Origin of the sequence: Bradyrhizobium sp. AZCC 1678, assembly GCF_036924765.1 — a bacterium.
Lineage (GTDB): Bacteria > Pseudomonadota > Alphaproteobacteria > Rhizobiales > Xanthobacteraceae > Bradyrhizobium > Bradyrhizobium algeriense.
In genome coordinates, this window is sequence record NZ_JAZHSE010000001.1 from 2,263,634 (window position 1) to 2,492,166 (window position 228,533).

The 228,533-nt window shown below is 62.3% G+C and carries 209 protein-coding genes, 1 other RNA gene, 13 pseudogenes and 1 riboswitch (2 of these 224 running past the window's edge); of the genes and pseudogenes, 128 read left to right on the forward strand and 95 right to left on the reverse strand.

Translation table 11 applies throughout. The features are described 5' to 3' along the window. On the forward strand, positions 1–453 hold the 3' end of the coding sequence (locus tag V1294_RS10800; RefSeq protein ID WP_334496937.1) for a CaiB/BaiF CoA transferase family protein. 747 nt of this gene lie to the left of the window's left edge; only the last 453 of its 1,200 coding nucleotides appear in the window; its start codon lies off the left edge, out of view; it ends in the stop codon at positions 451–453. 35 nt (positions 454–488) lie between these two features. On the opposite strand, the gene V1294_RS10805 is transcribed toward V1294_RS10800, so the two are convergent. Continuing rightward, positions 489–1,166 (reverse strand): glutathione S-transferase family protein, encoded by a 678-nt coding sequence (locus V1294_RS10805; RefSeq protein WP_334496939.1) that lies wholly within the window; start codon positions 1,164–1,166, stop codon positions 489–491. 1 nt (position 1,167) lies between these two features. After that, the gene (locus V1294_RS10810) at positions 1,168–1,911 is read right to left on the reverse strand and encodes an SDR family NAD(P)-dependent oxidoreductase (protein ID WP_334496941.1); all 744 of its coding nucleotides are present in this window, start codon (positions 1,909–1,911) and stop codon (positions 1,168–1,170) included. A 235-nt stretch (positions 1,912–2,146) separates the two neighbouring features. Between V1294_RS10810 and V1294_RS10815 the strand changes: the two genes are divergently transcribed. The 7 genes from V1294_RS10815 to V1294_RS10845 all read left to right on the forward strand — a co-directional run bounded on the left by V1294_RS10815 (position 2,147) and on the right by V1294_RS10845 (position 8,562). Continuing rightward, positions 2,147–2,365, forward strand: a complete 219-nt coding sequence (locus V1294_RS10815) for a hypothetical protein (RefSeq protein ID WP_334496943.1) — start codon at positions 2,147–2,149, stop codon at positions 2,363–2,365. Positions 2,366–2,384: 19 nt separating this feature from the next. After that, positions 2,385–3,122, forward strand: coding sequence for an SDR family oxidoreductase (locus V1294_RS10820; RefSeq protein WP_334477695.1), 738 nt, complete (start codon positions 2,385–2,387; stop codon positions 3,120–3,122). Positions 3,123–3,137: 15 nt separating this feature from the next. Further along, positions 3,138–4,319: an acyl-CoA dehydrogenase family protein gene (locus tag V1294_RS10825; protein WP_334496945.1), complete on the forward strand. Its 1,182-nt coding sequence runs from the start codon at positions 3,138–3,140 to the stop codon at positions 4,317–4,319. Positions 4,320–4,340: 21 nt separating this feature from the next. Further along, positions 4,341–5,471 carry an acyl-CoA dehydrogenase family protein gene (locus V1294_RS10830; protein ID WP_334496947.1) on the forward strand — a complete coding sequence of 377 codons (1,131 nt, stop codon included), beginning with the start codon at positions 4,341–4,343 and terminating at the stop codon, positions 5,469–5,471. Positions 5,472–5,524: 53 nt separating this feature from the next. Further along, a complete protein-coding gene (locus V1294_RS10835; RefSeq protein ID WP_334496949.1) occupies positions 5,525–6,712 on the forward strand; it encodes an acetyl-CoA C-acyltransferase in 1,188 nt (395 codons plus the stop codon). A gap of 49 nt (positions 6,713–6,761) precedes the next feature. Further along, a complete protein-coding gene (locus V1294_RS10840; protein ID WP_334496951.1) occupies positions 6,762–7,775 on the forward strand; it encodes an NAD(P)H-dependent flavin oxidoreductase in 1,014 nt (337 codons plus the stop codon). Positions 7,776–7,908: 133 nt separating this feature from the next. Then, positions 7,909–8,562, forward strand: a complete 654-nt coding sequence (locus tag V1294_RS10845) for a flavin reductase family protein (protein WP_334496953.1) — start codon at positions 7,909–7,911, stop codon at positions 8,560–8,562. Here the strand turns inward: V1294_RS10845 and V1294_RS10850 are convergent. Next, positions 8,559–9,776, reverse strand: coding sequence for a multidrug effflux MFS transporter (locus tag V1294_RS10850; RefSeq protein WP_334496955.1), 1,218 nt, complete (start codon positions 9,774–9,776; stop codon positions 8,559–8,561). The two genes, V1294_RS10845 and V1294_RS10850, sit on opposite strands and share 4 nt — an antisense overlap. 95 nt (positions 9,777–9,871) lie before the next feature. Continuing rightward, positions 9,872–10,054, reverse strand: coding sequence for a hypothetical protein (locus tag V1294_RS10855; protein ID WP_442895478.1), 183 nt, complete (start codon positions 10,052–10,054; stop codon positions 9,872–9,874). A 159-nt stretch (positions 10,055–10,213) separates the two neighbouring features. Between V1294_RS10855 and V1294_RS10860 the strand changes: the two genes are divergently transcribed. From V1294_RS10860 to V1294_RS10875, 4 genes are all read left to right on the forward strand, one after another. Beyond that, on the forward strand, positions 10,214–10,900 hold the full coding sequence (locus V1294_RS10860) for a TetR/AcrR family transcriptional regulator (protein WP_334496957.1): 687 nt from the start codon (positions 10,214–10,216) through the stop codon (positions 10,898–10,900). Positions 10,901–10,916: 16 nt separating this feature from the next. Next, a complete protein-coding gene (locus tag V1294_RS10865; RefSeq protein WP_334496959.1) occupies positions 10,917–13,238 on the forward strand; it encodes a molybdopterin-dependent oxidoreductase in 2,322 nt (773 codons plus the stop codon). 17 nt (positions 13,239–13,255) lie between these two features. Then, on the forward strand, positions 13,256–13,960 hold the full coding sequence (locus tag V1294_RS10870; RefSeq protein WP_334496961.1) for an SDR family NAD(P)-dependent oxidoreductase: 705 nt from the start codon (positions 13,256–13,258) through the stop codon (positions 13,958–13,960). 81 nt (positions 13,961–14,041) lie between these two features. Further along, positions 14,042–14,863: an enoyl-CoA hydratase-related protein gene (locus V1294_RS10875; protein WP_334496963.1), complete on the forward strand. Its 822-nt coding sequence runs from the start codon at positions 14,042–14,044 to the stop codon at positions 14,861–14,863. Between the two features lie 3 nt (positions 14,864–14,866). On the opposite strand, the pseudogene V1294_RS10880 reads toward V1294_RS10875, so the two are convergent. The 5 genes and pseudogenes from V1294_RS10880 to acuI form a co-directional block, all read right to left on the reverse strand. Then, positions 14,867–15,870: pseudogene (locus V1294_RS10880) on the reverse strand (NADP-dependent oxidoreductase). Between the two features lie 34 nt (positions 15,871–15,904). After that, positions 15,905–16,773: pseudogene (locus tag V1294_RS10885) on the reverse strand (alpha/beta fold hydrolase). A gap of 79 nt (positions 16,774–16,852) precedes the next feature. Next, positions 16,853–17,635, reverse strand: coding sequence for an SDR family oxidoreductase (locus V1294_RS10890; protein WP_334496965.1), 783 nt, complete (start codon positions 17,633–17,635; stop codon positions 16,853–16,855). 98 nt (positions 17,636–17,733) lie between these two features. After that, positions 17,734–18,141 (reverse strand): DUF2147 domain-containing protein, encoded by a 408-nt coding sequence (locus V1294_RS10895; RefSeq protein WP_334496967.1) that lies wholly within the window; start codon positions 18,139–18,141, stop codon positions 17,734–17,736. A gap of 94 nt (positions 18,142–18,235) precedes the next feature. Beyond that, positions 18,236–19,222: an acrylyl-CoA reductase (NADPH) gene (acuI, locus tag V1294_RS10900; protein WP_334496969.1), complete on the reverse strand. Its 987-nt coding sequence runs from the start codon at positions 19,220–19,222 to the stop codon at positions 18,236–18,238. 495 nt (positions 19,223–19,717) lie between these two features. On the opposite strand from acuI, the gene V1294_RS10905 reads away from it, so the two are divergent. Beyond that, the gene (locus V1294_RS10905) at positions 19,718–20,107 is read left to right on the forward strand and encodes a winged helix-turn-helix transcriptional regulator (protein ID WP_334477710.1); all 390 of its coding nucleotides are present in this window, start codon (positions 19,718–19,720) and stop codon (positions 20,105–20,107) included. Between the two features lie 272 nt (positions 20,108–20,379). Here V1294_RS10905 and V1294_RS10910 read toward each other — a convergent pair. Together V1294_RS10910 and V1294_RS10915 are read right to left on the reverse strand one after the other, a co-directional pair. Further along, positions 20,380–20,655: pseudogene (locus V1294_RS10910) on the reverse strand (HAD-IC family P-type ATPase); the annotation flags it as partial. A gap of 132 nt (positions 20,656–20,787) precedes the next feature. Next, a complete protein-coding gene (locus V1294_RS10915) occupies positions 20,788–21,651 on the reverse strand; it encodes an HdeD family acid-resistance protein (RefSeq protein WP_334496971.1) in 864 nt (287 codons plus the stop codon). 152 nt (positions 21,652–21,803) lie between these two features. On the opposite strand from V1294_RS10915, the pseudogene V1294_RS10920 reads away from it, so the two are divergent. Then, positions 21,804–21,923: pseudogene (locus V1294_RS10920) on the forward strand (DUF992 domain-containing protein); the annotation flags it as partial. 649 nt (positions 21,924–22,572) lie between these two features. On the opposite strand, the gene V1294_RS10925 reads toward V1294_RS10920, so the two are convergent. From V1294_RS10925 to V1294_RS10980, 13 genes and pseudogenes are all read right to left on the reverse strand, one after another. After that, positions 22,573–24,219, reverse strand: a complete 1,647-nt coding sequence (locus V1294_RS10925; protein ID WP_334496973.1) for an alpha/beta hydrolase — start codon at positions 24,217–24,219, stop codon at positions 22,573–22,575. A gap of 119 nt (positions 24,220–24,338) precedes the next feature. Beyond that, positions 24,339–24,644, reverse strand: coding sequence for a glutaminase (locus V1294_RS37925; protein WP_442895437.1), 306 nt, complete (start codon positions 24,642–24,644; stop codon positions 24,339–24,341). 97 nt (positions 24,645–24,741) lie between these two features. Beyond that, positions 24,742–24,945 (reverse strand): hypothetical protein, encoded by a 204-nt coding sequence (locus V1294_RS10930; protein ID WP_334496975.1) that lies wholly within the window; start codon positions 24,943–24,945, stop codon positions 24,742–24,744. 112 nt (positions 24,946–25,057) lie between these two features. Next, entirely contained in the window at positions 25,058–25,678 is a 621-nt protein-coding gene (locus V1294_RS10935; RefSeq protein WP_334496977.1) for a DUF3611 family protein, read from the reverse strand. Between the two features lie 31 nt (positions 25,679–25,709). Next, positions 25,710–25,958, reverse strand: coding sequence for a hypothetical protein (locus V1294_RS10940; RefSeq protein WP_334496979.1), 249 nt, complete (start codon positions 25,956–25,958; stop codon positions 25,710–25,712). A 37-nt stretch (positions 25,959–25,995) separates the two neighbouring features. After that, positions 25,996–26,502, reverse strand: a complete 507-nt coding sequence (locus V1294_RS10945; protein WP_417021237.1) for a DUF1269 domain-containing protein — start codon at positions 26,500–26,502, stop codon at positions 25,996–25,998. Between the two features lie 325 nt (positions 26,503–26,827). Next, positions 26,828–27,421, reverse strand: a complete 594-nt coding sequence (locus V1294_RS10950; RefSeq protein WP_334496981.1) for an AI-2E family transporter — start codon at positions 27,419–27,421, stop codon at positions 26,828–26,830. Positions 27,422–27,465: 44 nt separating this feature from the next. After that, the gene (locus V1294_RS10955; protein WP_334496983.1) at positions 27,466–30,621 is read right to left on the reverse strand and encodes an efflux RND transporter permease subunit; all 3,156 of its coding nucleotides are present in this window, start codon (positions 30,619–30,621) and stop codon (positions 27,466–27,468) included. Continuing rightward, positions 30,618–31,854 (reverse strand): annotated as a pseudogene (locus V1294_RS10960) (efflux RND transporter periplasmic adaptor subunit). The gene V1294_RS10955 and the pseudogene V1294_RS10960 overlap by 4 nt, the downstream one beginning before the upstream one ends. Before the next feature lie 58 nt (positions 31,855–31,912). Next, positions 31,913–32,155, reverse strand: coding sequence for a hypothetical protein (locus V1294_RS10965; RefSeq protein WP_334496985.1), 243 nt, complete (start codon positions 32,153–32,155; stop codon positions 31,913–31,915). A 572-nt stretch (positions 32,156–32,727) separates the two neighbouring features. After that, a complete protein-coding gene (locus V1294_RS10970; RefSeq protein WP_334477724.1) occupies positions 32,728–33,285 on the reverse strand; it encodes an HdeD family acid-resistance protein in 558 nt (185 codons plus the stop codon). Positions 33,286–33,440: 155 nt separating this feature from the next. Continuing rightward, positions 33,441–33,926 (reverse strand): DUF992 domain-containing protein, encoded by a 486-nt coding sequence (locus V1294_RS10975; protein ID WP_334496987.1) that lies wholly within the window; start codon positions 33,924–33,926, stop codon positions 33,441–33,443. A 449-nt stretch (positions 33,927–34,375) separates the two neighbouring features. Beyond that, entirely contained in the window at positions 34,376–34,606 is a 231-nt protein-coding gene (locus tag V1294_RS10980; RefSeq protein WP_334496989.1) for a DUF6894 family protein, read from the reverse strand. Between the two features lie 266 nt (positions 34,607–34,872). On the opposite strand from V1294_RS10980, the gene V1294_RS10985 reads away from it, so the two are divergent. Then, the gene (locus V1294_RS10985; protein WP_334496991.1) at positions 34,873–35,583 is read left to right on the forward strand and encodes a Bax inhibitor-1/YccA family protein; all 711 of its coding nucleotides are present in this window, start codon (positions 34,873–34,875) and stop codon (positions 35,581–35,583) included. 18 nt (positions 35,584–35,601) lie between these two features. Here V1294_RS10985 and V1294_RS10990 read toward each other — a convergent pair whose 3' ends face one another. Beyond that, positions 35,602–36,105: a DUF1269 domain-containing protein gene (locus V1294_RS10990; RefSeq protein ID WP_334496993.1), complete on the reverse strand. Its 504-nt coding sequence runs from the start codon at positions 36,103–36,105 to the stop codon at positions 35,602–35,604. A gap of 938 nt (positions 36,106–37,043) precedes the next feature. Between V1294_RS10990 and V1294_RS11000 the strand changes: the two genes are divergently transcribed. The 4 genes from V1294_RS11000 (at position 37,044) to V1294_RS11015 (ending at position 40,977) form a co-directional block, all read left to right on the forward strand. Further along, the gene (locus tag V1294_RS11000; RefSeq protein ID WP_334496995.1) at positions 37,044–38,246 is read left to right on the forward strand and encodes a sensor histidine kinase; all 1,203 of its coding nucleotides are present in this window, start codon (positions 37,044–37,046) and stop codon (positions 38,244–38,246) included. 94 nt (positions 38,247–38,340) lie between these two features. Continuing rightward, on the forward strand, positions 38,341–38,970 hold the full coding sequence (locus tag V1294_RS11005; RefSeq protein WP_334504596.1) for a response regulator transcription factor: 630 nt from the start codon (positions 38,341–38,343) through the stop codon (positions 38,968–38,970). Between the two features lie 164 nt (positions 38,971–39,134). Further along, complete coding sequence (locus V1294_RS11010) at positions 39,135–39,770, forward strand: response regulator transcription factor (RefSeq protein ID WP_334477733.1); 636 nt, start codon at positions 39,135–39,137, stop codon at positions 39,768–39,770. 85 nt (positions 39,771–39,855) lie between these two features. Beyond that, the gene (locus tag V1294_RS11015) at positions 39,856–40,977 is read left to right on the forward strand and encodes a baeRF11 domain-containing protein (protein WP_334477734.1); all 1,122 of its coding nucleotides are present in this window, start codon (positions 39,856–39,858) and stop codon (positions 40,975–40,977) included. 221 nt (positions 40,978–41,198) lie between these two features. Here V1294_RS11015 and V1294_RS11020 read toward each other — a convergent pair whose 3' ends face one another. The 9 genes from V1294_RS11020 to V1294_RS11060 all read right to left on the reverse strand — a co-directional run bounded on the left by V1294_RS11020 (position 41,199) and on the right by V1294_RS11060 (position 49,350). Further along, positions 41,199–42,644, reverse strand: a complete 1,446-nt coding sequence (locus tag V1294_RS11020) for a GntP family permease (protein WP_334496996.1) — start codon at positions 42,642–42,644, stop codon at positions 41,199–41,201. 84 nt (positions 42,645–42,728) lie between these two features. Next, positions 42,729–43,745 (reverse strand): urea transporter, encoded by a 1,017-nt coding sequence (gene yut / locus V1294_RS11025; protein ID WP_334496998.1) that lies wholly within the window; start codon positions 43,743–43,745, stop codon positions 42,729–42,731. 62 nt (positions 43,746–43,807) lie between these two features. Next, on the reverse strand, positions 43,808–44,758 hold the full coding sequence (locus tag V1294_RS11030; RefSeq protein ID WP_334497000.1) for an urease accessory protein UreD: 951 nt from the start codon (positions 44,756–44,758) through the stop codon (positions 43,808–43,810). Then, positions 44,755–45,399 carry an urease accessory protein UreG gene (ureG, locus tag V1294_RS11035; RefSeq protein WP_334497002.1) on the reverse strand — a complete coding sequence of 215 codons (645 nt, stop codon included), beginning with the start codon at positions 45,397–45,399 and terminating at the stop codon, positions 44,755–44,757. The genes V1294_RS11030 and ureG overlap by 4 nt, the downstream gene beginning before the upstream one ends. Positions 45,400–45,417: 18 nt before the next feature. Beyond that, positions 45,418–46,137 (reverse strand): urease accessory protein UreF, encoded by a 720-nt coding sequence (locus tag V1294_RS11040; protein ID WP_334497004.1) that lies wholly within the window; start codon positions 46,135–46,137, stop codon positions 45,418–45,420. Further along, entirely contained in the window at positions 46,121–46,813 is a 693-nt protein-coding gene (ureE, locus tag V1294_RS11045) for an urease accessory protein UreE (protein WP_334497006.1), read from the reverse strand. Before ureE ends, V1294_RS11040 begins: the two co-directional genes overlap by 17 nt. Positions 46,814–46,823: 10 nt before the next feature. Further along, complete coding sequence (locus tag V1294_RS11050; protein ID WP_334497008.1) at positions 46,824–48,545, reverse strand: urease subunit alpha; 1,722 nt, start codon at positions 48,543–48,545, stop codon at positions 46,824–46,826. 44 nt (positions 48,546–48,589) lie between these two features. Beyond that, complete coding sequence (locus V1294_RS11055) at positions 48,590–48,967, reverse strand: urease subunit beta (protein WP_334477744.1); 378 nt, start codon at positions 48,965–48,967, stop codon at positions 48,590–48,592. Positions 48,968–49,047: 80 nt separating this feature from the next. Then, a complete protein-coding gene (locus V1294_RS11060; RefSeq protein WP_212485508.1) occupies positions 49,048–49,350 on the reverse strand; it encodes an urease subunit gamma in 303 nt (100 codons plus the stop codon). A 192-nt stretch (positions 49,351–49,542) separates the two neighbouring features. Between V1294_RS11060 and V1294_RS11065 the strand changes: the two genes are divergently transcribed. The 3 genes from V1294_RS11065 (at position 49,543) to V1294_RS11075 (ending at position 53,799) form a co-directional block, all read left to right on the forward strand. Beyond that, positions 49,543–50,466 (forward strand): hypothetical protein, encoded by a 924-nt coding sequence (locus V1294_RS11065; protein ID WP_334497010.1) that lies wholly within the window; start codon positions 49,543–49,545, stop codon positions 50,464–50,466. 334 nt (positions 50,467–50,800) lie between these two features. Further along, positions 50,801–53,017 carry a TonB-dependent receptor gene (locus V1294_RS11070; RefSeq protein ID WP_334497012.1) on the forward strand — a complete coding sequence of 739 codons (2,217 nt, stop codon included), beginning with the start codon at positions 50,801–50,803 and terminating at the stop codon, positions 53,015–53,017. Beyond that, on the forward strand, positions 53,014–53,799 hold the full coding sequence (locus tag V1294_RS11075; RefSeq protein ID WP_334497014.1) for a DUF4198 domain-containing protein: 786 nt from the start codon (positions 53,014–53,016) through the stop codon (positions 53,797–53,799). The genes V1294_RS11070 and V1294_RS11075 overlap by 4 nt, the downstream gene beginning before the upstream one ends. A gap of 346 nt (positions 53,800–54,145) precedes the next feature. Here V1294_RS11075 and V1294_RS11080 read toward each other — a convergent pair. Together V1294_RS11080 and V1294_RS11085 are read right to left on the reverse strand one after the other, a co-directional pair. After that, positions 54,146–54,280: pseudogene (locus V1294_RS11080) on the reverse strand (ribose-5-phosphate isomerase); the annotation flags it as partial. A gap of 8 nt (positions 54,281–54,288) precedes the next feature. Continuing rightward, positions 54,289–55,200, reverse strand: coding sequence for a LysR substrate-binding domain-containing protein (locus V1294_RS11085; protein WP_334497016.1), 912 nt, complete (start codon positions 55,198–55,200; stop codon positions 54,289–54,291). A 290-nt stretch (positions 55,201–55,490) separates the two neighbouring features. On the opposite strand from V1294_RS11085, the gene V1294_RS11090 reads away from it, so the two are divergent. The 9 genes from V1294_RS11090 to V1294_RS11130 all read left to right on the forward strand — a co-directional run bounded on the left by V1294_RS11090 (position 55,491) and on the right by V1294_RS11130 (position 63,762). Continuing rightward, entirely contained in the window at positions 55,491–56,525 is a 1,035-nt protein-coding gene (locus tag V1294_RS11090) for an ABC transporter substrate-binding protein (protein ID WP_334497018.1), read from the forward strand. 101 nt (positions 56,526–56,626) lie between these two features. Then, entirely contained in the window at positions 56,627–57,670 is a 1,044-nt protein-coding gene (locus V1294_RS11095; protein ID WP_334497020.1) for an ABC transporter ATP-binding protein, read from the forward strand. Continuing rightward, on the forward strand, positions 57,667–58,575 hold the full coding sequence (locus V1294_RS11100; protein WP_334497022.1) for an ABC transporter permease: 909 nt from the start codon (positions 57,667–57,669) through the stop codon (positions 58,573–58,575). Before V1294_RS11095 ends, V1294_RS11100 begins: the two co-directional genes overlap by 4 nt. Further along, a complete protein-coding gene (locus tag V1294_RS11105; RefSeq protein WP_334497024.1) occupies positions 58,572–59,378 on the forward strand; it encodes an ABC transporter permease in 807 nt (268 codons plus the stop codon). Before V1294_RS11100 ends, V1294_RS11105 begins: the two co-directional genes overlap by 4 nt. A gap of 19 nt (positions 59,379–59,397) precedes the next feature. Next, positions 59,398–60,537 carry an NAD(P)/FAD-dependent oxidoreductase gene (locus tag V1294_RS11110; RefSeq protein WP_334497026.1) on the forward strand — a complete coding sequence of 380 codons (1,140 nt, stop codon included), beginning with the start codon at positions 59,398–59,400 and terminating at the stop codon, positions 60,535–60,537. 38 nt (positions 60,538–60,575) lie between these two features. After that, on the forward strand, positions 60,576–60,872 hold the full coding sequence (locus V1294_RS11115) for a (2Fe-2S)-binding protein (protein ID WP_334497028.1): 297 nt from the start codon (positions 60,576–60,578) through the stop codon (positions 60,870–60,872). Continuing rightward, positions 60,869–62,287 (forward strand): NAD(P)/FAD-dependent oxidoreductase, encoded by a 1,419-nt coding sequence (locus V1294_RS11120; protein ID WP_334497030.1) that lies wholly within the window; start codon positions 60,869–60,871, stop codon positions 62,285–62,287. The genes V1294_RS11115 and V1294_RS11120 overlap by 4 nt, the downstream gene beginning before the upstream one ends. Further along, a complete protein-coding gene (locus V1294_RS11125; protein WP_334497032.1) occupies positions 62,284–63,405 on the forward strand; it encodes an NAD(P)/FAD-dependent oxidoreductase in 1,122 nt (373 codons plus the stop codon). The genes V1294_RS11120 and V1294_RS11125 overlap by 4 nt, the downstream gene beginning before the upstream one ends. A gap of 9 nt (positions 63,406–63,414) precedes the next feature. Then, the gene (locus V1294_RS11130; RefSeq protein WP_334497034.1) at positions 63,415–63,762 is read left to right on the forward strand and encodes a RidA family protein; all 348 of its coding nucleotides are present in this window, start codon (positions 63,415–63,417) and stop codon (positions 63,760–63,762) included. Between the two features lie 333 nt (positions 63,763–64,095). Here the strand turns inward: V1294_RS11130 and greA are convergent, their stop codons facing one another. The 3 genes from greA to V1294_RS11145 form a co-directional block, all read right to left on the reverse strand. After that, entirely contained in the window at positions 64,096–64,578 is a 483-nt protein-coding gene (gene greA, locus V1294_RS11135; protein ID WP_334497036.1) for a transcription elongation factor GreA, read from the reverse strand. 246 nt (positions 64,579–64,824) lie between these two features. Then, on the reverse strand, positions 64,825–66,333 hold the full coding sequence (locus V1294_RS11140; RefSeq protein ID WP_334497038.1) for an ATP-binding protein: 1,509 nt from the start codon (positions 66,331–66,333) through the stop codon (positions 64,825–64,827). A 337-nt stretch (positions 66,334–66,670) separates the two neighbouring features. Continuing rightward, entirely contained in the window at positions 66,671–66,955 is a 285-nt protein-coding gene (locus V1294_RS11145) for a hypothetical protein (protein ID WP_334497040.1), read from the reverse strand. A gap of 401 nt (positions 66,956–67,356) precedes the next feature. Between V1294_RS11145 and V1294_RS11150 the strand changes: the two genes are divergently transcribed. Continuing rightward, the gene (locus V1294_RS11150; RefSeq protein ID WP_334497042.1) at positions 67,357–68,580 is read left to right on the forward strand and encodes a S1C family serine protease; all 1,224 of its coding nucleotides are present in this window, start codon (positions 67,357–67,359) and stop codon (positions 68,578–68,580) included. A 793-nt stretch (positions 68,581–69,373) separates the two neighbouring features. Here V1294_RS11150 and V1294_RS11155 read toward each other — a convergent pair. Beyond that, positions 69,374–69,757, reverse strand: a complete 384-nt coding sequence (locus V1294_RS11155; RefSeq protein WP_334497044.1) for a hypothetical protein — start codon at positions 69,755–69,757, stop codon at positions 69,374–69,376. A gap of 355 nt (positions 69,758–70,112) precedes the next feature. Here V1294_RS11155 and V1294_RS11160 point away from each other — a divergent pair, with 355 nt between their 5' ends. Next, entirely contained in the window at positions 70,113–71,570 is a 1,458-nt protein-coding gene (locus tag V1294_RS11160) for an NAD-dependent succinate-semialdehyde dehydrogenase (RefSeq protein WP_334504598.1), read from the forward strand. A gap of 72 nt (positions 71,571–71,642) precedes the next feature. Here V1294_RS11160 and V1294_RS11165 read toward each other — a convergent pair whose 3' ends face one another. Both V1294_RS11165 and V1294_RS11170 read right to left on the reverse strand, forming a co-directional pair. After that, positions 71,643–73,355, reverse strand: a complete 1,713-nt coding sequence (locus tag V1294_RS11165; protein ID WP_334497046.1) for a protein kinase domain-containing protein — start codon at positions 73,353–73,355, stop codon at positions 71,643–71,645. A 28-nt stretch (positions 73,356–73,383) separates the two neighbouring features. After that, positions 73,384–74,643, reverse strand: a complete 1,260-nt coding sequence (locus tag V1294_RS11170) for an MFS transporter (RefSeq protein WP_334497048.1) — start codon at positions 74,641–74,643, stop codon at positions 73,384–73,386. Between the two features lie 647 nt (positions 74,644–75,290). Here V1294_RS11170 and nirB point away from each other — a divergent pair. Genes nirB through V1294_RS11185 form a run of 3 tightly spaced genes read left to right on the forward strand, consistent with a single transcriptional unit; the run spans position 75,291 to position 80,755 of the window. Beyond that, entirely contained in the window at positions 75,291–77,750 is a 2,460-nt protein-coding gene (gene nirB / locus V1294_RS11175) for a nitrite reductase large subunit NirB (RefSeq protein WP_334497050.1), read from the forward strand. Beyond that, entirely contained in the window at positions 77,747–78,082 is a 336-nt protein-coding gene (gene nirD / locus V1294_RS11180) for a nitrite reductase small subunit NirD (protein ID WP_334497052.1), read from the forward strand. The genes nirB and nirD overlap by 4 nt, the downstream gene beginning before the upstream one ends. A gap of 12 nt (positions 78,083–78,094) precedes the next feature. Then, positions 78,095–80,755: a nitrate reductase gene (locus V1294_RS11185; RefSeq protein ID WP_334497053.1), complete on the forward strand. Its 2,661-nt coding sequence runs from the start codon at positions 78,095–78,097 to the stop codon at positions 80,753–80,755. Positions 80,756–80,774: 19 nt separating this feature from the next. Here V1294_RS11185 and V1294_RS11190 read toward each other — a convergent pair whose 3' ends face one another. From V1294_RS11190 to V1294_RS11200, 3 genes are all read right to left on the reverse strand, one after another. After that, positions 80,775–81,629, reverse strand: coding sequence for a hypothetical protein (locus V1294_RS11190; RefSeq protein WP_334497054.1), 855 nt, complete (start codon positions 81,627–81,629; stop codon positions 80,775–80,777). 193 nt (positions 81,630–81,822) lie between these two features. Next, positions 81,823–83,007, reverse strand: a complete 1,185-nt coding sequence (gene nhaA / locus V1294_RS11195) for a Na+/H+ antiporter NhaA (RefSeq protein WP_334497056.1) — start codon at positions 83,005–83,007, stop codon at positions 81,823–81,825. 10 nt (positions 83,008–83,017) lie between these two features. Next, positions 83,018–83,656, reverse strand: coding sequence for a TetR/AcrR family transcriptional regulator (locus tag V1294_RS11200; RefSeq protein WP_334497058.1), 639 nt, complete (start codon positions 83,654–83,656; stop codon positions 83,018–83,020). Positions 83,657–83,820: 164 nt separating this feature from the next. Here V1294_RS11200 and V1294_RS11205 point away from each other — a divergent pair, with 164 nt between their 5' ends. Together V1294_RS11205 and V1294_RS11210 are read left to right on the forward strand one after the other, a co-directional pair. Then, positions 83,821–84,030, forward strand: coding sequence for a ferredoxin (locus V1294_RS11205; protein ID WP_247519196.1), 210 nt, complete (start codon positions 83,821–83,823; stop codon positions 84,028–84,030). Between the two features lie 63 nt (positions 84,031–84,093). After that, a complete protein-coding gene (locus V1294_RS11210; RefSeq protein WP_334497060.1) occupies positions 84,094–85,314 on the forward strand; it encodes a cytochrome P450 in 1,221 nt (406 codons plus the stop codon). A 59-nt stretch (positions 85,315–85,373) separates the two neighbouring features. Here V1294_RS11210 and V1294_RS11215 read toward each other — a convergent pair whose 3' ends face one another. Further along, positions 85,374–85,568: a hypothetical protein gene (locus tag V1294_RS11215; RefSeq protein WP_334497062.1), complete on the reverse strand. Its 195-nt coding sequence runs from the start codon at positions 85,566–85,568 to the stop codon at positions 85,374–85,376. Here V1294_RS11215 and V1294_RS11220 point away from each other — a divergent pair. The 6 genes from V1294_RS11220 to V1294_RS11245 all read left to right on the forward strand — a co-directional run bounded on the left by V1294_RS11220 (position 85,567) and on the right by V1294_RS11245 (position 89,431). Continuing rightward, complete coding sequence (locus V1294_RS11220; RefSeq protein ID WP_334497064.1) at positions 85,567–86,100, forward strand: VOC family protein; 534 nt, start codon at positions 85,567–85,569, stop codon at positions 86,098–86,100. The two genes, V1294_RS11215 and V1294_RS11220, sit on opposite strands and share 2 nt — an antisense overlap. 95 nt (positions 86,101–86,195) lie before the next feature. Further along, positions 86,196–86,756, forward strand: coding sequence for a carboxymuconolactone decarboxylase family protein (locus tag V1294_RS11225; RefSeq protein ID WP_334497066.1), 561 nt, complete (start codon positions 86,196–86,198; stop codon positions 86,754–86,756). A gap of 91 nt (positions 86,757–86,847) precedes the next feature. Then, positions 86,848–87,273 carry a DOPA 4,5-dioxygenase family protein gene (locus V1294_RS11230; protein ID WP_334497068.1) on the forward strand — a complete coding sequence of 142 codons (426 nt, stop codon included), beginning with the start codon at positions 86,848–86,850 and terminating at the stop codon, positions 87,271–87,273. A gap of 305 nt (positions 87,274–87,578) precedes the next feature. After that, positions 87,579–88,442, forward strand: coding sequence for a DUF2778 domain-containing protein (locus V1294_RS11235; RefSeq protein ID WP_334497070.1), 864 nt, complete (start codon positions 87,579–87,581; stop codon positions 88,440–88,442). Beyond that, entirely contained in the window at positions 88,439–88,708 is a 270-nt protein-coding gene (locus V1294_RS11240) for a hypothetical protein (protein ID WP_334477791.1), read from the forward strand. The genes V1294_RS11235 and V1294_RS11240 overlap by 4 nt, the downstream gene beginning before the upstream one ends. A gap of 111 nt (positions 88,709–88,819) precedes the next feature. Further along, entirely contained in the window at positions 88,820–89,431 is a 612-nt protein-coding gene (locus tag V1294_RS11245; RefSeq protein WP_334497072.1) for a nuclear transport factor 2 family protein, read from the forward strand. 7 nt (positions 89,432–89,438) lie between these two features. Here the strand turns inward: V1294_RS11245 and V1294_RS11250 are convergent, their stop codons facing one another. From V1294_RS11250 to V1294_RS11285, 8 genes are read right to left on the reverse strand one after another with little or no spacing between them, the layout of a single operon-like run. Beyond that, complete coding sequence (locus V1294_RS11250) at positions 89,439–90,479, reverse strand: 5-methyltetrahydropteroyltriglutamate--homocysteine methyltransferase (RefSeq protein ID WP_334497074.1); 1,041 nt, start codon at positions 90,477–90,479, stop codon at positions 89,439–89,441. Between the two features lie 36 nt (positions 90,480–90,515). After that, positions 90,516–91,385, reverse strand: a complete 870-nt coding sequence (locus tag V1294_RS11255; protein ID WP_334497076.1) for a fumarylacetoacetate hydrolase family protein — start codon at positions 91,383–91,385, stop codon at positions 90,516–90,518. Beyond that, positions 91,385–92,047, reverse strand: a complete 663-nt coding sequence (locus V1294_RS11260; protein WP_334497078.1) for a polysaccharide deacetylase family protein — start codon at positions 92,045–92,047, stop codon at positions 91,385–91,387. The genes V1294_RS11255 and V1294_RS11260 overlap by 1 nt, the downstream gene beginning before the upstream one ends. Before the next feature lie 13 nt (positions 92,048–92,060). Continuing rightward, positions 92,061–92,858: an ABC transporter permease gene (locus tag V1294_RS11265; protein ID WP_334497080.1), complete on the reverse strand. Its 798-nt coding sequence runs from the start codon at positions 92,856–92,858 to the stop codon at positions 92,061–92,063. Between the two features lie 7 nt (positions 92,859–92,865). Continuing rightward, positions 92,866–93,663, reverse strand: a complete 798-nt coding sequence (locus tag V1294_RS11270) for an ABC transporter ATP-binding protein (RefSeq protein WP_334497082.1) — start codon at positions 93,661–93,663, stop codon at positions 92,866–92,868. Further along, a complete protein-coding gene (locus V1294_RS11275; protein WP_334497084.1) occupies positions 93,642–94,394 on the reverse strand; it encodes an ABC transporter permease in 753 nt (250 codons plus the stop codon). Before V1294_RS11275 ends, V1294_RS11270 begins: the two co-directional genes overlap by 22 nt. 9 nt (positions 94,395–94,403) lie before the next feature. Next, on the reverse strand, positions 94,404–95,375 hold the full coding sequence (locus tag V1294_RS11280) for an ABC transporter substrate-binding protein (protein ID WP_334497086.1): 972 nt from the start codon (positions 95,373–95,375) through the stop codon (positions 94,404–94,406). A 53-nt stretch (positions 95,376–95,428) separates the two neighbouring features. Continuing rightward, positions 95,429–96,157: a GntR family transcriptional regulator gene (locus V1294_RS11285; protein WP_334497088.1), complete on the reverse strand. Its 729-nt coding sequence runs from the start codon at positions 96,155–96,157 to the stop codon at positions 95,429–95,431. Positions 96,158–96,368: 211 nt separating this feature from the next. On the opposite strand from V1294_RS11285, the gene V1294_RS11290 reads away from it, so the two are divergent. The 3 genes from V1294_RS11290 to V1294_RS11300 all read left to right on the forward strand — a co-directional run bounded on the left by V1294_RS11290 (position 96,369) and on the right by V1294_RS11300 (position 99,288). Beyond that, the gene (locus tag V1294_RS11290) at positions 96,369–96,809 is read left to right on the forward strand and encodes a MarR family winged helix-turn-helix transcriptional regulator (protein WP_334497089.1); all 441 of its coding nucleotides are present in this window, start codon (positions 96,369–96,371) and stop codon (positions 96,807–96,809) included. Further along, positions 96,806–97,588, forward strand: coding sequence for an enoyl-CoA hydratase (locus V1294_RS11295; protein ID WP_334497091.1), 783 nt, complete (start codon positions 96,806–96,808; stop codon positions 97,586–97,588). Before V1294_RS11290 ends, V1294_RS11295 begins: the two co-directional genes overlap by 4 nt. An 86-nt stretch (positions 97,589–97,674) precedes the next feature. Beyond that, entirely contained in the window at positions 97,675–99,288 is a 1,614-nt protein-coding gene (locus V1294_RS11300) for a GMC family oxidoreductase (RefSeq protein ID WP_334497093.1), read from the forward strand. A gap of 153 nt (positions 99,289–99,441) precedes the next feature. Here the strand turns inward: V1294_RS11300 and hemE are convergent, their stop codons facing one another. Beyond that, positions 99,442–100,488 (reverse strand): uroporphyrinogen decarboxylase, encoded by a 1,047-nt coding sequence (gene hemE, locus V1294_RS11305; protein WP_334497095.1) that lies wholly within the window; start codon positions 100,486–100,488, stop codon positions 99,442–99,444. Between the two features lie 134 nt (positions 100,489–100,622). Between hemE and V1294_RS11310 the strand changes: the two genes are divergently transcribed. Then, entirely contained in the window at positions 100,623–100,844 is a 222-nt protein-coding gene (locus V1294_RS11310; protein WP_334477813.1) for a hypothetical protein, read from the forward strand. An 8-nt stretch (positions 100,845–100,852) separates the two neighbouring features. Here V1294_RS11310 and V1294_RS11315 read toward each other — a convergent pair whose 3' ends face one another. Both V1294_RS11315 and trhO read right to left on the reverse strand, forming a co-directional pair. Then, positions 100,853–101,068: a SlyX family protein gene (locus V1294_RS11315; protein ID WP_334497097.1), complete on the reverse strand. Its 216-nt coding sequence runs from the start codon at positions 101,066–101,068 to the stop codon at positions 100,853–100,855. Continuing rightward, positions 101,061–101,813, reverse strand: a complete 753-nt coding sequence (gene trhO / locus V1294_RS11320; RefSeq protein ID WP_334497099.1) for an oxygen-dependent tRNA uridine(34) hydroxylase TrhO — start codon at positions 101,811–101,813, stop codon at positions 101,061–101,063. The genes V1294_RS11315 and trhO overlap by 8 nt, the downstream gene beginning before the upstream one ends. Positions 101,814–102,017: 204 nt before the next feature. On the opposite strand from trhO, the gene ggt reads away from it, so the two are divergent. From ggt to V1294_RS11355, 7 genes and pseudogenes are all read left to right on the forward strand, one after another. Further along, complete coding sequence (gene ggt, locus V1294_RS11325; RefSeq protein ID WP_334477815.1) at positions 102,018–103,604, forward strand: gamma-glutamyltransferase; 1,587 nt, start codon at positions 102,018–102,020, stop codon at positions 103,602–103,604. Between the two features lie 40 nt (positions 103,605–103,644). Then, the gene (locus tag V1294_RS11330; protein WP_417021098.1) at positions 103,645–104,103 is read left to right on the forward strand and encodes an FKBP-type peptidyl-prolyl cis-trans isomerase; all 459 of its coding nucleotides are present in this window, start codon (positions 103,645–103,647) and stop codon (positions 104,101–104,103) included. Between the two features lie 22 nt (positions 104,104–104,125). Beyond that, positions 104,126–105,106 (forward strand): D-2-hydroxyacid dehydrogenase family protein, encoded by a 981-nt coding sequence (locus V1294_RS11335; RefSeq protein ID WP_334497101.1) that lies wholly within the window; start codon positions 104,126–104,128, stop codon positions 105,104–105,106. A gap of 156 nt (positions 105,107–105,262) precedes the next feature. Continuing rightward, positions 105,263–105,787 (forward strand): cupin domain-containing protein, encoded by a 525-nt coding sequence (locus tag V1294_RS11340; protein WP_334497103.1) that lies wholly within the window; start codon positions 105,263–105,265, stop codon positions 105,785–105,787. 45 nt (positions 105,788–105,832) lie between these two features. Further along, positions 105,833–106,570, forward strand: coding sequence for an enoyl-CoA hydratase/isomerase family protein (locus V1294_RS11345; RefSeq protein WP_334497105.1), 738 nt, complete (start codon positions 105,833–105,835; stop codon positions 106,568–106,570). A 124-nt stretch (positions 106,571–106,694) separates the two neighbouring features. Then, the gene (locus V1294_RS11350; RefSeq protein ID WP_108522146.1) at positions 106,695–107,117 is read left to right on the forward strand and encodes a VOC family protein; all 423 of its coding nucleotides are present in this window, start codon (positions 106,695–106,697) and stop codon (positions 107,115–107,117) included. A 35-nt stretch (positions 107,118–107,152) separates the two neighbouring features. Beyond that, positions 107,153–107,641, forward strand: a pseudogene (locus V1294_RS11355) (VOC family protein). 176 nt (positions 107,642–107,817) lie between these two features. Here V1294_RS11355 and V1294_RS11360 read toward each other — a convergent pair. Together V1294_RS11360 and V1294_RS11365 are read right to left on the reverse strand one after the other, a co-directional pair. Next, a complete protein-coding gene (locus V1294_RS11360; RefSeq protein ID WP_334497108.1) occupies positions 107,818–108,969 on the reverse strand; it encodes a hypothetical protein in 1,152 nt (383 codons plus the stop codon). A 2-nt stretch (positions 108,970–108,971) separates the two neighbouring features. Next, positions 108,972–109,982 carry a FecR family protein gene (locus V1294_RS11365; RefSeq protein WP_442895332.1) on the reverse strand — a complete coding sequence of 337 codons (1,011 nt, stop codon included), beginning with the start codon at positions 109,980–109,982 and terminating at the stop codon, positions 108,972–108,974. Between V1294_RS11365 and V1294_RS11370 the strand changes: the two genes are divergently transcribed. Together V1294_RS11370 and V1294_RS11375 are read left to right on the forward strand one after the other, a co-directional pair. Further along, a complete protein-coding gene (locus tag V1294_RS11370; RefSeq protein WP_334497110.1) occupies positions 109,951–111,213 on the forward strand; it encodes a phospholipid carrier-dependent glycosyltransferase in 1,263 nt (420 codons plus the stop codon). The two genes, V1294_RS11365 and V1294_RS11370, sit on opposite strands and share 32 nt — an antisense overlap. 121 nt (positions 111,214–111,334) lie before the next feature. Beyond that, positions 111,335–112,963: a response regulator gene (locus V1294_RS11375; RefSeq protein WP_334497113.1), complete on the forward strand. Its 1,629-nt coding sequence runs from the start codon at positions 111,335–111,337 to the stop codon at positions 112,961–112,963. Between the two features lie 96 nt (positions 112,964–113,059). On the opposite strand, the gene V1294_RS11380 is transcribed toward V1294_RS11375, so the two are convergent. Next, entirely contained in the window at positions 113,060–113,692 is a 633-nt protein-coding gene (locus tag V1294_RS11380) for an OmpA family protein (protein WP_334497115.1), read from the reverse strand. A gap of 403 nt (positions 113,693–114,095) precedes the next feature. On the opposite strand from V1294_RS11380, the gene V1294_RS11385 reads away from it, so the two are divergent. From V1294_RS11385 to V1294_RS11395, 3 genes are all read left to right on the forward strand, one after another. Next, positions 114,096–114,377, forward strand: a complete 282-nt coding sequence (locus tag V1294_RS11385) for a hypothetical protein (protein ID WP_334497117.1) — start codon at positions 114,096–114,098, stop codon at positions 114,375–114,377. A gap of 52 nt (positions 114,378–114,429) precedes the next feature. Then, on the forward strand, positions 114,430–114,660 hold the full coding sequence (locus V1294_RS11390) for a hypothetical protein (RefSeq protein WP_334497119.1): 231 nt from the start codon (positions 114,430–114,432) through the stop codon (positions 114,658–114,660). Between the two features lie 77 nt (positions 114,661–114,737). Next, entirely contained in the window at positions 114,738–115,916 is a 1,179-nt protein-coding gene (locus V1294_RS11395; RefSeq protein ID WP_334497121.1) for a winged helix-turn-helix domain-containing protein, read from the forward strand. A gap of 32 nt (positions 115,917–115,948) precedes the next feature. Here the strand turns inward: V1294_RS11395 and V1294_RS11400 are convergent, their stop codons facing one another. Then, on the reverse strand, positions 115,949–117,253 hold the full coding sequence (locus V1294_RS11400; RefSeq protein WP_334497123.1) for a CobW family GTP-binding protein: 1,305 nt from the start codon (positions 117,251–117,253) through the stop codon (positions 115,949–115,951). On the opposite strand from V1294_RS11400, the gene V1294_RS11405 reads away from it, so the two are divergent. The 17 genes and pseudogenes from V1294_RS11405 (at position 117,248) to V1294_RS11485 (ending at position 140,384) form a co-directional block, all read left to right on the forward strand. Then, positions 117,248–118,228, forward strand: a complete 981-nt coding sequence (locus V1294_RS11405) for a cyclase family protein (RefSeq protein ID WP_334497125.1) — start codon at positions 117,248–117,250, stop codon at positions 118,226–118,228. The two genes, V1294_RS11400 and V1294_RS11405, sit on opposite strands and share 6 nt — an antisense overlap. Before the next feature lie 248 nt (positions 118,229–118,476). Beyond that, entirely contained in the window at positions 118,477–119,811 is a 1,335-nt protein-coding gene (locus V1294_RS11410) for a serine hydrolase domain-containing protein (RefSeq protein WP_334497127.1), read from the forward strand. 514 nt (positions 119,812–120,325) lie between these two features. Further along, positions 120,326–121,348, forward strand: a pseudogene (locus V1294_RS11415) (MFS transporter); the annotation flags it as partial. A gap of 250 nt (positions 121,349–121,598) precedes the next feature. Then, on the forward strand, positions 121,599–122,705 hold the full coding sequence (locus V1294_RS11420; protein ID WP_334497129.1) for an efflux RND transporter periplasmic adaptor subunit: 1,107 nt from the start codon (positions 121,599–121,601) through the stop codon (positions 122,703–122,705). A 151-nt stretch (positions 122,706–122,856) separates the two neighbouring features. Then, positions 122,857–125,997, forward strand: coding sequence for an efflux RND transporter permease subunit (locus V1294_RS11425; protein ID WP_334497131.1), 3,141 nt, complete (start codon positions 122,857–122,859; stop codon positions 125,995–125,997). 19 nt (positions 125,998–126,016) lie between these two features. Beyond that, positions 126,017–126,622: a TetR/AcrR family transcriptional regulator gene (locus V1294_RS11430; protein ID WP_334477833.1), complete on the forward strand. Its 606-nt coding sequence runs from the start codon at positions 126,017–126,019 to the stop codon at positions 126,620–126,622. A 94-nt stretch (positions 126,623–126,716) separates the two neighbouring features. Next, a pseudogene (locus V1294_RS11435) lies at positions 126,717–127,347 on the forward strand (flavin reductase family protein). 74 nt (positions 127,348–127,421) lie between these two features. Next, positions 127,422–128,414, forward strand: a complete 993-nt coding sequence (locus tag V1294_RS11440) for a L,D-transpeptidase family protein (RefSeq protein WP_334497133.1) — start codon at positions 127,422–127,424, stop codon at positions 128,412–128,414. 94 nt (positions 128,415–128,508) lie between these two features. Continuing rightward, the gene (locus V1294_RS11445; protein ID WP_334477836.1) at positions 128,509–129,285 is read left to right on the forward strand and encodes a potassium channel family protein; all 777 of its coding nucleotides are present in this window, start codon (positions 128,509–128,511) and stop codon (positions 129,283–129,285) included. A gap of 223 nt (positions 129,286–129,508) precedes the next feature. Continuing rightward, entirely contained in the window at positions 129,509–130,759 is a 1,251-nt protein-coding gene (locus V1294_RS11450) for an SMP-30/gluconolactonase/LRE family protein (RefSeq protein WP_334497135.1), read from the forward strand. A 266-nt stretch (positions 130,760–131,025) separates the two neighbouring features. Continuing rightward, positions 131,026–132,123, forward strand: a complete 1,098-nt coding sequence (locus V1294_RS11455) for a helix-turn-helix transcriptional regulator (protein ID WP_334497137.1) — start codon at positions 131,026–131,028, stop codon at positions 132,121–132,123. 218 nt (positions 132,124–132,341) lie between these two features. After that, positions 132,342–132,608: a hypothetical protein gene (locus tag V1294_RS11460; protein ID WP_334497139.1), complete on the forward strand. Its 267-nt coding sequence runs from the start codon at positions 132,342–132,344 to the stop codon at positions 132,606–132,608. 253 nt (positions 132,609–132,861) lie between these two features. After that, positions 132,862–135,129 carry an acyl-CoA dehydrogenase gene (locus tag V1294_RS11465; RefSeq protein ID WP_334497141.1) on the forward strand — a complete coding sequence of 756 codons (2,268 nt, stop codon included), beginning with the start codon at positions 132,862–132,864 and terminating at the stop codon, positions 135,127–135,129. Next, a complete protein-coding gene (locus tag V1294_RS11470; RefSeq protein ID WP_334497143.1) occupies positions 135,129–136,412 on the forward strand; it encodes an acetyl-CoA C-acetyltransferase in 1,284 nt (427 codons plus the stop codon). Before V1294_RS11465 ends, V1294_RS11470 begins: the two co-directional genes overlap by 1 nt. 2 nt (positions 136,413–136,414) lie before the next feature. Continuing rightward, on the forward strand, positions 136,415–138,508 hold the full coding sequence (locus tag V1294_RS11475; RefSeq protein WP_334497145.1) for a 3-hydroxyacyl-CoA dehydrogenase NAD-binding domain-containing protein: 2,094 nt from the start codon (positions 136,415–136,417) through the stop codon (positions 138,506–138,508). Continuing rightward, positions 138,508–138,894 (forward strand): acyl-CoA thioesterase, encoded by a 387-nt coding sequence (locus tag V1294_RS11480; protein ID WP_334504603.1) that lies wholly within the window; start codon positions 138,508–138,510, stop codon positions 138,892–138,894. Before V1294_RS11475 ends, V1294_RS11480 begins: the two co-directional genes overlap by 1 nt. 140 nt (positions 138,895–139,034) lie before the next feature. After that, positions 139,035–140,384 (forward strand): IS5 family transposase, encoded by a 1,350-nt coding sequence (locus tag V1294_RS11485; RefSeq protein WP_334495671.1) that lies wholly within the window; start codon positions 139,035–139,037, stop codon positions 140,382–140,384. Between the two features lie 102 nt (positions 140,385–140,486). Here V1294_RS11485 and V1294_RS11490 read toward each other — a convergent pair whose 3' ends face one another. Next, on the reverse strand, positions 140,487–140,921 hold the full coding sequence (locus tag V1294_RS11490; protein WP_334497147.1) for a glycine zipper domain-containing protein: 435 nt from the start codon (positions 140,919–140,921) through the stop codon (positions 140,487–140,489). A 142-nt stretch (positions 140,922–141,063) separates the two neighbouring features. Between V1294_RS11490 and V1294_RS11495 the strand changes: the two genes are divergently transcribed. Continuing rightward, the gene (locus V1294_RS11495; protein WP_334477848.1) at positions 141,064–141,252 is read left to right on the forward strand and encodes a hypothetical protein; all 189 of its coding nucleotides are present in this window, start codon (positions 141,064–141,066) and stop codon (positions 141,250–141,252) included. A gap of 24 nt (positions 141,253–141,276) precedes the next feature. On the opposite strand, the gene V1294_RS11500 is transcribed toward V1294_RS11495, so the two are convergent. After that, positions 141,277–141,732, reverse strand: coding sequence for a nuclear transport factor 2 family protein (locus V1294_RS11500; RefSeq protein ID WP_334497149.1), 456 nt, complete (start codon positions 141,730–141,732; stop codon positions 141,277–141,279). 248 nt (positions 141,733–141,980) lie between these two features. Between V1294_RS11500 and V1294_RS11505 the strand changes: the two genes are divergently transcribed. From V1294_RS11505 to V1294_RS11540, 8 genes are all read left to right on the forward strand, one after another. After that, entirely contained in the window at positions 141,981–142,811 is an 831-nt protein-coding gene (locus V1294_RS11505) for a DeoR/GlpR family DNA-binding transcription regulator (protein ID WP_334497151.1), read from the forward strand. 326 nt (positions 142,812–143,137) lie between these two features. Beyond that, positions 143,138–144,682, forward strand: a complete 1,545-nt coding sequence (glpD, locus tag V1294_RS11510; protein ID WP_334497153.1) for a glycerol-3-phosphate dehydrogenase — start codon at positions 143,138–143,140, stop codon at positions 144,680–144,682. Continuing rightward, positions 144,679–145,818 (forward strand): ABC transporter ATP-binding protein, encoded by a 1,140-nt coding sequence (locus V1294_RS11515; RefSeq protein WP_334497155.1) that lies wholly within the window; start codon positions 144,679–144,681, stop codon positions 145,816–145,818. Before glpD ends, V1294_RS11515 begins: the two co-directional genes overlap by 4 nt. A 12-nt stretch (positions 145,819–145,830) precedes the next feature. Beyond that, positions 145,831–146,916: an ABC transporter ATP-binding protein gene (locus V1294_RS11520; RefSeq protein ID WP_334497157.1), complete on the forward strand. Its 1,086-nt coding sequence runs from the start codon at positions 145,831–145,833 to the stop codon at positions 146,914–146,916. Continuing rightward, entirely contained in the window at positions 146,916–147,818 is a 903-nt protein-coding gene (locus V1294_RS11525) for a carbohydrate ABC transporter permease (RefSeq protein ID WP_334477858.1), read from the forward strand. The genes V1294_RS11520 and V1294_RS11525 overlap by 1 nt, the downstream gene beginning before the upstream one ends. Beyond that, entirely contained in the window at positions 147,818–148,624 is an 807-nt protein-coding gene (locus V1294_RS11530) for a carbohydrate ABC transporter permease (RefSeq protein WP_334477859.1), read from the forward strand. The genes V1294_RS11525 and V1294_RS11530 overlap by 1 nt, the downstream gene beginning before the upstream one ends. A 2-nt stretch (positions 148,625–148,626) precedes the next feature. Next, positions 148,627–148,953, forward strand: a complete 327-nt coding sequence (locus tag V1294_RS11535) for a DUF2160 domain-containing protein (RefSeq protein ID WP_334497159.1) — start codon at positions 148,627–148,629, stop codon at positions 148,951–148,953. A gap of 74 nt (positions 148,954–149,027) precedes the next feature. Then, on the forward strand, positions 149,028–150,824 hold the full coding sequence (locus V1294_RS11540; RefSeq protein ID WP_108515638.1) for an ABC transporter substrate-binding protein: 1,797 nt from the start codon (positions 149,028–149,030) through the stop codon (positions 150,822–150,824). 100 nt (positions 150,825–150,924) lie between these two features. Here the strand turns inward: V1294_RS11540 and V1294_RS11545 are convergent, their stop codons facing one another. Both V1294_RS11545 and V1294_RS11550 read right to left on the reverse strand, forming a co-directional pair. Then, on the reverse strand, positions 150,925–152,025 hold the full coding sequence (locus V1294_RS11545) for an alkene reductase (RefSeq protein WP_334497161.1): 1,101 nt from the start codon (positions 152,023–152,025) through the stop codon (positions 150,925–150,927). Between the two features lie 350 nt (positions 152,026–152,375). Then, on the reverse strand, positions 152,376–152,879 hold the full coding sequence (locus tag V1294_RS11550; protein WP_334497163.1) for an SPFH domain-containing protein: 504 nt from the start codon (positions 152,877–152,879) through the stop codon (positions 152,376–152,378). Here V1294_RS11550 and V1294_RS11555 point away from each other — a divergent pair. Continuing rightward, positions 152,878–153,135, forward strand: coding sequence for a hypothetical protein (locus V1294_RS11555; RefSeq protein ID WP_334497165.1), 258 nt, complete (start codon positions 152,878–152,880; stop codon positions 153,133–153,135). The two genes, V1294_RS11550 and V1294_RS11555, sit on opposite strands and share 2 nt — an antisense overlap. Before the next feature lie 609 nt (positions 153,136–153,744). On the opposite strand, the gene V1294_RS11560 is transcribed toward V1294_RS11555, so the two are convergent. Together V1294_RS11560 and V1294_RS11565 are read right to left on the reverse strand one after the other, a co-directional pair. Continuing rightward, complete coding sequence (locus V1294_RS11560; RefSeq protein WP_108515631.1) at positions 153,745–154,029, reverse strand: helix-turn-helix domain-containing protein; 285 nt, start codon at positions 154,027–154,029, stop codon at positions 153,745–153,747. Between the two features lie 250 nt (positions 154,030–154,279). Then, positions 154,280–154,711 (reverse strand): nuclear transport factor 2 family protein, encoded by a 432-nt coding sequence (locus tag V1294_RS11565; RefSeq protein WP_334497167.1) that lies wholly within the window; start codon positions 154,709–154,711, stop codon positions 154,280–154,282. A 251-nt stretch (positions 154,712–154,962) separates the two neighbouring features. On the opposite strand from V1294_RS11565, the gene V1294_RS11570 reads away from it, so the two are divergent. Further along, complete coding sequence (locus tag V1294_RS11570) at positions 154,963–155,658, forward strand: hypothetical protein (protein WP_334497169.1); 696 nt, start codon at positions 154,963–154,965, stop codon at positions 155,656–155,658. After that, entirely contained in the window at positions 155,655–156,407 is a 753-nt protein-coding gene (locus V1294_RS11575; RefSeq protein ID WP_334497171.1) for a pYEATS domain-containing protein, read from the forward strand. Before V1294_RS11570 ends, V1294_RS11575 begins: the two co-directional genes overlap by 4 nt. 303 nt (positions 156,408–156,710) lie before the next feature. Here the strand turns inward: V1294_RS11575 and V1294_RS11580 are convergent, their stop codons facing one another. The 7 genes from V1294_RS11580 to V1294_RS11610 all read right to left on the reverse strand — a co-directional run bounded on the left by V1294_RS11580 (position 156,711) and on the right by V1294_RS11610 (position 163,966). Continuing rightward, entirely contained in the window at positions 156,711–157,262 is a 552-nt protein-coding gene (locus V1294_RS11580) for a DUF2846 domain-containing protein (RefSeq protein ID WP_334477874.1), read from the reverse strand. A 1,118-nt stretch (positions 157,263–158,380) separates the two neighbouring features. Next, positions 158,381–160,279, reverse strand: coding sequence for a phosphomethylpyrimidine synthase ThiC (gene thiC, locus V1294_RS11585; protein WP_334497173.1), 1,899 nt, complete (start codon positions 160,277–160,279; stop codon positions 158,381–158,383). Between the two features lie 169 nt (positions 160,280–160,448). Then, positions 160,449–161,057: a thiamine phosphate synthase gene (locus V1294_RS11590; RefSeq protein ID WP_334497175.1), complete on the reverse strand. Its 609-nt coding sequence runs from the start codon at positions 161,055–161,057 to the stop codon at positions 160,449–160,451. Further along, a complete protein-coding gene (locus V1294_RS11595; protein ID WP_334497177.1) occupies positions 161,044–161,826 on the reverse strand; it encodes a thiazole synthase in 783 nt (260 codons plus the stop codon). The genes V1294_RS11590 and V1294_RS11595 overlap by 14 nt, the downstream gene beginning before the upstream one ends. 187 nt (positions 161,827–162,013) lie before the next feature. Next, complete coding sequence (thiS, locus tag V1294_RS11600; protein ID WP_334497179.1) at positions 162,014–162,211, reverse strand: sulfur carrier protein ThiS; 198 nt, start codon at positions 162,209–162,211, stop codon at positions 162,014–162,016. After that, positions 162,202–163,212 (reverse strand): FAD-dependent oxidoreductase, encoded by a 1,011-nt coding sequence (locus V1294_RS11605; protein WP_334497181.1) that lies wholly within the window; start codon positions 163,210–163,212, stop codon positions 162,202–162,204. Before V1294_RS11605 ends, thiS begins: the two co-directional genes overlap by 10 nt. Beyond that, positions 163,200–163,345: riboswitch (TPP riboswitch) on the reverse strand. It overlaps the preceding gene by 13 nt. A gap of 96 nt (positions 163,346–163,441) precedes the next feature. Continuing rightward, the gene (locus V1294_RS11610; RefSeq protein WP_334497183.1) at positions 163,442–163,966 is read right to left on the reverse strand and encodes a lytic transglycosylase domain-containing protein; all 525 of its coding nucleotides are present in this window, start codon (positions 163,964–163,966) and stop codon (positions 163,442–163,444) included. Between the two features lie 372 nt (positions 163,967–164,338). On the opposite strand from V1294_RS11610, the gene V1294_RS11615 reads away from it, so the two are divergent. Further along, positions 164,339–164,533, forward strand: coding sequence for a hypothetical protein (locus V1294_RS11615; protein ID WP_108515614.1), 195 nt, complete (start codon positions 164,339–164,341; stop codon positions 164,531–164,533). Between the two features lie 9 nt (positions 164,534–164,542). On the opposite strand, the pseudogene V1294_RS11620 reads toward V1294_RS11615, so the two are convergent. Both V1294_RS11620 and V1294_RS11625 read right to left on the reverse strand, forming a co-directional pair. After that, positions 164,543–165,863 (reverse strand): annotated as a pseudogene (locus V1294_RS11620) (ATP-binding protein). 2 nt (positions 165,864–165,865) lie between these two features. Beyond that, positions 165,866–166,411: a response regulator gene (locus V1294_RS11625; RefSeq protein WP_334504605.1), complete on the reverse strand. Its 546-nt coding sequence runs from the start codon at positions 166,409–166,411 to the stop codon at positions 165,866–165,868. Here V1294_RS11625 and V1294_RS11630 point away from each other — a divergent pair. The 4 genes from V1294_RS11630 to V1294_RS11645 all read left to right on the forward strand — a co-directional run bounded on the left by V1294_RS11630 (position 166,410) and on the right by V1294_RS11645 (position 168,277). Next, positions 166,410–166,688 carry a hypothetical protein gene (locus V1294_RS11630; RefSeq protein WP_334497186.1) on the forward strand — a complete coding sequence of 93 codons (279 nt, stop codon included), beginning with the start codon at positions 166,410–166,412 and terminating at the stop codon, positions 166,686–166,688. The genes V1294_RS11625 and V1294_RS11630 overlap by 2 nt on opposite strands. Before the next feature lie 127 nt (positions 166,689–166,815). Beyond that, on the forward strand, positions 166,816–167,193 hold the full coding sequence (locus tag V1294_RS11635) for a PRC-barrel domain-containing protein (protein WP_334477888.1): 378 nt from the start codon (positions 166,816–166,818) through the stop codon (positions 167,191–167,193). A 102-nt stretch (positions 167,194–167,295) separates the two neighbouring features. Next, positions 167,296–167,841 carry a PRC-barrel domain-containing protein gene (locus V1294_RS11640; protein WP_334497188.1) on the forward strand — a complete coding sequence of 182 codons (546 nt, stop codon included), beginning with the start codon at positions 167,296–167,298 and terminating at the stop codon, positions 167,839–167,841. Positions 167,842–168,061: 220 nt separating this feature from the next. Further along, on the forward strand, positions 168,062–168,277 hold the full coding sequence (locus V1294_RS11645) for a dodecin family protein (protein WP_334477890.1): 216 nt from the start codon (positions 168,062–168,064) through the stop codon (positions 168,275–168,277). A gap of 108 nt (positions 168,278–168,385) precedes the next feature. On the opposite strand, the pseudogene V1294_RS11650 reads toward V1294_RS11645, so the two are convergent. Both V1294_RS11650 and V1294_RS11655 read right to left on the reverse strand, forming a co-directional pair. Continuing rightward, positions 168,386–169,955 (reverse strand): annotated as a pseudogene (locus V1294_RS11650) (DUF4403 family protein). A gap of 153 nt (positions 169,956–170,108) precedes the next feature. Further along, positions 170,109–171,716: a winged helix-turn-helix domain-containing tetratricopeptide repeat protein gene (locus V1294_RS11655; RefSeq protein ID WP_334497190.1), complete on the reverse strand. Its 1,608-nt coding sequence runs from the start codon at positions 171,714–171,716 to the stop codon at positions 170,109–170,111. Between the two features lie 195 nt (positions 171,717–171,911). Here V1294_RS11655 and V1294_RS37930 point away from each other — a divergent pair, with 195 nt between their 5' ends. The 3 genes from V1294_RS37930 to V1294_RS11665 are packed head-to-tail and all read left to right on the forward strand — an operon-like array spanning position 171,912 to position 173,882. After that, on the forward strand, positions 171,912–172,448 hold the full coding sequence (locus V1294_RS37930) for a Bug family tripartite tricarboxylate transporter substrate binding protein (RefSeq protein WP_442895333.1): 537 nt from the start codon (positions 171,912–171,914) through the stop codon (positions 172,446–172,448). Between the two features lies 1 nt (position 172,449). After that, entirely contained in the window at positions 172,450–172,890 is a 441-nt protein-coding gene (locus V1294_RS37935) for a Bug family tripartite tricarboxylate transporter substrate binding protein (RefSeq protein WP_442895438.1), read from the forward strand. A gap of 2 nt (positions 172,891–172,892) precedes the next feature. Continuing rightward, positions 172,893–173,882, forward strand: a complete 990-nt coding sequence (locus V1294_RS11665) for a VOC family protein (RefSeq protein ID WP_334504607.1) — start codon at positions 172,893–172,895, stop codon at positions 173,880–173,882. Positions 173,883–174,104: 222 nt separating this feature from the next. Here V1294_RS11665 and V1294_RS11670 read toward each other — a convergent pair whose 3' ends face one another. Then, complete coding sequence (locus tag V1294_RS11670) at positions 174,105–174,788, reverse strand: L,D-transpeptidase (protein WP_334497191.1); 684 nt, start codon at positions 174,786–174,788, stop codon at positions 174,105–174,107. Between the two features lie 725 nt (positions 174,789–175,513). On the opposite strand from V1294_RS11670, the gene V1294_RS11675 reads away from it, so the two are divergent. Next, positions 175,514–176,050, forward strand: coding sequence for a hypothetical protein (locus V1294_RS11675; RefSeq protein WP_334497192.1), 537 nt, complete (start codon positions 175,514–175,516; stop codon positions 176,048–176,050). A gap of 139 nt (positions 176,051–176,189) precedes the next feature. On the opposite strand, the gene V1294_RS11680 is transcribed toward V1294_RS11675, so the two are convergent. After that, complete coding sequence (locus V1294_RS11680; protein WP_334497194.1) at positions 176,190–177,584, reverse strand: TAXI family TRAP transporter solute-binding subunit; 1,395 nt, start codon at positions 177,582–177,584, stop codon at positions 176,190–176,192. 131 nt (positions 177,585–177,715) lie between these two features. On the opposite strand from V1294_RS11680, the gene V1294_RS11685 reads away from it, so the two are divergent. The 3 genes from V1294_RS11685 to V1294_RS11695 all read left to right on the forward strand — a co-directional run bounded on the left by V1294_RS11685 (position 177,716) and on the right by V1294_RS11695 (position 180,245). Beyond that, the gene (locus V1294_RS11685; protein ID WP_334497196.1) at positions 177,716–178,771 is read left to right on the forward strand and encodes a glycosyltransferase family 4 protein; all 1,056 of its coding nucleotides are present in this window, start codon (positions 177,716–177,718) and stop codon (positions 178,769–178,771) included. Positions 178,772–178,815: 44 nt separating this feature from the next. Continuing rightward, entirely contained in the window at positions 178,816–179,505 is a 690-nt protein-coding gene (locus tag V1294_RS11690) for a class I SAM-dependent methyltransferase (protein ID WP_334497198.1), read from the forward strand. Positions 179,506–179,627: 122 nt separating this feature from the next. Next, positions 179,628–180,245 (forward strand): hypothetical protein, encoded by a 618-nt coding sequence (locus V1294_RS11695; RefSeq protein ID WP_334477901.1) that lies wholly within the window; start codon positions 179,628–179,630, stop codon positions 180,243–180,245. A 228-nt stretch (positions 180,246–180,473) separates the two neighbouring features. Here V1294_RS11695 and V1294_RS11700 read toward each other — a convergent pair whose 3' ends face one another. Continuing rightward, the gene (locus V1294_RS11700; RefSeq protein ID WP_334497200.1) at positions 180,474–182,138 is read right to left on the reverse strand and encodes an aminotransferase class III-fold pyridoxal phosphate-dependent enzyme; all 1,665 of its coding nucleotides are present in this window, start codon (positions 182,136–182,138) and stop codon (positions 180,474–180,476) included. Positions 182,139–182,172: 34 nt separating this feature from the next. Here V1294_RS11700 and asd point away from each other — a divergent pair, with 34 nt between their 5' ends. Both asd and V1294_RS37940 read left to right on the forward strand, forming a co-directional pair. Next, entirely contained in the window at positions 182,173–183,036 is an 864-nt protein-coding gene (asd, locus tag V1294_RS11705) for an archaetidylserine decarboxylase (protein ID WP_334504609.1), read from the forward strand. Positions 183,037–183,111: 75 nt separating this feature from the next. Continuing rightward, on the forward strand, positions 183,112–183,861 hold the full coding sequence (locus V1294_RS37940; RefSeq protein WP_442895334.1) for an NUDIX hydrolase: 750 nt from the start codon (positions 183,112–183,114) through the stop codon (positions 183,859–183,861). Between the two features lie 16 nt (positions 183,862–183,877). Here V1294_RS37940 and V1294_RS11715 read toward each other — a convergent pair whose 3' ends face one another. Further along, positions 183,878–185,419 carry a FecR domain-containing protein gene (locus tag V1294_RS11715; protein WP_334497202.1) on the reverse strand — a complete coding sequence of 514 codons (1,542 nt, stop codon included), beginning with the start codon at positions 185,417–185,419 and terminating at the stop codon, positions 183,878–183,880. Between the two features lie 165 nt (positions 185,420–185,584). Then, positions 185,585–185,728 carry a hypothetical protein gene (locus V1294_RS11720; RefSeq protein ID WP_334497204.1) on the reverse strand — a complete coding sequence of 48 codons (144 nt, stop codon included), beginning with the start codon at positions 185,726–185,728 and terminating at the stop codon, positions 185,585–185,587. A gap of 291 nt (positions 185,729–186,019) precedes the next feature. On the opposite strand from V1294_RS11720, the gene V1294_RS11725 reads away from it, so the two are divergent. From V1294_RS11725 to V1294_RS11735, 3 genes and pseudogenes are all read left to right on the forward strand, one after another. After that, the gene (locus V1294_RS11725; RefSeq protein WP_334497206.1) at positions 186,020–186,733 is read left to right on the forward strand and encodes a DNA helicase; all 714 of its coding nucleotides are present in this window, start codon (positions 186,020–186,022) and stop codon (positions 186,731–186,733) included. Positions 186,734–187,691: 958 nt separating this feature from the next. Continuing rightward, positions 187,692–187,890: pseudogene (locus V1294_RS11730) on the forward strand (hypothetical protein); the annotation flags it as partial. Between the two features lie 146 nt (positions 187,891–188,036). Next, entirely contained in the window at positions 188,037–188,489 is a 453-nt protein-coding gene (locus V1294_RS11735) for a hypothetical protein (RefSeq protein ID WP_334497208.1), read from the forward strand. 82 nt (positions 188,490–188,571) lie between these two features. Here V1294_RS11735 and V1294_RS11740 read toward each other — a convergent pair whose 3' ends face one another. Beyond that, positions 188,572–189,312: a DUF2147 domain-containing protein gene (locus V1294_RS11740; protein ID WP_334497210.1), complete on the reverse strand. Its 741-nt coding sequence runs from the start codon at positions 189,310–189,312 to the stop codon at positions 188,572–188,574. 209 nt (positions 189,313–189,521) lie between these two features. On the opposite strand from V1294_RS11740, the gene V1294_RS11745 reads away from it, so the two are divergent. The 5 genes and pseudogenes from V1294_RS11745 (at position 189,522) to V1294_RS11760 (ending at position 196,448) form a co-directional block, all read left to right on the forward strand. Then, positions 189,522–190,379: a DUF2147 domain-containing protein gene (locus V1294_RS11745; RefSeq protein ID WP_334497212.1), complete on the forward strand. Its 858-nt coding sequence runs from the start codon at positions 189,522–189,524 to the stop codon at positions 190,377–190,379. Positions 190,380–190,786: 407 nt separating this feature from the next. Beyond that, a complete protein-coding gene (locus V1294_RS11750) occupies positions 190,787–192,064 on the forward strand; it encodes an extensin-like domain-containing protein (protein WP_334497214.1) in 1,278 nt (425 codons plus the stop codon). Positions 192,065–192,656: 592 nt separating this feature from the next. Continuing rightward, positions 192,657–192,797, forward strand: a pseudogene (locus tag V1294_RS37945) (zinc-ribbon domain-containing protein); the annotation flags it as partial. A gap of 141 nt (positions 192,798–192,938) precedes the next feature. Then, the gene (locus tag V1294_RS11755) at positions 192,939–196,037 is read left to right on the forward strand and encodes an ATP-binding protein (RefSeq protein ID WP_334497216.1); all 3,099 of its coding nucleotides are present in this window, start codon (positions 192,939–192,941) and stop codon (positions 196,035–196,037) included. Positions 196,038–196,229: 192 nt separating this feature from the next. After that, a complete protein-coding gene (locus V1294_RS11760) occupies positions 196,230–196,448 on the forward strand; it encodes a hypothetical protein (protein WP_334497218.1) in 219 nt (72 codons plus the stop codon). 81 nt (positions 196,449–196,529) lie between these two features. Here V1294_RS11760 and V1294_RS11765 read toward each other — a convergent pair whose 3' ends face one another. The 6 genes from V1294_RS11765 to V1294_RS11790 all read right to left on the reverse strand — a co-directional run bounded on the left by V1294_RS11765 (position 196,530) and on the right by V1294_RS11790 (position 202,774). After that, a complete protein-coding gene (locus V1294_RS11765) occupies positions 196,530–197,639 on the reverse strand; it encodes a hypothetical protein (RefSeq protein WP_334497220.1) in 1,110 nt (369 codons plus the stop codon). A 199-nt stretch (positions 197,640–197,838) separates the two neighbouring features. Further along, the gene (locus V1294_RS11770; protein WP_334497222.1) at positions 197,839–198,780 is read right to left on the reverse strand and encodes an FAD binding domain-containing protein; all 942 of its coding nucleotides are present in this window, start codon (positions 198,778–198,780) and stop codon (positions 197,839–197,841) included. Then, the gene (locus tag V1294_RS11775; RefSeq protein ID WP_334497224.1) at positions 198,777–201,467 is read right to left on the reverse strand and encodes a molybdopterin-dependent oxidoreductase; all 2,691 of its coding nucleotides are present in this window, start codon (positions 201,465–201,467) and stop codon (positions 198,777–198,779) included. The genes V1294_RS11770 and V1294_RS11775 overlap by 4 nt, the downstream gene beginning before the upstream one ends. After that, positions 201,464–202,123 carry a TetR/AcrR family transcriptional regulator gene (locus V1294_RS11780; protein WP_334477916.1) on the reverse strand — a complete coding sequence of 220 codons (660 nt, stop codon included), beginning with the start codon at positions 202,121–202,123 and terminating at the stop codon, positions 201,464–201,466. Before V1294_RS11780 ends, V1294_RS11775 begins: the two co-directional genes overlap by 4 nt. Positions 202,124–202,205: 82 nt before the next feature. Then, on the reverse strand, positions 202,206–202,556 hold the full coding sequence (locus V1294_RS11785) for a KTSC domain-containing protein (protein ID WP_334497226.1): 351 nt from the start codon (positions 202,554–202,556) through the stop codon (positions 202,206–202,208). 74 nt (positions 202,557–202,630) lie between these two features. Beyond that, positions 202,631–202,774, reverse strand: coding sequence for a hypothetical protein (locus V1294_RS11790; protein WP_334497228.1), 144 nt, complete (start codon positions 202,772–202,774; stop codon positions 202,631–202,633). A 226-nt stretch (positions 202,775–203,000) separates the two neighbouring features. Between V1294_RS11790 and V1294_RS11795 the strand changes: the two genes are divergently transcribed. Beyond that, complete coding sequence (locus tag V1294_RS11795; RefSeq protein ID WP_334497230.1) at positions 203,001–205,256, forward strand: TonB-dependent siderophore receptor; 2,256 nt, start codon at positions 203,001–203,003, stop codon at positions 205,254–205,256. 29 nt (positions 205,257–205,285) lie between these two features. On the opposite strand, the gene V1294_RS11800 is transcribed toward V1294_RS11795, so the two are convergent. After that, positions 205,286–205,927, reverse strand: a complete 642-nt coding sequence (locus V1294_RS11800; protein WP_334497232.1) for a TetR/AcrR family transcriptional regulator — start codon at positions 205,925–205,927, stop codon at positions 205,286–205,288. Between the two features lie 188 nt (positions 205,928–206,115). On the opposite strand from V1294_RS11800, the gene V1294_RS11805 reads away from it, so the two are divergent. From V1294_RS11805 to V1294_RS11820, 4 genes are all read left to right on the forward strand, one after another. Beyond that, positions 206,116–207,399: an HlyD family secretion protein gene (locus V1294_RS11805; protein WP_334497234.1), complete on the forward strand. Its 1,284-nt coding sequence runs from the start codon at positions 206,116–206,118 to the stop codon at positions 207,397–207,399. Between the two features lie 50 nt (positions 207,400–207,449). After that, positions 207,450–209,039, forward strand: coding sequence for a DHA2 family efflux MFS transporter permease subunit (locus V1294_RS11810; protein ID WP_334497236.1), 1,590 nt, complete (start codon positions 207,450–207,452; stop codon positions 209,037–209,039). Positions 209,040–209,368: 329 nt separating this feature from the next. Beyond that, positions 209,369–211,171, forward strand: coding sequence for an ABC transporter ATP-binding protein (locus tag V1294_RS11815; protein WP_334497238.1), 1,803 nt, complete (start codon positions 209,369–209,371; stop codon positions 211,169–211,171). A gap of 106 nt (positions 211,172–211,277) precedes the next feature. Further along, positions 211,278–211,436: a hypothetical protein gene (locus tag V1294_RS11820; RefSeq protein WP_334497240.1), complete on the forward strand. Its 159-nt coding sequence runs from the start codon at positions 211,278–211,280 to the stop codon at positions 211,434–211,436. On the opposite strand, the gene V1294_RS11825 is transcribed toward V1294_RS11820, so the two are convergent. Next, on the reverse strand, positions 211,418–212,350 hold the full coding sequence (locus V1294_RS11825) for a DMT family transporter (protein ID WP_334497242.1): 933 nt from the start codon (positions 212,348–212,350) through the stop codon (positions 211,418–211,420). The two genes, V1294_RS11820 and V1294_RS11825, sit on opposite strands and share 19 nt — an antisense overlap. A gap of 72 nt (positions 212,351–212,422) precedes the next feature. Next, positions 212,423–213,166 (reverse strand): sulfite exporter TauE/SafE family protein, encoded by a 744-nt coding sequence (locus V1294_RS11830; RefSeq protein WP_334477926.1) that lies wholly within the window; start codon positions 213,164–213,166, stop codon positions 212,423–212,425. A gap of 178 nt (positions 213,167–213,344) precedes the next feature. Here V1294_RS11830 and V1294_RS11835 point away from each other — a divergent pair, with 178 nt between their 5' ends. From V1294_RS11835 to V1294_RS11845, 3 genes are all read left to right on the forward strand, one after another. After that, positions 213,345–214,061 (forward strand): alpha/beta fold hydrolase, encoded by a 717-nt coding sequence (locus V1294_RS11835; protein WP_334497244.1) that lies wholly within the window; start codon positions 213,345–213,347, stop codon positions 214,059–214,061. A gap of 226 nt (positions 214,062–214,287) precedes the next feature. Further along, entirely contained in the window at positions 214,288–215,253 is a 966-nt protein-coding gene (locus V1294_RS11840; RefSeq protein ID WP_334497246.1) for a helix-turn-helix transcriptional regulator, read from the forward strand. Between the two features lie 117 nt (positions 215,254–215,370). Then, positions 215,371–216,099 (forward strand): alpha/beta fold hydrolase, encoded by a 729-nt coding sequence (locus tag V1294_RS11845; RefSeq protein WP_334497248.1) that lies wholly within the window; start codon positions 215,371–215,373, stop codon positions 216,097–216,099. 57 nt (positions 216,100–216,156) lie between these two features. On the opposite strand, the gene rnpB is transcribed toward V1294_RS11845, so the two are convergent. Then, an RNA gene (rnpB, locus tag V1294_RS11850) (RNase P RNA component class A) lies at positions 216,157–216,582 on the reverse strand. 350 nt (positions 216,583–216,932) lie between these two features. Between rnpB and V1294_RS11855 the strand changes: the two genes are divergently transcribed. Then, positions 216,933–217,283, forward strand: coding sequence for a YciI family protein (locus V1294_RS11855; protein WP_334477931.1), 351 nt, complete (start codon positions 216,933–216,935; stop codon positions 217,281–217,283). A 6-nt stretch (positions 217,284–217,289) separates the two neighbouring features. Continuing rightward, positions 217,290–218,528 carry an RNA polymerase sigma factor gene (locus V1294_RS11860; protein ID WP_334497250.1) on the forward strand — a complete coding sequence of 413 codons (1,239 nt, stop codon included), beginning with the start codon at positions 217,290–217,292 and terminating at the stop codon, positions 218,526–218,528. A 144-nt stretch (positions 218,529–218,672) separates the two neighbouring features. Here the strand turns inward: V1294_RS11860 and V1294_RS11865 are convergent, their stop codons facing one another. Then, the gene (locus tag V1294_RS11865; protein WP_334497252.1) at positions 218,673–219,461 is read right to left on the reverse strand and encodes an N-acetylmuramoyl-L-alanine amidase; all 789 of its coding nucleotides are present in this window, start codon (positions 219,459–219,461) and stop codon (positions 218,673–218,675) included. Positions 219,462–220,107: 646 nt separating this feature from the next. Between V1294_RS11865 and rsmH the strand changes: the two genes are divergently transcribed. From rsmH to murD, 7 genes are all read left to right on the forward strand, one after another. After that, positions 220,108–221,103, forward strand: a complete 996-nt coding sequence (rsmH, locus tag V1294_RS11870; protein WP_334497254.1) for a 16S rRNA (cytosine(1402)-N(4))-methyltransferase RsmH — start codon at positions 220,108–220,110, stop codon at positions 221,101–221,103. 2 nt (positions 221,104–221,105) lie between these two features. Continuing rightward, positions 221,106–221,498, forward strand: coding sequence for a cell division protein FtsL (ftsL, locus tag V1294_RS11875; RefSeq protein ID WP_334497256.1), 393 nt, complete (start codon positions 221,106–221,108; stop codon positions 221,496–221,498). Next, entirely contained in the window at positions 221,495–223,246 is a 1,752-nt protein-coding gene (locus tag V1294_RS11880) for a peptidoglycan D,D-transpeptidase FtsI family protein (protein WP_334477938.1), read from the forward strand. The genes ftsL and V1294_RS11880 overlap by 4 nt, the downstream gene beginning before the upstream one ends. A 51-nt stretch (positions 223,247–223,297) precedes the next feature. Further along, the gene (locus V1294_RS11885) at positions 223,298–224,758 is read left to right on the forward strand and encodes a UDP-N-acetylmuramoyl-L-alanyl-D-glutamate--2,6-diaminopimelate ligase (RefSeq protein WP_334477939.1); all 1,461 of its coding nucleotides are present in this window, start codon (positions 223,298–223,300) and stop codon (positions 224,756–224,758) included. After that, positions 224,755–226,152, forward strand: a complete 1,398-nt coding sequence (locus V1294_RS11890) for a UDP-N-acetylmuramoyl-tripeptide--D-alanyl-D-alanine ligase (protein ID WP_334497258.1) — start codon at positions 224,755–224,757, stop codon at positions 226,150–226,152. Before V1294_RS11885 ends, V1294_RS11890 begins: the two co-directional genes overlap by 4 nt. Positions 226,153–226,336: 184 nt before the next feature. Continuing rightward, positions 226,337–227,443, forward strand: a complete 1,107-nt coding sequence (mraY, locus tag V1294_RS11895; RefSeq protein WP_334477943.1) for a phospho-N-acetylmuramoyl-pentapeptide-transferase — start codon at positions 226,337–226,339, stop codon at positions 227,441–227,443. 10 nt (positions 227,444–227,453) lie between these two features. Continuing rightward, positions 227,454–228,533: the 5' portion of a UDP-N-acetylmuramoyl-L-alanine--D-glutamate ligase gene (murD, locus tag V1294_RS11900; protein WP_334497260.1), read on the forward strand. Its footprint extends 321 nt past the window's final position; the window shows 1,080 of its 1,401 coding nt (coding positions 1–1,080); it begins with the start codon at positions 227,454–227,456; its stop codon lies beyond the right edge, outside the window.

Sequence of the window (228,533 nt, forward strand, 5' to 3'; positions counted from 1 at the left end):
ATTTCGGATTCCGAATGGCAGGGCTTTTGCCGGGCCTCTGGCGATCCCGAGCTTGCCAAGGATCCCCGCTTTGCGACGCCATCGGCGCGTTCGGTCAATGCCACGGCCCGCATCAACAAGATGGCGGAATACATCAGCCTGCACACGACAGCCGAATGGCTGGAGCGCCTCGATGCTGCCGACGTGCCGTGCGCGCCGATCCTGCGACGGGGCGAAATCATCCACAATGAACAGGTGATCGCGCGCGGCATAATCGCGGAATTCGATCAGCCGAAGGTCGGGCGAGTGCGGCAGCCCAAGCCGGCGGCCCGCTTTGAGATCAATGAGGCCGCGATCGGCGGGCCTGCTCCCCGGGTTGGCGAGCACTCGCTCAACGTGTTGCGCGAACTGGGCTACGACGATAGCGCCATCGACAAGATGATCGCCGAACGCAGCGTGCGCGTGGCGGTCTGACGCCAAGCCGTCCCGCGCGAGGGGGTGGTCGGTTTCTAAGCTTTCGCCGGCACAGGCGTGATCGGTGTCATCGGGACGTTCGCCGCGACGGCTTGCTGATAGGCGTCCCGTTTCTTGATGCGTTCGAGATAGGGCTGCGCATTGTCGCAAATGCCGACGCCATAGGCGACGGCCCACTCAAGGCAGGTCGTGAGCAGGATGTCAGCGCTAGTAAACCTGTCGCCCATGAGGAATTGCCGTCCGTCTGCGAGCGCGACCTCGACATGGCGCAACTGCTGGCGGAAATACTCGCCGGCCTGGGCAACGACCTCGGGCGCAATACCGTAGATCGGACCGAGCGCGTCGGCCCGATGGCGGCGCATCACGTAAAGGCTGGTTGAGTCCAGCTCCGCGACGATAAAGAAACACCACTCCAGCCATGCGGCATAGTCGCGGGTGGTTTCAGGAATCAGCGAGCATTCCTTCGTGGAATACATTCGCGACAGGTAGGCAACGATCGCGGCGCTCTCGCCGATGCAGAAGTCGCCGTCCTGAAGAAGCGGAATCTTCTGGCGCGGGTTGAGCTTGGTGTATTCAGCGGTCTTGGTCTCGCCCGTTCGCGGCCCGATGGGCTTTGTCTCGTAGGCCAAGCCCAGTTCGTGCATGGCCCAATGCGGACGAACAGTGCGGCTTGTCCCAACGCCCCACAGGGTCAGGTTCGGTGTCGCGTTCATGTCACCACTTCTCCATAGAGGGACGGAGATCGAGCTCGTGGGTCCAGCCATCCCTGCTTTGCTGATGGGTGAACCAGTAGGCTTCGGCAATGGAAGATGTCTTGGTCAGGCTGTCTGGGGGAATTTCGCTTGCCTCGATCCCTTTCGCTGCTTTCATGCGCTGATGAATGGCCTCGCTGTCCACGCCGGCGTCGATCAGGAGATGTACGACGTGGATGTTCTTCGGCCCCAGCTCGCGCGCCATCGCCTGGGCCACTGCTCGAAGTCCGAACTTCGCCGACGAAAAGGCCGCAAACCCCTGGCCGCCACGCACGCTGGCCGTCGCACCCGTAAAGAAGATGGTGCCGTGCCCGCGCGGAAGCATGACGCGCGCAGCCTCACGTCCGACCAGGAAGCCGCCATAGCAGGCCAATTCCCAGGCCTTGAAGAACAGCTTCTCGGTTGTCTCCAGCAATGGCTTGTTGACGTTCGATCCCGCGTTGAAGAGGCAGACCTCGATGGGTCCGAACTCTTTCTCGATTCGCGCGAATATGCCTTGGACCTCTTTTTCCTGGCGGGCATCGACACTGAACGCGTGAATGTTATGCCCCGCAGCCCTCAGCTCGCCCACAAGTCCCTGCGACTTGGACGGATCACGCCTGCAGATGCAAACCGTATAGCCGCCCTTCGCAAAACGCCTGGCGACGGCCGCGCCGATGGCGTCGCCGGCGCCCACCAGTATCGCTACGCCGCGGCGCTCCACCATCACATTCCTCCCTTTAAGTTCCTATTTGATACTTGTAACGTAGCGTCGGATCGATGCCTTGTAAACGAGGGTTTTCAATTATGCGCGGTTGAATAGGGCAGCCAAGTTGCCCCTTTCGGGACCTCATCAAACAGGGATGATGAATTAGTGATTGACGAGTTCTAAAAAAGAACGTTAGGTAACGACGAATGTGCCGCGTTGCAGAAATGGGCATGCTTTGGTCGGGAGATCGGTCGTGGCGGAGCTTTCGGAAGCGATCAATCTCGACGAGATTGCTGTCGGCTTGCCGAGCCGCATCCATAAAGTAACGGCAAGACAGGCTGCCGAAGCCCCCGACCGGATCGCGCTGGTCGAGAACGGGGCAAGATACGCGAGCATGAGATCGCGGCCTGTTTGCATCGCGACCGAGCTGCCGCCAGGCAGGCGGCGAGATTCCAGCGACGAACTAACTTAACCTGACCGGGAGAACGCCTTTGCAAAAGAGAAACGCAACCGTGGCCGTGATCGGTGCCGGGGACTTTATCGGTGGCGAGATCGCAAAGAAGTTCGCCTCGGAGGGCTTCACGGTGTTTGCAGGGCGCCGCAACGGCGCCAAGCTCGAGCCGCTCGTCAAGGAGATCGAGAAGGCGGGCGGCGAAATTCACGCGCGTTCGCTCGATGCGCGCAAGGAAGAGGAGATTATCTCCTTCCTTGGAGATGCCGACAAGCACGCACCGCTCGAGGTCTGCATCTTCAACGTCGGCGCCAACGTCAACTTCCCGATTCTGGAAACCACCGAGCGCGTGTTCCGCAAGGTCTGGGAAATGGCCTGCTATTCCGGCTTTCTCGCCGGCCGGGAGGCGGCGCGGTTGATGCTGCCCCGGGGCAAAGGCAATATCTTCTTCACCGGAGCAACGGCAAGCCTGCGCGGCGGAATCGGCTATGCGGCTTTCGCCAGCGCAAAGTTCGGGCTGCGAGCCGTCGCACAGGCAACCGCCCGCGAGCTGGGGCCCAAGAACATCCACGTGGCCCACCTCATCATTGATTCCGGCGTCGATACCGAATGGGTGCGCCAGCGGCGGATCGAGGCGCTCGGGCCGACCGCGCTGGACGACCCCGATGCGTTGATGCCACCATCCTCGGTCGCAGAATCCTATTGGCTGCTCTATCAGCAGCCCAAAAGCGCTTGGACCTTTGAACTGGAGATTCGTCCCTTCGGCGAGAAGTGGTAGCAGGAGCCTCTCACGATGGAACTCGATCTTTCCAGCGAAGATGCTGCGTTTCGTGACGAGGTGCGCGCCTTTATTGCGGAGAACTATCCGCAGGAAATGCGCGTTCCAAACCCCGAGACCGATTTGACCAAGGAGCAGTCGCTGCTCTGGCACCGCATCCTGCACAAGAAGGGGTGGATTGCGCCGCTCTGGCCCAAGGAATATGGCGGCCCCGGCTGGTCCGTCACGCAACGATTCATCTTTGAGCAGGAAACCTCGCGCGCCGGAACGCTGCCGCCGCTGGCGTTCAGCGTCACCATGGTCGGCCCGGTCATCTACACCTTCGGCAACGATGCGCAGAAGAAGAAGTTTTTGCCGCGAATCCTCTCCGGTGACGACTGGTGGTGCCAGGGCTATTCGGAGCCGGGCTCCGGCTCCGACCTCGCCTCAGTCCGCACCAAGGCAGTGCGCGACGGCGACCACTACATCGTCAACGGCCACAAGACCTGGACGACGCTGGCCCAGCATGCCGACTGGATCTTTTGCCTGGTGCGAACGGATCCTAACGCGAAGCCTCAGGCCGGCATTTCCTTCCTCTTGATCGACATGAAATCGCCGGGCGTCACCGTGCGGCCCATCATCACCATCGACGGATCGCATGAAGTCAACGACGTGTTCCTGGAGGACGTGCGGGTCCCCGTCGAGAACTTGATCGGCGAGGAAAACAAGGGCTGGACATACGCGAAATTCCTGCTCGGCAATGAGCGTACCAGCATGGCCGGGATCGGCCGGTCCACTCGGTATCTCGGGCGTCTCAAGCAGATCGTGAGAACCGAAGTCGGCGAGGACGATCCGTCCTTCGGGGAGTTCATCAGGGAGATCGCGCGCGTCGAGCTCGATGTGCTGGCGCTGGAGGCGACCGAACTGCGCATCGTCGCGCAGATGTCGCGCGGCATCGATCCGGGACCGGCCGCGTCGCTGTTCAAGATCAGGGGCACCGAGATATTCCAGCGCATCACCGACCTGACTCACCAGGCGATAGGAAATTACGGTCTTGCCATCCGCGAGCACCCGGTAAGCGCTAACCGCTTCATGCCGGGGCCGGACTACGGGCACACCGCGACCGAAAAGTACCTGAACTCCCGCAAGCTCAGCATTTACGGGGGCTCGAACGAGATCCAGCGCAACATCATCGCAAAAGCGGTTTTGGGTCTCTGACCACATCGCACGAGGCATCCGATGGATATTCAGTTGACGGAAGAACAGGAATTGCTCCGGTCCAGCATCCAACGCTTCTTGCGCGAGCAGTACGATTTCGACGAGCGCCGCAAAATCGTTGCGAGCGATGAAGGCTGGAGTCGCAGGCACTGGAAATCGTTCTCCGAACTCGGGCTCTGCGCCGCGCCGTTCAAGGAAAGCTCCGGTGGCCTCGGTGGCGGCTCGATTGCGACGATGATCGTGATGCAGGAGTTCGGCCGCAACCTCGTCATCGAGCCGTATTTTGAGACGGTTGTCCTTGCCGGTGGCCTGATCGAGGACGTCGGCTCGGCCGAGCAGCGCGAAGCACTACTGCCGAACATCATGGAGGGCGATGCGATATGGGCGGTGGCCTGGGCGGAGGGACGATCACGCTACGATTTCAACAACGTTACCACCACTGCACGCCGCGAAGGGGACAACTTTGTTCTGAGCGGAACCAAAGCTGCGGTGGTCGGTGCGCCGTGGGCTGACAAGCTGATCGTCTCGGCGCGCACGTCGGGCGAAGCGCGCGATCGCTTTGGCGTGAGCCTCTTCGTGGTTGATCGCCATTCGGCCAATCTTCACTTGCAGGGCTTCAAGACGGTCGACGGCCGACGTGCCGCTGAACTCACGCTGATGAACGTGGAAGTACCGGCCAGCCAATTGCTGGGCCTTGAAGGGTGGGGTGTCACCGCTCTGGAGGCCTGCCGCGACCGGGCTATCGGGGCTCTGTGCGCCGAAGCAGTCGGTGCGATGTCTGTGCTGAATTCTGCGACGCTGGAGCATAGTAAAACGCGCAAGCAGTTCGGGGTCGCTCTCGGGACCTTCCAGGTGTTGCAGCACCGCATGGTCGACATGTTCATCGCGCTCGAAGAGGCGCTCTCGCTCACCCAGCATCTGAACCTCAGCCTCGCCGCCCAAGAGCCAAATGGATCGAAACTGGCGTCCGGCGCGAAGTCGAAGGTCGGATACGCCGCACGCTTCGTCGCGGAGCAGGCCGTGCAACTGCACGGCGGCATGGGCATGAGCGACGAGCTGAACGTCGGTCATTACTTCAAGCGAATAAGCTCCATCAACGTCCAATTCGGTGACCCCACCTACCATCTGATGCGGTACGCGCAGCAGAGCTAATTGTTCTTCCAACGCAGCAAATCGACTACCGCACCCCCGACCAGAGGTAAGCAATGACCGAAGCCGTAATCGTCTCGACTGCTCGCACCCCCATTGGCAAGGCCTACAAGGGCGCTCTCAATAATACCGAAGGCGCGACATTGCTGGGTCATGCCATTTCCGCTGCGTTGTCACGCGCTAACGTGGAGGGCTCCGAGGTCGAGGACGTCGTGATGGGTTGCGCCATGCAACAGGGCACCACAGGTACCAACATTGCCCGCAAGGCGCTGCTCCGGGCCGGCCTTCCGGTCAGCGTAGCCGGAACGACCATCGACCGCCAATGCGCGTCCGGCCTTCAGGCGATTGCGCTGGCTGCACGTTCGGTTATCTTCGATGGCGTGGAGGTTGCCATTGGCGGCGGCGGCGAATCCATCAGTCTGGTCCAGAACAACCAGTTCAACAGCTTTCATGCCGTCGATCCTGAACTGCTCGCGATGAAAGGGGATGCCTACATCGCGATGCTGGATACCGCCGAGATCGTGGCGAAACGCTACAATATCTCGCGCGAACGTCAGGACGAATACGGCCTCGAGAGCCAGCGCCGGACGGCCGCGGCCCAGCAGGGCGGCCGCTTCAACGACGAACTCGCACCGATCAAGACGAGGATGGCGCTCACGGACAAGGCAACTGGTGCCGTGTCGTATCAGCAGGTGACGCTGTCGGCCGACGAAGGGCCGCGTCCCGATACCACGGCCGACGGTCTTGCTGGCCTCAAGCCGGCAAAGGGACCGGGCTTCACTGTTACCGGCGGCAACGCAAGCCAGCTCTCGGACGGAGCCAGTGCCACCGTCCTCATGAGCGACAAGCTGGCAGCACAGAAAGGATTAAAGCCACTCGGTATCTTCCGCGGCTTTGTCGCAGCGGGCTGCGAGCCTGACGAGATGGGAGTGGGGCCGATCTACGCCGTGCCCCGGCTACTCAAGCGTTACGGACTTAAGATCGATGATATCGATCTCTGGGAGTTGAATGAGGCTTTTGCGGTGCAGGTGATCTATTGCCGCGACAAGCTCGGGATTAACCCGCAAAAGCTTAACGTCAATGGCGGATCGATCGCAGTCGGTCATCCCTACGGCATGACCGGAGCGCGGCTGACTGGCCACGCCTTGATCGAGGGCCGCCGGCGCAAGGCCAAGTATGCTGTTGTTACCATGTGTATTGGCGGCGGCATGGGTGCCGCCGGCCTCCTCGAAATTGTCCACTGACGAACAACGGCCAGTAAGGCGGTACATTTCCAACCTATCGGAGGCACACGTGAAGACTGCAATTACCGAGATGTTCGGCATCGATCATCCGATTATTCAAGGCGGAATGCACTATGTTGGGTTTGCCGAACTCGCCGCCGCGGTGTCGAATGCCGGCGGGCTCGGAATCATCACCGGCCTGACGCAACGGACTCCGGAACTATTGGCCAAAGAGATCGCGCGCTGCCGCGACATGACGGATAAGCCGTTCGGTGTGAACCTTACTTTCCTGCCGAGCTTCACAGCGCCGCCCTATCCGGAATATATCGCCGCTATCAAGGAAGGTGGCGTCAAGGCGGTGGAGACCGCCGGCCGCAGCCCCGAGCAGTACATGCCCGCGCTGAAAGCCGCCGGCATCAAGGTGATCCACAAATGCACCTCGGTGCGGCACTCGCTCAAGGCCGAGAAGATCGGCTGCGATGCTGTCAGCGTCGACGGCTTCGAATGCGGCGGCCATCCCGGCGAGGACGACATCCCGAACATGATCCTGCTGCCCCGTGCGGCGGACGAACTGAAGATTCCATTCGTGGCGTCGGGCGGCATGGCCGACGCGCGGAGCCTCGTCGCGGCGCTGTCGATGGGGGCGGCCGGCATGAACATGGGTACCCGCTTCATCGCCACCAAGGAAGCGCCAGTTCACGACAATGTAAAGCAGGCCTTGGTCAAGGCGACCGAACTCGACACCGTGCTGGTCATGCGCGCGCTACGCAATACCGAGCGCGTCTTGAAGAACAAGGGCGTCGAGCAGTTGCTGGAGATCGAGCGCGACAAGGGCGCAGGCCTGAAGATTGGCGACATCCACGAGCAGGTCGCTGGAGTCTATCCGAAGGTGATGATCGACGGCGATATGGATGCGGGCGCGTGGAGCTGCGGCATGGTCGCAGGGCTCATTCGCGATATCCCAACGGTGAAGGAATTGATCGACCGCATCATGGCGGAGGCCGAACGAATCATCCGTCAGCGCCTGACTGGCTTTCTCAATGATGCCGAGCAAAGGCCGGCTGTCGCCCGGGCGATCGCGTGAGCGTTTCCCCACGGGTATGCTGCTGCCGGATGTTCTGACGAGAGGCCCACGCATAGTCATGCGTGGGTTGATCGTTATTGATGAAGCTGGACTGGCCAGCGATGGATGGCCTTCGGCAGCCTCGGGGAAATTTATGGATCTGACCGACTTCCACTACTACGAGCCTTCGAGGGGCCACGGACTCAGACATAATCCGTTCAACGCGATTGTCGCGCCGCGTCCGATTGGCTGGATTTCGTCGCGCAACGCGGCTGGTCAACTGAATCTCGCTCCATACAGCTTCTTCAACGCGTTTCTCTACGACCCTCCGATTATTGGGTTCTCCTCAATTTCGTGGAAGGATACCGTAAAAAACGTCAGCGAGACCCGCGAATTCGTCTGGAATCTGGTCACAATGGATCTGGGCGAGCGCATGAACGTGACGGCGACGCCTCTCGATCACGGAGTGAGCGAGTTCGAAGCAGCAGGGCTGACGCCAATACCCGGGCGCCACGTCGCTGTGCCGCGGGTAGGCGAGAGCAGGGCCTCTATGGAATGCAAGGTCGTCGAGGTCTCTCAGTTGGCGAATGCGCGCGGTGAGAAGGTTGAAGGATGGTTCGTACTCGGCGAGGTCGTCGCAGTATACATCGACAAGTCCTTGATCGAGGACGGCGTCTACAACACTGCACTTGCGCGTCCCATACTGCGCGCCGGCCGTGGTGGTGATTACCTCGAGGTCAAGACAGAGAACATGTTCGAGATGCCGCGCCCGCCAGGCAGCAGCAAACCGGAGTTCCATGGCACCTAATGGGGAGCAGGTGACCTTAGGCCCCACGCGTACAGTGCGAGCAGTGAAAACGCGCTCAACACGACGCCGAGCGCGAACATTGCTTCATGCGACACCGTGGCGGCAAGCCATACGCCGATTGCGGCGGTCATCATCTGCCAGAAACCCAGCAGCGCCGAGGCGGCGCCGGCTTTCTCCCCGAATGGCGAGAGCGCCCGCGCCGTCGCCAGCGGACTGACAACGCCCATGCCGAGGAGAAATAGACACATCGCGCCCAGAAACGGCAAGAAAGTCGGGCTGGTCATCGAGATGAGCAGGATCGCAACGCTGCTGGCGGTCGTCGCCCACAATCCTGCCCGGATCGGGCCATCGAGCCCATAGCGTGGTGCCAATTTCGTCGCCAGCATTCCGGCGGCGAATACGATAAAGACGGTGCCGGCGAAGAACAGGCCGAGCTGGATCGGCGTGAAGCGCATCGCTTCAATGAATAAGCGCGGTGCAGCCGAAAACATGGAGAACAAGCCGCCTATGATCAGACTCGCGGTTGCAGCCGGGATAACGAAGCGACGATCGCCAATCAGGCCAGCATAGGTCCTGACGATGGCGACCGGGTTGAGCGGAGTGCGGATCGAATGGTGGGTTTCGCCGAGGACGATGCCGTAGGCAATAGCGCCAACAGCAGCGAAAGCCGCGACGAGAGCGAATTCGGAGCGCCAGCCAAAGCTGTGATCGAGTGCGCCGCCAAGCAGCGGCGAGAAGCCGGGGGCTGCGGACATTACGATCATGATGAGCGCCAGCGCCCGTGCCAGTGCCGCCCCACTGAACATGTCGCGGGCGATGGCGCGAGACAGCACAGACGTCGCGCAAGCGCCTGCAGCCTGCACGACGCGGCCGGCCAAAAGATTAGGTAGGTCGTTTGCCAAACCGCACCAAACGCTGCCGCCGATGAACACGGCAAATCCGATCAGGACCGGCCAGCGTCTTCCATAGCGATCCGAAAGCGGTCCAACCACGAGCTGGCCCAACCCGAACACTGCAAGATAGACGGTAATGGCGGAGGTGACCGCCGCGCTCGTGACATTCAATGAGATCGCAATTTGTGGCAGCGACGGCAGCAAGATGTTGGTCGCCAGCGTTCCCATGGCGGCCAGGACGGAAAGGATCGCGATCGGCAGGGCGCTGGAGACGGGAACGTCCAGCGGCGCGGTCTTGATCGTCTCGCTCTGGTCAGCCATGTGAACTTTCGCGCTGATAGGAATAGGCAGGTTACAAGATGGCGAACGACGCGGTTCGCGTCGCTCGCCGGGCCTTTTTTGCAGGATCGCCCGCGCTAGCCGCGGACGACGCGCTCGATCGCGATGGCGGTGGCTTCACCGCCACCGATGCAGAGGGCGACCACGCCGCGCTTGAGGTTTTGGGCTTCGAGTGCATGCACTGGCAATACGTTGCCCATGAAAACCTCATCGATCCGCTCGGGCGCCAGCTTGGCCCGTTCCAGCGCCGCGCCGATCACGTGGGAGCCGGGCGGCGGAAAGGATGACGACGGGGTCGGAAGCAGCGGCCATGGCGAACTCTCCTGTTGATAGGTGTTGTTATATGACGATAGTCATATAAGATAGCCGGCATTGCAATGAAATGTTGCCGTGACCGTCAAGGAAGCGCGGTTCCGGAATTGCTCGAAGGGATGGAGACGGTTCGTACAGCCGGTCACCTTAGGACCTTGCACGGAGTGGCGATGCGATACGGAGAAGACCACAGGCGTCAAACCCACAATCGGATCGTTGAAAATGCGTCCTACGGTTTGCGCCAAAAGGGCGCGGAAGGGCTCAGTGTTGTCGACTTGATGAAGCTCGCGGGTCTCACGCACGGCGGCTTCTATAACCATTTCGTTTCGCGTGCCGCGCTTGTCAGCGAGGCGATCGCCTTTGCAATGGATCAGACCACCGAGCGGTGGAAAAAACTGGCGAACGGGAAAACCAGCAGGGAGCGCTTCGAGGCGTTGATCGCCGATTATCTTAGTCCCCGGCATCGCGACAATCCTAAACACGGTTGCGCGCTCCCAACCCTGGCCGTCGATGTCGCGCGATCGAGCCCGAGCGAGCAGCAGGCCCTGACTTCCAAACTGGAGAAGATGATCGATGCCCTTGTCGAGTTGCTTCCCGGTGAGCCACCTCGACAGGCCCGCCAAATCGCGACGGGCGCTATCGCGACCATGGTGGGATCGATCGTGCTGTCGCGTGCTGTCGGCGCGGGGAAACTTTCCGACCGCATCCTCGATGCCGGCCGCAGGACCGCCGGCGGCCGGATTCGGAAGCCGCAGCGAAGAACCATAAAGGCGATGCGCTGCGAAAAATCATAACATAAGGGAGGTCAACATGACGGCCGGCAAGTGGCTTAAGACGGCCTGCAACCTGTGTTACGTCAATTGCGGAATCGAAGTCTTGGTGAATGACGGGCGCCTCGAGAAAGTACGGGGCGACCGTTCGAGCCCGAAATCACAGGGCTATTTGTGCAACAAGGCGACCCGGATTCCATATTATGCGCATCACAGGGATCGGCTCACGACCCCGCTGCGTCGTCGCGCCGACGGCGGCTTTGATGCAATCGGGTGGGACGTGGCGATTGCGGAAATCGCGGAGCGGCTGCGAGACATCGTCGACAGGTATGGCGGCAAGAGCATCGCCCTTTACGGCGGCGGCGGGCAGGGCAACCACGCCGGCGGCGCCTACGCCAGTGGATTGTTGCGCGCGCTGGGTTCGCGCAGCGTCTTCAACGCCCTTTCGCAGGAAAAAACCGGCGACTTCTGGGTCAACGGCCACATGTTTGGCAGCCAGACGTGCCACACCGCCGAGGACGTACATCATTGCGACCTCCTGCTGGTCATCGGCGCAAATCCCTGGATCGCGCACGGTTTCCCGAATGCGCGCGACCATCTCAATCAAATCCGCAAGGATCCCGCGCGTAAGCTGATCGTCATAGATCCCCGGCGGACCGAAACCGCCGAAATGGCGGATCTGCATCTCGCGGTTCGTCCGGGCACGGACGCGTTTCTCCTCGGTGCGCTGCTGGCTACGCTTGTCCGGTCCGACCGAATCGACCATGCGTTCATTCAGGAGCACACGATCGGCTTCGCGGAGGTGAGGCAAGCGCTGTTAAATGTCCCCATTGAAGAATGGGCTGCCGCCGCCGATATCTCGATCGCGGATCTGGAGCGTTGCGCCGCGATGATCGTCGCGGCGAAGGCCATGGTGGTCCGGGTCGAGCTTGGCATCCAGCAAGGCATCAACTCGACGCTCAATTCCTACCTCGAAAAGCTTTTGATCATGCTTTCCGGCAATTTCGGCCGTGAAGGTACCAACCAGTTGCATAGCTGGCTTCAACCGCTATGGGGCAATTCGCCTAACCAGACATTCGCACCGACCGGAGACGCGATTATTGGGGGCCTGTTGCCGCCCAACATCTTCCCCGAAGCGGTGCTCAAGGACCATCCCGACCGGTTGCGTTGCGCCTGGATCGACAGTTCCAATCCCGCCAACACGGCAGCAAACACCGAGGCCGTGGAACGCGCGCTGCGCTCGCTGGAACTGTGCGTTGTGGTCGACGTTGCGATGACCGAAACCGCACGGCTCGCGCATTACGTTCTCCCGGCGTCCTCACAATTCGAGAAAACCGAATTCACCCTGTTCAACTTCGAATTTCCGACGAACTATTTTCACGTTCGTGCCGGTGTATTGCCGCCGCTCGCCGGCACCTTGCCGGAGCCCGAGATCTACACGCGGCTTGCCATCGCCCTGGGGCGTCTACCAGGTGACAATGTGCTCGCACCCCTGCGTGAGGCTGCGCGGCGTTCGCGAGCCGATTTCGCCACAGCCTTTCGTGCTTTCATCGCGGAGAACCCCGGCGCAGTCGCTGCCCTGGTGCTCTACCATACGTTGGGGCAGACGCTTCCGGATGGCACGGCGGCGGCGGCACCCTTGTGGGGTGCGGCGCTGGCTTGCGCGAAGCGATCGCCGCAAGCGGTGCGGCGAGCGATGGGCGCATCGGACGAGGTGACGGATCATCAGCTCGGCGATCTCCTGTTCGACACTATCGTAGCCACCCGGCAGGGCACTGCCGTTACCCGGCACGACTATGACGAGGTCTGGTCATTGATCAGCCATTCGGATCGCAAGGTTCGGCTGGTGGTCCCGCAAATGTTGGAATGGCTTGCGCGTCTCGATCCGCAAGCAGCGGGCGTGCCAAAGGCGTTCCCGTTCATGCTGGCGGCTGGTGGTCGCCGCATGTTCAATGCCAACCAGATCTTTCGTGATCCCGCGTGGCGTCGCGAGGATCCGGACGGCGCCATGTTGATCAATTCCAGCGATCTGAGCGCCTTGGGCGCGAAGGATGGCGACTGGATCGCTGTCGAGTCGGTGGTCGGGCGGCTCGTCGTCCGCTGCAAGGTCGATGACGCCATGCGGAATGGCCAGTTGGCGCTGCCGCACGGCTACGGTCAGGCATACCCCACGTCGGACGGAGAGCGCCTGATCAATGGGCCGCGCATCAATCTGCTCACGGAGAGTGGCAACCGCGATCCTATTGCGGGCACGCCCTACCACAAGAACGTCGCGGTTCGTCTGGCCCTGGTGTCCGCGCACGAGGCTGCCTCCCATCAGTCGCAGTCCGAGCGAATTCATATGAGAGCGGCCGGACAATAGCACGAAGGGAGCGAAAAATGACCGAGAAGCCAATCGCGATCGTGACCGGGGTAGGGCCGGGCACTGGAGCTGCCATCGTCAAGCGGTTTTCTGCAGGCGGATTCCGTATCATAGCGCTTGCTCGCTCGGCGGAGCTCATCAATCGCCTTGCGCAAGAGCTTCCCGATGTGCACGCGGTGACCTGCGACGTCTCAGATGAGAGCCAGGTACGGACCGTGGTCACCGACGTAAAGCGCCGTTTCGGCGCGGCCGAAGTTCTCATCCACAACGCGGTAGGGGGAGGCTGGGGCAGCTTTCGTGAGATCGACCCGAAGATGCTAAAGGGCAATTTCGAGGTCAACGTGATGGCCTTATTGTACCTGGCGCGCGAAGTGGCTCCTGACATGATCGATCGCGGCAAGGGCACGATCCTGGTGACCGGAAACACGTCTTCGATCCGAGGCAAGGCCAATTTTGCCGGCTTCGCTCCGACAAAGGCGGCGCAGCGTATATTGGCCGAGTCGATCGCGCGTGACATGGGGCCTCTCGGCGTCCACGTCTCCTATGTTCTCATCGACGCCGTGATTGACACGCCCCGGATGCGCGCGCGGATGAGCGACAAACCGGATGAATTCTTCATCAAACCTGCCGCCATCGCCGCCGAGCTGTACCATCTCTACGGTCAGGATCGATCGGCTTGGTCATTCCTCACGGAACTGCGGCCATTCCACGAGAATTGGTAACGCTGGCCGATCAGCCATAGCGGCGTAACGGGCTTACTCGTTCTAAAGCTATCCAGACGCAGGACATGAAAGGTCACAACCATGACGGATGGATCAATCTCGATTGATACCGGGACGGACGAACTGCTGTGTGCGATCCGGGATCGCGTCGCCGTGATCACCTTGAACCGACCCGAGGCGCGAAATTCGCTATCCGACCATCTCACGCCGGCGTTGCGTCGGATGGTCAAACGCAACGGTGACGATCCGGACGTCGGCGCACTGCTGATTACCGGCGCAGGCAGCGCTTTCTGTTCCGGCGGTGACGTCAAGGGGATGGGCGGCAACTCTGCCGCACCGGCCATGTCATTCAGCGACAAGGTTGCGCGATTGCGGGAACGTCAGCGAACCCTGACCGGCGTGCTTGTCTCGGTGCGTAAGCCCACCATTGCGGCCCTGCCGGGTCCGGCGGCTGGCGCTGGGCTAGCGATCGCGCTCGCCTGCGACATTCGAATCGCAGCCGAATCCACCATCATGACGACTGGTTATGCCAGAATTGCGCTCACGGGCGATTACGGCATTTCGTGGCTGTTGACCCGGCTGGCCGGGACGGCGCGTGCCCGCGAACTGATGTTCTTGTCCGAACGGATCGATGCACGCCGCTGCGAAGCGCTGGGGCTGGTAAATCGCGTGGTGCCTGATGTTGACCTGCAGAAGGAAGCGTTCGCATGGGCGAGGACGTTGGCGAACGGTCCGGTGAGCGCCCATGCCGCCATCAAGGATAATCTCGACCTTGCGTTATCGGCTGACTTCCTGACGTCATTGGATCACGAGGCCGAGAAGATGGTCGTTGCGGCGGGTACGACGGAGCACGCCGAAGCCGTGCGGGCCTTCATCGAGAAACGTATCCCCAGTTACAGGTGAGGCTTATTCCCCGATTCTGATGACGACCTTACCCCTCGCGCGCCCCGTCTCGACGTAAGCCAAGGCGTCCCCAGTCTTCTCAAACGGGAAAGACTTGTCAACGATCGGACGGATTGCGCCGGATTCGATAAGGGAAGCGATCTCGCTCAACTGTTGCCCTTCCGCTCGCATGAACAGGAATGAGAAGTGCACACCAAGGCTTCTGGCTTTCTTTCGCACACCATGACTCAGCACGCGCATCACCAGTTTCAGGATCAGGTTCAATTTTAGTGCCTTGGCGAATTCCGGGTCGGGCGGCCCCGAGATCGAGATGAGGAGGCCACCTGGTTTCAGCACGCGCAGAGATTTTTCAAGCGCCCTGGTGTCCTGGCTGTGCAGGACCAGATCGTAGCCCGACAAAATCTTTTCGAAATCCTGCGTCTTGTAGTCGATGACCACGTCTGCGCCGAGACTCTTGACCAGCTCGGCATTTTTCGTGCTCGTCGTCGTCGCAACTGTCGCGCCGAGATGTTTGGCGAGCTGGATGGCAAAAGTCCCCACACCACCGGAGCCGGCCTGAATGAAGACCTTTTGACCGGGTTTCACGTTGCCCAACTCCACCAGCGCCTGCCAGGCGGTCAGCCCCACCAGCGGGATAGTGGCGGCTTCTTCCATGCTGATGTTCTTGGGCTTTAGTGCCACGTCCGTTTCATTCATTGCAATGAATTCCGCGAATGTTCCGATCCGATGATCGCGCGGTCGTGCATAAACCTCGTTGCCCGCCTTGAACCGCCTGACCTTCGGGCCAACCCGGACAACGTCCCGGCAACATCGTGCCCCAGAATGAAAGGCGGGCGATACGGCAGTATGAGCTTGAATTCTCCGTCCCTGACTTTGGAGTCCAGAAGGTTCACAGCAGTTGCATGAACTCGAACCAGGACATCATCGTCCCGCAACTCCGGCTCTGGCACGTTGGCTAGGCGCAGAGCGCCCTTCTTTTTGTATTTATCGACAACGAATGCCTTCACTGTGTCTTCTCCAATTTGAAATATCGTCGCGGTGTCAGGCCTCGAGAAAAGACAGGGCCTTCGGCACGAAATCGGCGTGGTTCTGGAAAATCCCGCCATGCCCGGCATCTTCGTAGATAACCAGTTGCGCGCCCGGGATACGGCGCGCCATATCGGTACTGTTTACGGTCGGCACCATGATGTCGTTATCGCCATTCGCGATCAGTACCGGGATCCGAATGCTTCCGAGATCTTGAGGCGCCTGCCGGCCCCAGGTCGTGATCGCCTTGAGCTGCCGCAAAAAGGCGGCGGGCGTAGGTCCTTTGTCCCGGTTTGCCTTGCGCTCCTTCAGCCGTTCCAGAAAGGCTTTTGCGGCTCGGCGGCCGTTGGCCGTGGACGTGAAAAACAGGTAGAATTTCGGGTCTCGCAGCGTCAGCAAACCCTTGATTATGAGTGGCCAGGACACCGGCCCACCTTGTCGATGCCTTTGCCCCCCGCCGGGCCCGTGCCGGTCAGAATGAGTTTTCGCACGAGGTCCGGTGCCTTCAGCACGATGTCCTGTGCCACAAATCCGCCGAGGGAAAAGCCGAGCAGATCGACCTTCTCGAAGCCCAGCGCGCGGATCAGGGCAATCGCGTCTCGCGCCATCTCATCAATCGTCACAGGCGCCGTTCCGCCTGACGCACCGATACCCCGGTAATCCGTTGCGATCACGCGATGCCTGCTGGCGAGGCCGTCCACAATCCGGAGATCGAAATTGTCCAGAACTGCGCCCCAATGGTTGAAAAGAATTAGTGGCACGCCGCTGCGGGGGCCCAGGTCGCGATAAGCAAAAATAGTCCCCCCAACACCGATCGAAAGGTTCGGCGCATCGATGTAGCGCGTACCCGATCCGAGGTAACTGACAGAACTGGATGCCTTCATGATATTCTTTCTCTCGACCTTTCCTGGATGCTGACGCTCCTGTGCGGGAGCGACGCAGGTCTGCCGCCGCGAACGCCAGTCACCACTTCTCGACCCACGGCCGCAGCACGACTTCGAACGCCCACGTCGACCGATGCTGGCGATGCAAATGCAGGTAGGTTTCGGCGATGCGGTCCGGGTCAGCCATGTTGTCGTCGACAGTCGTTCCTGCCAATCGGTGCGCGCGGGTACCGTCTTCCTGAGTCCAGCCAATCGCCGCGTCAATCGGTACATTTGCCACGTGGATACCCTGCGGCATCAATTCTCTCGCCATGCTTTGTGCGAGTCCGGACTTGGCATGACATGCCATCGCAAAGGCAGCGCTCATCGGGAAGCCTTTGAGCGCCGCGCTTGCGTTCGTGAAGATGATCGTTCCTTTCGTTCCCCCGGGACCTGGTCTGTTCTCTCGCATGAGTCGAGCAGCGTGCTGACCCACCAAATACGCGCTGAACGCTGAGTTCCGAAGTGTCTCGAGCGCCATGCTTGGGTCAGCTTCGGTAATCCCCTTGCGGAAAATGCCGGGAACGCGGCCGTCGATATTATGCACGACAAGCGTCGGTGCCCCCAGGTCTCGAACGACGCTCTGGAACAGCAATTCCACGGCCGCTGGTACGGTAGCATCGCAAGCGTATCGGCGCACGCCGTGCGTCTTCTCCAGATTCTGCAGGACCGATTTTTCTGGATTCCTGGCTGCGATGCCGACGCGCACGCCGTTTTCGGCGAACAGCCTGGCGCAACTTGAGCTGATGCCCGGGCCGCCCCCAACGATGATTGCAACGTCCTGTACGGAAGGTGGAGTGTCGTGTTGATCCAATTGAGTCATGTTTCGTGCTCCTGTGCGCGTCGTAAGCAGATGAACGAGGGCGCGTTTTATTCCTGGCGTTCCCAAATCTGCGAACGCCCCAGCATTGACACGCCAATCTAGCCGCGCACGTTGAGCTTCTTGCCGCCTTCGGTCAGCTGGATTTTGCTGCTGTAGACCTTGCCATTGTCCGGATCGAGGATCTTTTCGGCGGTATATTCGGCGCCTTCCTTCTTCAGGCCGCTCAGGATTACCAAGCCGATTACTGGCACATCCTTGAGCGCGCCTTCGCATTTTTCACATTTCGGATTCCGATCTTCGGACGGGGCGCGGAGCACCCTTTCAATCTTGCCCTGCAGCGTGCCATTTGCTTTCGTGATGCGGATAAGTGCTCTCGGTTTGCCGCTGGCGTCATCAACATTTCTCCACAAGCCGACAGGTGAGGCATTATCCGCCCAGGCCCCGGAGAACATGAGTGCAGCAGTCAGGGTGAGCGCGAGAACGCCTGATTGTTTCAGAATACGCATTCCGATGGTCTCCAAAGGAGTGGGGCTTATTGTCTGTTTCGATGCCGCGTGGTTCGATTCTCGTCGACGTTTGACCAAGCGGGTCGCAGCGTAGTTACGCATTCACGTCGATGACCGTGCGGCCCTGGACCTTCCCCGCGAACATTTGGCGCACCACGTCGGGAACCTCTGCGAGGCCGACCACCTGCATCGTTCGGGCGAGCTTGTTCAGGTCCAGGTCGCGAGCCAAACGCGACCACGCCTTGATTCGCGCCTCCTGCGGGGCATTCACCGAGTCGATTCCAGCAAGTGTGACGTTGCGCAGGATGAACGGCAGAACCGTTCCGGGAAGATCGGTACCCTGAGCCAGGCCGCACGCCGTCACCACGCCGCGGTACTGCGTCTGCGCCAATACGTTCACCAGCGTATGACTGCCGACGGAGTCGACAGCGCCAGCCCAACGCTCGCGCGCGATAGGCGCTCCGGGCTCCGAAAGCGTCCGCCGATCGATGACCTCGGCCGCACCGAGGCTCCGCAGATAATCGGCTTCTTCAAGACGTCCAGTTGATGCAACGATGCGATAACCGAGATCGGCGAGGAGAGCGATCGCGATCGAGCCGACGCCGCCATTGGCGCCGGTTACGACGATATCGCCACGCTGCGGTGTGATTCCGCCATGTTCGAGGGCCAGCACCGACAGCATCGCGGTGTAACCGGCCGTGCCGATTGCCATGGCATCCTTCGTGGATAAGGGAGCGGGGATCTTCACAAGCCACTCGCCCTTGATCCGCGCTTTCTGGGCGTAACCGCCATGGTGGGTCTGGCTCAGTCCCCAGCTGTTCGCGACAACGCGCTCTCCGACGGCGATGCCGGGATAGGAGGATGCTTCTACCGTTCCAGCAAGATCGATACCGGGAATGAGAGGAAACTGGCGAATGATCTCTGCGCGCCCGCTTTTGGCCAGCGCATCCTTGTAGTTCACGGTCGAATAATCGACGGCAACGGTAACGTCGCCGGGCATGAGATCTCGCTCGTTCATTTCGACCACGCTGGTCGAAATCTTGTCACCTGTCTTTGCAGCCAGCAGCGCCTTGAACGTCATCGCCATATCCTGGATTGGAGTTTCGCTGTCCACGCACCTAGGGTCGCGCCGCCTGATCGCAAGAAGGCACAATTAAAGCGGATACTATCATTTATGTAGGTATCCGCCGCGTGCCCGCGTGGAGCCCGCCCCTGGCCGATATGACAGCGGGCCTGACATGGCGACGCAGCTGCCCGAAACGCGAGCGGGCAACCTGCTATGCCGAGGCCCGTCCGTGCGGTTGGTCTGGCGCGGGCTGTCGACGAGCCCTCTGCCGCGATCCTGCCACTGTGCGGCTGTCATCTGTTGTATTACGATCGTCATGTGATATGACTACGTAAATCAAGAGCTGTTCAATGGCGTCGATGGTTACATCCGAAGGCGCCAACGGGGCATGTGTGGCCGGGACTTTCGGCGCCATGGAATAGGCTTCACGCTCAATGGACCCCAGACTAGGCCTCTTCGTGCCGTCAGAACGCACAATTATAGCTGATACTATCATTTATGGAGGTGACCATGCGTCCAAGAAGGTTTGACGCGAAAAGCGGATGCGCGGTCGGGGTGACGCTGTCCGTCATTGGCGGCATGTGGAAGCCGCTGATCCTGTTTCATCTCTTCGCGGGCAAGAAGCGGTTCATGGAACTGTCCCGAGCCATCCCTAACGCCACGCAGAGGATATTGACCCTTCAGTTGCGCGAGCTGGAGGCCGATGGCGTGATCGTGCGCCGTGCCTATCCGCAGATTCCTCCGAAGGTGGAATATGAAATCTCTGCCTTCGGCCAGAGCCTGGGGCCCGTACTGCTTTCGCTTCGGGGTTGGGGCAAGCAATATGGAGGTTCAATTGAAGGCGTCTCTCAGCCACACCACGCGCCTGAAGATCGCCAGCTAAACGCATGCGCCCTGTAACGGTTGAATGAGTGATCGCGGACCCTGTTCTGCATACACATCGCCTGCGTCGGCCGACTTGAGACGTCTCACGCTCGCGCCACTTCCATCGCCAGCTCGGGTTCTTCCCGTCGAACGCTGACGCGCTTCATCATGAGCGGAAAGCTGCCGCTTCAGGTGGTACGGCTCTGCCGCTTTCGCAGGCTTGTGCCGCAAGCGAGCCTTGTCCCACGCATTTATCCGAACGACTTGCGTCGTGATGTCGAATTCCAAATAGGAATTAGCGGCGCACGACTGGCGAAGATCGCTCGTCCCTCCTCAACGGCCGCAACGATCGTGGCAAAGTTGTCGTCGGCAAGCACCATGTCGGCGACCTCCTTCGAGACGTCGGTCCCGGTAATGCCCATGGCGATCCCAATGTCGGCGGTCTTGAGCGCGGGAGCGTCGTTGACGCCGTCCCCGGTCATGGCCACCGTCATGCCGTCGCGCTGTAGAGCTTTGACGATGCGCAGCTTGTGCTCGGGGTTGACGCGGGCGTAGACCGACACCTCGCGGACCGTCTGCTCCAGCGCCTCTCGACCGTGTCGACCAAACGCCAGTGTTCGCGTGCCCGAGATCTGGCGACCGGCGTTTGCGTCTACTGGACAAGCAAGGGTTCGAGAGGCGTCCTGCGCTGGTTTGGCTTGGTCTCCCGACCGCGATCAAGGTCTGACGCAGCGGTGGAGTTGCGGGTGCAAAGTAGATCCCGGAGGGCAGGTTGGCGCCGTAATGCAGCGGTGGAGTCGCGGATGCAAGGTAGATCCCGGAGGGCAGATTGGCGCCGTAACGCAGCGGTGGAGTCGCGGATGCAAAGTATATCCCGCAGGGCATTCCGCGGCCACCAGCGTCACGTCCGGCACCGTAAGCCGAGAGTCATGAGGCGAGAACGGCATAGCTTGGGCGCTTAACGCGACCAACGATGCCACCAAGGCAGCACGAGCAAGAGGAAAATAAGACCTGATCAGCATCATCCAGCCGCTCTGTCGCCAATGCGCGAAACTCAGCAGGCATCGAATGGCGCCCGATGCGATGAGCAGCGCGCCGAGGAAATAGGTCAGGACCAGGGCGCCGGACGCTGGCTGCACGAGCAGCACGAGTCCGAAGGTGAGATAGAACGCGCCAAGCAGGACCTGCCACAGTAAGCCGCCCCATCCCTTGGTCCAGAAAGCATGCATGGTCTCGAATGCTCCGGCCGCGATCGCCGTCAGCCCGATCAGCTTGACGCTGATGATGGTTGCGAACGCGACGTCAGTGAGCGCGAAGATGCCGGCGGCAATCAGCACGATGCCAAGAAGCGCGCAGACCCAGAGTGGAGGAGGACCCAGAGCTTCGATGCCGGTTCGGCTGTCATAGGCTGTCATGCCATCCTCCTGAGCGGTGATGGTTCGATTGGCACGCGTCGGATGGTAGCTTCCAGCCCGCAATGCCAACATCCGGCGAAACCCTGAGCAACGGGGCGGGAATGTTCCCATTGGCCTGACTCGAGTCGCATCGATCTCGCCCAAGATCCGCCGATACGAGCTCATCGCCGTCCTCTCGGACCCAGCGTCAAATTGGTTACGCCGGGGGCGAGATTGAATCCGATCGACCGCTCGATCGACAGTCAACGAGCTGAGCGGCTTCTACTTGACGATCAGATGGGCAAGGGTATCTACTTAAGCGGCGGCGGCGCTACGAGTTCGACTTAAGGGTGTCACACGCTGGCACCCTGTCTTGGATTGTCTTGGCCAGGAACTTGCGAATCGGCCCAGACACCCTGCGAGGAAGTTACGTGGGCGCGAGCGGCGGGGCAGACTGACATTCACTAAGGGCTCGCGAGCTCAAGTATCTGGACTTACCGGGCCCGCGGTGAGCAGGAAAGGAACTGGACCGATGCGGTGAACCGTTCGGCGACTGGAAGAAACCGGTGCCAGCGTACATGCAATTTGTTCATGGGATGGAGGTAAGGATGAATATACGGGCTGCATGCAGTGCATTGATCGTGAGCGGTTGGGTAGCGGTTGCTGCACCTTCAAGCCTTTCCTTGGCTCAGTCGAATGATGCCGGCTTATCCGCGAAGGATCGCGGCGCATCTGTGCCAAAGAGGGCAGTGCCAAATACAAATGCAACCCCGCTAAACCCGCGAAACCCCCGGTACTGGCGTCATCGCGGCGGTAAGCATCCGCACTTTGGCAGCCGGCGCGTTCGCACCTAGGTCCAGGCGCCACAGAGCAGCGGCTTCGCCCCGTTGCCCGCTAGAAGCGCCTGGTCAGTTCCACTCGTGTAACTTGACCGATCGACCGTTACCTCTTCGCTATGATCGTGGCGTTAGCTGCCTTCCATACGCGCTGATCAAGGAAGCAGCGGAAGCCGTCGCTGTGCCACTCGCTCGTTCATCTGATACGCTCGTTGATGGCTGTGCCAAAAAAAGTCTCCGCCTTAGCTGGTGTTGGAACAGCGGCCGCGGACTACGGCCTGGAGAGGTGTTGCTTCAGCCGCGTGATCTCGTCCGGGGACCAGTCGCGAACATCCGTCACCTCGATCCACGCGTCAACGTAGTGCGCCGGGGCGTAGACGTGGCCGTAGCCGATCGGCGCTGCCGTCGCCACGAACTTGTCCGCCGCCAGTTGAAGAAGAGTTACGACCGGGTACCACCGCAATTGCGGCGACACGTCCGGGCCGCGGGGCGGCGTCATCCAATCTGGTTCGCAATAGAGGCTGCGGTACTCGAAAAAGGTCACCGGGTCGCTTGCATATTGGAGATAGACGACCCGCATCCGCCCCCATGAGGCATTCGGAGCCGAGAATGGGCCGGCGGCGTTTCCGCCCTGGTTCATGAACCGCACGAACGATCCGTCGCGGAACCGGGGAAGCCAAGCTGGCGATCCGGGATTGCGGCGTTCGGTGAGGAAACGCCAGAGCTTGCTTGAATAAGGCGGGCCGCTCCACAGTGCGCCGGCGAATGGGTCGTCAAGTACTTCAATCAGATCTGTCGACTGTTCGGAGTTCTTGGCGCCAAGGCTAAGACCGTGCAGATAGAGTCGTGGCCGTTTGTCCTTGGGAAGCGTGGTCCAGTATCCGTAAACCTCCGTGAAGAGCGCGCGTGCAGCATCGGCGCCGTAGTCCGCTCCAACAAGCAGGTACAGCCAGCTCCCGAGATAGGAATATTGGAGGGCAACGCTCGCGACGGCACCACGGTGCAGATATTCGACGCTATCCAACGCCGCCGGGTCCACCCAGCCGGTGCCGGTCGGCGTCACCACGATAAGCACGGATCGGTCGAACCCGCCGACGCGCTTTAATTCTTCCAGCGCGAGCTTGGCGCGCGCTTCCGGCGTGTCTGCCGATCTTAGTCCGACATAGACGCGAATTGGCTCAAGCGATCTCCTGCCCGAGAAAGCACTGATCTCCTCGCGGGTCGCTCCCAAGGAGATGAACTCCCGTCCCGCCCGTCCGAGCTCATGCCAAGCCAGCAGGGAAGCGCTGCTGCCGGTCTTCAGAGGGTCCGTTGGTGGCCCAGTCTCCGGTTCGATCAGTTTGTCGAATTCCCGGTAAGACGCATCTGCGACGCGCAGGGTGACCCGGAAGAGAAGTCCATTGATAACCGATGAGAACAGCGCAAGCGCGGCGATGATGCCAATGATGTGGGAAACCCGCATCGGCAGAAGGCGGTTAACTCTTATAGCCACGAAGCGGAGCGTCAGCTGAAAGCACCGCGCTAGCGCCAGCAGGATTGCGAAGACCGCCAGTGCAATCAGGGCGACCTCGAATGGATATGCCGTTTCGACGTACTCGATCTCCATTAGCTCTCGGATCGAATTCTGCCATCCTGCCGCCTGCCAGAGGGAGGCGAGCGCAATCCCCGTGCAGCTGATCGCGGCGGTGAGCCGCACAACCCGCATGAGGCGGCCCTTAGGCTGAGGGAGCTCTATATAGGCCCAGAGCCAACGGCCGAATACGACGATGCCGTATCCGATCGTCAGAGAACATCCCGAGACAACGCCCTGCGTCAGAAAACTTCGCGGCAGCAGTGACGGCGTCAGAGAGGCGGCAAAAAACAGTGTTCCGAAGAGAAGGCCGGAGGTAGAGAATGAATGCCATCGCGATCTCGCCATACGCCCGCGCCTCCCGATTCCGACGGACCTCAACTTCGTCCAGCAGCTTGTCGCGAGCACCTCATGGCCTAGTCTCGCCGTATGTTGAACACCGTTGAACGTTGATTTGACATGCTATCTCAATTTGAGAGCCTAACCGACTGGATAACTGCACATCTGAGCCGGCGGGCTAGCGGTGGCGATTGCCCCGCGTTTCGTTTTGCCGTCCTTGCTGAACTGGACGCCCGCAAGCGAATTGAATGGGAATAGCCCGCACCACTCGCGCCAACCTTCGCGCGAGCGACCTCAGGCCTGATGAGGTCGCAAACCAACGCAAATACTATGAAGGGTTTGGAGACACTCATGATCGTGAACTTAATGTCGGCATCCACGGCAGAAGAGATGGTACCGTCCGTCCCGACCACGCCATTGCCGAATACTCGCACGAGAGCTAGATGACCTGAGATATCTCTCAACCAATTCGTACAATATCCACGAATCTCTCCGAACAATCGCGCGTCCGGCTAAGGCTTGAAATCCGCACTAATTCAGGGGCTGATTGCGACGCACAATCTTCAGAATAAGGAGCACCAGACCGACCACCAGCAAGAACGCGCCTATAGCTGTAAGTCCATCATACGACAGACTTACACCCGTAGCCGTCAATAACAATCCCAATATCAGCAAAAGCACGCCCGCAAGCTTTTTGATCAAGAGGGCAGGATTTTCACCTGTAGACGCTGCCATTGAATCGCTCCTAGAATTGGGATTTTCGTTGTCCTTTGATCCTGAACTTTCGTCGTGACAGCATGTCGATCTCCTTCTGCCGAACAACTGGACGTGAGCTGGCGTTACAAGCTCAGGCTTGTTCTTCACTAGCGACGAGGGGGTAGTCCGCAAACTCCACCATCGAGCGAAACAGCAGCCAAAGGCCCATACCGAGGACGGCGATTTCGACCGACAGCGTAACGATGAGAGCCAAGAGGCCGAGGATATCGCCGGCCGAAACCCAGCTTGCCGGCCCTGCCGTCGTTTGCACGACAGGCACTCCTGCCTGGGGTGCACGAAGGAAGTAGAGCAGGAGTTGGCTCGCCTCGAGCAGCATGATCAGCAGAGACAGCACGATACCCAACGTGCTTGCTGCAATCCCAACCCAGACGGCGCCCAGCACTGACGATTCCGACGGGCGACGATCCGCGTCAGCGATCCGCTTCGCAAGCCGGGTGTAACGATAGAACCAGACGGTGGTGAAGAGCAGGACGAGCAGGCTCATCATCGTCAAATACTGAACGAGAACAAGCCCGGCGCGTGTACCGCCACCCGAATCACGGCCGAATACCAGGGCATAGAGGACAAGAGCGACGGGTATCGAGCCGATTGCGATTTGCATCCAGAATCCAACCCGTCCGAGACGTGCGAACGTCCTGGCAAGACTGCCGGTTCCCGATGGCTTCAGGACGCCCTGAATCGTGCGGACCATTGCAGAATCTCTTGCGCCCGTACGCGTGCTGTCATTCATCCGAACCCAACACGATGACGGCAATCAATGCGATGATGCACCTGACGATCACCGTCTCACCATATCCAAATAGCTTTCGCGGCCGCTGATTTTGCAGCAGCAGCAACAACACCGTGCCGTTGTGAAGAAGGGCATCCGGGGTACCCGCGCTCATCGTTGTTATCCGATGCATCAAGTCGGGATGGATGCCATTCTCCACCACCGCGAGCATCGTGCCGTTGGCCTGCGCGGCCTGCCTCACGCCTGCAAAGGCGAATAACCATCAAGGAACGCGGCGACTATTGAGCGAGCGTGGCCACCGCCGCTTTCAATTTCCCTTCCTCCTCATTGGAAAGCGATGTTTTCAGCACACGAGGCTTGTATTGTCCGAGCTCGGGCAGCACCTTGTCTTCGGTGACGCTCTTGACCAATACAAATAGGGCGGATGAACCCTGCGGGATCGTTTCACCGAGTTTCTTGACGAAATCATCGTTGATGCCGTAGTCGGCGAGTGAGCCCGAAAGCGCTCCGGCACCTGCACCGGCGAGGCCACCGATCGCCATGCCGGCGAGCGGGTTCAGAAACAAGACGCCAACGAGCGTACCCCACAAGGCGCCCCACATACCGCCACTGGCCGCACCCATGGCTGTGAGATTAACAGCTTGTTTGACGTGAACTTTGCCGTTGTTGTCGCGCTCGACAACGCACGCATCCTCTAGATCGATCAAGTGCTCCTTCTGCAATGAGCGTGCCTTGTTCAGCACCTCATCCGCGGTGTGAACGCCATCAAAGCCAAGGACAACCATGCTGCTCACTTGGTACCTCCATTTATCCCGGGCTCGGACGCATTGAGCGTTCACCGGCCATGTGCCGGCGAAGAAGACCGCCGGATTCGTGAAAGACTGCGTTGCCGACATCGCTTGCACGTGGGGGCCGCCGAAATCGGACCTCTGGGCTTCCGCGTGGATAGCGCTGGACGATAGGTCTACCGGCGTAGACTAGTCTATCGGGTAACCACTGAAGGTGATGCGGGGGAAATCCTGATTGATTAGTCCAGAATTCCAACATGGCCGAAAGTCGGCGCACTTTTGCGATCCTGCCGGAATCCTGCGTCGCGAGAAAGGCGGGTCGTCAGCCCGTGACGCGTCGACCTGAGAGGATTTGTGCAATCCACCGCGTCGACGGGCTCTGCTCGCAAATTGTGAAAGCGGCAATTGTCAGCTGCACGCCGATGAACGCACCGGCAAGGCCCCACATGAATCCCCGGAAAAACACTGCCAGGAGGATCGCAAAGGGTGAGATGGCAAGCGTTGCGCCTGCAAACCGCGGCTCGATATAACTCCCGCTGAAAAATTGAATCAAATTCATGCCGATAAAGACCGTGGCCGCCGTTCGAAACGACCCGTATTGCACCAGCGAAAACACGGTAGGAAGAAGCGCGGCCACAAGCGGACCGATAAAAATGTAGTTGAGCGCAAAAGTGATGACGCCCCACGCCGGCGCCAGCTCAAGGCCGATGAGCGCAGTGAAAGCCCAGACTGCAAGCCCCGTGAGCAAGCTCATCAACGTACGCACGGCCATGTATTTGCGGAGCTTATGTGCAATCTCCCGACAGGTAGAAACCAGCCGCGTGCCGGTCGCGCCGCCCTCGCTAGCCAGATTGCGCTGGATGATGTCGATTTCCAGCAGACCGAGCATCACGAAGACAAACACCACGAAGAGCACGACAAGGAGGGCGATCAGCCAGGGTTTTGATTGCGTGTCATGGTCTAGACCGTTTCATCGATAGGCAGTTTCAACCGATTGGTTGGTTTGGAAGCCGTCTTCTTCATCCGCTCGCGCATCCGCTGGAACGTCACATAGAGCATTGGCACCATGAAGATCCCGATCGAGCTTGCGGCGAGCATACCGGCGAACACTGCGGTACCGACCGCTCTGCGGCTGAGTTCCGCGGCGCCGGTTGCGATCACGAGCGGCAACAGGCCGAGGATGAACGCGACCGAAGTCATCATGACCGCACGGAACCGCATATGCGCCCCGAGGATCGCGGCATCCGCGAGCGCTACGCCCGCCTCACGTTGCTCCTTCGCGAACTCCACGATCAGGATGCCGTTCTTGGCGGCGAGCGCGATCAGCACCACCAGTCCGATCTGGCCGTAGAGATCGAGATTGAGACCGGCGATCTTGATGCCGATATAGGATCCGAGCACGCCGACTACGACCGAGAGCAGCACTGGGATCGGGATGATCGTGCTCTCATAGAGAGCTACCAGGAACAGATAAGCGAACAGGACCGCAAGCATGAGCACGATCCCGGTTTGGCCTGCGGCCTGCTGCTCCTGATAGGCGGTGCCGGTCCACTCGAAACTGTAGCCCGCGGGCAGCACGGCAGTGGAGATATCAGCCATCGCCGCAATCGCTGTGCCCGAGGAGACTCCTGGCGCGGAACTGCCGTTCACAGTCACCGAGCGATAGTTGTTGTACCGGGTGATGACTTGCGGCCCAGTCACGATCTTGATGCCGGCCAGCGATCTTAAAGGCACCATCTCGCCGGTATTGTTGCGCACGTAGATCCGCCAGATGTCCGAAATGTCGGCACGATCGAACGCTTCACCCTGAACGTTGACCTGCCAGGTGCGGCCGAACAGGTTGAAGTTGTTGACGTAGATGCCGCCAAGCGTCGCCTGCAGGGCAGTGAAGATGTCGCTGATGGTGACGCCCAGCACCTGTGCCTTGCGACGGTCGATATCGAGATATAGGGACGGGTTAGTCGCGGTGAAGGTCGAAAAGACGCGTGCAAGCCGTGGATCAGCGTTGGCGGCGCCGATTAGCGCGTTCGCGACGCTGGAGATCGCGGCGGGGCTCTGTCCCTCGAGCGCCTGGAGCTGGTATTCGAATCCGCCGCCGGTGGAGAGCCCGATGATCGGCGGCAGATTGAACGGCAGCACGTTGGCTTGTCGGATCTGCGCGCCGGCCACAAAGGTGCGTCCGATCAATGCCTGGGCCGAATCTGCCGCCGCCTTGCGATCGGCGAACGGTTTGAGGCGTGTGACGACCAGCGCACTGTTTGGCTGGGAAGCACCATCGAGCAAGGAAAAGCCGATCACCGCAAGCACGTGATCGACGGCCGGCATCTGCTTCAGGATTTCTTCGATCTGTTGGGTGACTTCGCTAGTTCGCGCCACAGACGCGCCGTCCGGCAGTTGCACCGAGGTGAAGAAGGCGCCCTGGTCTTCCTCGGGGAGGAAGCCCGTTGGCGTGATCAGCGACATTCCGAAGATGCCGGCGGCGAACACCGCGACGAGGAGGAGCGATAGTCCGGCCACGCGCACCAGCCGGCGGACGCCGCCACTGTAGCGATCGCGTAGCCAGTCGATGCGGCCGAGGACGCGGCCCATCATGCCGCGCCGAGGGCTGGTGTGACGCAGGAACAGCGCGCACAACGCAGGCGACAGCGTCAGTGCATTCAGCGCCGAAATCATCATGGCGGCGCTGATCGTCACCGCAAACTGACGAAACAGTGTGCCGGAGATGCCGGGGATGAATGCGATCGGCACGAACACGGAGAGCAACACCAGCGTGATCGCGATGATCGGCGCGGTGATCTGCGTCATGGCCTTTTTACTGGCTTCGGCCGGAGAAAGATCCGGCTCTTCCTCCATCACGCGTTCGACGTTCTCCACGACGACAATGGCGTCATCCACCACGATGCCGATGGCGAGCACCATCGCTAGCAGCGACACCGTGTTGACCGAATAGCCGAACACGAGCAGGACGGCGAAGGTACCGACCAAACTCACCGGAACGGCAATGGCCGGAATCACCGTGGCACGGACGTTGCCGAGGAACAGGTAAACCACGATCACCACCAGGACGAAGGCCTCGCCAAAGGTTCGCAACACCTCCGCGATCGTGTCCCGCACAAAGCTCGTGGAGTCGTATTGCACGAGGTAGCTGAGCCCGGTGGGGAAACGCTTGGACAATCGCTGCATCGTGGCAGCTACCGCCTGCGCGGTGGTCATGGCATTGGCACCCGGCGCCAGATAGATCGCAATCGGCACGGCGGCGCGGCCGTCGATGCGCGCTTCGCTGTCGAGATTTTGCGCGCCCATCTCGACGCGGGCAACGTCCTTGACGAGCAGCGACGAACCATCCGGATTGGCACGCAGCACGATGTTGGCGAACTGATCGACGGTAGCGAGCCTGCCCAATGTTTGCACATTGAACTGAAACTGCTGGTCATCGCTGATGGGCCGCGCGCCGATGCGGCCGACCGGCGCCTGGACGCTTTGCGTGCGGATGGCGGCGATGACATCTGCTGGCGTGAGATTGAGGCTGGTGAGCCGCTGCGTATCGAACCAGATCCGCATCGAGTAGTTCATCTTGGCGAAAAGATTCGCCTGGCCAACCCCCGACGTACTCGCAATCGCGTCGAGCACGTTGATGATGGCGTAGTTGGTGATGAAGAGCGGGTCCTGCTGACCGTCGGCGCTGTAGAGCACCAGGAATTGCAGGATCGACGAGGATCTCTTCTGCACTGTCACGCCCTGTTGTTGCACCTCCGTCGGCAATTGTGACAGCGCGCGTTGTACGCGGTTGTTGACGTTGACGGTGTTGATGTCCGGATTGGTGCCAAGTGCGAACGAAACTGTCAGCGTGTAGCTACCGTCGTTACCGCTGGTCGATTTCATGTAGAGCGCACGATCGACGCCGATCACCTGCGCCTCCAAGGGCTGCGCGACGCTGCTCTCGACGACTTCGGCGGAAGCGCCGGGGAACGTGCCGGCGACCGTCACCTGCGGCGGCACGATGTCCGGAAATTGCGCCACCGGGATCTGCATCAACGCCAGCGTGCCGGCGATGGTGATGATGAAAGCGATCACCATCGAAAGCCGCGGGCGATCGATGAAGACGGCGGACATCATGGCTTGGTGTCCGCTTTGCCGGAGGTGCCCTGATCTGTTTGCGAAGCGGCGTCTCCTGCGCTGGCCTTCATGCTCGACAGGATCGACGGGCTTGCCGGCCCCGGCGAAACGGTCTGGCCAGGACGAGCCCGCTGCAGACCCTCGACGATCACCGTGTCGCCGGCCGCAAGTCCGCTGATCACCGCGGCGATGGTTGAGGTCGATTGCCCGAGCTGGATGCGCCGCTGCTCGGCCTTGTTATCGGCGCCAACAGCGAGAACGTAGTCGCCCCGTTGATCGGAGAGCACCGCGGAGCGCGGGATCGCCAGCACCTCGACCGGCTGGACGCCTTCCAGCACGACGGTGACAAATTCGCCATCGGTCAACTCGTGAACGGTGACGCCTGCCGCGGAAGGCGCGCGCAGGATTGGATTGGCGATCTCGCCCCGCACGGTGATCGTGTCGGTGTTTTGCGCGATGGTGTTGTCGACGAAATTCAGTTTTCCGGACTGGCCGTACATGCGGCCATTTGGCAGTCGGAGCCTGATCACCACGGCTTCGAGGCCGCCTTGCGGCCCGTAGCGTTCGCGCAGTTCCAGCCCCTGGCGCAGCGGCACCGGGAAGGTGACATACATCGGGTCCTGGCTGACAATCGTGGTCAGCACGCCCGAGCTTGGACTGACGACGTTGCCTTCAGTCACCGCCGTGCGTCCGATCTTTCCGTCGATCGGCGCGCTGATCACGGTGTAGTCGAGATTGATTTGGGACGCCTGGACTTGGCGCCTGTGCGGCCTGCACCTGGGCCTCTAGGCTGCGCTCGTTGGCGATCGCCGCGTCGTAGGTCGATTGTTGCCCGGCTGGGCCTCCGAGCAGCGTACGCGCGCGCTTTGTCGTTAACTTGGCGTTTTCGAGTGTCGCTTGGAGCTGAGCCACCTGCGCCTGCTTCGAGGCGAGATCGGCCTCGAAGGGGCCGCGCTCGAGCCGATAGAGCTGATCGCCCTTCTTGATCTCGGCGCCCTCGTCGAACAGGCGCTGCTCCAAAAAAGCGGTGACGCGGGCGACGACGTTGACCCGATTGATCGCCTCGATTCGTCCGAGGAATTCGCTGGTCTCGGTGATCGGTCGTCGTGTCGCTTCGATGACTCCGACCGCAGGTGGTTCACCCGGGGCAGGTTGTGTCCGGCCCGCCCCGCTGGTGATGATCGTCAGGAGGCTTGCCGCCAGCAATCTGATTGCGATGCCAGCAAGGTCCATTGTCCGCTCCTTGCACTGACTCAGAACTGCGCCGGGTCAATGCTTCATCAGGGCCTCGCTACTGCCGCTGTGTCCGATTGCTGCGCGCGGGCTCGTCATAACCTTTGCGACGGCTATAGAATATCAGCGCGATCAGGCCGCAGCCGGACACCAGCACCAGGACTGCGGCCGCTCCCAAGATGATGTTGCCGTAAAGCGGCATTGATGGAGCCGCTTGCCACACCGACACGCAGTACCAGGTTGCCCCGACGAGAAGGGCTGCCAGCAAGGCCGCGAGGAGCCATCGGTTCGTGTTGCGCACGGTTCGGTCCATCAATTGGGTAGGGGCTTGTACAGTTCTCGTGAGGAAACTGCCGTCCGTGGATCGTGGGTTGCGTGAAGCGTTCCTAGTTTCACCGCCATCCGCAACGGCGACGACCGCGATCCCACCAGCAAACCCAGCGACGCCTGCGCGGCGGCGGGCGACCCCAACCGGGAGTGGGGCCCCAGCCCGGAGTAGGCCCCCAACCGGGAGTGACACCCCAACCGCGGGAGCGGGCGACGGACCCCACTGCCATCCGCAACGGCGACGACCGCGATCCCACCAGCAAACCCAGCGACGCGTGCGCGGTGGCGGGCGACCCCAGCCCGGGGCAGATCCCCAACCGGGGCTGGGCCCCCAACCGGGAGTAGGCCGCGGTCCCCACCACTGCGCTTGAGCCACAAGGTCAGACGGTTTGCCGGCTAGACCCAGATCAGGTGGGACCGGCATCGCCTCCGCGGTCTCAATGAAGCGAACACCGATTGCGCCGACCGCTGCGGCGGCAACGGCCTTCTGTGCAAGGCCAAGGAAAGCACGGCGGGTGGGAGCATTCATCGTTTTCTCCTCTTTTGTTACGCGGTCCTCCGCGCGGACTGAAGCGCATAGAGCAGCCATGCCAGACCGTGCGAGATCAGGTCGACGCCAAGCAGGAATCCAAGAGCCCAGACACTGATGATTGGGAAACGGAACAGGATGAGAGCACCGGCGATCAATGCAAAGACGCCAGAGATCAGCATCATCCAGCCGTTCTCTCGCCAATGGGCGAAACTCAGCACACATCGAATGGCACCCGATGCGAGCAGCACCGCGCCGAGGAAATAGGTCAGGACCAGGGCGCCGGACGCCGGCTGCGTGACCAGCACAAGGCCGAGGGCGAGATAGAGCGCGCCGAGCAGGATCTGCCACAGGAAGCCGCCCCACCCCTTGGTCCAGAAGGCGTGCATGATCTCGAACCCGCCGGCTGCGATCGCCGTCAGCCCGATCAGCTTGACGCTGATGATGGTTGCGAACACGACGTCACCAAGAGCGAGGACGCCGGCGGTGATCATAACGATGCCAAGGAGAGCGCAGACCCACAACGGAGGAGGGCCCAGAGCTTCGATGCCGGACTGGCCGTCATGGACTGTCATGCCATCCTCCTGATATGCGTGGCGATCGGCACGCTTGGGAAGGTAGCCTCGAACCCACAAGGTCGACATCCGACGAAACCCTGAGCAACCGGGCGGAAATATTCCCATCGACCGAATGGAGATGCCGCCCGGTCGCCGGATAGCGGAGGCGGGCCCTACCGCCTTCCTCGCGGACCCAGCGTCAGGTTGGTCACCCCAGCCGCCAGGTTGATCCCGATCGATCGCTCGATCGACAGCGGTTGCAGGACGACGCTGCGGCGAGAACCGCCAATCAGGACGTTGGCGCCAAAGCCGGGGCCCAAGGCGACGTTACCGCTCGCGCCCACATAGCTGCCCCGCAGGGTGCCCGGTCCAATCCGCGAATTCTTGGCCAGGACAGCCCAGGACAAGGTGCCGGCTCCAGTCACGCCGAGGTCAAGACCAACCCTTCTGATCCGTCCCTCATAGATGTACTGCCGAGGTGGCCTTCTCGCGTAGAACACACAGCGCAGCGACTGCGCGGATCCGAGGACCAGTCCAACGCGCGGCGTGCTGAAACACAATAGTCTGCCGACCCTGAACGTATCGGCGCGGGCAGGCGAGGCGGCGGCGCAGAGCAAGACGAATGCGCCAATGGATCCAAGGAACCGTATCATTCGCATTCAAGCCTCCATTTGGTTGTTCGTGGCGGCGGATGGCTTCGAACGGCCTGAAGGTCGTCTCCTTGCGTTCGCGTTTTGCGAAAAGGAACAGCAGTGTTCCGGGCGCCCAGAGAATCGAGCACTGCAAGAGAAGTTTGAGGCCGCCGGCGTAGATCATGCCGTCCGCATTGAGCGTCGCGACGGCCGAGCAGATCCATCATCGACCCGATCACGAGCGCGATGAGCGCGGTGCGGGAGAGTTTCTGATCGGCCGCGTTTGACGAAGGAGCCATGACAGAGGATGGCCTTCCAATCGGAGACGAGGCGGGCACGACAGGCAGCTTGAATCGCGGGATGCCGGCCACCCTGGGCAAGGACCTTAGAGGCACCTTGCTCGTCCGCACATCAGGGATTCTCTGTATAGAGCAAGGGCAGGAAATTGGCTGGCCCTGCATCCCGCAGGGCCGCGTTCAGGTCGCCGCGACGGGGCCCGCCACGCTTTGATTGCGGTTGGACGATGCTCCGGGAACAGCCGTCAGAGTCACGAAGACGACGCTGAAACGAAAAAATTCGCCGGTCTTTGCCAGTTCGGCCGCAATGCGCCTGGCGTGCAGGATGGCCGCGTCCTGATCGGCGAGTTCGCATCCGATCCCGTCTGGAGAGAGACCGTATTTGTCGACGATATGAAAGAAGTAGCGCATGCCGGCGGGATTAGGTCGGAGCGCTGCCAGCTTCCAGTGACAAACATGTAAGGGGCCTCCGCCAAAAGGATGAGAAGAGGGCGGCTGTTGCAGGTTACGCTTTGGAAAGGCGCCAAGACGGGTGCCACGAATGGCCTGATGCATACGGAAATCGCCGCGGAATAAGGTGATTTTACCTCCGGAACTCGGGTGATTGTCCGATATCTCGCGCGAGGCCAGAGGAATAGCTTGGCATCATGCTGCGGGCTCGAGAGGAGGCGTAAGCAATGTCAAACTATGATCAGAACCTGACAGCCACTGGCACGCCCGGCGGCGCGATCGCGGTTGACACCGGACTGCGCGCCTACATGATGCGCATCTACAACTACATGGCTGCTGGCGTCGGCCTGACCGCTGTCGTCGCGTGGCTCACCTATCAACTTACCGGCCCCGCATTGCTGCAGAATCCGCTGATGTGGGTCTTCATCCTGGCTCCGCTTGCGCTGGTGTTCTTCATCGGAGCGCGGATCAACACGCTGTCGGCGGCAACGGCGCGGCTTCTGTTCTTCGTCTATGCGGGCCTGGTCGGCGTCTCGCTGTCGATCCTGCTCCACATCTACACCAGTTCCTCGATCACTCGCGTATTCTTCATCGCAGCTGCAACGTTCGGCGCGCTCAGCATTTTTGGATACACCACCAGGCGCGACCTGTCGGGGCTCGGCACTTTCCTGTTCATGGGTCTGATCGGCATCATCATCGCAAGCCTGGTCAACCTATTCCTACGCTCGACCGGGCTTGACTGGCTGATCTCGGTCGTGGGCGTCGGCGTCTTTGCCGGGCTCACGGCCTACGACACGCAGCGGATCAAGGCGATGTACGACAGCAGGGACGATGAGACTTCAGCCGGCCGCAAGTCCGTGATTGCCGCACTTTCGCTCTACCTCAACTTCATCAACTTGTTCATGATGATGCTGCGCCTCGCCGGCAGTCGACGCTGAGAGGTGAAGGGCAGCCGTTCAGGCCGCCGGTCGCTCCGCCGCGCTTGCGAGTGCATCGCGCAGGGCTTTTTCCTTGGTCTCATCCAGGGACGTCTTCAGCACGATCCCTCCGGTGTCCTTGATTTCCTTGAGCACCTTGTCCGCGGTCATGTTCCTGATCAGGACAAACAAGGCGGCATTGCCAGTCTGGAGGCCCGTTGAGAGCTCTTTCATGAAAGAATCGTCGATGCCGAAATCGGAGGATGCGCCGCCGAACGCGCCGGATGCCACGCCGACTGCTACACCGAGGATCGGATGGAGGATAAGCACGGCGATCAGAAGTCCCCAGAAACTTCCCGTCATCGCGCCCACCGGAGTCGCGTTGACGAGTTGATTGAGCTTGACGCCGCCGGAATCCGTCTTCACGGCGATCACTGCATCGGTGATTGTGATCAGATTTTCCTTCTGCAGTTTGAGCAGCCGTTGACGCACTTCTTCGGCTTTTGCCTCGGACGGATACACGATCGCGACGAGATCTGACATGGAAGTCTCCTGGACATCTCCTGCTGGATAGAGCCCCCACCGGCGGCCAAGACTGAAGCCGCTGCTTGGCGCAATGCGGCAGACTAGCCCGCAGCCCGTTGACGCGGCATCCGAGAAAACCCTCAGTCGCAGGGATGACTGTTCCCGATCATCCGGTCCTGGAAATCCCTCTCCCCAAGTTACCCGCCGCTGCAAGTCTAGTCTCGTAGACGAGCTCCGCGGCTATCTGGAAAACTTCAAGCCGCGCGGTCTGGCCGAAACATTGATCGGGGGCGTGTCGACACATGATTCCCGGATGCCCATGGCGACGAGATGCTCCAACTCGTCCGCGAGTATGACGGGAATATCTGCCGCCGCCGCTCCCCAGCAGCTGTATACGCAGGACACGACGTATTGGATCTACGGCGTCACGCTGACTGGCTCCACTGGCGCGCGCCACGAAGAGCCGATCCTCTACGGCCATCTACAAGTTCCATCGCTGGCAAGGTCAACGTCTGCTGAGGGAGCTGGGATACCAACAGGCTCAATGCCAGTCGACAGGATCAAATCTACTCTGCCGACGTTGATCCCAAGAACGGCACCATCCTTGGGTGACATCCGATCACGTGTCAGCGAGAGTGAATTTTCTCGAAAAAAATAGCGGTTCGCGAAAATCCCCGTTTGAAGCACTTTTAGTATCTGTTGCATCGCATTTGAGCTTCGCTCTCGCAACGATGTTTCGCGGCCCACACATTAGTGCATTTCCGGATTTCGTCTCACAGATTCGAGATTTAGCTCTTGCGGGAATACTACCTGGTGGTGTGGCCGTCCTAACGGTGTATAATCAACCCACCCCCCAAGGGCGCGGCCTCTGATCCGGTTTTGGGATTGATGCCACGGTGGCGGGGCGGGAGAGCGGCTCACGATATTCAATATTGAGAGTTGCTTGAGAAGGGTGAGTGCGTATCGTGAAGTTGCATGGCTCTCCAGCCCGCGAGTCGAATCGAGCCAGCGTCAGAGAATGGCTGCGAATTGGCCCGGAAGAAACGAGCGACCGGCTGTACTGGATGTTCGCAGCCGATCTTCTCTTTGCAGTACGCCCTTCGCACCGGGGGCGATTTGCGTACGAAGGGATAAATCCGGCGTTTGAATCTCTTCTTGGCATTTCGTCGGAGGAAATCCGAGAAATGGACGTCTCTGCTTGTTTGAGCAGGGAAGATGCGAGGTCCGTTTGCGAAGCCCTCCACGCTTGTCTTGCCGAACGAGCCGAGGTCAGAATTCGCCATCGCCTCGCGCTTGGCGGTCCTCGGCGAACGATCGAGACGACCGTCGCTCCGATCTGCGATGCCGCAACCGGCAGCATGGTCCGCCTGATCGGCAGTCATCGTATCCTGAGCGAAGGCACCCTTAAGGGCGCCGCTGAAGGGATCGTCGACGCGCGCATGAATGTCAGACTGGTTTCCATCCAGGAGGACATCCAGCAAAAAATCGCATCGGATCTCCACGATTCGACCTGTCAGCATTTGATCGCAGCCAGCCTGGGCCTTATGCGGATCCGGGCCAGCTTGGGCGACCCCGTCAGCGCCGAGCGGCTTTGCGACGAAATCGATGCATCGATCGATGAAGCGCTCAGGGAGATCCGGGCCTTTGCCTATCTGCTGTACCCCCAGGACCTGACGATCGACGGACTGAAAGCCACGATCGAGCACTATGCCGAGGGGTTCGCAGCACGCACGTCGCTGCAAGTCAGTACCAGGATCGCGTCCGACGTAGATCGATTGCCTTACGAGAAACAGCACTCATTGCTGCGGGTCGTCCAGGAAGCCCTGACGAATGTCTTCCGTCATGCCAAGGCGACGGAAGTGGAGATCGTGATTGAGGTAGCTGACCGTCGCGTTCGGCTGACGATCAGCGACGACGGTCACGGCATGCCGGTTGCCACGTCGCGACCCGGCACCAAGGCAAAATCGTTTGGCGTTGGAATTCCCGCAATGCGAGCGAGGCTGCAGCAGATCGGAGGCACGCTTGAGATCCGCTCCGGTCCGGCGATGCGGCGCTCGGGCACCATGTTATGCGCGGTGTTTCCGCATGATTTTGTTACCAACAGGCGCAACCGACGAAAGGCCACCTCAGTCATTACGGCTCACACAGGCACTCAATAGAGCCAAAACGCGAATCGCCGGTGGCAGGAGGAAGTCGCCGTTTCTGGCGCCTTTCGAACTTGGCACCGTGCAAAACGACCAGGAGTGTTCTGCCATGAAGCGGATTCTTATCGCTGACGATCACGAAGCGGTGCGGTTGGGGCTGCGAGCGGTGCTACAACAACGAGTCGATTGGGAAGTCGTCGCCGAGGCAAATGACGGCAGCAAGGCAGTTGCCGCGGCGATTGAGAGCCGGCCCCACGTTGCTATCGTCGATTTCTCGATGCCGCGAATGACGGGGGTGGAGGTTGCGCGGCGGATCAGGGATCATCCGCTGCAGACGGAGGTGCTGATCTTCACGGTGCACAACTCCGGTCTGCTCGCGCAACAGGCGTTCCAGGCCGGCGCCCGCGCGTTCCTGGTGAAATCGGATGCGAACAAGCTGCTATTGGCGGCCGTTGACTCGCTTCTGCTGCACAAGCCCTTCTGTACCAGAAGCTGCGTGAATGAATTGGATATCGTATCGCGTGCCGACATGGACAGGCAGCAGGGGCTGACGCCGCGAGAGCAGCTTGTCGTCAAGCTGGTTGCGGAGGGTTATGGCAACAAGGGCATCAGCGCCATCCTGAATGTCAGCGTCAAGACGACCGAGGCGCATCGGGCGGCCGCGATGCGCAAACTGGACGTGAATTCAACCGCGGGGCTGGTCCGATACGCGGTTCGGGCGAGGCTGGTCGAGGCATGACGATGACCTGAGCGGGCGGCGGTCACGTCAGTACATTCGCCGGGAGATCTCGGGGTTTTGTGGGATAACCCTTCCGGCCGCGATCAGTATGATCGTCCGACTTTGCTGCCGGTCACCTCAGCCGATCGCTTGAAGGTTCGGTGCCGGCATACGGGAACGACGCCGTGAAACGCATCGTGATTGCGGATGATCATGAAGTCGTGCGTTCCGGGCTTCGCGCGATCGTTGAAGCGCGCTCCAACTGGATCGTAAGCGGGGAAGCGACCAATGGCGAGCAGGCCGTCACGTTGACCCTGGAAACCCGGCCGGACATTGTGATCGCCGACTACTCCATGCCTATTATGAACGGATTGCAGGTGAGTCGCCGCCTCAGGGCGCTCCATCTGCGCACTGAAGTGTTGATCCTGACGATGCACGAAAGCGAGGAACTGCTGACGGAGGCCATTCTGGCGGGCGTCCGTGGCTTCCTGTTCAAGTCGGATGCCCGGAAGCACCTTATTTCTGCGATCGAAGCCTTGCTCGACGGCAGGCCTTACTTCACCAGTGTCCTGCTGGAGAAACTTCTCCACGACTACCAGGTCAACATGCAGAACAAATCGGACATGGTGCTGACGTCACGCGAGCAGAGCGTGGTTCAGCTTATTGCGGAGGGACATACGAACCGGTCGATAAGCACCATCTTGAAGCTGAGTGTGAAGACCGTCGAGACCCATCGCGCGTCGGCTATGCGCAAGCTCAGGATGTCGTCAACGGCAGAGCTGGTCCGCTATGCCATCCGCAAGAGACTGGTTGCGCCCTGAGATACTCCTCAACTATGGATTTCCACTATCTTGATCTGGGTGGACGATGTGAAGATCCATAAGTTGCTCGAAATGGAGATTTGTCATGCTCTACGTCGACATTCCAACTACCGCCGATCTGAAATCACTGATCTCCCACCGCGATGACATCTGCCTGTCGATCTATCTGCGAACCTCGCCAGTGACGCAGGAGACCATAGGCGATCGGATCGAATTGAAGAATCTTGTAAAGCAAGGAATCCATCAGCTCGAAGCGGCGGGCACCGACAAGCGCCGCGTTGCTGCATTGGCCGAACATCTGGACGACCTTATCGACGATGACGAGTTTTGGCGTTTCCAGGCGCGCAGCCTCGCTGTGCTGGCCACGCCCGACAATATCCGGACATTTCGTCTTCCCAACGCGCTGGAGCCCCTCGTCGAAGTGTCCGATCGCTTCTTTTTGAAGCCGCTGCTGCGCGCTGTCACGTTTCCCCACGCCTGTTATGTGCTGGCGCTGTCTGAAGCAATGGTCCGCGTGATCGAGGTCCCCGCTGATTTGCCTGCGACACGTGTCAAGGTCGAGGGCATGCCGAAGTGTGCTGCCAGCGCAGTAGGCCGCTCGACCCTGAACGATCGATCTCCGAGCGGTCGCATCCAGGGCGCTGAAGGCCAGAAGGTGAGGTTGCGCCAGTTCGCACGAAAGGTGGACAGTTCACTGCGCGCACTGCTTGCCGGCATCGATATCCCGCTGGTACTGGCCGCGCTTCAGCCTCTCGCATCGATCTATCGATCTGTAAATACCTATGCGCATCTGACACCGACAGGGATCGATGGCAGCCCTGACGCGCTCACTGACGCTGAAGTTGCGGCGCGTGCCCGCTCAGTGCTTGATGATCTCTATCGTGACGAGATCGCGGCCTTCGTCAGCCGCTTCCAGGCCCGCGAGAACCAGCGTCGCGCGACCACCGATATCGTCCAGGCGGCTCGCGCGGCCACCTGTGGGGCCATTGAAACTCTGCTGGTCGACATTGATGAGGTCGTTCCCGGAAAGGTGTCCGAGGTGGATGGCAGCACGACGTTTGCTGACAGGCCGAGTGCGGGCAGCTATGGCGTGGTCGACGAAATCGCGCGGCGGGTTATCCATGCAGGTGGCCGCGTTCTCGGTGTTCGCAAAATCGACATCCCCGGAGGTAAGTCCCTCGCCGCTGTCTTGCGCTATCCCATATAGACCGCGGTCATGATTCTGATCTGCGCGACGGATACTGGTGCCAGTTTTGCTTCGCTTCGCTTATCGGTAACAGTCAACCTGACGAACGCGAACGTGTTTAAGGCAGGGCGAATTCGTCGTGGTTTGGCATGCGAGTGATCTGTTAGCGAGACGGAACGATGATCACGACGAGTGGCAACCAACGCTCGGACAATCTTCCGAACTAACGGTAACTACTGTCGTCAAAACGATCCAAAAACCGAACCCAGTATCAGGACAGCAACAAGTGCGATAATGCAACTGACGATCACGGTCACCACCATGTCGAGATAGCTTTCACGGTGAGTCAGACCACTAATCTGCAATAACAGCAACACCGTGCCGTTGTGCGGGAGCGCGTCTAGGGTACCAGCGCTCATCGTTGTTATACGATGCATCAATTCGGGATCGATGTGATGCTCAGTGGCAAGACGCATAAAGTCGGCGCCAAATGCATTGAGCACAATTGCCATACCGCCGGAAGCAGTACCGGTCAGCCCCGCCAGCACATTCATGGAGAGTGCCAATGAGACCAGCGGTCCTCCCTGAACCGAAAATACCGCATCGCGAACCAGCCCAAATGCCGGCACTGCGGCAACGACCGCGCCGAAGCCGACAAGACTGGCGATCATCAGCATCGGCAAGGCGGCGGAATTCGCGCCGGCATCAAGGCTTTCGCGAACGGATGGCAAGCGTCGAAAGTTGATGAGAATGACGGTCAAGTTTGCCAACGCGAGAGCCACCAAAACCGACCAGACGCCGGACACGGCCCCGATCGTAATACCGCCCCAGCGGGGCTCGGACAGGAACGAAAAATCGAGCCGCGGGAATACGACGAGCGCCATCAGGAAATTGGTGACGATAACGACGACGATGGGCAGCATGGCCAGGACGAAGGGCGGCCCGCTCTCGGCCTGCTTGCCATGCGGTAACTCGGCCGGGTCGAAGTCGCCCGCCGGCGCCGCCTGCTCGCGGACCATCTCGTTGACGACAGGAGCGGTTCCCGCCTCGCCAGCGTAACCTTCGCCAGCCTTGCGCGCGGCCGCCTCGGCACGGCCGAGCCACCACATGCCGAAGACAAAGATGATGGCCGACGCGATGAGACTCAGCCCGGGGGCCGCAAAGGTGGTGGTGCCGAAGTACGGCATCGGAATCGCGTTATTGACCGAGGGGGTTCCCGGCATCACCGACATGGTGAAGGTGAATGCACCGAGACCGACGGCCGCCGGTATCAACCGGCGCGGCAGATTCGTGGCCCTGAACATCTCGTGAGCCAGCGGGGCCAGCACGAAAAACGCGACGAACACGCTCACCCCGCCATAGGTTACGATCGCCGAGGCTGCCACCACTGCGAGCATCGTGCGGCCGGCTCCCAACTTCTTGGTCAAATACTGCGCGATGGCGCTGACCGAGCCGCTGTCGCCCATGAGCTTTCCGAACAACCCGCCGAGCAGAAACAAGGGGAACCACTGCGCTACGAACCGCGCCGCCCCGCTCATGAACGTCTGCGTCCAGTGGGCGAGCAGTGGCTCGCCCGAGAACACGGCCACGATGAGCGCCGCCAGTGGAGAGACCAGCAGAATGCTCCAGCCCCGGTACGCGAGCCACATCAGCAGGGCGAGACCGAGCAATATCCCAATGAGTCCCATGGTTCGCTTCCTCCCGCAAATCCGAGGTCGATGATTGAGCTATCGCTGTCTCACTCACAGGCCCCACGAACACCGTGATGAGGATCAAGCGACGGCGGCAGGCTTTTCGATATCGCGGGCATCCTCAGGCACTCCCTCCAGGCGTTGCCGCGGCAGCAGGAACAGCCACGTCACCAGCACGAATGGAGCCGTCAGAGCCGGAATGGCGAACGGTGTCAGCGCAACGTTCACCGCTGACTGGACGATCACCGTGAACACCGTGGCGAGGGCCGTGTAAACCACGACGCGCCAGTTCGGCTGATAGAAGACGGTACCAAGTGCGATCGCCGTCAGGACCGGGCTGAATCCGAGGAGACCGCCGGTGATCAGGTCGCTCTCGGCTCCGAAAAGATGAGCTGTCAACACCGCCAGTATCGAACCTCCGAGAGCGAAGGCGGCGGCTGCGAGCGAGCTCACGGCGAGCCCTGCAAGCAGGAGCAGCGCCGCGATGCCGCTGGCTTTCAGGAAGACTTGTGAAATGCTCAGGAACACGCCTTGGGCAAGGTCGATCAGTTGGAGCGGGCTTGCCTCGTAGGGTTGGAACGCGGTTACGACGCTGCCGGACGGCAGTGCCGTTCCCGCGAGGCCGGAAAATCCATACGTGGCCAACAACAGAAGCCACGTTGTGAGAACGAACGGAAATGTGAGAGCGCCACCCCATGGTCTGACGACGTTGGTCGTGGCAAGCATCACGACGACGGACACGGCCGCTCCCAGCATCACATACACCCAAAGCAGCGGCCCGGGAGCCAGGAACGTCGCCAGCGCAAGGCCGACGAGAATGCCGTTGAAGCCAAAGAGCCCAGAATGAAGCGAATCGGTATCGACGTGAAGCAGCTGCGCCGTCAGGTTTGCGACGACGACCGCGAGGACGCCCGCAATCACCACCTGGGGTACACCGGCTGCATATGAACCCCAGGCTATCGCGGCCAGAAAGAGAATGCCGGTTAGCGGATTGTTCTGAAACATCACCTGACCGATACTGCGCAAATTGATGTCCAGGAACCGCACTATGCCTGACGACGCAGAGACGCTTTCCCACTTTGCCAAGATCTTTTCCATTGCTGCCTCCTCGAACGTGTCGACGTCAGCTGTTGGAGATCACCTGTTGGAACGTCGATCCACTAGCGCCATAGATAGGGCGGAGGTAGCGCGGCGCCGGTGATCTCCTGACGTACCACGCTCCAGAACTCGCGCACTTTGGCTTTCACCTGCGCCGTTTCGCGGCCCAACACCTTGAAGATCAGGCCGGCATCATTGGGCAAACGACAAGCGCCGAACGCAATACCGTCCGCAAGGTCGATATCAGCCCCCGCACGCTCGTGGATACGGTCTGCCTTGTCCTTGGGCGCGCACAGGATCACGTTGGCGAACACATCAAAGGAGTCCATCACGCCGGTCTGCCGCATCGCATATCGCCGCGGCTCGACTACCAGCTTCTCTGCGAACAAGGAACGACCATCGGGCCGCGCCGCTGCCGTTGATACCGACAGCACGGTTACTCCGAAGCACTCGTCCGGATGATGGTGCTTTCGGCCCGGCTGAATAATTTCCGAGAGGAGCAATGTGGCCGACGGAGCGACGGAGATTTGCGTGTCGCTGATAAATCGTGCGTGCCGGTGCGGGATCACGGGTTCGGGAAGGAACTCCAGGTATGCGTCATCGGCAAGCGTTATAGTTTGACTTTGCGCTGCATAATTGGCGTCCATCGCGTGGATCTTGGTTGCCGATTGGGAGGTGAGGTGAGCTTGCGCGCCCGGACGAAGGGTGATGTCCAGAGCGAGCCTGTCTCCCTGCAGCAAGCAGCCCGTGGTGGTGATCAAGAACACGTAGGCCAAACCTGGCATTTGTTCGTCGCAATGCAGCGCGCGCTGCACCATATAGGGAGCGCGGCGTTCCAGGTTTGCCAGGATCGTTTTGCCGGAGCGGTGCTCGAAACCCAGACGGAGGAAACCCGTCTTGCCCACGGTGCCGCTGCTCATCTGCGGCGGTTCATCCTGGAACGAGGCGAATTCCGGCATCGATGCGCCGAGCGCTTCAGCGCGTGCCCAGGGAGGGAAGGCCGCCGGTATCATGCTGAGCGCCGTGAGCGTGGATTGATATCGAACAGAAACTCCCGCTCGATCAGCGCGACCAATTCCGGAATGCCTTCCCCCGTCTTGCAGTTCGTGAACAGGAACGGTTTGCTACCGCGCATCATCTGCGAATCCTGCTTCATCACGTCAAGGCTAGCTCCGACATGGGGGGCCAGATCTGTCTTGTTGATCACCAGGATGTCGGAATACGTGATCCCGGGTCCGTTCTTGCGAGGAATCTTATCGCCCGCGGCGACGTCGATTACATAAATGAAGTAGTCCACCAGCGCCGGCGAGAAGGTCAGCGTCAGATTATCGCCCCCGCTTTCGATCAGCACGACGTCGCTATCCGGAAAGCGCCGTTCCATATCTTCGACCGCGGCGAGGTTCATGCTTGGGTCTTCGCGCACCGCAGTATGAGGGCAGGCACCTGTCTCCACACCGATAATGCGTTCCTGGAGCAGAACACCCTTGAGGGTACGCTGAACGTGTTTGGCGTCTTCGGTTGTCACCACGTCATTGGTGATGATGAGCACCCTGATGCCGAGGTCGAGCAAACGCGGTGTAATGGCTTCCACGATCGCGGTCTTGCCTGATCCGACCGGACCGCCGATGCCGATGCGCGTGATATTCTTCGACATCCGAAGCTCCCTTCAACATCAGCTCATGAACAGGCGCACATGCGCTCTGGCATGGACAGCGGCCAGAATGTCCGCCAGCGGCGCAAAACCTGCCATGTCCGACAGCCGCGCCGCCGCGGCGGCCTCGTACATCCCTCGCGTTTGGCCGGTAAGTTCGTAGAGAATGTTCTGCGTCTCGATGTGGCTGACCTTCATCAACCGCAAGGCCGCACCGAGGATCGTTGTCGCAACGCCGTACTGGTGCACGACAAACGCCTGGCTGGCAGGCAGATCCTGTACGGCAAAATTTATGGCCAGGGCTATCGGGTAGCAGCCGGGGGTAACAGACTTTTCAATGCATTCACGCCAGGTGCGAAGCAGCGGCGCACCAACCACCTCCACACCCATCTCTGTGAACTTCTTGCCCATGCGAACCGACATGGTCCGCGCTTCGTCTGAAAGCTTGCGCGCGTATGCCTGCGCATCGATCCGGGCGAGGGTATCGACGTCGCCGGCAGCCGCCGCGCGATGCGCAGCGATCAGCGCGATACAGTCACTGCGCGCCGCCTGCTCTAACGCGGTGCGCGCGAACGCCCTAAGCGTTGCCGCGTTGGTGACGACACCTTCCTGAATGGCGGATTCCAAGCCGGAAGAAAATGCGAACGCGCCAATGGGAAACATCGAGTCACCAAACTGCAGCATCCGCGAGAGAAATGCGGTGCTGCTCGACGCGTCGACGCCATCATTCTCGATGATCATGCGCAGAACCGGCCGTTGCCGGCGATGTTGGTCCCTGAGCTGCGTCCCCCGGATGGGCGTGGACGTGCGTCGGTGGATGTCCGTACGCGCGTCCTGTCTCGGCCTCGACGCCGGCATAACTCTCATGCGTGTGTGAATGCACCGGCCCCTCCGCGCCACCGAAAAGCCGGCGTGATTCATGCGGAGCGAGGTAGGGGACGACCTCTCGTCCGGCTACGAATTCGTAGCGGATTCCCTCAAAACGGTGCGTCTTCATGACGGATGCCATCACCTTGCGATCGACGGTGAGCGGAACATAGACACGGTTGCCCTTGACCAATGCCGGCCAATGCTGGTTACCCATCGCGTGGCCCAGTTCAACGCATGTGCGCATGGCCACTTCGGGCACAAGGCTCGCTAGATCGTCCAGATGCACGATCATCACGTCACGCAGCTCGATTCGCGCGACAAGTGCCGAGAGCGCCTTGGCATCCCAGAGCAGCACGTCTCCCTCGCGGATATGGGTGCCGCGGTCGACTGAGACGGCGATCTCCACACCCTTCGCAGTCGCCTTGCGGAAGCGGCTCTTCTGCGCTTCCCACTGGTCGATCTCCAGCAAGTCGGTGTCCGCGGCAGACAGGCGCTCGGTCCATTCGGGATCGCCGATGTTGCCCAGAATGGTTTTGATGAGGATCACGGCACGCTCCTCAACTGAAGAAATACTTCTGGTTTAACGAGATCGTCGTCAAAGGCTGCACGGTGGCGTGCTTGCCGTCGACGGTCACGGCGAAGGTTTCCGGATTGACTTCAATTTTCGGCGTCCCGGCATTTCGGACCATATTGCGCTTGCCGATGTTGCGCACGTTTCGCACCGGCATCACCTGGCGGCGAAGCCCCAGCCGCTCCTTGATTCCGGCAGCATGAGCGACGCCGGAGACGAATGTGATGCAGTTGGCCGCCAACGCATCACCGTAGGCCCCGAACATGGGCCGATAGTAGGTGGGCTGTGGCGTCGGCAGCGACGCGTTCGGATCGCCCATCACTGCCAAGCTTATAAAGCCGTTCTTGATGATGAGCTTTGGCTTGGCGCCGAAGAACGCCGGCTCCCACAGAACGAGGTCGGCGATCTTGCCGACCTCGACCGAGCCCAGCACGTCGGCAATACCGTGCGTGATCGCCGGGTTGATAGTGATCTTCGCCACGTAGCGCAGCACCCGGAAATTATCGTTGCCGGGCGCGTCCTCAGGCAGCTTGCCGCGCCCGGTCTTCATTGCATCGGCGGTCTGGATGCAACGCAGCCAGCATTCCCCGATGCGTCCCATGGCCTGCGAATCGCTTGAGAACATCGAGATCACGCCGAGATCTTGAAGGACGTTTTCCGCGGCGATGGTTTCAGCCCGGATGCGGCTCTCAGTGAATGCAACGTCCGACGGGATGTCGGGGCTCAGGTGGTGACACACCATGATCATGTCATAGAGCTCCGCCTGCGAATTGATGCCGTAGGGGAGCGTGGGGTTTGTCGAAGACGGCAAGACGTTGGGAAGGCCTGCGATCTTGATAATGTCAGGCGCGTGGCCGCCGCCGGACCCTTCGGTATGAAACGAATGGACCGCCCGACCCTCAAACGCCTCGATCGAATCGTCGACGAAGCCGGATTCGTTCAGCGTGTCGGTATGGATGCACACTTGAGTGTCCGTCTCGTCTGCGACTGACAGCGCGGACCGAAGCACCGCCGGGGTGGTGCCCCAGTCTTCGTGACATTTCACGCCGACTGCGCCCGCCTCGATCTGTTCAACCAGAGCCGCTTTGCCGTGTCCGTGCCCCTTGCCGAGAATGCCGACGTTGAGCGGCCAGTTTTCGAATGCGCGTAACATCATATTGATGTTTCCGGGACCCGACGTGACCGTCGTCGCGTAGGAGCCGTCCGAAGGACCGGTACCGCCACCGATCAATGTCGTGGTGCCGTTTGAGAGCGCCGCTTCCGCCTGCTGCGGAGAAATGAAGTGAATGTGTGTGTCGATCCCGGCTGCCGTCAGGATCAGATGTGAGCCCGAGATGGCATCGGTGGTTAGGCCAATCTCCAGGCCAGGTGTAACGCGATCCATCGTCTGCGGATTGCCGGCCTTGCCGATCGCACTGATACGGCCGTCTCTGATCCCCACATCCGCTTTCACTACGCCCAGCACCGCGTCGATCACGGTCACGTTGGTGATCACGAGGTCAGGAGCGCCGCCCGCCCGCGTCACCTGATTGTCCATGCCCATGCCTTCGCGCATGCTCTTGCCGCCGCCGAAGACGAGCTCGTCGCCGTAGCCGCCACGCAAATCGCGCTCGATCTCGACGAACAAGCCCGTATCGCCCAATCGGATGCGATCACCCGTCGTCGGACCGAAGAGACCGACATATTCTTGCCGAGACATGGTAGGCATAGTGGCCCTCGTTCAAGATTTGCCGTTTGGCGCGACCTCACGCCTTATATCGAGCGGAAGCCTCGCTTCGTCGCCTGCGCCACCGCCCTGGATTTGACCGTGGCGGCGTCCTGGCCTGCGGTAGGACCGTCGACGAGATTGTTGAAACCATAGACGGCGCGTTTGCCGCCGTAGGGAACGAGTTGGACATCGCGTTCGTCACCGGGCTCAAACCGGGTTGCCGTCGATGACGGAATGTTCAGGCGCAGCCCGAAGGCCGCTGCGCGATCGAATTCCAGCGCACGATTGACTTCAAAAAAATGGAAGTGCGATCCGACCTGTATCGGGCGATCACCTGCATTGCGCACCTTAAGCGTCGTCACCGGACGATCGGCATCGAATGTGATTGCCGCTGAACTGCACACGTAACCGCCGACCGGCATGTCCTTGGTTGCCGGGTCGACATTTGCGGCAACAGCGGGGCCCACCTTTGGTCCGGCCATGTTAGCCTCCTGTCAGGCACTCACTGGACGGGCGTGTGCACCGTCACCAGGCGGCTGCCGTCGGTGAACACCGCCTCGATCTGCACCATTGGAATAAGATCGGCGACGCCATCCATCACATCAGCCTTGGTCAGGACGGTACGCGCCTCCTTGGTTACGTCTTCGATAGTCTTCCCGGCACGCGCGCCATCAAGGGCGACCGCTGAGATGACAGCGACGGCTTCGGGATAATTGAGCTTGAGGCCCTTGGCTCTTCGCTTTAACGCGACATCTGCCATCATGTAGACGAGCAGCTTGTCGAACTCTCTCGGAGTGAGCTGCATGCAATCCTCCGGGCCCTGCCTGGCTTGCCTTACTTAGGGAGAAGCAGGAGCACGATTGAGCTAATTGGCTGTCGGTCCCACGGAACGGTCGTCAGAATTTCCGTGCAACGACGACAGCTACTCGACATTAGATGGACCACGACTGGACGGGTCAATCAGGGTTCTCCCCGGTCTTCTATCGGAAAAGCCCTGATGGACCAGCTGTCGCGGGCGGCCGTATCGTCTTGGGCTATCCGCGTGAAAAGTTCTTGGCTTCGATGCCATCTTGAAACGTGCGCAATGACCGAAGCCGCCCTGAACGTCGTGTCCTTCCTGTTTCTCGGCTTCTTCCTCGGGATGCGGCATGCGACCGACGCCGACCACGTGGTCGCCATTGCGACGATCGTCAGTCGCGAGCGCAGCGTGGCGGGCTCAGCGCTGATCGGCGCCGCTTGGGGCGTTGGGCACACCGTCACGGTGATGGCGGTCGGTACGGCAATCATCGTGTTCGGGGTCGTCATTCCGCCACGGCTCGGCATGTCGATGGAATTTGCCGTCGGCATCATGCTCGTCCTGCTCGGCGTTCTCACCTTGACAGGCATGGGTCGCGCGGGCGGCGCAGCCCATGCGCGTGCGAGCGTTCCCGGCGTACATGAGCTCGACGTCCACGATCACCTCCATGCGCACGGCGACTACTTGCACCGGCACCCGCACGGTCACGGCCCCGGCGCGCACGGGCACGCCGACGAGCACACGCCGCTGGCGCGGCTCGACCGCAGCGGGTTCGGCCGGATCGCGCTCTATGGCTGGCTGCGACCCTTCGTGGTCGGCCTCGTGCACGGCCTGGCAGGGTCGGCCGCCATCGCCCTGATGATCCTGTCTATCATCCGCGAACCGGTGGCCGCGCTCGGATATCTGCTGCTTTTCGGGCTCGGGACTATCGTCGGAATGATGCTGATCACGCTGATCCTGTCGGCGCCGTTTGCGTTCACGGCTGTCAATCTGCCGAAATTCAATTGGCGGCTCCGTGTGGCATCGGGCTTGGTCAGCTTCTCCTTCGGGGCGGTCCTGATCTACGGCATCGGTTTTGCCGAGGGCGGTCTGTTCACCGACGCGCCGATCTGGGAACCTCATTGACCTGGCGCGCACGGCTTGGGGTCAGCGGCAAGCCACGCGTGCGCAGGTCTGCTTCGTTGCCCACACCGGTTGACCGCCGAGAACTGAAGGACAGAGCCGCAATAATACATGGAGGATGCGCCATTCAGATGAAGCATGCCGTCGTTGTTGCTGGCCGGCGTCATTGTGGCGCTCGCAGTAATCGTGGTGTCACGTGGCTGCACGTGTGCGCGCTGTATGATATTTGTATTGAAAAGTCATACGTGCCCCGGTACCGTGCACAGGCTGTGCTATCGAAAGATGCAACCGATTCGATTGCCCGATCATGCGGACACGGCATCGCATAGAAAGTTCGTTGCGCCTGTTTTTCGCGGGTACATCCATTGTCGTCCTGACTCATCCGACGTACGCACAAGTGGCCCGGGCGGAACCTGGAGCCAGCCTGCTTCCTCCGGTAACGATTACTTCCCCCGATCAGGCGGCAAAGAAACGGGCGCAACGCTCGGAGCGCACCACGCGCTTACAAGGCATCCGTCGCTCTGCACAAAGAAGGCAACCTGCCAGTCGACAGCCGGCCCCGTCCGGCTTTTCGGGTGTTCCAGCGGCAACACCTGGCCGTGGCGATCTATCGAGCTCGGTGACGGCGTTACCTGCGGCGACGACGGTGCTGGATGCTCCCAGAATCAGCCAGCTGCCCATTGCAACCTATGGCGATCTGTTTCGGTCTCTGCCTGGGTTCAACGTCTCGAACTTTGGACAGGGCGCGATCGGCTATGGCCTTTCGCTCCGGGGCTACACCGAGGCGGAGCACGGGCGCGACATCGCCTATTTCATCGATGGTGTGCCGGTGAACGAAGTCTCGTCGCTGCATACGCCGAATTACGCGGACCTGAACATCGTGCTGCCCGAGAGCGTCAAGAGCATCGAAATTGTCCGCGGCCCGTTTGCGATCGAGTATGGCGATTCCAATCTCGGCGGCTCGGTCAACATCACGACCAAGACCGCCGAACCGTTCGCGAGCGTCGGCATGTCAGGCGGCACCCAAGGCACCGCGCGCGGTTTGGGCACGTACAGTACGACGCAGAGCGCGTGGCTGCCCTACATCGCATTGGAGGGGTATCGTACCGACGGCTATCGCGACAACAGCTTCATCGACCGTTACAACTCGTTCAATAAGGTGACGACGACGCTTCCCGACGGAGCTACGGTCTCATTGCGCGCACAGGCCTATGGCACGACCTTCGGTGCGCCCGGGTACGCCAACCGCGATGCGATTGAAGCCGGATTGATCTCGGAACGCTCGGCGACCAATCCGACCGACGGTGGTAACAAGCAGCTTGAGAATTTCGTCGTCAATTATGCCTCCGGCGCACAAGATCAGGAGCTCAAAGGCACGCTGTTCGTCAGCCATGACTATTTTAACCGTTACGCTGATTTCGGCGGGGGGCAGCGATGGCAGCATGACGACCGGACAATGGTCGGCGGGCGCGTCAGCAAAGTCTGGACCGGCGCCATCGGTAGCGACATTCCGGTGCAGGTACTGATCGGAAGCAATTGGCGTTCGGACAATATCAACGCTTTCCAGGCGCCGACCACGGCCCGGGCGGTGACCGGAGCGCCGGTAGTCAATCTCGGATTGACCGAAACCAACCTCGCGGCCTTTGGTCAGGTTCAGATCAAGCCGTTGTCATGGCTGAAGTTCACCGCCGGTGGACGCTTCGACCAATTCTACTACGATATCAACGACCGCATTACGCTTGGCGGTACGCCGAATATCTCGAATGGCATTACGAGCCCAAAGGTCGGCGTCGCGATCACCCCGGTGAAGTGGCTTGAACTGTTTGCGAACTACGGACAGGGTTTCCGCAGCATCGACGTGCCCCTTGAACTGATCGGCAATCCCGGGATTCAGCCGTTCAAGGTTGTCAGCAGGGAAGGTGGCCTTCAGTTCACGTTCGACCGTTTCAGGTTCCTCGCCAGCTATTGGACGACGGATTCCCAAAACGAATCGTTTCAGGCGGCTCCCGGACTTCCTGTGACCTTCCTGGGCAAGGCACGTCGCGACGGCTACGATCTGGACGGGCGCTTCTTCGCCATTCAGGAACCTGTAAACAATATCTCGTTGTTTGCGAACTTCAGCCACGTTCGAGCTCGATTGCTGGATGCGGCTCCCTCATTCTTCGTTCCGAATGTGCCTAACTATGTTGCCAACGTCGGTGTCGACTTCAACGTCGCCACCGTGAATGCGCAAGTGCTGTCGGGTAGCGCCTATGTGACATTTGTCGGCAAGAAGAACCTTACGCAGGATGGCTTGATTACGAGCTCGCCGTTCTCGCGTGTCACTGGCAAACTGGCCTACACTTGGCCGGAAGGCTGGACGGCATTCACGCAGGCGACATGGTATCCCGGTGATCGGCTGAGTGAAATTGCAGTCAATTTCGGCAATCCTACGGGAGCGAGTTCGTCTGATATTTTCGTCAGCGCGCAACCGGCCGTCGTCGTCCTCGCTGGGCTCACCTATCGCTTTCCAACCGCCGTTGCTTCGGGCCCTCCAACGTTGGTCACCAAATGAGCAATCCATGTCGCATCCGCAGCGCCTTGCTTTTGGCCGCCGCCGCACTGGCGCCGACCAACTTAGCTTCGGCCCACGATGTTTGGCTGACCTTCTCCGGTGAAGCTACCTCCCGCCGCGTCGTCGTCAACTATGGTCACCCAGACGATCGTCCCCCGACCATGCCGGACAAGATCCTCGATCTTGTCGTGATTGCGCCCGCCGGCGCGTCGTCGCTGTTGTCTGACCTGACACCGGTGCAGGACCACGGCGTCCCCGTCGTTGTGTCCAGACCTTTCGCGGACAGCGGAAATCTGTTGCTGGCTGCGCGTTACGACAATGGGTTCTGGATCAAGATGGCCGACGGTCCTTATCGCAACGCGACCCGACGCCTCGTTCCTAATGCGGCAGATAGCATGTGGTCGGGGAAATTTGCCAAGGCGCTGACAGGGCCGGACGCACCGTGGCAGAAAGTGATCGGTCACGATCTGGAAATCGTTCCGCTATCCGATCCAGACTTGGCGAAGCCAGGACAGACCCTGCGCCTCAAAGTGCTGTTTCACGGCAAGCCGCTTTCCGGAATCGATGTCGAGCGGGGCGACGGTATGACGGCGGTGGCGGATCAAGATATCCCTCGCTTTACCACCGACGCTGACGGCATTGCATCGATACCCGTTGTGAAGGCGGGACCGCATTTGCTGGTGGTCGATCACAGGGTGACGCCTTCGGAGACGCCCGATCATGCGGACGCGGATCTCTTCAACGCCACGTTTTGGTTTAATACTGCGGCAACCAGACCATAAATGACCGAGGCAGCTTGGTTCCGTTATGGCAACTTCGGCTAGTCTAGGCAGCAAATTGCTGGAGAAGTGCCTGCCTGCAGCACAACGGTCGTTCGAACCACGACATGTAACCGCTCGCCGACGCCGCTGTGGAAACTAAGCAAATGCGCTATTGTTTGTACGAGGTCGACCACCGATTGAACACCGAAACGCTGTGAACAAGCGATCATGAGTCGTCAAACGAAATCAGCAATCATTATTTTTTGTTGAATTTTTCGCCATTGCGTTCGGGAGGGCAGGCTCCTAGCTTCGGATCGTTCAATTATCGCATGTTGTGTGTCCCATCATGGCAAGCCGCTCCCGGAACTCAACTTTCCTCGTCCATCACGCGAAGCTTTTCGACCCGACGGCGAAAATCCTCGTGGGTTGAGAACTCGGCGGAGAGGCAGGATGAGATCAGGTCCTTGGCGAGCCATGGGCCGACGATCTGGGCGCCGATACACCATCAGTTTAAACGACGGGCAGTTCGCTTAACTTGCCGAGCGCCTGACGCATGACCTCTACCAAATCCAGGGCCACAGGTGAGGGACTGCGCTGCGGTGGAAAAACGGCAGCGAATTCGAAATCGATCCGCGGCAGGAAATGGCGCGCGACGACGCCTCGGTTCGCAAACTCCTGCGCCGTGAAGGGATCGCAGATCGCAACCCCAAGGCCGGACGAAACCAACCCGCACATGATCTCCGACAGGCTGGTCTCGACCCGCAGGACGCGGCGAACATCATCGCGGTTGAAGGCTTGATCGATCAGATGGCGACCGGTCGATCCGGCGGTCAGCGACACAAAGGTCTCGCCCTCGAAATCGCGCGGCTCGAGCACAGCCTTGGCGGCCAGCCGATGGCCGGCCGGCAAGATCGCAACGCGCGCGGGCGCCGGCAGTCGCACGCACGGCAGGCCTGAATGGGCGATCGGTACCTCGGCAAAACCGATGTCGCACTGGTGATTCAGAACCCAGTCGACCACGATCGGCGAGATGACACCGAAAAACGACAGGTTGAGGTTCGGCCGGTCCTTCAGGAATCCACCAGCCAGCCGCGGCAGGTAGCCGTTGGACAGCGCCGGCAGGGCCGCGATCCGCAGCGTACCGGTCCGGCGGCCGCGAATCTCCTCGGCGGCCGCGGTGATGCGTTCGAGTCCGACGAAGGATCGCTCGACTTCCATGTAGAGTGCTGTTGCGGATGCCGTCGGTACAAGGCCGCTGCCGCGTCTCTCGAACAGCTCCATTTTGAGCAGCGCCTGAAAGTCGCGCAACAGCCGGCTTACGGCCGGCTGTGTTACCGCCATCAGCTTTGCCGCCTCCGTCACGCTGCCTGTCAGCATCATCGCGCGAAAGGCTTCGACCTGCCGCGAATTGATCCGAGCCATGCCTGCTCCCGTCCATAACATTTCGGCATGTAGTAGGTGCCATTATTCATTGGACGGCGAAAGCTTGGATTGCGATCTTTTTCATCAAGACTGGAAACAGCTAATTTTTTAGGCGACACCGGTGGAAGCGAGCCGGTGAAATCTGAAAATCCCGCGCGCGGATCCGATACGTCGTACCGTGATACCGATGAACTTGGCGCATGCGCCTCGTTCGGCGGAGGGCTCGAGCCGGTCAAAATGAGGGTGCGCTCCGGGTGCCACCTAGCAAACGGTATTGGAGATCGATCGATATGAAGCATCTCTCCCTTGTGACCGCGGTCTGCATCGCGACGCTCGCCTTGGCCCCGTCGGCAGTTTTGGCGCAGCAGAAGACGCTCTATGTCGCGGGTTACGGCGGCTCCTTTGAGAAGACGATCCGCGACGAAGTGATCCCGGCCTTTGAGCAGGCCAACGGTGTCAAGGTCGAATACGTCGCCGGCAATTCGACGGATACACTTGCCAAGCTGCAGGCGCAGAAGGGAAACCAGCAGATCGATGTGGCCATCGTCGACGATGGTCCGATGTACCAGGCGATTCAATTGGGCTTCTGCGGCAAGATCGAAGGTCTGCCTGCCGATCTCTACGAGGCCGCACGCTTCAAGGATGATCGCGCGGTGGGCATTGGTCTGGTCGCAACCGGTCTGATGTACAACACCAAAGTCTTCGCGGAGAAAGGCTGGGCGCCGCCGACCTCCTGGAACGATCTCAAGGATCCGAAATACCAGAAGCAACTGGTCATTCCGCCCATCAACAACACCTACGGCCTGCACGCGTTGCTGATGCTTGCCAGGATGAACGGTGGCAGTGAAGCCAACGTCGATGCCGGCTTCAAGATCTTCAAGAGTGATGTCAATCCCAACGTGCTGGCCTATGAGCCTTCGCCGGGCAAGATGACCGAGCTGTTCCAGTCCGGACAGGCCGTACTGGCTGTGTGGGGTACGGGCCGCGTCCAGAGCTTCGCCAACACCGGCTTCCCCGTCGACTTCGTCTATCCGAAGGAAGGTGCGGCCACGCTCGTGACGACCGCCTGTCCAATCACCAAGCCCAACCCATCGCCGCTCGCCTCGGCATTCGTCAAGACACTGCTCGAGCCGAAAACGCAGCTCGTGATGCTGAAGGATTACGGCTACGGCCCGGTCTTGAAGTCGCTCGTGGTTCCGCCGGAGCTCGGCAAGATGGCTCCGATCGGCGAGCGCGCGGCGAAGCTCTACACGCCCGACTGGGCGATCATCAACGACAAGCGAGAGGAGTGGACCAAGCGGTGGAATCGGGAGGTCGAGCGCTGAGCTTAAGGCTCAGCGCGGGCGCGCGGGATTTCGGCGATGCTCCGCGCGGGCGCCGCAAGCCTCGATCGATCATTGCCACAGCACCATCCGGAAGCACGTCCATGTCCATTCTCGAACTCGACCGTGTCGGCAAACAGTTCGGCACGCAGACAGTCGTCGATGACTTCAGTCTCGCGGTCGGCAAGGGGGAGTTCATCTCCTTCCTCGGTCCCTCGGGCTGCGGAAAGACCACGACGCTGCAGATGATTGCAGGCTTCCTCGATCCCTCGCGCGGCGCGATCCGGCTCGAGGGACGAGACCTGACCGCCGTGCAGCCGGCGAAGCGCGGCCTTGGTATCGTATTCCAGAGCTACGCCCTGTTTCCGCACATGACAGCGGCTGAGAACGTCTCCTTTGGCCTTGAGATGCGACGCGTACCACGGGCTGAGCGCGCAGAGCGCGTCCGCGCCACGCTGGCGATGGTCGGGCTCGCCGGCTATGAGGAGCGTTATCCGCGGCGCATGTCGGGCGGCCAGCAGCAGCGCGTGGCGCTTGCCCGCGCGCTGGTGATCCGGCCGAGCGTGCTGCTGCTCGACGAGCCGCTGTCGAACCTCGATGCCAAGCTGCGCGAGGACATGCAAATCGAGCTGCGCCAGATCCAGCGCAATCTCGGCACCACCACGATCCTCGTCACCCATGACCAGATCGAGGCGATGTCACTGTCCGACCGGATCGTGGTCATGAGCCAGGGCCGGATCGAGCAGATCGGCACGCCGCAGGAGACCTACGAGCGGCCGGCCTCGGCCTTCGTGTCCCAATTTCTTGGCAAGACCAACGATTTCGCCGCGACCGTCGACCGGACCGTCGCCCCGGCGCGGCTGGTCGCCGGCTCCTGGAACGCGCCCGCGCCTATAGGTGTCGTCGGTCCGGTGACGATGAGCGTGCGCCCCGAGCGGATCGGTTTCGGTGACACCGGGCTGGCAGCGAAGATCGTCACCCGGATCTTCCAGGGCAATCACTGGCTGTTCCAGTGCGAGACCGAATGTGGCCCCGCGATCGTGATCCGTCAGAACGATGGAACGCCGCAGCCCGCCGAGGGCGAGGCTGTTCGGCTCGCCTGGCGGCCGGAAGACATGAGCCTGCGTGGCGCCGGGGCTGCCCCATGAGCGCGGCCGTCGATACCGCTCCGGCGAACGCTGCATCGACGGCGGACACGCGCGATGCGCGCGCGGCGTGGGCGCTGACCGCGCCTGCGCTGATGCTGTTCATCGGTGTCCTGGTGATCCCGCTCGCGATGACGGTGATGCTCTCGTTCCATGACTGGGGCCAGTACAAGGGCATCGAGCCGGTCTTCATCCTGAAGAACTGGCACGAGGTCGCGACCGATCCTTATTTTGCCGAGATGTTCTGGCGGACCTTCCGCATCGCGTTGTTGACCACGCTGATCACCGCCGTGCTCGGTGCGCCGGAGGCCTACATCCTCAACCGCATGAGCGGACGCTGGAAGAGCTTCTTCCTGCTCGTGATCCTTGGCCCATTGCTGATCTCCGTGGTGGCGCGCACGCTCGGCTGGGCGCTGTTGTTCGGCGGCAACAATGGCCTCGTCAACAAGCTCCTGATGTCGCTAGGGCTGATCGGCAAGCCGCTGCCCTTCATGTTCACCGAAACCGGCATGGTCGTCGCGCTCGCACATGTGATGATGCCGTTCATGGTGCTGTCGGTCTGGGCGGCGCTGCAGCGTGTCGACCCGCAGATCGAGAACGCCGCCTTGTCGCTCGGCGCCAGTCCGCCCACGATCATCCGCCGCATCGTACTGCCGCAGATCATGCCGGGTGTGTTGTCGGGCGCGATCATCGTGTTCTCGCTGTCCGCCAGCGCCTTTGCGACGCCAGCCATCATCGGCGGCCGCCGGCTCAAGGTCGCGGCGACGCTCGCCTATGACGAGTTTCTCAATACGCTGAACTGGCCGCTCGGCGCAGCCGTTGCGGTCCTGCTTCTGGTAGCCCTCGTGATGATCGTCGTCGGCAGCAACGCGCTGATCGAGCGACGCTATGCCGAGGTGTTCCGATGAGGACCAATGGCCCGCTGGCGCTCATCTTCCATACGATCTTCGTCGTCGTCATGCTGGCGCCGATTGTGGTGGTCTGCCTCGTCGCGTTCACGCCCGAGGGCTACCTGTCGCTGCCCACCACCAGTTTCTCCCTGCGCTGGTTCAGGACGATCGCGAACTATCCCGAGTTCGTCCATGCCTTCTGGGTGAGCCTCGGGCTAGGTGCGCTGTCCTCGCTCGTGGCGCTGCTGTTCGCGGTGCCGGCGGCGCTTGCCATCGCCCGTTATCATTTTCGAGGCCGCGACGCCCTCGCAGCACTGTTCCTCTCGCCGTTGATGATCCCGCATGTCGTGCTGGGGATCGCGTTCCTGCGCTTCTTCACGTCGATCGGCATCGGCGGCAGTTTCGCCGGGCTGCTGGTCGCTCATGTCGTGGTGGTGTTTCCGTTCGCACTCCGGCTGACGTTGGCGGCGGCGACCGGCATGGATCGCTCGGTCGAGATGGCCGCGGTCTCGCTCGGCGCTGGTGATTGGACGTTGTTCCGCCGCGTGACCTTGCCTCTGATCCTGCCGGGTGTCATCAGCGGCTGGGCGCTTGCCTTCATTCAGTCCTTTGACGATCTGACCATGACCGTCTTCCTGGCCGCGCCCGGTACCGAGACGCTGCCCGTTCGCATGTTTCTTTATATCCAGGACAACATCGATCCGCTGGTGACTTCCGTCTCGGCCAGCGTGATCGCGATCACCATGACCGCCCTGATCCTGCTCGACCGCTTCTACGGGCTCGACCGCGTGCTCGCCGGCAAGAGCGATCCAGGGCGTTAGGAGAACCCAAGGAAAACCTATGTCAAAGGAATATGACGTCGCTGTCGTGGGCGGCGGCCTGCTCGGCTCCGCTATCGCCTGGGGTCTTGGCCGGCTTGGCAAGAAGGTCGCCGTGCTCGACGAGGGCGATATCGCCAAGCGCGCTTCGCGGGCAAACTTCGCGCTGGTCTGGGTGCAGAGCAAGGGGCTCGGCATGCCGGCCTACACCGGCTGGACAATGCGGGCGTCCGAAAACTGGGGCAGGCTCGCCACCGAATTGAAAGATCAGACCGGGCTCGACGTCGCCCTGCAGCAGAATGGCGGCTTTCACCTGACGCTGGGCGAGGACGAGTTCGCGCAGCGCACTCAGCTTGTGACGCGCATGCACAATCAGGTGGGCGCGGCTGACTACAGGATGGAGATGCTGTCGGCGTCGGAAGTCAAGAAGATGCTGCCGCTGATCGGACCCGACGTGTCGGGCGGCAGCTTCTGTCCGCTGGACGGGCACGTGAATTCGCTGCGCACCTTCCGCGCCTTCCACACCGGGCTGAAGTTGTTCGGCGTCGACTATTTTCCTGAGCGGCCGGTCTCGGCGATCGCCCGGAGCGGCGGCGAATTCCGGCTGTCGACACCGCAGGGCGAGCTCCGCGCCAGCAAGGTCGTGCTCTCCGCCGGCAACGCCAACCAGTCGCTCGCGCCGATGGTCGGCTTGTCGGCGCCGATGGGACCGACCCGAGGGCAGATCGTGGTGACCGAGCGCACCATGCCGTTCCTGCCGCATCCCTTGACCACCATTCGCCAGACCGACGAGGGCACGGTGATGATTGGAGACAGCAAGGAAGATCAGCTTGACGATCGCACGCTGAACCATTCGGTCAGCGCCGTGATGGCGGATCGGGCGCAGCGCATGTTCCCGCATCTGGCCCGCCTCAACGTCATCAGGACCTGGTCCGGCATCCGCGTGATGCCGCAGGACGGTTTCCCCATTTACGATCAGTCGGAGCGCGAGCCGGGCGCTTTCGTCACCTGCTGTCATTCCGGTGTGACGCTCGCCTCCAACCATGCCTTCGATATTGCCCGGATGGTCGCGGCGGGTGCGCTCGAGCCGGAACTCGTCGGCGCGTTCTCGGCCCGCCGCTTCGACGCGAACCAGGCTGCGGCAGGCAGCGGCTACTACTGACACCTACGCGACCCGAGAAAGGGACGAAGAGGCATCCCATGTTCAAACGATCCGATCAGGACAGCAGAAGATCCGTGCACATCCTCGTGAACGGGGCCGCCGTCGAGGCGCGCGAGGGCGATACTGTTTCCGCCGCGCTGCTCGTCTCCGGCCGAGACGTGCGCCGCGCGACCGCGGTGAGCGGCGCGCCGCGCTTGCCCTATTGCATGATGGGTGTGTGTTTCGACTGCCTCGTCACCATCGACGGCGTCGGCAATCGCCAGGGCTGCCTGGTGCCCGTCGCCGAGGGCATGCAGATCGAAATTCAGAAGGGCAAAAGGGAAATCGGCCGATGAACACGACTCCGAGGCGCGATAGTTATGATGTCGTGGTTATCGGGGCAGGGCCCGCTGGGCTCGCCGCCACAGCGACCGTGGCCGAGGCTGGCCTGTCGACGCTGCTGCTCGACGAGAATGCCGGCCCCGGCGGCCAGGTCTGGCGCGCCATCGCCTCGACCCCGGTGACGGAACGTGACCGCCTCGGCGCCGACTATTGGGCGGGCGCGGACCTTGTCGATGCAATGCGATCGAGCAGTGCCGAGATCGTCCAGCGCGCGACGGTCTGGAGTCTTGACCGGAATCTCGAGGTCGGTGTGTCGGTCGGCGGCGCGTCGTTTTTCGTCAAGGCGCGGCGTGTGATTCTGGCGACGGGCGCGCTTGAGCGGCCGTTTCCAATTCCGGGCTGGACGCTTCCGGGGGTGATGACCGCAGGCGCCGCGCAGACGATGCTGAAGTCCTCAGGGCTGGTGCCGGACGGGCAGACGGTGATCGCCGGTCAGGGGCCGCTGCTTTGGCTGCTCGCGGCGCAGATCCTGCGTCTTGGCGGTCGCATCGACCGCATCCTCGACACGACCGAGCGCCGGAATTATTTCGCCGCGCTGCCTCACGCCTTCGCCTTCGTAACGTCGCCCTATTTTGCAAAGGGACTCGCGATGATGAAGGAGGTGCGAGCGAAAGTGCCGGTGGTGACCGGCGTCAGCGAACTCGAGGCCGCCGGTGATGGCCAGCTCGCAACCGTGACCTATACGGCCGGCGGCCGACGCGAGACGATTGCGGCCGAGTTGTTGCTGCTGCATCAGGGTGTGGTGCCCAACATCAATCTCGCGATGGCGGCGGGAATCGAGCACCGCTGGGACGACCTGCAGCTCTGCTGGTCGCCGGTGCTCGATCGCGACGGCAGTTCGTCGGTCGAGGGCATCGCTGTCGCTGGCGATGGTGCCGGGATCGGCGGCGCGGGAGCCGCAATTGTCCGCGGCCGTATCGCCGCGCGAACTGCGGTCGAGGCCCTGGCGCCTGCGGCTGCTGCGAAGCTCGCACCCATGTCGACGTTCAGAGCGTCGCTGGCCCAGGCCGAGCGCGGCCGTGCCTTCCTCGACACGCTGTTCCGTCCCGCCCGGCAGTTTCGCATCCCCTCAGGCGACACCATCGTCTGCCGCTGCGAGGAGGTCACGGCCAAGGACATTCTCGACGCCGTCGCGATCGGCGCGACCGGTCCCAACCAGCTCAAGGCCTATCGTCGCACCGGCATGGGTCCCTGCCAGGGCCGGCTCTGCGGTCTGACAGTCACTGAGTTGATGGCGCAGGCCCGTGGCAAGACTCCCCAGGAGATCGGCTATTATCGGCTGCGCGCACCGGTAAAGCCGATCACGCTGGCGGAGCTGGCGGCCGTGCCGAAGACAGAGGCCGACATCCAGGCCGTGGTGCGCGGATGACGAAGCTCGCGGATGCCATCATCGTGGGTGGCGGCATCCACGGATGCTCGACCGCGCTTCACATGTGCCTTGCGGGAATGAAGCCGGTGCTGATCGAGAAGGACTATGCCGGCCGCCACGCCTCAGGGGTGAATGCCGGCGGCGTTCGTCAACTCGCGCGGCATATCCCCGAGATTCCGCTCTCGATCCGCTCGATGGGAATTTGGGAGCGGATCGCGGAGCTCCTCGACGATGATTGCAGCTTCGAGAGCCACGGCCAGGTTCTGGTCGCGGAGAATGACACAGAACTGGAAGCATGCCGCGCACGTGTCGCTGAACTGAACGCGCTTGGCTTCACCCACGAAGAGCTGATTGACGCAGCCGAGTTGCGCCGGCTGGTGCCTGCGGTGGCTGACACCTGTCCCGGTGGAATAGTGTCACGGCGTGATGGCGCGGCCAATCCCGCGCAGACCACGACGGCGTTTCGGCGCAAGGCGGCTGCGCTTGGCGCCACGGTTTGCGAGGGCGTGGCCGCGAGCAATGTCCGGCAGCGCGACGGGCTCTGGCACGTCGGCGTTGGCGCGGACAGCTATGCCGCCCCGGTGCTCGTCAACGCCGCTGGCGCGTGGGCTGGACGAATTGCCGACGCCCTCGGCGAGCCGGTCCCGGTCGAGACCGTGGCGCCGATGCTGATGATCACGTCACACGTGCCGCACTTCATCGATCCAGTCGTGATCCTGCGCGGCCGCAAACTGTCCTTCAAACAATTCGCCAACGGCACCGTGCTGATCGGCGGCGGTCATCTGGCGACACCGGATCAGGACCGCAACGAGACCGTGCTGGATTGGCGGAACCTCGCCGTGAGCGCGCGCACCGTATTCGAGCTGTTTCCGGTCATGCGCGGTGCGACGATTGTCCGCGCCTGGGCCGGCATCGAGGCCAAGACAAAAGATGATCTGCCCGTCTTTGGGCCGAGTGCCCGTCACAAGGGCCTTTATCACCAGTTCGGCTTTTCGCTGCATGGCTTCCAGCTCGGTCCCGGCGCCGGCGCCGTGATGGCGGAGCTGATTGTCAACGGCGGCACCCAGACCCGGATCGGCGATCTGGGCATCGGCCGTTTCCACGCTTCCACGACCTAAGAGGACATCATGAGCATTACCCGCAGCATCCGCACCCCGATCATGCACCGCGCCGTCGAAGCCAATGGCTTCGTCTTCGTTGGCGGCACGATCGCCGACGACACGGGCGCATCAATGGGCGAGCAGACCCGCAACATCCTCGGCAAGATCGCCGGCTATCTGAAGGAGGCGGGAACCGATACGTCCCGCGTGGTCAGCGCGTCGATCTTCGTCACGGATCTCTCCAGAAAGAAGGAAATGGACGCGGCCTGGACCGAATTTTTCGGCGAAAATTTGCCGGCACGAGCAACAGTCGGCGTGGCCGATCTCGGAGGTGGCGCCTTGATTGAGGTGGTGGTCACCGCGCTCAAGGGCTGAGTCGAGACGCTTTTGGAAGGCGGCGACGTCGACAGATAAGCCCCCATAAACTCAGGCAAAACTTTTGGGGCAAGCTCGGCTTGCGCGCGACCTAGAGCGGGATGACTTTTCTTCGAATCGTCATCCCGCTCTATCCCTTTGATTTGAGCATGATCTCCGCGCAAACGCGTTCCGCGTTTGTCGCGAGGGAAAACCGGTACCCACTTTTCCGGATCATGCTCTATATAGCGCGCGAGACAGCTCGAGCAGGGGATTCACAGAATGAGCGGGGATGGAAGGACCGCTCATTCGCAAGGCGGACATTCCAAACTTCGCCTGCGTCTTGTCCGGGGGCTACGAGATCGCAATGATCTCAAGCTCTTGACCGGATGTGCTGACGACGTCCCCAACAGCTTTGCCCATCAAAGACCTCGCCACGGGGGACACGAAGGAAATGGAACCGGCCTTGGGGTCCGCTTCGTCCTCTCCCACGATATGATATTTCTGTACGCGCCCATCGTCGCGCCGGAAGGTCACAGTGCTCCCAAAGGCAACGGTGTCAGCTGACGTCGGATTGGTGATGACCTGAGCCGTCCGAACTCTCGCCGCAAAGTAGCGCGCATCACGCAAGGGGGCTGCGGCTTGCCGCCGCCGCTCATTCACGTCTTCGATCTTCTGCGCCGTCTCGTACGCCTCACGAGCCTGCTGGAGTTGAAATTCCAGAGCCTTTAATCCCGCTTCCGTAACAAGGTTCGGATGAGGTGAAACCGGGCGATCGGGCAGCAGCGTCTCCGACGCAGTTTCGGCACTGTCTTCCTTGGTGAAGGCAACGCTCAAGCTCAGAACTCCTTTTAAGCGAGATATGCAAAAAGGCAGTCGGCGACAAGAGCGCGGACTCGTCAAGGGAACTGTGGCGCAACGCTCAGCGACTTCTACGAATCATATACCGCAGAGCGAGCCGGGCGCCATTATCAAGTTACCTCGTTTGTGGAACACTCGACAGAGGCCCTGTGACAGTCCTCTGCGGTGGACAGCCACGGCTTGATGCGCGGTATTTTCCGAGTGCGGCGCTCGACCGCCGCATCATGGAGCCGAGCTGCTGCAGTCTTGCTCCGCCGGCAGTTCCTCGGCCTTGGGGTCGCCCGGTGCCGTTGCCCAGGCCAGTTCGACGAGCGTCACGATCCGCCGGCCGGCACCGTCAAGCTGGCAAACGATGAGGCCCTGCTCCTCGATGTAGGTCAAAAGACGCCGTGCACGGCGCAACGAATGGGAGCCATAGGCGCGGGCAATCGCTGCATCGCCCGGGCAGGGCCAACCTTCCTTCGCGGCGCGGGCGATCATCATGAAGACGCCCTGCATATCCTCCGGCAGAAGTGAGGCGCGGACCGAGACATCCTGCCAGGCGTCATCCTCTGCCATATCGGACCCGAGCCCGGCGCGGGCGCGCGTCAGCATGCGACGGAAGTCACCCAGGTCCGGCACGTCCGAACCGAGGCCCTCTATTCGGCAGCGGACCACGAACTCCTGATAGAGGACGCCGATGGCGCGGAATCCCGAATCGGGTTCGGCCATGACGGCGCGTAGAATACGGTCCACGCGCTCACGCCGCTCCGCCAGTTCCTCGGCGCTGAGTGGCTGCTCCACCGCTTCGGGACGGATCTCCAGCGCCGCGGTCTTGGCCGCCATGAGCTGGCCGAGGAGGTCCGGCGGCGACCGGCGCTGAGGCCGGTTATTCTCGGGCGGCGGCGCGGCCAGGATGATGGCGCGTGCGTCCGGTGTCGCTTCCGGCAGAGGCATCAGGCGCGGGGTCGCGTTGCGCGGCGTGGTCTCCGTTGGACCAATGCGCAGCCCCAGCGGACGGCGGGAGAGGGCCGGTCCCAGCGCCATGAATTGCCCGCGTTCCAGATCCCGGAAGGCCTCCGCCTGTCGCCGCTCCATGCCCAGAAGGTCGGCGGCGCGCGCCATGTCGATATCCAGAAAGGTTCGGCCCATCAGGAAATTGGACGCCTCGGCCGCGACGTTCTTGGCGAGCTTCGCCAGTCGCTGGGTGGCGATGATCCCCGCAAGCCCGCGTTTGCGGCCACGGCACATCAGGTTCGTCATGGCGCCGAGCGAGAGTTTGCGCGCCTCGTCCGAAACCTCGCCGGCGACGGCCGGCGCGAATAGCTGCGCCTCATCCACCACCACCAGCATCGGGTACCAATGGTCGCGGGCGACGTCGAAAAGTCCGCCGAGGAAGGCGGCGGCGCGCCGCATCTGGTTCTCGGCGTCGAGCCCCTCGAGATTAAGCACCGTGGAGACGCGATGGATGCGCGCGCGCTCGCCGGCGACCTGCAGGCCCCGCTCGGTATGGTCCTCGGCATCGATCAGCAGGTGGCCGAAACGGTCGGCAAGCGCCACGAAGTCGCCTTCGGGGTCGATGATGGTCTGCTGCACCCAGGGGGCACTCTGTTCCAGCAGCCGGCGCAGCAGATGGGATTTGCCGGAGCCCGAATTGCCCTGCACCAGCAGGCGGGTCGCCAGCAGTTCCTCAAGGTCCAGTACAGCCGGAGCGCCTGCCGTCGTGTGTCCCATCTCGATCGCAACGGTCATGTCTCGACTCAAAGGCTCCTTGGCGGAGGCGGGCTTAACAACCTGATCGCAGCCCGTCGAGCACTCATGGCCGGCTACTTCCGTGTTCTCCACGGCTGGTCGAGCGCCATCAACTTGGATGGATGCCGGCTTTGGCAGACCTGCTGCTTTTCGTCGGTCTCGAATGAGCGTCCGAAGCGCTTCATGTCTCGCCGAGCTCGATGTCCTGGACACTGTCAACCCCGCTCTTGACGGGGCATTCAAATAATACAGATCATCTAAAAATTGGATATTTCGGCTGGGCCATGGCGCGCAAGCGTCAAGGTCACTTGGCGACCTAATCAGGATTGCGACCTAATCAGGATTGAGAGAGGTAGCTTGGCAGCTCGCGCTCGAACTCGGGAAAGTAACGAGAGATCACGGTGATGTCGAAACGCCGCAGGATCGATCCCTGGGGTTCGCGATCAAGCAGGAATTGGAACGCCGCCTTGATGCAACCCTCGGGCGTGTGCGAGCCCATCGTCAGCCGTTCGCAAGTGTCTCTTGCCATCGTGACGTGATGGCGAGTCTCGCCGTTTCCCACACGGACGATGACCTCGAATTCGAGTGGATCGCCTTCGCCGGCTCGCTCGACCGTAATCACAGCCTGCCTTCACCGAGATCAGTTCATTCGTTGTCGTGGCAGATCCATCCTAACACACGGGCCGACGGTTCAAAGAAACCGACGGTTCAAAGAAAGTTGTCGAGGCCGCCGCAAGTTCGGATGGAAATGAGGCGAGCGCGTGCTTCCCGGTGGAACTGCGAAGATCGCGTTGGGAGCCATGCGGGATTTTCGGTGACGAGGCGATCAGTCGGCATGGTTTTCCGGCATTTGGACGACCTTCCTTATCCACCTTGGGCTGAAAGGAACTGCCGGCGCAGCAAATTGTTGAGCCCACTGTTGCCGCAGGCGTCTGAGCTCTCACGGAACTGACGGCGCGCTAAACGCGCCGGCCTCTGACGTCAAAGCCGCGGTGAGGCGATGACAAGGCTATGGAAGCGCACATGGCTCGTGAAAATCTGGCTCGTAGAAATTTGGTTTTCAGCTGGCGCCGGGCGTCGATGATGGGCGGGCTGACCGTTTTCGCGATTCCGGTGATCGCGAATATCGCGCAGGCAACGGTAAATTCTCCGGGCCAGGCTTCCTTCGTGGGCAGGCCGACGACATTGATCGATCGGGTTGCTGGTACTGAAGATGGTGGTGGGCCCGGCGATTTCGCCGATCTCGCCGAAAAAGTTCAACCGACCGTGATTGGGGTGCGTTCCAAAGCGCCTGCGACACGCAAATTTGGTGCGCCTGAACAGCGCGCTCCGAAAGGGGAAATTCCAGGGGCGGATCCGGATGCGCCCGATCGAGGGAGGGCACCGACACTCGAACTGATCAATGCTGGATCAGGCTTCTTCATCTCTGCGGACGGTTATGCCGTGACCAGCAGTCACGTCGTGGAAGACAACGACACAGTCGAGATCCGAACCAGCGACGACAACGCCTATTCGGCAAGAGTCATAGGAAGGGACTCGTGGAGTGATATCGCCTTGATCAAAGTCGATGGACGCACGGACTTCAGCTACGTGAAGCTCTCTGACCAGCCCCCGCGCGTGGGCGATTGGGTGCTTACCGCGGGAAATCCGCTTGCGGTCGGAGGTACCGTGACGGCCGGTATTGTTTCAGCGCGCGATCGCGACATCGAGGTTGGTTCGGCGAAGGATTTCATCCAGATCGATGCGGCAATCAACAGCGGCGATGCCGGCGGTCCGAGCTTCAATACCCGGGGCGACGTCATCGGTGTCAACAGCATGATCTTTTCACCCTCCCAAGGCTCAGTGGGCGTTGCGTTTGCGGTCCCGGCCGATACGGTCAAGGCAGTGATACCGCAGCTAAAGGTGAAGGGCGCGGTCACGCGCGGATGGCTCGGGACCAAAGTTCAATCGGTCACGCCTGAACTTGCCGACGGCCTCGGATTGAGCAATCTCCGCGGTGCGATCGTGGCGGCGGTTCAAGCCAATGGTCCCGCTGCGAAAGCCGGATTGAGAAGCGGAGACGTGATCACCTCGGTGGGTGGCGAGCCAGTCAAGAACGCCAACGAGCTAACCAGGAAAGTCGGTGCGATGGCGCCGGGCTCTTCGACACAGCTCACGGTGCTTCGGCAAGGAAAAGAGAGCTCATTGAGCGTGACCTTGGGGCAGCAGCCGAATGAACCCAACGCGTCCGCGGTGAATCCAAGATAGCTGGCGTTCGGAGACGCTCGCGAAATCTCGCCGCGAGAAGTTCGAAGGAGCCGGATATGCTTGGCGACGCATACACGTTCGAAGAATGCACGTACGAAGAATGAAGATGGAGCGTTTTGATGTGTGACTACAGCCTGCATGCCGTCCAATCGCGTCCCGCAAGAGCGGGGGATGTGCTGCTAACGGGCGAATTCCCCAATACGGTGACACGCGGGTTCTCCGCGATCGGAGAGCCAGACACCGCTGTATGCCTCCTGCCAGGCACCGAACTTGCCTTCAGCGAGGACGCTGTATGCGATCACCCGTTCGCGAAGCTCTACCCGCAAATGCAGTTTGGGAGCATTGGGGCGCGGCTCGCGCGTTTCCGGTAAATCAGTCGGGGAAGCAATTCGCACCATGACGCGCTGGAATTTGCGAACGGCAAGATCGTGCTTCTGACAAAGCTGCGTCCCGGTCAAAGGGCAACGGTGCTGCAGCTTCCTGCACAGCGCGAGATCGACGGGAAGCCGTTGACGGCAGAGCAGAACCAGCGCGCGTCAGTATCCCGGAAGGGCGGAGCGTTCGCCTGTCGGTCAACACCCGTGGCGAGCCAGCCGAATTCACGCGCGGCTCGGACGAAAGCGGCCGCCAACTGAGGTGGCAGAGGGCTTCATGCATCCGGCATGGATTGTAGTGGCAAACGTATATGATCGCGGGTGCTGGCCGAAATAAGCCACTCGTGCTGGCAGATTAGGACAAGTGCGGTTCACACAGAAGCGGGCGGTTAACGTTGGAGTTATTCGCCCTTTCTGTTTCAGGCGTCGAGCTCTTGATAAAACTTCCTAACGAAGATGGCTTCTAGTCCATCCGGCTGAGATAAAGCTAAATTAGCCTCTCTGACAATCTTCGCTTCCACGACCACATGCCGTGAGATAGTGCGTCTCTTGAACATCCATCGCGCTACTTCAACCCAATCCCAAAGCGGGCTTTCAGTCGTCACGCGGGCGACAGGCGCGGGGTAACCATGTGACGAGAGCTTTATCCGCGGCGTTGCGGCGGCCTGGTTGGATCGGTTGCGGCTGTCGCCGTCGGCAAATTGAGGTCCGGAGCGGTGTTCATGTCGATATTCCCAGGCACGCGCCGGAAGCGCGCGCGGTTCGGCAACGCGCAGGCGATGGCTCGTTGCGGCGACTTTCAATTGTCAAAAGATTTTGTGTGCAATCGCGACAAAGGGCGGCGTTACAGCAGGCCCATAGCTAGTCTGCGCGATGATGGAGTAGTGCCGCTGATTTGCCCGACGTGTCAAGTGTTCGCGGAATTGCTCAAGGTATCATGCCTGCGATTATTGCTACTTTGCATGGGGTTGTTTTCCATATTTCGTCCACAGTCGCGATGCGGTCGAGCGTGCCGGTTTCGACCATGCGTGCGGCGGGATCGAGGCGTATCGCAAGCGATCGCAGGGCCGTACCCGGTTGAATCGGCTTTGCAATACGGGCGGGCTTCGATCATAAAGGCGCCTGATCTTCAGCCGGGCCATTCGCCATCCGGCGACAATAAAAGAGGGAGCAAGTCTCGTAGCATATTCCAATACTCAACTGTTCATCAACGGCAAATGGCGGCCGAGCCAGTCGGGCAGGACCATCGCCGTGCTCAATCCGGCGACCGAGGAAACCATCGGCACGGTCGCCCATGCCGACCGCGCCGACCTCGACGAGGCGCTGGAAGCGGCCGCCAGGGGTTTCAAGGTCTGGCGGGCGGTGGCGCCATTCGAGCGCTGCAGGATCATGCGCAAGGCGGCCGCAATCATGCGCGAGCGCAATGACGAGATCGCGCCGCTGATGACCATGGAGCAGGGCAAGACGCTGGCGGAAGCGAAGATGGAAGCGATGGCCGCCGCCGACGTCATCGAGTGGTTCGCCGAGGAAGCCAAGCGCGCCTATGGCCGGGTGATCCCGGCCCGCGGCCCCGGCATCTACCAGATCGCGGTCAAGGAGCCGGTCGGCCCGGTCGCGGCCTTTACGCCGTGGAATTTCCCGATCAACCAGGTGGTGCGCAAGCTCTCCGCGGCTCTCGCCGCCGGTTGCTCCATCATTGTCAAGGCGCCAGAGGAAACGCCGGCGTCGCCTGCGCAACTGATCAAGGCGTTCGCTGACGCAGGCGTGCCCGATGGTGTCGTCAACCTGGTCTACGGCGTGCCGTCGGAGATTTCGGAATATCTCATTCCGCATCCAGTGATCCGCAAGATCTCCTTCACCGGCTCGACCGTCGTGGGCAAGCAACTCTCCGCACTGGCGGGCCTGCACATGAAGCGCGCCACCATGGAGCTGGGCGGCCATGCGCCGGCCATCGTGTTCAAGGACGCGGACGTCACGTCGGCGGCGAAGATTCTGGCGGCGGCGAAGTATCGCAACGCCGGCCAGGTCTGCATCTCGCCGACCCGCATGCTGGTGCAGGACGACGTGTTTCGCGAATTCGTCGACAAGTTCGTCGAAGGCGCCAAGTCGATGAAGGTCGGCAATGGCCTCGATCCGGATTCGAAGATGGGCTCGCTCGCCAATCCGCGCCGCGTCACCGCCATCGAAGGCATGGTGCAGGATGCCGTGGGCAAAGGAGCAAAACTCGAGACCGGCGGCCACCGCGTCGGCAACAAGGGCTACTTCTACGAACCGACCGTGGTCAGCGACGTGCCGAAGGATGCGCGCGCCATGAACGAGGAGCCGTTCGGGCCGCTGGCGCTGATCTCCCGATTCTCGACCTTCGACGAGGTGGCCGAGGAAGCCAACCGCTTGCCGTTTGGTCTGGCGTCCTACGCCTTCACCAGTTCGACCAAGACGGCGACCGCGATCGGCGCCGCCATCGAAGCCGGCATGGTCTCGATCAACAGCTTTGGGCTCGCGCTGCCCGAAGTGCCGTTCGGCGGCGTCAAGGATTCCGGCTACGGCTCGGAGGGCGGCACCGAGGCGATGGACGGGTATTTCAACACCAAGTTCATCACCCAGACCGGGGTGTGAGCCGGATCGCGAAGCCAACGCGGTTGGCTTCGCTCATGCAAACATGGCCCGACGCTCCACCGGAGCGTCGGGCTAGTGTCGTACCGACCATGCCAGAAGCAGGATGACGAGCACGATCAGGCCGGCGGACAGGCTCTTCCAGAAAACGAGGGGATCGCGGTCGTAGAGCGAGCGCCGTGATGCGACAGCCGGCTTCGCCCACATCGCGCCGTTCTCGAGTTCGTGCGAGAACTCGATGACGTCGCCGTAGCGCTGCAACGGATCGACGTTGAGCGCCTTGCCTACCACCGCATCCAGCCAGGCCGGCAGGTCGGGGCGATAGCGGGAGAGGGAAGCGGGCTTGCCGAAGCGGGGCCGCGAGAACGGCTCGATCTCGCCGTAAGGGTAGGCGGCAGTGAACATCCGGTACACGGTGACGCCGAGCGCATAGAGATCGGAAAACTCGTCGCCGGTCCGCCCGCCGAACAGCTCCGGCGCCATGTAGCTCGGCGTACCCGGAATATCCTCGGCTGGGAAATCCTCGAGCAACGGCACGCGTGCGACGCCGAGGTCGACCAACCGCAATCCGCCGCCGTTCAATAGGATCACGTTGTCGGGCTTGATGTCGCGATGGATGATGCCGGCCCGGTGCAGCGTTGCGACCGCGCGCGCCAGCTTGGTCGCGATCCCGATACCTTCGCTTAGCGAAAGCTGCGGCGGACGGTTGAGCCGCTGTTCCAGCGTCTCGCCTTCGTAAAGCGGCATCACTGAATAGAGGCGGGTCTGCCGCTCGGCAGGCAGTTCTACGATTTCTCCGATCCACAGGCTTCGCACGCGCGCGGCGACCCACGCCTCGCGGACGAAGGCGAGGCGATAGGAGCCCTCGCTGGCCACGCGCGGATGCGGAAACTTCAGCACGAGTTCGCGGCCTTGTCGTTTGTCGATCGCCTTGAACAGCCGGCTGTAGCGGCCATCAGACAATATTTCGCCGAGCGTGAAATCGTCGATGACGTCGCCGGTTTCGGGCAAGTCCAAAATCGGAAGCGTCGCGATCGAGTGGGTGAGTTCGTCGCGGTCGGCGGGCGGCAGGTCGACGACGTCGAGCACCAGCGCGGTCATGTTGTCGCTGGAGCCGGCATCCATGGCCGCATCGACCAGTGCGCGCGCGGATTCTTCCGGCGAGGTGCGCTCGCTCAACAGCACCTGCAATCGATGATCGGCCAGCACGCCATGAACGCCGTCGCTGCAGATCAGAAGCCTGTCGTGCTGGCGCAGTCCGACGGTGGCGTAGTCGAAGCGGGCGAAGTCCTCAAAGCCGATGGCGCGGTTAAGCAGATGCGCGAGATCGCCGCGGCCGGCGATGTGGTCCGTGGTCAGCCGCTCCAGGCGCCCCTCGCTCAGGCGATAGGCGCGGGTGTCGCCGATATGAATGATGTGGCACAGCCGCCGCGACAGGATGATCGACGAGAAGGCGCAGCTCATGCCGCTGAGCAGCGGGTCGGTGCGGCCTTGCGTGTAGATCCAGCTGTTGGCGGCTTCCAGCGAACGCGAGGCGCGACGACGCACGCCGAGCGTTTCGGGGAGGGAGTAATAGGCGTCGATGAAGCAACGAACCGCGAGCTCGGCGGCTTCGCGCCCGCCCTTGTGTCCGCCGACGCCATCGGCGACCGCGGCGACAATGTCGCGGTTGCTCACTCCGGACCGGCCGAGGCAGGTCGCGACGTAATCCTCATTGGCGGAGCGCTTGCCGGTCTCGCTGACGAAGCCGACGCGAACCCCGAGATTTCGTTGCGAACCGATCGTCACCCGCGGCCTGTCAAGTTAGCGCGCGTCGTCAGACCCGCGCTCCCGATGCGGCGCCCCAAGTGGTGCGCCAGCGCACCTTGACCATGGCAAGTCCGAGGAAACCAAGCAACGCCAGCAGGCCGAAAAACACGAAGCCCGCGCCGAAACCGCCGGTCATTCCCTTGGCGACGCCAAGTGCCTTGGCAAGGAAGAAACCGCCGATGCCGCCGGCGCAGCCGACCATGCCGGTCATCAGGCCGATCTCCTGACGGAAGCGGAGAGGAATGAGCTGAAACACGGCGCCATTGCCCATGCCGAGCGCGAGGACGCCGATCGAGAACAGCGATACCGAGATCCAGGCGATCCGCGGCATCTCGGTGAGCGCCCAGCCCCCAGGCGCCGGCGCGGCGGGCCCCTCCGGCATGAAGGCGATGACGAGATAGGCCGCCACGACGACCCCAAAAAACATCGACAATGAGCGGATGCCGCCGATGCGGTCGGCGAGCAGGCCGCCGACGGGACGGAAACCCGAACCGAAGGCGACAATCAAGGAAACCAGCAGGCCCGCCGCAACGCCTGATACGTGATACTGCACGCTGAAATACAGCGGCAAGGCGTTGGCCAGTCCGACAAAGCCGCCGAAGGTGATGAAGTAGAAGAACATGAACCAGCGGCTGTCGGGATCGCGCAGCAACGCACCGTAAGCCTTCAGCGAAATCGGTTTCCGCTCTCCGGGCGCATCCTTGGCGGCGTAGATGTAGTAGGCGAGGATCAGCACCATCGGCACGAGCAGCACGCCGAACACGGCTTGCCAGCCCCAATGTTCAGCGATCGACGGTGCGAACATCGTGTCGAGCACGACACCCATATTGCCGGCGCCGGCGATTCCCATCACCACGCCCTGATATTGCGGCGGATACCAGCGGCTTGCCTGCGGCAGCGCCACTGCGAACGAGGCGCCGCCGATGCCGAGCGCGAGACCGAAGATCTCCACCGACAGCTTGGTCGGAAGGCCGAAGTAGCAAACCCACGCGGTCGCGGCGATGACGACGATTTGCGCGACAATTCCGGTGCGTTTGGCGCCGAACAGATCGGCGAGAAGGCCCATCGGCACCCGCAGCAGCGCGCCGGCCAGAACCGGGATGGCGACGAGCGTGAATTTCTCGTCGACGGCGAGATTCATGTCGTGCACGATGTAGACGATCAACGGACCGAGCGCGACCCAAGCCATGAAGCTGATGTCGAAATAGAGGAAGGCGGCGAGCAGCGTGGGCCAGTGGCCAGCCTTCTTGAACTCAGCAAACTTCATCGAGCAACCTCGAACATCGGCGCGTGACACCGCGCTAGCGCGGTGATCTCGGCACAAAGGGATTTAATTTTGGGATGCGAGTCGTCTCGTCGTTGAGACTTTACTCTGGTCGCAACATCAGCAATTCGTGTGCCAGAAAAACAAGCGCGCCACTTTGCGTGTATTTGCAGTGTCTTGCGGCGCGTGGATAACCTGCCGCGAATGCGGCCCTTGCTCCGTTTGTTGGCAAAAGCAGCCGCTCGAGCGTGCAGTGTGGTGTTTTATTATGCGGTTCCGGCTATTGACGGAAAAACGCGCCTGAAAAGCCGCTTATCCGTGTCGTGCCAGTTCCGCGGGCAAATTGACGCTCGCTCATGGTTAAGCGTTCGTGTTGTGCACAATGGGTAGCCCGGGAGGGTGATTTTTTGGGCATTCATGCACGCCCAGGTGCAGCCAACTGACGATTCATCGGCTGAAGCCGTGCGTTGTGCCCGGAAAAATACAGGCCTGGTGTTGGCACGTCTCTTGAATACCTGAGATATCGATCGTCATAGCCGATGATCCTTATGCCCGCCGATGGGCGCCCCCCAATCATCAATACTTTTTGCCAATCGACGATGCAGAGCTGCGTCGCCGAGCGGGACCATCGGAAATCTGGAAGGCAGGGCATGCTCGAGAAAGTAAACAAGCAAAAGTTGGTGGTGATCGGCAACGGCATGGCCGGCATCCGCACGGTGGAAGTGCTGCTGGACCGCGCGCCCGATCTCTATGACATCACCGTCTTCGGTTCCGAGCCCTACGGCAACTACAACCGGATTCTGCTGTCGCCGGTGCTTGCCGGCGAGAAGACCGTCAACGACATCATGCTCAACACGGAGCAGTGGTACGAGGATAACGGGATCACGCTGCGCAAGGGCGAAATGATCGAGATGATCGATCGGCGTACTTGCGAAGTCGTCACCGCGGAAGGCGCGCGCGTGCCTTATGATCGCCTGCTGATCGCCACCGGCTCGAACCCGATCATGTTGCCGCTGCCGGGCAAGGACCTTCCGGGCGTCATCGGCTTTCGCGACATTCAGGACGTCGAGCGTATGGTTCAGGCCTCGACGAGCTACAAGAATGCCGTCGTGATCGGCGGCGGTCTGCTCGGCCTCGAAGCCGCCAACGGCCTGATGAAGCGCGGCATGAACGTCACCGTGGTGCATCTGCTCGACACGCTGATGGAGCGTCAGCTCGATCAGGTCGCGGGCGGATTGCTGCGCAAGTCGCTGGAAGAGCGCGGCATGGTATTCAAGATGCCCGCGCAGACGGAAGCGATCCTGGGCGAGGATCGCGTGGCCGGTGTGCGCTTTGCCGACGGCGAGGAGATTCCGGCAGACCTGGTCGTGATGGCAGTCGGCATCCGCCCGAATGTCGAGCTGGCGCGCAAGGCAGGCCTTTATTGCGAGCGCGGCATCGTCGTCTCCGACACCATGCAGACCTACGACGGACGAATCTATGCGGTCGGCGAATGCGTGCAGCATCGTCGCCAGACCTACGGCCTCGTCGCTCCCCTGTTCGACCAGGCCAAGGTCTGCGCCAATCACCTCGCCATGAAGGGGTTTGCCACCTATGACGGTTCGGTCGTTTCGACCAAACTGAAGGTGACGGGCATCGACCTGTTCTCCGCCGGCGACTTCGCGCCGGGCGCGGACAAGGAAGAGATCGTCATGCAGGACGCTTCCCGCGGCGTCTACAAGCGGATCATTCTGCGCGACAAGAAGATCATCGGCGCCGTGCTCTATGGCGATACTATCGACGGCCCGTGGTACTTCCAGCATCTGCGCGACGGCACTGATGTTTCGCAAATGCGCGAGCGGCTGGTGTTCGGCGCCGCTAATCTCGGCGACGGCGGTCACAGCGGCAAGAACTCGGTTGCCGCCATGAGCGATGAGGCGGAAATCTGCGGATGCAACGGCGTCTGCAAGGGTGCGATCGTCAAGGCGATCAGCGAAAAGAAGCTGTTCACGATCGACGACGTGCGGGCCCACACCAAGGCCTCCTCGTCCTGCGGCTCCTGTACCGGGCTTGTCGAGCAGGTGCTCGCCTTTACGCTCGGCGGCGACTATTCGGCGGCGCCGAAGGTCAAGCCGATGTGCGCGTGCACCGATCACAGCCATGATGACGCGCGGCGCGTCATTATCGAGAATTCGTTGAAGACCATTCCCGATGTCATGAGGTTCATGGACTGGAAGACGCCGAACGGGTGCCATTCCTGCCGGCCCGCCCTCAACTATTACCTGCTCGCCACCTGGCCCGGCGAGTACCGCGACGACCAGCAGTCGCGCTACATCAACGAGCGCGTTCACGCCAATATTCAGAAGGACGGGACCTATTCGGTCGTGCCGCGGATGTGGGGCGGCGTCACGACGCCGGATGAATTGCGTGCCATCGCCGACGTCGCGGACAAGTTCAAGATTCCGACGGTCAAGGTGACCGGCGGGCAGCGCATCGACCTTCTCGGCGTGAAGAAGGAGGATTTGCCTGCCGTGTGGGCCGACCTCAATGATGCGGGGATGGTGTCGGGCCACGCCTATGCCAAGGGATTGCGCACGGTAAAGACCTGCGTCGGTTCGGAATGGTGTCGCTTCGGCACGCAGGATTCGACCGGCCTCGGCATCAAGATCGAGAAATTCCTGTGGGGCTCGTGGACGCCTGCCAAGGTGAAACTCGCCGTATCCGGTTGCCCGCGCAACTGCGCGGAAGCGACCTGCAAGGATGTCGGCGTCGTCTGCGTCGATTCCGGCTTCGAGATCCATTTCGCCGGCGCTGCCGGTCTTCACATCAAGGGAACCGAGTTCCTGGGCAAGGTAGCGACCGAGGAGGAGACGCTCGAAGTCATCGCCGCGCTGACGCAGCTCTATCGCGAACAGGGCTGGTATCTGGAGCGCATGTACAAGTGGTGCGATCGGATTGGTCTCGATGCCATCCGCAAGCAGGTGGTCGACGATGTCGCCAACCGCAAGGCGCTGTTCAGCCGCTTCGCTTACTCGCAGCAATTCTCTCAGAGCGATCCGTGGGCGGCGCGCGCCAAACGCGGTGTCGATCGCAACGAATTCACCCCGCTTGCGGAGCTGGAACTCGCATGAGCAACTGGATTGAAGTCGGGACGCTGAGCGATATTCCCGTTCTCGGCTCGCGCGTCGTGCGAACAGCGTCCGGAGACATTGCGGTGTTCCGGACCGCCGATGACGAGGTGTTCGCGCTCGACGATCGCTGTCCGCACAAGGGCGGACCGTTGTCGCAAGGCATCGTCCACAACAAGCGCGTCACCTGTCCGCTGCACAATTTCGTCATTGAGCTCAGGAGCGGTACGGCGGTTGCTCCCGACGAGGGATGTACGCGCGCGCATCCGACCAAGGTGGAGAACAACACTGTCTGGCTTTGCATCCAGACGGCGGCGGCCGTGCCCGCCGAGTGAGGGTGATCGCCCGTGCCAGTGAAGACAAGCTGTCCGTATTGCGGCGTCGGCTGCGGCGTCATCGCTGACAGGGATTCCGCTGGTACGGTGACCGTCCGGGGCGATCCGCTGCATCCCGCCAATTTTGGGCGGCTGTGCGGGAAAGGCTCAGCGCTCGCCGAGACCATCGGCCTCGAGGGGCGGCTGCTCGCGCCTGTGGTCAACGGGCAGGAAACGAGCTGGGATAGCGCGCTCGATCATGTCGCGGAAGGCTTTGCCAGAATCGTCCGCGAGCACGGGCCGGATTCGGTCGCCTTCTATGTCTCCGGCCAGATCCTGACCGAGGACTATTACGTCATCAACAAGCTCGCCAAGGGTTTTATCGGCACCGCCAACATCGACACCAATTCCCGGCTGTGCATGGCGTCGAGCGTGGCGGGGCACAAGCGCGCGTTCGGCAGCGACACCGTTCCGGGCTGCTATGAGGATCTCGAAACCGCCGACCTTCTGGTGCTCGTCGGCTCCAATGCCGCCTGGTGCCATCCGATCCTTTACCAACGCATGGTGGCCGCCAAGGCCAGCAACCCGGCCTGCCGCATCGTCGTCGTCGATCCGCGGCGGACTGCGACATGTGACGGCGCCGATCTGCATCTGCCGCTTCGTTCTGGCAGCGATTCGGTGCTGTTCAACGGGTTGCTCGCGCATCTCGCGTCCACCAACGCCATCGACCGCGCGTTTGTGGATGAATCCACCACCGGCGCCGAAGCCGCGTTGCAACAGGTCGCCGGCCAGACGGTCGCGCAGACTGCCGACATCTGCGGCTTGGCCGAGGGCGCGGTGGCGTTGTTCTTCAACTGGTTCGCGAAAACCGAGCGGGTCGTCACGCTTTATTCGCAGGGCGTCAACCAGTCGAGCAGCGGCGTCGACAAGGTCAATGCGATCATCAACTGTCATTTGTTGACGGGGCGTATCGGGCGACCCGGTATGGGCCCGTTCTCGTTGACCGGACAACCCAACGCCATGGGCGGCCGGGAAGTCGGCGGGTTGGCCAATCAATTGGCCGCCCACATGGAGATCGAAAACCCGCGACACCGCGACATCGTGCAGCGCTTCTGGCAGTCGCCAATTATCGCGGACAAGCAGGGCCTCAAGGCCGTCGACATGTTCGACGCGATCGCCGATCAGCGCATCAAGGCGGTCTGGATCATGTCCACCAATCCGGTGGTCAGCCTGCCGGATGCCGATCGCGTGCGCCGCGCGCTCGATGCGTGCGAGCTCGTCGTCGTCTCCGACTGCATGCGCCATACCGACACCACGCGTCATGCGCACGTACTGCTGCCGGCGCTGACGTGGGGCGAGAAGGACGGTACCGTCACCAACTCCGAACGCCGCATCTCCCGGCAACGGCGATTCCTGCCCGCGCCCGGCGCTGCAAGGGCCGATTGGCAGACCGTCTGCGACGTCGCGCAGCGCATGGGTTTTTCGGGGTTCAACTATCCGAACGCCGCCGCGATCTTCCGCGAGCACGCGAGACTCTCCAGTTTCGAGAATGAGGGGACGCGCGATTTCGATCTGTCCGCCCTGAATACGCTCGACGATCGCGCCTACGACGCGCTTACCCCGATCCAGTGGCCGGTGACGCGCGAATATCCGACCGGTACGCCGCGGATGTTCGAAACCGGACAATTCTTCACGCCCGACCGCAAGGCGCGTTTCGTGCCGGTGACGCCGCGTGCCGCCGTGAACGCGACCAGCCGGGACTATCCGCTGGTGCTCAACACCGGACGGGTCCGCGATCAATGGCACACCATGACGCGGACGGGAAAATCGGCGCGGCTGCTGGCTCACGTTTTCGAGCCTTATGCCGAATTCCATCCCGACGATGCGCGCATGGCCGGCGTCGAGAATGGCGGGCTCGCGCGATTGACCAGCCCGTGGGGCGAGATGGTGGTGCGCGTTGTCGTCACCGCCGAGCAGCGCCGCGGCTGTGTGTTCGTGCCGATGCACTGGAACGGCGAATATGCCGGCGATGGCCGGGTCAACGCGCTGGTCAATCCAGCGACCGATCCGATCTCCGGGCAACCGGAGTCCAAGCACACGCCGGTGAAGGCGGCAGCCTACTTGCCGAAATGGCATGCCTTCATTCTCAGCCGCCAGGAGATCGAGCGTCCCGAAGCGGGCTACTGGGTCGGCGGGCTCTCAGGGACTTGCTGGCGGATGGAACTCACCGGCGACGAGCGGCCGGCAAGCTGGCGCGACTGGGCGCGGGCGCAGCTTCGTGTCGGACATGACGACATCGAATGGATCGCCTATCGCGATCCGAAGGCCGGCCGCTTCCGCTACGCGGCCGTTCGCGACGGCCGGCTGGAAGGTTGCGTGTTCATCGCACCCGATCACAAGCTGGTCTCGCGATCGTGGCTATCAGGGCTATTCGCAGAGCAGGCATTGTCAGCGAATGCGAGGATGTCGCTGCTGACGGGGCAGCCGCTCGATGCGGGCCAGGACGTTGGGCCGATCGTCTGCTCGTGCTTCGGCGTCGGACAGCACCAGATATCGGCCGAAATCAAAAAAGGGGCAGCCAGCGTCGACGAGGTCGGCCGGCGCCTGAAGGCCGGTACCAATTGTGGTGCCTGCAAGCCGGAAATCGGCAAGCTGCTGCGCGGCGCGGCCGTGCGAGATTCGCAGCCCGCATGAGCTTGCGGCAATCTGGCCGCTAATTCTTGATCGCATAGAGCGGCGTTCGCAGCGTCAGCTGGTAGGACGGCTTCGGCGTCCATGCTATCTGCGCGGTGATGCCGAACAGCCGGTTATCGTCGTCGTCCATGCGATCGAGGTCGAGCCGCAGGATCGGCTGTGTGAATGCGGGAAACGGCGTCAGGGTCAGAAGCTGCGCGCCGCCGAAGTGTTGCACGCCGAAACGGCCGGTGAACTTCCAGTTGTTGTCCCACTGATAGTAGCCGCCGACATAGCCCATGACGTCAGGGCTGACGCGGGCGAGCGGGGTATCGACGAGGACCTTGGCGTACTGCATTCCCGCGAGCAGCCCTCGCGTCTCATCCGCATTCAGCGCGTAGCCGGCCTCCAGGATCGTGTTGTAGGTCGTGGAGGCCAGCGGAGAGTCCGAAGTCGATCGCGACACGTTGGATTGAACGGTGATGGTCGGAAACATTCCGCCGTTCTGCTGATAGATGTCGGCCTGGAATCCGAGCGTAAAGCTGAAGATCGAGAAAGCGGTCCAGGGATCGGTGCCGGCCTGCGACGTAGCGCCACTGACGCCGCCATAGACCGAGAGCTGATCGTTGACATCGACCGTCAACGGCAGGTCGATCGAGACACTTTGGCTGGAGGGTGAGTTAAGGGTTCGGAGCGCGGAAAGGTTCGCCAGCGTCGCTAGCAAAGGCGGGGCGCTAAATCCGATCGACAGCGTGCCGGCAGGCAGCGTCGAGTAGATGGTTCTCATATCGAGGTAGAAATTCGGCAGGGCCGGTTTTGCCTTGGTCGTATCCTCCTCACCGTCGTCTTCGTCTTTTCCAAGCGCAAGGCCCGTAGCGCAAAACGACACAAGCATGCCGAGCGCTGCGCCTCTGACGGATCGCGCTAGCGCGAGTTTCAGACGGCGCGGTACGGTGGATCTGGTAAAGCTCGTGCTCAACCCATGTTGCCCTTGACTGGACAAGCTAGATCATCTGTCCGTGGCGAATACAAGCGGCGGCTGCCATGCGGACTTCGGTCTCATGGCAGGTGTGGCGCGTTTGCGCCGCCTATCGCGAAGCCGGAACTCCGTTCGATCGGCTGAGGGCCGCAAAAAGCAGCGCGGCGACGATGCCGGACAGCAGCGAAGCTGCGAGGACGCCGAGCCGGACCTGTTTCAGCACCACCTCGTCGTCGAAGGCCAGCGTGCCGATGAAGAGGCTCATGGTGAAGCCAATGCCGGTCAGGATGGCGATGGCATAAAGCTTTGCCGTCGTGGCCCCTTCCGGCATCGCAGCCAGGCCCAGCCTGATCGCGAGCAGCGATGAGCCGAAGACCCCGATCTGTTTGCCGACGAAAAGCCCTGCGATAGTGCCAACCGTTATCGGCTCCGCCAGTTTTGACAAGGTCAATCCGTGAAGCGATACGCCGGCATTCGCGAAGGCGAAAATCGGCACGATGGCGAAAATCACCCATGGCCTGAGAGCGTGTTCGGTATCTTCGAGCAGGCTGTGCCCGTCGTGTCGGGTCAGCGGCATCGCGAGACCGACGGCGACACCGGCGAGCGTCGCATGCACGCCGGATTTGAGCACGCAGACCCAGGTGAACAGCCCGGCGATGAGATAGAACGATGGTCTGCGCACATCGAGCAGATTGAGAACCGCGAGCGCCCCCACGCCGATTCCGCCAAGCGCCAGCGCCATGATGGAGAGGTCCGCGGTATAGAAGATCGCAATGACGATGATGGCCATCAGATCGTCGATGATTGCGAGCGCCATTAGAAATATCTTCAGCGAAGCCGGGACCTTGCGTCCCAGCATGGCGCAAACACCCAGCGCAAAGGCGATGTCGGTCGCCGCCGGGATGGCCCAGCCGCGCAATGCGTGGGCGTCGCCCCAGTTCACCGCGGCAAAGATCGCCGCTGGCGTGACAAAGCCGCCGAACGCGGCGATCACGGGCAATGCCGCCTGCTTTGCGCTCGACAGCGGGCCCTCTAGCGCCTCGCGCTTGATCTCGAGGCCGACCAGCAGAAAGAACACCGCCATCAAGCCGTCATTGATCCAGTGATCGACGGTCTTGCTCAGTCCGATCGATCCGATTCGGACCTCGCCGGTCGTCCGTAGCAGCGCCTCGTATTGCGGCCCCAGCGGTGAGTTTGCGACGATGAGAGCCGCCATGGCGGCAAGCCCGAGAACGACGCCTCCATAGAGGCCACTGTTGTCAGATCCGTCAGATGCCGGCGCCTCGGCCGTCATGAACCGGCCTTCATGAATCAGCCTTGCCGGCCGTATCGATGGCGACCGACAGCGCGAGTTTCGTTTCCATCACGATGTCCTCGACCAGTTCTTCCCGGCTGACATGGGCAACCTGGCCGGTGAGCAGTCCCTGTTCGGCGAGCATCACCACGCCGTGTAGCGAGGCCCAGACCTTCAGGGCGCTACGCTCGCGCAACAGCCCGACGGCCGGCGCCTCGAGCGCCTCCACCAGGAGTTCGAAGGTTTCCATTGCCGCGCTGTGCAGCTCGCTGCCTTTTGGCGCGCACGCCATGGTTCGCGACGCGAACATCAGTCGATAGATGCCGTTGCGGCGCAGGCCGAAATCAAGCGTGAGCTGCGCGAAGCGCGACAGCTTCGACTGTTTCGACGGCTTTTCGATCGCCGCACGCATCATCGCGCTGAATTGGCGGAACGCTTCGGCCGTGACAGCGGTCAGCAACGTCTCGCGATCGGCAAAATGCTTGTATGGCGCCGGCTGCGAGACGCCGAGTTTCTTGGCAAGCGCGCTGATGCTGATCGCTTCCGGGCCGCCGAGCTCGACTTCGTGCAACGCGGCCTGAACCAGGGCATCACGAAGATCCCCATGGTGATAGGCGTTCAGCGCTTTGCGTGCGGGTCGAGGTGGCATTTCAATGTCATGATCTATAACTTTTGACTTGACAGCACAACGGTAGCGCGAATGTAATACAATATAACTTCGCGGTGCGCCGGCGGGTCTGTGCCGCCGTGCCGAAGAATGCCGAAAGAAGAATACCGCGCGGCAAAGCGCGTCGCAAAAAGGGAAACGCTGCGATGGCCGGAAAGCTGAAAATCCGCGTCGACCAGGACAAATGTCAGGGCCACGCGCGCTGCAAATCACTGGCACCCGAACTGTTCGACCTCGACGAATTCGGCAATGCGCACGAAGTCGGCGACGGTTCCGTGCCCGCGGGTCTGGAAGACAAGGCCTGGCTTGCCCAGACCAACTGTCCTGAAATCGCGATCGAGGTGACCGAGGAATAGTCCGGTCCGGAGATCGATATAGCCAAAATAGATCTGAACGAACCAAGCAGAGGATTTGCTCCGATGTCCGATTCCGCCAGCATCATGCCCGAACATCCCCCGGTCTCCGACTGGGTCAATGATTTCGACCACACCGATCCGACGTGGACGGAAAACCCGTTTCCGATCTGGGAGAAATTGCGCGAGGCTTCGCCGGTCGTTCACACCGAGCGCTTCCTCGGCTGCTACATGCCGACCACCTACCAGGCGGTGAAGGAAATCGCCTACGACACTGACCATTTTTCGTCCCGGCGCGTCATCGTGCGCGACATGCGGCCGGAGATCACGGCGCGGGCGCCGCCGATCACCTCCGATCCGCCCGAGCACAAGCCGGCCAAGCAATTGCTGTTGCCGCCGTTCACGCCGGACGCGATGAAAAAGCTCGAACCGCGGGTGCGCGCCATCTGCAACGAGCTGATCGACGAGTTCATCGCCGATGGCAAATGCGACGCCGCCGCGCGCTACACTAAGCATGTCCCCGTCCGCGCCATCGCACATATGCTCGGAATCCCTGAGAAGGACGGCGATCTCTTCATCAAATGGATTCACGGCATCCTCGAACTCGGCATCAAGGACGAAAACGCGCTGATGGAGGCGGTAAGGGAGATGACCGGCTATTTCGCCGGCCATATCGAGTATCGCAAAAACAATCCGACCGATGATCTGATCTCGACGCTGATGAACGCGAGGGACAAGGACGGAAATCCGCTGGCGGATGAGCATGTGCTGGGTTCGCTGCGGCTGCTTCTGATCGCCGGCATCGACACCACCTGGAGCGCGATCGGCTCCTCGCTGTGGCATCTGGCGAAGACGCCGGCGGACCGCGAGCGTCTCGTCAAGGAACCGGAATTGATGCCGCTAGCGGTCGAGGAACTGCTGCGCGCCTATTCGCCGGTGACGATGGCGCGCGAGGTGATGAAGGAGACGACCATCAGCGGCTGCCCGGTCAAGCCCGGCAACATGGTGCTGCTGTCGTTCCCGGCCGCCAACCGCGATCCCGCCATGTTCCCCGACGCCGACAAGGTGGTGATCGACCGCAAGGAAAACCGCCACGCTGCGTTCGGCCTCGGCATTCACCGCTGCGTCGGCTCCAACCTCGCGCGCATGGAAATGACCGTTGCGATCGAGGAATGGCTGAAGCGGATCCCGGATTTCAGGCTCGATCCCGCCGGCAAGGTCACCTGGTCCGAAGGCACCGTGCGCGGCCCGCGCCAGTTGCCCGTGCTGTTCGGCAAGGCGAGCTGAGCGTTCTGTGAATGCGGCGGGGAGGGCCGATTGTCTCGGCCCTCTTTTGCGTTCAGCGGCTACTTGACCTCGATCTTCGCTTCGCTGGCGACCTTCTTCCAGGCTTCGATGTCGCGCGCGTTGATGTCGCGCTGCTGGTCTCCGGCGATGAAGTCGGTGGAGATGCCGAGTGCCAGCAGCTTCTCGAACGGCGGGACCAAGAAGAACAAGAGGCGGGAAGTCTGTCCCGCCGGCAAGCGGACGGAGGTCGTCATGAGTCGAATCTTTGGTGCAGTCTGCCAGAACGGATATGTCGTGCGGGATATCCGCGCCGCCATGAATCACTGGGTCAATGTGATGGGCGTCGGGCCCTGGTACTATATCGACAAGGTCAAGACCGATTACTTCCGCCATCGCGGCCAGGACTCCGCCATGGAGATGAGCGTTGCGCTCGCCAATTCCGGCGATCTCCAGATCGAGCTGATCCAGCAGCGCAACGATGCGCCCTCGATGTACAAGGAGTTTCTCGACTCCGGCCGCGAAGGCTTGCAGCACATGTCGTACTGGACCCGTGATTATCAGGCCCTCTACGACCGCGCGCTGTCGCTTGGCTACAAGATCGGACATGAAGGCCAGATCGGCGGCGAAAAGGGCCGCTTCGCTTATTTCGACACGCAAGCCCATCCCGGCACCGTGGTGGAGATTTCAGATATCAGCGGCAGCAAGGGAAGTTTCTTCGAGCACATTCGCAGGGTCGCCGCTGGTTGGGACGGTGCCGATCCCATCCGCGAAGTCGGCGGACGCTGAGTGATGCGCGCCCCGGCAAGTGCGAGGTAAGTTACGGCCTGAGCGCGGAAGCGTCCGCAAAAGCAACAAGAACAGCAAACGCAAGAAGAGGCCGAATGGCAAGACTTCCCCTGATCGATCCGGCGGCAACCAGCGGCGACGTGCGCGCGTCCTTTGACAGGATGCCGGTTGTGCTGAACATCTTCCGGATGATGGCGCATGCCGAAGCCAATTTCATTCCGGCGATGCGGTTCGCCAATTCGATCCTGCACCGCCAGAAACTCAGCCACGTCAACCGCGAATTGCTGATCCTCCAGGTCGCGCAGCTGCAGCATGGCGTCTATGAGTGGCGTCAGCACGTTCCGATCGCGCTCGGCGTCGGCGTCACGCAAAAGCAGATCGACTGCATCGAACAAGGCAAATACGAGGACGCCGCGTTCAATGCCGCCGAACAGGCGCTGCTGGCGTTCGGCCGGGAAGTCATCGAGAACGTCCGTGTCGCCGAGCCGGTCTTCGCTGCCATGCGCACGAATTTCAGCGAGCAGGAGATCGTCGAATCGATCCTCGCGATCGGCTTCTACATGACGATGGCGCGCCTGACGGAGGCGACCGACGTCGACCTCGACCCGGCCGCTGGCATGACCGTCTTCGAGAGCAGCAAGAAGCGGTCAGGCTGACGCCTACACATGGCCCGCGCCACATTGACCCCACGGCCAGTTGCAGCGATCATCGACCGGTCCAAAGCAACGATAGCGTGGAGCGCAGGCAATGACGGGTGAGCCGGAGGCATACGGTCCGCGACCATTGGGCGAGATCGCGAGTTACCACGCCCACATCTATTACGATCCGGCGACGTCGCGGGCCGAGGCCGAGCAGTTGCGCGCCTGGATCGGTGAGCGGTTCTCGGTCACGCTCGGACGCTGGCATGACGTCAAGGTCGGCCCGCATGATCAGGCCATGTACCAGGTGGCCTTTGCCCGGGAGGTATTCCCCGAGCTGGTCCCGTGGCTGATGCTCAATCATGGCAATCTAAGCGTTCTGGTCCATCCGAATACGACCAATCCGCGCCGGGATCATGAGGCCGATCCGATCTGGATCGGGCCGGCGCTCGCCGTGCATGCCGACAAGCTGCCGGAGCACGCCGAGATGGAAGAGGCGCCCGCGCCGAATACCAACCCGGTTCTGCGTCCCTGAGCGCGGCCTCGCCGGGGAAATCCGGCCCGGTTTACCATTAGATGGCTTGAAACCGTGGATTCGGCCGGTCATGATGACGTCGAGCGCTTGTCTCGATTATGCCTTACTTTGGTTTGCATTATGGTGGGACTTATTCGGTGAATCCATTAGGAATCAGACGTGATTCCGAAGCGCCGAGCCGGGGACGGATGGATAGAAAGACGACCAGCGCAGCCGGCCTTGCTTCGAGCCGCCGTACACGATTGTGCCGTGAGGCGGCCTTCGGCGCGGCGGCGCTCGCCATGGCGTTGGGACTGGCCGGCTGGGTGATCGATTTCGACCCGGCCGCCTGGATCAATCCCGCATCCGCGAATGTCGGCAGCACTTCCTCGTTCGACGAGCGCTTCGGCCCGGGCTCGGTGCGCCGTTCGCTGGCCTTTAACTACCCCTGGCGTCCCGCGGCCCGTTCGAATTTCGATGCAGAGTTCGGGCACATCGAAAGCCAGTTGGGCGGACGATCGCGTGAGGAGCAGAACGTTCAGCCCGAACCGTCCGCCCCGACGGTCGAGGCGGCAATCCCGCTGCCGCGAGCCCGGCCGGTCCTGGCCAATCTTCAGTCAACGGGGAGCGATCCCGCGCCGGTTTCGTCTGATAACCGCACCATGTTCGAGAAGCTCGCCGATCTGGTGCCGATGCGCTTCTCGCTGGCGTCGCTGACCCCGGGGGATGGGCTGCTCGGCGAGCGCAAGGATCTGACGGCGCTCGGCTACGATAGTCAGACGGCGGTCTACGACATTTCGGCCCGCGCCGTTTACCTGCCGAACGGCGGCAAGCTCGAGGCACATTCGGGGCTGGGCGGCCTGATGGACAATCCGGCCCATGTCGACCAGCGGATGGTCGGCGCGACTCCGCCAAACGTCTACGACCTCAAGCCGCGTGAAAAGCTGTTTCATGGCGTCGCGGCGCTGCGCATGACGCCCGTGGGCGAAAGCGAAATGCACGGGCGAACGGGTCTACTCGTGCACAGCTACCTGCTGGGCCCAAACGGCGATTCCAACGGCTGCGTCTCGATCAAGGAGTATGACCGGTTCCTGACGGCGTACCGCAATGGCGAGGTCAAGCGCCTCGTCGTCGTGCCGAGCCTCAAGGAAGGCCTCACCGCGTCGCGGCGTTCACCGTCCCCGTCATGAACGCAGTCGCAGGCGATGCCGCCGATTCCGACACGCCGCTGCGTGCGGTTTTCAAGATCAACCTGAACGGCCAGACGGTGTCGATCGCCACCGTCGGCCAGGCCTACCGTTTCATCACCAATCTCAGCTCGATCGAGTGGATCGAATTCCGCGCGCTACACGCCGGTGCTGTCAGTGCACTGCAGGGCGCCGCTGATAACGCGATGCTGACCGTGCAGGCGACCAACGCCCTGCGTGCGCTGTTCGTCCGCGCGAAACTGTTGTGAAGGGCGCCGGGGCGTTAGCTAACTCCCTGATCTACCCGACTTGTCAGCGGGCGCCCGCCGCAGCTATGTCTCATAGACACTTGAGATATACGTCCGAAGGGAGACGTCCGCATGCCCGGAAGTCACGCCGAGATTGAAGATGACCGCCTGATCCGTGAATTGTTGCAGAACTGGGCGATCTGGCGCGATGCCGGCGACTGGGAGCGTTTCCGCACCGTCTGGCATCCGGACGGCCGAATGATGGCGACCTGGACGCAGGGCACCGGCGACGAGTTCATCGAAATCAGCAAGCAGGCCTGGGCCAAGGGCGTCAGCATCCTGCATTTCCTCGGCGGTATCTCGGTCGACCTTGCAGGACAACGCGCCATCTCGCAGACCAAGATGACGATCTCGCAGCGCGCCGAGGTCGAAGGCGTGCTGTGCGACGTGCTCTGCACCGGCCGGTTCTACGACTTTCTCGAAAAGCGGGAGGGGCGCTGGGGCATCGTGCTGCGCCAGCCGATCTATGAGAAGGACCGCATGGACCCCGTCACGCCGGGCACAGCGCCTGTCCTCGACAAGGCGCTGCTCGAGCAGTTTCCGCCGGGCTACCGGCACCTCGCTTATCTGCAGAGCCGCCTCGGCTACACGGTGAAGCGCGACATGCCCGGCCTGGAAGGCCCCGAAGTCGAGGCCTTGTATGCGCGCGGTGCGGCGTGGCTGCAGGGCAAGCCGCTTAGCTGATCTCTCTTTAGCTGATCTCCCTGCGCACGGCGGCGGCCGCGTCGCACATCGCCTTCAGTTTTCCGAACGCCGTCTGGCGCGGCATGTATTTCATGCCGCAGTCGGGGGCGACGACAAGGCGATCCGCGGCGACGTGCTTCAGCCCGTTGCGGATCCGGTCGGCCACCACATCGGCGGATTCGATCTCGGGATTGCCGAGGTCGAGCACGCCGAGCATGATCTTCTTCGACGACAGATCCTTGAGCACGCCGAGATCGAGCTTCGGCTGCGCCGCCTCGATCGAGATCTGCTCGGCATTGGTGTCAGCGAGTTCGGCGAGGAAGGAATAGCCGGCCGGCTTGGTCGAGCCGGGCACGACCGCGGCATAGCCGAAGCACAGATGCACCACCGTCGGCACGGTGATGCCCTCGAGCGCGCGGTTGATCGCCTTTACGGCGTAGCGGCGGGCAAGGTCCGGATTGTTGCGCACCCAGGGCTCGTCGAGCTGGATCACGTCGGCGCCGGCCCTTTGCAGGTCGAGCGCCTCGGCGTTGACGGCGGCGGCGAAGGCCATCGCCAGTTCCTCGTCGTCCTTATAGAATTCGTTCTTGGCCTGCTGGCTCATCGTGAACGGGCCAGGCAGGGTGATTTTTGCTGCGCGATCAGTGTTCTGGCGCAGGAATTTCATGTCGTGCAGCTCGACCGGGCCGCGGCGCTTCACCGGGCCTGTGACGCGCGGCACAGGCGTCTGGTGTCCGCTGCGCGAGGTGATCATGGCCGGATTTTCGTCGTCGATGCCTTCGAGCGCCGTCGCAAAACGGTTGGAGTAGCTCTCGCGCCGGATTTCGCCGTCGGTCACGATGTCGATGCCGGCGCGCTCCATGTCCCTGATGGCGACAATAGTGGCGTCGTCCTGCGCCTCCTCCAAATGTTCGGCCGGCAGCCGCCACATCGCATGCAGGCGCGTGCGCGGCACCACCTTGGACAGCATCGCGCGATCGACCAGCCATTCCGGCTGCGGATAGCTGCCGACGACGGTGGTCGGCAGCAGGTGCTTTGGCAGGTTCATGAGTATCTCCTTGCTCTTGTTATTCTCCCGCTCACGTCAGGCAGCACGCGTCGCTGCGGCCGCAACCTCATCCCTGACCGGATTGCGCAGCACGCCGATGCCGGAGACCTCGACCTCAACCACGTCGCCATCCTTCATCCAGAGCGGCGGCGTGCGGTAGGCGCCGACGCCGCCGGTGGTGCCGGTCACGATGACGTCGCCGGGCACCAGCTCGGTGAAGGTCGAGCAGTAGGCGATCAGGGCAGGGACGTCGAACACGAGGTCCGAGATTGGTGCGGCTTGCACCTCGACTCCGTTGAGGCGGGTCGCAATCGTCTGCTTGCTGATATCGGGGATTTCGTCCGTCGTGACCATCCACGGTCCGAACGCGCCGGTGCCGACGAAATTCTTTCCCGGCGCGAATTGCGAGGTGTGACGCTGCCAGTCGCGGATGCTGCCGTCATTGTAGCAGGCATAGCCCACGACATGCGCCAGCGCTGCCTCACGCGAAATGCGGCGGCCGGCCTTGCCGATGATGACGGCCATTTCGCCTTCATAGTCGAAGCGCTCCGACTCCAGCGGCCGGATCATCGGTTGGCCGCTGCCGACCTGGCTGTTGGCAAAGCGGGTGAAAATCATCGGGTGCGGCGGTGTAGGATGGCCGCTTTCGGCGAGATGCGTGGCGTAATTGACGCCGATGCAGAAGATCTTGTCCGGATCGGGAACGGTCGGCAGCAGCTCAATTTCGGCGAACGCGTAGTCCGGCCGTTCGCCTTGCAGCGCGCTCAAGGCATCGAGCGATCCGCTCGCGAGCAGCGCCTTCAGGGTTGGCCGATCCTTCAGCCGCTTGCCGGCGTCAATGACGCCGGCTTTTGTCACCAGGCCGTATGTTGCGGTTGGACCCGCCTTGAAACTTGCGATCTTCATTATTCGGTACTTTCTTCGATGGAGGAAACATAGGGTTCGATGGATTGTACGATCTCGCCCGAACGGATCGGAACGCAATCGGGCGGAAAGTCCTGATGGAAACGCGCGCCGGCTTTTCCGGCGTGGTCGATGAAGCGCTCGAGATGGTTCATCGCGCCACTCGGCAGATCGTGCAGAACCATCAGGCTCCACGGCTGCGACCGGCACTGCTCCAGGGCCCGGTCGGCCCAGCCGTCCGGATCGTCCCAGTCGCGCGGGATCGCGTTCCAGAGCACGCAACTATGCTTGTTGCGCGTGAGATATTCGACCACGGAAGGCTTCAGCAGCCGCGCGTCGAGATTGCCGCCGCCGCCGAACGGCCGGAACCAGCGATTGGCGTGAGCGAGGTTGCCGATCGCATCCTGCGTCCGGCCGATCTCGCTTTGCGCCGTGTCCGCATCGCGCTGCTGCCCGAGCGGTACCGTGTGCGTAAAAGTGTGATTGCCGATCCAGTGGCCTTCGTCATGGGCCCGCGCCGCAAGCTGGCGGCGTTCGGGGTCGCCAAGCTTCTCGCCAATCACGAAGAAGGTCGTCTTGATGCCGCGTTCGCGTAAGGTATCGAGCACGCGCGGCGTCACACCGGGCTCGGGACCATTGTCGAATGTCAGCGTCAGGTCGAACACGCCCATGCTCCCGTCAGGTCGCAGGCTGCAGGGTGGGCGCGATTTCTTCCGTGGCATTCTGTCCGGCGCGCGTCCCCGTCTGCCAGATCGCGGCCTTGCGCTCGATCCATTTGATGGCGGCGTTGAAGGCAATCGCCATCGCCAACACCAGCAGCACGCCGGCGAATACATGCGGGCTGTCGAGAATGGTGCGGTAGCGCGAGATCAGATAGCCGATGCCGGCGGATGAAATCAGCATCTCCGATACCACGACACCGACGATGACGAGCGCGCCGCCGACGCGCAAGCCGGAAAGCACGGTCGGGATCGCCGCCGGGATGATCACGCGAACCAGCCGCTGGCTCAGCGTCGCGCCCATGCTGCGTGCGGCGAGCAGCAATTGCGGATCGATGGTCTGGATGCCGGCGGCGGTCGCCAGCATCGTCGGCAGGAAGCCGTAGATCGAGGCGAATGCGATCTTGGATTCCGAACCGATGCCGAGCCACACGGTGAAGACAGGATAGAGAATGACCAGCGGCACCGCATAGAGACTCGATACCATCGGCATGATCAGGATGCGCGGCCGCGGCAGGCTGCCGACGATGGCCCCTAACAGGATGCCGCCGCCGCAGGCGAACGCCATGGAGATCGCGACCTCGTAGAGCGTGATGGCAAGGGCATGGCCGTATTCGCCCGCCTCGTTCCAGCCGGCCGCGAGTGTCGACGACAGCGACGGCAGGAACAGCTCGGGAATGAGGCCCGCGCGCGGCAGGATTTCCCACAGCGCAATGAGCCCGATCACGATCAATCTGCGAAGCGTCGCCGCGGTCATCTCTGCCTCACGCTGATTTGCGGATGTGCCGCCAGATACGGTCGCGCAGGGTGCCGAACGCGTCGCCGCTCAGCATTTCATAGGTACGCGGGCGGGGCAGCGAGACCTGCAGGTGATCGACGATGCGGCCGGGCCGCGGCGACATCACGATCACCTCGTCGGCGAGATAGACCGCCTCAGTCAGGCTGTGGGTGACGAACACCACGGTCTTGCCGGTGGCAGCCCAGATCCGCAGCAGTTCGTCGCCCATGGTCATGCGGGTCTGTTCGTCGAGCGCGGCAAACGGTTCGTCCATCAGCAGCACCGGAGGGTCCTGCACCAGCCCGCGCGCGATCGAGACGCGCTGCTTCATGCCGCCGGACAGTTCGTGCGGATGGCGCTTGCCGAAGCCGTCGAGGCCGACGAGTTTGAGCGCATCCTGCGCCTTGGCGCGGCGTTCGCTCTTGGCGACGCGGCGCAGCGCCAGCGGAAACTCGACATTCTCCTCCGCCGTCAGCCAGGGAAACAGACTGGCTTCCTGAAACACCACGCCGACGCGATTTGGATCGGGTTCGGGAATCGGTGCACCGCTGACCGTGATGGTGCCCGAGGTCTGCTGGCGGAGGCCAGCCATCATCATCAGAAGTGTCGACTTGCCGCAGCCGCTCGGGCCGACCAGCACGACGAAGCGGCCGGGCTTGACGTCGAGCGAGACGTCTTCGAGCGCTATGACGTCCTGCGTGGTGGTCTTGAAGACCTGCCCGACATTGCGGACCTCGACCGCGCCGGCCGGCTTCAGCGGGGTTATGTTCGCCAATGGCTGCATCGTGTTTCCACCCATCTGACCAGTTCATTGAAGGTAATCGCGATCACGGCGATCATCACCACGCCGGCCAGCAACTGCTTCATCTGAAAATTCTCGCCCCAGGTCGCGATCTGATGGCCGATGCCGTCGCGCGAGGCGTACATTTCGGCGAGGATCACGCCGGTGAGATTGAAGATCATCGAGATCCGCAACGCTTCCAGGAGAACGGGGAGCATGCTCGGCAGATAGACGCGAAACGCGGTTTGCATCGGCGTCGCGCCATAGGAGCGGGCGACGGTCAAATGCTCGACCTTGACCGACTCCACCGCCGTCGTGGTCGACATGATCACAATGAAGATGGTCGAGAAGAATCCGAAGCCGACCTTCTGCGCAAAGCCGACGCCGAACACCAGGATGAACATCGGCAGGAAGATCGATTTCGGGATGCTGAACGCGAAGAACAGCAGCGGCTTTGCCACGTCGGAAAAATAGCGGTTCTCCGCGATCAGGAAGCCGATCAGCGCGCCGACGGGGACGGCGAGCGCGAACGCGGTCACCACTTCGGTCGCGGTGACGGCGAGGTCCTTGCGCACGCTCGCGCGCTGCAGGAGCTCGCCGAGCGTTGCCAGCGTGTCGGAGGCGGAAGGGAGCAGGCGCGGGTTGACGATGCCACTGCGCGACAGGATTTCCCATATCGCAAACAGCCCCACCACGATCGCGATTCGTGCCGCCTTTACGCCTAATCCACGCATCGCGCCGCCTCAGGGCTTGGTCGGAACCGGCTTGAACTGCGTCGAGATGATCTCGGCGGCAGGCCCAAGGTCCTTCATGCCGCCGGCCTTGGCCATGTCGAGCGCGAGTTGGAGCTGCTCCGGAATCTTCGGACCCTCCATGCTGCCGTCGGTTTCCAGCTTCAGAATCGTGTTTTCATATTCCAGTGCCGCGATCTCGGCGGGAATTTCATAGAGCTCGGTGATCAGCTTGACAGAGGCATCCTTGTTGGCGCGCATGAACATCAACGCGCCATACAGCGCGTTCAGCGTCTTCTGCACCATCTGCGGCTTGTCTTGCACGTACTTGTCGAGCGCGATCCAGCCGGCCGCGAGGTTCGGCGGTACTTCCTTGGAGAAGTCAACGAGGGTGCGCGCTTCGCCCGATTTGGATATCTGGAAGCTCAGCGGAGAATAGACCACGGCCGCGTCGACATTGCCGGCGAGCAGGTTCGGCACCAGCCCGCCGCCGCCAACGGGAACGCGGGTGAATTCAATCTTCTTGTCCTGCTGGGTCCACAACGCCAGCAGGTCGGAGCCGGAGCCCGCGGAGGTGATCGCGACCTTCTTGCCGGCCAAATCCTTGACGCCGAGCGTCGATTTCGAAAGCGTCATCAACTGCCAGCCGTAATAGCCCGTCGCGGCACTGGCGAGCACTTTGGAGTTCACGCCCTTCTTGCGTCCGGCCGACACCAGCGAGGTGGCGTCGAGAATGACGTCGGCGGCACCCGCCGCCATCGCCTCGAACGTCTCGGCGCCGCCGCGATAGATCGTAAGCTCCGCTGCGATGCCTTCCTTCTCGAACAATTTCTGCCGCACCGCGGTTTCCGCGATCGTGGTCGGCCAGTAGGTTTTGGTCGGAAGCCCGATGCGGACGGTGTCGGCGGCTTGCGCGTAGCCGGATGCGCCAAGCACGGTGGCTGCCGTGATCGTTGCCAGGATGTGGCGTCGCGTGATCTTCATTGTGACGTTTCCCTTTGCATTTTTCTTGATTGGTTTGATCTTCGAGCGGTCGATCAGGCGGTGTCGCTACCTCCGAACGTTTTCGATGTAGCGAGCTCGACGAGGTGCATGGTCGTCATGAAATGCTTCGAGAGCGCCGCGACTGCGGCATCGGCATCGCGCTTGAGCGTGGCACGCACGATTGCCGCGTGTTCGGCCTCCACATCGCGGGATTTTTCGCTGTTGCGCCGGATCGCGAGCCTCCGATAGCGCTCGCTCTGCTCATGCAGCACATCGCGAAATCCGAGCAGCCATTGCGAGCCGCAGGCGTTCACCAGCGTGCGGTGGAAGACGCGGTGCCGCACCACCCATTCCTCATAGTGATGGGTCGGATCGTCGGGATAGGTATGGGGAACGGCGCAGAGCGCTGCGAACGATTTTTCCACCGAGGCAAGCCATGCCGCGTCGCCACGCTCGATCGAGCGCCGCAGCGCCAGCCCTTCGATATCGACACGGGTCTGCGTCACGTCCCGAAGATCGGCTGATGATACCGGGCTGACGCGAAAGCCACGCTGGTCGGATGCCTGCACCAGCCCGTCCGCGACCAGCCGCGACAACGCCTCGCGCACCGCGGCGAGGCTGACCGAGAACTGTTTGGCGAGACCGGCAATATGCAGCTTCTGGCCGGGCAGCAGCCGGGTCGAGAGAATATCCGCGCGCAGCCGCTCCTGAACGGCTGATGTCAGGCTTCGAGGCCGTTCGTCGGCAAGGCTCTCACCAAAACTCAACCCGATACTGCTCATGGCCGCGCAGATTGGCGAGGGAAGGCGATATCGTCAATCGAAAATCGATTTTTTATCCAAGCTGCTGCCAAGGCTGCGGTTTCTGGTTTGGTGGCCGCCTGCGCTGTCTAGCCCTGAAGACCTCGCGGCGCGTCCACACTAAAAATCACCGTGACAACTTGCCGGTGGTGACATAGATAGTTCGCATGCGAAATAAATTAGCTTCATCGGCATGAGCCCGCGGCGCGAGCACCGGCTGGTTTTCCTGCTCAGCGTCGCGCAGCGCCGGCTGCAGCGCTGGATGGCGGCGCGGACGCAAGCCAGCGGCGTTACCGCCGCGCAGTCCGGCTTGCTGTTCATCCTGGGCCAGCGGGACGGCGTGCTGATGGGCGAGGCGGGCGCGGCGCTTGATCTCGGCCCGCCCGGCATCAGCGGACTGGTGGACCGGATGACGGCTGCGGACCTGATCAAGCGCCGTGCCGATCCGGATGACGGGCGCGCGTGGCGGCTCTGGCTGACGCCGGCCGGCCGCGCGGCGATGGCGCAGTCGAAGGCAGGGCTCGCCGAGGTCAATGCGCGCCTCACGGAAGGATTTACCGAAGCCGAGATCGATGTCGTCGCGCGCTGGCTCACCACCATGCAAAGCAGATTTCCCAGAGGAGAAGATGAATGACCGAGCATATCAAGATCGAGAAGAGCGACGGGATTTTAAGCCTGACGATGGCGCGGCCCGACAAGAAGAATGCGCTGACGAATGCGATGTACGGCGCGCTGGCCGACGCAATCGAAGGCGCGGAGACTGATCCATCCGTCCGCGTCCTCCTGATCCGCGGCGAGGGCGACATGTTCACCGCCGGCAACGACGTCGGCGAGTTCGTCGCCATTGCGACAGGCGCGGTTCAGGGCGAGCGGCATGTCGGACGTTTCCTGCAGGCGCTCGCCAGATCGAGCCGTCCGCTGGTCGCGGCCGTTCAAGGACGCGCCGTCGGCATCGGCACCACGATGCTGCTGCATTGCGATCTGGTCGTGCTGGCCGAGAACGCGCTGCTCTCGACGCCGTTCGTCAATCTCGCATTGGTGCCGGAAGCGTCTTCCAGCCTGTTGATGCCGCTCCGCATCGGCTATGCGCGCGCCTTCGAAATGTTCGCGCTCGGTGACGCCGTCGATGCCAAATCCGCGTTTGCGTGGGGGCTCGCCAACCGGGTGGTGGCGCTGGACAAACTTGACGCTGAAGCAAAAGCGCTCGCGTCCCGGCTGGCGAAACAGCCGGCGGGTGCGGTCAGCACGACGAAGCGGCTGATGCGCAATCCGGAGCTTCTCATGGCGCAGATCAAGGCGGAAAGCGAGCAGTTCGCGGCACGCCTGAAAACCGCCGAGGCGCGCGAGGCCTTTGTCGCGTTCGCCGAACGCCGGCCGCCGGACTTCTTGAAACTCGCCAAACAGCCGGCGTAACCGCCTTCTCCCCGCCCGCGACCGGGAGGCAATTGACCGCCCGTGACGGCCCCGCTACCTCTCTCGGGTTGCGTGCGGGGAAACAAATGAACAAGAACAATGAAGCTTCCGAATTCGACTACGTCATCGTCGGCGCCGGCTCGGCTGGATGTGTGCTCGCCAATCGCCTGAGCGCCGACGGCAAGCATTCCGTGTTGCTGCTGGAGGCCGGACCGAAAGACAGCAATCTCTGGATCCACGTGCCGCTCGGCTACGGAAAACTGTTCAAGGAAAAATCCGTCAACTGGATGTACCAGACCGAGCCGGAACCAGGCTTGAACGGCAGGCAGGTGTTCCAGCCACGCGGAAAAGTGCTCGGCGGCTCGAGCTCGATCAACGGCCTGCTCTATGTGCGGGGCCAGCACGAGGATTACGATCGCTGGCGCCAGCGTGGCAATGCCGGCTGGGGCTACGACGACGTGCTGCCCTATTTCAGGAAGGCCGAGAACCAGCAGCGCGGGCCGGACAAATATCATGGCACGGGCGGGCCGTTGCCGGTGTCGGACTGGCGCCACCATGATCCGCTGTCGGAAGCCTTCGTCGTCGCCGCCGCCGAGACCAGCATTCCGACCAATCCGGATTTCAACGGCGCCACGCAGGAAGGTGCGGGATTTTTCCAGACCACAACAAGTCGTGGCCGGCGCGCCAGCACGGCGTTCTCCTACCTGCGTCCGGCGAAGAGCCGCAGCAATTTGCATATCGAGACTTCGGCGCTGGCGCAGCGCATCCTGTTCGAAGGACGGCGCGCCAAGGCGGTCGAATACAAGCAGGAAGGCCGCGTGCGCACGGCGCGGGCGCGCAAGGAAATCCTGGTCTCCAGCGGCGCGTATAACTCGCCGCAATTGCTGCAGCTCTCGGGTGTGGGACCGGCCGACCTGTTGAAGCAGCACGGCATCGAGATCGTGCTCGACGCGCCCGGCGTCGGCAATGATCTGCAGGACCACATGCAGGTCCGGCTGATCACGCGCTGTGCGCAAAAGGTCACGCTCAACGACGTGGTCAACAATCCGGTGCGCCGGGTGATGGCGGGCATTCAGTACGCCGCCTTGCGCAAGGGACCGCTGACGATTGCCGCCGGCACTTCGGGCGCATTTTTCAAGACCAGCCCGCGGCTGGCGTCGCCCGATATCCAGATTCACTTCCTGCCGTTCTCGACGGACAAGATGGGTGAGAAGCTTCACGCGCTTTCCGGTTTTACCGCTTCGGTCTGCCAGTTGCGCCCGGAAAGCCGCGGTTCGCTGCGCATCAAAAGCGCCGATGCTTCCGTGCCGCCGGAAATCCGCATCAACTATCTCGCGACCGAAACCGATCGCCGCGCCTTCATCGACGGCATCCGCATCCTGCGCCGGATTCTCGCAGCACCCGCGCTGAAGGCCTATGCGGTCGGAGAGGTCGATCCCGGTCCGAAAGTGCAGAGCGACGACGAATTGCTCGATTTCTGCCGCCGTACCGGCAGCACGGTCTATCACCCGACCTCGACCTGCCGCATGGGCAGCGATGCGCTCGCCGTCGTCGATCCACGCTTGCGCGTGCGCGGCATCGAAGGCCTGCGCGTGGTCGATGCGTCTGTTATGCCGGATTTGATGTCCGGCAACACCAACGCACCGACCATCATGATCGCGGAGAAGGCGTCGGATATGATCCTGGAGGACGCAAGGTAGGCTTCTTCTTACCTCGCCCCGCTTGCGGGGAGAGGTCGGCGCGAAGCGCCGGGTGAGGGGGTGCCGGACCATCAGCGAACGCTAGTGCAAGCGGATAGAGATGCCCCTCACCCCAACCCTCTCCCCGCAAGAGCGGGGCGAGGGAGTGACCGATCATCCCCTATACGCCCGCACTCGCTTGAGCATCTGCTCAACATGGGCGATCGGGGTTTCCGGCTGGATGCCGTGGCCAAGGTTGAAGATCAGCCGTCCAGCAGCGTAATTCGCCAGCACGTCGTCAACGGCGCGGTCGAGCGCGGCGCCGCCCGCGATCAGCGCCAGCGGGTCGAGATTGCCCTGCACGGCGACGCGACTCTGCACGCGCTCGCGGATCAATGACGGCTCGGCCGCCCAGTCGATGCTGACGGCATTGACGCCGGTCGCTTCGACATAGGCCGGCAGCAGCGCGCCCGCGCCGCGGGGAAAACCGATGATTTTTGCATCAGGCGCTTTCGCGCGCACGCCGGCGACGATGCGTTTCGCAGGCTCGATCGACCAGCGCTCGAATTCGCGCGGCGGCAGCACGCCGGCCCAGGTATCGAAGATCTGCAACGCGTCCGCGCCGGCCTTGAGCTGGCCAAGCAGGTATTGGATCGAGTTCTCGACCAGCACGTCGATGATTTCAGCGAACGCCTCCGGGTGACGATAGGCCATCATCCGCGCCGGCGCCTGGTCGGGTGTGCCTTGTCCCGCAACCATGTAGGTCGCGACCGTCCATGGCGCGCCGCAGAAGCCGATCAGCGCGATCTCAGGCGCGAGTTCGCGCTTCACGCGGCGCAGCGCTTCATAGACCGGCTCGAGCTTGCCGAAATCGGCGTGGCGCGCCAGCGTCGTCACCTGCTCCGGTGTATTCAGCGGATCGAGCCGCGGGCCTTCGCCGGCCTCGAAGCGCACGGAACGGCCGAGCGCGTAGGGGATGACGAGAATGTCGGAAAAGATGATCGCAGCGTCGAAGTTGAAGCGGCGGATCGGCTGCAGCGTCACCTCGGCGGCATAGTCCGGCGTGAAGCAGAGGTCGAGAAAGCTCCCGGCCTTGGCGCGCAACTCGCGATACTCCGGCAGATAGCGCCCGGCCTGCCGCATCATCCAGATCGGCGGCACCTGCTGCCGGCGGCCGGACAGCACTTCGAGAAATGGTTTTGCGACGGATTTCTGAGACAATCGAAGGGTTCCTGCGGGCGGCTGATATTTGCGCCTCTGATACACGCAGGTTCCCTCCGGGCCAAGGACGGATACCAGGGGCGAACGTGGAACCGGCGTAAAACCGCGCCGTTATCTCATCCATGGAGGTCCCGATGGCTGAGAAATTCAATCCTGCGGCGCATGACAAGCACGCCGAAGATCCCCGTGAAGCGCAGAAAGCCGACCGGGAAATCCACGAGAAGCTCGAGGCCGGGCTGGTGGACACGTTTCCGGCATCCGATCCCGTGAGCGCCGCGCAACCGGCGCCGTCGAAAGCCGATGGCGATCGTGCCAACGAAACGCTGTGGAACAAGGTCCGCGCCGTCTTCCGCTGACGCAAATCTCAGTAATGCGGCGGCGGCTCGTTCGCAGGACCCGGCGCGTTGCTTTCGGCTTCCCGAAGGCGCTCCTTCAGTTCAGCGACCTGGCGCGTCAGCCTGTCGATCTCAACCCACTGCGCGGTGATCGTCTGGTTCAGTGTCTCGATGGTCACATCCTGATAGGTCAGCCGCATTTCCAGCGCGTCGATGCGCTCGCTTAAGTCGCCGGCATCACTCATGGGAGCCATCGTTCGGTCGTCGCTGCCGCAGCCCGTGGCCCAGCGCCACACGTTCGTCGAATACAAAACACTCGCCGCGCCAGCGGCTCTCTTGCTCCGGCACGCCTTCGAGATACCGCAGGATGCCGCCCTTGAGGTGATAGACCTCACCAAACCCCAGCGCCAGCAGATAGGCGCTGGCTTTCTCGCACCGGATACCTCCGGTGCAGAACATCGCGATCCTCTTGTGCTTCGCCGGGTCGAGTTTCTCCGCGGCGAATTCCTTGAACTGCCCAAAACTCTTGATGCCGGGATCCACCGCGCCCTCGAAAGTGCCCATCGCCACCTCGAACGCATTGCGGGTGTCGATGACAAGCGTATCGGGCGCGGCAATCAGTTCGTTCCAGTCCGACGGCTCGACATAGGTCCCGACCTGCCGCGTCGGATCCGCGGTGGTATCTCCGAGCGTGACGATTTCCTTTTTCAGCCGAATCTTCAGCCGCTGGAACGGCATCTCGGTAGCGCTCGAAAACTTGAGTTCGAGATTGTCGAGCCGGCCAGCGAAGAGGGGGCCGTGCTGCAGCTCCCGGACGAACGCGTCGATGCCCTCATCGCCGCCCGCAACGGTGCCATTGATGCCCTCGTGGGCCAGCAGCACGCTACCCTTGATCCCAAGGCCTGCAGCAAGCGCGCGCAGCGGCTCGCGCAGCTCCCGGAAGTCCGGCAGGGCGGCGAATTGGTAGAGGGCGGCGACCTTGAACGGCATGGCGATCGTTTATCAGGCGGGCCGGGCAGGGGAAACCCCGCAAAGCCCTGCGTATTCCGCGTATTGCCACCGCGAGACCTTGGCATGCCAGCCATTGCCCAGTTGGGGATGAATATGCCAAAGAACCGTCTGTAAACTCACCCGATCGTCCCCAGCGGGATGCCCAAGAAATATTGAAGAAACGCTGAAAAGAAAGCACTCGCGATGAGGAATTTCCATTTCGCCGGCCGCTCCACGGTCCATGCCCAGAACGCGATGGTGGCGACGTCGCACCCGGAGGCCGCGCTTGTCGCCATCGACGTGATGCGCGCGGGCGGTACGGCTGCGGACGCCGCGGTTGCGGCCTGCGCGCTGCTCGGCGTCATCGAGCCGCAATCGACCGGCATCGGCGGCGATTGTTTTGCGCTGATCCAGCCGAAGGGCGAGGGCAAGATAACGGCCTATAACGGCTCCGGCCGCGCGCCGATGGCGGCAACGGCCGAATGGTATCTCGAGCGCAAGATCCATTCGGTGCCGCTGACATCGGCCCATGCTGTGAGCATTCCCGGCGCGATCGACGCCTGGGATACGATCCTGCGCGACCATGGCAAGATGGGGCTCGACACGCTGCTGCAGCCCGCGATCAAGGCGGCCGAAGAGGGCTATGTCGTCGCGCCGCGCATCGCCTTCGACTGGAAGAACCAGTTCGAGAAGCTGAAGAACGGCACCAACACCGAACGCTATCTTTTGCCGCACGGCAAGCCGGCGGTCGCCGGCGATGTGATCCATCAGCCGGAACTCGGCAAGACGCTGCGCGCAATCGCCAAGAACGGTCGCGACGCGTTCTATGCCGGCGAGATCGCGGCCGACATGGTGGAGACCTTGCGCGGCATCGGCGGCCTGCACACGCTGGAAGATTTCGCCGCGCATTCGACCGAAACCACGTCGCCGATCGGCACGATGTACAAGGGCCATGATGTCTGGCAGTGCCCGCCAAATGGCCCGGGCATCACCATGCTGGTGATGCTGAATATCCTCTCTCGCTTCGACCTGACGAAGTTCGCGCCGCTCAGCGTCGAGCGCTTCCATCTCGAGGCGGAAGCCGCGCGCATCGCCTACATGATGCGCGAGCAGTACATTGGCGATCCGCAGCAGGTTCATGTCGACGTTGCCGGCATTCTCGCGAAGGAATTCGCCGAGGAGCACATCAAGAATATCAGGATGGATCGGCTGCTGGATCTCCCGAATGTCGCGCCGCCGATGAATCCGTCCACGGTCTACATCACCGTGGTCGACAAGGACCGCAACGTCTGCTCGTTCATCAACTCGATCGCGCATTCCTTCGGCTCGGCGATCGTGTCCGACAAGACCGGCATCCTGCTGCAGAACCGCGCCGGCGGTTTCCGGATCCAGCCCGGCCATCCCAATTGCATCGCGCCGGGCAAGCGGCCGCTGCACACCATTATTCCCTCACTCGCCACCAAGAATGGTCGCGCGTTGATGCCGTTCGGCGTGATGGGCGGACAGTATCAGCCGGTGGGCCAGACCCGGGTGCTGACCAACATGCTCGACTATGGCTGCGACGTGCAGGAAGCCATCGATATGCCGCGCGGCCTGCATTATGAAGGCGTCTACCAGCTCGAGGACAGCGTGCCGGCCGAGATCGTCGAGGGCCTGAAGAAGATCGGCCACAAGACCACCAGCGTGGTCGGCCCGCTCGGCGGCGGCCAGGCGATCTGGATCGACTGGGACAAGGGGACGCTGACCGGCGGTTCCGATCCCCGCAAGGACGGTTGCGCGCTGGGCTATTGAGCGTCTAGAAGCTCCGTCTCTCCAAGAAGAGGTTCAACAGATGCGCTTCTCCCGACGCACGTTCATCCGGACCGCTACTGCCGCCATGGCGGCGGCGGTTGCCACGCCCGTTGCCATCAGGATGGCATCGGCCCAGACCGCAGGAAAACCCATGACCACAGCATCAGGCTTGCAGATCATCGACAGCAAGGTCGGCACCGGCGCGTCGCCGACGACCGGGCAGACCTGCGTCATGCATTATACCGGATGGCTCTACGAGAACGGCCAGAAGGGCAAGAAGTTCGACTCCTCTGTTGATCGTAACGAGCCGTTCGAGTTTCCGATCGGCCAGCGTCAGGTGATCGCCGGCTGGGACGAGGGCGTTGCCTCCATGAAAGTCGGCGGCAAGCGCACGCTGATCATTCCGCCCGCGCTTGGTTATGGTGCACGGGGCGCCGGCGGCGTCATCCCGCCGAATGCGACGTTGATGTTCGACGTCGAATTGCTGGCGGTGAAGTAACGCGCAACGGGGGAGGCGCATCGTGAAGGTCTCGATCCTCGACGATTATTTCGACACGCTGCGCACCCTCGATTGCTTCGGCAAGCTCGCCGGCCACAACGTTACCATCTGGAACGATCACGTCCAGGATATCGATGTGCTGGCGGAACGGCTGCGTGATACCGAAGCGCTGGTGCTGATCCGGGAGCGCACGCAGATTCGCACGCCGCTGCTGGAGCGCCTGCCGAAACTGAAACTGATCAGCCAGCGCAGCGTCTTTCCACATATCGATATCGAGACCTGCACCCGGCTTGGCATCGTCGTGTCGTCGAGCCAGCACGCCGACACGCCGTCTTACGCGACCGCCGAGTTCACCTGGGGCCTGATCCTGGCGGCGATGCGCGCGATCCCGCAGCAGATGGCGGCGCTCAAGGCCGGCAAATGGCAGATTGGCGTCGGCCACACGCTCCGCGGCAAGACGCTCGGCATCCATGGTTACGGGCGGATCGGCGCCGTCGTCGCCGGCTACGGCAAGGCGTTCGGCATGAACGTGCTGGTATGGGCGCGCGAACCGGCCATGGCGAAGGCCCGCGCCGACGGATACGAGACCGCCGCCAGCAAGGCTGATTTCTTCGAACGATGCGACGTGCTTTCGCTGCACATGCGCCTGGTCGATGCCACGCGCGGCATCGTCAAGGCAGAAGACCTCGCGCGCATGAAACCCTCGGCGCTCCTGGTCAATACCAGCCGTGCGCCGCTGATCGCGCCGAACGCGCTGGTCGATGCGCTGCGTGCCGGCCGGCCCGGCATGGCGGCGGTGGATGTGTACGAGAAAGAGCCGCTGCGCGACGTCAACGATCCCTTGCTGACCATGGACAATGTGGTCTGCACGCCGCATCTCGGCTATGTCTCGCGCGACGAGTACGAAATCCAGTTCACGGATATCTTTGACCAGATACTGGCCCATGCCGCGGGCACGCCGACCAATGTCGTCAATCCGGATGTGATGTCCAGACAGCGCTGATGCGCGGCAAGCGCGAGGGGGCGTGGATAGGCGAGGGACGTGCCCGGCCATGACGAAAACCGGGGCGCCCATGCGCCGCAGGCTCCCTTAATCTTCTGGTTTGCGGCCCTACTTTTCGATACCGTTCGGACCAACGATATTTCGAGAAGGCGCACAATGACCGGCACGCACGACCACAGCCATTCCCACGATCACGATCATTCGCACGGCGATACTGAGCGCTGGAAGCATGACGGCGTCCGCGTCATCCCCGGCAACCAGCTCGATCCCAACGTGCCGTCAACCGCGGGCATGGACCGCAAGGCGGCGATCAACTTCGCCCGCGTCGGCGCGCAGAAATTATGGGCGGGCACCGTGACCATCAGGCCCGACGCCAAGACCGGCGCGCATCATCACGGCCATCTCGAAAGCATCATCTATGTCGTGAAGGGCAAGGCGCGGATGCGCTGGGGCGAGCATTTGCAGTTCACCGCGGAAGCCGGCCCCGGCGATTTCATCTTCGTGCCGCCCTACGTGCCGCATCAGGAGATCAATGCCAGCCGTGACGAGGTGCTGGAATGCGTGCTGGTGCGCAGCGACGGTGAGGCGGTGGCCATCAACCTCGACATCGAGCCGGTGGAAAAGCCGGAGACCGTGCTGTGGATCGATCCGGTGCACCGCGATCCCGCCGAGAAGAAGTAAAAACAACAACCGCCGCCGCCGTGCGGATGTCGCGGGGGGAATCCTATGAAGCTTGTTCGCTACGAGAGCGCGGGCCACGTCGCCACCATCACCATGGATCGCGCTTCGGCGCACAACGCGCTCAATAATGCGTTGTGTGACGAACTGCGCGAGGCCTGGCTCCGCTTTCACGAAAGCGACGACCGCGTTGCGGTGCTCGCTTCGTCCGAAGAAAAATATTTCTCGGTCGGCGCCGATGTCAGGGATCTTCCCGTCAACATGTGGCACGCGGTGCCTGGATTGGGCGTCGAACTCGACAAGCCGGTCATCGCCGCGACATCCGGATGGGTGGTCGGCGGCGCCTTCGTGCTGGTGCAGATGGCGGACATGTGCGTGGCGTCGGAGACGACGCGCTTCATCTACCCCGAGGGCAAGATCGGCACCACCGCCGGCGGCATCTCCTCGGTGATGGCGCGTATGCCGCATAAGATCGCCATGGAGTTTTTGCTGGTCGGCGAGGAAATGTCGGCGGAGCGTGCCTGGCAGATCGGCTTCGTGAACAAGGTCGCACCGAAGGGGCAGCATGTCGCACTCGCCCAGGAGATGGCGGCCAAAATCGCCGCCAACGCGCCGCTGGTGGTCCGGGCGCTGAAGAAACTCGCCCGCGACGCCATGCCCAGGGGGCCGCTGGAAGGGGTCGCCGAGGTGCGCCGGCTGCTCGATGTCATCAGGGACAGCGAAGACCTGAAGGAAGGCGTCAAGGCGTTCGCCGAAAAGCGCAAGCCCGACTTCAAGGGCAGATAGCGGCCATTCGCCGCCGGATGCGACGGCACGCCGTTTCGTCGCCTGAAAAAAATTGAAAAAGGATGTCGGATCCGTCTCCGCGGGTTCGTCCTTGGCTTGAGCCCTTCAAAAAAAGGAACCGATTATGGCCAAAATGATCTTCGTCAACCTGCCGGTTAGCGATCTCGCCCGTTCCACCGCCTTCTATCAGGCGATCGGCGGCGAAAAGAACCCGCAATTCTCCGATGACACAGCGTCCTGCATGGTGTTTTCCGACACCATCCACGTCATGCTGCTGACCCACGACAAGTATCGGCAGTTCACCTCGAAGAAGATCGCCGACGCCAAGGCCACTAGCCAGGTCCTGATCTGCCTTTCCGCCGACAGCCGCGACGCCGTGGATGATGTGATTGGAAAGGCGCAAGGCGCGGGCGGCGGTGCAGATCCGGGTCCGAAGCAGGATTACGGCTTCATGTATGGCCGCAGCTTCGAAGATCCGGATGGTCACCACTGGGAAGTGATGTGGATGGATGTCGCTGCCGCGCAATCCGCCATGGCCCAAGCCTGATCAGTTCAAACCTGTGACACCCCGGAGTTCTCCCGATGTCCAAGATTTCCCCCTGCCTGTGGTTCAGTAGCTAGGCCGAGGAGGCCGCAAACCTGTACGTCTCACTGCTGCCCGATTCCCGGATCGAGAGAGTCCAAAAGAACACCGTTGATAGTCCTGCCGGCAAGGCCGGTTCGGTGCTGGTGGTCGAATTCACGCTGGCCGGCCAGCGGTTCATGGCGCTGAACGGCAACAAGCCATTCGACTTCACCCACGCCGTCTCGTTCAAGATCGACTGCGCCGATCAAGCCGAGGTCGATCGGCTCTGGGACGCACTGCTGGCGGACGGCGGCAAGGAAGTGCAATGCGGCTGGCTGAAGGATCGCTACGGCGTGTCGTGGCAGATCGTGCCGACCGCGGCGATGAAATATATCGGCGGTTCCGATACCGCTGGGGCCCAGCGCGCGATGCAGGCGATGATGGGCATGGTCAAGCTCGATGTCGAAGGACTGAAGTGGGCGTATGAGGGGAAGGCCGCGGCGTAGATCAGGCGCGGAATTCGTGGGGTGGGCAAAGCCACCGGGTCGCGCGGATGCGCGCCCAGCGACGAGCGCAATTGCGCTCGCACAGTGATGACAGGCTCCGCGTGCCCACCATTCACGACAACGATGCCGAGAGATGGTGGGCACGGCGCTCGCGCCTTTGCCCACCCTACATTTTCTTAATAACTGATCCGCAAACCCACGCCGCCATGAAGCGTGTTGCCGACCGGCTGCGGGCCGGCGGTGCCGTTGAGGAAGAGGTCGGCGACCCAGCCCTTGGTGATGCGGAAGCCGAGCCGGCCGCCATATTCGAACCAGCCCTGGTTGCCGATTGTGGGCACGATAGTGCCGTCGCCGGTCACGCTGGCGACGATGCCGGATCGCGACCCGAAGGATTGCACCCATCCGCCGTTGATGTTGGCCTCGACGCTTGTGCCGAACAGGTGCGTCCACTGTCCGCCGACCTTGACGAGGTTGGTACGGTCGGTGCCATCGGCGATCGAGGCGTCGAACGGATTAAAGGCCGCGGCGGGGTCCGTGTAGCCCTTCACCCGCTGCCATAGCTGCCAGACCTCGACGGAAGCCGCCACCTCATCGCGCGGCGACAGCCGACTCATCCAGCCGGCGCGGCCATAGACGGCGTAATTCTCGCTCGAGGTCGAACTTTCGAGCGATACCGCGCCGAGGCTCGTCGTGTAGCTGCGCGAGTAGCGCACCTTCTGGAATGGCGACAGGATGGTGCCGATATCGAAAAACGGCCGCGACGATCCCCAGTCAACGAAATCGTAGCGCAGCGCGAACGCGCCGATCGGCGAACTGGTGACGCGGTAGCCGCCTTCACTGTACTGGGCATAGGCGATGCCGGCGAGCAGCGACAGATTCGGCGTCAGGTTCTTGCGGCCGTGAATGCCGGCCGAAAACGAACCCGCCGAACCGAACGCGCTGATGCAATCGTTGCAATTGACCTGCTCGTTGACCCCCAGCAGCACGTTGCCGAGCACGCGGTTGGTGATCATCTGGTTGAAGCGCTGCCCGGCCAGGTCGTTGATCGACCCGGCGCCCGAACCGGTCACAGCCGCCGGCGGCGCGTTGGTGCGTGGCGTTGACGTCGGAGTCGGCGAAGCCGAGGGCATGGGGCTTGGCGTCGGCGACGGCGAAGCCGAAGGCGTCGGGGATGGGCTTGGCGTCGGCGTCGGCGGATAGCACTCGACACATTCTTCTACCGGTGTCGGCGAGGGCGACTGCGCCCACGCCGACGACTGCAGCAGCGAAAGCGATGCCATGGCTGCGAGCACGGCCGATAGAGCGAGGCTGCGCACGTGTCTTGCCATGGTCAGCGCCCGCACAGCATGCCGGTGGGGTCGCTGCCATCATCGACGATGACGGGGGCCGCGTCCGCATATTGCGTCTTGCTGCAAAGCCCTGCCGCGGCGCTGCAGGTCGCGGCAAACGTCCATGGCGGATTGTTGGTCTTCTTGATCGTCGAGCGGCCGCCGCCACCGCCTGAGGTGATGATGGCGGTGTCGCCGGGCCGGGTGAGCTGGATGCATTCAAAGCTGACCGTGCAGACCGAGGCCGCGCCGTCCTGCAGGTTGACGATGGTCTGGCCGCGCTGTGACAGGATATCGAGCGTGGTGCCGCGCACGCCGATGGTCGCCAGCGGCGTCGTGATCTTGTAGGTGGCCTTGTCCGAATGGCCGGTGACGAAACGAAACGCGCCCGACGTCATGCGCACCGCGACTTCGCGATAATGATGCTCATCGTCGAAAACGGTGCGGTCGAGCTTGAGCGTCGCGTTGGGTCCGAGCGAGAGGTTGGTGCTGTCGGCCATCACCAGACGCGTTGCGCTGTCGATCCCGGTGCGCACGGTTTCGTCACGAACCAGTCCATCGCCGACCTTGATCTGAATGGTCGAAGGTCCGGCAACGCGGAGTACTTCATTCTTGACGACAGCCGCTTCGCCGACGCGCGTTTGCGCACACGCGGGAGCAGCCAACGCAGTTACCAGGCCAGCAGTTACCAAGCCAATGGCAAATAGCAAACGAAAGCATTTACAGAAATTCATTTCAAAGCCGATCGATTTATCCCGACATCGCACCGGATCGCGCGCGTGCGATGTGGCAGAATTATCACTTGCGTGGCCTACTCGCCGGTCGGTTAGTGATTGCGGAATCGAAATGCGTTCAATGCGATGGACATAAAAATCTGGAGCCATCACACTCAATTTTGCCGCAATGTCATTTTGTCCCTGATTCAGTGTCAGATTGTCCGTGAAGCAAGCAACTCCATTACATTCTGTTCTGCCCGCTTCGATGATGCGCACGGGTGTCATCGCGGCAGTCATTTTTGTTCTCGCGCATTTCGCGATGCTGATCGGCGTCACCACGCCGGAGAAATTCTATTTCGACGAGGTGCATTACGTGCCGGCTGCGCGGCAGATGCTCGAGCCGGTGATGCCACAGCCGATGCTCAACCCGATGCATCCGCCGCTCGCCAAGCAGTTCATCGCGCTATCGATCCACTCGCTCGGCGACGGGCCGCTGGGCTGGCGCTATCCGGGTGTCCTGTTCGGATCGCTCGCGATCGTCGCGGTGTATCTGTGCGGCCTGGCGCTGTTCGCGGCGCAAGGGCCGGCCATCGCCGCGAGCCTGCTCGCCTTTTTCAACCAGATGCTGTTCGTGCAATCGCGGATCGCGATGCTGGATATTTTCGCGCTCACCTTCAGCCTGTTCGCGATCGCGGCGTTCATCCATGGCTTTCGAAAGCAGCGGCCGCATCTGTGGTTCGCGCTTGCCGGCATCGGCTTCGGCCTGTCAACCGCTTGCAAATGGAGCGGGCTGTTCGTGCTCGCGGTCTGCATCGTCATCGTCGCCGTGATCCGCCTGATGCAGAGCTGGCGTACTCAATTCGCCGACGCCCGGCCCGATGACTGGTACCGGCCCGATCTTTGGCCTGGCTTCAAGGCCTGGCATTTCACCGCGTGCTTCATTTTGATTCCGGCCGCCGTCTATCTCGCGACATTCATTCCGCTGTACGGATTTTCCGTCCCGGATATTCTGGAAGCGCAACGGCGGATCTTTGGCGATAACACCACGACCGCGATCGCGGGCCACACCTATATGAGTTCATGGCCGTCCTGGCCGTTCCTGGTGCGCCCGGTCTGGTATCTCTTCGACAAGATCGGCGACGACCGGATCGCCGCCGTGGTCTTCCTCGGCAGTCCGCTGATCCTGTGGCCGGCGCTGATTGCGGTCGCGATCTGCCTGCGCGACTGGATCGTGACGCGGCGCCTGGATGCATTCCTGGTGCTGGCGTTCTACTTCGGTCCTTATCTCGCCTGGGCGCTGCTGCCGCGAACGTTAGGGTTTATTTACTATTACCTGCCGGCCGCGACGTCGGCGAGCTTTGCGCTGGTGTATGCCTTGAAACGCGGCAGCATGCCGGGATGGCTGCTATGGGCCTATGTTGCGATCGGTTTTGCCGGTTTTGTCGTAATGTTGCCGATATCGGCCGCGTTCATAGGTACCTCGATGGCGACGTTCAGCCGCCTGATGATCTTCCAGAATTGGATCTGAGACCGCCCAAGACGCTTAACGAGTAGTTACCCGGCAAGTCTACTTGTACGGGTCATTGGCTCGCCGTAGATTCGTCGTTGCGTTGAGTCTTGTCGGATTCCCGCTCAAAGGAACGACTGGCATGTGGGCCTTCTTCGAACGTCTGCTCGATTCATCGATGTTCGCACCGCACGGAATATGCCTGCTGTGGGAACCGCAACTGATCTGGCTGCACGTCGCGTCGGATGTTGTCATTGCTTCTGCCTATTTTTCCATTCCCGTGGCGCTGTCGATCTTCGTCTCGAAACGCCGCGACGTCGATTTCGGATGGGTGTTCTGGGCGTTCGCGCTCTTCATCATGGCGTGCGGCGTCGGACACGTGATGTCGATCGTCACGCTTTGGTATCCGGTCTACGGCATCGAAGGCATCGTCAAGGCGATGACGGCCGCGGCGTCGATCGTGACGGCGGCGATGCTGTGGCCGCTGTTGCCGAAGGTGCTGGCGTTGCCCTCGCCGTCGCAGCTTCGTGCCGCTGAAGTGGCCCTGGCGCAGGAAGGCATGTACCGCGAAGCTGAAGACATGCTTCGGCAGTCGCAGAAGATGGAAGCGATCGGACAATTGACCGGCGGCGTGGCGCACGATTTCAACAATCTGCTCACGATCATCAGCGGCAATCTCGAGATCGCCGATCGCTGCCTGCAGACATGGAGCGAGGCCGCGCGCGAGCGGTTGATGCGGGTGATCGCCAACGCCGCGAACGGCGCGCAGCGCGCGGCGATGCTGACGCAGCGCTTGCTGGCGTTTGCGCGGAGGCAGCCGCTCGTTCCCAAACTGACCAATGTCGGTCAATTGATCGGCGGCATGTCGGATTTCTTCAGGCGTACGCTGGGCGAGAACGTCGATCTCGAGGTCGTGGAGGGAGCCGGCCTATGGCAGATCGAGGTCGACCCTAGCCAGTTGGAAGCGGCGATTCTCAATCTTGTCGTCAACGCCAAGGACGCCATGAACGCCAGTAATGCCAAAATCTCGGGCGCGATGGCCAACAGCGGCAAGCTGAAGATCGAAACCAGCAACGTTTCCGTCGACGAGGGCTATCGGCAACAGAACGCAGGCGTGCCGGCCGGGCAATATGTATTGATCGTGGTGAGCGATACCGGTTCTGGAATGCCGCGGGAAGTCCAGGAGAAAGCGTTCGATCCGTTTTTCACGACCAAGCAACCGGGGCAGGGCACCGGCCTCGGATTGAGCCAGGTCTATGGCTTCGTCAAGCAATCCGGCGGCGAGATCAAGATATACAGCAAGGTCGGGCACGGAACCACAATCAGGATCTACCTGCCGCGCGCCGCTACCGCTCCCGAGACCGTCGGACAGAGCGAGGCGCCTCTGGTCGGCAGTTCGGGGAGCGAGACCGTCCTGGTCGTCGAGGACGAATACGATGTGAGGTCGTATCTGGTCGAGACGCTAAAGGACCTGAACTACCGGGTTCGCGAGGCGGCGAACGGGGCCGCCGCGCTGACACAGTTCGACGCCAATCCGTTCCGGATCGATCTGTTGCTGACCGACATCGTGATGCCTGGCCTGAACGGCCGCGAGCTGGCCGATCAACTGCATCATCGCCAATCCGGCCTGAGGGTCTTGTTCATGACCGGGTATTCGCGGGATGCGATCGTGCATCAGGGCCGGCTGGATGCCGGCGTGTCACTGCTGCAGAAGCCCGTTACCCAGGCCTTGCTGGCGGCAAGGATCCGGGAAATTCTCGACAAGTCGTAGATTGCCACGGACGGCGGGCCGTCATGTCGTGTATCGCGATCGCGGCAAATGAAAATCCGCCTGCCGCAAGCGGCAGGCGGATTGGCCATCAAGACCTCACTTGGACGCGGTCTTGGTGTCCATGTTGACGACCTGAACGCGGCGGTTGGCCGGGTCCATCGGCGCATTCGCATCCTTCGGCTTGGTCTTGCCGTAACCGACAGTTACGAGATTGGAGCCGGTGATGCCGTACCTCTCGGTCAGGTACTTCTTGATCGTGTCGGCGCGGCGCTCGGACAGATCCTGGTTATACGCCTCGCCGCCGATCGCGTCGGTATGACCGGCAACCACGAAGGTCGAACCCTTCAGGCTCGCATCGGAGAGCGCCTTGCCGAGTTCCTGCACGGCGCTCACCGAGCCCTTGCTGATGTCGGCCGAGTTGTAGTCGAACTGGATTTCGAGATCGATCTTCGGCTTGCTCGCGGCAAGTTCCGCAATCTCCTGGCGCTCGCCGAGCGACAGCGACCGCGTCTTGCGGTTGCGCAGCGTGTTGACGAAGGTCGTTTCCTTAGCCTGTACGGCGGCGTCCACCGGCTGCTGCGGGCCGGTCGAAAGGCCGCGGGTTACGCCCGGCTTCGGCTTCAGGGCGTCCAGGATTTTATCGGCCGAGACGGTGTCGCCGGCGACAGCGAGGCCCGCTGTCATCGACAGCGCGGCGCTGATAGTCATGATCGAAAGGTAGCGGGTCATTGTCTTAATCCTCACTGTTAACGCCTTGCAAAGCTGGCGTGCATGACGTTTTGATGCTGCGAAGATAGGACGGGTTCAAAATGGGCAATGTGATTCAAGTCACATTGATAACGCCAGCTTTCTGACTAGGGCTGGCTTTGAGCCGGCATCGCAGGGTGTTTGACGCCGATACGCCGTCATTTTACGTCTCGCGGCATCTTCGGCAGACCAATCATCCAATCTTGCTTGCGTGATTTGAATCTCGATCAGCGACCGGAAGCAGGTCCGCCTCTCCCGCAGGCCTACCCAGGCCGGAACCGTCTTAGCCTCAACCGCAACCCGCTGCCGCGATGCGCCGCCTGGCCGGCCTCCAATTTCGAGATCAGGGCTTTCGGCAAGTTCGGTGGAGGCAACTCGCGCTGCGTTGCGCGGCGATCTCAATGTCGCGCAGCACAACGCACTGCAGTGGCAGGACGGTGCGGGCTGGCATCCGGAGTTTTGCGGGACAAGCGACCGCTGCATCACTTCCCGCAGCTCGCTTCAGAAAAGAAAAACTGTGTGCCGTCGCGCCAGCGCCGATCTGTGGACAACAAATCGGCAAGATGCGCGTCTAGCAGATTCGCTCGCAAAGAAATCTGAAGAAGAATTGGTTCAGGGCAACCAAACGGGCGGGGCGGGTGTTACAGTCAGTCAAACGTCAGCGTGAGTACCAAGGTTATCGTACCAGCGCATCGGAGCCAGCCGGTTCCGGAAGTTCAATGCCAACACTGATCGGCGCGGCGATGATCGCCGCTGCAATTTTGTTGTCGACGCTGATCAACGCGCTCGGCAGCCGCTACGCCGGGTTCGAAAGCCCGACGGAGGAGAGCGCGTGGCTGGTCGATCGTCTGACCGGCACCGTCTACAAATGCAGTGCGCCCCAGCCCGGCCGCGCCTCTTGTGAGGCCGAGATCGCAACCGGCAGTGTCGGGGAACGCCCGAAGCGGTGAGGTGAATTCGCGCCGCGAGCCGGCGACCATGGAACCGGGACTCCCCCTGCGCGCGAATCCCGCTACATTGCCGCGCAATGCCCCGCGCGACTGAACCCCGACCCCTGACCAAGACCGAGGCCCGGCGAATCTGGCTGCAGGCCCAGCGGCTCGATACGATCGGGCCGTTCGGCGCCGGGCCGCAGGCGGTTGCGGCGGCGGTGGACCATCTCGGCTATGTGCAGATCGACACCATTCACGTCATCGAGCGCTGCCATCACCACATTCTCTATAGCCGCATCCCGGCCTACGCCCGCGCCGACCTGCGCCAGGCGCAGAGCGTCGACAAGAGCGTGTTCGAATACTGGACGCATGCGCTGTCCTATGTGCCGGCGAAGGATTTTCGTTTCTTCGTCCCGGCGATGCGGGAACACCGGCGCGAGGGCCACCGATGGTTCGCTTCCGTCAAGCCGGAGGACACCCGCAAGGTGATGCGGCTGTTGCGGCGTGACGGCGCGCTGACGATCCGCGACATCGAGGATGACGTTCTGACCGAGAAGGAACATCTCTGGCAGAGCCGCAAACCCTCGAAGCGGGCGCTGCAGCTTGCCTTCTACACCGGCGAGGTGACGATCTCCGAACGAACCGGCATGCTCAAGACCTATGAGCTGATGACGCGGCATTTCGGCTGGGACAAGCCGCCGAAGCCGGCTCCCTCGGCGGAAATCACCGCCTACCTGCTCGACCGCGCGTTACGTTCGCAAGGCGTCGTCAGCCTCGATTCCATCTGCCATCTCGACGCGCCGAGCAAGGGGGCGGTGCGGCGATTGATCGACGCGCGGGTGCGGCGCGGGGAATTGGCGCCGGTCGCGCTTGAAGGTGCCGGCAAGCAGGAGCATTGGGTCCAGCCGGAAGTACTGGAGGCGAATGGGGCGGTGCCGGGTGGCGAGGGCGATGGCCTGGTGCACATCCTCTCGCCGTTCGATCCGCTTGTTATCCAGCGCAAGCGCACCGAATTGTTCTTCGATTACGGCCACCGCTTCGAGGCCTATGTGCCGAAGGAAAAACGCCTGTTCGGCTATTTCGCGCTCCCGGTTCTGGTCGGCGAAGATATCGTCGCCGCCATCGACCTGAAGACCGATCGCCAGAACAAGAAGTTGCTGATGCAGAAATGGAGCTGGGTCGGCAAGGGCGCGGCGCGGAGCGCGCGCAAGGATTACAAGCGCCGCATCGAGGAAGAACTTGATCGTTTCGAGCGGTTTCAGCTGGCGGAGTAGGGTATCCGTTCGGGAACCCGGCCCCGGCTGGTTCAAGCTGCCGCGCGGCCTGCCTGCCATAGCGCGAGCACCTCTTCGCGCGCGATGCCGCGGGTAATGAACACGATGCGCGAGCGGCGGTCGGCGTCGGGCCATTCGGGGAGTGCCACCGGCGGATGGAAGACATGGTGGACGCCGTGGATCACTATTGGCGTCGGCTCCCCGCGGAGATTGAGAATGCCCTTGACCCGTAGCAGGTCCTCGCCGCGCATGCTGCGAAGATACGCGAGCCAATGCGAAACGGCCATCCAGTCGAGCGGTTCGTCGAACGCGAGCACGAAGCTGGTGATCCCTGTATCGTGGCTGTGATGGGCGTGATGGCCACGATTGGCGTGGTCGTGGTGCTCGTGCGCCGGCTCGCAGGATCCTGCGAACGCCTGCTCGTTGAGCCAGCGCCCAACGTCGATCGCTTTTTTCTCGGGATCGACCAGGCCGGCACCGAATAACCCCGCCGGATCGATCTCGCCATGCATCACGCTCTCGATCCTGGCACCGGGGTTGAGCCGACGGAGACGCGACTCCAATGCGACAATGTTGCTGACCAAATCACGCTTGGTGATCAACAGCCGATCGGCAAGCGCCACCTGCTTCACCGCTTCATATTGATGGTCGAGCTGATGAACTGCATTGGCGGCATCCACCGTCGTCACGACGGTATCGAGCCGCAGGAAATGCGAGACCAATGGATTGTTCAGCAGGAGCTGCACGATCGGCGCAGGATCTGCCAGACCCGTGGTCTCGACGAGAATACGACGAAATGGCGGCACCTCGCCGCGATCACGTTTCACCAGGAGCGTGCGCAGCGTCTCCTCGAGGTCGCTGCGGATTGTGCAGCAAATACAACCGCTCGCGAGTACAGCCACCTCGCCATCGACGCGCTCGACGAGGAGATGGTCGAGACTGACTTCCCCGTATTCGTTGATAACGACAGCGCTGTCCCTCATGGCGTCGTGGCGCAGCAAGCGATTGAGCAGCGTGGTCTTGCCGCTGCCGAGAAAGCCGGTGATCAACGATACCGGCAGCCGGTCGGCTGACTTGTCGTTCTCGAAGAGGCTCATCGGCGCCCTCACTTCAATCGTCTTATTTTTGTCGCTGGACAGCAGCCTAGCGGAGGAGGAGCATGCCGAAAATAATTTTTTAAGCCCAGCGTCTGGGCACAACCCTGGGAGGGAACGATGGACGACGAAGTCAGGGACGAAGAGCAGAAAGGCGGGATGGCGGCAACCGATCGCCGGACGTTGCTTCGCACAGCCGGCCTGGCCGGTGCTGCGGGGGCGGCGCTCGCGGGCGCGATGCATGGCAAGTTCTCGCTCGCGCCGGTTACCACAGCGCAGGCGCAGTCCACCGCCGCCATGCCCAAGGGTGTCGACAAGCCATGGTGGCCCTCGAAATGGGGCAAGGACGACGAGGCCGGCGCATCCAACCACATCACGCCGGCGAAGGTCCTCGACGCGGCGAAATGGATCAAAGACGGCAAGATCTACAAGATCGGACGCGTTTACGAGCAGGGCATGCCGCTGTTTGGCGCGCGTGCGTTCTCGCTGCGCATTCCCGGTGGTCCGACCGGCGGCCCGTTCGGCGACAACAAGCTTGTGTATCATGACGATTTTCTTGCCACTGAGATCAGCCAGACCGGCACGCAATTCGACGGCCTCGGTCATATCGGCATCCAGATGGGCAAGGACGGCGACAAGAGCGAGATGCGGTTCTACAACGGCTTCACCGCCGCAGAGATCAGCGACGCATACGGTCTCAAGAAGCTCGGCGCCGAGAAGCTGAAGCCGCTCTTCACCCGCGCTCATCTGATCGACATGGTCGCGCTCAAGGGCGGGATGATGGACGCCGGTCAGGAGATTACTACAGCCGACATCAAGGCGGCGCTGCAGAAGCAGAACATCCCCGAGAGCGACATCAAGGCCGGGGACGCGATCATGTTCCATACGGGCTGGGGCTCGCTGTGGATGAAAAACAATGATCGCTTTAACAGCGGAGAGCCGGGCATCGGCCTCGACGCTGCCCGATGGGTGATCGAAAAGGACCTCGCGCTCACCGCGGCCGACACCTGGGCGGTCGAGGTGGTCCCGAATCCCGACAAGTCGCTCGCCTTCGCGGTCCATGCCGAGCTGCAGACGAAGCACGGCATCCTCAACCACGAGAACCTGATATTCGACGAGCTCGTTGCCGAGAAGAAGTACCAGTTCGTCTATTGCTTCACCCCGGCTCCAATCAAGGGCGCCACGGGAAGCAACGGCTCTCCGATCGCGATCACGTGACCAGGGCGCATCTGCGCGTGGGCGGACTTCCCGCCCACGCCGGCACTACGGGCTTCGGCGTCGAAGCGGCCGCCCAATGAGTGTTGCCCGGACGGGGCTCAACACCAGAACGAGTTGCTGCCGGGCAGCGTTCTCCGTTGCGAATGGCAGCCTGGGCAATAGCCGACTCCATGTCCCAAGGCGACGATGTCAGATAAGATCGTTGCCAGATCGAGCGAACTCGCAAAAAACGGTCAGGGAGAAACGTCATGTCTAGGTGGAAAATATTAGCAGCGACGACGGCATTGGCTGCGATGGTGCTCGCCACGACAGTGTCGCTACCAGCCTGCGCACGCGAACTCCAGCCTCTCGCCACGGCAACGCCTGAACAGGTGGGGATGTCGCCCGAGCGCCTTGGGCGCATTACCTCAATGCTAAAGAAGGAGATTGCCGACGGTAAGTTGCCAGGGGCGGTAGTCATGGTCGCCCGCAAGGGGAAGATCGTCTATTCGGACGCCATCGGCTTCCAGGACAAGGGCGCGAATACGCCGATGAAGCCCGACTCGATTTTCCGCATTTACTCAATGACGAAGCCGCTTGTTTCGGTGGCGGCAATGATGCTGGTCGAAGATGGCGTCATCCAGCTGACCGATCCCATCTCCAAATTCCTGCCAGCCTTCAAGGACATGCAAGTGAGTGTGGCAACCCCCGGACCCGATGGTAAGGCCACCTACACCAACGTTCCGGCTGCGAGGCCGATCATCGTGCAGGACCTTCTGCGGCACAGCGCGGGTCTCGCCTATGCGGAGATTACCAAGAACGAGCCCGTGAAGACGGCCTACGTCGAGGCTAAGTTCTCCCAGCCGGGCGTCCACGAGTACGACTCCCGCGGCATGACACCGGCCGAGCAAGTCGAGCGCATCGCCAAGGTGCCCTTGATTCACCAGCCCGGCACGATGTGGGAATACAGCATGGCTGTCGATATTCTCGGCCGTGTCGTCGAGGCTGCGTCGGGCAAGCGGCTTGCCGTCTTTTTGGATGAGCGGATGTTCACGCCGCTCAAGATGGTAGACACGAGTTTTTGGCTTCCTGCGTCAAAGATGCCGCGCCTCGCGCAACCATTGCCGGTCGACCCGGCGTCGGGCCAGAAAGTAAGCGTAATCGATGTGTCTGCGGAGCCGGGGAACGATTCCGGCGGCGCCGGAGGTCTTTCAACCGCCAATGATTATTTGCGGTTCGGACAGATGCTAATGAATGGTGGCGAGCTCGACGGTGTGCGCGTGATGAGCCGCTCCACCATCAAACTGATGACCTCAGACCATCTCGGCACGCGCGTCGCAGCACCATTGCAGCCGGGTGAGCTTCTGCTGGGTACGCCGGGCTATACATTCGGCCTGGGCTTTGCAGTGCGCCAGAATGACGGGATTGCTGGCGTGTCCGGCTCCGCGGGCGAGTTCATGTGGGCTGGTTACGCCGGCACTTACTTCTGGGTAGATCCCAAGGAAGAGATCGTCGGTGTATACATGACACAGGCACCGAGCCCGATACGCGCGTACTACCGCAAGATGTTCAAGTCGCTCGTCTATCAGGCACTCGTCGACTGAAGTCGTCACCCTATCCCCCGTCGGACTCCGAATAGCGAGGCAGCGGCTTCTCGCTGCCTCGCTATTCAATATCCGAGCAGATGTGAGCCCGGCTTCGACCGCCGAGGCTTGAGCACCGCTCTTACCACGACATGAACTCTGACCCGCGACGGGTCAAGGTATTGAATACCAAAGCTCCGAAGGCGAGCAGGCCGGATTCATTTTAGATTCTGCCCTCGGGCAAGATACGCCACACCAGCTGCGGCCCCTTAGCATGATGCACATTTGGAGACGCTGCTGCGACCGGTCTGCACATCCTGACCTGTCCCGCTTGGGAATTCGCAGGACATTCGCTTGTGGCGGCACTTTTCGGACCTCACGCGATGTCCGACTTGCGCCCGGAATACGCACCAAAGCGGAGGTCCGCCGACCAGTCTGAATTTATGGGTTTGCGCCCTCGTTCGCCCGGCCCGCCTGATACTGGTGGCGCATCGAGGCTTTCCACAACAAGCCCCTCGTCCACGGAATGCCCCGCATCATCTCGGCCGCGATGGCGATGGTGAGCGGCGAGTTGAGCTTTTACGTGCTGCGTTTCCTGCTCGGCGTCGCGGAGGCCGGTTTCTTTCCCGGTATCATTCTTTATCTGACCTATTGGTACCCGGCTGAATATCGCGCACGGTTCCTCGCCGCCTTCGCCATCGCCGTTCCCGTCTCCACCGTGATCGGCGCGCCGGTCTCGGGGCTGCTGCTTGGGCTCGACGGCGTGATGGGCCTGAAGGGATGGCAATGGCTGTTTATCCTCGAAGGCATCCCCTCGGTGCTGCTCGGCATCGTCACCTGGTTCTATCTGACCGACCGGCCCGAAAAGGCGGACTGGCTCACAAAAGAGCAGAAGGCATGGCTCGCGGCGAAGCTGCAGGCAGAGATCGCGGCCAAACAGGCGGCAAAACACCTGACGCTCGGGGAGGCGCTGTCCTCGCCGAAAGTGATCACGTTGAGCCTGATCTATTTCGGCTTCGTCGGCGCGCTCTACGGCATGCAATTCTGGCTGCCGCAGATCGTAAAGGCTTTTGGCCTCACCAACGCGCAGACCGGCTTCGTCACGGCGATCCCCTATCTGTTCGGCACCATCGCCATGATCCTGTGGGCGCGGCACTCCGATGCCACGCGCGAGCGCGTCGCCCATGTCGGCGGGCCGCTATTGCTCACCGCCGTTGCGCTTGGTGTCTCCAGCTACATTACCGATCCCGCCATCACCATGATCGTGCTGACGGTCGCCGCTATCGGGATCTTCTGCACCTTTGCAGTGTTCTGGACCCTGCCGACAGCATGGCTGTCCGGCACGGCCGCGGCCGGCGGGATCGCGCTGATCAATTCGATCGGCAACCTCGCGGGTTTCGGCGGGCCGTACCTGATCGGCTGGGTGAAGGAAGCGACCGGCAACACCTCGACGGGATTGCTGTTGCTGTCGCTATTGCCGCTCGCGGCGGGCCTGCTCGTCTTCCTTGGTGGCCACGAGACGAAGACGGAGTTCGCCGGCGTGGGGAAGGCGCGATAGCGCACTCTCTATCCGTCGCCCCCGCGGACGCGGGAGCCCACAGGCCGCGGCCCTGGGAATGGGCACGCGGGCGGATATTCTTTTCTTTGTCGGCATCGGGTCGGTCCCGCGTTCGCGGGAGCGACGATTTCAGGGAAAGCAATTACCTCTTAACCCCATTTTCCATCACGAAATGATGACCACTGACGAATGTTGACATTCGTCAGTGAGCATTCAATACTCCTCATCAGATCCTGCGATGGAGAGTCCAATGTTCGCCCGGTCCATTTTCTCTAGCTATTACAGGCTCTTGACGGGAGCGTCGTTAGCATTTGCGGTGTTCGCGCTGGCCGGCTGCAATGAAAAGGCGGCGGAAACGGCGGCCCCGGGGCGGCCCGTGTTGGTCGCTACCGTGCATTATGGGGCCGAGACGCCGGAACGCAGTTTCGTCGGCACTATCCGGCCCCGGATCGAGACCGATATGGGCTTCCGGGTTCCCGGCAAGGTCGCGAGGCGCCTGGTCGAGGTTGGCCAGACCGTCGATATCGGCCAGCCGCTCGCCACTCTCGACGAGGTTGATCTGAAACTGCAGGCCGAGCAGGCGGAGGCCGAATTCCGCGCCGCCACCGGCGTGCTGGCGCAGGCTGGCGCCGCCGAGCAGCGCGCCAAGGATCTGCGCGCCAAGGGCTGGACCACCGACGCCCAGATGGATCAGAGCCGCGCCGCCGCCGACGAAGCGCGGGCGCGCCTCAATCGCGCCGAGCGGCAGGTCGAACTCACCAAGAACTCTCTCTCTTATGCGACGCTGCTGGCCGACAGCCGCGGCGTCGTCACCGCCACCCTGATCGATCCGGGTCAGGTAGTGGCCTCCGGCCAGACCGCGATCCGCGTCGCGCGCTTTGCCGAAAAGGAGGCCGTGGTCGCGATTCCCGAGACGCTGGTCGGGCGCGCCAAGTCCGGCACCGCGAGCGTGACGCTGTGGTCGGATTCGGAAAAGAAATATACCGCGAAGCTGCGCGAGATCGCGCCCTCGGCCGATCCGGCGACGCGCACCTATCTTGCAAAATTCTCGTTGCCGGAAGCCGACGACAAGGTTTCGCTCGGCATGACGGCGACGCTGACGCTGGCGGATGCCGCCACCCAGCGCGTGGCAAAGCTGCCGCTATCGGCGCTGTTCAGCCAGGGCAGCAATCCCTCGCTCTATATCGTCGACGATTCCGGGGCGGTGATGCTCAAGCCGGTGATTGTGAAGTCCTACGAGAGCAATTCCGTCGTGATCTCCGGCGGCGTCAATGAGGGCGCCAAGGTGGTCGCGCTCGGCGTGCAGAAGATCGATCCGGCCCAGAAGGTCCGGGTGGTCTCGTCGCTGTCGTTTTAGTTCGTCGTTGCCTGCGACAAACGCGAAGCGTTTGCGCAAGGGAGCGAAGCGACGAAGCAATCCATACTTTCTTTCCGTGGTCGGATGGATTGCTTCGCTTCGCTCGCAATGACGGTGGAAATGCAAACAGATTCTGGATCTGGAGAGTGACATGAAGCGCTTCAATCTCTCGGGCTGGGCGGTGAGCCATCCGACCCTGATCCTGTTCCTGATGATCATGCTGGGCGCTGCCGGTTTCTTCTCCTACCAGCGGCTTGGCCGCGCCGAGGATCCGTTCTTCACGGTGAAGGTGGTGAACGTCTCCGCGATCTGGCCGGGCGCGACCGCGCAGGAAATGCAGACCCAGGTCGCCGACCCCATCGAGAAGAAGCTGCAGGAACTGCCGTTCTTCGAGAAGGTGCAGACCTATTCAAAACCGTCGTTCACGGCGATGCAGGTTACGTTCAAGGATTCGACCCCGCCAAAGGACGTGCCTTATCTGTTCTATCTGTTGCGCAAGAAGCTCGCCGACGTGCAGGGCCAGTTGCCCGCAGGCCTGCTCGGCCCGAACGTCAACGACGAATTCTCCGACGTCGATTCCATTCTCTACATGATGACCGGCGACGGCGCCGACTACGCGCAGTTGAAGAAGACCGCCGAAGGCATGCGCCAGCGGCTCTTGAAGGTGCCTGGCGTCACCAAGGTCAATCTCTACGGCGCCCAGGACGAGCGCATCTTCGTCGAGTTCTCGCACGCCAAGCTGGCGACGCTCGGCATCACGCCGCAGGCGCTGTTCGATTCGCTGGCCAAGCAGAATAACGTCACGCCCGCCGGCACGGTGGAAACCTCCTCGCAGCGCGTGCCGCTGCGTGTCACCGGCGCGCTTGACGGCGCCAAGGCGGTGGCCGAGACCCCGGTCGAAAGCAACGGCCGCGTGTTCCGGCTCGGCGATATCGCGACCGTCACGCATGGTTTCGTCGATCCGCCGACCTTCGTCGCCCGCCAGGAAGGCAAGCCTGCGCTAGGCATCGGCGTGGTCACCACCAAGGGCGCCAACATCCTCGAACTCGGCAAGGAGGTCGAGAAGGCGACCAACGATTTCATGAAGGCGGTGCCGCAGGGTATCGAGGTCGAACAGATCGCCGACCAGCCGAAGGTGGTCGAGCGCGCCGTCGGCGAGTTCGTGCATTCCTTCATCGAGGCGCTCGCGATCGTGCTGTTCGTCTCCTTCGTGGCGCTCGGCTGGCGCACGGGCATCGTGGTCGCGACGTCGGTGCCGCTGGTGCTCGCCATCGTCTTCATCGTCATGAACGCGATGTCGATCGACCTGCACCGCATCACGCTCGGCGCGCTGATCATCGCGCTCGGCCTTCTGGTCGACGACGCCATCATCGCCGTCGAGATGATGGTGGTGAAAATGGAGCAGGGCTGGGACCGCGTTCGCGCGGCCGCCTTTGCCTGGGAATCAACTGCGTTTCCGATGCTCACGGGAACGCTGGTCACGGCCGCTGGCTTCCTCCCCATCGGCTTTGCCAATTCGGCGGTCGGCGAATATGCCGGCGGCATCTTCTGGATCGTGGCGATCGCGCTGGTCGCCTCCTGGTTCGTCGCGGTGATCTTCACGCCCTATATCGGTGTCAAGCTGCTGCCGAACATCAAGGTCCACCACAACCACGATCCGCACGCGGTCTATGAGACGCGGATGTATCGCGTCCTGCGCAGCATGGTTCAGTGGTGCGTCGACCACCGGGTCAAGGTGGTGGTGGCGACCGTCGGCGTGTTCGTGCTCTCGATCGTCGGCTTCGGCAACGTGCAGCAGCAGTTCTTCCCGCTGTCGGAGCGGCCCGAACTGTTCCTGCAGTTGCGCCTGCCGGAAGGCACCGCCTTCAACGTCACCGAGAACTCCGTGAAGAAGGCAGAGGCGCTGCTGAAGGACGACAAGGATATCGCGACCTATACCGCCTATGTCGGCCAGGGCTCGCCGCGGTTCTGGCTCGGCCTCAATCCGCAACTGCCGAACGAGGCCTTTGCCGAGATCGTGATCGTTTCCAAGGACGTCGAAGCCCGCGAGCGGATCAAGGCGCGGCTGGAGAAGGCGGTCGCCGAAGGCGATCTGTCTGAAGCACGCGTGCGCATCGACCGCTTCAATTTCGGCCCGCCCGTCGGCTTCCCGGTGCAGTTCCGTGTGATCGGCCCCGACGCCAACACCGTGCGCGACATCTCCTACAAGGTGCGCGACGTCATGAAGCAGAATCCCAACGTCGTGGAGCCGCAGCTCGACTGGAACGAGCAGTCGCCTTACCTGAAACTCGTGGTCGACCAGGATCGCGCCCGCGCGCTCGGCCTGACCCCGCAGGACGTCTCGCAGGCGCTGGCCATGCTGATCTCGGGCGCGCAGGTCACGACCATCCGTGACGGCATCGAGAAGGTCGGCGTGGTCGCGCGCGCAGTCCCGTCCGAACGGCTCGATCTCAAGAGCGTCGGTGACCTCACTGTGACGTCACGCAACGGCGTCGCCGTGCCGCTGCAGCAGATTGCCAAGATCGAGTATTCCCACGAGGAGCCGATCATGTGGCGGCGCAACCGCGACATGGCGATCACGGTGCGCACCGACGTCGTCGACGGCGTCCAGGCGCCCGACGTCACCAGCCAGATCTGGCCCAAGCTGAAGGAAATCCGCGACCATCTCGAACCGGCCTACCGGATCGAGCCGGGCGGCGCATTCGAGGAATCCGAGAAGGGCAACGCTTCGATCGCCCTGCTGTTTCCGCTGATGGCGCTGGTGATGCTTACCCTGCTGATGATCCAGTTGCAGAGCTTCTCGCGCCTGATCCTGGTGTTCCTGACCGCGCCGCTCGGCATCGTCGGCGCCTCGCTCGGCCTCAATGTCGCCAACCAGCCGTTCGGCTTCGTGGCGCTGCTCGGCCTGATCGCGCTGGCCGGCATGATCATGCGCAACGCGGTGATCCTGGTCGACCAGATCGAGGCCGACGTTTCCCAGGGCCTGACGCGCAAGGAGGCCATCGTCGAGGCCACTGTCCGGCGTGCCCGCCCGGTGGTGCTGACCGCGCTGGCGGCGATCCTGGCCATGATTCCGCTGTCACGCTCCGCCTTCTGGGGCCCGATGGCGATCACCATCATGGGCGGTTTGTTCGTTGCAACCTTCCTGACCTTGCTGTACCTGCCGGGTCTTTACGCCCTGTGGTTCAGGAAGAGCCTGGACGAAAGCGGCCAGGCCGGGCAGCCTGATCTCGCGCCGCAACATCAGAGCAAGGGCCCGCACGCAATTCCGCTTGCCGACGCGGCAGAATAATTGAACATTGAGAGCTGACATGACGCTGATTTCGGAGCACATCGAGACTGACACCCGGGAAAGGATTCTCGTGGTGGCGGAGCGTCTGTTCCGGCAGATCGGCTACCAGAAGACCACGGTCGCCGACATCGCCAAGGAGCTCAAAATGAGCCCCGCCAACGTCTATCGCTTCTTCGATTCGAAGAAGTCGATTCACGAGGGCGTGGCGCGAACCTTGATGGGCGAGGTCGAGGTCGAGGCGCGACGGATCGCGCAGGCGCCTGGGCCGGCGAAACCTCGCCTGCGCGAGCTGCTCAAGACCATCAATCGGATGAATACCGAGCGTTATGTCGGCGATTCCAAGCTGCACGAGATGGTCGAGATCGCGATGGAGGAGGATTGGGACGTCTGCGTTGCCCATATCGAATGCTGCACCGGCATCATCGGCGAGGTGATCGCGCAGGGCGTGGCGTCCGGCGAGTTCGAGGCCCCGGACCTGCCGTTGGCGGCGCTCTGTACCTGCACCGGCATGATCCGCTTTTTCCACCCGCAGATGATCGCGCAGGCCGTCAACAAGCCCAGCGCAACGATCGACCAGATGATCGATTTCCTTTTCAAGGCCCTTGAGCCGCGTAAGGCGAATTGACGCGTTCGTCAGTTGACCGATTATCCCGAACTTCGTAGCCCGGATGGAGCCCGGTGGCTCCATCCGGGCTACGAAGAACAAGGATAATGCCAGCGTGACCGAAAAAGACCTGCATTTCTACGAGCCGAAAAACGGCCACGGCCTCAAGCACGACCCCTTCAACGCCATCATCGCCCCGCGGCCGATCGGGTGGATTTCCTCGCGCGACGGCAAGTGCAACATCAATCTGGCGCCCTACAGCTTCTTCAATGCCTTCTGCTATCACCCGCCGATCATCGGCTTCTCCTCGACCAACTGGAAAGACAGCGCGGGTAATATCCAGGATACCGGCGAGTTCGTCTGGAATCTCGCCACCATGGATCTGGCGAAGCAGATGAACGCGACAGCAGCGCACGTTGCACGTTGCCCGCGATGTCGATGAGTTCAAGATCGCAGGGCTGACAGCTGCGCCCTGCAAGCTCGTCAACGTGCCCCGCGTCGCGGAAAGCCCGGTCGCCTTCGAATGCAAGCTGACGCAGATCGTCCAGTTGCAGGGTGCCAATGGCGACAAGGCGCAGGCTTGGCTGACGCTGGGCGAGGTCGTCGCCGTGCACATCGACAAGGCCTTCATCCAGGACGGCGTCTACCAGACCGGGCTCGCCCATCCGATCGTCCGCGCCGGCCGCCGCGGCGACTATTTTGAGATCAAGCCGGAAAACATGTTCGAGATGATCCGGCCGGATTGAGCGGCCGGCCGGTCTACCTCAAGGAACTCCGGCCCGTCCAAATCTTTATCAGACAGTGTTTTGGAGATTTCCCGATGGGCCGCTTGTTTGCTGGGCTGATGCTGCTGGTCTGTCTCTCCCCTCCAGCCTTCGCGGGCCTTGATGCGGCGGCGATCAACAACGCCGAACTCAAAGGCAAGCTGCCGGCCGACGACAAGATCAATCCCGCAATCGTCAAGGCGCAGGTGCTGCTCGCCCGCGCCAGCTTTTCGCCCGGTGAGATCGACGGCAAGCTGGGCGAGAACGCCGAAAAAGCCCTGAGGGCGTTCGCCGAATCCAAAGGCCTGGCCGTGAGCAAACAGCCGCTGACGTCCGAAGTCTGGGGTGCCTTGCTGGCTACCGGATCGGACCCGATCGTCGTCGACTACAAGATCACGGAGAAGGACGTCAAAGGGCCGTTTCTGAAGAAACTGCCGGCGAAGATGGAAGACTTGAAGGGTCTCAAATCGCTCGACTACACCAGCCCGCGCGAGGCCATCGCCGAAAGGTTTCACATGAGCGAGGCCTTGCTCGCGGCTCTCAACCCCGGCAAGAAATTCGACGAGGCCGGTCAAACGATCGCGGTGATGAACGTCGCGATCAAGGAGAGCAAGTCAGCCGTGACGCGTGTCGAGGTCGACAAGATGTCCCAAACCGTCAAGGTCTTCGCGAATTCCGAACTGATCGCGTTCTTTCCCGCGACCGTGGGAAGCGAGGAGAAGCCGAGCCCCGGCGGCGTTCTCAAGGTAATCTCGATCGATGCAAATCCGTATTATCGCTACAACCCGGATTACAAGTTCAAGGGAGTCAAATCCAAACGAGCCTTCAAGATCAAGCCCGGCCCCAACAATCCCGTAGGCTCCCAATGGATCGGACTTTCAGCGGAAGGATATGGCATTCACGGCACTCCCAACCCGTCGAAAGTCAGCAAGTCGGAGTCGAATGGCTGCGTGCGCCTCACCAACTGGGACGCCGACCGGCTGGCAAGGCTCCTGAAGAAGGGCGTAGAGGTCGCCTTTATCGAGCGCGAGGCGGCCAACAAGAAGTGATATCCTGGTTGACGCGGCAGTCTGAAATGAAATCGTCATCATCGACACGAAGCATCATTTGCAATGATCTGTGTGAACGGTGAAAATGACGCTTATGTCATTTGCTTCCATCCAGAAGAATGTCCGGCGCCTCTACGAGGGCGCTACGACGCAGGGCGTCCGATTTCGCTATGCACTGCTGGTGTTCGATATCGTCACTGTCCTCTTCATCATTGCGACGTCGTTTCTTCCTTCCAACGACGTCACCGAAGCGCTCGATGTGCTGTTTGGCGTCGTGATCCTCGCTGATTTTTCCGCGCGGCTGCTCGTCAGCCGGCATCGGCTGCTTGAGTTTACCCGCTTCTCGACCTGGACCGATATCGTCGCGATCATTTCATTCCTGGCGCCGCTCGCGGGAGAAGCTGGCGGGTTTCTTCGTATCTTGCGAACATTGCGGCTGCTCCGCGACTACCAGATGCTGGCGCGGATGCGCGAAGACAGCACGTTCTTCCGGCGCAATGAGGAAGTCATTTTCGCCGTCACCAACCTTGCGGTATTCATCTTCGTGATGACCGCGATCGTTTACGAAACGCAGAAGTTTCGCAATCCTCTGATCGCGAATTATGCGGACGCACTGTATTTCACCGTGACGGCGCTGACGACGACCGGCTTCGGCGACATCACCCTGTCGGGAACGACCGGCCGCCTCATCACGGTCGTCATCATGATTTTCGGCGTCACCCTGTTCTTCAATCTCGCCCGCGCGCTGCTCTCGCCCAACAAGGTGCGGTTTGCGTGCCCGACCTGCGGACTGCAGCGCCATGACAGCGATGCGGTTCACTGCAAGGCGTGTGGCACGGTGTTGAATATTCCCGACGAAGGTTTGATGTAAGCGCTGCCGGCCTATTCCGGTGGGCAAGCGCCCAAGCCACTCGCCGGCCGCGCGTGGCAGAGCCTCCCGATGGACATGAGTTGGACGAGGTAACGCCATCTTGCATTGCAAGCCTCACGCGCGGAAAAAAATGTAAAGCAGCTCTCGCCACCGGCGACGGAGCAGAATAACCTTGAGTTGCCAGGCCGGGATCAACGGTCGGCGTACACATTGGGAGGATGCGATGACACGCCAAGAGCGCCGCGATCCACAACGGCTGCGCGATCCAGACGTCTCGATATCACGACGAACGCTTGTCCACGGCCTGGCCGCCTGTGCCGGCGCCACCGTGGCCGGGGTCAGCGGCGCGCTGGCCCAAGGCAGCCCTCAAGGGCCAGTGGCGCCGCCGTCGACGATCACCAGCCCACCGCGCGATTTCAGTCCGCGCGGCGCCCCGACCACCTATTTCTGGGACCCCGACATCATCGCGGTCGATCCGTCCTTCAATGACCTCGCCCAGCCCAACACGGCGATCAAGCGCCTCCACACCGGGCTGTTGTGGGCCGAAGGCCCGGCCTGGAGCGCGCAGGGGCGCTACCTGCTGTGGAGCGACATTCCCAACAACAGGCAGATGCGATGGTCGGAAGATGATGGTCACATCAGCGTCTTCCGCACGCCATCCAACAACTCAAACGGCAACTCGTTTGATTTCCAGGGCCGCCAGCTTTCCTGCGAACATCTCACCCGCCGCGTGGTGCGCTATGAACACGACGGCACCGCGACGGTGCTGGCCGATTCCTATAACGGCAAGAAGCTCAACTCACCCAACGACGTCGTCGCCCATCCGGACGGCAGCTACTGGTTCACCGATCCGCCCTATGGCGGGCAGCTCTATGAGGGTGAGCCTGACGTCGCGGGCGGCCCGAGCAATTCCGGCGGCAAGCTCAATCCGCGGATCGGACAGCCGGCCGGCTTCGTGCCGGGCAAGCGCGAACTGCCGACCAATTGCTATCGCATCGATCCCTCCGGCCGCATTGACCTCGTGGTGACCGAGGAGCAGGTGCCCGATCCCAACGGCCTCTGCTTCTCGCCCGACTACAAGAAGCTGTATGTCGCCTCTACCGGCAAGGGGCCGGGCGATACCGGTCTGGGCGGCAAGGGCGACATGTTCGTGTTCGATGTCGGCACCGACAACAAGCTCACCAACCACAAGCGGTTCAGCGATTTCATGGTCGACGGTGTGAAATGCGGTCCCGATGGCGTGCGCTGCGACGTCAGCGGCAACGTCTGGTGTTCGAGCAACGCCGGGCGTGCGGTGGGTTATAGCGGCGTGACGGTGTGGTCGCCGGAAGGCAAACTGATCGGCCGCATCCGCCTGCCTGAAGTGTGCGGCAATATCTGCTTCGGCGGCCCCAAGCGTAACCGCCTGTTCATGGCCGCCAGCCAGTCGCTCTACGCCGTGTATACGGCAACGCAGGGCGCAGGACCGGGTTGACGACTGGCTCTGCAGATTGCTCGATACGGCGATCAGGCGTCGGCGCAACCCGCCGGCGCCTGATCATTTTGGAGCCGCTCGTCCGCAGCCTGAAGCCGAGGAATCATCAGCTCCAGCCTGCCGGCATAGCGGTGTTTCGATACCGCAAGCCTTTCTGTTCTCCAGCTGCGTGCTTTTCCGGCGCAAAACGAGGCTCGGCGCTTGCTCCTTCGCTAAACTCAAGCAGACTGGTTCGGTCGGTCGATGGAGTCTTAGGGGGCAGAAATTTGTTTGACGTTCGAAAGCTCGAGGATGCCGGCAAACGCCTCGGCGATGCCGTCCTGGACCCATTGGTCTGGACCGAACTGATGGAGGACATATGCCAGGCCGCCGATGCCAAGGGCGCGGCCATGCTCCAAGGCGACGTGCGAACCGAAGACATTCCAAGGACCGAAGCCATCTCCGAATATATCGACAACTACTTTCACCATAAATTCCACGTGGCCGACGTAAGGGCCGCGCGAGGTGTTCCGCTTCTTCAGGCAGGCGCTGACGTGGTTACGGATGCCGATTTGTTCAAATCGGAAGCCGAGATGCTGCGCGATCCGCTTTACGCAAATCTCGCTGGATATGGATTGAAGTGGTTTGCCGCGGTTGGTTTCAGGGCTGGTCCGGCCCTATGGGGACTATCTCTTCAGCGCACCCCTCAAGAAGGAATGTTCGAGCGCGACGAGGTGAAAGCGCTGTCGCAGCTTTCGCGCCGGCTTACAGAAGTCGCCACGCTTTCCAACGCGGTTGGCCGGGCCGCAATCCTGAACGTGACGAACGCCCTTGATCTTGTGCAACGACCTGCACTGGCGATTGATCGCCATGGAGGATTGCTTGGCTTGAACCGGCGGATGGAGGCCTATGCCGGCCACGAAATCCTTGTTCGAAACAATCGGCTGGTGCTTCACGACAGCCGCGCCAATTCCGAATTGTCCGAAGTGGTCGATCGGCTTAAAGAGACGTCGGACCTGCAGGCTTGTCGGTTCGATCCGATCATCGTAAGGCGAGAAAGCAAACGGCCTCTGGTGCTGAAGGCGCTACCCGTTCCGCCGGCGGCGCGAAGTCCGTTTCTTGGTGCGCGCGCCGTGCTCGTACTGAACGATCTCGAAGGCGCTGCGACCGTCAATCCGGATATGCTTGGGAAAGTCTTTGAGCTCACGCCGGCACAAGCCAATTTGGCGGGAAAGCTAGCGACAGGCAGTTCTATGGAGACGGCTGCGGCCGAACTGGGTGTCACGGTGGAAACAGCCCGAAGTCATCTCAAGTCAATTTTCAACAGAACCGGCACGCATCGCCAGGGCGAACTCGTGGCGCTCCTTAACAGGCTGTCTCGTTAATCAATTTTTCAATCTGATTTTTCGCCAGCTTTGGCGGGGCTCGACACGAATTTCCGTGAGACACCGATCTCCACGGTCGTCCGCGGCGGTTCTTTAAAATTCGTCACAATCTGGCAATCCGCAGCCAACCGTTTGGGCAAAAGCTGGGCACGTCTAAACCCGGCTTTTATGGCGCGTGGCGCACCCTCCATTTCCAGAAAGGGAGAGCCTGTGCACCAATGCCCGTATTCAAATATTTTGCCGTCGTAGGATCGACGCTGTTCGTTTTTCTATTTATTTCGAATGCTTATCTTACCGATGACGAGAGCAATTTGCGGTTTGACGGATCGCTGTACGCCAGCGCGCTCTACGCGCCTCGCGTGGAGGAAACCCGGACAACCGCGGAGCTTCGCTTTACCCGCGATGTCACGCCTGCCGTTCGCATCAAGGAAGTGTTTGCCGTGTTCGTCCCCAACGAGCGACGGCGCAACAAGCGTGATTCATAGCGCTGGTGTGCCCGCGGCTGAGACCGGCGGGCACGCCAGACGGCAACCATCCGGTAACGTCGCCAATTTCTAAAGGCTGGATAATGCGGTCATATTGGAACGGGTCCGGGACCTCCGCCGTTATCTCCTGGTTTATCAATTTCGCTTCATTCCCGGCGCGAAACGTCCCCCAATCCCGTGCTTTCAGCTAGAATGAGCCGTCGTTTGGCACAGGTGGGGCGCGACCTAGCGCCGTAGACCAGGAGGGTTCGCCATGAGCTTCCGCCGCGATTTCATCAGCAAGCCGATCTTCGCTTTCGCGCGTGGCGCCATGCCCGCGATGTCCGACACCGAGCGCGAGGCGCTCGAGGCGGGCGATGTCTGGTGGGACGCGGATCTCTTCACCGGCAATCCCGACTGGTCGAAGTTGCTGGCTGTTGCGCCGGCCACTTTGACTGAAGAAGAAAAGGCCTTTCTCAACGGCCCCGTCGACGAGCTCTGCGCCATGCTCGACGAGTGGAAGATCAATTGGGAATGGCGCGATCTGCCGCCCGAGGCGTGGGCCTTCATCAAGCGCCACAAATTCTTCGGCATGATCATCCCCAAGGAATTTGGCGGGCTCGGTTTCTCGCCCTATGCGCATTCGGAAGTGGTGCGAAAACTTTCCTCGCGCTCGCTGACCGCGGCTGTCACCGTGATGGTGCCAAACTCGCTTGGGCCCGGCGAACTGTTGATGCGTTTCGGCACCAAGGAGCAACAGGATAGATGGCTGCCGCGGTTGGCCGAAGGCGCCGACATTCCCTGCTTCGGCCTGACCAGCCCGGAAGCGGGCTCAGATGCGGCGTCGATGGTCGATACCGGCATCATCTGCAAGGGCAATTTCGAAGGGCGGGAGGTGCTGGGCTTAAGGCTGAACTGGCACAAGCGCTACATCACGCTGGGGCCGGTCGCGACGCTGCTCGGTCTCGCCTTCAAGGCCTATGACCCCGATCATCTCGTGGGAGATCAGGAAGAGCTCGGCATTACCGTGGCCCTGATCCCGACCCATCTGCCCGGTGTCGAGATCGGCCGCAGGCATCTGCCGGCGATGCAGGTGTTTCAGAACGGCCCGAACTGGGGGCGCGACGTGTTCATCCCGATGGACTACATCGTCGGCGGACAAGAACGCCTCGGGCAGGGCTGGAAGATGCTGATGACGGCGCTCGCCGCCGGCCGCGGCATCTCGCTGCCGTCGCTCTCCGCCGCAGGTGCTGCCTATGCGGCGCGCACCAGCGGCGCCTATGCCCGCATCCGCGAGCAATTCGGCATTTCCATCGGCAAGTTCGAAGGCATCGAGGAGCCGCTCGCCCGCATCGCCGGCACCGCCTATCTGCTCGACGCCGCGCGTCGGTTGACCTGTGCGGCGCTCAATCAGGGGCACCATCCCGCCGTCATCTCCGGCATCATGAAGCTGCACGCCACCGAGCGGATGCGGATTGCGATCGATGACGCCATGGACATCCATGGCGGCAAGGCCGTGATCGACGGGCCGCAAAACTATCTCGGCAATCTCTATCGCTCGGTGCCGGTCGGCATCACCGTCGAAGGCGCCAATATCCTGACGCGCAATCTGATCGTGTTCGGGCAGGGCGCAATCCGCGCGCATCCCTATCTCCTCGACGAGATGAACGCGCTCGGCGAAGCCGATCGCGCCAACGGGCTCGACGCTTTTGACAAGGCCTTCTGGAACCATGTCGGCCACAGTTTTAAAACCATGTTCCGCGCCTGGGGCCGAAGCTGGACCTTTGGCCTGTTCGCACCGGCGCCCCATGCCGGCGATGCAACGCGGTTCTATCGCCAGCTTTCGCGCTACTCCTCGGCGTTCGCGCTATGCGCCGACATGGCGCTGCTGACGCTCGGCGGCGCGCTCAAGCGCAAGGAAATGCTCTCGGCCCGGTTCGGCGACATCCTGTCCGAACTCTATCTGTTGTCGGCGGCGCTGAAACGCTGGCAGGACGAGGGACGGCAGCAAGCCGATTTCGCGGCGCTCGAATGGTGCATGGCGAGCGGCTTCAAGACCATCGAGAACCGCTTTGCCGAAATCCTCGCCAACCTGCCGAACCGGTTCGTGGCAATCATCCTGAAATTCCTGATCCAGCCGTTCGGTGCGCGCGTGACCGGCCCGTCCGACCGCGTCGTGCATCGATGCGCGCAGCTCGTGCTGGAGCCGTCGGCGGCGCGCGACCGGTTGACATCAGATCTTTCCGCGGTCGACGACGATGGCGGCATCGCCCGGCTGGAGAAGGCGTTCCTTCTGGTCACGGCGGCAGAAGAAGCTTCCAAACAGATGCGCGCCGCGCGCCTGCATGACTGGAAAGAGGCGGTCAAGAAGGGCGTCATCACGCAGGCCGACGGCGAGAAGCTGCAGGCTGCGCATGAAGCCGTTGCGAAGGTGATCGAGGTCGACGATTTCGCAGCCGAAGCGCTGTCGCCGATTTACAGGAAGGGCGCCGACGTGCATCAGTTCTTTCAGGAACTGGGTGAACAGAGGGCGGCGAGCTGATGGCAGGACCGGTCTTTATTGTCGACGGCAGCCGGACGCCGTTCCTGAAAGCGCGTTCCGGTCCCGGCCCGTTCACGCCGGTCGATCTCGCCGTGCAATGCGGCCGGCCGCTATTGGCGCGGCAGCCGTTCGCGCCCAGCGCTTTCGATCAGGTCATTCTCGGCTGCGTCAACGTCATCGCCGACGAGATGAATCCGGCCCGCGTCGCCGCGCTGCGGCTTGGGATGGGCGAGAAGATGGTCGCCTTCACCGTGCAGATCAATTGCGGTTCCGGCATGCAGTCGATCGACACGGCTTACCGCTATATCCGGGAGGGCGTCTCTGACCTGATCCTGGCCGGCGGCGCGGAAGCGCTGAGCCACGCGCCGCTGGTGTGGCCGCAACAGGGCGTGCGCTGGTTCGCAGGCCTTGCCGGTGCCAAGGGCATCGGCGCAAAAATCATGGCTGCGCTGAAGGTGAAGCCGAGCTATTTCAAGCCGATCATCGGGCTGGAACGGGGGCTCACCGATCCCGTCACCGAACTCAACATGGGCCAGACCGCCGAAGTGGTCGGCCATCTCTTCGGCGTCACGCGCGCGCAGTCGGATGCCTATGCCGCCGAAAGCCACAAGCGGCTGGCAAGAGCGCAATCGCAAGGCTGGCTCAAGGGCGAGGTCGAAACCGCGTTCGCGCGCGATGGCAAATTCTACGACCATGACGATGGCGTGCGGCCGGACTCGACGGCGGAGAGCTTGGCGAAACTGAATCCGGTGTTCGAGCGTCCCTGGGGCAAGGTCACCGCCGGCAATTCCTCGCAGATCACCGACGGCGCGTCCTGGGTGATCCTCGCTTCCGAAGAGGCCGTCGCAAAACACGGCCTGACGCCGAAGGCAGTCATTCTCGACAGCCAGTGGTCGGCGCTCGATCCAGGCATCATGGGCCTGGGCCCGGTGCTGTCGGCGACGGAGCTGTTGAAGCGCAACGAGCTGACGCTGTCGGATATCGAGACCTGGGAATTGAACGAGGCGTTTGCGACGCAGGTGCTGGGCTGCCTCGCCGCCTGGAACGACGAAAAATTCTGTAAAGAAATTCTCGGACTCGATGGCGCGGCCGGCGAACTCGACCAGAGCAAGTTGAATGTCGACGGCGGCGCGATCAGCCTCGGCCATCCCGTGGGCTGCAGCGGCAACCGCATCGTGCTGCACCTCGTCAACGCCATGAAGCGATTGGGCACACGGCGCGGCATCGCCACCGAATGTATCGGCGGCGGGCAGGGTGGCGCGATGCTGATAGAGACGGTGTGATCATGGATTCACAGATCATGAACGTTCTCGGCGATCGCGTGCTCGAACTCGGGCCGAAGCCCGATGCTGAAGGGCCGTACAAGAACTTCAAATTGACCCGCGATGCCGACGGCGTCGCCTGGCTGTTGTTCGACCGCGAAGGCACCAGCGCCAATACGCTTTCGGCGGACCTGATCGAGGAACTCGACAAGGTGCTGGCGGAGCTGGAAGGCCAGCGTCCCACCGGCCTCGTTATTCGTTCCGCCAAAAAATCCGGCTTCATTGCCGGCGCCGACGTTAATGCGTTTCGCGGCGCGACCGATGTGGCGGCCGTCGAGACCGAGATCGGCCGTGCGCATGCGGTGATCGACCGGCTAGAGGCTCTGCGGGTTCCGAGCGTGGCTGTGATCCATGGCTTCTGCCTCGGCGGCGGCCTCGAAGTGGCGCTGGCCTGCCAGATGCGGATTGCGATCGAGGACGCGCGGTTTGGTTTCCCCGAGGTGATGCTCGGCCTGCATCCCGGCCTCGGCGGCACCGTGCGGTTCACGCAGCTCGTCAATCCGATGCAGTCGATGCCGCTGATGCTGACCGGCAAGACCATCGATGCGCGCAAGGCAAAATCGCTCGGGCTGGTCGACGCCGTGACGCAGGAGCGGCATGTTCGCAACGCCGTGAAAGACGCCGTGTCCGGCCGCTTGAAACGCTCGCGGCCCGGGATGCTCAACAATGTTCTCAGCCTCGTTCCCTTCAGAGGGTTCCTCGCCGGCCGCATGCGCAGTGAGGCCGCCAAGGCCGCGCCGGAAGCGCATTATCCCGCGCCTTACGCGCTGATCGATCTCTGGGAGAAGCATGGCGGCGACCGCCGGGCGATGTTGAGCGCAGAGAAGACGTCCTTTGCCAGGCTGATGGTGACGCCGACCGCACAAAACCTGATCCGCGTATTCTTCCTGCGCGAGCAGATGAAGAAGCTCGCAGGCAGCGGCAACAAGATCGAGCACGTTCACGTCATCGGCGCGGGCGCGATGGGTGGTGACATCGCCGCCTGGTGCGCCGGCCAGGATTTTCGGGTGACGCTCGCCGACATGAAGCCGGCGCCGATCGCGGGCGCGATCAAGCGCGCCGCCGATCTGTACGGAAAAATCCTGCGCAAGCGTACCGCCGTGCGCGATGCGCTCGACCGGCTGATGCCGGACATGCAGGCCGAGGGCGTCCGCAACGCCGACCTCATCATCGAGGCGGTGCCGGAAAAGCTGGAGCTGAAGCAGAACGTCTATGCCGGCCTCGAGCCTGTCATGAAGCCGGGCGCGATCCTCGCCACCAACACCTCGAGCATTCCGCTGCAGGACCTGCGCACCACGCTCTCGAGGCCCGAGCGGCTGCTCGGCCTGCACTTCTTTAATCCGGTATCGCGGCTGCAACTCGTCGAGGTCGTCAGCCATGACGGTACGGATGCGCAATTGCTGAAAGAGGCGCTGGCCTTTGTCGGCGCCATCGACCGCCTGCCGCTGCCCGTAAAATCGTCGCCCGGCTTTCTCGTCAACCGCGCGCTGACGCCGTACATGCTGGAGGCGATGGTGATGCTGGACGAGAAGATCGACAAGACCGTCATCGACGCCGCCGCAAAAAAGTTCGGCATGCCGATGGGGCCCATTGAATTGGCCGACCAGGTCGGTCTCGATATCTGCCTCGATGTCGGCGACATGCTGCGCTCGAAGTTCGGCGACATGCTGCCGCCGACGCCGGCCTGGCTGCGCGAAAAGGTCGCCAAGGGCGAACTCGGCCGCAAGACCGGCAAGGGTTTTTACACCTGGAAGGACGGCAAGGCCGACACCGGCGGCATGTCCGCGATCTCGGAACCATCAGCGGAAATGATCGACCGGCTGATGCTGCCGATGTCGAATGTCTGCGTAGCCTGCCTGCGCGAGGGGATCGTCGACAATGCCGACGTGGTCGACGGCGCTGTCATCTTCGGCACCGGCTACGCGCCGTTCCGTGGCGGTCCTCTGAACTACGCGCGAACCCGTGGTGTGGACAATGTCGTCTCGACGCTGGATGCCCTGACCGACAAGTTCGGCAGCAGGTTCACGCCGGATGCGGGCTGGGAGAATTTCAAGTGATGGAGACGCATGTGCACGCGCCGCCCACGACCGAAACCGAGCCGCGCGGCGATCTCTGCATCCGCACGCTGGCGATGCCGGCCGATACCAACGCCAATGGCGATATCTTCGGCGGCTGGCTATTGAGCCAGATGGATGTCGGCGGCGGCGTGTTCGCCTCCAAGATCGCGAAATCCCGCACCGTGACGGTCGCTATCGAGGCGATGAACTTTCGCAAAGCCGTCTATGTCGGCGATCTCGTCTCCGTCTACGGCCATCTGGTGCGGGTCGGACGCACCTCGATCACGGTCCATCTCGAGGCCTGGGTCGTGCGCCGCAAAGAGTTGCAGTCGATCCTGGTGACCGATGGCAACTTGTCGGCCGTGAAAAATTTCCCAAGCCGTTGAGAGGGAGTCGATTTTCCTGGCTCGGCGGCTTTTGAGATTGCCAGCTTTTGGGGCTTGATAGCGGGAAAGCTTGCAATTTTGTTTTTTTGGTTTCCCTCGAATCGGGGGTCGTGATTCTCTTGGTGGCATCGGAGGGGACGATGCGGCCAAAGGAACGACGAGAGACGGGACAGAGCGACCTTCTGCGCTCGCGGCTGGACGCGATCATCGATATGGGCCACCCGCTGGTGAAGCTGGCGCGGACGATCGACTGGCCCTTCCTCGAGCAGAAATTCGGAGCGGTCTACGAGGACAAGCCCGGCCGGCCGGCATTGCCGACGCGGCTGATGGCGGGGCTTGCGATCCTCAAGCACACCTACGACCTCTCCGATGAAGTGCTGTGCGAGCGCTGGGTGGAGAACCCCTATTACCAGTTCTTCTGCGGCGAGGAGTTCTTCCAGCACCGCCTGATGTTCGACCGCTCCTCGCTGACGCGCTGGCGGCAACGCATGGGCGAGGAGAAGTTGCAGGCCTTGCTGCAGGAGAGCCTTGCGGTGGCCAGCAAGACCGAGGCGATCAAACCGGCCGATCTTAATCGGGTCATCATCGACACGACGGTGCAGCCCAAGAACGTGATGTTCCCGACCGATGCCAGGCTGCTGAACCGCGCCCGCGAGATCCTGGTCCGGCTGGCGAAACGATATGGTGTCAAGCTGCGCCAATCCTATGCCAGAGTGGGCAAGTTCGCGCTGATCAAGCACCAGCGTTATGCCCACGCCAAGCAGTTCAAGCGCGCCAACAAAGCCTTGAAGAAGCTCAAAACCTATCTCGGCCGTATCATCCGCGACATCGGCCGCAAACTTGGTGGCAACGCCGACTTGCTCGGTGGGATCGTGTTGGAGCGCATGCTGGCACGGGCGCGACGCGTGCTTGAGCAGAAGCAGCACCAGCGTGGACCGAAGGTCTACTCGCTGCACGCGCCGGAGGTGGAATGCATCGGCAAGGGCAAGGCGCACCGACCTTACGAGTTCGGCGTCAAGGTCTCGGTCGCCACCACGCTGGCGCACGCCAAGGGTGGGCAGTTCGTGACCCATGTGAAGGCGCTGCCCGGCAACCCCTATGACGGCCATACACTTGCAACCGTCATCCCCGAGATGGAGGAGCTGATCGGCAACACCATCGAGCGCGCGCTCCTCGACAAGGGCTATCGCGGCCACAACGCCCCGCCCGATTACAAGTTCAGGGTGTTCATCTCAGGACAGAAGCGGCGGGTGACACCACAGATCAAGCGCGAGCTCCGACGGCGTTCCGCCGTCGAGCCGGTCATCGGCCATCTCAAATCCGAGCACCGCATGGGCCGCAATTACCTCTGGCATCGCCAGGGCGATGCCACCAATGCCGTCATGGCCGCCGTCGGCTACAACTTCCGCCGCCTCATCCGGTGGCTGAGCTTTCTGCTGTTCGAAATCCTCTCTCGGCTCAGCCTCAAATTGCGGCTCAGCCCAGCCTGAAATCCCGATTCTTCACGGACGACCAACTTCACCTACGTCTCGATCGACGATGACGGCCGGCCGCAGGCGGTGCGGCCGGATGGTGCCATACAGACCTGAACCTTACGGGCAGGGACGCTCGTAGCCGTCACGGCCGATGAACGTGCCACGGCGCGGATTATAGCTCGAATAGCGCATGCAGCGCGGCGTGTCGTCATAATACCGGGGCGGCGGCGGTGCGTATTGCGCCTGGACACCACAATAGCGCGGCGAAACTTCCTGCCAGCCGCCTGGCTGCTCCACGTAGCAGCCGCCTTGATAGTAGCGATAACCGCCAGGCCGCGGCTCGCCCTGGGCGCCGATTGCCGCGCCCGTGCCTGCGCCGACGATGGCGCCGATCGCAGCCCCGCGGCCGCCGCCGAGCGCGCCGCCGACAATGGCGCCCGCGGCGCCGCCGAACAGCGCGCCCCCGAGCGTGCTTTCCTGCGCCGCAGCCTCCTGGAGCGGCGCGCAAACCGCAAGGGCAACCAGCATCGAGAGCGCGAATTTCGGCATCATGTCAGTTCTCCGGCCATTTGAACGATTCGCTCGCTATTCCGCGACCAGCTTTGACATAATTTGGCCTCACGGCGCAACGGTGGAGGCGGAACAATTCTCCGTGCAACCCGTTGTAAGCCCGGAAGAAATCAGAGGCTGGGCCATGTCGGACACCTTTATCATCGAAGTCGGCTCGCAGCCGGCCGGGATCATTGTGCGCTGTCCGGACGGCTATCGGTTCTTCGCCGCCTCGCACCGTTTCGACCGGCTGGAAGGGCAGCTATTCCGCAACCCACGCGAGGCCGAGCGTGCGGCCCGGCGGCTTGCCAGTGGGATGCCGCTGGCGGCGTAACCGCCAGCGACCGTCTTTCAAAGGTCAGAGCTTGGTGGCCGCCCGAGACAGCAGTTTCCAGTCCGAGCCCTGCTTCTGCCAGTTCATCAGGATGTGCAGGTTCTGCGGCGTCTTCTTGCCGTCGTTGAACTCCTGCTCGCCGACGAAGTTGAAGCGCACGATGGCGGTCGGGCCGACGACGCGGATCGTGGGATCCTTGTATTCGAGCGACGTCCATTTGTAGTTGGCCTTGGCGATGCCATCGAGAAGCGCCGCCTTGGTGTCGACCTTGGCGTTCGAGTGGCTGTAGCTGAGTTCCTCGGCGCAGAGCGAGGCGATCGCCTCGGCATTGCCGGCTGCCTGCCCCGCACGGAAGGCTTCGACGTTCTTCGCAATGGCATCCTCGTCCGCACCGGCAAAAGCCGGGACGACGCTCATGAGCCCAATCCCAAGCCCAAGTGCGAGTACGGGCAAGGCGAGCTGGCGACGATCGATGTTCATGGTTTCCTCCATTCGTTTCTGGTTGTGTTTACAGTGTTGCAGCGACAAATTGCCTTGTCGAGCGGCCGCGCATGGTGCGGCTCGCACGGCTTCGGGGGTGGTTGCCTTAACCAGGATTCGTTGTTTCGCCCTGCCAAACGCCCCTGCGGCCAATCTCCCTCGTTGACCGCAGCCCCAATCAGCCGCACCATAACGGCAACTTTGTGCCCCAGGCCCATATCTCAAGTCCATATCTCAAGGGTGCCGCCGTGGCCGGACTGTCCCATCGTCAGACTGAAATCCTCAACATCGCTCGTGCCTTTGGCCGGGTGATGGTGGAGGACCTCGCCAAGCGTTTCGAGGTTTCGGCGCAGACCATCCGCAAGGATCTCAACGACCTCTGCGACCAGCGCTCGCTGACCCGCATTCACGGTGGCGCCATCATCGCGTCCGGCGTCGAGAACCTGGCCTATGAGGCGCGGCGCTTCGTGGCGGCGGAGGAGAAGCGGGCCATCGGTATCGCCGCCGCGTCGCGGATCCCGAACGGCTGCTCGCTGTTCATCAACATCGGCACCACGACGGAAGAAGTCGCGAGCGCACTGACCTCGCATGAGGACCTGCTCGTCATCACCAACAACCTCAACGTCGCGATGCTGTTGTATCGGCACCCGCGCATCGAGGTGATCGTGGCGGGTGGCGCGGTGCGCCGTGCTGATGGTGCGGTGATCGGTTCGACCGCGATCAGCCTGATCGGCCAGTTCAAGGTCGATTACGCCATCATCGGCGCGTCCGCGATCGACGAGGAGGGCGCGCTGCTCGACTTCGACTATCGCGAGGTGCAGGCGGCGCAGGCGATCATCGCCAATGCGCGCAGCGTCATGCTGGTCGCGGATTCGACCAAACTTCGCCGCAGCGCCCCGGTGCGCATCGCCCATCTCAGCCAGATCCAGACCTTTGTGACCGATGCCCCGCTGCCGGCAGGCCTCGCCAGCATCTGCAGCCATCGCGGCATCGAGGTGGTCGAGGCGATGGACAAGCCGGCGGCGGATATCGACGAGCCGGGCGGCGAAGCGGCTTCGACGGTGGTGCGGTTGAAGTAGTGCGGTCGGCGTCGTCACGGGACCACATGATTCGAGACGCCGCGGAGCCTGTCATCGGGCCGCGCTACGCGCGGACCCGGTGGCAGCTCCTCACCATGAGGGGTCTGACACTTTGATCCGCGAATAGTCAGGAGACCTCGTCCTGCGGAGGCGCGTTGGCGCCGGCTCGAGGGATGTAGCCCCGACTCTATCCGGCCCGATCGAAGCCGATTCCCATGCCCTGCTTTCGTTTCGCTTTCGACTTGCTTTCGTTTTTCCTTGTGATTAACTCCCATTCGAAAGTAAAATCGCCGAAGTGAAGAGGCGATTGCCGGGGAAGCGTTTCGTTGGACAGGGTATTCGATCTCGCCATCATCGGAGGCGGTATCAACGGCTGCGGCATCGCGCGCGATGCGGTGGGCCGGGGCAATTCCGTTTTCCTATGTGAAATGAATGACTTGGCGAGCGGGACGTCGTCCTGGTCGACCAAGCTGGTGCATGGCGGATTGCGCTATCTCGAATATTATGAGTTCCGGCTGGTCCGCGAGGCGCTGATCGAGCGCGAGATCCTCTGGCAGATTGCGCCCCACATTATCCGTCCGCTGCGTTTCGTTTTGCCGCACCACTCCGGCTTGCGCCCAGCCTGGCTGCTCAGGCTGGGGCTGTTTCTGTACGACCATATCGGCGGCCGACATCTGCTGCCGCCGACGCGCTCGGTCGATCTCGTCCATGACGAGGTGGGCAAGCCTCTGATTGCCAACCGCTACACCAGGGGCTTTGAATATTCCGATTGCTTTGTCGATGACGCGCGCCTCGTCGTGCTGACCGCGCGCGACGCTGCCGATCGAGGCGCCGAAATCCACACCCGCTCGCGCGCGGTCGAGATCCGGCAGGTCGACGGCATCTGGCAGGTCACCGTCGAGAATACGATCAGTGGAGAGCGCACGACCATCCAGGCGCGCGCGCTGGTCAACGCCGGAGGGCCGTGGGTCGAACAGGTGCTGTCCGCGGGCTCCGGCGTCAATGCGCGCGCAAAAGTGCGGCTGGTGCAGGGCTCGCACATCGTGGTGCGCAAGCTCTATGAGCATGACCGCGCCTACATGTTCCAGAACGCCGACGGCCGCATCATCTTCGTCATTCCCTATCAGGACGACTTTACGCTGATCGGCACCACCGATCGCGATTACGACGGCGATCCGGCCAAGGTGAAGGCCTCACCTGAGGAGATTCAATACCTCTGTGCGTCGGCCAGTGAGTACCTGAAAAAGCCGGTGCTGCCTGCGGACGTGGTCTGGACTTATTCCGGCGTGCGGCCGCTCTATGATGACGGCGCCAGCGAAGCGAAAGCTGCGACGCGCGACTACGTGTTCGAACTCGATACGCCCGGCGGTGCGCCGCTGCTGTCAATCTATGGCGGCAAGATCACGACCTATCGGCGCCTGGCGGAAGAAGCGCTGGAGCGGCTCGCGCCCTATTTGCGCAGCGCCAAAGCGAAAGAAGGCTGGACCGGCAAGTCGCCGCTGCCCGGCGGCGACATGGATGTTTCGGCGGTCGCCGCGCTGACGGCGGAACTGACGCGGAAATATCCGTTCCTTAGCCATGCGCATGCCAACCGGCTCGCGCATGCCTATGGCACGCGTGCGACAAAATTGCTCGGCAGCGCGAAATCTTTTGCCGACCTCGGCCAGTCGTTCAGCGCTACCCTGACGGAAAGCGAAGTCAGGTATCTGATGTCGAACGAATGGGCCTGCACCGCCGATGACGTGGTATGGCGAAGGTCCAAGCTCGGATTGCGGCTATCGCCGGATGAAATAGCCGCACTCGACGAGTGGATCAAAGCCCATCGCGCCTCCGGCGAACGTCCCTTGCGTGAAGCGGGAGGGCGGACATGAGCGTCACGCTCGAACATGTCACGCGAGCCGTCGACGGCATGGCGACCATTCGCGATGTCTCGCTGACGCTTGAGCGCGGCACGCTGAGCGTGCTGCTCGGACCGACGCTGTCAGGCAAGACCTCGATCATGCGGCTGCTTGCCGGCCTCGATCGGCCGACGACCGGCCGCGTGCTTGTCGAGGGCAAGGATGTCACCGGGTTCGACGTGCGGCAGCGCTCGGTCGCGATGGTCTATCAGCAGTTCATCAATTATCCCTCGCTGACGGTCTACGAGAACATTGCCTCGCCCCTGCGGGTGCAGGGCAGGCCGCGCGAGGAGATCGACCGGCGCGTCCAGGAAGCCGCGAAGCTGCTGCGGCTCGAGCCCTATCTGAGGCGCACGCCGCTGCAGCTTTCCGGCGGCCAGCAGCAGCGCACCGCGATCGCGCGTGCACTGGTCAAGGGCGCCGATCTGGTTCTGCTGGACGAGCCGCTCGCCAACCTCGATTACAAACTGCGCGAGGAACTGCGCACCGAACTGCCGCGCATCTTCGAGGCGTCGGGCGCGATCTTCGTCTATGCGACGACCGAGCCTTCGGAGGCGCTGCTGCTCGGCGGCAACACCGTTTGCATGTGGGAAGGCAAGGTTCTGCAGGCCGGCGACACGTCAAAAGTCTATCGCCAGCCCGATACGCTGCGGGTGGCGCAGGTGTTCTCCGATCCGCCGCTCAACATTGTCGGCATCGAGAAGAAGAACGGTTCTGTGCAATATGCCGGCGGCAGCCAGGCGCCGGCCACCGGGCTCTATGCGTCGCTCGCCGACGGCCCCTATCGCGTCGGTTTCCGCGCCCATCAGCTCGAAGTGGCGAATGGCGTCACCGGCCGCCACGCGTTTCACGCCACCGTCACCGTGACCGAGATCACCGGTTCTGAAAGTTTTGTGCATCTCAACCGCGGTGCCTCCAACTGGGTTGCAGTGCTGCCGGGCGTGCATGAATACGAGCCCGGCCATTTGCTCGATGCCGTGCTCGATCCCGACAATGTTTTCGTGTTCGACGCCGCCGACCGTCTGGTCGCCGCGCCGGAAATAGCGTTTTCAAGCGAAGTGCGTAGCGGTTCGCGTGAAGAAAACGCGTCAAAAAATAAAAGCAATTGAGGGAGATGCAGCATGGCTCGCATTGACCTCGTCGATCTCGCGCACTCCTACGGCGGCAATGACGCTGCCCTCGAATCCTTTGCGCTGAAGCCGGTGACCATGACCTGGCGGCAGGGCGGCGCCTATGCGCTGCTGGGGCCGTCCGGCTGCGGCAAGACCACGCTGCTCAACCTGATTTCCGGCATCGTCACGCCGTCGCGCGGCAAAATCCTGTTTGACGGCGCCGATATCACACCGCTGTCAACCCAGAAGCGCAACATCGCGCAGGTGTTCCAGTTTCCGGTGATCTACGACACCATGACGGTCGGGCAGAATCTCGCATTCCCGCTGCAGAACCGCGGCGTGCCGAAGGCCGAGGTCGAGGCGCGGGTGAGGCAGATCGCCGATCTGCTCGACCTCACGTTCTATCTCGACCGCAAGGCGACGCGCCTGACCGCGGACGCCAAGCAGAAGATTTCGCTTGGCCGCGGCTTGGTCCGTTCCGACGTCGCGGCTGTTCTATTCGACGAGCCGCTGACGGTGATCGATCCCGAACTGAAATGGCAGTTGCGCTCGAAACTGAAGGCGCTGCACCGCGAACTCGATCTCACGATGATCTACGTCACCCACGACCAGACCGAAGCGCTGACCTTTGCCGACACCGTCGTCGTCATGCATGACGGCCGCGTGGTGCAGAGCGGCACGCCGGCCGAACTGTTCGACAAGCCGGCCCATACCTTCGTCGGCTATTTCATCGGCTCGCCCGGCATGAACATCGTGCCGGCCCTCGTGAGCGGGCATGAGGCGCGCATCGATGGCCATGTCATCGGCCTGCATCGCAATTACGGCGTACTGCCGGCGGGTGCGAAGATCGAGATCGGCGTGCGGCCGGAATTCGTCAATATCGCCGCTCCCGCATCGGGCCTGCTGTTGACCAATATCGAGCGCATCGATGACCTCGGCAGGGCGCGTTTTGCCCGCGTGCGGATCGGCGATGCCAAATTCGCCGCGCGCGTGCCGCCGGGATTCTCGGTGTCCGACAACTCGGTCGGGCTCGTGTTCGATCCCGCTCATGTTCACGTCTATGCCGACAGCCGTCTGGTCGAGGGGGTTGCCTGATGGACAAGACCATCAACCAGAAGGCCTGGTTCCTGGTGCTGCCGGTATTCCTGGTGGTCGCGTTCTCCGCGGTCTTGCCGCTGATGACGGTCGTGAACTATTCGATGCAGGACACGTTCGGCAACAACCAGTTCTTCTGGAACGGCGTCGGCTGGTTCAAGGAGCTGCTCGATCCCTCGACCGATCTCGGCGGGCGCTTCCTGGCCTCGCTCGGCCGCAATCTGTTGTTCTCGGCCATCATTCTTGCAATCGAGGTGCCGCTCGGGATCGTGGTAGCGCTGTCGATGCCGCGCCAGGGCTGGACCGTCGCCGTATGCCTCGTGATCCTGGCGCTGCCGCTGCTGATTCCGTGGAACGTGGTCGGGACGATCTGGCAGATTTTCGGCCGGCCCGATATCGGCCTGCTCGGCTATACGCTCAACAGCCTCGGCATCGACTATAATTACGTCTCCAACGAGTTCGATGCCTGGGCCACCGTCATCGTGATGGACGTGTGGCACTGGACCAGCCTCGTGGCGCTGTTGTGCTACGCCGGGCTGAAGTCGATCCCCGATGCCTATTACCAGGCGGCGCAGATCGACGGCGCCTCGCGCTGGGCGGTCTTCAAGGCGATACAACTGCCGAAGATGAACCGCGTGCTCTTGATCGCCGTGCTGCTGCGGTTCATGGACAGCTTCATGATCTACACCGAGCCGTTCGTGGTGACCGGTGGCGGGCCGGGCAACTCGACCACCTTCGTTTCGATCGAGCTGGTCAAGATCGCGCTCGGGCAGTTCGACCTCGGCAAGGCCGCAGCACTTTCGCTGGTCTACAATCTGATCATCCTGATCGTGTGCTGGATCTTCTACACCGTCATGACCAACGCCGGGACTGAGCGCCCCGCCAAGAAGGAGGGCGCGTGATGCATTCGATTCCCGGCCGGCGCCTCATCATCTCGCTGTTCCTGATCTTCCTGCTGTTGCCGATCTACTGGCTCGTCAACATGAGCTTCAAGACCAATACCGAGATCGTCACTACCATGACGCTGTGGCCGCACCAGCCTACGCTGGAGAACTACAAGCGCATCTTCACCGACGAGAGCTGGTATTCCGGCTACATCAACTCGCTGACCTATGTGCTGATCAACACCGTGATATCGATCGCGGTAGCGTTGCCGGCGGCCTACGGCTTCTCGCGCTACCGCTTCCTCGGCGACAAGCACCTGTTCTTCTGGCTGCTGTCGAACCGCATGGCGCCGGCGGCGGTCTTTGCGCTGCCGTTCTTCAATCTCTATTCGGCGATCAACCTGTTCGATACGCCATGGGCGGTCGCGCTCGCGCATTGCATCTTTAATGTGCCGCTGGCAGTCTGGATTCTCGAAGGTTTCGTCTCGGGCGTGCCGCGCGAGATCGACGAGACCGCGTTCCTCGACGGCTATTCGTTCCCGCGCTTCTTCGTCAAGATCCTGGTGCCGCTGATCGCAAGCGGCATCGGCGTCGCCGCGTTCTTCTGCTTCATGTTCTCCTGGGTCGAACTGCTGCTGGCACGCACGTTGACCTCGGTGAACGCCAAGCCGATATCGGCGATCATGACCCGCACGGTCTCGGCCGCCGGCATGGATTGGGGCCTGCTGGCTGCGGCCGGCGTGCTCACCATCATCCCCGGCGCCCTGGTGATCTGGTTCGTCCGCAACTACATCGCGCGCGGTTTCGCGCTGGGACGGGTGTAGCCATGGAACACATCGCATGGATGGCCTGGACACTGCCAACCGCGATCTTCTTCGTGATGCTGGCGCTGACGCTCGGGGTGATGACCTGGTTAGCGGTCGCCTATCCCGAAGCCGAACGCGTCGGCGTGCTGCGCATTCCGACCACGCGCGGCGACCGCCTGTTCATTTCGCTGGTACTCGCCGCCGTCATCCATTTGCTGTGGATTGCCTTTGTCGGCATCGATCCGCTTCTGACGCTTCCGATCGGAGAGGGTGTTGAAATATCGAGCCTGTGGCTCGCAACCGTGATTTCGCTCGTCTCGGCCGTTGCGATTTTTCGCACCGTCTGAACAGCGGAAAAAGACAGATCCGGGATCAACCCGGGCCTGAGTTTGTGTTTGTCGCTGCAACCGGAGGATCCAACATGCGACGCTTGAGAGGAAGAAACGGTCCCTTGACCAAGGAGAGCTTTCTGACGATGACCAGCGCGGCTGCGCTGATCGCGGCTTCCGTCACCATCGCCGCACCCGCTCGTGCGGACGACGCCGTCAATCAAAGGTGGATCGACAGCGAATTCCAGCCCTCGACGCTGTCGAAGGCCGACCAGTTGAAGGAGCTGCAGTGGTTCGAAAAGGCCGCCGCACCCTTCAAGGGCATGGAAATCAACGTCGTCTCGGAAACGATCACGACGCATGAATACGAATCGCGGACGCTGGCGAAGGCCTTCACCGAGATTACCGGCATCAAGGTCAAGCACGACCTGATCCAGGAAGGCGACGTGGTCGAAAAGCTGCAGACCCAGATGCAGTCCGGCAAGAACGTCTATGACGGCTGGATCAATGACTCCGACCTGATCGGAACGCACTTCCGCTACGGCCAGACCGTGATCCTGTCGGATTACATGACCGGCGAAGGCAAGGACGTCACCAACCCGCAGCTCGACGTCAACGACTTCATCGGCAAGTCCTTCACCACGGGTCCGGACGGCAAGCTCTATCAGCTTCCCGACCAGCAGTTCGCGAACCTCTATTGGTTCCGCTACGACTGGTTCTCCAATCCGGACTACAAAGCCAAGTTCAAGGCCAAGTACGGTTACGAGCTCGGCGTTCCCGTGAACTGGTCGGCCTATGAAGATATCGCCGAATTCTTCACCAACGACATCAAGGAGATCAACGGCGTCAAGGTCTATGGCCACATGGACTACGGCAAGAAGGATCCCTCGCTCGGCTGGCGTTTCACCGACGCCTGGCTGTCGATGGCCGGCAACGGCGACAAGGGCATCCCGAACGGCAAGCCAGTCGACGAATGGGGCATCCGCATGGAAGGCTGCCGTCCCGTCGGTTCGTCCGTCGAGCGCGGCGGCGACACCAACGGCCCGGCGGCGGTCTATTCGATCGTCAAATATCTCGACTGGATGAAGAAGTATGCCCCGCCGCAGGCGCTGGGCATGACCTTCTCCGAGTCGGGACCGGTGCCGGCACAAGGTGCGATCGCGCAGCAGATCTTCTGGTACACCGCCTTCACCGCCGACATGGTGAAGCCCGGTATCCCGGTCGTGAATGCGGACGGCACGCCGAAGTGGCGCATGGCGCCGTCGCCGCACGGCTCGTACTGGAAAGAGGGCATGAAGCTCGGCTACCAGGACGCCGGCTCCTCGACGCTCCTGAAGTCGACCCCGCCCGATCGCCGCAAGGCGGCCTGGCTCTATCTGCAGTTCATCAACTCCAAGACTGTCAGCTTGAAGAAGAGCCATGTCGGTCTCACCTTTGTTCGTGAATCCGACATCTGGGACAAGTCCTTTACTGAACGTGCGCCGAAGCTCGGCGGCCTGATCGAGTTCTACCGTTCGCCCGCGCGCGTGCAGTGGACCCCGACCGGCAACAACGTGCCTGACTATCCGAAGCTCGCGCAATTGTGGTGGCAGAACATCGGCGATGCGTCGTCCGGTGCGAAGACCCCGCAGGCGGCGATGGATGCGCTGGCCGCAGCCCAGGACTCGGTGCTCGAACGTCTGGAGAAATCCGGAGTGCAGAAGGAGTGCGGGCCGAAGCTGAACAAGAAGGAGACGGCCGAGTTCTGGTTCGCCAAGTCCGAAAAGGACGGCAACATCGCTCCCCAGCGCAAGCTGGCGAACGAAAAGCCGAAGGGCGAAACCGTCGACTACGACACGCTGGTGAAGTCATGGCCGGCAACGCCTCCGAAGCGGGCCGAGGCGAAGTAAGCTTCGCACGTTACGAGTGATGCAAACAGGCGAAAGGCCGGGAGCGATCCCGGCCTTTTTTCTTTCTTACCTCGCCCCGCCTGCGGGGAGAGGGAGGAGATCACTCCGCCGCCTGCGCAGCCCCGAGCGTCGGGTAGTCCGTATACCCCTTGGCGCCGCCGCCGTAGAACGTCGCCTTGTCGAACGGGTTCAGCGGCGCGCCCTTCTTCAGGCGCTCGACCAGGTCCGGGTTCGAGATGAACGGTTTTCCGAACGCGATCAGGTCGGCCGCGTTGGCTTCGAGCACCTTGGTCGCGAGATCGAAATCGTAGCCGTTGTTGGCGATATAGGCGCCGGCAAAGCGCTTGCGCAAGCTTGCATAGTCGAACGGCGCGATATCGCGCGGGCCGCCGGTGGCGCCTTCGATGACGTGGATATAGGTCAGCTTCAGGGCGTTGAGGCCGTCCACGATATAATCGAACAGCGGCTGCGGATTGCTATCGGAGACGTCGTTGGAGGGCGTCACCGGCGAGATGCGGATGCCGGTGCGCTCGGGGCCGGCGACGGCCGCCACCATCTTGGAAACTTCCAGCATCAGCTTCGCGCGGTTCTCGATCGATCCGCCATAGGCATCGGTGCGCTTGTTGGTGCCGTCTTTCGCGAACTGATCCAGCAGATAGCCGTTGGCCCCATGGATTTCGATGCCATCGAATCCCGCCGCCAATGCATTCTCGGTGCCGCGCTTGAAATCCTCGATGATCCCTGGAATTTCCGACAGCTCCAGCGCGCGCGGCTCGGAGATGTCGGTGAAGGTGCCGTTCACAAACGTCTTGCCCTTGGCGCGGATCGCCGACGGCGCCACCGGCTTGCCGCCGCCGGGCTGCAGCGTCGTGTGCGAGATGCGGCCGACATGCCAGACTTGGATGAAGATGCGCCCGCCCTTTTCGTGCACGCGGTCGGTGACCTTGCGCCAACCTGCGACCTGCTCCTTCGAGTAGATACCGGGCGTATCCTGATAGCCCTGGCCCTGCTGCGAAACCTGGCTGGCTTCGGTGATCAGGAGGCCTGCGGAGGCGCGCTGCCCGTAATAGTCGATCGCCAGCGGGCTCGGCACCATGCCGGGCGGCACCGCGCGGTTGCGGGTCAGCGGCGCCATTGCGAGGCGGTTCGGCAGCGTGATCGGGCCAAGCTTGAAGGGCTCGAACAGTCTGGTCTGGCTCATGTCTGATATGTCCGGGTGGATGATAATAGGGAACAGTTGGGCATTGCGGGCAATTCTCACAATCCCGGAAGCCATTCGGCTTGCGCAGACGAGCTGCGCCCGATCCTAGCCGTGCGGCCGGCGCCGGGAAACGGCGTATGCGCATAGCGTAGCAGGATTCACTCGAAACCACGAACCGCACAGCGCGGGCCGCCTCCATGCCCGCGCCCTGGTGGTCGAACGGCGCTGTCGGCGCATGATCGAGCCGCCCCCGGCCGGCGCCGCGGTCGATCGGGGATCGATGAGGCGGGGCGCGATCACATTGCCGCGAATGCTTTTTTTCATCGCCACGCCTGCCGGCGCGCCACAGGCTATTCCGCTGCAAATCCCATTCGCCTGTGGTCCAATTCCGCGATGGGGCCTGCGGAATCGACCTGCAGCAGTTCGAATGTCAGGCATTCGCAGCCGATGGCGCGGAGCACCTGGCTGGCGGCCTTCTGCGCGCTGTTGCTGAAGCTCTGGTGGTCCAATTGAATTTCGAGGTGGGGTTTTCGGCTGCACACCGCCTTCACCACCGATTGCAGCCGGATCGATACCTCGTCCCGGTAGTTTTGCGTGCTTTCGAAAGCTACTCTGGGATCGACGATTTGCGCCCGGACGACATAGACGAGGTTGATTGCAATCCGGTCCGCGGAAACGGCGCCTTGCGCAAATCGAAACACCTCGGGGCGTCGGTCGATCCGCGCCAGTTGGCGGCTGCCGGCGCGGATCCGGTGCCGGCCGGGCGGCAGCGCCTTTTCAAAACGGCCGTTCCGGTAGAGCAGGACGGTTTCAAACTGTTGCACACAGACCCGGTCGAAGCCGAGCAGCGCCATGGCCCCCTTCCTGAACAGCGTCGAAATCCAGGCCCACGCGCCGGCGATCACGGCGATGACGATCAAGGAGAATGCTATTGACCCCAGAAGTTCACCCACGTTCCCCTGCCATGTTTTTTATCTCGTCGGCAACACCGCGATATTAGTCATTGTCTTGGCTTTTCGTACGTCGAAATTAAGTCATCCGCATTCAACCAGAACGGGTAAAAAAATCGGCGCCATCAGGCCGTTTGCATTTTTAATAGAGTCATTGTGATGCCCGATTGTTCTCCTTTGCCCAAGGCTTTTGCAGGGCGGGCGGTCTCCGGCCGGGGTGTTCATTGGCATCCCCCGCCGTGGCCGGGTTGTCCGGGTTACGGAGCCAGCACCGTTCCCTCCACGTCATTGCGAGCGCAGCGAAGCAATCCATGGCACGGCAGGCGGAGACATGGATTGCTTCGTCGCTTCGCTCCCTTGCGCAAACGCTTCGCGTTTGTCGCAGGCAATGACGGTGGATACAGTTTCGCCTTCTCGCGGCGCTGATCGCCCGAGGTTTGCATCTTCGTTTGCCCTCCTCGAAATCAGGGGGCGCAGGGGAAGACCGGGTGCACGCTGCACCCGCGGTCTCGTGTGCAATTGCGCACAAGGAACGCGCACACGAGCATACAGGTACAGGCGCCCGTCGTGTTGCTTTGTCGCAGGCACTTGAGCGAGATTGCCCTTGCGCGCGAGGCAAATCAGTCCGCAGAGCGCAGGGTGGGCAAAGGCGCGTTAGCGCCGTGCCCACCGACTCACGCTGTGCTCGTGATGGTGGGCACGCTTCCGCCTTCGCTCTTCGAGCGACGGCGAGACAAGTCCGCTTTGCCCAGCCTACGCTCTGCCCGACCTAGCTGTGCGCGGGAATGTCGACGCCGTCAGTCGCATACTGCCGGATCTTGTTCCGCATCGTGCGCACCGAAAGTCCGAGCACGCGGGCTGCGTGGGTGCGATTGCCGTGGCAGCGCGCCAGCGTCTGCAGCACGAGCTCGCGCTCGATTGCCTCGACCGTGGAGCCGATCAGCATCGGCACGATCTGGTGGGGTGAAAGGCCTTGAGAATCCGACAGCGGAATCTCTGGCACGAGAACACAGTCCGCGCCAAGGTACAGGTCGCCAAGGTAGTCCCGGGGCATCAACACCTCCCGATCAACGCTAGCTCCGAAACGCGGAGCTGAAGCATCAGGAATCAACGGCCCCCAAGCCGTAGACGGAGGGTGGGCGCGTTTGGTTAATGAAAGGTTAATCGGCACGTAAAGATTTTGACGACGATTTGTCACACCCGGAGGTATATGCTCAACAGCGGGCAGATGGACGTATCAGCGCGGCGCAGACTGTAGGGCGGGCAACGGCGCGAAGCGCAGTGCCCACCAACTCACGTCGCGCTCATGATGGTGGGCACGCTGTCGCTTTGCCCGCCCTACGCTCGGCGCTCTCAGGCATAGGCCTCCGCGATCGCGGCAGTGTCGGTGTATTCCCGAAACCTGACGATCCGGCCGGCTCGCACCTCGTGCACCTGCACCCAGTCGACCGCCCATTCCTGCGCTTCACCAGGAAGTGCTCATTGCCGAACACGGCGACCGTATCGCTGTCGGCGATCATGCGCGCCACCTTGAACTCCTTCACCTCGACCGTAGAGCGTATCCGCTCGAAGAACTCCCGGGCGCCGCCGCGGCCGATCCATCGTCCCGCGAACGGGATTTCTGGCGGGCCGGTGAACTCCCAAATCGCGTCATCGCCGATGACGTCAAGCGCAGCATTCAGATCGCGCCGCACCAGCGCGTCGTAGTGCGCCTTCACTGTGTCGATGGCCGGCATTGTCCTTGTTCGGAGGAGGTGGGGAAGCTCACGGCCGTAGCGGGGCGACACGTACTCGGATGTTGCTACGCTCAACGCTCGCTGTCGCTTTGCCCACCCTAGGGTTCTCGGTGAAAGCAGGAAAGGGCAATGAAAAGTACCCAAATGGCGGAAAGGGGCTTGACCACTCGGGAAAACCAAAACATCATAAGATCGCTCTTAGGTAGAAATATTGTATTATTTTCCTTCGTCAAACGTGTTCGAGATTTGACGTGAACAGGATCTTTCTCGCTTTTTCATTTCGGCCTGAAAACGATCGACTGGTCAGAGATATTGACCGAGTCATTCGTAGCCATGGGTTGGTGCCCGTGACGGGTGAGATCCTTGGCGGCCAGGGCTTGTCGCAGGAAGTCCAAGCACGCATTCGACAATGCGATGCCCTTGTTGCGGTCTTCACACGGGAGTTGCAGATTCAAGGGCAGGACACTTGGTTGCCGACGCAGTGGGTGTCTGACGAGTACGCGTCGGCGCGGGCAAGAAATCAACTGGCCATCGCCATTGTTGAGGATGGCGTTCAGACGAATGGCGCGTTTGCGCAGCATGAACGTATCAATCTCAATCGGCCGGCCGCGCCCGAAGCATTTATTCGCCTTTCCGAGACGCTCGGCTATTGGCGAGCAGAAGCCGGGCGCTCGCTTGAGATTCGGCTTCTGCCCCAGGAGGCCGCGACCTTCGCATCCAGCGAAAACGCGCGATGTGAATATAGATTGGTCCCACCTAATGGAGGAGTGCCGAGCGAGTGGACGAAAGCGAGGCCGGCACGCAAGCCTGGCGGCGTTTTTCTGATTGTCCAAGGAGTCAAGACTGACCAATCCATCGAGGTCAAACTCCTGGAAGGGAATAATCCAAAATGGACTTCCTTGGAATCTCCGCAATGGGTTCACGTTGAACTTGCGAGCGTGCAATGACCATACAGATTGCACAGGACGCGAGACAGACGAATATGACGCATTGGCGTTGGTCCGTCTGGCTTGATGCATCCGCGGAAGAACTCGACAGAGTCGAAGAGGTTGTCTGGAAACTTCATCCCAGCTTCTCGCCGTCTGAGGTGCGAGTGGACAATCGATCGACCTCCTTCCGCTTGAAGAGCAGCGGATGGGGTGAATTCGAGATTCAGGCAGAAGTTCGCTTGAAGAATGGGGAGAAAGTTACTCTTCGTCACTGGCTTAGGTTCAAGCAGAAGGCGCCGAGAAAGGGCCGATCTTCTGCCGGTGAGGTAGAAGGTGGTTCGTCGGCGGCTGTGGCAGTCGGCTCTCGTCAGCCCAAGGTATTCCTGTCCTATACGAGCTCGGATGCTCGACTGGCGGGCGCGTTGGTGGAGGAGCTCAAGCGCAAGCACAACATCGATGTATTTGTTGATGTTGATATCCCAATTGGTCAAAATCTCAGGGACTGGGCCTCAGAAAAAATCAGGCTGAGCGATGCGGCCGTGTTTCTGCTTCCCAAGGAGGAATTTGCCCCGCTGAGTCACAGTTTTACAGGCTACGAACTGGGGCTGGCGCAGCAGACCGGCACGCCGATTATCCCGATCTTGCGATCGGAGACCGATGTGCCGGACCAGTTTAGGGAAACCAAGGCGATCCGGATATCTGGCAGCCAGCCTTCCGAACTGGAAGCACAAAGTATTGCGCGCTCCATCACCGATATTGTTCGCTGACTTCTCCGGACCACGCTTGCTGCACCGACCCGCAAACGAGATCGCCAGCGGGTCGGAAATTCCAGATCGCCGCATCGGCGATAACATTGAGCGCAGCGCTGAGGCCACGTCGCACCAGCGCGTCGTAGTGCGCCTTCACTGTGTCTATTGGCCGGCATTGTCCTTCCTTGATCGGAGGAGGGGGGAAGCTCACGGCCGTAGCCCGCATGAACGTAGTGATACGCGGGGGTGATTTGAACTCGGATATCGCTTCCGCCTACGCTCCTTAGAGCTACGGCGGACAAGTCGCTCATCCGTCCTACACTAAGGTGCCTTCGTGTAGTTCAGTCTGTCGAATTCCGACGGCGGCGCAGCGCTCGCGGCGGCGGCCTGAACGGAGAAGGTGCTGTGCCCAACGGCAGTTTTCTGCGGTACGACGACGGAGCCCACCATCGTATACGAGTAACCGGCGTCTTCGGCCCAGCCCTTCGGCAGCAGATAGTAAACCTTGCCGGCCTCGACCGCGAACTTCGCGGGATGAGGTACCCCCGATATCGCCCGGGTCCATGCCTCATTGGGCGAGCCGACGCTGTGCGGACCGGGCGCCAGCTCGACAGCCGTATACTGCCCGGGCGGGAGCGACATCAGCGGCTTGTCGTCGACTTGAATGGGAAGCGCGAATACGCTCGTGTGGAAGGTGTACGGGCGCCCAATATACACCGTTGCGTAGCCGGCCTTGGGCGGGACCGGGACAAAAAGTCCGCCTGCCGCAACTGTTTGATTGTGAATTGACGAACAGGCGGTGAGGAAATGGAGCGCCAGGCCGACAGCAAGCAAACGCGCGGATAAAGCCGACGCAACATTGAGAAATTTCACAAACGCCCCTCGTCCCCGAGAAACCGCACGGGGAGTGCGGCTCTACGGCCGGTATTTGCGCGAGCGGTGCCTGCAAGTCAAGGTAATCGGTGAGCGGACTTACACGCCTTGCAGTTGTTTGAAGGAAAGAGCGGCTAATCCAGATTAGCGACGTGCCCGCTGTCCTGCGGCTTTCAGCGCCGTGACACGCTCGATCTCGATCAGCATCATCGGATTGGGCAGACTTGAACGCCGGATGTCGCTGCGCTTACCCGGGCGACGCTTGCTTACACGCACGGATGCTATCAATTCGCCAATTCAAGACTAGCTTGATGGATCAGTCTTGGATTCCTTGCCTCCCGAAACACGGACCGCCCTGGCCATTTCTTTCTCATAAATCCCGTCAGTGCAGTGTCCTGTCAAAAGGTCGAGTCTGAACGGCGCCCAGGCGTCGCTGACCGGCGTGTACGCTTCACCAAAAAGCTCCGTGTGGCGCACGTCGATATTGCGAAAACCGTCCCATGAAATTCGCGGGCTGCGCCATCCGGAATTGTCTGCTCTGACAGCCGTGAAGTCGGTGAATCCGCGAAATATGACGGACCCAAGCGAGGGAAGGGAAATAACCTCCTCGATGTCCCCACCAAACTGTCGCGAACAGAGCGATTCTCCAGGTCGACAACGCTGGCCTCGCCTCCCGCGACGACGATGACGTCAGTTCCGTTCGGGTGATCCAAGACCGCATTGCAAGCTATGCTGTCCCCAAAGAAGTTGCCTACCCACGACTCCGATACTTTCGGGTAGAAGCGGACAACCAACCCTTCACGATGCTCGCGATCGCCATGGATACTGAAGGATATGGCTACCGGACCATACGGCGGTAGGCCGGGGAGGATTTCAAACCGCATAAGTCGTCGCTCGCGTTGAGCCGAGGGCAGGGACCATTTTGTGTGAGAAGGCAAGAGCCCGCAGCTTTTAGTTGCTCAATGATTAGTTTTTACCCAGTTACGTTGCAACAGCTAGAACGACGGCGTTCACGGACGCGAGGGCTTAAGGCAGCGGAAAGCCGGGCCTTCGCCCCGCCTTCACTATCGGATGGATGCCCGAGTCAAGCCCGAGCATGACGAGGAGGGAGCGGTGCCTCACAACACCCGATTACTCTCCTTCACCTTCTCCGCATCCAGGTACACCTGCCCACCCATCTCCTTGAACTTCTGGCTCATCTTGGCCATGCCATCCTCGATGGTCCCGCTCACCGACATCCCCACGCTCGCCGGATCGTTCAGCGTCGCCGCGTAATCCCGCACGTCCTGGGTGATCTTCATCGAGCAGAACTTCGGCCCGCACATCGAGCAGAAGTGGGCGACCTTGTGGGCTTCCTTCGGCAGGGTTTCGTCGTGGAAGCTCTTTGCGGTGTCCGGATCGAGGCCGAGGTTGAACTGGTCAGTCCAGCGGAAGTCGAACCTCGCACGGGAGAGGGCGTCGTCGCGGAGTTGCGCGGCGGGGTGGCCCTTGGCGAGATCTGAGGCGTGGGCGGCGATCTTGTAGGTGATGACGCCGACCTTGACGTCGTTGCGGTCGGGTAGGCCGAGATGCTCCTTCGGCGTGACGTAGCAGAGCATGGCGCAGCCGAACCAGCCGATCATGGCCGCACCAATGCCTGAGGTGATGTGGTCGTAACCCGGCGCGATGTCCGTCGTCAGCGGTCCAAGCGTGTAGAACGGGGCTTCGCCGCACTCCTTGAGCTGCTTGTCCATGTTGATCTTGATCTTGTGCATCGGCACATGGCCGGGGCCTTCGATCATCACCTGGCAGCCTTTTTCCCACGCGATCTTCGTCAACTCGCCGAGCGTCTCCAGTTCGGCGAACTGCGCGCGGTCGTTGGCGTCCGCGATCGAGCCGGGGCGCAGGCCGTCGCCGAGCGAGAACGAGACGTCATACTTGCGCATGAGGTCGCAGATCTCGTCGAAATGGGTGTAGAGGAAGCTTTCCTTGTGATGCGCCAGGCACCACTTCGCCATGATCGAGCCGCCGCGCGAAACGATGCCGGTGACGCGGTTGGCGGTTAAGTGGATGTAGGGCAGGCGCACGCCGGCGTGGATGGTAAAGTAGTCGACGCCCTGTTCGCACTGCTCGATCAGCGTGTCCTTGTAGAGCTCCCAGGTCAGTTTTACCGGATCGCCTTCGCACTTCTCCAGCGCCTGGTAGATCGGCACGGTGCCGATCGGGATCGGCGCGTTGCGCAGAATCCATTCGCGCGTGGTGTGGATGTTGCGGCCGGTGGAGAGGTCCATCACGGTGTCGGCGCCCCAGCGGATCGCCCACACCATCTTGTCGACTTCCTCTTCCACCGAGGAGGTGACGGCGGAGTTGCCGATATTGGCGTTGATCTTGGTCAGGAAGTTTCGGCCGATGATCATCGGCTCGAGTTCGGCGTGATTGATGTTGCAGGGGATGATGGCGCGGCCGCGCGCGATCTCGCTGCGGACGAACTCCGGCGTGATGAAGGCGGGGACCTCGGCGCCAAAGCTTTCGCCGTCGGCGAGGGCTGCTTCGGCGCGTTCGAGCTGCTGCTTGCGGCCGAGGTTTTCGCGCTCGGCGACATAGATCATCTCTTTCGTAATGATGCCGGCGCGGGCGAATTCGAGCTGGGTGATCTTGTGGCCGTCGAGGCCGCGCAGCGGCTTGTGGTGCGCGGTGAAGGCCTTTGCGGCGTGCGACGCGCCGACATTGCCATTGTCTTCCGGCTTGATCTCGCGGCCCTGATATTCCTCGACGCCGCCGCGGTCTTTCACCCAGGCAAGACGGCTGCGGGCCAGGCCGGCGTTGACGTCGATGGTGACCGTCGGATCGGTGTAGGGGCCCGAGGTGTCGTACACCGGCAGGTTCGGCTCGCCGGCGCCTTCGCTGAGGATGATCTCGCGCAAGGGCACGCGGAGGTCGGGCGCGGCATCGGGGGTGGCGAAGATCTTGCGTGACGAGGGAAGGGGCCCGGTGGTGACGGCGGGTAGTGTGGTGTCGGGATTGGAGCGGATGTTCATACTGTATCCTCCTGGGATTTCTCGTTAGTTGTTCGTCATTGCCTGCGACAAACGCGAAGCGTTTGCGCAAGGGAGCGAAGCGACGAAGCAATCCACTGCCACCGAATTCGCGGTGCCAATGGATTGCTTCGCTTCGCTCGCAATGACGGTTGATGGGTTTGAAATCATCTCACGCGGCCTCCGCGCTCTGGCCCAGCCACTGCCGCACCCTTGCGTCGGGATCGGCGTTCTGGGTGACGTCGCTGACGACGGCGATGGAATCCGCGCCGGCCGCAAAAATTTCGGCTGATTGTTCGAACTTGATGCCGCCGATCGCGACCAGCGGGATGTCGCCGATGCGCTTCTTCCATTCGGTGATCTTTGGAATGCCCTGCGGGGCGAAGCGCATGGATTTCAGCGTGGTCGGGAAAATCGGGCCGAGCGCGATATAGTCCGGCTTCGCTGCCAGCGCGATCGCCAGCTCTTCGTCGTCATGGGTGGAGATGCCGAGCGTCAGTCCGGCTTTGCGGATTTCGCCGAGGTCGGCGTCCGCGAGGTCTTCCTGGCCGAGATGCAGGTGTTTTGCGCCGGCGACGATCGCCGCGCGCCAGTAGTCGTTGACCACGAGCTTGACCTCGGTGCTCTTGATGGCGTCGAGCGCGTCGGTCACGATCTGCAGCGCCTGGGATTCATTGAGGTCCTTGGCGCGCAACTGAATGGTGCCGGCGCCGAGCAGCGCCAGCCGCGTCACCCAGGCGACGTTGTGAACCACGGGATAGAATTTATCAGGATACGGCATGCCAGAACGGGGTCCCGATCACAGGGGTTGAGGGGGAGGCAAAGTCGCGGGCTTCCATCAGGCCGGCCTCGTATGCGGTGCGGCCGGCTTCCACGCCGAGGCGGAACGCGTTGGCCATCGCAACGGGATCGGCGGCCTTTGCGATCGCCGTGTTGAGCAGCACGGCGTCGTAGCCGAGTTCGAGGGCGTGAGCCGCATGCGACGGCGCCCCGAGGCCGGCGTCGACCACCAGCGTGATGTCGGGCAGGCGCTCGCGCATCAGTTTCAGCGCGTCACGGTTGGTGATGCCTTTTGCACTTCCTATTGGCGCGGCCCAGGGCATCACGACCTTGCACCCCGCATCGACCAGCCGCATCGCGACCGAAAGGTCTTCGGTGCAGTAGGGGAATACTTCAAAACCGTCCTTGATCAGGATGGCGGCGGCTTCGACCAGGCCGACCACGTCGGGCTGCAGCGTGTCGTTGTCGGCGATCACCTCCAGCTTGATCCATGGCGTGGAGAACAATTCACGCGCCAGCTTTGCCGTGGTCACCGCCTCGCGCACGCTGCGGCACCCGGCGGTGTTCGGCAGCACCGTGACATCAAGCTCGCGGATCAGCGACCAGAATGCGTCGCCCGTCTTGCCGCCGGCGGCCTCGCGCCGCAGCGACACGGTGACGATGTTGGCCCCCGACGCGCGGATCGCGTCCTGCATGATCGCCGGCGAGGGGTAGAGCGCGCTGCCGATCAGGAGGCGGGAGGGGAAGGTTTTGCCGTAGAAGTTGACCACTATGCGTCTCCGCGATTCCGGTTTGCTCCCTCGCCCCGCGCTTGCGGGGAGAGGGTTGGGGTGAGGGGCTCTCTCCGCGATTGTGATCTATTGATGGACCTGTACCCCCTCACCCGGATCGCAAACGCGATCCGACCTCTCCCCGCAAGCGGGGCGAGGTTAAGAAGGAGGGAGCGCGCGCCCATCCTCACCCTCCCTGCCGCGGCGTGATGATCTCGATCTCGTCACCACTCTTGAGCGTCGTCTCGGCCCAGCGGCTTTTCGGCAGCACGTCGTAATTCAGCGCAATCGCGAAATGCGTGCCCTCGTATTCGAGCTCTGAGAGCAGGGCGTCGACGCGGGAAGAAGCGATCTCCCGCTCTTCGCCGTTGACGGTCACACGCATCGCATCACCTCATTGTCGATTGCGCCGCGCTGCACATAGCCGAGCGTCAGCTCGGCGAGCGCAGGGGCCAGCAGGAAGCCGTGGCGATAGAGCCCGTTCACCGCAATCTTCTTGTCGACCGTGATGCGCGGCAGATTATCCGGGTAGGCCGGACGAAGGCCCGAGCCGAACTCGACGATGCGCGCTTCGGCGAAGGCCGGATGCACCGCATAGGCGGCGCCGAGCAGCTCCAGCGCCGAGCGCACGCTGACGCCGGTGTCCTCGGCCTCGATCGAGGTCGCGCCCAGCATGAACTTGTTGTCGCCCCGCGGGATCACGTAGAGCGGCCAGCGCGGATGGATCAGCCGCACAGGGCGCGACAGTTCGACCTCGCTCGTCTCAATGATGATCATCTCGCCCTTGACGCCGCGCAGCTCGGGCTGCTCGTCGCGCGCCGACAGCCCGCGGCAGTCGATCACGATGCCGTCGAGGTCGTCGGCATCGGCATCGCAGTCGAACTTGATGGTGCCGCCGGCGGCTTCGATGCGGGCATGCAGTTCGGGGAGCACGCGGCGCGGCTCGACATGGCCCTCGCCGGCATAGAACAGGCCGTCGCGGAAACGGCCGTCCAGCGACGGTTCGAGGTCGCGTAAACCGCCCGCGTCGAGCCTGACATGGCCGGTGGTCAGCTTCGCAAACCGTTCGAAATCTGCGCGATCGCGCGCATGCGCCACGACCAGCGAACCGTTGAAGGGGGTATTGGGAAAATGCTCGCGCCACAGATCGAGCGAGCGGATGCCGAGCCGGCCGATCACGGGCTCGGAGGTCTCGGCCTCGCACCAGGGGGCCAGCATGCCGCCGGCCCAGTGGCTGGTGGAAAGCGTCATATCGGCGTCACTGCGCTCATACAAGGTGACGGCATGGCCGGCTTGGGCGAACAGCAGCGCCTGCCATGCGCCGGCAATGCCCGCGCCGATGATGGAAACGGGAGAATCCCCCCGCGGATCTGACTTCTGGTACATCCCTGTCCCTTCGCCGGCATGACCCGGATCAGGTTCAAAGGGTCACCGCGGTCCTGGGCGCCTCTGCCTTGAAGGAGAGCTGCCCAAGCTTGCGGTATCTCAGCTCCTCATCGGAGCACCCCTCGGAACAGGGCTAATGTAGGCAGTTGGGCGGAGGTGTCAACGCGGCTTTGCGGGAACTGCACCGCTGCCGTGCCCCGGACGCGGCGCAGCCTGGCCCAAAATCGCGCTACTGGGAGGTCTGCATTGCGTTCGCCTCAGCGGGCGTTTTCGCCGTTTCGACGGGCTTGGCGACGATTTTCGGCGGCGCACCACTCGCGAGCACCGGCGCGGTGAGCTTCGGCTGCTCGAGCCGCTGGCGCTTTGCAGCGTAGTAATAGCCGCCCGCATAATAACGCACGGCTCGGCTGTGATCGCCGTTGGCGGCGCGGTAGGCGCCGGCCAGATATTTGATGCCCCAGGCGAGATTGGTGTCGGGATCGCGCAGGCCCGCGGCGTCGCCGGTGTAGCCGAGGCCGCGCGCGGTCGGGAGCTTGATCTGCATCAGCCCGATGGTGCCGCCGCGCCCGACGAGGCTTGGATGATACTTGCTCTCGCGCACGATCACCCGGTGCACCAGCGCTTCCGGCACGTTGTTGGCGCGCGCATGGCTTGCGACCATGCTCTCATACTGCGCGCGGCTCTGCGCCATCGCATCGGGTGAGGCCACAAGCGCCGCTATGGCGGCGAGCGCGAACTTCGGCAAACTTTTCATAAAAACAAATCTCGGCGGAGAGGGGCGCGTTAACGATCGGCTTTTTCGGTAGTTCCATTACCGGGCACAGATGTGGCGAAAAACCGACGATATCGCGGCGGGATGTCCGTAGCTGGCGCACGCGTTAACGGACCCGGGCGATCGTGACGCCGAAATTGTCAGTGCGATGCATCGCTTCTGTTACGCGAATCTGCGTCATGCGGACGCGCATGATTGTCGTGCAAATAATGCGATGAAAGTGTACAAGCGGTGCCGCCAGAATGTTCAATTTCGACAGCAATCCTGTCTCATTCAACGACATAACCAATCATTGATTAAGCAAAACGTCGTCAGCAAGACGTCGAAAGCAAGACGTCAAAAGGGAGATGCGTCATGGCTCGACTCGATTCCAGCTATCTGCCTCGCGGCAATCCCTGCGCCCAGTGCGGCAAGCCGATCGCAAGACCCGATTGGGTCGAGAGCAGTCCGGGTCGCACATCCTTCCTCTGGTTCTGCCGCGCCTGCGACTATCGCTTCGAGGCGATCGCAATCTACGAGGAAGCGGATCCCGACGCGCTCGCAGCCTGAAGCAATGATCTAGGCCGCAGCGCGGCCGCTGTTCTGGTGAATCGGCAATCGCATCCGAACCACCAGTCCACGCGGCTGCCGGTCATGCAGCGACAGCGTGCCGCCATGCGCCGTTGCGATGGCGTTGGTGATCGATAGACCAAGGCCGAAGCCCGCCGCTTCGTCCATATTGCGGGCCTCGTCGCCGCGCACGAACGGCTCCAGCACATTCTGCTTTTGCGCATCCGAAATGCCGGGGCCGTCGTCTTCGACGTCGATGGTGAGCTGATCCGCCGAGACGCGAGGGCGGATCACCGCTTCGGCGCCGAATCTCACGGCATTCTCCACCAGATTGGTGACGGCGCGGTGCAGGTCGTCGGGCCGCACCGTGGCCATGGCATGCGCGGGGCCGTCATAGGCGACCTTGCGGCCCATGTCGGCGAACTGGTCGGTGATGAGCTGCAGCGTGCTGGCGATGTCGGCCAGCGTCATGGCCTCTAACCTGCGGCCGTTGCGCAGGAACGACAGCACGGACTCAAGCATCGAGCGCATCTGGTCGAGATCGTCGAGCATGCGGCTGCGATGGGTCTCGTCCTCGATGAACTCGGAGCGCAGACGCATTCTCGTAATCGGCGTGCGCAGATCGTGGCTGATCGCGGCGAGCATTTTTGTGCGGTCGTCGATCAGGCCGGTGATGCGCTGGCGCATGCGATTGAGCGCGCGCGCGACCGAGCGGATTTCCTCCGGCCCGCGTTCGGGCAGCGGCGCCGCGGCGCCGTTGAGGCTGAAGTTCTCGGCCGCCTTTGCGAATGACGACAACGGCGCGGTCAATGCGCGCGCCGCCCACAGCCCCAGTGACGCTGATGACGGCAAACAGCAGCGTCATCATCCAGGGGCCGCCGAGAAACGGCGGCCGCGGCCGATCCGGCAGGAGGCTGGCCGAAATCATCATGCCGTCAGGCACGCCGATGCCGACCTTGCGGGTACCATCGCTCGCAAGCTGGAAGACGCGATAATCGCGGCCAAGGCGCCGCTGCAGACCGTGCGGATTGAATCCGTCCGGCTCGCTCGCCAAAGGCACTGGCCCCGGCGGCAGAATCTCGATGCCGAGCTGCGGAAAGGCGCGCGCGATGTCGGCGGAGAGCCGCGGCCGTTCCGATGCGGGCGCTGCACCGAGCAACTGCACGGCTGAGGCAAGCTGGCCGTGGCCGCGGTCAGACGACGGCTCCGGCCGGTCGGGCCGCTGCAGCAGGAAACTCGCGGTGATGATCAGATGAAGCGCTGCGATCGAGACGACGACGAGGGCTGCGATCTGGCCGCTGATGCCGCGCAGGTTCAACAGGCCCTTCATGATCAGTGACCGTCGGCGGTCACCGCCTCGACGCTGATGGGTTCAACGCGCGGGGTAAACATGTAGCCGCCGGAGCGCACCGTCTTGATCAGGGTGGCGGCTTGCGGATCGGGTTCGATCTTGCGGCGAATGCGGCTGACCAGGCTGTCGCGCGACAGTACGCGGCCGGGCCGCTCGCAGAATGTTCGGAGCAGGTCGAACTCGGCGCTGGTCATCGCCACGTGCGCACCCTCGGGATTGCGCAATTCGCGCAGCCGGACATCGATCCGCCAGCCGGCAAACGCCAGCACGGTCGCGCCCTCAGTGGCGCTGGCGGTGTAGGCGGCGGCCTGCCGGCGCAGCACCGCGTTGATCCGGGCCAGCAATTCGCGCGGGTTGAACGGTTTTGCCAGATAGTCGTCGGCGCCCATTTCGAGGCCGAGGATGCGATCGATGTCCTCGCCGCGCGCGGTCAGCATGATGATCGGGGTCTGCGATTGCGCGCGCACCTTGCGGCAGAGGGTGAGGCCGTCCTCGCCGGGCAGCATGACGTCGAGGATGCAGGGCATGTTCAAGGCCGCCTTCGCCAACGGCCCTGGCGGGGCTGGCGGTCCCGGCGGCGCCGGCGGTCCCCCTCCCGGCGGTCCGCCGCCTACGGATGGCGCGTCCTCCAGCGACGACTCTTCCTCGTCGAGCACGACTTCGATCGACGACATTCTCAAGCAGTTCCTGCAATCGCTGCAGGAATCGCTGTCGGCTTCGGCGTCGACGAGCTACGGCGCGACCGGCACTTCGAGCAGCAGCAGCGCGTCGTTCTCGGCGCTGCTGATCGACTATCAGAGCTGATTTTCCCTGCGCAGCTCCGTACCTTGCAACCATCCTTTCCGACAGGGAAGGATGGTTGTCCCTTTTTGCGGCTGGAACCGCGCGGTTGCTGCGGCGTTGATTCACCTGTTCATTTGTGGAGGGTGCGATGGCAATCGACGTCATGGCCATGCCGCATCAGTTGATCGCGAGCGACCGTGTCGAGGGGACCGCGGTGCGCCGGCCGAACGGGGACATGATCGGCCATATCGAACGGCTGATGATCGACAAGGTCACCGGTAAAGTATCCTATGCAATTCTGAGTTTCGGCGGCTTTCTCGGCATCGGCGCCAATCTGATTCCGTTGCCGTGGGGACGGCTTCGCTACAACATGAAGTTCGAAGCCTATGAACTCGACATCGACGATGAAGAGCTGAAGCGCGCGCCGTCGTTCCGTGCCGACAAGGATTTCGACTGGGGCGATCGCGCAAAGGAAGCCGAGCTGCATCGCTATTACGGCATGCCGCCTTATTGGGGCGGCTTCTGACCGCAGTGCGGCGCACGTTTCCGTGCGAAATGCGTGGAACACTTGTTGAAGTGACGGGTTCTTCCAGAGCGTTTCTGAAATGAGGAGATGAGGAGAACCGATATGTTAACCAAAACTGCCGTTGCCGGCCTCGCGGCTTCCGCGCTGCTGGCAAGTGTCGCGTTCGCGCAACAAAGTCCTTCGGCAACGACTGACAGCGCCACCACCGCCGCGCCTGCGGCTGCGTCCGATACCTCGTCGTTCAAGGGCAACTGGCGTACGTCGAAGATGGTCGGCCTGAATGTGTACAACGACAGCAACGAAAGCCTCGGGTCGATCAACGATCTTTTGGCCGACAAGAGCGGCGACATCAAAGCCGTGGTGATCGGCGTCGGCGGGTTCCTCGGGGTCGGCGAGCATCTGGTTGCGGTACCGATCGACAAGGTGAAGTTCGTCGATGAGCCGATTGCCTATACCGGCACGGCCGGCGCGCCTGCCACCGGTGGCGCAAGGCCTGGGACGACAGGCACGAGTACGACGACGGGTGCCGCTCCGCCCGCGCCTGCCGCCGCGCCCAAGAAGAATCCGTGGTATCCGGACCACGCCGTGTTCAGCGCGACCAAGGATCAGCTGAAGTCGATGCCGGAGTTCAAGTACTCGACCGAGTGAGGCGTCGGTCGCGCAGCAATGACTTTCACAAATGGCCGGACGGCATAAGCCGCCCGGCCATTGTGTTTATGGGCGTGTGTTTTATGGGCGCATGCTGGCGTAAACGCTCGCAATGGTGCAGCGCATCCTATTCACGATGCGCGTCCCGATGTTAGGTTGTATCTGGCAGGAGCACCTGCGTCCTGCCTTGCATAGACCCTGGCATCAACGGGAGGACGACATGGCTGATAGCGTCTACAAGGTCATCGAGCTGATCGGCACCAGCACGGAATCCTGGGAGAAGGCCGCCGCCACCGCGGTCAGTCGCGCTGGAGAGTCGCTGCGCGATCTGCGCGTCGCCGAGGTCATGAAGCTCGATCTGCAACTGGACGCCAGCGGCAAGGTCGAAGCCTACCGTGCCAAGCTGAGCCTTTCGTTCAAGTTCGAGGGGTCGTAGCGGCGGCGTGAAACGTAGGGTGGGCAAAGGCGCGCACGCGCCGTGCCCACCATCTTCATGAGAAAGAAACGTTGGGCACGCTTCGCTTTGCCCACCCTACGGATCTCATCACAGCCCCGGCAGTGCGCTCACGTAGACGTTGATCGCGCCTTCGGCTTCCGCGATCACGCGCAGCGTTTTGGAATCGAAGGCGATGTCGGCGAGGCGCAGCTTGCTGATCTCGGCCGAGACCCGCAGGCCCTCCTCGTTCTTCTGGAAATCGGCGATCACGGCCGCAATCTTTTTCTGGGCGTTGGCGGCAAACGGCTTGAGGTCGACAGTCGCCTTTTCCGCCAGCGTCTTTTGCAGGTGCGGGATGGCCGCGCGCGCCGCGGCGCCCAATAGCCCGAAGGCGGCCTCCGACTCGACGGCGAGTTCGATATCGGTCAGCCGCAGCGTCTGCTCGGCGTGATCGAGCACCGGCCTTCCCCAGATATGCACATTGGCCTCGCCGCCCAGCCCCAGGAAGCTCTTCTTTTCCCTGGCGCTCACCAGCAGAGAAATCAGCAGGCGATTGCCCGACGCCGCGACGCTGGCGCGCTTGACGGTGACGTCGACCGAGCCCGAACCATCTTCCGGAAAAGTCTTTCCGGCGAACTGCGCTTCCACGATTCTGTTGAGCTCGGTGAAGGGCATGTCGGTGGGAACGCCGATCGCGACCCGTCCCGGCGTCGGCGGCACGATGACGATCTCGGCGGGGAACGGGCAGGAGGGCTTGGTCTCACCCGGCGTGATGCGGGTCTCCGCCTCGATGCCGAGCGTCAGCGTAAGGTTCGAAGCGTCGATGCGCGGCTGCGCTGCAATCGCCCGTGTGGGGCGCAATTCCAGCCACAGCGTCGGCATCGTCGAGCCGGCCGTCGTGCCCTGCAGCGGGATCGAGCGGCAGGCCTTGGCCCACTGCACGCGCGCGTTCTGTTCGAAGGTCGGATCGTTGCGCATGCGCGCCTGCACCAGCGCGATCTGCTCGGCGACATTTTTGTCGATCAACGGCTTCACCTGCGCGGGCACGTTGACGCGCGCGCTGGCCACGCTGAGGCTGGTGTCGCCGAGATTGACCTGTGCCGCCAAATTTGGATCGATGCGCCAGTTCGCGGCGATCTTCGGTCGCGCTGATATGACGACGTTGCCCTTGATCTCGGCGCTGGCGTTGAGGTTCTTGATGTTCACGCTGCCGATTTGTTTCGCGACATTGCCGCCGAGCAGGCCGCCGAGCGCGTCGCCGACCGCACCGGTCGCCTTCGCCGACAGCGAGCCGGTTACGTTCAATGTGCCGGTCAGCGGCGTCGTCAGCGACAGCACGTCCTGCGCGCCGGTCGCTGCGATCGGCCCGCGCGAGGCGGTCCAGCCGATATCGGCGTTCTGCAGGATCTGCGATATCGGATTGTCGGCCTTGCCGGTGAACGATCGCGGCGCGCCGCGATCGGCGGCGTCGCGGATCGCCGACAGCGTCACCGCAATCGGCGCCATCACGGTGGATGCGCGCGGCGCTGGCGGCAGCGGCGGCAACTCGGCGAGCGGCGGCGGCCGGTTCGTGGCGCGCGGCGCGACGAAGTCCATCACCTTCAGCGCTGGCCACAAACGAGACGATGACAACCGCGAGCGCAATCGAAATCGTCTTGAGATGCATCGGCAGACGCATCGTCCCCCCGGATCCCACTGAATCGCCCCGAAAGCATTTTACAGTGAACGGTGGAGGTACGCTAGTGCAGGAGCTTATGTCCTTAGAGACGCCATACTTCGTCTCGGCACGATAATCCCAACACCGCTTCGCCGGCCAATGAATCGCGAGGAATTATTGTTCGGGCACTCCGGCCATGCCCATGCCCTCGCAAAGGCGCCTGCGCCTAGCGAGAAAAACTTGATTATCGCTCGATGCGTTGAGACGGAAGCGGCGGACTGTGAAGGTCGGCTCGAGCGCCAGCCCTGCCTGCGCGGCGGCCCGCGCCTGGTCCAGTTGACCGGTCAGTGCGAGAGCGGCAGCGAGATGGAAATGAGCCAGAGGGTAACTGCGATTGGTCTCGATGCTGCGACGTAGCCATGTGATTCCTTCGCCATCGGCACCAAGCTGCAGCTTGGCGAGAGCACGGAAGTACAGCCACCGAAAGCTGAAAGTATCCCGCGGCGAGAGCCGCAGTGCCTCGTTGATGTGAGCCTCGGTTTCCTCGCTGCGGCCGATATAGACCTTCGCCAAGCCGATCATTCCATGGGCGTCGGCCAGGTTTCGATCCAGCGCCAATGCCCGCTCGCATTCGGCAATGCCTTGAGCTGCGCGATTGGTCAGGTTTTGTACGACCCCAAGCAACATATGCGCCCGCGCATGCTGAGGAGCCATGTTCAATACCTTGATCAAGCCATGCTCGGCAGCCTCAAGGTATCCGGTTCGATCATCAGTAAAAAAGGAAGCGCCGATCGCAATATTGGCCTGCGCCAAGCCCGCCATCGCCTCGATATTGCCGGGGTCAAGCGTCAGCGCACGATCGAAGAACCCGCAGGCTTGCGCCATATATTCGGGAGTTATCCCTTTGTTGACATGAACCCTGCCCTGGAAATACAGGTCCATCGCATCGGGATGCTGCGAACGTTCTGCTCGTCGCGCCTCAGCTTCAATGAATTGGGCATTTAATGTATTGGCGAGCCGGGACACGATTTCGTCCTGCATGTCGAACAGATCAGTGATGGTTTTATCGAACCGTTCGGCCCAAAGATGGTTACCGGTTTCAACGTCTATAAGTTGCACATTTATTCGCAGCCGGTTGTCGCCACGTTGCACGGAGCCCTCGAGGACATAGCGAACGTTCAGTTCAGTACCGAGCTTGCGTACATCGATAGTTTTCGCTTTGAATGTGAAGGCCGTATTGCGAGCAATCACGAATGAGCCGGCGATCCGCGACAAGTCCGTGGTGAGGCTCTCGGTGATACCATCGACGAAATAATCCTGTTCCAGTCCACCGCCGAGATTGATGAACGGAAGCACCACGATGGAAAGGCGCTCCGGTGAGTTCATGGCGATTGGCGCGTTATCGGGCAGTGCAGGAGCGGGTTCGGACGGTTCTATCCTGTCGTTTGCTGATGCGGCGGATTCGGACGTCTGCGCTTCCAGCACTCGTCCGACGAAACGAAAGCCTTTGCGCGGCAGCGTCTTAATAAGACGCTGTTCTGAGCCGGAATCGCCGATCGTGCTCCGGGCGGCATTCAGGCGGGTCGTCACTGCCACCTCAGACACGGCACGCCCGTTCCAAATAGCCTTGACCAGTTCATCTTTGCTGACGACACGCTCCCTGTTGCGGATCAGGTAATCGAGAAGGTCGAATACCTGTGGCGCGACGGAGAGGATCTCCGCCCCGCGATACAACTCGCGCCGGTCAGTATCGAATGCGAACTCCTCGAAGAGGTAACGCAAGCTGCCACTCCCTTCGCTGGCCTAAGATCATCGGGGCTCCAGCGTCGTTGCAGCGAAGAATAGGCCGCCGGTAAGGAAAATGTAAGCCGACCGTAAAGCGTGTCGGCCAATGTTCTGGCACTCTCGCGTGGGTGGAAGTGCTGTTCTCAGGGTGGTGGCGCAATGAACCCCCCGGGAGCGACAAAGGAGGTGATCATGCGGCTGCTGCGAGCGACACTATTCTCGATCATTCTTGCTGGTGCGCCGGTGACCACCGGATCTGCGGCCGACGGGAACGGAGCTTGGCCGGTTCGTCCCGTACGGATCATCGTCCCGATTGGCGCCGGCTCGGCGCCGGATGCAGTCGCGCGGCTCGTCGGCGATGGTCTTCGCCAGCGATGGGGCCAGCCGGTCGTCATCGAGAACCGCGCAGGTGCTGATGCGAGTGTGGGCACAGGAGCGTTTGCCAACGCCAACGACGATCATACGTTGCTCTATGGGTTCGCTTCCGCGCTCACCGTCAACCCGCTGATCCAGGAGAAGGTGCCTTTCGATCCCGCGCGCGATTTTGTCTCCATTTCTCCCGTAGCCAACACCGTCATTGCCGTGGCCGTACATCGCGACCTCCCCGTTTACTCCCTTGCCGATCTCGCGCGGGTTGCGCAGGACATGCCAGGAAAAATTCTATGGGGGTTCCGGTCCCAGCCTGCCGCGCTTCATCTTTGCCGCGTTTCTGAAGCGGCGGAAGCTTGAGATGCTATACGTCCCGTATCGGGACGTGGCGGCCCCGCCAATCGATCTGGCCGAAGGCCGGATACAGGTGCTCGTCACTTCTCTGCAGGCGACCATTGGGCCCGTGCAGTCCGGCAAAGCCCGTGTCATCGCAATTACGAACACGCGCCGGGCCGCGACGCTGCCCGATGTGCCGATCGCCTCCGAGGCCGGCCATCCGGAGATGTCGATCGACGGTCTTGCCGGGTTCTTTGGCTGGCGCGGCATGCCAACGAAGCTGCGCGACAGGATTTCAGCCGACATTGCGGAGGTCCTTAGAGACCCAGAGATACGTGCGCGGATTGAGGCTTCAGGACAGCTTGTGCTTGGCGGCACACCAGAGGAATTCGCCGCTGCGATCGAACAGCAACGCGCCCGAATCGCCGAAATTGCAGCGCTCATCGATCTCAAGGACGTGAAGTGAGCATGATCTGCGCCGCTGCTCGCGCCAACGGGCCGAAAGCTTCAGAACTCCGATTTTCTCTGCTTCGAACCTTGTTGGAGGTGTTCCAGATGACACGATACCGGAAGCTTGGTTACGTCGAGTTGAACGTTGAGAGCATCGCGCGGTCGGCAACTTTCTACAGGGATGTTGCAGGGCTTCAGCATGTGCGGCAGCGACAGGATGGCTCCGTTCTCTTGCGCTGTGACATGGACGCTTATTCCGTCGTTCTTCATGAGAAGGCTCCAGCAGGGCTCAAGTGCGTCGGATTGATGCTCGAAGATGCTTCGCAATTCGAGGCCCTTCACGTTCAGCTTCGTGAGCACGGGACGGCTTATAAGGAACTCTCGGCATCGGAGTGCAAATTGCGGCAAATCGCGCGAGCCACGCGCATCACCGAACCGAACACGCAGGCCACCCTCGAGTTCTATATCCCCGCCGATGATGCGTCCGATCGGACCTTCCAACCGACCCACACCAGGATTCAGCGGCTCGGCCACATCGTTCTCGGCACGCAGCGCAGCAGCGAAGCGGTTGTCTTCTTCCGTGACGTGCTGAACTTCCGCGTTTCCGACAGTATTGGTGAAACGGTGACGTTCATGCGTCCGTATCCCAATCCGTTTCATCACGGCATCGGGGTGGTACGTAGTGGGCATCCAATGCTCCATCACGTCAACTTCATGGTCACGGAAATTGATGACATCGGCCGCGCTTTGCACCGGCTCCGGGCACAGGGCGCTGCGATCGTCCACGGGCCGGGAAGGCACCCGACATCTGGCAGCGTCTTCCTTTATTTCCTCGACCCGGATGGGATTACGCTTGAATACAGCTTCGGTATGGAGGAGTTCCTCGAAATCCACGCGCGCGAGCCGCGCGTGCTTCCCGCCGCACCCGAATCGATCGACAGCTGGGGCGCCACGCGTGACCCCAGAATGGGGAGCGTCGGCGAGATCGAGGTCGCCACGATTGCATGAAGCAAACGATGGGTTGTTTTCCCGGCTCACAATCCCACCGCCTTGTCAGAAGCCTGTGGAACGCGCAGACAATCGTCGCGTTGACCATCGACGAGAACGTCCGCCATTGTCAGATCAATATTGGCTCAGCAAAGTCAATTCCTAGCCCCGATACCATGGCCGATTGCAAAAACGGCCCCGGCGAATGCCGGGGCCGCGTTCCGCGTTCGAAACCTTGTCGGCTTACCGGATGGTGCCGCCGAGATCGGCGCGGCGATCCGTCATCGGCAGCACGATCACCTTGGTTCCGACGCTGACCCGCGAATAGAGATCGCTGACGTCTTCGTTGGTGAGGCGGAGGCAGCCTGAGGAAACACGGGTGCCGATCGTCTCCGGCGCGTTGGTGCCGTGGATGCGATAGATGGTGCCGCCGAGATACATCGCGCGGGCGCCGAGCGGGTTGCCGGGGCCGCCGGCCATGTGGCGCGGCAGATAGGGCTGGCGGGCGATCATTTGCGGGGGCGGGGTCCAGGCCGGCCACTCGGCCTTGCGGCTGATCGTTTGCGTGCCGGACCAGGTGAACCCGTCGCGGCCGATGCCGATGCCATAGCGCATCGCCTGGCCGTTACCGAGCACGAGGTAGAGATAGGTGTTCGGGGTATCGATGATAACAGTGCCCGGCGCCTCGCGGGTCGGGTAGCTCACGACCTGGCGACGCAGGCGCGCCGGCAGTTCGACCGAGCGGTCTTCTTCGTCCCGGGGCGCAGCCTGCACCGGCGGCGGGGCCGCTTCGATCTGCGGCAGGAAAAACGGAAACAGCGGCAGCGGAGCCGCGGCGGCGGGTGCGGAAAATCCGGTCGCGCCGATCGCCAGAGCGCCAAAAATGGCGGCAGCAAAGCGGGTATTGAGGCTAAATGAATTAAACATTGGTCGTCCCCTGTTCTACGCCCAGTCGCGCCGTTTTCGGCGCGTCGTTGAGGAAACGTGTACAGGTGAACCGTTTCAGGACATTTGCACAAAATCGCCAAAATGGTTTCGTCGCGTTAGGGAATTGTTTCATTAAGGTTTCGTTGACGGCCGCGGCCCTCTTCTTGAGCCCAGCGCAGCCGGCTCTTGGGGATCGGTGCCTCAAAGCAGCGGCGAGATGGGTGAGGGGTTTTTCCGCGGAGAAAGAACTCTCGTTCGCCCGCGAATCGATCGACTGCCTGTCTCCGGCAGGCATAGCCCTTGCCCAGGCTTTCATCGCTTGACCAACGGCGCATTGACCAGCGCGCTAGCTCTTGGTCTGCCGTTGTCGCCGCTCGAGGCGAATTCTTTGCGCTCTCATGCGTTTGATGTCCTCTTCGAGCGCTTCCATCTCCGCGTTGCGCCGCTCGTCTTTTGACTCCGGATCGGCGAAGCGGATTTCTTCAGAGCCTTCTCGACGGAGAGTTTGGTTGTTTCAGCCATGGCGATCCTCTCGACCCCAGAACATGCAGAGCGGGAACCTGTCAAATTCATGGGTGCTGACCAAGGCGCTTCCTTGATTTGAGTCAATGTCCATAAAGAGACAGTGGCCTTACGCTCTTCCACGTCACGGATAACGGTTCGTCGATCTGATGCTGCTGGTCCGGTCGACGGAGTACTCACCACCAGTGTGGAGGGCAGGAGGCATGAAATGTCTGACCGCGGTGCTCGCGGCAATGCTCTTGCTTGCGCGAGCGGAAGCAAGCCATGCGCTGGTTCGAATTACCGATGACCGGGGCGGTCAGATCGGCCGCTACGTAGATCGATATGAAAAATTGCGAGCGTCAGGACACGCGATCGTCATCGATGGCCTTTGCGCCTCCGCCTGCACAATTGTCCTCGGCACGATCCCCTACAACAAGATCTGTGTAACTCCGAATGCCGAGTTCGCCTTCCACGCCGCCTGGGATCTCGGAAGGCGCGGACGGGTTATTCCGAACCCGGAAGCAACCAGAGAGCTCTTTTCAATGTATCCATCGCAGGTCCAGCGCTGGATCGCCAGTCGCGGCGGCTTGTCTGCGCGCACGATCTTTCTGCGAGGCAGGCAGCTCGCAGCGATGTATCCTGCCTGCTACGGGGGCACGCAAGCTGCTACGACGCGGCGCATCGAGGGTTCTGTCTTAGGAAACCCCGGCCGACGGGAGCGGCCGGGATTGTTTGCAAGGGTTCACCAGCGGCAATAGTGGCGAACCCGGTACATCCCATAACCGCCGCCCCAATACGGGCGATAGCCCGCATAGTAGCGCCTGGAGGGTCGACAATATCCGTAAGCCGGGGGGTCCTGCGGCGTAGCCATGATAGGGGCAGGAGTAGCCGTAAGGCCTAGCTAGCGCGCATTCGCGGCGTCCCGGCAACGCCGGTCTGCAGCACCGCGCGGCGGTCTGCGACCGCATGGTGGAATTGCTCGAGCGTCAGCGCGATCACCGACAGATCGCTTTCCTCCACGGTGCCGTCGTCATAGCAATCCAGCGTCTCGCGCAACATGCCGTCGGCCGCGGTTTGCATTTCGGCCAGTTCTTCCGGCGTTTCGGCCTTCCTCACTCTGGAAATCAGCTCGAGCAAATGATCGCGATGGGCGATGTACTGCTCGCGCTCGTCCCTGTTCCAGTAATGCCTCAGCCAGGCGCCGGCCGACCCCAGGCCCGAGAGCGCCAGGACCACAAACCAGATGTAGTCGGTGTATTTTTCGAGGAACGTTCGCTCGTTGCCGTCGATATAGGCGGCCGCTCCCGCATGCGCCGGCAACGCGGCATCCTTGTCGGTATCAGGCTTTTCGATCTGCGAGGCGGTCGGCAATTCACGCGCGAGCTGCTGGCGGTTGGTGAAGAGCTGGCGGGCGAAGGCGGCGACCGCCGTGTCCGACAACGTCTTCGGCGCGATGATCAGATGGTTGACGGCAACCGTATCGACCTTGTCTTCCGGCCGCTGCGGCGATGAGCCGAAGATGCTGGCGGGAATTTCCTCGGATTCGTAGATCGGGTTCTTCTTCGCGATGGCATCGGCGACGTCGATCGGCAGGAACTTCGGCTCGCCGCGGGCCGCAGCCGTCAACGCGATGGCGTCGACCGTGATCTTGCTCTTGAGCGGGCCGACGGCCATGAACGCGTCGATCGTCTGGTCGCGCGCCATTTCGCCGATCTTGTCAGTGGCGAACTGGCTGATCGTGACCTTGTCGGGATTGATGCCGGACTCTTTCAGGACATTACGCAGCAGCGTGACATTGGCCTGCGTCCGCCCGATCACGCCGACGCGGTGGCCGGCGAGTTCATCGAGACTCTTGATCTTGGGTGTCGGCTGCTTCTTCGAGCCCTTGGCGGGAAGGCCGGAAGGCGCCCACAGCACCACGACATTCTTGCGCAGGATGGCGACCGACTCGGCATTCTCCGGCAGGTTGAGGTCGCCGCGGGCGACCGCGAGATCGGCCTTGCCGGCCGTGAACAACGCGATGCTTTCCGCCGCCCCTTCTGTCGTGACCAGCGACAGCCGCACCGAGCTGCCCTCGCGCGCGAACGTCTGCGCCATCAGCTGGACCAGTTTCTGGTCCTCGCTGCCGCCAGGTCCCACCGCGATCCGCAGCGTCGTCGGCCGCAGCACGTAATACAGCGCGCCGGCGGCAACGCCGAAGGCGAGCATGCCGGCCGCAAGGATCAGAAGCGCGTAGCTCCGCCGCTGTCGCCGGCGGCGGGATCGTGCTGGATTGTCGTTCGGGTCTGACATCATTCTGTCACGTTACATGAAAAGCGTGGAGTTGGGTTTAAAAAACAACCTTACAGAACGATGACGTCATACGCTTGAAATATCCATGTCCCAACGTCGGATTTGAGAATCAATAATCTCGGGTCCGGGACATGAAGATACTGATCGCGACCGACGCATGGCATCCGCAGGTGAACGGCGTCGTGCGCACACTGACGTCGCTTAAGCGCAGCGCCTCAGCGCTTGGCGCCGACATCAGCTTTCTCACGCCTGACGGGTTTCCGTCGATGCCCCTGCCGACCTATCCCGGCTTGCGCATCGCGCTGCCGAACCGCCGCGAGATCGCGCGCCGGATCGAGGAAGCCGTGCCGGACGCCATCCATATCGCGACCGAAGGACCAATCGGCTGGGCGGCGCGCGCCTACTGCCGCCGCCGCAAGCTTGCGTTTACCACGTCCTATACGACGCGCTTTCCCGAATATGTCGCCGTCCGCACCGGACTCCCGCTCAGTGTCGGCTATGCTGTGATGCGGCACTTTCATGCCGCATCCTCCACAGTGATGGTCGCGACCGATTCGCTGCGGCAGGAACTTTCCGCGCGAGGCTTTCGCAAGCTCGGCTTCTGGACGCGTGGCGTCGACACCGAGCTGTTCAACCCGCATACGCCGGCAACGCTAGATCTGCCGCGACCGATCTTCATGACCATGGGCCGCGTCGCGGTCGAAAAGAATCTCGAAGCGTTCCTGTCGCTCGATTTGCCGGGATCGAAAGTGGTCGTCGGCGACGGACCGCAGAAGGCGCAGCTCGCGAAACAATACGCCGGCGCGATTTTCCTCGGCGAGAAGGAGGGCGCGGACCTGACCGCGCATCTTGCCGCCGCCGACGTCTTCGTGTTTCCGAGCCTCACCGATACGTTCGGCGTCGTGCAGCTGGAGGCGCTGGCGTGTGGCACGCCAGTCGCGGCGTTCCCGGTCACCGGCCCGAAGGATGTCATCGCCGATCATCCGATTGGCGCGATCGACACCGATCTGCGCAGCGCGTGCCTGCGCGCGCTGACGATGTCGCGCGAGGCCTGCCGGAATTTTGCGCTTTCGCGTTCCTGGGAAAACAGCGCGCGGCAGTTCATCGGCAATTTGACGGCGCTGCAGCCAAGCCGCGCGCTGCGGCCGGTGCGCCGGGCGCCCGCCGCGAGCGCCGTGCAGGGTTGAATATCAAACCAGTCATACGAGTGAGACGAGAAGGCAGGACCACCATGGCAGACATCATCAAGCTTGACGGTACGAGGCAGCTCGATTTTGACCGCGAAACGGTCGAGCAGGCCTATGATCGCTGGGCGCCGGTTTACGACCTTGTGTTCGGCGGCGTGTTCAGCAAGGGCCGCAAGGCGGCGATCCAGGCGACCAACAAGATCGGTGGCCGCGTGCTCGAGGTCGGCGTCGGTACCGGCATTTCGCTGCCGCTATACGCGCCGCATCTGCGCATCTTCGGCACCGACATTTCGGAGGCGATGCTGCAGAAGGCGAAGAAGCGCGTCGACGAGTTCGGCCTGAAGAACGTCGAGGGGCTTGCGGTGATGGACGCCGAAAACCTCGAATTCCCCGACGATTCGTTCGACGTAGTGATGGCGCAGTATGTCGTCACCGCGGTACCGAACCCGGAAAAGGCGCTCGACGAATTCGCTCGCGTGCTGCGGCCGGGCGGCGAACTCATCATCCTGACCCGCGTCAGCGCCGACGCCGGCATGCGCCGCTTCATCGAGCAGCGGCTGCAGCCGGTGGTGCGTCCGCTCGGTTTCCGCACGGCTGAATTCGCCTGGTCGCGCTATGCGCAATGGCTGGCCGGCGCGGGCGGCATCGAACTGGCGGAGCGGCGCCTGGTGCCGCCGCTCGGCCATTTCTCCCTGGTGCGTTTTCGCAAAGTCGACGTCGCTGCGGCAGCCTGACGCGTAGCGGCTGCTGTTGCGTCATCGCGTCGCTGCAAGCCGTCACATGTCAACATGATGATGTCACATGCCGGACATCGAATCTCAGTAGACACAAACCCGAAAGCATTTGGGGGTAGAGAATGATCAAGAACTTCCTGCAGGAACTGCGAACCCAGCGCTGGGACGACCATCGCTACTATCACCACAGCCGCATCAACCAGTCGCTGCACTTCGTCAGCGCCGCGAGCTTCCTGTTCGCCTATGCGATGCTGTTCTTCGATCCCGTGGTGTCGGCGCTGGTCGGCTGGCTGGTCTCTATGACGACGCGGCAGGCTGGTCACTTCTTCTTCGAGCCGCGCGGTTACGACCACGTCAACCACGCGACCCACGAGCACAAGGAAGAGATCAAGGTCGGCTACAATTTGCAGCGCAAGGTCGTGCTGATGGCGATCTGGGCGCTGTCGCCGCTGGTGCTGTATCTCGACCCGACGCTGTTCGGCCTGTTCACACCCTGGACCTCGACGGCGGACTTCATGCGCCAGGTGGCGAAGATCTGGCTCGCGGTCGGCATCGGCGGGCTGCTGTTCCGCACCGTGCACCTGTTCTTCATCCGCGACGTCGAGACCGGTCTGGTCTGGATGACGAAGATTCTCACCGACCCCTTCAGCGATCTCAAGCTGTACTATAAGGCGCCGCTGGCGCTGATGAAGGGCGAACTGATTGATCCGGGCCTGGAGAAGCACGTCAAGCACGCGTGAGTGTTGGGCAAGCGAAGAAGCCGACATGCCCGGCCTTGTGCCGGGCATCCACGTTTTTGGGCACCAGTTGTGAAGCCGTCATTGCGAGCGAAGCGAAGCAACCCACCTCTCCGCGCGGGAATAGATGGATTGCTTCGTAGCTTCGCCCCTTTGCGCAAACGCTTCGCGTTTGTCGCGGGCAATGACGAAGCGGGCAGTACGACCGTGATGGTTATCGAAAGTGCGCCCTTAGCGCCCGAACCTCTTGGCGAGCAGCTCTTTCAAAATCTGCCGCTTGATGTTCTTGTTGGTCAGCGCGACATCGTGCCACCACCAGCCGTCGCGCTTCATCTTCTCGGCGGCCGCGACAAAGCGGTCGGCGACTTCAGTGAAATCCGCGTCCGTGTAGTTGAGGCTGAAGATCAGCCGGCCGGTGCCGACCCAGCTCAGCGCCAGCCCTTCGGCGCGCAGATAATATTGAAGCATCCAGTTGTAGCGGGACGGCTCGGTATATTGCACCATCCAGATCGAGGAGATGTTGCTGACGCGGACGGGCAGATCGTTTGCCGCCAGCCGCGCGTTCAGCGCTTCGGCGCGGCCGTTCCAGGTCTCGTCGAGGCCCTGATAGACGGCGTTGAAATTGGGGCTGGCGAGGCGGCTGAGGAATTCATCCATCGCCGTCATCACGTAGGGGTGCGAGTTGAAGGTGCCGCGGGCGAAGCAGACGTCGGCGGGGCGGTCATCGCGAAAACGCCGCATCAGCTCCTTACGGCCGCAGACGACGCCGACCGGAAGTCCGCCGGCAAGGCTCTTGCCGTAAGTGACCATGTCGGCGCGGACGCCGAAATATTCCTGGGCGCCTTTGGCGGCGAGGCGGAAGCCGACGAAGACTTCGTCGAAGATCAGCACGATGCCGCGCTGGTTACAGACCTCGCGCAGCTTCTTCAGCCATTCGGTGTAGGCCGCGCGATCGAAATTGCCTTTTCGCGAACTGTCGACCAGCGCGGAGTCGCCGGGCGCGTTGGCGTTCGGATGCAGTGCCTGCAGCGGATTGACCAGCACGCAGGCGATGTCCTTGCGCGTGCGCAGCACATGCAGCGTTCGCTCCGACATGTCGGCCAGCGTATAGGTCTCGTGCGGCGAAACCGGATTGCCGACGCCGGGCTGCACGTCGCCCCACCAGCCGTGATAGGCGCCGGCGAAGCGCACCAGGTGCGTGCGGCGGGTGTGGTAGCGCGCCAGCCGCACCGCCTGCATGACGGCTTCGGTGCCGGACATGTGGAACGAGACTTCGTCGAGTCCGGAAATCTCGCACAGCCGGCGGACGTTGTCGGTGATGACGGGGTGATAGGGACCGAGCACGGGCCCAAGCGCGCCGGCGCGCTTTTCGGCTTCCGTGATGCACTCCTTGTAGAAGTCATTGCCAAAGATGTTGACTCCGTAGGAGCCGGTCAGGTCGTAGGACACATTGCCGTCGACATCGGTGACGGTGACGCCGGCGGAAGACTGCATGAAGGCGCCGGTGCCGAGATTTTCCCGGACCAGGCGGCTGTACTGGAACGGCACCCGGTAGCTTTCGGTGAACTGCAGATCGGAGATGTGCGCAGCCGCCTCGGTCGTCATCTGCCGGCCCTTGGCGTAGCGCTCCTGATAGAGGCGGGCGAGGCGGAAGAAGGCGTCCTGGCGCTGCGTGGCGACGTTGCCGGGCGCGCCGTCGGAACAAAAGAAGCCGTCGATATCGAACTCGTAGTGCGGCAGCAGCCGCGCGACCATTTTGGACATTTTGGAATGTCCGGTCAGCGAACGGTGCTTGGCGCGCGACAGCGCCAGCCGCGCCTGCAATTTGGGGAAGACTGCCGCGGTAACAGCGACCGCAGCGGCGGACAGCGAAAGAATCGGAAGGGACGAATCCATGCCTGAAGCGCTAGCCAATCCTGCTGACAGATTGATGACAATAAGGGGCCTGATCGCCCGCTTCACCCAGCAGGAGGATCTGAATTTCCTCCTGACCAACCGCATCCCGAGGGCGGCGCTGACGCGGTTCATGGGCTGGTTCAGCAAGATCGAGAACCCGTTCGTGCGCGATGCCTCGATCGCGTGCTGGCGGCTGTTTTCAGATCTCGATCTGTCGGAAGCCAAGAAGACCGAGTTCAAGAGCCTGCACGATTGTTTTACGCGCGAACTCCGTCCCGGCCTGCGGCCGGCCAATCCTGACCCCGCCGTCGTGGTCAGCCCCTCCGACGGCATCATCGGCGCCTTCGGCAAAATCACGGATACCGAACTGTTCCAGATCAAGGGCGCGCCTTATTCGCTGCTGGATCTGCTCGGCGATCCCGCGCTGGTGGAGAGCCATCGCAACGGCCGCTTCCTGACGCTGCGGCTGACATCGAGCATGTATCACCGCTTTCATGCGCCGTATGACGGCAAGATCGAGCGCGTGACGTTTATCCATGGCGACGTCTGGAACGTCAATCCGATCGCGCTGAAGCGGGTCGAGCGGCTGTTCTGCAAGAACGAGCGGGCAGTGCTCGAGATGCGCCTGCCGTCGGGCGAAGCGCTGACGCTGGTGCCGGTTGCCGCGATTCTAGTGGCCAGCATCCGGCTGCATTTCCTCGACGTCACGCTCAACGCGCAGAGCAAAGGCCCGACCGTGTTTCCCTGCGATGCCAATGTGCGCAAGGGCGACGAACTCGGCTGGTTCGAGCACGGCTCGACCATCATCGTGCTGACGCCGGAACATTTCGAATTCGCCGACAATGTCGTGGAAGGCGGGCGCATTCACGCAGGCGAGCCGCTGCTGCGAAAACCGTAATTCCTGATCTCGATTTTGCGGCCGCTTGCCGCTATATGGTCGCGAGATTCGAAATCGGGAAAAACGGGAAGAGAGATGGCGCGAACGCCCGTGCTGGCGGCGGGAGGCATTGTGCTGCGGCCGGCGGAGACGCCGCTGGTCGCCGTAGTGCGCCTGCGCAAACGCAATGAATGGGTGCTGCCCAAGGGCAAGCTCGACGACGGCGAGACGCCGCGCGCCGCCGCCGAACGCGAGGTGATGGAAGAGACCGGGCACGATGTTTCCGTGCACGAGTTTCTGGGCACGCTGGTCTATGAGACCAGCGGCGGCTCGAAGGTCGTGCACTACTGGCGCATGGAAGCGCGCGGCGGCGCGGTTCATGAGCTGATGCGAGACGTGAAGGCCGTGGACTGGCTGCCGCTTGCGGACGCCGTCGACCGGCTCTCCCGCGATTACGAGCGCGCGTTTCTTGAAAATGTAGGCCCGATTGCACTCTCCGCGGCGGCGCATGCCGCGACCACCCGGAAAGCACGGGCCAAACAACCGGCGCCGGAAAAGCGCCGGACGCGGCGAGCCGACGTCACAGCGCCTCCCGCAGTCACTGCTACGCCTGCTTCGTCCCCAACCGATCAGCCCTTGCCGCAGCTTGCGCAGCAAGAGGATGTGACTGACGTGATCGATGCGACCGCGGGTGCATCCGTCGAGGAAGCGCAGCCGGCCGTCACGCCGTCATTTGCGCCAGAGATAGAGCCGGTGGCCGTCGAACCGGCCGAGATGCAGAGGCGAGAGCAGCCGGGCAGAAACCTGCTTCAGCGCGTACGGGACTGGCTGCGGGGCGCGGCCTGATCCCATCCTCTGCGCACTACCGCAATTCCTTTGGCAGCGGCTTGCCTCGTTGCGGCGCGGTGGCTGGCCACCTCGGCGCGGCGGTCAGTCCCGGGCGCTGTATGGCGGGCGCGCCCTGAACGCCGGGCGCGCGCTGCAGTCCGGGCACGCCGTACCGATTAGGCAGTCCCGGCCGCCCCTGTGGCGCGGATTGCGCAGGCACTGGGGGCTGTTGCGGTTGGCCTGCGCGCGGTGGCAGGTCGGGCTGCGGTGGCAGATCGGATCGTGACGGCTGTCCCGCACGCGGCGGCAGTCCGGGCTGTGCCGGCAGACCGGGGCGTGACGGTTGTCCGGCCCGCGGCGGCACGCCGGGTTGATTGGGTGAGCCTGGCTGCTGTTGTCCCTGGCGGTTCGGCGCGCCTGGCTGTTGCTGATGACCGGGCCGGTTCAATTGACCCGGCTGTTGCGGCTGTCCGGGACGATTGAGCCGATCAGGCTGCTGTCCTTGGTTCTGTCCCTGGTTCTGTCCTTGGCGGTTCGGTACGGCCGGCAGCGGCGGCTGACCGGGTTGCCCCGGCAGGCCGTTCTGTCGCGGCTGGCCGGGACGGTTCAACTGACCGGGCTGTTGTTGTCCGGGCCTGACTTGTCCAGGCAGGCCATTCTGCCGCTGCTGGCCAGGCTGGAATTGCCGGATCGGCCGGTTCGGATTGACGAAGGTGGGATTGGCGCGGCGGAATTCGCGCTGCTGGAACACGACCTGCCGGCCGACATTCTGCATCGAGTGAAGCTGACGCACAAAGCCCTGGTCGCGCAGCATCACCTGCTGCGGGATTACCAGCGACACCGCTGCGAAGCGCACGCCGCCGCTACCTGGCCGGATGGTGAAGCCGCTCGCGCCCTGCGTGAGAAAGCCGAGCCGCGCGCCGGCGCGGTCGTTGACCTCGATGCGGCCGACGCGCCCGTCGGCGTCGGGATAAAGCTTGACCGCGACGTTGTTCGGATTGTTGGCGGCAGCGCCCTCCGGCACTTCGACGAGGCCGGTGGTGCCGCGAATGCCCAGCGTTGCCGTCGGCGTCGTGATCTTCATGTCGCCGGTTTTTGCCACCGAGGCGGCGACGAATGCGGCGGTGCCCTTGGCGACGTCGAAGATCGCCGCGTTGCTCTTGCCGCCGTCCTCATAGACGTAATTGTCGATGGTGATCTTCGTGCTCGCCTTGAGATTAAAGGTGGTGGCGTCGATGAAGGTGATGCCGAGCGCGGAATTCGCTCCAGTCTGCACCACGTCGTTGAGATAGATGTCGTCCTTGACCTTGAGCGGCGTGGTCTTGTCGTTGCGGATCACGCTGGCGCTGCCGGTCACGGTGGCGACGTTGCCGACCGGCTCCTCGGGCGCTTGCGCATCAGTGGCAGGCGTGGTGGCGGGATCGGGCGCGGTCGTCGCCGGTGCGGCCGGCTGCGAAGGCTCGGTCTGTGCCTGCGCCAGTTGCGTCAGCTCGGGCGGGCCTGCGAAAACTTCCGTCGCGCCCACCGTCGTGCCGCAGGCCAGCAGCGCAAGCGCGTAGGAAAGTTGGCGCGACATCGGGATTCCGTTCACGGGGGAGGCAGTAGGCGGGGCTCTGATTTCAGCGCCGTTAGCCTGAATGCGGGATGAACGCCGCGTTTGTTGTCACGGGAGGCCGAAACGAGAAAGCGCCACGTCCGGGATATACCGGGACATGGCGCTGTGACTTTAATAAGGAAATGCTCAGCCGCGCTTGTGCGGCGTCAGGTTGAGCGGCCTGGAGGGCTTTGCCGCGGGCGCGTAGTTCACGGGCGTGGCGGCGGCCGCCGGTGCGTACTGAAAGACGGCCTTGCAGCCATCGCTGAGCTGCGCGCGCTTCTGGACCATTTGTCGTCGCAAGCGCAAAATTGCTTCGTCGCAGGGGGAATTGTTTCGTCGCGGGGGCTCCCGCATGGCTGCCGCTCGAGCGGTTTCCACTACTTTTCCGCAACCTCGCCCAAGGTTGGCAATGTCTGTTCGGCACGGATCGGCTATAATCTGATTCTGGCGCGGCCCATGCCTCCCCCCTCCGTCGGGAAAGCATCATTCATGCGGGGCCATTGCGATCATCGAACCAACTGTTCGAGCACCAAGCATAAGGAGGGGTTGTGATCATTGCTCGCAATAGGAGGTTCTTCGATGAAGCTTTCTGCGCCCCTTTATCACTTGAAGCGTAAGGCCAAACTTCTATCCCGTGCAGAAAATATCCCGCTGCAGGAGGCGCTCGACCGCGTTGCCAGGCAAGAGGGTTTTAGCGGCTGGAGTTTGCTCGCAGCCAAGGTGACTGCCACCGCACCCGCCGAAAAACTGTTTGCGCGGCTGGCTCCCGGCGACCTGGTGCTGGTGGGTGCGCGCCCGGGCCAGGGCAAGACCCTGATGAGCCTTGAACTCGCCGTGCAGGCCGTGAAGTCCGGCAGTCGAGGCGTGTTCTTCACGCTGGAGTACACGGAAAAGGACATGCTGGATCGTTTCCGTGCCATCGGCGTGGCGCGCGAGGATTTTGCCGGCCTGTTTGAATTCGACAGCTCCGACGAAATAAGTTCGGATTACATCGTCAAGCGGTTGGCAGGCGCGCCTCGCGGCACCCTGGTGGTCGTGGACTATCTGCAGCTGCTCGACCAGAAGCGCGAGAATCCGGAATTGATGGTTCAGGTTCGCTCCCTGCAGTCGTTCGCACGCGATCGAGGATTGATCTTCGTCTTTATCTCCCAGATCGATCGCTCATACGATCCGTTGAAGAAACCATGCCCTGATCTGGAAGATGTCAGATTGCCGAATCCGCTGGATCTGAGCCTCTTCACCAAGACATGTTTTCTGAACAACGGCGAGGTTCAGTTCCGGGCGGCAAGCTAGGCCGCGGACTCGTTAGCGCGAAGCCATAGTCGTATCGACGCAAGCTGCATGGCCATGCTCCTCGGCTGAGTTACAGAGCACGAGAAGCATGCGTCAGCGGGCAGGCATTGGAATCAGGTCGGTATTCGGGCCGACTCGGACATGCCTTGATCTAGATCAACCGGGAAATGTGCCACTCCGTTTCCGTACGCCTCAGCATCCGTCAAAGGACCTTACTTAAAAAACGCTCAGCAAGCCATGTCGGCTTCGGCGCGCTAGCAAGTAGAACGAGCAGGAGAGTGGCGGCGCGCATGGTCTAGTCGATCCGACGTTTTCTACTGGACGGAAGGAGAAACCATGAAGACAGCTATGGATTCCAAGTACCGCAGGGAGATTTCCTCCGTACCGTTGCTGGATATGAAGAATCCGCCACGAGTCGAACCCGGCGGCGGCTAGTCGCGGCGGGCGGGTCGAGCGGGGCGTGCGCAGTTGCACGTCCCGCTGTCATTAAAGAAAGGACATCCCATGCACCCAGTAATCATGGCAATTGCGGTAAGCACTCAATTGGCGAGTACTCAATTGTTGACGCCCATTTCCGATGCCATCCCAAAACTCAACGTCGAAGCTACCTGCAGAGGATCGGTAGAAGCCGATAAAGCGATGGGTTTGGCCTTACCTCAAGGTTTCGACAAGTGCATGAGCGATGAGCATTCAGCGCGACAACAATTGGACCCGATTTGGTCTTCGTATTCCCCGGCTGTCAGAGCCCAGTGTGAGGGAGAGGCGACGGTTGCCGGCGAAGCGAGTTATGTCGATCTCTTGACCTGTCTTCAAATGAATGATGGATCAGTGACGACCTCGGCAAGTGCTTTGAAGGGCGCGAGCCGAAAGAAAAGGGCCCCAAACTAACCCGTATTATTGCCGCAACGCCGAAACGCCGGTCTTGTTGGGAGATAGCCGAGCGTGTCGGAGCCTTCAGATCGGCGCCTCCACCAGTAAGTTCGTTGGCAGGGCACTGAACTTGCGGCGCCCCGGCGATCTTGCAGGCCGTCGCCGGCGCAGGCGGTGCGATCGCCGCCGGAGCTGGGGGCGTGCAGTTGCAGAACGCCAACGGCGTCATCCTGCAGCTCAGTGGTGCCCGGATCGGTGCTGAAGTGTCGGCTGCCGTGGCGGGGTGACTATCACAATGCAACAAGAAGCAGGTCCGCCGACTGGAGTCCGAACCTCTGCAAACTTCATGTGCTGGGCGGCCTGGAACATCCAGCGGCGCCGAGCTTTGGGCCGGTGCGCCGGGCAAATCCTTGCATCACATTTGGGAGCTGCAATGATGAAGTGTACCAAATCGACGAAAGAGAAGCGAAACGCTGCCATTAGAAATGGCCTAATCGCACTTGCTGGCATGGGTGCGGTGTTCGGCAGCGGTGCACTGGCGCAGACACCGCCGGTCGCGCCCACCGGCTCGGCAGTACCGGCATTTGGCGCACTGGTTGGCCGGTGGGCGCGAACCGAAGGCCCATATGTAATCAACATCAGTGCGGTTGATGAAAACGGCAAGCTTGACGCCAGTTATGCCAATCCGAGGCCGCTACCTTTTCACACCGCAGAAGTTACCCGCGACGGAAACGCGCTCAAGCTATTCTTTGAATTACGCGCTGGCGGTTACGGCGGCTCAACTTACACACTCAAATATGATGCCGCGAGTGACAGTCTGAGAGGCGTCTACGACCAAGTTGTCGTAAAGCAAAAGTTCGACGTGGTTTTTAATCGTACGAAGTGACGGTACCCGGCGCAATTTGACGATGCGCATAAAGAAGGCCCTGTGGCGAACCACAGGGCCTCAAGTCTCGGGGAGAAGGTAATCAGCTCACGCGCTTCCAGGTCTGGCCGCCGCAGAACATGCCGCCGAAGGCGCAGCCCTGGACCTTGAGCGTATTGCTGCTCTTCAGCGCGATCGTCGAGTCGTAGTTGCGGCCGCTGTCGGGATCATTAATTCGGCCGGTCCACTTGCTGCCCTGCGGCTTCATGTTGATCAGGATCCTTGCGCCGGTGTTGACGGAATAGCCGCACAGATTGGCGCCGCATTCCTCGATGCGCACGTTGCCCTTGTTCTCTTCCGTCGCCCAGATGCCGATCGGCGAGTTTGGATCGGTCGCGGCGGTTGCGGCCACCGGGGCCGGCGCGGGCGCGGGCGCGGTAGCGATCGGCGCGGGCGGCGGAGGCGGAGCGGGCGGTGCAGCTTCGGTCCGTGCCGGTGTCGCGGCCGCAACGGTCGTTGGAGCGGGCGCGGGCGTCACCGCAGTCACGGCGGGAGCGGGGGGCTGCGGCGCGGCGGCCTCGGCCGGAGCGGGTGCTGCCGGTGCGGCCGGCGCGGTCGCCACGGCGTCATCGTCGTCCTTGCGCTTGGAGCCCATGCCCTTGAGATCGACATTGCCGAGCGTGCCGTTATAGCCGGGCGCGGTGATCTTGACGCAGGAGATGGCGTTGCAGTTGCGCGGCGCTTCAACGCGAACGCGCTCGCCGTTGATCTGGAGCGTAATTCCGCCGGCATGCGCCGAGGTGGTGGCCATCAACAATGCGGCGAGTATGTCGAGCTTCTTCATGACAGGCTCCTGAGCGGCTTGTGAGCGCGTGGCGGTGAATGTGCGCGGACCCTACGCGGCGCGAGGGAGGCGTTCTGTGATGTACGTCACAAGACGCCTCGGGAGCGCCACAGCCGGAAGCACCGCGACGGCGCGGCTCGGTGATTCAAATCACATCCGGTCAAGGCTCCCCGCGGCTAGTTTTCCGCGTCACCTGCGGGGAGGCTTCGATGAAACGATTTTGTTTTCTCGCCGTGCTGATCACGCTCAGTTCTTCGGCCTATGCCGCCGGGATTTCATTCAACGTCGGCCGCCATCGGGTGCAGATCGAATCCTCCAGGCATTGCCGTTCGGTCTCGTGTGCCAGGATGTCGATCTCCAGAAACCTCGACTGGCGCCGCAAGCGTGACCGCTACGACGATGAGCGCGACGCGGCCGTACCGGCGAAGCCGGTGCCGTCCGCGCCGCAGACGGTCGCGCCAACTGCGCCGCAGACGATTTCGCCGCCCGCACCGCCGGCGATCACGGCGCCGGCCAAGACCATCGTTGCCGTGCCGCCGCCGGCCGTTTACACGATGGCCGCATCGAGAGGCCAGATCGTCGATGCGCCTCCGCCACCTCCGCCGCCAGCACCGCCACCCGTTCAACAGGGTTCGATTCCGGTGCCGCCGCCCCCGCAGGCCGCGCAACCGGTCGAGACCGCGCAGCCTGCGCCGCAGGTCGAGCGCATCGCGCATCGGGCCGAGGAAGAGCCGTCTGATTCTCCGATCGGCGATTGGCAGACCGAAGGCAAGGGAACGGTGCGGATCGCCAAGTGTGGCAATGCGCTGTGCGGCTTTCTGCTCGGTTCATCGAACGAGAAGGGCGAAGCGATCCTGATCAACATGAAGCCGAAAACGGACCGGCAATGGACCGGCGGCGTCTACAGCCAGGGTTCTGGCGAGACCTATTACGGCACGATATCGATGAAGGGGACCAACACGCTGCGCGTCGAAGCCTGCGCGCTCGGCCGCTTCTACTGCTCCGGCAACAATTGGAGCCGCATCACGCGCCGCGCCGACAGCCTAGTGACGTCATGGCAGACATAGTCCGGGCAGCGCTCTTAGAGCCTTCATCGATTCTTCGCTCTTGACGCTAAGTCAGCTCACGAAAACGCCCGATGACATGGTCACCGGGCGTTCAGGTCCATCTCTGGACGAGAATTCTAGAACACGCCAAGCACAATCGCGCCGACAAAGGCGAGTGCAAGATACGCAGTGACAACGCTAAGTCTGCTCACGAGAGGACTTGCGAAATCCATTGGGGACAGCTCCCTGGGTTCACGTCGTGCCCGCACATAACACTTTAGGCTAGCAAAGCGTTCCCGGCCCAAAAAGTCAGCGTTGCTGTCCCTCCATCGGCTCTCCACGGACGGCAGCTCCCGGAAACATGGTAAAAAATTCGTAAAATCAACATGTTGAAGAGTCTTTAAATAAATTAGTTGAACGTGCGGGCGATGACGCGCGGAGTTCGTTTGTATCTCGTCGGCTCCTTCGTCCTCGTCTCGTTAGCGGGTTGTGGCCGCGGATTTTTTCAGTCCGCCGAGCGCGAACCGTGGCGCGCCGAGGCCGAAGTCGCTTGCCTGAAGTCCGGCGCGGTCAAGGAGAGCCCGGAATTGGTCCGGATCGACCCGATTTCCGGTCCCGGCGTATGCGGCGCGGAATATCCGCTGAAAGTGGCGGCGCTCGGCGAAAACATCACCAGCTTCGGCTTTGCCGACGAAAGCCTGCGGCCTCCCGGCAATATCGGCAACCAGCCGCGCTGGCCGATCACGCGCGCGCCGGCGGCGGCTGCGCCCCAAGGAAACTATCAAGGAAACTATCAAGGAAACTATCAGGGAAGCCATTCGGGAAACTATCCGGCTCCGGCACCGCGGCAGCCGACCTATGTCGCGCCGTCGAACGGTCCGATCTCGCTCTCCGCGCCGGGCGTCGGCCCGCAGGAGGATGACGTCGACCTGCCGCCCGAAGGCACGCCGGCATCGCGCGACAGCGGCTATATGGCGGCGCCGTCCTATCCGCCGCGCGAGCGCTACCCGGCGCCTTCTTCCGCGCCATATCCGCAGCCATCCTATTCGCCACCGCCGGCAACGCCGGCCGCGCCGCGGCTCGGGCCGGCGCAGGGCAATTCCGTCAGCGCCTTCGGGCAGGTCTCGATGAAACCGGCGGCGACGCTGGCGTGCCCGATCGTCTCGGCGCTCGACCGCTGGCTCACCGATTCCGTGCAGCCGGCGGCGATGCGCTGGTTCGGCGCGCGCGTCGTCGAGATCAAGCAGATCTCGGCCTATTCGTGCCGCGGCATGAATGGCAATCCGCACGGGCATATTTCCGAGCACGCCTTCGGCAACGCGCTCGACATCGCGGCCTTCACGCTCGCCGACGGCCGTCGCATCACGGTCAAGGGCGGCTGGCGCGGCATGCCCGAAGAGCAGGGCTTTCTGCGCGACGTGCAGGGGGCCGCCTGTCAGCAGTTCAACACCGTGCTGGCCCCGGGCTCGAATTCCCATCACGAGGATCACATCCACGTCGACCTGATGCGCCGTGCCTCCCGCCGCACCATCTGTCAGCCCGCGGCGGTGTCGGGCGATCAGGTCGCCGCGCGCGCCGGGCAGCGTAACCCTTACGGGTCACGCGATCCCTACTCGACCGGATCGGTCGGAGCCAAGAAGTCGGTGTCGCGCTGGTTCAGGGGCAACAGCAAGGTCAACGAGGAAGACGAGTTCGAGGATCATTGAGGCGTTCGCGGCTTCGTGAGACAGATCAGCAGAAGACGTAATCCGCCGACCTCAATGCCATCGTCCGAAAAGCCTGTCGGTGGGTAGCTGTGGCCGCAACCCTCCGCCCACACGATCATCCAAAAATTGTGGATTAGCTTCTCTAGTCCGTCCTGCTTTGAGCGTGCGCTCATAAATCGGGACGTTCGGATTTGCGATAAAATGTCCGGCTTGTCCCGAATAACGACGCAAGAGCTGACACGCCCGCAGACCAAGGTTTGGGCGAAGAGCGGCTCATGGATGAGCAAGTCTCCAGTTCTGAAATTCTCCCGATTGAATAGACCGCCTCGTAGACCGTCCAGGAGACCTCTCGGCGGCGCTCAACGGTCCGATTAGTTCGTGCGAGGCATTAAGGGAGTGGGCTCTGTCCCAGTCAAAGCCAGCGCATGCGCGCCCGGCACGGTTACAATGTCAGCGAAGCTCTAATGCCGTCAGACAGATCTCGGCGGCTCTGGATCGACTGGGGCCGTCGGCGTAGCCGGTCGGCCCAAAATACCAGCTTGTTGACAATGGTGTTCGACGGTACCGTGGTCACGATTTTTCAGGGACCTAAATGATTTGCCAGAGTTGCCAGCACGAAAACGGCCCGGCGGCGAAGTTCTGCGAACAATGTGCTTCTGTGCTGGCACGCGTTTGCACGAACTGCGGCACTCAAATTGCGCCGACGGCGAGGTTTTGTTCACATTGCGGTCATTCAACGAGCCAGAGCGTCGCAAATCAGAGCGTCGCAAACTACCTGTCTGCGCGCTCTGAGGCGTTGAAGCCACAGACTGCCCAGCCCCTCACAGCGAACATTCTCACCTCCACCGCCGAGCTTGGGGGTGAACGAAAACAGGTGAGCGTGCTGTTCGCAGACATCACGGGCTCACTGGCCCTGATATCCGGCCAGGATCCGGAGAGCGCGCAGGCGATCCTCAATCCTGTGCTCGAGCAGATGATCGATGCCGTCCACCGTTATGAGGGGACCGTCAACAGGATCCTGGGTGACGGCATCATGGCGATCTTTGGCGCGCCGCTCGCCCATGAAGATCACGCCGTGCGCGCCTGTTCCGCCGCCTTGATGATGCAGGACGCCGTGGCCAAACTGGCGGACCGCGCCAATACGCCGCTCAAAATTCGCGTTGGGCTCAACTCGGGCGAAGTTGTCATCTGTGCCATCAGCAGCGAGCTCGACATGGAATACACCGTTGTTGGTGAGGCTGTGCACGTGGCCGCTCGCATGGAGCAGATGGCGGAGCCCGGCTCGATCCTGACGACGAAGAAAACCATTCGGTTGGCCGAGGAATACGTCATGGCGCGATCGCTCGGTCCGCTGCCGGTTAAAGGGCTTGCCGAGCCCGAGGAGGTCTATGAGCTCATCGGTGCGGGGCCCGCGCGCACCCGTTTGCAGGCCGCAACGATTCGCGGCCTGACCCTGTTTGTCGGCCGCGAGGCGGAGCTCGATGAGCTGCGCCGCGTACAGCAGCGGGCCGATACGGGGTCGGGCCAATTGGTGGCGATCATCGGCGAGGCCGGCATCGGCAAGTCACGGCTTGTCTATGAGTTCACGCATACAAGCCGGCTGCCTGGTCTGCTTGGCTGGCTCGTGCTCGAGAGCACGTCGCTCTCGCACGAAAGAGCGACCAGTTACTTGCCCGTGATCGAGCTTCTCAAGAGCTACTTTGGAATCCAGGATCGGGACGAGCTTGATGAGATCCGCCAAAAGGTGGTCCAGAAAACCATCGCGCTCGACGAGCGGCTGGCATCGACGCTTCCCGCGCTATTGGCTTTGCTCGATATCCCCGTCGATGACCAGGGCTGGCACGCGCTCGATCCAGCTCAGCGTCGGCGTCGCAACATCGACGCCGTAAAGGCTTTGTTGCTGCGGGAAGCACGCAAGCAGCCGGTCCTCTTGATCTTCGATGACCTCCATTGGGTGGATAACGAAACGCAGGAATTGCTCGATGCCCTGGTGAGTGCCATGGGGTCGGCATCCCTCATGCTGCTCGTCAGTTACCGCCCGGGCTACCAGCACAACTGGGGGAGCAGGGAGAACTACCATCAGATCCGGCTAAGCGCGTTGCCCAGGCGTGACACCGGCTATCTGCTGGAGGCGCTGCTTGGCGAGGATCCCGGCATTGCTCCACTCAAGCGGTTTCTGATCGCGCGGGGTGGCAACCCTTTTTTTATCGAAGAAACCGTCCGCTCTCTGGTGGAAACCCAATATCTTGTCGGCGAACGCGGTCATTATCGATTGATGAGTCCGACCGCGACCATTCAGGTTCCACCGACTGTCCAGGCCATCTTGGCGGCGCGAATAGATCGGCTTCTTCCCGGTGACAAGAATCTTCTGCAGATCACTTCCGTCGTGGGCCGGGAGATTCCGTTCGCCGTGCTCCGAGCGATGGCCGATCTGACAGAAGGCGCTCTGGATGGCGCGCTCGATCGGTTGCAGGCGGCTGGCTTTCTCCATGAGACCAGGTTTTTTCCGGACGTCGAATACGCGTTCGTACACGCGCTCACCCACGAGGTGACATACGAGGGCTTGCTGCGGACGCGACGGCGCGCGCTGCACGCGCGACTGGTCGACACGATCGAGACTCTGTATCGGGATCGGATCGGCGAACACATTGAGCGTCTCGCGCAACATGCGGTTCGCGGGGAGTTGCCGGACAAGGCTGTTCGATACCTGCGACAGGCCGGACTGAAAGCGCTCTCGCGGTCGGCGCTCGAGAACGGGCGAGGCTGGTTCGAACAGGCGCTCGCCGTCCTTGAGAAGCTGCCCGAAAGCAAAGAAAGTATCGAACTTGCTATCGATATTCGCTTCGATCTGCGAAACGCCCTTCACCCCTTGGGACACCTCGAGAGCTGCCTGGATCACTTGCGGAGGGTGCAGGATCAGGCGACCCGACTCGGCGACAAGCGAAGGCTAGGTCAGGCTTCATCATTCATGTGCCAATACTACCGCTTGCTGGGCGAACTGGGCCCGGCGATCGAGGCCGGTGAACGCGCCATGACCATAGCGGACGAATTGGATGATTTGTCGCTTCGGATGATCGTTAGCGGGCACATAGGAGCAACGTATGCTGCCACAGGCGATCATCATCGCGCGTCACAGGTATTGGGCCCGGCCGTTCACTGCCTTCGCGGCGATCTCGCCGGAGCCAACATGGGTACCCCCGGGGTACTCGGGGTTTTCATGCGCGGATATCTTGCATGCTCGCTGGCCGAGCTCGGTGAGTTTGGTCGCGCACTAGCCTGTGCGGAAGAAGCCGTGGAAATTGCCCGAGCAGCAAACCAAGTCTATAGCTTGGCGTTTTCCTATTACAGCATCGGAACCGTCCTGGTGTTTCAAGGCAAGGTATCCGAAAGCATCGCTGCCCTTGAGCAGGGCCTTGAAATTTGTCACTCATGGATTCTTCCACTGATGCTGCCGCTGATCGGCACCTCGCTCGGACACGCTTATTACCTAGCCGATCGCGTCGACGAATCCATCGCGCTTCTGGAGAAGACCGAAGCTAAGTCGAACGAAATGCATCGCTGGGGCGGATTCGCGATGATTTTGGTCCGCTTGGGCAAAGCGTATCTTCGCGGTCTGCGCATCGCCGATGCCGAGCGATGCGCCCGGCGGGCGCTCAGCCTTTCCCGCAAGCATGGTGAACGGGGCTACGAGGCTTACGCGCTCCGATTGCTTGGTGAGCTTGGTCTGAGAGGCGACCCAGCCTTCTTGAACGAGAGCGAAGCAAATCTTCTCCAAGCTCTCCAAAGGGCCCAAGAGCTCGATCTGCGACCGCTCGTGGCGCAATGTCACCTTGGACTCGGAAAGCACTACCGATTCATCGACCAGCAGGCAAACGCCGAACATCACCTCGACAAGGGGGCCACTCTGTTCCGCGAGCTGGGTATGCGACACTCCCCTGAAGAGCAGACTCTGTGTGGTAGCTGCTCGCCCTGAAGCGCGGTGGCATTGAGGCAATCCCCACCGCGCTTCAATTTGTCGATTGAGCGTGAACTCCCGTCCCGCTTCGGGTTTAGATCATGCTCAACGACGCTAGTCTCGCATCGAGGTCTCAATCTCAATGCCGCTGACCTCAAGCCCGCAAGAGTGGGCTAATGCTCGCAGCTCGAGCTTAAGTGCCTCGAGCTGATGGCTATCGACGTCTCCATCGATCGTGATAGTGGTTACGGTCTGATCCTCGGCTGCGCCACTGCTACTTACTTGCCTTCTTTTTCTTGGCCTTTTTTGCCCTTGCAGCTCTTTCGGCGCGATCCTTTTGTGCGGCTTTGGTCGCTTTCCAATTTTTCTCAAAATCCTTTACTCCGGCCTGAAATTGACGAAGCAACGCTCGCGTTTCCGGGCTCTTAGGTGTGACCGCCACCCGAATATACGTTCGACCCTTGCTTACTCTCTTGAAGACTTGGATGTACGCCATATGCTTTTGCCCCTTTAAATTGCTTTCAAGCGGCCCCGACGAGAGGCTGCCGCTTGCCAAGCGTTCATGATGTTATCTGAGAAATCGGACGCGTGGAAGATGCGCGGCGCTCCGTCGAGGTCTCGCAGCATGTACCAATCCGGTGCGGCGTCGTAGCTGTCCTCGATGTCGACCGGCAGATCTCGCGCCAGACGGACGAAAGTTTTCGCCATGTTGTGTTTTCCAACCAGATCAAAAATATTGGTCGCCGACGAAAACCGGCCCGCGTTGATTTCCGTGATGCAGGGAATGCCGCGCGTATTCTCCTTGAGATCCACGCTGAAGACGCCGGATGCTTTTGCATCGAGCAACCTGATGGCCCGGACGCAGGTGTCGACGATTTTCGGTTCGACGACTGTTTTTGCAAGGGCTGCCACCGAAGAGACTTGCGACGGTTGACTGCCCATCCCGAGATAGGAAAGCCGTTCATACGTCTTGATCAGTACCAGCTCACCATCCTTCCAAAGGCTTTGACAGCCGAAATCGCGGCCTGGCAGGTACTCTGAAAGTACAAACGAAGTCACGGGTATGCCGCGCATTTCTTTCCAGTACCGAATCCAGCCGCGCGCGTGCTCGGGCGTCCGTACCGGCAGGGCGCCAAGCGCGCCGGCTCCGCTTCGAACGCGGCACCAAAGGGGTCGCTTCCCGCCAAGTTGGCGGAAAATCCCGGTGATGTGCCTCATATCCTTCACCGGGTAGCTCGCGGGCGCGTCGATGCCGTTGCTGCGCAGGAGCTCAATGAGACGATACTTGTCCCGGCAGATGTCGACCACGGACGCCCGCGGCAGGAACAGGTACTCACCCAGACGGTTACGCGCGCGCGACAGATCATCTACATCGGAATCAACGGTCGGAATAATGAGATCCAGGCATTCGGTCTCGGCGATCCATTGCAGTGTCTCGGCCCACTCCGGATGGTTCGCGGGCGGAACGAGATAATGTCTGTCCGCGTCGGATTTCTTCAGCGCGAACTGGTCGTCATTGCAGCCGACTATGAAGACAGGCCCGTCACCCGTTCGCAGGCTGCGGGCCAGATTGTTGCTCGGAGCGTTACCAGCGTTCGTAAAAAGCAATCGCGCAGTCAACTCACTTCTCCTGCGTCTGCCAGCGAGAGGTCGCCGACAGGAAGACACTATGGATAATAAGAACAGGAAGACACTATGGAACATAAGACATGAAAAAGACATTCAATTTCCGCCGGCGCTTCGCCGGCGTCATACCGGCGCCTCCCGGCGATCGATGCATCCACTCCCTTATGGTCCTGCGGGGAGCTTAGGTTGGCGCTTATGAGCCCGTGGCCTGGTTACCCGCCAGCCGCTCCAGCAAGTCCTGCACGAGCCCCTTCAGCAGATCGAGTTTATATCCCGTCATCGGCAACGGCTTTGCACCTGATGTCGCGCGTTCTGCGGCAACGGCAATCGCTGCTACATTGGCCGGCTTCCCCTGCAATGCCGCTTCCGCTGCGACGAGCCGCAGCGGCACCGATGCGATGCCGCCGGCGGCGAGGCGGACGAACTGGAACGCGCCGTCCTTGATCACGGCGCGGGCGCAGATCTCGACCAGCGGCCATTCCGCATGGGTGCGGCTGATCGCGCGCTTGTACAGCGCGTGCTCGCCTTGCAGCGGAACGGGAAGCTCGATGCTCTTGATCATCTCGCCCGGCTGCAGCGCGTTGTCGGCGCTGCCGTTGGAGCCGTCGCCGAGGAGGTCGCCGATCGTCAGCGAGCTCCTGCGGTCGGTCGTCACTTTCGCCTCATAGGCCAGCAGCGCCGCCGCCATCGTCGAGGGATGCGGCGCCACGCAGGGACCGAGGTCGAAGGCGACATGATAGAGATGATTGCCGGACCGGGCCGGACAGTCGGACCCGCCTTTCTTCAGGCAGGCGATGTGCGGATTTCGAAAATACCAGCAGCGCGAACGCTGCGCGAGATTGCCGCCGAGGGTGGCGAGGTGGCGGATCTGCGGCGTCGCCAGACCTTGCGCGGATGCGGCAATGCCCGGATACGCCGCGGCGAGGCGCGCGTCCGCAGCGATGGCGGCAATGGTGGTGAAGGCGCCGATGCGCAAACTCCCCTCAGTGCCCCAATGCATCCCGATCGTGTCGGGAGCGGCTGATATGTCGATCAGCGGTCCGGTCGAGACGCCGCTGCGCCGCCGCTCGGAGAGGTCGGTGCCGGCGGCGCGGAATTCGCCTGCTTGCGTGGCGGTCATGGCTGATGGGGTCATGCGGCGGCCCTCCCTTTGAGCGCGGCGACGAGACGGTCGGGACGGATCGGCAGTTCGGTCAGCCGAACGCCGGTCGCATTGTAAATCGCGTTGGCGACCGCGGGCGAGGTCGGTACGGTTGCGACTTCGCCGATGCCGACGCTGCCGCCGAGCACGTGGTCGAAGCCGCTCTGGTCGAAATGCACGTCGATCATTGGCGTGTCCGCGATGCCGGGAATGCGATAATCCTCCATGCCGCCGCTGAGCACATCGCCGGTGCGGGAATCGACTTCGCGTGCTTCATAGAGCGCGTAGCCGATGCCCTGGATGACGGCGCCCGCCGCCTGGCTGTGCGCCAGCGCGGGCGCCGCGATTTTGCCCACCGCAATGCCGGTATGAACGTTGACGACGCGTACATGACCGAGCCAGGTATCGACTTCGACCTCGATCACCTGTACCGAACTCGGCACGCCGGCGCCGATCGCAAGGTTGGAGAAGCGCCGCATCATCCAGCCGAAGATCCAGCCCAGGAAGCCGACCTGTTTGAGCGGCGACTCGATTCCCGGCGCCATCTGCCGGGAGTCTTCCGGGCGTACGCTGGAAGCGGAGAGGTCGGGCGATGCCGCGAGCATGTCGCGCCATGGCGCGTTGGAGCCGGGGACCGGCTGCCGTTTTGCGTGTTGCTGGATCGACGCCTTCAACTGCTCGATCGCCAGCAGCATCGGCGGGATCACCGAAGCGGTGACGCGGCTGCCGCCCGAGCCCGGACCTTCCGGCAGTTTTGAATCGCCGATCCTGACCTCGATCTCGTGCGGCTCCAGCCCGAATTCGCGCGCGACCGTATTGGCGATCACGGTGCGGGTGCCGGTGCCGATATCCTGCGTCGCGGTGCTGGCGACGAGGCGTCCGGCCTTCACCGCCACCTCGACCTTCGAACCGGGCTGCCACAGATAAAGCCAGTAGCCGGTGGCGACGCCGACGCCGCGGCGATAGCGGCCGCTCTGCGCGGCTATCGGTTTCCGGTTGCGCCAGACCTCCAGGCCTGAGGCCCAATCGTACAGCCGCTGCCGGTTGGGATCGGGATCCCAGCGCTTGCGCAGCGCGACCGGATCGATGTTCATGCGCAGCGCCGCTTCGTCGATCGCCTGTTCCAGCGCAAACGCCATCGGCGGCCCGCCGGGTCCGCGGAAGGGAGCGCCGGCCGGCAAATTGCTGATGACGTCGAAATCGGCGAGCTCCTTGCCTTCCGCGGGATAGATCAGGCGGGCAAGTGCCGCGATGGTCGAATTGGTCGCGGCTCCCGTGTCGGCATAAGCGGTCAGCGAAAGGGCTTTCAGTTCGCCTTGCTCGGACGGCAGCAATGCAATTTTCACTTCCGTTGCCGGCCGATAGCCCGTCACCGAAAGCTCCTCATGCCGGTCGTAGGCTACCCTGACCGGCACCTTGGCTTCGCGTGCCAGTTCGATCGCCGTGGTCGTTTCCACGCCGAGTGCTGCCTTCGAACCAAAACCGCCGCCGACATGATCGGCAATCACGCGTACCTTGTCGCGGCCGAGCTTGTAGCGCTTGGCGATCAGCTCCATCACATGAAACACCGCCTGCGTCGAAACATGCACGGTGAGCCGGTCGCCGTCGAAACGCGCCACCGCCGCATGCGGCTCGAGGCAGGCATGCTGTTGCGTGCCGGTGCGGAAGATAGCCTCCACCAGCAGCGGATTATTCGCCGCGCGTGCGCCCTCGACCCAGCTCCGCACCTTCTTCGGCTTTTTGGAAAAAGCTGCCGACGGTCCGCGGATGTTGCCTTTCCAGGAGGCCGGCGCGCCGCCGCCTTCGGAGACGTTGCCGGCCATCTTGCGCGCGGATTTTTCGAATACGACCGGCGCATCGGCCTTGCGCGCTTCGTCGAGCCCGATCGCCGACGGCAGGCGTTCGCTGCCGAGCTTGATGGCGGCGATCGCGGCCAGTGCGGTCTTGCGGTCCTTTGCCGCGACGGCGGCGATCGGTTCGCCGACATAGCGGACGATGCGATCGTCGCGGAGCAGCGAGATCACAGCGCTCACCCCCGGCATCGCGCGCGCCGGCGCCAGGTCGAGTTCGCTGATACGCGCATGCGCGAACGGCGAGCGCAGGATCACGCCTTCGAGCTGGCCGTCATGATGGATGTCGACGGTATACTTCGCCGATCCCGTCACCTTGTCGCGCGCTTCCATGCGCGGTGGCAGGATATCGTTGCCGTCGAAGCGGCCGGCACAGGCATCCGCCACGGCGCGGAAGATGCCGTCATAGGCGCCGCAGCGGCAGAGATGGCCCGACAGCGCCGCGCCGATTTCCTCGCGCGACGGCACGGCTGTCCCCTTTGCCGCCCTCCAGGAATCGTGAAATGCCGCGGCCTCGACGATGAAGCCCGGCGTGCAGAAGCCGCATTGCAGGGCGTCGTGCGCCATGAAGGCCTTCTGCACCGGGTGCAATGCCTTGGCGCAGATGCCCTCGACAGTTGTGATCGACTTGTTCGCAGCCGATCCCGCCGGCATCAGGCAGCTCACGGCGGGCTCGCCATCGACCAGCACGGTGCAGGCGCCGCAGACGCCGGCCCCGCAGACCAGCTTGGTGCCGGTAAGGTCGAGCGCGTCGCGCACGACGTCGACCAGCAGCGCATCGGGATCGTCGGGGAGGGGAGCAAGCTTGCCGTTGATCGTCATCGTGCTCATCTGCGATCTCCAGATTTGCGAGGAGTGGATTTCCTTGCCGGCTTCGGCTTCGCCGCCGGCTTCCGCGGCGCCGGGCTCACCGCGCCAGCCACCAGCGTCCGCAGCATGATCTCCAGATCCCTCAGGAAAGCGCCGGCCGGCTGCAGCGCCGGATAAGCGGATTTGGTGCCGTTAATCGCCATCTCGATGTGCCGTGCAAAATCGCGCGGCGTCGTGGCATTGAGCGTGAGGTCCTGTTTGCGGCAGACGCGCGTGATCGTTTCCGCGAGCTGCTCGGTATAGGCGGTGGTGTATTTCTGGTAGAGGTCGCGGGCCTGCAGCAAATGTTCGGAGAACAGTTCCTCGACATGGGGCGAGCCATCGAGCGAGGCGGCCAGTTGCCCGAGCTTGGCGCTGACCGAAGCGACGAGGATGTCGGCGAGGCTGCCGCCCTCGTTCTCGGCGGCGCTGGCCGCGGCAATCTCGGCGGCAAGGGCCTCCTCATGCAGCCGTTCGATGACGGCGCGGAACAGCGCTTCCTTGGACTCGAAATGATGGTAGAGCGCCTGCCGCGTCAGGCCCGCGGCCTCTGCCGCCTGCTCGATCGACGAGCGCCGGAAACCCTGCCGGCGGAACACCAGCATTGCGGCATCGAGAATGCGGGTGCGCGGACTCATTTGACGATTTTGACAAAAACAGAAGAAGTGTCAAATAACGAGATCGCGAATAGGAGCCGATGCCGCGACGGGAGGCCCGATGTCACTGATCAGACAGCACTTTATCTGTGCGGCAGTCATACGGCCCGTTCCCGTCACGGCCGGCCGCCTTGATGTTGGCGTTGAAGAACTGGCCCATCGAGGGCGCGTTCAGAAACGCATCGAGCGTGTCCTTCGGCAGATCGCAATATTGGTGGTAGGCCGCGTGGCGCTGGACCAGCATGCGACGGCTTTCGGCATCGTAGCAGACCCGGCTGATGATGGTGCTCCGGGTGACGTCCTTACAGTTGAACGGCTTGAGGTCGACCGCTCCCTGATCTTTCACGTCAACAATCTCGGCTTCTTCCCAGGGCGCGGTGAAGAGCAAAGCGAGGATGAAAGCAAGACGGGTCATGGCGTTTGCACCGGCAAGGGCACAGGCAATCTGCGCCTTCAGCGAGGAGGCAGTAAGCGCCTGCGCCCGTCAGGCTACACGAACTTGACGCCGATCACGTCGCCCTTTTTCCAGACGACCTTGCGGCCTGCCGGTTGCGGACAGTTTTGATTGATCCGGGCCTCGGGCAGCATTCGCTCGCCGTGACGTGGAAGGGTTGCGTGCGAATAGCCGTGCATGACGGACGTCGACGATTGCAAGGCTCGCCGTGTTCTCGCATGACGTCATTTGATTAGACCAATACTAATTCTAAATTTCGTCCGGCGGCTGCAAGTCGTCTGCTTGGACAAATACTAATTCTAAACGCGTGATTACACGCCGATTACACATCGTTGTATCCTTCACGCACTTCATCGCAGTGGTCGCGCTTGTTACTGGTCCCGCGCGAAGCGATGAGGACTGGAAATGAATGCAAGTTTGAAGACCGCGGGATGGCTCGGCGCCGCGCTGCCGATGCTCGCCGCGATGATCGACGTGACGCCGGCGCAAGCGCAATCGTCCGCGCGGGAGTTGCCGGCAGTCGTCGTCGACCAGCCCTCACGTCCGCCGGCCGCGCGGTCGCGCCCCGCACCCAGACGGCAATCTGCGTCGGCCGCCAGCCGTCGCGCTGCTCAGCGCGCACAAACGGCGCCTGATGCCGCCGCGACCGCCGGTGCGCGCGCTGAAACGGCGACCGGCCCGGTGCGCGGTTATCTCGCCAACCAGAGCGGCACCGGCACCAAGACCGACACGCCGCTGCGTGAAACCCCGCAATCGATCACGGTGGTCACCGCCGACCGCATCACCGACCAGGGCGCGCTCACCGTGCAGGAATCGCTGCGCTACGTGCCCGGCGTGTTCGCCGACGCCTATGGCCCGGATTCGCGCGGCGATTATCCGCGCGTTCGCGGCCAGGATCCCAACATCTATCTCGACGGCACCCGCATGGTGAACACGTTCCAGTTCAACGAATGGCGGCCCGATCCCTACACGCTCTCGCGCATCGAGGTGCTGCGCGGTCCGGCATCGGTGCTGTATGGCGACACCTCGACGGCCGGCCTGCTGAACCTGATCTCGAAGCGTCCGCAGGCGGAGCCCTTCAACGAGATCGGCGTGCAATTTGGCAGCTTCAACCGCAAGCAGGTGCAACTCGACAGTACCGGCAAGCTGACCAAGGACGGCGAGTGGCTGTATCGCTTCATCGGCGTATTCCGCGACAGCGGCTCGCAGACCGATTACGTCCCTGACGACCGCATCGTGCTGGCGCCGTCGCTGACCTGGCGGCCGACCAACAATACGAGCTGGACCGTGCTCGGCACCTATCAGAAGGACACGACCGGCTCCTCAACCGCATTCCTGCCGCATGAGGGCACGCTGTTTCCGGGACCGAACGGGCTAATTCCGGTGCGGCGTTTCGCCAGCGATCCGAGTTTTGACAAATATCAGACCGAGACCGGCGCGGTCTCCAGCCTGTTCGAGCATAGTTTTGGCGACGGGCTGAAGATACGGCAGAACATGCGCTACGCCCATGTCGAGGGCATCTACCGAACGGTATATCCGGACAATTATTCAAAGCCGGACAATCCATATCTCGATGCCTCGCACCGCACCGTGGCGCGCTATGTCTCGGGCCGGCAAACCACCAAGGACAGCTTCACCTCGGACTCCAACGCCGAGCTGAAATTCGCGACAGGCGCGATCACGCACAAGGCGCTGTTCGGCGTCGACTATCGCGGCCTTGGGGAACGCGCGTCGTCGGGGGCACACGTCGACGGCGGAATGACTCCGACTCCCTTCGACCTCTATGCGCCGGTCTATAATCCGGTCGTCCCGCCAACGCTCTCGCCTGAAGCAGACCTGCGGCAGAGTCAGCTCGGGCTTTATGCGCAAGACCAGATGCGGCTCGGGCCGTGGCTAGCTGTCCTCGGCATCCGCCAGGATTTCGTCAGTAACAATGTACAGGGGGCGCCGGCGGAGGACACCAGGGCGACCACCGGCCGCGCCGGGCTGATGTACGAATTGCCGTTCGGCCTGACACCCTATGTCACTTACGCGCAGTCCTTCACGCCGATCTTCGGCGCCGGCATCTGCGCCGGAGTTTGCAGGGCCCAGCAGGGCGAAATGGTGGAGTTGGGATTCAAGTACAATCCGATGCCGGGCACCGCGATCAACGGCGCGATCTTCGACACCACCGAGAAGAACCGGCTGGCGAGCAGCCCCGATCCCTTAATCTCGGCCCAGACCGGCAAGGTGCGGATCCGCGGTGCCGAGCTCGAGGTGATCAGCCGCGTGACGCCGGACCTCGATCTGATCGGCGCCTATTCCTACCTCAACGCCACGGTGGAAAGCGGCGACAATGCCGGCAAGCGTGTCGAAACCGTCCCCGAACATCAGGCCTCGCTATGGGCGAAGTACCGCCTCACGGCGTTCGGCCTGCAGGGCGTCACGATCGGCGGCGGCGTGCGCTATATCGGCGAATCCTGGGACGGTACCGACACCATCCGCACGCCTGATTACACGTTGTTCGACGCGATGATCCGCTACGAGACCGGCCCGTGGCGGTTTCAGGTCAACGCCAGCAACCTTGCCGACAAGCGTCATGTCACCACCTGCCTCGCGCGCGGCGACTGCTTCTACGGCATCGGCCGCACCGTGCTGGGGAGCGCGACCTACAGGTTTTAGGGCGTGACTGACAAAAGGCGAGGCCGGCCTTACGCCGGCTTCGCCCGGTACGTCTGCAGAAACAGCCGCGTCGCGCTGTCAACCACATGCGCGATGCGTTCCGCCGATGGCGCCGGCTCGGCCTGAAACACGAACGGCAGAAACAGCGTCGCCTGGCACATCTGCATGAACTGCGCGGCGGCGAGGGTGCAATCGTCGATCGCAAGATCGCCCGGCCGGACGTGCGCCTGCAGATAGTCGGCGAGACGGTTGATCGTGTTCGCCAGCACATTCTCATAGAACTGCCGTCCGACCTCCGGCATCCGCTCGGCGATCGCCATCACCGTGCGGATCGACGATCCGCCGCCTGGCCGGCAGATTGATCCGATGTAGGTTCGGCCAAATTCCCGCAGCGTGGTTTCGACATCGCGCCTGGGATCGAGATTGTAGGCGATCTTGCCCCTTTCGAGCGCTTCGTCCTCGACGATGGCTTCGAAAAGGCGGCTCTTGTCGGCGAAGTAGACGTAGAGCGTACCCTTGGAGACGCCGGCGGCGCGCGCGATCTCGTTCATGCTGGCGCCATCAAAGCCCAGATCCATGAACACCTTTCGCGCGCCGTCCAAAATCTGGCGGCGCTTCGAACTGTCTTCCTCGCCAAAGGGATGAATGGTGTTTGATGTGGATGCAACCATTGGTTTATCTTCTCAGGAAAGAATTCAACCCGGGATACAGGCCTGCATCTGTTTTCGCTTTATGGTCTATGCTCTGGATTGATATGTTGACCGAACCGTTCGGTCAATGCTACATTTTGTCCCGGCGGCGCCCGTGCAGCGAGGTTCAGGGCTGGCTGGCGCCGCGACATTGTATGGGGAGGGTGGTCATGGCCGCAGCGAGAGACCAGGCCGCGCGCATCGTTCGCGCCGAATCGGAAAAGGCGCAGGATGAAGCTGCGCCCGAGTCCGCCGCGCAGCTTGCGGAGCAGTTGCGGACTCACGTTGAGGAAACCAGACGTCGCACCGCCGAGGCGCCCGGCACCGAGCGGCCGGCCGGCGTCGCCGAAGCAGCGGCGGCGAAATCGGGCAAGCGCAAATTCATCATGATCGGTGCGCTCGGACTGCTCGCGCTGGCCGCGATTGGCTACGGCGTCCACTTCGTCCTGGTCGGGCGCTTCTATGTCTCGACGGACGATGCTTACGTTCGCGCCAACAACACCACGCTTGGTGCCCGGGTATCGGGCCATGTCGCGGCCATCCTGCCCCGCGACAATTCGATCGTTCGCGCCGGCGACGTGATTTTCAGGATCGATGACGGCGACTATCGCATCGCAGTGGATGCCGCGCGGAGCAAGATCGCGACCCAGCAGGCCACCATCGACCGCATCGGCCGTCAGGTCACGGCGCTCGAAAGCGCCGCGGAGCAGGCCAAGGCGCAGCTCGCTTCCGCGGACGCGGCGCTGAAGCGCGCCGGTCTCGACTTCGATCGCCAGCAGACGCTGAGCACCAAGGGTTTTGCCTCGCGCGCCGCCTTCGAGGTTTCCGAGGCCGGCCGCGACCAGAGCGTTGCTGCGGTGAAGTCGGCGCAGGCCGCCTATGATGCCGCGCGCGACAATGTCGAGGTGACGAAAGCGCAGCAGGCCGAGGCCCGCGCGCAGCTCGCGGAGTTGCAGACCCAGCTTGCCAAGGCGGAGCGCGACCTCGCCTTCACCTCGGTGCGCGCGCCCGTCGACGGCACCTTCTCCAACCGCCTCGTCAATGCCGGCGATTTCATACAGGCCGGGCAGCGGCTCGCCAACGTGGTGCCGCTGAACGACGTCTTCATCGACGCCAATTACAAGGAAACCCAGCTCAAGCGCATCCGTCCCGGCCAGCCCGTGAAGATCTCGGTCGACGCTTACGGCCATCGCAAGTTCGCCGGAATCGTCGACAGCATTTCACCGGCGGCAGGATCGGTATTCACGCTGCTGCCGCCTGATAACGCGACCGGCAATTTCACCAAGATCGTGCAGCGGCTGCCGGTACGCATTCGCGTGCCGAAGGAAGTCGCGAAGCAGAACCTGCTGCGCGCCGGCATGTCGGTCTATATCACCGTCGACACCCGTGAGGGTGCGGCCGACGCCGACAGCGACGCCGACCTCGATGCGCCCGGGGCGGTTCAACCGCAGTAGTTTTCCCCTAGAGCCCCGGGCGCAAGCCCGGCGCCTGTTTCGAGCTGATCATGGCCGACGCCACCGCCGCATCGCCGTCCGCGATGAATGCCGCGACCGACGCCGCCGAGCGCATCCCGCCGCGGCGGCTGTTTGCGTTTCTGATCATGGTGTTCGGGATGTTCATGTCGATCCTGGACATCCAGGTCGTCTCGGCATCGCTGTCGGAGATCCAGGCAGGCCTTTCGGCCAGCTCCAGCGAAGTATCGTGGGTGCAGACCTCCTACCTGATCGCTGAGGTGATCGCGATCCCGCTGTCCGGTTTCCTGTCGCGCGCGTTCGGCACCCGTCTGCTGTTTGCGATTTCCGCTTCCGGCTTCACCGTCGCCAGCTTCTTCTGCGGCTTTGCCTCGACCATCGAGCAGATGATCCTGTGGCGCGCGATCCAGGGGTTTTTGGGCGCCGGCATGATCCCTACTGTGTTCGCGTCCGCCTATACGGTGTTTCCGCGCTCGAAGTTCCACATTGTCGGCCCGATCATCGGTCTGGTCGCGACGCTGGCGCCGACCATCGGGCCGACGGTCGGCGGTTACATCACCGGCATGATGTCCTGGCACTGGCTGTTCTTCATCAACATCGTGCCCGGCATCGGCATCACGATCGGCGTCCTCGCGCTGGTCGACTTCGACCGCCCGAATTTCGCGCTGCTCGAGCATTTCGACTGGTGGGGGCTTCTGTTCATGGCGGGCTTTCTCGGCACCCTCGAATATGTGCTGGAAGAGGGGCCGCAATCTCAATGGCTGGAAGACACCTCCGTGGCCATCTGCGCGGCGATCTGTGTGGTCTCGGCGATCGCCTTCTTCTGGCGTGTGCTCAGCGCGCGGGAGCCGATCGTCGACATCAGGACGTTTACCGACCGGAATTTCGGCGTCGGTTGCCTGATCTCGTTCTGTGTCGGCATCGGGCTGTACGGCCTGACCTATATGTATCCGCGCTATCTGGCCGAAGTGCGAGGCTACAGCGCGTTGATGATCGGCGAGACCATGTTCGTCTCGGGCATTACCATGTTCCTCGCCGCGCCGATCGTCGGCCGGCTGATGACCAAGGTCGACATGCGCTACCTCATTGCCTTCGGTCTCTGCACGTTCGCGCTCGGCTCCTACCAGATGACCTGGATCACGAAAGAGTATGATTTCTTCGAATTGCTGATCCCGCAGATCCTGCGCGGCGTCGGCATGATGTTCGCAATGGTGCCGACCAACACCATCGCGCTCGGAACGCTGGCGCCGGAGCGGGTGAAGAACGCCTCGGGCCTGTTCAACCTGACGCGCAATCTCGGCGGAGCGGTCGGTCTCGCGCTCATCAACCAGGTGCTGAACGAGCGCACCGACCTGCACATCTCGCGTCTGCACGACCGCGTCAATTGGGGCAACGCCACCGCGGTCGAAACACTCAACATGTTCACGCAACGCCTGCAGGGCATGGGCGATGCCGCGCTGATGGCGATGAAGCAATTGTCGCAGATCGTGCACCGCCAGGCCGTGGTGATGGGCTATGGCGACGCCTTCTTTATGCTGGCGGTGTTCTATTTCGGCCTGAGCCTGCTTGTCCTGGTCCTGAAAAAGCCTTCGGCAATGGTGGCCGGGGGCGATGCGCATTAGCCGCGCTTGATGATGCCCATCACGCGGTTGTCATGTTGCAAATCACCCGCGATGCATTTATAAGCAGCGCATTGTCGCTCGAACCGGGGAGATTTGCATGATTTCGATGTATTCGCAGATCGTACCCTCGCGTCCGATGCCCGTGCTGGATTTTCGGTCGCTTCGCTGACCGCGATCACCACCAGCCCTGGTCGGGCCTGACGTCCCGATCACCAAGCTTCCCAACGACTTAACGATATTTTCAACGACGTTCGCGTTCGGCCCGAGGTCGGCTCGCGCGTCAATTCAGATGGAGCCGGCGTGTGCGCCAAGCGCAGCCGGATGACGCCATGACCGCTCTTAAAGATAAACGTCCCGCGGCAATACGCGTGGTGATCCCGTTCGTGTTCCGCCACTGGCTGCAGCAGCCCGGCCGTGCCGCCATCGTTGCCGGCGGCCTGCTCGGCGCGACGGCGGCCGACCTGTTCATGCCGATCTTCTCCGGCCGCCTGGTCGATGCGCTGACCCTGGGCGCCTCGGACGCGGCGGCCCGGCATGCCGCGTTCGCAGCCTTCGGCGGGATCGTGGCGCTCGGCCTGATGTCGATGGTGCTGCGGCTGACCGGCCTGCAGGCGATCGTGCCGTTCACGCTGAAGACCATGTCCGACGTGTCGCGGGACGCGTTCGCGCGCGTGCAGCGTTTCTCGACCGACTGGCACGCCAACTCATTTGCTGGCTCGACCGTGCGCAAGGTTACGCGCGGCATGTGGGCGCTCGACCTGCTCAACGATACCATTCTGATGGCGCTGTTGCCGTCGCTATTGGTGCTGGTGGGCTCGATGATCCTGCTCGGGCTGCACTGGCCGGTGCTGGGTGCGGTGATCGCCGTCGGCACGGTGATCTATGTCTCGATGACGATGGCGTTCTCGGTGAACTTCATTGCGCCGGCCGCGCGCGTCTCCAATGCATGGGACACCAAGGTCGGCGGCACGCTGGCGGATGCCCTGACCTGCAACGCAGTGGTGAAATCCTTTGGCGCGGAAGCGCGCGAAGATGCGCGGCTGGCCGGCGTCATCGGCCGGTGGCGCACGCGCGTGCGGCGGACGTGGTACCGTTACAACTACACCTCGACGGCGCAGCTCGCGGTGTTGTTGTGCTTCCGCGCATCCGTGATCGGCGGCGCGGTCCTGCTGTGGATCGCGGGCCGCGCCACGCCGGGCGACGTCACCTATGTGCTGACCAGCTACTACATCATCCACGCCTACCTGCGCGACGTCGGTATGCACATCAACAATCTGCAGCGTTCGGTCAACGACATGGAGGAGCTGGTCGCGATCCACGCCGAGCCGATCGGCATTGCGGATGCGCCGGACGCAAAACCGATCGACATCCAGGGCGGCCGCATCGTGTTCGACGACGTGACGTTCCATTATGGCGGCCATCGCGCGCCGCTGTATGACGGCCTGTCGGTGGAGATCCGCGCCGGCGAGCGGGTCGGCCTGGTCGGCCGTTCCGGCTCCGGCAAGACGACCTTCGTCAAGCTGGTGCAGCGGCTGTACGACGTCAGTGGCGGAAAAATCCTGATCGACGGTCAGGACATCGCGCAGGCGACGCAGCATTCGCTGCGCAGCCAGATCGCGATCGTGCAGCAGGAGCCGATCCTGTTTCACCGCACGCTGGCCGAGAACATCGCCTATGGCCGGCCGGGCGCCAGCATGGCTGCGATCGAGCAGGCGGCGCGGCTCGCCAACGCGCACGACTTCATCCTGCGGCTGCCGAAAGGCTACGGCACGCTGGTCGGCGAACGCGGCGTCAAGCTGTCGGGCGGCGAGCGGCAGCGCGTCGCGCTGGCGCGCGCGTTCCTGGCGGACGCGCCAGTGCTGATCCTGGACGAGGCGACCTCAAGCCTCGATTCGGAATCGGAAGGCTTGATCCAGCAGGCGATGGAGCGGCTGATGAAAGGGCGCACCTCGATCGTGATCGCGCACCGGCTGTCGACAGTACGCAGCCTCGACCGGATCCTGGTGTTCGACCGCGGTGAAATCGTCGAGCAGGGTAACCATGCCACACTGACGACGCGTCCCGGCGGTGTCTACCGCGGGCTGTTCGAACTGCAGGCCACGGAGTTCGGCCGCATCTCGGCGGCGGAGTGAGGTCGCGCATTGTTGCTAACCCCATCGATGCCGGAATATATTTCTGCCGTCGATGGGGCGTACGCGATGCGCGATCGAGATCGCAGGAAAAATATCCGACGATGTCATGCGTGATGTCGCGGTGAGCCAGATCGTCAGGCTGTGCGTGCAGCTGGATCATCTGAAGACGGCAAGAGTGCTGCTTCGGGCCATTCAATTAGAAAAGATGCGAGCCGAACTGATTGCGGAGCGCCCGGCCCTGATCGATCAGGACGCCGCCAGCTGAGGCGGCTCCCGATCGCGTTGCGGCGGCGCAGGCGCCGCCCTGGCGCGCGTCCGCGTCGAGATCGCGACCGTCACCACGACGGCTGTGGCGAACAGCAGGATTTGCAGCGTGATGGTCTCGTCGTTGAAGAACGCCGCGAGCGCAAAGGTGACGAAGGGTTGCAGCAATTGGATCTGCGACACCCGCGCGATGCCGCCCATTGCGAGGCCGGCGTTCCATGCGAAGAACCCGATCCATTGCGAGAACAGCGCGACATAGAGCAGCCCGAGCCATGGCCTCACGGCGATGTGGGTGATGTCGGCAGGCATGGTCAGCGCGGCCGCCGGGATCGAGAGCGGCAGTGCGATCACCAGCACCCAGCTGATCACCTCCCAGCCCGGCATCTGCAAGGTGAGCCGGCCGGAGAATGCATAGCCGATCGCGGCCACAGTGACGGATGCGAACAGAAACAGGTCGCCCGCCGCGAGCGCACCGCCGCCTTGACGCAAGGCAAACGTGATCACCAGTGCGGCGCCGGCGACGGACGCGATCCAGAACAGCGGCCTCGGCCGCTCATGGGTGATGGCAACCGCAACGAGCGCGGTGGCGATCGGCAGCACGCCCAGCACCACGCCGCCATGCGACGCGTCGACCCGCTGCATCCCGAGCGACATCAGCAGCGGAAACAGGATGGCGACGCAAAGCATGGTGACCACCAGTTGCGGCCACAGCGCGCGCGGCGGCAGCTTGCGGCGCAACACCAGCAGAAGCACGAGCGAGCTTAGCCCGGCGATCACGGTGCGCAGCGAAGTCAGTGCAATCGGATCAATTTCCGCAACCGCAATCCGCGTCGCCGGCAGCGTGCCGCCGAAGATCGCCATGCCGACGAAGCCCAGCAGCAGACCGAGACGCTCGCGCGAAGCATTGGAAGTCATGACGCGATTGGTTAGCTGCTTTGCCGGTCAGCGTACAGCAATCTACTCGGTGCACATGGCGGCCATGCGCCGCTATCTCGGAGCAATGCTGCTCCACACCAATCCCAGTCCGGACAGGAACAGGAGAGCCAGCACGACGTCGTAGAAGTTTCGGTCGTTGAGAGCTCGATAGGTGCGCATGCCGAGGCGGGCGCCGATCAGCGTGCCGGGCATCGCCAGCAACGCCAGCCAGAAGACGTTCAGCTTCACGAAACCGGTGGCGGCTTGCAGGATCAGCGCGGCGCCGAGAATGGTGCCGTTGAAGATCTGGAAAACGCCGCGGCGCTGATCCTTGGTCCAGCCGCGTATGCTGGCCCACAGCGTCGGAAGCGGGCCCGACAGCCCGGCAAGGCCGCCGAGAATGCCGCCGGCGAATCCGACGCCGGCATCCGCGATGCGGCCGCCGAAACGAAAGGCCATCGGCTTGCGGATGAAATAGAGCGCGGCCGGAAACACCAGCAGCATCACGCCGACGCTGAGCTTGAAAGTCTGCGGGTCGGCGCGCGCGACCAATAGCGCCCCGATCGGCATGCCGAGGAGTCCGCCGGCCACAAACGGCAGAGCCAGCTTGAAGTCGAGCAGCTTCCACATCGACGGCAATGTCGAGATCTGCGAGCTGACCGAACAGATCAGGACCAGCGGCACGGCAATCGCTGGCGGCAGGATGTAAAGCCAGATCCCCAGCGCCATCAGCGCCGTGCCGAAACCAGCAAGGCCGGAGACGAAACCACCGGCGAGCGCGCCGGCAAGCAGGATCGCGTAGGTAGCGACGTCCAATCTTCTTTCCCCCCGTCATTCCGGGCGCGAAGCGAACCCGGAATCTCGAGATTCCGGGTCTGTCCTTCGGACCATCCCGGAATGACGATATTGAAATTTGCGGCGACGTTTACACGATGGAACAGACAGGTACTATCGCAATCCAAGCCTTCAACAACATCATCATGGAAACGGCCCGATGAGTACAGCTCCTTCGAAAACCTTTCTCGTCTGTCACGGTGCCTGGTCCGCAGGCTGGGCCTGGAAGAAGATGCACCCGCTGATGCAGGCGGCCGGGCATCGTCTGCTGACGCCGACCTATACGGGTCTCGGCGAGCGTGCGCATCTGGCCGACCCTTCGATCGACCTGGATTCGCATATCGAGGACGTGCTGAACGTCATCAGGTACGAGGACCTGCGTGACATCGTACTGGTCGGCCACAGCTATGGCGGCATGGTTGCTACCGGAGTTGCAGACCGTGCGCGCGACAAGGTCAAGCAGTTGATCTACGTCGATGCCTTTGTGCCCAACGATGGACAGTCGCTGCTCGATTTGTACGAGGCGGACCGGCCGCGGATACAGGAACTGTTGAAGAGTGGCGACGGCTGGCGGGTGCCGCCGAATCCGACGCCGCCGGATACTTCGCCTGCGGACGTCGAATGGCTGACGGCGCGTCGCGTCAACATGCCGATCAAATGTTTCGAGACCAGGCTTAAGCTGCAGGGCGGGCCGCTGACCTTGCCACGTAGCTACATCTACGCCACGCGTATCGCGCCGGCTGACACGTTCGGACCGTTCGCCAGGATGACGAAGAGCGACCCCGCCTGGAGCTATTACGAGATCGACGCCAGCCATTCGCCGAACGTCACCGCGCCGGAAGCGTTGATGGCGCTGTTGCAAGAGATCGCTGCGTAGTTGCGTCGCTCTGTAGCCCGGATGGAGCGCAGCGAAATCCGGGACCGGTGCCAGTTACGGATGCCGTGTCAAGTATGGCCATTGAGCTGGCCGCGCGCTCAGATCCCGGATTGCGCTGCGCTCCATCCGGGCTACGAGGTGTCACCGCCGCCCGCATGCCGATTGACTCTCCGCCATCCGCCCAACAAGCTGGTGGTGGTCGGCGTCGATCGCGGAGGGCAGGGCCATGGCGGCCAGAACGACGGCAGGCATCGAGACGTGGTCGACTGGCTCGGTCGAGCCGGAACGGCGCCTCGACTATTGGATCGGCGCCGTCTGCGAGTGCTTTCTCGAAATGGATATCACGACGCAGATTCGATCGGGCTTCGACTGCTCCGTTCAGCGCGGGCAACTCGACACCATCGGCATCAACCGCGTGCAGGGATCGGCGCAGCATGTCTACCGCCGCAAAGCCAGTGTCGCCCGCAGCGCGGCCAACTACTATTACCTGCTGTGCAAGACCGACAACGACTGGACCGTCATGCAGAACGGTCACGCGTCGCGGATGCGGCCGATGGATCTGGTGCTGCTGGATTCCCGGCGCTGCTATGAATTCAACTTTGCGGTGACCGCGGATACGCTGTCGCTGGAGCTGCCGATCGCCTGGGTCGAATCGTGGATCACCGATCCCGAACGGCGCATCGGGCAGCGCATCGACGGACGCGCCGGCTGGGGCGCGGCGCTCAGCGCATTTGCCTGCCAGCTAACTCCCCAGCTCGCCACGGACCGGCCGCTGCCGGCGCGGGTGCTGACCGACCAGCTCGGCGCACTGCTGGCGCTTGGGTTCGACAGCGAGATTCCGGCCACGCCCGCCGAGCAGCGCGACGCTGCAAGACTTCTGGACCATGTCGGCCGTGCCATAAGGCTGCGCTACGCCGAGCCGGGACTGACGGCGGTGGCCGTCGCGGCGGAGTTGCGTGTCTCGGAGCGGACCTTGCACCGCTGCCTCAACAAAGCGGGCCTGACTTTCAGCGGGCTGCTCAACGATTGCCGGATGGCGGCGGCGCGCAGGATGCTGAGCGAGCCGCGGTTCGATCGCATCAGCGTTGGCGGCATCGGGCTTCGCGTTGGCCTGTCCGACCCATCCCATTTCATCCGCCAATGCCGAAGATATCTCGGCATGACCCCTGGAGCGTTCCGGCGGCAGCGCTAAAGCCTTGTTGTAATCCCCTTGGCGTAAATCGCCGATGACGCTGGCCGGATCCGGCCATCGGGGCCGAGATGCCGTCTCTATCAAGGTTCGATTTTCCGAAATCGAGGGGAGACGCGAATGGCAGACACTTACGTACTGGTTCACGGCGCGTGGCACACCGGCGCCGAAATGGAAGCGGTAGCCGGGCATCTTCGCAAGAGCGGCCACGCCGTGCATTGCCCGACGCTGGCCGGCAACAACAAGGATGACGATCGCGAGACGATCGGGCTCGAGCAGGCGATCTCGTCGGTTGTCACTTACATCGAAGCGAACAATCTGCGCAACATCCGTCTGGTCGGCCATTCCTATGGAGGCATGGTGATTTCGGGCGTCGCCGACCGCCTGACGGACAGGATCAGACGCCTCGTCTATGTCAACGCCTTCGTGCCGCTGGACGGGCAGTGCCTCAACGACATGGTGCCACCGCATTATGTCGGCCTGTTCGACGCGGTGGCCGCCGCCAACAAGGGCGCCGTCATGCTGCCGTTCGAAATCTGGCGCGATACCTTCATCAACGACGCCGACCTCGAACTGGCAAAATCCACCTTCGCCAAACTCAATTTGCATCCGTACAAGACATTCACGGACAAGATCACGCTGAAGCACGCGTTGGCGGAACTGCCGGTCAGAAAATCCTATGTCAATTGCCGGCAGGACATCGCCCTGCCACACAGCCTGCCATGGCATCCGCGGTTGTCGGAACGGCTCGGGCTATTCCGGCTGGTCGAGTGCGACGGCAGCCACGAGATGTTCTTCAGCAATCCGGCGCGGCTGGCGCAGGCGATCGGAGAGGCCGGGCGCGACTGAGTTTGTTGCGCGAATGGCGAGGGGTCCGGCGCGTTACGCCGAACCCCTCATTCTCAAAGCATCAGCCAGCCTGTAAGCCGGGTTCTGTAGGGCACCATTCTTGCGAATGGTACGTGACGGCCATTCCTCTGGGACCATGTTTGCACATGGCCTCGAGCAACCTACCCGGACGGCGAGCCTGACATCGCCCTGCGGAGTTATCACCCGAAAGCGAACTTTCCGCGTTGCCGTCCCTATTCGGTTTTGCTCCCGGTGTGGTTTGCCATGCCGTTTCCGTTGCCGGATACGCGGTGCGCTCTTACCGCACCTTTTCACCCTTGCTCGCCCCCTCCCTTTCGGGTGGGGGAAGCGGTTCATTCTCTGTGGCACTTTCCCTGGGGTTGCCCCCGCCGGACGTTATCCGGCACCGTATGTCGATGGAGCCCGGACTTTCCTCCCCCGCAGCCTTTCGGCCATAGCGGGAGCGGCCGTCCGGCCGACTGACGCCTTACGCATGGGGATTTCGGTGCGCCGCGTCAAGGGAAAGCGATGGTTAATCGGGTTCCAAATGCGCAATTTTGACAGAAGCGGCACGGCGGCATTTGATGCAGCGGATGAGCAGCGGTGAGGCGCGATGAAAATTCCTGCAGGTCTTGGTGAAGCATGGCTGCACAGCGCCTCCGACGCGATCATCGCGACTGATCGGGACGGGCGCATCACGTGAATTACGAAGTCCTCGCTCCCGGCGCGACCGCCCGGCCACCGCCAAAATAAATTTCCGGGACGATGTCGTTTTGCGGAAGGCCCGTTCGACTGGGTGTCGGCGATCCAGCCGATCAAGAGGAGTTTTCGAAATGCAGTATCTGTTGATGATCTATCGGAGCGAGGCCGAGTTTGGCAAAATGGACGCCGCGGCGCGCAAGGCGAAGACGGCGGAATACGGCGCGTTTACCCAGTCCATCATCCAGAGCGGCCATTTCAAGGCCGGTGACGGCTTGCAGCCGACCACGACGGCAACCACCGTGCGCGTCCGCGACGGCAAGACCCTGACGACGGACGGTCCGTTCGCGGAGACCCGCGAACAGCTTGGCGGCTATTATCTGATCGAGGCCAAGGATCTCGACACCGCGCTGGCGATCGCCGCGCGAATTCCCGAGGCCACGATCGGTTCGATCGAGGTGCGGCCGGTCATGGTTTATGATTGACGGCGCATGACGCCCGTCGAAATTGAAAAAGTCTTTCGCGACGAGGCGGGGCGGGCGCTGGCCACGCTGATCCGCCTCGTCGGCGATTTCGATCTGGCGGAAGATGCGTTGCAGGATGCGTTTGCGGTGGCGCTGGCGCGGTGGCCCAACGCCGGCGAACTGCCGTCCAACCCCCGCGCCTGGCTGGTCAATGTCGGCCGCAACAAGGCGGTTGACCGCGTTCGCCGCAATGTTTCGTTTCGCAGCAAACAGCAGCAACTGACACATGAGCTGCTGCTCAACGCGTCCGCGCCATGCGAGGACGCGGACAACGCGCTCGACGACGACATGCTGCGGTTGATCTTCACCTGCTGCCATCCGTCCTTTGCCGCCGAGGTTCAGGTCGCGCTCACGCTGCGTACCGTCTGTGGCCTCACGACTGCGCAGGTCGCGCGCGCGTTCCTCGCAGGCGAAGACGCGATGGCGCAGCGCCTGTTGCGGGCCAAGCAGAAAATCCGTCTCGCCGGCATTCCCTATGAGGTGCCGGAGCGCGACGCGCTGGAGCCGCGGCTGCGCGGCGTGCTCGCCGTGATCTATCTCGTGTTCACCGAAGGCTATGCGGCGACATCAGGCGAAGATCTGATGCGGCCTGATCTGGCGCGCGAAGCCATCCGGCTGGCGCGGCTGCTCGACGCGCTGATGCCGGGACGCGGCGAGATCAAGGGGTTGCTCGCCCTGATGCTGCTGCACGATTCGCGCCGCGCCGGCCGCGAGACCGCGGGCGGCGACATCGTGCTGCTCGAAGAGCAAGACCGTACGTTGTGGGATCGCGGGCAGATATCGGAGGGTTTGCAACTCGTCGAAGAGGCGCTGCGGATGCCGGGGCGGCCGCAATCCTATGCGGTGCAGGCGGCCATCGCCGCGCTGCATGCGCGGGCGGCCAACTATGAGGACACTGACTGGCGGCAGATCGCCGGCCTCTATGAAGTGCTGCTGCGGATCAGCCCGTCGCCGGTGATCGAACTCAACCACGCCGCCGCGGTGTCGATGGTCGACGGGCCGGCGCGGGCGCTCGACCTGATCGATGCGCTGGAGGTGCGCGGCGGGCTGAAGGGTTATGAGCTGCTGCCGGCGGTGCGCGCCGATCTGTTGCGGCGTCTCGACCGGCGCGACGCGGCGCGTGAGGCGTATCAGGCGGCGACCGCAGCGACGCAGCTTGAACCGTTGCGGCGGTTTTATGCGCGGCGGATTGCGGAGATGGGTTAACCTCGCCCCGCTCTTTGCGGGGAGAGGTCGGATTGCGAAGCAATCCGGGTGAGGGGAGTCACCGCATACTCACGTCTTTCGAATCTGCTGAAGCAGCCCCTCACCCCAACCCTCTCCCCGCAAGAGCGGGGCGAGGGAGTGCAACTACCTCGCCGCGACCACCGTCGTCATTGCCTCCGGTGGCAAACTCGCCAGCAGCGCGTGCAGCGTGCTGATGGTCGAGTGATCGGCGATCCCGTCGACGCGCTCGGGACGGAAGTGGCGCTGAAATGCGGTGACCACTTCCATGGTCGGGCCGTCAAACTTGCCGTGGGTCGGGATCTTGTAGCCGTATTTGGCAAGCGCCGCCTGTAGCCCGGCGACGTCGTCGCTGATGCTGCCGAGCTTGAGCGTTTCGCTGCGCACGATCGGCGCCGGCTGCACCCAATGGCCGACGCCGGAATTGGCCAGCGAATGCCACGGAAACTTTTCGCCGGGATCTCTTTTGCGCGCCGGGGCGACATCGGAATGCGCGAGCACGCGATGCGATTGTATCTTGCGGCGGAGCATGATGCCGCGGCACAGCGCGATCACGGCGGCGATCTGGCGCAGCGGGAAATCCGGATAGCCCCAGTCGTGACCGCGATTGATGATCTCGATCCCGATCGAGCAGGAATTGATGTCTTCCTCGCCGGCCCAGGAGGATACCCCGGCGTGCCAGGCGCGCTTGGCTTCCGGCACGCATTGCACGATGCGGCCGTCCTCCAGCACGATGTAATGGGCAGACACGTCGGTGCCGGGGGTGCAGAGCTGGGCGATCGCGCCCTCCACATCCGGCATGCCGGTATAGTGCAGCAGGATCATGTCGGCGAGGCGGCCCTTGTTGCGGTCGCCATGGTTCGGGGACGGAATGACGTCGGATGCGATCGAGGAATCCGGGGTAAAGGTCTTCATGTCGGCGTTGGCCCTGGGCACGGGAAGGGCGCGTTGACGCTTCGAATCAATACCAGCAGATGCGAACGAACCAGAAGCCATTTTTTAAACTCAAACCGGGCAAGGGAATGGCAACATGATGTCTTAAGCGACAATGCCATTTACTATTCCTTTATCTTGCGCCCGCGCAATGCGATGGCCGGGTTCCATCTCGCATTTTGCGCGAGTGTGTGCAGCGCGCATCACCGATATTCAAGTGTATAGAGCTTCGGTTCTGATTGAATCAGAACCGAAGCTCTAAATTCTCGTTTTGACGCGTTTTCTTCACGCGAACCGGTACCCACTTCGCTCGAAAACGCTATAGAAGCGCACAAAACTCGCAGCCGATCATCAACGCTTTCTTAACGCTAAGTGCCGTTACTAAGTGGTGAAGAGCCGAACCGGGTTGGGGACGGCCGAGGCCCTCTTTCGCGCTCGAAATGCCATGGCAACCCAGCAAATTCCGTCCGGAAATGAGGGGAAGCGAGGCCGGGCTCGATGCGGCAATCGTGCCTGTTCGCGGCTTTTTGGCCGGAAAAGCCCGGCGAAGCGCAAAGATTTGAGGCGCAATGGGCCCGTTCGCGTCCATCTTCCATTTTGCAGGCTGGAATACGCTGGAGGACGGCGCATGAGCCCGGCTGCGCCACGCCATATCTCCGTTCTCGGCCACGAGGCGGTCGAAATGCTCGCTCCGCGTGACGGCGGCATCTATGTCGACGCGACCTTCGGCGCCGGCGGCTACAGCCGCGCGATCCTCGCTGTCGCGGGAACCCGGGTCATCGGCATCGACCGCGACCGGTCGGCAGTTACCGGCGGATTCGATCTGGTCGACCAATCGGCCGGCCGGCTGACCTTGGTCGAGGACCGATTCTCCAACCTTGCGGACATCTGCACGGCGCAAGGCATAGCCGAAGTGGACGGCGTCGTGATGGACGTCGGCGTTTCCTCGATGCAGCTCGACCAGGCCGAGCGTGGCTTCTCGTTCCGGCTCGGCGGCCCGCTCGACATGCGGATGGGCCATGACGGGCCGACGGCGGCGGATGTCGTTGCGAAGGCCTCCGAGGCCGATCTCGCCAACATCATCTATATCTTCGGCGAAGAGCGCCATTCCCGCGCCGTGGCGCGCGCCATCGTGGCGGCGCGGAAGGAAGCGCCGATCACGACCACGCAAGCGCTGGCCGATATCGTCGGCAAGGTGGTGCGCAGCAAGCCGAACGAAATTCATCCGGCGACGCGCACGTTCCAGGGCTTGAGAATTTTCGTCAACGCGGAACTCGACGAACTGCATCTGGCGCTCGTGGCAGCCGAGCGCGTGCTGAAGCCCGGCGGGCGGCTGGTGGTCGTGTCGTTTCATTCGCTGGAAGACCGCATCGTCAAGGATTTTTTCAACGCGCGCGGCAAGACCGGCGGCGGATCGCGGCATTTGCCCGAACTGGCGCAGGCCGCACCGAGTTTTCAGATTCTGACCAAGCGTCCCATTACGCCCGGCGAAGCCGAAGTGTCTGCCAATCCACGCGCGCGTTCCGCAAAACTGCGCGCCGCCGAGCGCACCACAGCGCCCGCTCATGCGGCAGACCGCCTGCCAGCCTGGCCCGTTCTTACTGATGTGATGAGGGGAGGCTGACCATGCGGATCATCCACCTCTTCGTCATCGGCGTGCTGGTGTTCGCGGCGGCCTATGTCTATCGGATCAAGATGGAATCGACCTCGCGCGTCGAGCGCGTGCTGCGGCTCAACGCAGAGATCCGCGAGCAGCGCGACGCCATCGCGGCGCTGCGCGCGGAATGGGCCAAGCTCGATGCGCCGCTGCGGCTGCAAGGGCTCGCCGAGCGCCATCTCGGCCTGAAGCCGCTCAACGCCACGCAATATGATCAGTTGAAGAATTTGCCGGAACGGCCGCCGGCCTTTGCAAGGCCCGGTGCGCCCGATCCGATCGGCGCGATGATCAATACCATCGAGGCCACCGCCGATGCGCCGCCCACAACCGGGTCGGTGCCCGCGCCGGGAGATCGGCAATGACCGGCCGGGCGCTCACCAACATCAAGCGGCCCGCGGAGCCGTGGCGGCAGCGGCTGATCCGCAGCCTGCTCTACGGGCGCAATGTCGATCGCGCCGTCAAGGCGCGGGCCCGGGTAGGATTGGCCATCCTGCTGTTCGCGGCGATCTATGCGGTGCTGGCCGGACGTCTGGTGATGTTCGCGGTCGGCGCCGACAGCCACGGCGCGCGCCGCGCCGGCTCGCAGGACGCGATTGCGACCGCGCGGCCTGATATCGTCGACCGCAATGGCGAGGTGCTCGCCACCGACGTCAAGGCGCCGAGCCTGTTCGGTGAGCCCAGGCGCATCATCGACAAGGACGAGGCGATCGAACTTCTGACCGCGGCGCTGCCGGACCTGGATACAATAGAGGCGCGCACACGCCTGTCGTCGCGCAAGGGTTTTGTGTGGCTGAAGCGCGAGATCACGCCGAAGCAGCAGCACGACATTCACAAGCTCGGTATTCCCGGCATCGGCTTCCTGCGCGAGAACAAGCGGGTCTATCCGACCGGTGCCGCGGTCGCGCATCTGATCGGGCTCGTCAACATCGACAACGCGGGCATCGCCGGGATGGAGAAGTGGCTCGACAATAACGGTCTGGCCGATCTGCACCGCGCCGGCTTTGCCACCGACCGCCTGCAGCGCCCGGTGGAGCTGTCGATCGACCTGCGCGTCGAGCACGCGCTGCGCGACGAATTGCTGAAGGCGAAGGAAAAATACAAGGCCAAGGCAGCGTCCGGCCTCGTCTCCAACGTCCGGACCGGCGAGATCGTGGCGCTGGTGTCGCTGCCGGATTTCGATCCCAACAATCCGAAAGAGGCGCACGACCCCGAGCGCATCAACCGCCTGACCACGGGCGTGTTCGAAATGGGCTCGACCTTCAAGGCGCTGACGCTGGCGATGGCGCTGGATTCCGGCAAGGCCAACCTCAACACGCTCTATGACGGGCGCGGGGTGCTGAAGTTCGGCAAGTTCACCATTCACGACACCCACCCCGTAGGCCGCTCGATCACGCTGTCGGAAGTGTTTACGTTTTCCTCGAACGTCGGCGCGGCCAAGATCGCGCTGGCGCAAGGCGTCGAGGCGCACAAGGCGTTCCTGAAGAAGCTCGGCCAGATGGACCGGTTGCGCACCGAACTGCCTGAAAGCGCCTCGCCGATCGTGCCGAAGCGCTGGACCGAACTCAACACCATCACGGCTTCCTTCGGTCACGGCATCGCGGTGGCGCCGCTGCAGGCGGTGATGGGCATCAATGCCTGCATCAATGGCGGCCTCCTGATTCCCCCGACCTTCCTCAAGCGGTCGGAAGAGGAGGCCAGGGCCATGGCCAGGAAGGTGCTCCGAACCGAAACCTCCGACAAGATGCGCTATCTGATGCGGCTGAACGCCGAGATCGGAACCGCCAAGAAGGCCGACGTGAAGGGTTACTATATCGGCGGCAAGACCGGCACCTCGGAAAAGGTGGTCAACGGCCGCTATTCCAAGAAACAGGTGCTGAACTCCTTCACCGCGATCATTCCGGCCGACAATCCGCAGTACCAGCTGCTGGTCATGCTGGACGAGCCGAAGGCGCTGCCGGAAACCCACGGCTTCATCACCTCGGGCTGGAACGCGGTGCCGACCGGCGGCAAGGTGATCGCCCGCATCGGGCCGCTTCTGGGCATCGAGCCGCGCTTCGATCTGCCGCCGTCCGACCGCCTTATTCTTGCGGCATCGAGGACAACCCAGTAAGGCGTAATATCACGCACGCGCGCCTCACTGCGCCGGCCGGACTGGAACACGATGAAACTTCGCGACCTCTTCAGCGATGACGCTGCGATCGAGCCGCAGGCGGAAGCTGTCGATGTGAAAGGCCTTAGCGTCGACAGCCGCGCGGTGAAACCGGGCGACCTGTTCTTTGCCATTGCCGGCAGCAAGACCGACGGTTCGCGCTTCGTCGATTCGGCGATACAGGCGGGTGCGGTCGCGGTAGCCGGTGACCATGCGCCGCCCGGCGGCCTCCGCGTGCCGTTCGTCGTCGCGCCAAATCCGCGCCGCGCGCTAGCGCTGGCGGCGGCGCGATTTTATCCGCGCCAGCCCGCGACAACAGCGGCGGTGACCGGGACCAGCGGCAAGACGTCGGTCGCCGCCTTCACGCGCCAGATCTGGGAACGGCTTGGCCATGCTTCCGCCAGCATCGGCACCATCGGCCTCGTTTCGCCGAAGCGCACGGTCTACGGCTCGCTGACGACCCCGGACCCGATCGCGCTTCACAAGCAGCTCGACGAAATCACGGGCGACGGCGTCACGCATCTGGCCTTCGAGGCATCCTCGCACGGGCTCGACCAGTTCAGGCTCGACGGCGTGCGCATTGCCGCCGGTGGTTTTACCAATCTGACGCGCGACCATATGGATTATCATCCTGACGTCGCGCATTACCTCGCCGCCAAGCTGCGGCTGTTCCGTGAGCTGGTGGCGCCGGACGGTGCAGCCGTTATTTCGGCCGATCATGATTGCTCACTGGAAGTGATCGAAGCGGCGCGGGTTCGGGGCTTGCGGATCATCGCCGTCGGCCGCAGTGCTGATGAGGCACGCGAGGGCATTCGTCTCGTCGATGCCGCGGTCGAAGGTTTTGCGCAAAAGCTCACGCTCGAATATCGGGGGCGCAAGCGTATGATCAAGCTGCCGCTGGTCGGCGAATTCCAGATCGAGAACGCGCTGGTTGCCGCCGGGCTCGCGATTGGCACCGGCAGCGAACCGAACGCTGTGCTGGCTGCGCTCGAACATCTCGAAGGCGCAAAAGGGCGGCTGGAGCGGGTCGGCGAACATAATGGCGCGCCGATCTTCGTCGACTACGCGCACAAGCCAGACGCGCTGGCGAAGGCGCTGCAGGCGCTGCGGCCTTATGCCAAACGCAAGCTCGTCGTGATCTTCGGCGCCGGTGGCGACCGCGATGCCGGCAAGCGCCCGATCATGGGCGCGATTGCGGCCGAGAATGCCGATCAAGTCATCGTCACCGACGACAATCCGCGCAGCGAGAATCCGGAAACAATCCGCGCCGCCATTCTGGCCGCGGCAAAGGGCGCAACAGACATCGGCGATCGCACTGAAGCGATCAGGGCAGGGATAGCGGCGCTGCAGCCCGGCGACGCGCTCCTGATCGCCGGCAAAGGGCACGAGACCGGCCAGATCGTCGGCGACAAGGTTTTGCCGTTCAGCGATCACGAGGCGGTGGCCGCCGCGCTGGCAGCGAGGGTGGCATGAGCGCGACGCCATTGTGGACCATTGCCGAAGTCGCGCGCGCGCTCGGGCTATCGGGGGAATTTGCCGATACGCCGATTGATTTCGTCACGCAGGACAGCCGCCTGGTGAAATCGGGCTGCCTGTTCGTGGCGTTGAGCGGCACGCCAAGCGGCGGCTTTATTTCCAGCTTCGCCAGCGCGCGCGACGGCTGGGAATTCGCCGACAAGGCGGAAGCGGCCGGCGCGGTCGCGATGATCGTTCCGCATCGGATCGACGGCGTCAGCATTCCGCAGTTGATCGTCAAGGATACGCTGATCGATGGCCTGTGGCGGTTGGCGCGCGCCGCGCGGGCGCGGTTTGCCGGACCGGTGATCGGCCTGACCGGCAGCGCCGGCAAGACCAGCACCAAGGAATTCCTTGCCGCGTATCCTGCCGCCTATGCCAGCCCGAGCAGTTTTAACAATTTCTGGGGCGTGCCGCTGACGCTGTGCAATGCCAGCCCCGAGGCGAGCGTGTGGGTCGTCGAAATGGGCATGAACCAGACCGGCGAGATCGCGCGCCTCAGCGAACTGACCCAGCCTACGGTCGCACTGGTCGTGAACGTGCAGCCGGTGCATCTGGAAAAGCTCGGCAGCCTGGAAGCGATCCGGCGCGAGAAGGTAAGCATCGCGCAAGGCTTACTAAGACAAGGCCTGCCAAAGGACGGCGTGCTGGTGCTGCCCGGGGATGTCGAGGCGCCGGAATGGAACGGCAAGGTCGTTCGCTTCGGCGAGGGATCCGGGGTACGGGAACTGAAGCATGCAGCCGAGGGCGAGAGCTGGAACGTCGCCGCAGAGGTGAACGGCAAGCAAGTCGAGTTCGGCTTGACGCCGGGCGCGCCGCACCGTCTGCAGAATGCATTGGCGGCGCTGGCGTCTATTCATGCCGCCGGGCTTAATGTGGCGGCGCTGGCCAAAGAGCTCGGCCATGTCGGCATCATGACCGGCCGCGGCGTCGAACAAACCGCCGATGGCGTCACCGTGATCGACGACAGTTTCAACGGCAATCCGGCCAGCATGGTGGCCGCGCTCGGCAGCCTGAAGGCGCGGCCGGTGAAGGCCGGCCGGCGCATCGCCATTCTCGGCGACATGCTGGAACTGGGCGCCGATGCGCCTGCCTATCACGAGAAGCTCGCCGGCGACCTCCCGGGCATCGACGGCATTTACTGCGTCGGTCCGCTGATGCGCCATTTATATGGTCTGGTGCCGGCGGAGCGGGCGCTCGGCTGGCATGAAGACCCGGCCACGCTCGATCCCCAGGAAATCGCCGCCTTGCTGCGGGACGGGGATGTGGTGGTCGTCAAGGGCAGCAAAAAGATGTTCTGGGTGAACAAGTTTGTGCCGAGGCTGCTGGCCGCCCTGCAGGCAAAGGCGTAAACTGGCCGTATTTGGCGGGTGCGTTGTTTCCGCGTGGCATGATTCGTCAATACCCCATGCATGACCAAGATTTGCTTGGTTTGACGATGAAAACGATTATCAAGGCGTTCCCGGAACGAAGGCGTTCCCGGAGCGCTTCCCGCCAAAGACGGCGTAACCAAGCCGCGTGATAGGGCCGACCTGAATGTTTTACTGGCTGATCGAGCTTTCCAACACCGTCCCGGGTTTTGGCATCTTCCGCGGCTTCTTCAACGTGTTTCGCTACATCACCTTCCGCACCGGCGGGGCGATGGTGACGGGCGCGCTGTTCGTATTCCTGTTCGGGCCCTGGATCATCGATCATCTGCGGCTCCGGCAGGGCAAGGGCCAGCCGATCCGCACCGACGGCCCGCAATCGCATCTGATCACCAAGAAGGGCACGCCGACGATGGGCGGGCTGATGATCCTCTCGGGCCTCGTGGTCTCGACGTTGCTGTGGGCCAATCCGCTCAACCCCTACGTCTGGATCGTGCTGGCGGTGACGCTCGGCTTCGGCTTCGTCGGTTTCTACGACGACTATCTGAAGGTGACGAAACAGAGCCATAGTGGCTTCGCCGGCAGGCTGCGGCTGTTGATCGAAGCGGTGATCGCGATCGCGGCCTGCTACGCGCTGGTACGGCTCGGCCGCGATGCGACCTCGACCTCGCTTGCGGTACCCTTCCTGAAAGACGTGGTGATCAATTTCGGCTGGTTCTTCGTGATCTTCGGCGCGTTCGTCATCGTCGGCGCCGGCAACGCGGTGAACCTGACCGACGGCCTCGACGGGCTTGCGATCGTGCCGGTCATGATCGCCGCCGCGAGCTTCGGCATGATCTCGTATCTGACCGGCAACGCGGTCTTCTCGGACTACCTGCAGATCAGATATGTGGCCGGCACCGGCGAGCTCGCGGTGCTGTGCGGCGCGGTGCTTGGCGCCGGCCTCGGATTCCTCTGGTTCAATGCGCCGCCGGCTTCGATCTTCATGGGCGACACCGGCTCGCTGGCGCTCGGCGGCATGCTTGGTGCGACGGCGGTTGCGGTCAAGCACGAGATCGTGCTGGCCGTGATCGGCGGATTGTTCGTGCTGGAAGCCGTCTCCGTGATCGTGCAGGTGGCCTCGTTCAAGCTGACGGGAAAACGCGTGTTCCGGATGGCGCCGCTGCATCATCATTTCGAGCAGAAGGGGTGGACCGAGCCGCAGATCGTGATCCGGTTCTGGATCATCTCGGTGATGCTGGCGCTGGCTGGCCTCTCCACGTTGAAGCTGCGGTGAGCCGCGCGCGATGATCTCCGTCACCTCTTTTGCGGGCAAGGCGGTCGCCGTCTTCGGCCTCGGCGGTTCCGGCCTTGCGAGCTGCCGCGCGCTGAAGGCCGGCGGCGCGGAAGTGATCGCGGGCGACGACTCTGCCGACAATGTCGCCAAAGCGGCGCAGGCCGGTTTCACCACCGCCGATCTGCGCACGGTGTCGTGGTCGAATTTTGCGGCGCTGATTTTGACGCCCGGCGCGCCGCTCACCCATCCGGCGCCGCATTGGTCGGTGCTGATGGCGCGGCAGGCCGGCTGTGAGGTGATCGGCGACATCGAATTGTTTTGCCGCGAGCGCCGCCGTCACGCGCCGGACGCGCCGTTCGTTGCCATCACCGGCACCAACGGCAAGTCGACCACAACAGCGCTGATTGCGCATCTGATGAAGGTCGCCGGCTACGACAGCCAGATGGGCGGCAATATCGGCACCGCGATCCTGTCGCTGGAGCCGCCGCGCATGGGGCGGGTGCATGTGGTCGAGATGTCGTCGTACCAGATCGATCTGGCGCCTTCGCTCGATCCGTCGGTGGGGATTCTCCTCAATGTCAGCGAAGACCATATCGACCGCCACGGCACGCTGGAGCATTACGCCGCCGTGAAGGCGCGGCTGGTTGCTGGCGTGCAGCCGAAGGGTACCTCCATCGTCGGCGTCGATGACGGCTGGTGCCGCAACATCGCCGACCGGCTCGATCAATCAGGCAAGCGCGTGGTGCGGATCTCCGTAAAGAACCCGCTGCCCGACGGCGTCTACGTCGAGCGCGAAACCATCGTGCAGGCCTCCGGCGGCGCGCGTCGCGAGATCGCAAGGCTGGGCGGCATCGGTTCGTTGCGCGGTCTGCACAATGCGCAGAACGCGGCCTGCGCGTCGGCCTGCGCGCTGGCGATGGGCATCTCGATCGATATTTTGCAAAACGGCCTGCGCAGCTTTCCAGGGCTGGCACACCGCATGGAGCAGGTGGGACGTCGCGGCAACGTGCTGTTCGTCAACGATTCGAAGGGCACCAACGCCGATGCCGCCGCACACGCGCTGTCGTCTTTCGCCGATATTTTCTGGATC

What these genes read in the sequence shown, in the direction of transcription:
- V1294_RS10835 (WP_334496949.1), top strand. Translation starts at nt 5,525, where the DNA reads ATGACCGAAGCCGTAATCGTCTCGACTGCTCGCACCCCCATTGGCAAG.
- V1294_RS11275 (WP_334497084.1), bottom strand. Translation starts at nt 94,394, where the DNA reads ATGCGTGGATTAGGCGTAAAGGCGGCACGAATCGCGATCGTGGTGGGG.
- V1294_RS10850 (WP_334496955.1), bottom strand. Translation starts at nt 9,776, where the DNA reads ATGGCTGACCAGAGCGAGACGATCAAGACCGCGCCGCTGGACGTTCCC.
- V1294_RS11005 (WP_334504596.1), top strand. Translation starts at nt 38,341, where the DNA reads ATGAAGCGGATTCTTATCGCTGACGATCACGAAGCGGTGCGGTTGGGG.
- V1294_RS10825 (WP_334496945.1), top strand. Translation starts at nt 3,138, where the DNA reads ATGGAACTCGATCTTTCCAGCGAAGATGCTGCGTTTCGTGACGAGGTG.
- V1294_RS11430 (WP_334477833.1), top strand. Translation starts at nt 126,017, where the DNA reads ATGACGCTGATTTCGGAGCACATCGAGACTGACACCCGGGAAAGGATT.
- V1294_RS11060 (WP_212485508.1), bottom strand. Translation starts at nt 49,350, where the DNA reads ATGCAGCTCACTCCGAGAGAGTTCGACAAGCTGCTCGTCTACATGATG.
- V1294_RS11100 (WP_334497022.1), top strand. Translation starts at nt 57,667, where the DNA reads ATGAGCGCGGCCGTCGATACCGCTCCGGCGAACGCTGCATCGACGGCG.
- V1294_RS11340 (WP_334497103.1), top strand. Translation starts at nt 105,263, where the DNA reads ATGACCGGCACGCACGACCACAGCCATTCCCACGATCACGATCATTCG.
- V1294_RS11395 (WP_334497121.1), top strand. Translation starts at nt 114,738, where the DNA reads ATGCCCCGCGCGACTGAACCCCGACCCCTGACCAAGACCGAGGCCCGG.
- V1294_RS11840 (WP_334497246.1), top strand. Translation starts at nt 214,288, where the DNA reads ATGGCGGCCAGAACGACGGCAGGCATCGAGACGTGGTCGACTGGCTCG.
- V1294_RS10890 (WP_334496965.1), bottom strand. Translation starts at nt 17,635, where the DNA reads ATGACTCAATTGGATCAACACGACACTCCACCTTCCGTACAGGACGTT.
- V1294_RS11540 (WP_108515638.1), top strand. Translation starts at nt 149,028, where the DNA reads ATGCGACGCTTGAGAGGAAGAAACGGTCCCTTGACCAAGGAGAGCTTT.
- V1294_RS11230 (WP_334497068.1), top strand. Translation starts at nt 86,848, where the DNA reads ATGACGGGTGAGCCGGAGGCATACGGTCCGCGACCATTGGGCGAGATC.
- V1294_RS11535 (WP_334497159.1), top strand. Translation starts at nt 148,627, where the DNA reads ATGGAACACATCGCATGGATGGCCTGGACACTGCCAACCGCGATCTTC.
- V1294_RS11285 (WP_334497088.1), bottom strand. Translation starts at nt 96,157, where the DNA reads ATGAGCAGTATCGGGTTGAGTTTTGGTGAGAGCCTTGCCGACGAACGG.
- V1294_RS11365 (WP_442895332.1), bottom strand. Translation starts at nt 109,982, where the DNA reads ATGACTGCCGCGATGACACCCGTGCGCATCATCGAAGCGGGCAGAACA.
- V1294_RS10975 (WP_334496987.1), bottom strand. Translation starts at nt 33,926, where the DNA reads ATGCGAATGATACGGTTCCTTGGATCCATTGGCGCATTCGTCTTGCTC.
- V1294_RS11640 (WP_334497188.1), top strand. Translation starts at nt 167,296, where the DNA reads ATGTTAACCAAAACTGCCGTTGCCGGCCTCGCGGCTTCCGCGCTGCTG.
- V1294_RS11775 (WP_334497224.1), bottom strand. Translation starts at nt 201,467, where the DNA reads ATGAGCACGATGACGATCAACGGCAAGCTTGCTCCCCTCCCCGACGAT.
- V1294_RS11095 (WP_334497020.1), top strand. Translation starts at nt 56,627, where the DNA reads ATGTCCATTCTCGAACTCGACCGTGTCGGCAAACAGTTCGGCACGCAG.
- V1294_RS11750 (WP_334497214.1), top strand. Translation starts at nt 190,787, where the DNA reads ATGACGCGCGGAGTTCGTTTGTATCTCGTCGGCTCCTTCGTCCTCGTC.
- V1294_RS11530 (WP_334477859.1), top strand. Translation starts at nt 147,818, where the DNA reads ATGCATTCGATTCCCGGCCGGCGCCTCATCATCTCGCTGTTCCTGATC.
- V1294_RS11780 (WP_334477916.1), bottom strand. Translation starts at nt 202,123, where the DNA reads ATGAGTCCGCGCACCCGCATTCTCGATGCCGCAATGCTGGTGTTCCGC.
- V1294_RS11330 (WP_417021098.1), top strand. Translation starts at nt 103,645, where the DNA reads ATGCGCTTCTCCCGACGCACGTTCATCCGGACCGCTACTGCCGCCATG.
- V1294_RS10810 (WP_334496941.1), bottom strand. Translation starts at nt 1,911, where the DNA reads ATGGTGGAGCGCCGCGGCGTAGCGATACTGGTGGGCGCCGGCGACGCC.
- nirD (WP_334497052.1), top strand. Translation starts at nt 77,747, where the DNA reads ATGAGCAACTGGATTGAAGTCGGGACGCTGAGCGATATTCCCGTTCTC.
- V1294_RS10915 (WP_334496971.1), bottom strand. Translation starts at nt 21,651, where the DNA reads ATGAGCTCGTATCGGCGGATCTTGGGCGAGATCGATGCGACTCGAGTC.
- V1294_RS11090 (WP_334497018.1), top strand. Translation starts at nt 55,491, where the DNA reads ATGAAGCATCTCTCCCTTGTGACCGCGGTCTGCATCGCGACGCTCGCC.
- V1294_RS11480 (WP_334504603.1), top strand. Translation starts at nt 138,508, where the DNA reads ATGGAGACGCATGTGCACGCGCCGCCCACGACCGAAACCGAGCCGCGC.
- V1294_RS11835 (WP_334497244.1), top strand. Translation starts at nt 213,345, where the DNA reads ATGAGTACAGCTCCTTCGAAAACCTTTCTCGTCTGTCACGGTGCCTGG.
- V1294_RS11360 (WP_334497108.1), bottom strand. Translation starts at nt 108,969, where the DNA reads ATGGCAAGACACGTGCGCAGCCTCGCTCTATCGGCCGTGCTCGCAGCC.
- V1294_RS11290 (WP_334497089.1), top strand. Translation starts at nt 96,369, where the DNA reads ATGAGCCCGCGGCGCGAGCACCGGCTGGTTTTCCTGCTCAGCGTCGCG.
- ftsL (WP_334497256.1), top strand. Translation starts at nt 221,106, where the DNA reads ATGCGGATCATCCACCTCTTCGTCATCGGCGTGCTGGTGTTCGCGGCG.
- V1294_RS11205 (WP_247519196.1), top strand. Translation starts at nt 83,821, where the DNA reads ATGGCCGGAAAGCTGAAAATCCGCGTCGACCAGGACAAATGTCAGGGC.
- V1294_RS11725 (WP_334497206.1), top strand. Translation starts at nt 186,020, where the DNA reads ATGAAGCTTTCTGCGCCCCTTTATCACTTGAAGCGTAAGGCCAAACTT.
- V1294_RS11460 (WP_334497139.1), top strand. Translation starts at nt 132,342, where the DNA reads ATGCCCGTATTCAAATATTTTGCCGTCGTAGGATCGACGCTGTTCGTT.
- V1294_RS11280 (WP_334497086.1), bottom strand. Translation starts at nt 95,375, where the DNA reads ATGAAGATCACGCGACGCCACATCCTGGCAACGATCACGGCAGCCACC.
- V1294_RS10925 (WP_334496973.1), bottom strand. Translation starts at nt 24,219, where the DNA reads ATGGCGAGATCGCGATGGCATTCATTCTCTACCTCCGGCCTTCTCTTC.
- V1294_RS11445 (WP_334477836.1), top strand. Translation starts at nt 128,509, where the DNA reads ATGTCATTTGCTTCCATCCAGAAGAATGTCCGGCGCCTCTACGAGGGC.
- acuI (WP_334496969.1), bottom strand. Translation starts at nt 19,222, where the DNA reads ATGACGTTCAAGGCGCTGCTGGCTGCAAAGACAGGTGACAAGATTTCG.
- V1294_RS11225 (WP_334497066.1), top strand. Translation starts at nt 86,196, where the DNA reads ATGGCAAGACTTCCCCTGATCGATCCGGCGGCAACCAGCGGCGACGTG.
- V1294_RS11050 (WP_334497008.1), bottom strand. Translation starts at nt 48,545, where the DNA reads ATGCCTACCATGTCTCGGCAAGAATATGTCGGTCTCTTCGGTCCGACG.
- nirB (WP_334497050.1), top strand. Translation starts at nt 75,291, where the DNA reads ATGCTCGAGAAAGTAAACAAGCAAAAGTTGGTGGTGATCGGCAACGGC.
- V1294_RS11520 (WP_334497157.1), top strand. Translation starts at nt 145,831, where the DNA reads ATGGCTCGCATTGACCTCGTCGATCTCGCGCACTCCTACGGCGGCAAT.
- V1294_RS37930 (WP_442895333.1), top strand. Translation starts at nt 171,912, where the DNA reads ATGCGGCTGCTGCGAGCGACACTATTCTCGATCATTCTTGCTGGTGCG.
- V1294_RS11405 (WP_334497125.1), top strand. Translation starts at nt 117,248, where the DNA reads ATGCATGGCAAGTTCTCGCTCGCGCCGGTTACCACAGCGCAGGCGCAG.
- V1294_RS11550 (WP_334497163.1), bottom strand. Translation starts at nt 152,879, where the DNA reads ATGGCGCTGCTCGGCTTCGACCGGGTCTGTGTGCAACAGTTTGAAACC.
- V1294_RS11890 (WP_334497258.1), top strand. Translation starts at nt 224,755, where the DNA reads ATGAGCGCGACGCCATTGTGGACCATTGCCGAAGTCGCGCGCGCGCTC.
- V1294_RS11475 (WP_334497145.1), top strand. Translation starts at nt 136,415, where the DNA reads ATGGATTCACAGATCATGAACGTTCTCGGCGATCGCGTGCTCGAACTC.
- asd (WP_334504609.1), top strand. Translation starts at nt 182,173, where the DNA reads ATGACAATAAGGGGCCTGATCGCCCGCTTCACCCAGCAGGAGGATCTG.
- V1294_RS10845 (WP_334496953.1), top strand. Translation starts at nt 7,909, where the DNA reads ATGGATCTGACCGACTTCCACTACTACGAGCCTTCGAGGGGCCACGGA.
- V1294_RS11315 (WP_334497097.1), bottom strand. Translation starts at nt 101,068, where the DNA reads ATGAGTGATGCCGGCGACTTAAGCGAGCGCATCGACGCGCTGGAAATG.
- ggt (WP_334477815.1), top strand. Translation starts at nt 102,018, where the DNA reads ATGAGGAATTTCCATTTCGCCGGCCGCTCCACGGTCCATGCCCAGAAC.
- V1294_RS11040 (WP_334497004.1), bottom strand. Translation starts at nt 46,137, where the DNA reads ATGATCATCGAGAATGATGGCGTCGACGCGTCGAGCAGCACCGCATTT.
- V1294_RS11310 (WP_334477813.1), top strand. Translation starts at nt 100,623, where the DNA reads ATGGCTGAGAAATTCAATCCTGCGGCGCATGACAAGCACGCCGAAGAT.
- V1294_RS11680 (WP_334497194.1), bottom strand. Translation starts at nt 177,584, where the DNA reads ATGTCAGACCCGAACGACAATCCAGCACGATCCCGCCGCCGGCGACAG.
- V1294_RS11220 (WP_334497064.1), top strand. Translation starts at nt 85,567, where the DNA reads ATGAGTCGAATCTTTGGTGCAGTCTGCCAGAACGGATATGTCGTGCGG.
- V1294_RS11450 (WP_334497135.1), top strand. Translation starts at nt 129,509, where the DNA reads ATGACACGCCAAGAGCGCCGCGATCCACAACGGCTGCGCGATCCAGAC.
- V1294_RS11400 (WP_334497123.1), bottom strand. Translation starts at nt 117,253, where the DNA reads ATGCATCGCGCCCGCGAGCGCCGCCCCCGCAGCACCGGCCAGGCCGGC.
- V1294_RS11270 (WP_334497082.1), bottom strand. Translation starts at nt 93,663, where the DNA reads ATGCAGCCATTGGCGAACATAACCCCGCTGAAGCCGGCCGGCGCGGTC.
- V1294_RS11130 (WP_334497034.1), top strand. Translation starts at nt 63,415, where the DNA reads ATGAGCATTACCCGCAGCATCCGCACCCCGATCATGCACCGCGCCGTC.
- V1294_RS11555 (WP_334497165.1), top strand. Translation starts at nt 152,878, where the DNA reads ATGGCCCCCTTCCTGAACAGCGTCGAAATCCAGGCCCACGCGCCGGCG.
- V1294_RS10895 (WP_334496967.1), bottom strand. Translation starts at nt 18,141, where the DNA reads ATGCGTATTCTGAAACAATCAGGCGTTCTCGCGCTCACCCTGACTGCT.
- V1294_RS11720 (WP_334497204.1), bottom strand. Translation starts at nt 185,728, where the DNA reads ATGGTCCAGAAGCGCGCGCAGCTCAGCGATGGCTGCAAGGCCGTCTTT.
- V1294_RS11015 (WP_334477734.1), top strand. Translation starts at nt 39,856, where the DNA reads ATGCTCTACGTCGACATTCCAACTACCGCCGATCTGAAATCACTGATC.
- V1294_RS11350 (WP_108522146.1), top strand. Translation starts at nt 106,695, where the DNA reads ATGGCCAAAATGATCTTCGTCAACCTGCCGGTTAGCGATCTCGCCCGT.
- V1294_RS11465 (WP_334497141.1), top strand. Translation starts at nt 132,862, where the DNA reads ATGAGCTTCCGCCGCGATTTCATCAGCAAGCCGATCTTCGCTTTCGCG.
- V1294_RS10905 (WP_334477710.1), top strand. Translation starts at nt 19,718, where the DNA reads ATGCGTCCAAGAAGGTTTGACGCGAAAAGCGGATGCGCGGTCGGGGTG.
- V1294_RS11265 (WP_334497080.1), bottom strand. Translation starts at nt 92,858, where the DNA reads ATGACCGCGGCGACGCTTCGCAGATTGATCGTGATCGGGCTCATTGCG.
- V1294_RS11020 (WP_334496996.1), bottom strand. Translation starts at nt 42,644, where the DNA reads ATGGGACTCATTGGGATATTGCTCGGTCTCGCCCTGCTGATGTGGCTC.
- V1294_RS10945 (WP_417021237.1), bottom strand. Translation starts at nt 26,502, where the DNA reads ATGGTTGTCCTTGGCTTTGATGGCGTTCACACCGCGGATGAGGTGCTG.
- V1294_RS11240 (WP_334477791.1), top strand. Translation starts at nt 88,439, where the DNA reads ATGAACGCAGTCGCAGGCGATGCCGCCGATTCCGACACGCCGCTGCGT.
- rsmH (WP_334497254.1), top strand. Translation starts at nt 220,108, where the DNA reads ATGAGCCCGGCTGCGCCACGCCATATCTCCGTTCTCGGCCACGAGGCG.
- V1294_RS11615 (WP_108515614.1), top strand. Translation starts at nt 164,339, where the DNA reads ATGGCTCGACTCGATTCCAGCTATCTGCCTCGCGGCAATCCCTGCGCC.
- V1294_RS10985 (WP_334496991.1), top strand. Translation starts at nt 34,873, where the DNA reads ATGTCAAACTATGATCAGAACCTGACAGCCACTGGCACGCCCGGCGGC.
- V1294_RS11590 (WP_334497175.1), bottom strand. Translation starts at nt 161,057, where the DNA reads ATGCCGTATCCTGATAAATTCTATCCCGTGGTTCACAACGTCGCCTGG.
- V1294_RS11500 (WP_334497149.1), bottom strand. Translation starts at nt 141,732, where the DNA reads ATGAACATCGATCGTCGCCAGCTCGCCTTGCCCGTACTCGCACTTGGG.
- V1294_RS11560 (WP_108515631.1), bottom strand. Translation starts at nt 154,029, where the DNA reads ATGCCCCGGGACTACCTTGGCGACCTGTACCTTGGCGCGGACTGTGTT.
- trhO (WP_334497099.1), bottom strand. Translation starts at nt 101,813, where the DNA reads ATGCCGTTCAAGGTCGCCGCCCTCTACCAATTCGCCGCCCTGCCGGAC.
- V1294_RS11300 (WP_334497093.1), top strand. Translation starts at nt 97,675, where the DNA reads ATGAACAAGAACAATGAAGCTTCCGAATTCGACTACGTCATCGTCGGC.
- V1294_RS10955 (WP_334496983.1), bottom strand. Translation starts at nt 30,621, where the DNA reads ATGATGTCCGCCGTCTTCATCGATCGCCCGCGGCTTTCGATGGTGATC.
- V1294_RS11690 (WP_334497198.1), top strand. Translation starts at nt 178,816, where the DNA reads ATGGCAGACATCATCAAGCTTGACGGTACGAGGCAGCTCGATTTTGAC.
- ureG (WP_334497002.1), bottom strand. Translation starts at nt 45,399, where the DNA reads ATGTCGAAGAATATCACGCGCATCGGCATCGGCGGTCCGGTCGGATCA.
- V1294_RS10935 (WP_334496977.1), bottom strand. Translation starts at nt 25,678, where the DNA reads ATGGTCCGCACGATTCAGGGCGTCCTGAAGCCATCGGGAACCGGCAGT.
- V1294_RS11670 (WP_334497191.1), bottom strand. Translation starts at nt 174,788, where the DNA reads ATGTTTAATTCATTTAGCCTCAATACCCGCTTTGCTGCCGCCATTTTT.
- V1294_RS11470 (WP_334497143.1), top strand. Translation starts at nt 135,129, where the DNA reads ATGGCAGGACCGGTCTTTATTGTCGACGGCAGCCGGACGCCGTTCCTG.
- V1294_RS10870 (WP_334496961.1), top strand. Translation starts at nt 13,256, where the DNA reads ATGACCGAGAAGCCAATCGCGATCGTGACCGGGGTAGGGCCGGGCACT.
- V1294_RS11490 (WP_334497147.1), bottom strand. Translation starts at nt 140,921, where the DNA reads ATGATGCCGAAATTCGCGCTCTCGATGCTGGTTGCCCTTGCGGTTTGC.
- V1294_RS11825 (WP_334497242.1), bottom strand. Translation starts at nt 212,350, where the DNA reads ATGACTTCCAATGCTTCGCGCGAGCGTCTCGGTCTGCTGCTGGGCTTC.
- V1294_RS11295 (WP_334497091.1), top strand. Translation starts at nt 96,806, where the DNA reads ATGACCGAGCATATCAAGATCGAGAAGAGCGACGGGATTTTAAGCCTG.
- V1294_RS11245 (WP_334497072.1), top strand. Translation starts at nt 88,820, where the DNA reads ATGCCCGGAAGTCACGCCGAGATTGAAGATGACCGCCTGATCCGTGAA.
- V1294_RS11110 (WP_334497026.1), top strand. Translation starts at nt 59,398, where the DNA reads ATGTCAAAGGAATATGACGTCGCTGTCGTGGGCGGCGGCCTGCTCGGC.
- V1294_RS11115 (WP_334497028.1), top strand. Translation starts at nt 60,576, where the DNA reads ATGTTCAAACGATCCGATCAGGACAGCAGAAGATCCGTGCACATCCTC.
- V1294_RS11625 (WP_334504605.1), bottom strand. Translation starts at nt 166,411, where the DNA reads ATGCCCTGCATCCTCGACGTCATGCTGCCCGGCGAGGACGGCCTCACC.
- V1294_RS11800 (WP_334497232.1), bottom strand. Translation starts at nt 205,927, where the DNA reads ATGGTTGCATCCACATCAAACACCATTCATCCCTTTGGCGAGGAAGAC.
- V1294_RS11770 (WP_334497222.1), bottom strand. Translation starts at nt 198,780, where the DNA reads ATGACCCCATCAGCCATGACCGCCACGCAAGCAGGCGAATTCCGCGCC.
- V1294_RS11370 (WP_334497110.1), top strand. Translation starts at nt 109,951, where the DNA reads ATGATGCGCACGGGTGTCATCGCGGCAGTCATTTTTGTTCTCGCGCAT.
- V1294_RS11810 (WP_334497236.1), top strand. Translation starts at nt 207,450, where the DNA reads ATGGCCGACGCCACCGCCGCATCGCCGTCCGCGATGAATGCCGCGACC.
- V1294_RS11085 (WP_334497016.1), bottom strand. Translation starts at nt 55,200, where the DNA reads ATGGCTCGGATCAATTCGCGGCAGGTCGAAGCCTTTCGCGCGATGATG.
- V1294_RS37935 (WP_442895438.1), top strand. Translation starts at nt 172,450, where the DNA reads ATGCTATACGTCCCGTATCGGGACGTGGCGGCCCCGCCAATCGATCTG.
- V1294_RS11255 (WP_334497076.1), bottom strand. Translation starts at nt 91,385, where the DNA reads ATGAAGATCGCAAGTTTCAAGGCGGGTCCAACCGCAACATACGGCCTG.
- V1294_RS10830 (WP_334496947.1), top strand. Translation starts at nt 4,341, where the DNA reads ATGGATATTCAGTTGACGGAAGAACAGGAATTGCTCCGGTCCAGCATC.
- V1294_RS11375 (WP_334497113.1), top strand. Translation starts at nt 111,335, where the DNA reads ATGTGGGCCTTCTTCGAACGTCTGCTCGATTCATCGATGTTCGCACCG.
- V1294_RS11210 (WP_334497060.1), top strand. Translation starts at nt 84,094, where the DNA reads ATGTCCGATTCCGCCAGCATCATGCCCGAACATCCCCCGGTCTCCGAC.
- V1294_RS11495 (WP_334477848.1), top strand. Translation starts at nt 141,064, where the DNA reads ATGTCGGACACCTTTATCATCGAAGTCGGCTCGCAGCCGGCCGGGATC.
- V1294_RS10970 (WP_334477724.1), bottom strand. Translation starts at nt 33,285, where the DNA reads ATGACAGTCCATGACGGCCAGTCCGGCATCGAAGCTCTGGGCCCTCCT.
- V1294_RS11125 (WP_334497032.1), top strand. Translation starts at nt 62,284, where the DNA reads ATGACGAAGCTCGCGGATGCCATCATCGTGGGTGGCGGCATCCACGGA.
- V1294_RS11065 (WP_334497010.1), top strand. Translation starts at nt 49,543, where the DNA reads ATGGACCAGCTGTCGCGGGCGGCCGTATCGTCTTGGGCTATCCGCGTG.
- V1294_RS10805 (WP_334496939.1), bottom strand. Translation starts at nt 1,166, where the DNA reads ATGAACGCGACACCGAACCTGACCCTGTGGGGCGTTGGGACAAGCCGC.
- V1294_RS10930 (WP_334496975.1), bottom strand. Translation starts at nt 24,945, where the DNA reads ATGGCAGCGTCTACAGGTGAAAATCCTGCCCTCTTGATCAAAAAGCTT.
- V1294_RS11055 (WP_334477744.1), bottom strand. Translation starts at nt 48,967, where the DNA reads ATGCCGGTCGGCGGTTACGTGTGCAGTTCAGCGGCAATCACATTCGAT.
- V1294_RS11675 (WP_334497192.1), top strand. Translation starts at nt 175,514, where the DNA reads ATGAAATGTCTGACCGCGGTGCTCGCGGCAATGCTCTTGCTTGCGCGA.
- V1294_RS11425 (WP_334497131.1), top strand. Translation starts at nt 122,857, where the DNA reads ATGAAGCGCTTCAATCTCTCGGGCTGGGCGGTGAGCCATCCGACCCTG.
- V1294_RS11170 (WP_334497048.1), bottom strand. Translation starts at nt 74,643, where the DNA reads ATGAAGTTTGCTGAGTTCAAGAAGGCTGGCCACTGGCCCACGCTGCTC.
- V1294_RS11575 (WP_334497171.1), top strand. Translation starts at nt 155,655, where the DNA reads ATGACCATACAGATTGCACAGGACGCGAGACAGACGAATATGACGCAT.
- V1294_RS11845 (WP_334497248.1), top strand. Translation starts at nt 215,371, where the DNA reads ATGGCAGACACTTACGTACTGGTTCACGGCGCGTGGCACACCGGCGCC.
- V1294_RS11715 (WP_334497202.1), bottom strand. Translation starts at nt 185,419, where the DNA reads ATGTCGCGCCAACTTTCCTACGCGCTTGCGCTGCTGGCCTGCGGCACG.
- V1294_RS11200 (WP_334497058.1), bottom strand. Translation starts at nt 83,656, where the DNA reads ATGCCACCTCGACCCGCACGCAAAGCGCTGAACGCCTATCACCATGGG.
- V1294_RS11215 (WP_334497062.1), bottom strand. Translation starts at nt 85,568, where the DNA reads ATGACGACCTCCGTCCGCTTGCCGGCGGGACAGACTTCCCGCCTCTTG.
- V1294_RS11695 (WP_334477901.1), top strand. Translation starts at nt 179,628, where the DNA reads ATGATCAAGAACTTCCTGCAGGAACTGCGAACCCAGCGCTGGGACGAC.
- V1294_RS11545 (WP_334497161.1), bottom strand. Translation starts at nt 152,025, where the DNA reads ATGAGCCAGACCAGACTGTTCGAGCCCTTCAAGCTTGGCCCGATCACG.
- V1294_RS11635 (WP_334477888.1), top strand. Translation starts at nt 166,816, where the DNA reads ATGGCAATCGACGTCATGGCCATGCCGCATCAGTTGATCGCGAGCGAC.
- V1294_RS10875 (WP_334496963.1), top strand. Translation starts at nt 14,042, where the DNA reads ATGACGGATGGATCAATCTCGATTGATACCGGGACGGACGAACTGCTG.
- V1294_RS11380 (WP_334497115.1), bottom strand. Translation starts at nt 113,692, where the DNA reads ATGACCCGCTACCTTTCGATCATGACTATCAGCGCCGCGCTGTCGATG.
- V1294_RS11880 (WP_334477938.1), top strand. Translation starts at nt 221,495, where the DNA reads ATGACCGGCCGGGCGCTCACCAACATCAAGCGGCCCGCGGAGCCGTGG.
- V1294_RS11685 (WP_334497196.1), top strand. Translation starts at nt 177,716, where the DNA reads ATGAAGATACTGATCGCGACCGACGCATGGCATCCGCAGGTGAACGGC.
- V1294_RS11785 (WP_334497226.1), bottom strand. Translation starts at nt 202,556, where the DNA reads ATGACCCGTCTTGCTTTCATCCTCGCTTTGCTCTTCACCGCGCCCTGG.
- V1294_RS11120 (WP_334497030.1), top strand. Translation starts at nt 60,869, where the DNA reads ATGAACACGACTCCGAGGCGCGATAGTTATGATGTCGTGGTTATCGGG.
- V1294_RS11610 (WP_334497183.1), bottom strand. Translation starts at nt 163,966, where the DNA reads ATGAAAAGTTTGCCGAAGTTCGCGCTCGCCGCCATAGCGGCGCTTGTG.
- V1294_RS11525 (WP_334477858.1), top strand. Translation starts at nt 146,916, where the DNA reads ATGGACAAGACCATCAACCAGAAGGCCTGGTTCCTGGTGCTGCCGGTA.
- V1294_RS11150 (WP_334497042.1), top strand. Translation starts at nt 67,357, where the DNA reads ATGGCTCGTGAAAATCTGGCTCGTAGAAATTTGGTTTTCAGCTGGCGC.
- V1294_RS11740 (WP_334497210.1), bottom strand. Translation starts at nt 189,312, where the DNA reads ATGAAGAAGCTCGACATACTCGCCGCATTGTTGATGGCCACCACCTCG.
- nhaA (WP_334497056.1), bottom strand. Translation starts at nt 83,007, where the DNA reads ATGACGGCCGAGGCGCCGGCATCTGACGGATCTGACAACAGTGGCCTC.
- thiS (WP_334497179.1), bottom strand. Translation starts at nt 162,211, where the DNA reads ATGCGTGTGACCGTCAACGGCGAAGAGCGGGAGATCGCTTCTTCCCGC.
- V1294_RS11855 (WP_334477931.1), top strand. Translation starts at nt 216,933, where the DNA reads ATGCAGTATCTGTTGATGATCTATCGGAGCGAGGCCGAGTTTGGCAAA.
- V1294_RS11805 (WP_334497234.1), top strand. Translation starts at nt 206,116, where the DNA reads ATGGCCGCAGCGAGAGACCAGGCCGCGCGCATCGTTCGCGCCGAATCG.
- V1294_RS11410 (WP_334497127.1), top strand. Translation starts at nt 118,477, where the DNA reads ATGTCTAGGTGGAAAATATTAGCAGCGACGACGGCATTGGCTGCGATG.
- thiC (WP_334497173.1), bottom strand. Translation starts at nt 160,279, where the DNA reads ATGAACATCCGCTCCAATCCCGACACCACACTACCCGCCGTCACCACC.
- V1294_RS11760 (WP_334497218.1), top strand. Translation starts at nt 196,230, where the DNA reads ATGGCTATCGACGTCTCCATCGATCGTGATAGTGGTTACGGTCTGATC.
- V1294_RS11420 (WP_334497129.1), top strand. Translation starts at nt 121,599, where the DNA reads ATGTTCGCCCGGTCCATTTTCTCTAGCTATTACAGGCTCTTGACGGGA.
- V1294_RS11345 (WP_334497105.1), top strand. Translation starts at nt 105,833, where the DNA reads ATGAAGCTTGTTCGCTACGAGAGCGCGGGCCACGTCGCCACCATCACC.
- V1294_RS11140 (WP_334497038.1), bottom strand. Translation starts at nt 66,333, where the DNA reads ATGACCGTTGCGATCGAGATGGGACACACGACGGCAGGCGCTCCGGCT.
- V1294_RS11885 (WP_334477939.1), top strand. Translation starts at nt 223,298, where the DNA reads ATGAAACTTCGCGACCTCTTCAGCGATGACGCTGCGATCGAGCCGCAG.
- V1294_RS11605 (WP_334497181.1), bottom strand. Translation starts at nt 163,212, where the DNA reads ATGTACCAGAAGTCAGATCCGCGGGGGGATTCTCCCGTTTCCATCATC.
- V1294_RS11865 (WP_334497252.1), bottom strand. Translation starts at nt 219,461, where the DNA reads ATGAAGACCTTTACCCCGGATTCCTCGATCGCATCCGACGTCATTCCG.
- V1294_RS11250 (WP_334497074.1), bottom strand. Translation starts at nt 90,479, where the DNA reads ATGAACCTGCCAAAGCACCTGCTGCCGACCACCGTCGTCGGCAGCTAT.
- V1294_RS11735 (WP_334497208.1), top strand. Translation starts at nt 188,037, where the DNA reads ATGATGAAGTGTACCAAATCGACGAAAGAGAAGCGAAACGCTGCCATT.
- V1294_RS11485 (WP_334495671.1), top strand. Translation starts at nt 139,035, where the DNA reads ATGCGGCCAAAGGAACGACGAGAGACGGGACAGAGCGACCTTCTGCGC.
- V1294_RS11665 (WP_334504607.1), top strand. Translation starts at nt 172,893, where the DNA reads ATGATCTGCGCCGCTGCTCGCGCCAACGGGCCGAAAGCTTCAGAACTC.
- yut (WP_334496998.1), bottom strand. Translation starts at nt 43,745, where the DNA reads ATGGAAAAGATCTTGGCAAAGTGGGAAAGCGTCTCTGCGTCGTCAGGC.
- V1294_RS11565 (WP_334497167.1), bottom strand. Translation starts at nt 154,711, where the DNA reads ATGCCGGCCATCGACACAGTGAAGGCGCACTACGACGCGCTGGTGCGG.
- V1294_RS37940 (WP_442895334.1), top strand. Translation starts at nt 183,112, where the DNA reads ATGGCGCGAACGCCCGTGCTGGCGGCGGGAGGCATTGTGCTGCGGCCG.
- V1294_RS11030 (WP_334497000.1), bottom strand. Translation starts at nt 44,758, where the DNA reads ATGATACCGGCGGCCTTCCCTCCCTGGGCACGCGCTGAAGCGCTCGGC.
- V1294_RS11105 (WP_334497024.1), top strand. Translation starts at nt 58,572, where the DNA reads ATGAGGACCAATGGCCCGCTGGCGCTCATCTTCCATACGATCTTCGTC.
- V1294_RS11515 (WP_334497155.1), top strand. Translation starts at nt 144,679, where the DNA reads ATGAGCGTCACGCTCGAACATGTCACGCGAGCCGTCGACGGCATGGCG.
- V1294_RS11795 (WP_334497230.1), top strand. Translation starts at nt 203,001, where the DNA reads ATGAATGCAAGTTTGAAGACCGCGGGATGGCTCGGCGCCGCGCTGCCG.
- V1294_RS11700 (WP_334497200.1), bottom strand. Translation starts at nt 182,138, where the DNA reads ATGGATTCGTCCCTTCCGATTCTTTCGCTGTCCGCCGCTGCGGTCGCT.
- V1294_RS11745 (WP_334497212.1), top strand. Translation starts at nt 189,522, where the DNA reads ATGAAACGATTTTGTTTTCTCGCCGTGCTGATCACGCTCAGTTCTTCG.
- V1294_RS11075 (WP_334497014.1), top strand. Translation starts at nt 53,014, where the DNA reads ATGAGCAATCCATGTCGCATCCGCAGCGCCTTGCTTTTGGCCGCCGCC.
- V1294_RS11630 (WP_334497186.1), top strand. Translation starts at nt 166,410, where the DNA reads ATGTTCAAGGCCGCCTTCGCCAACGGCCCTGGCGGGGCTGGCGGTCCC.
- V1294_RS11440 (WP_334497133.1), top strand. Translation starts at nt 127,422, where the DNA reads ATGGGCCGCTTGTTTGCTGGGCTGATGCTGCTGGTCTGTCTCTCCCCT.
- V1294_RS10865 (WP_334496959.1), top strand. Translation starts at nt 10,917, where the DNA reads ATGACGGCCGGCAAGTGGCTTAAGACGGCCTGCAACCTGTGTTACGTC.
- V1294_RS11815 (WP_334497238.1), top strand. Translation starts at nt 209,369, where the DNA reads ATGACCGCTCTTAAAGATAAACGTCCCGCGGCAATACGCGTGGTGATC.
- V1294_RS11645 (WP_334477890.1), top strand. Translation starts at nt 168,062, where the DNA reads ATGGCTGATAGCGTCTACAAGGTCATCGAGCTGATCGGCACCAGCACG.
- V1294_RS11820 (WP_334497240.1), top strand. Translation starts at nt 211,278, where the DNA reads ATGCGTGATGTCGCGGTGAGCCAGATCGTCAGGCTGTGCGTGCAGCTG.
- V1294_RS11860 (WP_334497250.1), top strand. Translation starts at nt 217,290, where the DNA reads ATGACGCCCGTCGAAATTGAAAAAGTCTTTCGCGACGAGGCGGGGCGG.
- V1294_RS11390 (WP_334497119.1), top strand. Translation starts at nt 114,430, where the DNA reads ATGCCAACACTGATCGGCGCGGCGATGATCGCCGCTGCAATTTTGTTG.
- V1294_RS11190 (WP_334497054.1), bottom strand. Translation starts at nt 81,629, where the DNA reads ATGCTTGTGTCGTTTTGCGCTACGGGCCTTGCGCTTGGAAAAGACGAA.
- V1294_RS10990 (WP_334496993.1), bottom strand. Translation starts at nt 36,105, where the DNA reads ATGTCAGATCTCGTCGCGATCGTGTATCCGTCCGAGGCAAAAGCCGAA.
- mraY (WP_334477943.1), top strand. Translation starts at nt 226,337, where the DNA reads ATGTTTTACTGGCTGATCGAGCTTTCCAACACCGTCCCGGGTTTTGGC.
- V1294_RS10980 (WP_334496989.1), bottom strand. Translation starts at nt 34,606, where the DNA reads ATGCGCTACTTCTTTCATATCGTCGACAAATACGGTCTCTCTCCAGAC.
- V1294_RS11790 (WP_334497228.1), bottom strand. Translation starts at nt 202,774, where the DNA reads ATGCACGGCTATTCGCACGCAACCCTTCCACGTCACGGCGAGCGAATG.